The sequence below is a fragment of the Streptomyces sp. NPDC048825 genome (assembly GCF_043198355.1).
GTDB lineage: Bacteria > Actinomycetota > Actinomycetes > Streptomycetales > Streptomycetaceae > Streptomyces > Streptomyces xiangluensis.
This window is the reverse complement of the sequence record NZ_JBICUR010000002.1, coordinates 282804-507230: the sequence shown is the minus strand read 5'-3', so window position 1 is coordinate 507230 and position 224427 is coordinate 282804. Positions and strand designations below refer to the sequence as shown.

Genomic DNA, 224427 nt, shown 5'->3' with positions numbered 1-224427 from the left:
GACGACTCCTCTCGTGTCGCCACCCACTTAGGTGGCTGGACACATAACCAACGTAACACAAACATGTGGCTAGCCAAGTATTTGCTGCCGCTCGGCCTGCGCGAGATCGGCCCCGGTCGCGTCGGTCTACTCGAGGTGGTGGTCGATGCGGGAAGTGCCTGCCGGAGCACGCCTTGCACTCAGGCGCCGAGAGGGCGGCGCATCCAGGCGGTGCGGGCCGTGAGGGCGCGGCGGTGGACAGGACCGCTGTAGGGGCGGTGCCGTCGAACATGTGGAAGCCGCCGGCCCAGACGCGCAGCCCGGCCTGGACGCCGCAGGCCCCCAAGCGGGAGGCGCGGGCGACGTCCTCGTCGCGGAGGACCTCGGCGACGCCGACGTCGATGAAGGCCGCGGGCGGGCCGGACGGATCGGTGGCCCGGGGGCTGCGTCCTTCCCGGTCCTTCGCCTTGCTCCGGTTCAGCCGCCCGGTGCTACCCGTAGTACCTGAGAGCTACGTCCCAGGTGAGCTCCCTGGCGGGACGCCGACCACGAGGCCGCGTCCGTAACTTCCTTTCCAGTGAGGCCCGATGAGCGGGTCGGCGAGCTGGGAGTGGGGGCACGGGCGTCATGGGGGTGCGGGGGAGGCTGAGGCTGCCGGAGCCTGGAGCGAGGCCGGATTCGGCGGCGGGGGCGGAGGAGGAGGCGACTGGGTCGGCTCGTTCGGCTGGTCCGGATGCTGGTTCTGCTCGGGCGCGTCGGTCGGGGCGGCTCGGGCGGCGCGCCCGGCTGTCGCGCGGTCTGCTCGCCGCGCTGGTCACCGCCGCCGTCGTCGTTCCCATATCGGCCGCTGCCGCACACCCGGAGATCCCGGCCCCCGCACCGGCCCGCCTCACGGCGGTGACCCCGGCCAACCTGGATGAGGCGTACGCCGCGAACCGAGCGAACGCCGCCGAGGCCGCCCGCATGGCTGCCGACCACGGCGACCACGGCCGCGCGGCAGCGGTTCGCTCGATGGCGGACCCCGGTCGGCACTTCCTCTCCTTCGACGCCCGCGGCTCCGGCCGCGCGGTCGAGATCTTCGGCGACCTGGCGAGAGCCGAGCGTGTGGCCGTACTCGTGCCCGGCTCCGACACGAACCTGGACACGTACGAGCGCTTCCGCGCAGGTGCCGACGCCTTGCACAAACGGCTCGGCATACGTGGCGCGGTCGTCGCCTGGCTCGGCTATGAGACGCCCGGAACCATAAGCCCCGAGGTCCTCACCATGGGGCGTGCGAAGGATGCGGCGCCTGAACTGCGAGGTTTCATACGGGAGTTGGAGGCCTTGAATCCGCGGGCCCGGGTCTCCCTCCTGTGCCACTCGTACGGAACCGTCGCATGTGCAGAGGCGGCCGAGAGCGCGTTCCGGGCCGCCGGTTCCGTACGGTCCGCCGGATCCGTCGGGTCCGCAGGGTCCGCAGGGTCCGCTGGGCCCACCGGTTTATCCGGTGCCTCGCGTGCCGCAAGCGGCGAGGGCGACCTCGACGTCTCTGACATCGCACTCTTCGGCAGCCCCGGAACCGGTGCCGACTCCGTCGCCGGGCTGCACACGGACGCCCGAGTCTGGGCGGGCCGAGGCGCCGGCGACTGGATCGCGGACGTCCCGCACGCCAAGGCCGACCTCTTCGGCACCACCGTCGGTTTCGGCACCGACCCCGTGTCGCCGGACTTCGGCGCGCGCGTCTTCGCGGCGGGCGACGGCGGCCACAGCGACTACCTCAAGCCGGGCTCGGTGTCCCTGGACAACCTGGCTCGGATCGTGCTCGGCGAGACTTCGGAGGTGACCCGTGCGTGAGCTGAAGTTGAGGGGGAGGGTGGGGGAGGGGGAGGGCCCCCCAAAGGGCTCCACAAGGAATGCTGCCCAGCCAGGCCTTTCGCAGAGCACCACAAGCCCCCGCCCCCGCCCCCTCCTCCAGGAAGCCCTCCACCGCCTCCGCCGAGCCACCCACCAGATCGACGCCGCGACCCCGCCCCACCGCGACCGCTCCCTCGACGCCCTGCGCGCCTTCGCGATACTCGGCATAGTGCTCGGCCACTGGCTGGTCACGGCGCTGGTCGCGGACGGCGGCGCACTGCGTACGTCGAGCCCGCTGGCGTATATGCCATGGCTGGCGCCGGTCTCCTGGGTCTTCCAGACACTCGCGGTGTTCTTCCTGGTGGGCGGGCATGTGGCGAGCAGGAGTTACGAGTCGGCGCGGGCCCGTGGCACGACGTACGGGAAGTGGCTGCGTACGCGGCTGTCGCGCCTCTTCGGGCCGGTTGCCGCCGTGCTGGGCCTGTGGACGGTGGCCGCGGTCTGTCTGCTCCTGACGGGGACGGGCATGTCGACGGTGCATGCGTTGCTGAAGCTCGTCCTGTCGCCCCTGTGGTTCCTGCTGGTCTTCGCGGGGCTGACGGCGCTGACGCCGCTGGTGGCGCGGGTCAACCCGCTGTGGCCGCTGGCCGTCGTCCTCCATGTGGACCTCATACGCTTCGGTTTCGGCGGTCCGGCCTGGCTCGGCTGGATCAATGTGGCGGCGGGCTGGCTCGTCCCGTACACGCTGGGCGCGGCCTGGATGCGGGGTGAGCTGACCCGGCGTTCCGGGTGGGTGCTGCTGATCGGCGGTGCGGCGATGACCGCGCTGCTCATCGCGTGGGCCGGTTACCCGGCGTCGATGGTCGGCGTCCCCGGCTCCGCGGTCTCCAACCTCAACCCGCCGACCCTGGCGGCCGTCACCTTCGGTGTGGCCCAGTGCGGTCTGGCGTTGCTGCTCCGGGAGTCGTTGCGCCGGGCGATGCGGCGGCCCGTGGCGTGGGCGGCGGTGGCGTTCGTAAACCTCTCCGCGATGACGATCTTCCTGTGGCACCAGACGGCGCTGATGTCGGTCACCGCCTCGGGCCTGTTCGCGGGCCGTCTCCCGGGACTGCACACCACCCCCGACAATTTCGCGTGGGTCCTGGCCCGCCTCGCCTGGCTCCCGGTCTTCGCCCTCGCCCTCATGGTGTGCTGGGCCGCCTTTCGCTCCTACGAACAGGGGCACCGCCGTCGCGGTGGGCGCCTGTCGCGCGTGGTCCACGTACACCGTGGCAGGGCGGCGTCGAAGGGAGTTCGTCGTGCATAGAGTTGTGCGGATGAGCGCGGTGGAGAAGCGGCTGGTGCGGGGACTGCGCGTGCTGCGCGAGGATCTGTGGACCGGGAAAGCGGATCCGTTGCCGCCCTCGGTGTGGTTGCGCTGGCTGCCGCATGGGCTGGTGGTTCTGGTCGCGTTCGGCACCACCGTCGCCAACGGGGACCAGTTCGGTGACGGCTACAACCTGGGTACGGAGTACGCCCTGGTGTGCGCGCTGGCCCAGGGGGCCGCGGTGGCGATGGCGCTGCGGTGGCCGGTCCCGGCGTGGCAGCTGTCGATGGTGGTCACGGTCGTGGTGGCCATGGGGGCCCGCACTCAACTGCTCGCCGATCACACCGCGTTCAACAGCCCCTGGCCGTGGGGCCCGCCCGGTCTGGTCGCGCACGCCATGGTGCTGTTCCTGCTCGCGCTGCGGGTACCCACCCGCGTCGCCGCCGAGGCCCTGATCCTGACCGCGCTGGTGACGTGGGTGGTGCAGGGTCTCATCGGTGCCGCGAACTACTCGTCGACGGGCACGCTGGCCGTGGCCGTGTTCGGCGGAGTCGTCCTCCTCGGCAGCGCCCAGCGCGGTCGCCGTGAAGCCCGCACCCAGCTCGTCGAGCAGGCCGGTATCACCGCCGAGGAGCGCGCCCGCCGTACGGTCCTGGAGGAGCGCAATCGCATAGCCCGCGAGCTGCACGACGTGGTCGCCCACCACATGTCGGTCATCTCCATCCAGGCGCAAGTCGCCCCTCACCTGGTCGAGAACCCTTCCGACGAGCTCAGGGAGAACCTCGACGGCATCCGGCAGAACGCACTGGAGGCGCTCACCGAACTGCGCCGCGTCCTGGGCGTACTGCGCTCGGAGAACCCCGAGGACCCGTACGGCCTCGGCGCTCCCGGTACCGGAGCGGCCCCTGACGCCCCGCAGCCCACCCTCGACCGCCTCGACGTGCTCGTCGAGAACACGCGTGCCGCCGGTCTGAAGGTGAACACCGAGATCAGCGGCGAGGCGCTTCCGCTGCCGCCGGGTGTGGAGCTGTCCGCGTACCGGATCATCCAGGAGGCGCTGAGCAACGCGCTGCGGCATGCGCCCGGTTCGGAGGTGCTCGTGGAGCTCACGCACTTCCCGCGCGGTCTGCAGATCCGGGTCGCCAACTCCGCGCCCCGGCGCCCTGCTCCGCCGTCCCCGGGCGCGGGACACGGTCTTCTCGGTATGCGGGAGCGTGCGGCGATGCTGGGTGGCACCCTCATGGCGACGGAGACGTCCTGCGGCGGCTTCACGGTGGCGGCCTTCCTGCCCCGCGCCGGAACCGCCACCCTCGACGCCTCCGCTCACGACGACTTCACGCCCGACCACCTCACCTCCGACAACTCCACAGACTCCCCAGGAGAACGACCATGACGAGCGGCACCATCCGCGTACTCATCGCCGACGACCAGCAGATGGTCCGGCAGGGCTTCTCGGTGCTGCTCAACACCCAGCCCGACATCGATGTGATCGGCCAGGCGGTCGACGGCCTGGACGCGGTCGCCCAGGTCGCCGAACTCGCCCCGGATGTCGTCCTGATGGACATCCGCATGCCCGAACTCGGCGGCATCGAGGCCACCCGCCGCATCGTCGGCAAGACACCGCAGATCAAGGTTCTGGTGCTGACCACGTTCGATCTCGACGAGTACGTGTATGACGCGCTGCGCGCGGGTGCCTCCGGGTTTCTGCTGAAGGACGCGTCCGCGGACAAGCTGGCGGAGGCGGTCAGGGTGGTCGCGGCGGGGGACGCGCTGCTCGCGCCCGGGATCACGAGACGCCTGATCGCCCGGTTCTCCCAGCTCGACGGGGCTCCCCGCGCCCCGCTCAAGGAGCGCGTCGGTGAGCTGACGGAGCGTGAGACGGAGGTCCTTGCCCTGATCGCGCAGGGTCTGTCGAACGCCGAGATCGCCGAGCGGCTGGTGGTCGCCGAGCAGACGGTGAAGACCCATGTGGGCCGGATCCTGGTGAAGTTGGGGCTGCGGGACCGGACGCAGGCGGCGGTGTTCGCGTACGAGTCGGGTCTGGTACGGCCCTCCGGGTACTGATCGTGGAGGTCAGGGGGCTACCCGTAGTACCTGAGGCGGATGTCGAAGAACCCTTCTCACTGGTGACGACCGCGACCCTGGTGCCCACTTACCGTTTTGTACGTGACCGAGACGACCCAGACGCACTCGACGCCCTCGCAGGGCGGAGACAAGCCGCACAGTCCTGAGTACCGGCTGGCCGTGGACGCCCTGCGCGGGCTGCGGCAGGACCTGTTCCAGGACGCGTTCGCCTACCGCCCGCTGCCGCGCATGAGCGTGGACGGCCCGATCGCCCGGCGGCTGCCCGGGCGCCTTCGGGAGTACGCGGGGTGGGCCCCGCACGCCGCGGTGGCGTTCGCCGGCGTCCTGGCGTGGCTCATCGCGGACACCAAGAACGACGCAGGGGATTTCGGGGGACTGCTCACCGGCCTCCTCTCGCTGACCGCGGTCCTGCTGACCCTCGTCAGGCCGGCCGGCGCCTTCTGGGTCTCCTGCGCGGTGACACCGATCTCCGCGGCGCTCGGCAGCACCTGGGGCGAGTGGCCGTGGCTGCCCGGCGCTTTCGCCACTCACCTGGTGGTCCTCACGGTCGTGGCGATCCGCACGCGGCCCCGCACCGCCTTGTGGATGTGGGCTCTGACGGCGGTCTACGGGATCTTCGCCGTGGGTCTCTTCGGGGGTGGCTACGGCGGCAGCAACACTCCGGCGATGCTGGTGACCTCAGGCATGGTCCTCCTGGTCGTGGCCGTCCGCCAGATACGCAACGCGGCCGAGCGGGAGGTCACCGCCCAGCAGACCGTCACAGCGCACGAACGTTCCAAGCGCACTCTCCTCGAAGAGCGCACCACCATCGCCCGCGAGTTGCACGACGTGGTCGCCCATCACATGTCGGTGGTCGCGATCCAGGCGGAGGCCGCGCCGTACCGGGTGGAGAACCCGCCGCCGGAACTGGAGCACGCGTTCGCGGTGATACGGGAGAACGCGGTGATCGCGCTCTCCGAACTGCGCCGGGTTCTCGGCGTCGTACGTGCGGAGGACTACGAGGCTCCCGATGCCCCGCAGCCGACCCTCGCCGACCTGGACGGGCTGCTGGCCAATGTGCGCGACGCGGGCCTGACCGTCGAGAAGGTGGTCACCGGCGCGGTGCGCGAACTCCCGCAGGGCATCGAGCTGTCCGCGTACCGAATAGTCCAGGAGGCGCTCAGCAACAGCCTGCGGCATGCGCCGGGCGCCTCGGCCCGCGTCGAGATCGGCTATGTGCTGGGCGGCCTCGGGCTCAGGATCGTCAACGGACCGGCCACCGGGCTGGTGAAGCCCTCGCCCGGCGCGGGGCACGGGATCACGGGGATGCGGGAGCGGGTGACGATGCTGAATGGCGAAATGACGGCGGCCGCGACGGACGACGGGGGGTACGAGGTGACGGTCTTCCTGCCGGTGCCCGTCTTGGACGCGGAGGACACGGGGGACTCCGTATGACCATTCGGGTGCTGATCGCCGATGACCAGATGATGGTCCGCGAAGGGTTCTCGGTGCTGCTCGGCGCGATGCCGGACATCGAGGTCGTCGGTGAGGCGGTCAACGGGCGGGATGCGGTGGACCGGGTGCGGGAGCTGGCTCCCGACGTGGTCCTGATGGACATCCGTATGCCCGAACTCAACGGTATCGACGCGACCCGGGAGATAGTCGCCGCGGACGGCGGGGCCAAGGTGCTGGTGCTGACCACGTTCGATCTCGACGAGTACGTGTATCAGGCGCTGCGCGCCGGAGCGTCGGGCTTCCTCCTGAAGGACGCCTCGGCCCGCCAACTCGCGGACGGCGTAAGGGTGGTGGCGGCCGGGGAGGCCCTGCTAGCGCCCTCCGTCACCAGGCGGTTGATCACGGAGTTCTCGAAGCTGTCGGAGGCCCCGCGGCTGTCGGCCACTGCGCGGGCGGCGTACGGCGATCTGACCGAGCGGGAGACGGAGGTGCTGGTGCTCATCGCCCAGGGGCTGTCCAACGGTGAGATGGCCGAGCGTCTCGTGGTCGCCGAGTCGACGATCAAGACCCATGTGAGCCGGATCCTGGTGAAGCTGGGCCTGCGGGACCGGACCCAGGCGGCGGTGTTCGCGTACGAGGCGAGACTGGTCACGCCGGGGTGAGGAGGAGGCGGCCCAGGGATGAGGGTGTGTGCCGTTCAGAGGCGGGCGTGCCGTTCCAGGGTGGGGGCGGCTCTGGCGGGCCGAGAGGCGGCAGGTTAGCGTCCCGACATGGCAGACCTTTCCGACTCCGACCGTGCCCTCGACGCGTTCGACCCCTGGGATCCCGGGTTCGTCGCCGATCCCTACCCCGCGTATGCCGAGCTGCGTGCCCGGGGGCGGGTGCACTATTTCGAGCCCACGAACCAGTGGCTCGTGCCGCGTCATGCGGATGTGTCGGCCTTGCTCAGGGACCGGCGGCTGGGGCGGACGTATCAGCACCGGTTCACGCATGAGGACTTCGGGCGGACGGCGCCGCCGGCCGAGCATGAGCCGTTTCATGTGCTCAACGATCACGGCATGCTCGATCTGGAGCCGCCGGACCACACGCGGATCCGGCGCCTGGTGTCGAAGGCGTTCACGCCGCGCACGGTCGAGGGGCTGCGCCCGTATGTCCACAAGCTGGCGAACGAGCTGGTCGCGGGCCTTGTCGCGGACGGCGGGGGCGATCTGCTGACGGCGGTCGCCGAGCCGCTGCCGGTCGCTGTGATCGCCGAAATGCTGGGTATCCCGGAGTCCGACCGGGCACCGCTGCGGCCCTGGTCGGCGGACATCTGCGGGATGTACGAGCTGAACCCCTCGCAGGAGACGGCGGCGAAGGCGGTTCGGGCGTCGGTCGAGTTCACCGAGTATCTGCGGGAGTTGATCGCGGTTCGGCGCAAGGAGCCGGGGGACGATCTGATCTCGGGCCTGATCGTGGCGTACGAAGAGGGCGACCGGCTGACCGAGCAGGAGATGATCTCGACCTGCGTCCTGCTCCTCAACGCGGGGCACGAGGCGACGGTGAACGCCACGGTCAACGGCTGGTGGGCGCTGTTCCGCAACCCCGACCAGCTGGCCTCTCTGCGCTCCGACCGCGGACTGTTGTCCACGGCTGTGGAAGAGCTGATGCGCTACGACACCCCGCTCCAGCTCTTCGAGCGCTGGGTGCTGGACGAGATCGAGATCGACGGCACGGTGATCCCGCGGGGGAGCGAGGTGGCGCTGCTCTTCGGCTCCGCCAACCACGACCCGGCGGTGTTCACCCGGCCCGAGGAACTCGATCTCGCCCGGCAGGAGAACCCGCACATCTCGTTCAGCGCGGGGATCCACTACTGCATCGGCGCACCCCTGGCCCGTATCGAACTGGCCGCGTCCCTGGGCGCGTTGCTCGATCAGGCACCGACGCTCCGCCTGTCCGCCGAGCCCGAGCGCAAGCCGAACTTCGTCATCCGCGGCCTGGAGGAGCTACTCGTGGAACTCTGACTCCGTGGCCGTGGCCGTGGCCCGGCGGCGTCTGCGCACCAGGCGTATCAGCAAAGCACAGGCGAGCGCGGGGAGGGCGGCTCCGGCTGCCACGACGAGCGGCAGCTCGGTGAGCAGCACGCTGTAGTCCGTGCCCTCACCCTCGAACCCGTCGCCCATATGCCGTTGTGTACGTTCCGATGAGGCCCAGACGAGCGCCGCCACCGACGCCCCGGCCGCCGCAAGCACACATCCCCCACAGGACGCCGCGCTTTCCCCTCGCTCCATGCCCACATGGGACGCGCCTCGCGCACCACGGGTTCCCGGTGCAAGGGGACCCCGGTGCCAGGGGATCCCGTACAGGCCCTGGGCTAAGTCACGAGCCCAGGGGATCCGTACGTCCCTGCCGACCACCGTCACGTACTCATGTCCCGTCGCCGCAGCGCCGCCAGCCCTCCCGCGACCAGCGCGACCGCGATCGCCGTCAGGACCAGTACCGGTGTCCAGGCCATCTCGCCTCCCGGCAGCTTCGGAAGGTGCCCGAAGGGGGACACGTCCAGCACAGCCGGAGGAAGATCGAGCGCCGGGCCGATCCAGCCGATGAGGAGGACCGCTCCCGCGACCGCCCAGGCCGCCACGGCCACGCGCGCCGAGACGCCGTGCAGCAGGACCGCGAGGCCGCCGATGGTCCAGATCGCGGGGAGTTGGACGAGGCAGGCGACGAGGATGGGACCGAGCTCGTGGCCGTAGCCGACGGCGAAGCCGAGGCCGCTGAGGAGCATGATCAGGGCGGCTCCGCCGAAGGCGATCAGCAGGTGGCCCGAGGCCCAGCGCAGCCGGCCGACCGCGTTCGCCAGGATCGGTTCGGCCCGCTGCGAGGTCTCCTCGCCGTGCAGCCGCAGCACCGACGCGACGATGTAGAGGGCGGCGATCAGGCCCATGATGCCGATCATCGAGGCGAGGAACGCGTCGGTCAGACCGGACTGCCCGCCCATCCGCTGGAAGATCTCGCGGGCGTTGTCGTTGTCGCCGACCAGGTCCGCCGCTCCTTCCGTCATCGCGCCATAGACGACTCCGGCGAGGAAGAAGCCGATGCTCCAGCCGAGCACACTGCCCCGCTGAAGTCGCCACGCCAGCGCGCCGGCCGTCGCGAGCCTGCCTTCCGCCGGTCCCGGCCGGGTCGGCAGGAAGCTCATCCCGACGTCACGCCGCCCGGCCAGCTCGTACGCGATCGCGCCCTGGATCACGGCGGCCCCCGCGAAAAGCAGCAGCACCCACCACCGCTCCTGCCCGTACGGGCGCAGGTTCTCCAGCCAGCCGCTCGGCGAGAGCCAAGTGAGCACCGAGGAACCGTCGTCCGCCGCCGAGTCGCCCGCCGCGCGCAGCACGAACGCCGCGCCGAGCACTGCCGAGGTCAGCCCCCGTGCCAGCCGTGCGCTCTCCGTGAGCTGGACGACGATCGCGGCCATCGTGGCGAACACCATCCCGACCCCGGCGATCCCGAGCCCGAACGCCAGCGCCCCGACGCCCCCTTGGCCCGCGAGCCCGCCCGCGACGATCAGGGCGAGTACGCCATTGGCGACCGCGGCCGCCAGCAGGGCCGCGGTCAGCGGGGCGCGCCGCCCCACCATCGCCGACGAGATGAGTTCCTGGCGCCCGCTCTCCTCCTCGTCGCGGGTGTGCCGTACGACGACGAGCAGGCTCATGACTGCCGCGAGCAGCCCGGCGAAGACGCCGACGCGCCAGGCGGTGAGCCCGCCGATCGAGTCGTCGAAGATCGGTCCGACCATGGCGCGCAGCGAGGTGTTCGTCTCCATCTGCCGGACCAGATCGGCCCGTTCGGCCGCCGTACCGTACAAGCCCTCGAGGCTGTTCGGCATGGACAGCACCATCAGGGCGTTCACGGCGATCCACACGGGGATCATGACCCGGTCGCGCCGCAGCGCGAACCTCAACAGCGTGCCCGTACCCGCCAGTTGACGTCCCTCGCCGACCCGGGGTGCGAACCTTCCAGCCGTGACGGCAGTCATCGCGCCATCGCCTCGTCTTCGCTGCTGCCGTTGCTTCCCCTGCTATCGCCGCGTACGTCCTCCTGGTAGTGCCTCAGGAACAGTTCCTCCAGCGTCGGCGGCGTCGAGGTCAGCGACCGTACGCCCGAGTCGGTGAGCGAACGCAGCACCGCGTCCAGCTTGTCGCTCTCGACCTGGAGCTTTACGCGCTTTCCCTGAATGTCGAGATCGTGCACGCCCGGAAGGCGGGAGAGCCCGTTGGGTGCGCCCGCGAGTTCGGCGGTGACGCTCGTACGGGTCAGATGGCGCAGCTCGGCGAGTGATCCGCTCTCCACCGTGACGCCCTTGCGGATGATGCTGACGCGGTCGCAGAGTTCCTCGACCTCGCTGAGGATGTGCGAGGACAGCAGGATCGTGCGGCCCCGCTCCCGCTCCTCCTCCACGCACCGCTGGAAGACCTCCTCCATCAGCGGGTCGAGGCCGGAGGTCGGCTCGTCCAGGATCAGCAGGTCGACGTCCGAGGCGAAGGCGGCGACGAGGGCGACCTTCTGGCGGTTGCCCTTGGAGTACGTGCGTCCCTTCTTCGTCGGGTCGAGCTCGAACCGCTCGATCAGGTCGGCCCGCCGCGCCTTGTCGAGTCCTCCACGCAGCCGCCCGTACAGGTCGATGACCTCGCCCCCGGACAGGTTGCGCCAGAGCGTCACGTCGCCGGGGACGTACGCGACCTGGCGGTGCAGTTCCACCGCGTCGGTCCAGGGGTCCCGCCCGAGTACCTGCGCGGCGCCGGCGTCGGCGCGCAGCAGGCCCAGCAGGACGCGGATGGTGGTGGACTTCCCGGCGCCGTTGGGGCCGAGGAAGCCGTGGACTTCGCCGGTCTCGACGTCCAGGTCGAGGCCGTCCAGCGCATGAGTCTTGCCGAACGACTTGTGCAGGCCGGATACCTCAATGGCACAGTTTGCCCTCGTCATGATTTTGAACTTACGCTAGTTTCACAAATTTATGAAGTTAAGGAAGCGTTAAAACCGGCGTCTAGAATCGACAACGGCGCACAGACAGCGCTGAGCCGCGCTGAGCAGGGAAGAGGATCGAGAGATGAGCGAACCGGGTGCGGCGGGGCGGGACCCGGAGGCGGTGTCGAAGTTCGTCGAGAGCTTCGCCGCGCAGTTGGTCGAGGCCGGGATGCAGCGCATGGCGGCCCGGGTGTTCGCGGCGCTGCTCGCCTCCGACTCCGGGGCGATGACCTCCGTCGAACTCGGCGAGCAACTGCAGATCAGCCCGGCCGCCGTCTCCGGAGCGGTGCGCTATCTCGCGCAGCAGCACATGGTCTCGCGCGAGCGTGAACCCGGCTCCCGGCGCGAGCGGTACCGCGTACACAGCAACCAGTGGTACGAGGCGATCACCAACCGGGACGCGGTGCTCAAGCGCTGGGAGTACACCTTGCGGGAGGGCGTCGACGGCCTTGGCCCCGAGACCCCCGCCGGCCGCCGGCTCGCCGAGACCCTGGCCTTCTTCGAGTTCCTCGAGGGCGAGCTCGTCATGTTGATGGACCGCTGGCGGATCCACCGGGAAGAGCGCTTCGGCGCCGGCTGACCGCGGCAAGCGTGCCGCTCACGGCACCGGCAACGTCAGCCCCCACGCCCCCTCCCGCACCGTCCACGTCCGTGTCCGAACCGGCCCCGACACCAGCGCGTCCGCTCGGTACCGGAAGTGAGCGCCCGACACGGTGACCGTGCTGCCCCGGGCCATGAGCGGTGAGGCCTCCGCGCCCACCGACACCGGACGTACCTGGACCTCGGCCACGCCCGCGTCTCCCGGCGCCACCGACACGCCCTCCACCGGCTGGTCCAGATCCACCACCGTCACCCCGTCGACCTCGACCCGCAGCCGGGACGGCCCGGAGCTGCCGTTCGCGGAAGTGGTCCGGGGCGGGCGTACGGGCACCAGCGTGCGGACGAGGGACTGGCACGTACGCAGCCAGGGATGGGGGGACGCCGCCGGCTCCGTTTCGGATTCCGGCGCCGCGTCCTCCTCGTTCCACTCGTCCGTCCCCGCCCCACTCGGCATGGCGAGCGGCGGTATCCGCAGTGAGCCCAGTACCACCCCGTCGCTGTCGTCGACGAGCAGGTCCAGCCGCCGCTCGACCCCGTCCAGCACCGCCCGAGCCCCCGCCACCGCACCCGTGGGCACCCCCAGCGACCGTACGAGCGACAGCGCGCCGCCCACCGGTACGACCGACAGCGCACATCCAGCCAGCTCCCGATGCCGGTGCAAAACGGACACCGCCCGCAGTAGGGCACGGTCGTCCCCCACCACAACGGGCCGCCGGGACCCTCGCCGGCGCAGTGCCCTGGCGAATTCCTCGGGCCCGTCGGGGAGGCATACTTTCGTGCTCGCACCCGCGCTGAGCACGTCTTTCGCGATCCGTACCGCCTCACCGTCATGGCGACGGGCGACTGGGTCGATGACCACCAGGAGCTGGTCGGAAGCCGCCACCTCGGTCATGCCTCGCTTCCTCGGGTAGCATCTTTGTGCAAGAGCCCCTTGCGCTATTGCGCCAGGGGCTTCGTCTATTCCGGGGCATCCGGTCCGACGGGTCGCGGCCAACGAAGGTCGCCGGTGTACGCCGCACAAGCCGTGCAGCGTACGTCCCTGACCTTGGACATGCCCCACCCGGAAGGGGTGTACGCCTGTGCCCGCACTTGTGCTGCTCGGTGCTCAGTGGGGTGACGAAGGCAAGGGAAAGGCCACCGACCTGCTCGGTGGATCCGTGGACTACGTGGTGCGCTACCAGGGCGGCAACAACGCCGGCCACACGGTGGTCGTGGGCGATCAGAAGTACGCCCTGCATCTCCTCCCTTCCGGAATCCTCTCGCCCGGATGCACGCCGGTCATTGGTAACGGTGTCGTCGTCGACCCGTCGGTCCTGCTCTCCGAGCTGAGCGGTCTGAACGAGCGAGGCGTCGACACGTCCAAGCTGCTGATCAGCGGAAACGCTCACATCATCACGCCGTACAACGTCACCGTCGACAAGGTGACGGAACGCTTCCTCGGGAAGCGGAAGATCGGCACGACCGGCCGTGGCATCGGACCGACGTACTCGGACAAGATCAACCGTGTCGGCATCCGCGTCCAGGACCTGTACGACGAGTCGATCCTGACCCAGAAGGTCGAGGCGGCCCTCGACATCAAGAACCAGATCCTGACCAAGCTGTACAACCGCCGCGCGATCGCCGTCAGCCAGGTCGTCGAGGAACTGCTGGGTTACGCCGCGCAGATCGAGCAGTACGTCGCCGACACGGTCCTGGTCCTCAACCAGGCCCTGGAGGCCGACAAGGTGGTCCTCTTCGAGGGCGGCCAGGGCACGCTCCTGGACATCGACCACGGCACGTACCCGTTCGTGACCTCGTCGAACCCGACCGCGGGCGGCGCCTGCACGGGTGCGGGCGTCGGCCCGACGAAGATCAGCCGGGTCATCGGCATCCTGAAGGCCTACACGACCCGCGTCGGCGCGGGCCCGTTCCCCACGGAGCTCTTCGACGAGGACGGCGAGGCGCTGCGCCGCATCGGCCACGAGCGCGGTGTCACCACCGGCCGCGACCGCCGCTGCGGCTGGTTCGACGCGGTCATCGCCCGCTACGCGACCCGCGTCAACGGCCTCACCGACTTCTTCCTCACCAAGCTCGACGTCCTGACCGGCTGGGAGCAGATCCCGGTCTGCGTGGCGTACGAGATCGACGGCAAGCGAGTCGAGGAACTCCCGTACTCCCAGACCGACTTCCACCACGCGAAGCCGGTCTACGAGATGCTCCCCGGCTGGTCGGAGGACATCAGCAAGGCCAAGACGTTCGCGGACCTTCCGAAGAACGCGCAGGACTACGTCAAGGCGCTGGAGGAGATGTCGGGGGCACCGATCTCGGCGATCGGCGTGGGCCCGGGGCGGGACGAGACGATCGAGATCAACTCGTTCATCTAGTACGGCAGTTCATGCACGTGTAGTACGGCATTTCATGCACGTGGTGAGGGGCGCCCGGCTGGGCGCCCCTCACTTGTGTCCGGACAGGCTGCGGCTCTGCGAGTCCGGCTGCGCCGCATGGTCCACATGCCTCATCTTCGTCCACGGAACATACTGGACAAAAGCTGAGAAGTTGACCAGCTCGAATCCCCGAGGAGAGGTGCGTGCGATGCGCGTCATGCTCAAGGCGACCCTGGACACCGAGAAGTCGAGCGAGGCCATCCGGCAGGGCAAGCTGCCGGAGCTGATCAAGGGGACCATGGACAGGATCAAGCCGGAGGCTGCCTACTTCCTGCCCGACGAAGGGCAGCGCTCCTGCGTGTTCGTCTTCGACATGCAGGACAGCTCGGACTTGCCGCCGCTCGCCGAGCCCTTCTTCATGGAACTCGGCGCCAAGGTCGAGGTACTCCCGGTCATGAACCTCGACGACCTGCAGGCGGGGTTGTCGGCTCTCGGGCGGCAGTAAGTCCCCGTCAGCTGAAGACGATCATCGAGCCCTGGGCCAGGCTGCGTGTCGCCGCAGCGTGCAGGCCGAGCCACACATGGCGCTCGCGGGCGAAGGGGCTCGAGTCGAAGGGGGCGGGGGCCGCCGGTTCCTCCAATGACGTGGGGGCCATGGGGGGTTCCGGGGGCAGAGGCGGGTTCGCGGGGTCGATGCCGATCGACGGGGCCACGAACTCCAGCTCGCGCAGCAGGGTCTGGGAGGAGCCCAAAGGGCCGCCGCCCGCGAGGAGTTCGTCGTTCGAGAGCGGGTGCGGGAAGTCGACGGGGACGTACGCGCCCGCGTGGTCGTAGTGCCAGACCAGGTGCGACTGCTGGGCGGTCCCCTCGAACATCTCCAGCAACTGTTCGTAATCGCCGCCCAGTTCGTCCACCGGTGTCACGGCGAGCTGGCAGACCTGAAGCAGGTACGCGCGCCGCAGGAAGTGCAGCGCGTCGTAGTCGAAGCCGGCGACGGGGGCCACGTCGCCGGACAGCCCCGGCATGTACTGGTAAACCGGCACCGGCGGGAGTCCGGCCTCGCCCAGCACCTTGTCGTAGAGCGCGAGTTCCTCGGCGAAGGGATTGTCGGGGGTGTGGCACAACACGTCGACGAGTGGGACCAGCCACAGGTCACAGGCCAACAGATGACTCCTCGGATAGCGCGATGGTCAAAGCAGCGTAATGGGTGGCAAGCGCGGTCAGCCCCTGTCGCGCGAAACCCGCTCATCCCGCCGCCAGCCGTTCGATGAGCGCGAGTGAGTGCGCGTTGTACGCGGTGACGATCTCGTGCGCCGCATCGGCGTCGCGGCGTGCGAGGGCGTCCACGAGCGCGGTGTGCTCGGCCCAGAGCCGGCCGCGCAGATCCACCGTACGCAGGTACTGGACGGCGCACACCCAGGACTGGACGCGCAGCCGGTGCAGGAAGTCGGCGAGGTAGGGGTTGCCGAAGAGATTGCTGAGCTCACGCCAGAAGCGCAGGTCGTAGCCGATCAGGATGTTCAGGTCACCGGCCGCGGCGGCCCGCTCGGCCTCCTCCCCCCGGCGGCGCACTCCGGCGAGGACGGTGGCGGTGCGCGGATCGTCGGCGCGCGCTTCCAGGGCGGCGCGGGCGGCCCGGCTGATGTCGGACTTCTCGTCCAGGTACCGGTGGAACAGGCCGTCCGTGACCAGACCGCGGGCCTCGATCATGCCCCGGTAGTCGGCGAGCGAGTACTCGTGCACATGGAAACCACGGTGCTGGTCCGCCTCCAGCAGACCCTGCGCCGACAGATCGACCAGTGCCTCGCGGACGGGGGTCGCGGAGACGCCGTACTGCTCGGCGATCTCCTTCACCGTGAACTCCTGGCCCGGCTGGAGACGCCCGGCCAGCACCTCGTCACGCAGCGCGTCCGCGATCTGCTGCCGCAGCGTGCTGCGCGTCACGGCGCCGTTGCCGCCGGTGCCGGGCATGGTCCAGGTCCTCCCCGATCGGGTCAGTACTCGCTCATATCTACGAGCACGTCACCATACGCGTTCGGGTTCGCGGTCCCCGGGGGCGCATTGAGGCATACGGCGCCCCCAGGGCCGTACGCCTCCATCGTGCTGCACGGAGTGCTCGACCGCGACCAACAGCGCCTCGTCCAGGGGGGGCGTCCCGCGGGTGCCTCACGTCGGTCGTCGGTGTCAGTCGTCGGTGTCGGTGTCCGTGTCGGGCACGCGCTGGGCCCTCGGCCCGTCGGCCATGCACGTGATCTCGTACGTGAGGTCGTCCGCGTCCTCGGAGGTCGGCTCCGCCTCCAGGCGGGCCACCGGGGCAGGCCCACGCGCGACATCCTCGTCGAACTGGTAACCGTCGGCCGGGCTCCAGGAGACGAGGAACACGCTCCCGTCGGCACGGCACTCGGCAGTGGCGCTGCCGCCGGCGAAGCGCACCGTGTCCGTCCGGGGCGCGTAGGGGGACGTGGTCGCCCGCGGGGTGGCGGTGGCGGTCGGGGCGGCGCTGGGGGAATCAGGGGGCGCGGCGGAACTCGGGGCGGTCTTGGAACCGTCGGCCGTTCCGGAACCGTGAGATGTTCCGGAACCGGACGCACCCGGCCCCGGGCCCCGCGCGCCCTCCGCGAGCGCGCGCCGCACCGCCGCGTCGTCCAGGGCCCGTCCGTGCGCGCCGCCGTCCCCGTCCGCGCTCGCCAGCTGCCAGGCACCGAGCCCGGCCGCGCCCGTGCCGACGGCGACCCACACCGCGGTCACGACCGCGCTCCGCCACCTCATGAGAACCGTCCCATGGAACGAGCTTCGCGCATCCATTCCTAAGACGCGGTTAAGGCGCGGACAAGGAAAAGCCCCGCACCCCGCCCGCGGGCATCCCGGAGCAACTCCCTGGCTACGGTGGCCGCATGGCCCATCTGCTCGTTGTGGAGGACGATCCGGCGCTGCGCGGCGCCCTGGTGCGCGCACTGCGGGACAGGGGCCATGCCGTCGCGACGGCGCCGGACGGCATGGCAGGGCTCGACGCGGCGGTGACCAGCCCGCCCGACCTGGTCGTGCTGGACCTGGGGCTGCCGGACGTGGACGGCGGCCAGGTACTGCGGATGCTGCGGGCCGTCAGTGACGTGCCAGTGATCGTGGCGACGGCACGCGACGAGGAGCCGGAGATGGTCACGCTCCTGGAGAGCGGCGCGGACGACTACATCGTGAAGCCGTTCGGCGCGGCGCAACTGGACGCCCGGATCAAGGCGGTACTGCGCCGCCTGGGACCGCCCGAGGCGGAGGAACCGCTGCGGGTGGGCGGCCTCGTCGTGGACCCGGTGTCCCGCGAGGTCACCCTCGACGGCCGGCCCCTGGACCTCACGCCCCGCGAGTTCGACCTCCTCACCCACCTGGCCCGCCGGCCGGGCCAGGTGGTGTCCCGCCGCGAACTCCTCGCCGAGGTCTGGCAGCAGCCCTTGGGCGGCGCCGACAAGACGGTCGACGTCCATCTGTCATGGCTGAGAAGAAAGTTGGGGGAGACGGCTCAGACGCCGCGCTACCTGCACACGGTGCGAACGGTCGGCGTCAAGCTGACGGCACCGGAGGCCGGCCAGTGAGACGGCGGTTGCTGCTGCTCACCGGAGCCACCACCGCGCTCGTGCTGGCCGCACTGCTGGTGCCGCTCACCCTGCTCACCCGCAGCCACGCCGCGGACCGGGCGACCGCGGAGGCGACCGCGCGGGCACAGTGGGTGGCGGCCGCCGCCGGGCCCGCGCTCGCCGCGGGCGCGGGCGGCCGGGAGAGCGCCGAGCAGGCCGTGCAGAGTGTGAACGGGCCGGGGCTGCCGGGCATTTCGCTCGTGCTGGCGGACGGCACCGTCATCGGCGGGCGGGCCCGGGTGACGGACGCGGTGCGGCTCGCGCGGACCGGGCGGGCGTTCACATACGAGCCGCCGGACGGCGGGCGGGTCGTCCTCGTGCCGGTACAGGGGGCCGCCGACGGTACGGCTGTGGTTCAAGCGACGCTCGCCAGGGGGCAGTTGTACGACGGCGTCCTCACGTCCTGGCTCGTGCTGGCGGGTATCGGCGTCGGGCTCGTCCTGCTGGGGTTGCTGCTCGCCGACCGGCTGGGCGCGCGGCTCGTCGGCGCGACCCGCTCACTGGCCCGCACCGCGGACCGGTTGGCCGCCGGTGATCTGTCGGCGCGCGCCGAACCCGAGGGCCCGCCCGAACTCCGGCTGGTCGCCGGGCAGCTGAACCGGCTCGCCGCCCGCATCGACGACCTCCTCACCGCGGAACGCGAGAACGCCGCCGACCTCGCACACCGCCTCCGTACCCCTGTTGCCGCCCTCCGCCTGGACGCCGAGACCCTGCGCGATCCGGCCGAGGCCGAGCGCATCGCCTCGAGCGTGGCCGCGCTGCAACGCGGCGTCGACGACGTCATTCGTACGGCCCGGCGTCCCCTCCGGGAGGCCGCGCCCCGTGCCGACCTGGCCACCGTCGCACGGGAACGTGCCGCGTTCTGGCTGCCGTTGGCGGAGGACCAGGACCGTACGGTGGAGATCGGCACTCCCTCCGGGCCGCTGCCGGTCGCCGTCTCAGCCGACGAACTCGCCGCCGCCCTCGACGCATTGATCGGCAACGTCCTCGACCACACGCCCCAGGGCACCCCCTTCCGCGTCACGGCGCGCGCCACTCCCGAGGGACCGGAACTCCTCGTCGCGGACGAGGGTCCGGGCTTCCCCGGCGCCCACGCAACCGAGCGCGGCAGCAGCGGCGCGGGCTCCACCGGTCTGGGCCTGGACATCGCCCGCCGCACCGCGGAGGAGTCGGGTGGCCGCTTCCGTACGGAGAACGTCCCTGGAGCACAGGTGACGCTGACGTTCCCGACGGTCGGGGAGACGGAGTCGTCCGGGAGCGTGGACCGGAACGGGCCTGGGGACCGTAACGGGTGTGGGCCGTAAGGGGTCTGGGGACGACGACCGCTGAGCGGTCGTCCGCCTCGTCCGCCTCGTCGTCCGCCTCGGTCACCCCCGCGGAACCGCCTCCCGATCCCGCGGAAACACCGATCGCACCGCCCTCCCCCAGGCGTTCATCCCCAACTCCGGCCGCAGAACCGCCAATCCCGCGCTGTACTTCGTGAACCCGGCCGGCCGCAGGCCGTACCCGTGGAGAAGACGGTCCGCCTCCGTCAGGTGCCCCCGGGTCTTCGTCTCGACGAGGACGACCCCCTCCGAGGCGGCGGCCGTGCGGCCGGTCGCCGGGTCGCGGACCAGCAGCCCGGCGTCGCACGTCACCCGCTCCCCGCCGGCGGTGAACGTCACGCGCCGGTAGTCCGTCACCAGGGAGGGCACGAGACCGGACGGGGCCTCGATGCCGTACGAGCGCCTGAGAACGTCGGCCAGGAACCGGCCCCGCGTGCCATCCAGCGGCAGGTCACCGTCGGCCATCCGCTGCCGGTGCTTCACCGTCTCGCCACGCCCGCTCTTGAGTTTGATCTCGAACTGCCGCTCCCCGCTGTCCTGATAGACCCGCTCCCGCACCCGGAAACGCAGCCGCCGCTCCTGCCGGTGGTCGTGGAACGTACGCAGTCCAGGGGTGTCGTAATACGTGGAGCGGTACAGGAAGCGGCGCAGTCCGTCGATGGCCAGCACCCGGAAAGGGCCTCCCGCACGCCGCGGATCGGTCAGCCGCGCCGCGAAGTCCTCGAAGGCGGCGACGGGTACGACGTAGCTGTTGTCGTGCCGGGCCAGCAGCTCGGCGCGGGCGTTCAGCTCGGCCAGCGACACAGTGTGCGCGGCGAGCGCGGCCCGACCGAGGGCCAACTCGGCGGCGCTCAAAGCGTCAGCGCCAGTCCTACCGAGGCCTGCCGCACGGGCGCCTGCCGCACCGGCGCCTGTCGTACGACCGCCTGTCGCGCCGGCGCTCATCGCGCCGGCCCATTGACCGCCGTCGCGGTGACGGCTACCCGCGCGCAGTTCCCGGCAGCGGCCGGCTCCCACGCGATGTCCGCCGCCCCATCGGACCCCGGCCGCCCCGGCCGCGCCTGCGGCTCCCGGTACCTCACGTCCACGACCATCAGGTCACGCACGTAGTCCACCTCCTGGACCGTCCATCGAAGCGGCTCCCCGAGCCGCCGTGCGAGGTCGGCGCGGAGCGCGCCCGTGTCGCGATGCACCACGTCGAGCGTGACGACGGCGCGGCGCTCCCGCGCGTACAGCCGGGGATGGTCGGCGACGTACATGACGAGCAGCAGGATGCCCGCGAGGCCCGCGGCCACGCCGAGGCCCAGCCCGGGCAGCCCGCACAGCAAGCCGAGGACCAGGGTCGTGAAGTAGTACGCGACCTCCTGGTGCTGCACCGCGTCCGACCGGAGCCGGACGATCGACAACACCCCGAACAGCCCGAAGCCGAGCGCAAGTCCGCCGTCGTTGCCCACGCTGCCGAGCGCGGCGACGACCGCGAACAGCGCCACGTTCAGCGCGACGTACGCCGGCACCAGCTCCCGTCGGCGGTGCCGTGGATGGAAGACGCCGAATGTCAGCAGCGTGACGGCCAGGAGATCGAGGCCGAGGTGGGTGGCGATCAGTCCGAGATTCTCTGTGCTGTCCATGCCGACGACGCTAGGGAGCGAGCGGTTAAGCGGACCGCCGACGAAGGTTAAGGAGCACCTGCACTTGACAGCATGCTGCTTATTTGACAGCATACTGACATCGACGGAACGAGCCCCAACCAAACAACACCGGCAGTTTCGGCTTACGGCGCATGCCAGGAGGCAAGACCATGACCAGCTCGACACCCCGCAAGCCCGTCCACCTCGCCGTCTACGACACCTTCGCCGACTGGGAGACCGGTCATGCGACCGCGTATCTCGCGCGTGCCGGGTACGAGGTCCGTACGGTGGGCCCCGACCGTGAGCTCGTGAAGACCATCGGCGGCGTACGCATCCAGCCGGATCTCGTCCTCTCCGACCTTCGCCCCGAGGACAGCTCCCTGCTGATCCTCACCGGCGCCGGTCTCTGGGAGACGGGCGACGAGCTCGTGCCCTTCGCGCGCATGGCGCGCGCCTTCCTCGACGCTGGCGTCCCCGTCGCCGCGATCTGCGGGGCGACGGCCGGGCTGGCCCGAGAGGGCCTGCTCGACGACCGCAAGCACACCAGCGCCGTGTCCTTCTATCTGGCCGCCACCGGATACAAGGGCGGCGAGCGGTACGTCGACGCCGACGCCGTGACCGACGGGAAGCTGATCACCGCCGGGCCCACCGAACCCGTCGCCTTCGCCCGCGAGGTGTTCCGGCTGCTCGGCGTGTACGAGGGTGACGTGCTGGACGCCTGGTACCGGCTGTTCCACGACTCGGACCCGGAGGCGTACGCCGTCCTCGAGGCGGCCGGTCAGTGAGCCGCGAGCGTCAGGATCTGCTCAGCCGCAGCGCCCTCGGCGTCTTCCGGCTCAACGGTCAATTCCTGTCCGTGGCAGAGGAGTTGGCCCGGCCCGCCGGACTGACCGCCGCCTGGTGGCAGGTCCTCGGAGCCGTACTGACCGAACCTCTCCCCGTCTCCGGGATCGCCCGCGCGATGGGTATCACCCGGCAGAGCGTGCAACGGATCGCCGACCTCCTCGTGGAGCGAGGCCTCGCCGAGTACGCACCCAACCCCGCCCACCGCCGCGCCAAGCTGCTCACTCCGACCGAGGACGGCCGCGCCGCCATAGCGAAGATCCACCCCGGCCACGCGGCCCTCGCCGACCGCCTCGCGGACGTCCTCACGGACGAAGGCTTCGCCGAGACCGTACGTGTGTTGGAACGCCTGTCACAGGCGCTCGACCAGGTCTCGTCGCCTGCGTCGGCTGTTACGGACCTGTAGAGACCGCCCGACGTTCTTACCCGTATGTCCGCACTATCCTCACCTCTGTCGCACACGCAGGGGAGGGGCGCCGGCCATGGAGAAGCTGGGACAGGGGGAGCCGATGGGCATCCCCCAGGCCGGAGGCGGGGGACGGATCGGCGCTTACCGGCTGCTGGCGCGGCTGGGGTCAGGCGGGATGGGGAACGTGTATCTGGCGCGTTCCGACCGCGGCCGGACCGTCGCCGTGAAGCTGGTGCGACAGGAGCTCGCCCAGCAGGAGGAGTTCCGGGCGCGGTTCCGGCAGGAGGTGCGGAACGCGCGGCGGGTCGGGGGGTACTGGACCGCACCCGTCCTCGACGCCGACACGGAGGCCGCGATTCCGTGGGTCGCGACCGGCTATGTCGCCGGGCCCTCCCTCCAGACCGTCGTCGGGCACGACCATGGCGCGCTGCCCGAGCGTTCCGTACGCATCCTCGCGGCCGGACTCGCCCACGCGCTCAAGGACATTCACGCCGCCGGGATCATCCATCGCGACCTCAAGCCCTCGAACGTGCTCGTCACGATCGACGGCCCCCGCGTCATCGACTTCGGCATCGCGCGCGCCCTGGAGACGGTGACCGACGGGGGACTGACGCGTACCGGCGCGCTCGTCGGCTCGCCCGGGTTCATGGCCCCCGAACAGGTGCGCGGCGACCGGATCACACCGGCCTGCGACGTCTTCTGCCTGGGTTCCATCCTCGCGTACGCGGCTACCGGCGACCTTCCCTTCGGCGCGGCCAACAGCGGGGTGCACGCCCTGATGTTCCGCATCGCGCAGGAGGAACCGGACCTGGAGCGGCTGCCGGAGGGCCTCGCCGATCTCGTACGGCTCTGTCTGCGCAAGGACCCGGCCGCCCGCCCGAGCCTCGACGACATCCTGGAACGCACCGGCGCGGAGGACACCGTCGCCGAAGGCCGCAGCCGCGACCCCTGGCTGCCGAGCATGCTGGTGGCCCAACTGGGGCGTCATGCCGTGCAGTTGCTGGACACCGAGAACCCGGAGGGCCCGGAGGACACGGAGAATCCGGAGATTCCGGGGCTTCCGCGGGAGGCGGCCGAGGCCGCCGCGGGTGCCGGGGAGGCGGGGCCGGCCGGTCCGGCGGGTTCCGCGGGAGGTGCCGCGGGTCCGGCCGCCGTGAACGTCGCCAAGCCCCACGCCCGCACCCCCGAGCACGCCCCCATGCCCGAAGCCTCCCGCGAACACGCCCCCGCCTCCGACGACTCCGCCCCGCCCCCGCCGGGCGCGCCGGGCCGCGCCCCGCTGGATCACCTGCCCACGGCGCTGGGCGGCTCGGGCCCGACGACTGCGCCGCCCCATCCGCCGGGCCCGGCCTACGGCTATCCGCACCAGCACCCGCAGCCCGCCGGGTACGGCTACCCGCAGCAGCCCGGCACCTGGGGTGCGACGCCGGCGTACGCGCCCGCGCCGGGCTCGACTCCCCCGTACGGGCCTGCGTACGGGCCGGGAGCCGACGCCCCGCAGCAACCACCCCAGCGAAGCGGTCGTTCCACCGCCTTCCTGATCGTGGTGGCCCTGGTTGTCGCGCTCGCCGCGGGAGGCTCGGTCTACGCGCTGATGAGCGGCGGCGGGGACAACCATCGCGCGGGCGGCGACCCCACAGCATCACCGACGACGAGCGCACCCACGACGGCGGACCCGACCAACCAGGGCCCGGCCCCGGATCCGACCGCCCAGCCGTCGAAGACCGCGGAGGAAACCCCGGCAGGCGGCTCGATCCCCACCGAGTACCTCGGCAGCTGGACGGCGGTATTCGACACCGGCGACGGGAGCAACACCCGTCGGCTCACCATCCAGCAGGGCGGGGTGGGCGACATCGTGCTCTCGCTCACGGCGGACGGCCCGGAAGGGGCGAACGGCGAGGGTACGTACCACTGCGTGTTCCAGGCGGAACTGGCCGAGCCCCCGACCGCCGGCGGCCCGCTCCGTATCGGCCCCTCCACGGTCACCGTCGGCGAACCGCCCACCTCCTGCACCCCGGGCGAGGCCACGGAGCTGACCATCCTCCCGGACGGCAGCCTGCGCCGTGTGAACACGGCGGGCAGCGGCGAGCTGACGTACAACAAGGCGGACTGAGCGGCGAGTTGACGTACACAACTGCGTGAAGTGGCTGAACTGCCGCTGAACTTCCGCTGTCGTGTCCGTAATGTCCCCATCGAGGGTCGTACCTTGATCCCGCAGCAGGCGCCCGCCGCGTAGTGCTCGGGGGAGTGGCTCACGTGCAGGATTGGCTGAGCGCGGAGAACGTCATCGCGCTGACGACGGCAGTGGTCGGTGTCGTGGCGTCCGCCGTGATGGTCTGGTACGAACGCCGGGTACCGCGCCGCAAGCGGATCGGCTACCGCGTGCAGATGGACAACCCCATCGGCCACGATGTGCGTTCGGGCCGCGCGAACGTACGGCTCGGGCTGTTCGACGAGGCCCCGGACATGTCGGATGCGACGCTGGTGCTGCTGCGTGTCGAGAACGACGGCTCGCAGAGCATCGCCGACAGCGACTACACCGGGCGCGAACGGCACGGTCTCACCGCGGTGTTCAGCGACCGGGTGATCCGAGGTGTGTCGGTCACGCAGCCGGCCGGCACCGACCACCTCATGGACCACTTCACCCCGGCCGCGGGTTTCGGCTACCAGGACGGCGTCCTGCGCATCCCTCGCGTCCCGCTCAACCGCGGCGAGCACTTCAAGATGCTCGTGCTGCTGTCGGGCGGGGACGTCGGCTGCGGCATACGGCTCATCGGCGGCATCCGCGACGGCGAGGTGCACCCCAACCGCAGTGCGACACCGGACGAGCAGCCGCCGCTGTTCAGCCGTGCGGCCCGGCTGATCACCGTGCTGCTCACGCTCTGCGTGATCGCCCTGGCCACGATCATCGTCGCCCGGGACGACACCCCGCCGCCGATCGAATGCGAGACGGGCAAGCTGACGCTCACCGGGTCGACGGCGTTCAAGCCCGTGCTGGAGGACCTGGAGGACGAGTACGAGAAGGACTGCGAGGGCGCCGACATCACCGTGGACGCGCGCGGCAGTACGGCCGGGGTCAACGAACTCGCCGCTCTGGGCGCCCAGTCGAAGGGTTCGCCCGCCGTCATCGCCTTCTCCGACGGCCCCAAGACCATCGACGATCCCGAACTGACCGGAAACCGGATCGCGTTGTCCCTCTTCACCCTGGTCGTCAACGACGGCATCAGGCCGAGCGGGGGCCTGACCCTGGACGACGTACGCCGTATCTACCGCGGCGAGGTCACACGCTGGCGGCAGCTCGACGCACGGCTCCCCGACCTTCCCGTCGTCCTCGTCAGCCGCGACGCCGACTCCGGTACCCGGCAGATGTTCCAGCGGGAGGTGCTGGACAGCTGGGAGCGGGTGCCCAGCACCTCGCTGGACTGCCGCAGCAAGGACGACGCGTCCTCCCCCGTCACGCGCTGCGAACTCGACTCCACGCAGCAGGTGCTGGACACGGTCGCCGAGACCCCCGGGGCCATCGGCTACAGCGAGCTCAGCCAGGCCACCGAGCGGCGAGGCCTGCGCCGGCTCGCCATCGACGGCCACCAGTCCTCCGTCGAGAACCTGGAGAAGGGCGAGAACGCCTACCCGTACTACGGCCTCGAGTACGCCTACACCTACGGCCGCCCCTCCGCGAGCTCCCTCACCGACAGCTTCCTCGCCTATGTGCGGCGGGGCACCGCCCAGAGCGTGATCCGCGGCCATGGGCACGTGCCGTGCGAGACGGTGACCGGGGCCAAGCTCTGCGACGAGAAGGCCAGGAGCGACGAGGCCGGCTGAACTCCGGGCACCCTTGCCCCTGCTGGGCGCGTGCAGAACGATGGCAAGTCACGTGTTCCCTCACCCGTGCACCCCCGTACATCCGTGTTCCGGGAGGACCCATGCGCCCCAGCAGAAGAAACGTCCTGGCCGCGGCGTCGGCAGCCGTGGCGGTGTCCGCCGACGCGGTCACCGCGCAGGCCAAGGGCATTGAGCCCACCGGTGCGCGTCCTCCCGCCACCGCCCAGCCACCTTCCCGCGAACTCCGCGCCCTGTTACAGGAGATCGACCCCGACCGCATCGAGGCGACCGTCCGCAAACTCGCCTCCTTCGGCACGCGGCACACGCTCTCCTCCCAGGACGACCCCAAGCGCGGCATAGGCGCGGCCCGCGACTGGATCCTCGCGGAGATGAAGTCGTACGCGAAGGCCTCCGGCGGCCGGATGACGGCCGAACTCCAGTCGTACGTCCAGCAGCCGGCGAACCGTATCCCCGTGGCCACCCGCATCACGAACGTGGTCGCGACCCTGCGCGGTTCGGTCACACCGGACCGTATCTACGTGGTCTCGGGCCATTACGACTCCCGATGCAGCGACCCCATGGACGCCACGTCGGACGCCCCGGGCGCGGACGACGACGCCTCGGGGGTGGCGGTCGCCATGGAACTGGCCCGAGTGATGGCGGGGCTCCCCCAGCCTTCGGCCGGGGGGACCCCCATCTCGCTGCGCTCGCCGGCCGCGACGATCGTGTTCGCGGCGGTGGCGGGGGAGGAGCAGGGACTGTACGGGGCGGCGCACATGGCGCAGCGGTTCCGGTCGGCCGACGCGGACGTCCAGGGCATGTTCACCAACGACATCGTGGGCAGCTCGACGGCAGACGACGGCACGAAGGATCCGTACACGATCCGCCTCTTCGCCGAGGGCGTCCCCACCTCGGAAACGCCCGAACAGGCCGACACCCGCCGCTCCGTGGGCGGCGAGAACGACTCCGCCACCCGTCAGCTGGCCCGCTTCGTGAGGGACACGGCGGACAACTCCGCGACCGGCATGAACGTACGCGTCATCTACCGTCGCGACCGCTACCGCCGCGGCGGCGACCACATCCCGTTCCTCGAACGCGCCTATCCCGCCGCCCGTTTCACCGAGCCGGCGGAGGACTACGCGCACCAGCACCAGGATGTACGGGTCGAGAACGGCAAGCAGTACGGGGACCTGCCGGAGTTCTGCGACTTCGCCTTTATCGCCCGCGTGGCGCGCGTCAACGCGGCCGCCCTGTGGAGCCTGGCCCAGGCTCCCGGCACACCGCGGGGTGTCAAGATCCTCACCGCCGCGCTCACGAACTCCACCGAGCTGACCTGGACGCGCGGCCCCGAGCCCGACCTCGCGGGCTACGAGGTGGTGTGGCGCGAGACCACGGAGTCCGACTGGACGCACGTGATACGGGTCGGCGACGTGACGAAACACAAGGTCGACCTGTCGAAGGACAACGTGTTCTTCGGGGTTCGGGCGGTGAGCAGGGCGGGGTATCGGAGCCCGGTGGCGTTCCCGGATCCGCAGGCGTAGCCGTCACCGAGCCTCCGGCGGCCGCTGCCGAGGCATGTTCGGCCGCGCCCCCGGAGTGAGCGGCGCCCGCCCGCCCGAACCCGAGTCCGGCCGCGAAGCCCCGGACACAGAGGACTGCAAGCCCAGCGGAGCGGACCCGGTACGGAACTCCACCATCCAGTCCGCAGTCTCCGCCCGCACCAGCTCCGTAACATCCTCGGAGAACCGCCGCAACACCCCGAGGCACCGCTCGGCGGCATCCGCAGCCGTCCCCTCCGTAGGCCCGAGAACCTCCCGCACACACTCCGACGTCCAGTCGAACTGCAGCGCCTGAAGCCGCCGCTGCACGGCCTGCGCCGTGGCCACATCCCTTATCCACCCGGACGTGACCCCGAAGAAACGGTCCACTGCCACACACGCGACCCCGCCCAGGAGCGCCAGATAACCCCAGGGAGCCACACCGCCCGCCACCCCCGTGAGGTCGAGCACCGGCAACGCCGCTCCGGCCACCGCGCCCACAGCCGTACCGGCCCGAAGCACCCGGGCGCCCCGTCGCTTCCACCCCCGCCCGGCGAGATACCAGGAGGCCGTGGCGAGTGCCCCCGCCTCCACCCACCGGTACAGCTCATGGAGCCGTTCAGCCGGCTCCGCCCAGTCACCGACCGGAAACGGCCGCCCCATCAGATCACCGGGCGTCGGCGCACCGGGCAGAACACCTCTCCCATATCCGTCAGCAACACCGTCCCCCCGCCCGTCACCCCGACCGTCCTGGGCCGACCCCTCGGGCTGCATCTCCGGCTGGCTCACCGACGCTCCCTCATCATTACGTTGCGTGACGGTACCGTGGCGCAAGGGTGCCGCAAGCTGCTGAAGCGCCCAACCCTTACTACCTCCCAATGGGTGGCGATGGCCCCGGTATCGGGGGTTTTACGCTCGGACGTGGTCCTTGATCAGGTATAGGCAATCGCCTTGCGTCACTCGAAAGAGTGCTGGAGCGATGCCGCTGTAGACCACGTAGGCTCATGCCCAGACGGGGAAACGCCCGCGCGGGCGGAAGACCCCTGCCCGGACAGCCGTACGAAACCAGGAGCTGATCGTGATTCCCGGTGGTGGCCAGCCCAATATGCAGCAGCTGCTCCAGCAGGCCCAGAAGATGCAACAGGACCTCGCGAACGCGCAGGAGGAGCTGGCGCGCACCGAGGTCGACGGTCAGGCGGGCGGCGGCCTGGTGAAGGCCACCGTGACGGGCTCCGGCGAGCTGCGCGCCCTCAAGATCGACCCGAAGGCCGTGGACCCGGAGGACACCGAGACCCTCGCCGACCTGATCGTCGCGGCGGTCCAGGCGGCCAACGAGAACGCGCAGGCGCTCCAGCAGGAGAAGCTCGGCCCGCTGGCCCAGGGACTGGGTGGCGGCAGCGGCATCCCCGGCCTGCCGTTCTAAGTCAATCCGGCCGTCTCTTCTAAGAAGGCCGGACGCCAACTACCGTACGTACCAAGAAAGCAAGCGCGACTACGGTACGTACCGAGAGAGCGTAAACAGGAAGGCAATCCGTTGTACGAAGGCGTGGTTCAGGACCTCATCGACGAACTGGGGCGGCTCCCCGGCGTCGGTCCCAAGAGCGCGCAGCGGATCGCCTTCCACATCCTGCAGGCGGAGCCGACGGACGTGCGGCGTCTCGCGCAGGCCCTCCTCGAAGTGAAGGCCAAGGTCCGCTTCTGCGCCACCTGTGGGAACGTCGCGCAGGAGGAGCTGTGCAACATCTGCCGCGATACGCGCCGCGACCTCACCGTCATCTGCGTGGTGGAGGAGCCGAAGGATGTCGTGGCGATCGAGCGGACGCGAGAGTTCCGGGGCAAGTACCACGTGCTCGGCGGCGCGATCAGCCCGATCGAGGGCATCGGCCCGGACGACCTGCGGATAAGAGAACTCCTGGCCCGCCTGGCGGACGGCACGGTCACGGAGCTGATCCTGGCCACGGACCCGAACCTGGAGGGCGAGGCGACGGCCACATATCTCGCCCGCATGATCAAGCCCATGGGCCTCAAGGTCACCCGCCTGGCCAGCGGTCTGCCGGTCGGCGGTGACCTCGAGTATGCCGATGAGGTCACCCTGGGCCGCGCCTTCGAGGGAAGGCGGCTCCTGGATGTCTGAACGTTTTTTGCTCATGAGGAAGGTCGGCTTCTAGATGTCTGACGCCACGCTGCACGAGACCGCTCAGGACCCGGGTGACTTCGCGGTCCAGATCGCGGACCAGATCGAGAGTTTTCTCGTCGCGGTCACCGAGGTGGCCAAGGGCGACGAGCCGGACTCGGCCGTGCCCTTCCTTCTCCTCGAGGTCTCCCAGCTGATGCTGGCGGGCGGCCGCCTGGGCGCCCACGAGGACATCCTTCCCGAGGAGCGTTACGAGCCCGACCTCGGCCCCGAGCCGGACGTGGACGAACTCCGCGAGCGCCTGGCGGCGCTTCTCGACCCGATCGACGTCTACTCCGAGGTCTTCGACCCGTACGAGCACCGCAAGGGCCGGGTCCCCGCCCGTATCTCCGACGACCTGGCCGACGTCATCACCGACCTCCGCCACGGCATGGCCCACTACCGCGCGGGCCGCACCACGGAAGCCCTGTGGTGGTGGCAGTTCTCCTACTTCTCCAACTGGGGCTCCACAGCCTCCGCCACCCTCCGAGCCCTCCAGTCCCTGGTGGCCCACGTTCGCCTGAACCAGCCCCTGGAAGAACTCGACGGCCTCGACACCGACCAGGACCTCAGCGAGGACGCCCTGGAGGAGGAGGCCGGCAAGGTCATGGCGGAGGAACTGGCGGGGCCGCTGGGGTTGCGGGAGGTCAAGTAGCGCGGTGAGCCAGTGCAGCAGCTGGCTGAGGTCAAGCGCCGGATGCGGGAGTAACAGAGCAGGGCTGACCCTGCCCAGGAGGAACTCGCGGTATGGCCGACGCCTCTGATGACGTCGTTCCGCTGGCCGGAGGCCGTCTCACCAAGGGTGTCGTCCGCGTCGCCGACACTGTCCGCAGACCGGCTTCGGCGGCTTCGCCGTTCGTTGCCGCGTTGCTCGGCTTGTTGGAGAACCGAGGGTTCGCGGGAGCGCCGCGCTATCTGGGCCGGGACGAAGCGGGGCGGGACACGTTCAGCTATCTTCCGGGCTGGGTTCCGCCCAAGCTCCAGCAGTGGACCGACGGGCAGGTCGCCGCAGTCGGCGCCCTGGTGCGTGCCATGCACGACGCAACCCGTCGCAGCGGCCTCGCAGGGCCGCACCAGGTCGTGTGCCACCACGATCTGGGACCCAACAACACCGTCTTCCAGAACGAGACACCGGTCGCCTTCATCGACTTCGACACGGCCGCGCCAGGCAGCCCGCTGGAGGATCTCGGCTATGCGGCCTGGCTGTGGTGCGTTTCGTCCAAAGCTCAGGCGCCACCGGTCGCTGTCCAGGCCGCGCAGGTGCGTGTGCTGGCTGACGCCTATGGCCTGGTCGGCCCGGAGCGGGGTGTACTCGTCGATGCGGTGCTGGAACGCCAGGCCCGCAATGCTCGCTTCTGGGCGGAGGCACAGGTCAATCCGGGGGCCGTTGAGGCCACTTGCCGACAGATCGCCGACCGCATCGCCTGGTCTCGGCGCGAGCACGCGTACACCACAGCCAATCGCGAGGTCTTCGAGGCTGCCCTCACATAGCAATGAGCAGTTGCCGCAGGCGCTCCGCCGTCATGTTCCGCGAGGGCCGAGCACCGCCCGCAGCCGCACCGCCTCCACGTAAGGCGCCGTGACCGTCGGCTCGCTGTACCACTGCAACGGCCAGGTGTTCCCGTCCAGCGCCGGGACCCCGATGTATGTGACCGTACGGCTCCCGGCCCCGCTGCCGAACCGCTGCACGCCCAGCGGCCACTCACACGTCCGCGCGGCCCCCGGTGCCAGCAGGAAGTACATCCACCGGAACCCGACCGCCTCGCAGACAACGGGCCCCGCGTCGCCGTCGGCCGCCTCGATGAGTTCGGCGGCGACCTGTTCTCCTCGTACGCCCTGGATGCGGATCGCGTCGAAGTGGACGCCGGATACGCGGAGTTGGTGGCCGGCGAGGGGGACCCACTCGGGTTGGTAGTGAGGGATTGCGTTCGTCATGGTCACACGATGGCGAGCACCCGGATACGCTCGGTAGTGACTGAGGGGATACACGCCGGGGTGTATCAGTCGGAGGTGCCGCAGTGTCAGTCCAGTACCACTCCGTTACGCCGTCGCCGATCAACTGGCGTTACAGCGGCAACCAGTTGAAGCGGTGGCGTATCAAGGCGAACGTCAGCCGAGAGGAGTTGGGCGCCGCCGCCAACTACTCGCCGGACACGATCAAGTCCATGGAGCAGGGCGTACGGATGCCGACGCCGCGTGTGCTCGACGCGGCGGACGAGCTGTGCCGGGCGGAGGGCTTACTGAGTGCGGCGAAGGACTACTTGCAGAAGGAGAAGTTCCCGGCGCGTTCCCAGGACTACATGGGGCTGGAGCGAGAGGCGGCCATCATCGGGTGGTACGAACTCGTGCTCATCCCAGGCCTGTTGCAGATGAATGCGTACGCACGACGGCTGATCGGCGATCACTACCCGCCGCTTGACGAGGAGACCGTGAACGAGCGGGTGGAGGCGCGGACGGAGCGCCGCGAGTTGCTCAGCCGCAAGCCGCTGGTGGTGTGCAACTTCGTCTTGTACGAGGCGGCCCTGCGCGGCCCGCACGTGGACAAGGAGCAGTTGCTCGACTTGCTTGAGGTAGGGCAGATGTCCACCGTCTCGATTCAGGTGCTGCCCTTCGATCGCGCTGTACCTGCGGCACTGCTGGGGCCCATGGTGTTGCTTGAGACCCGTGACCATGAACGATTCGCCTTCGACGAAGGGCAGTTCGCGAGCAATCTGTCCTTTGATCCAGCTGTGGTCAGCTCGCAGGCCGAGCGGCTTAGCATGATCCGCGCAGTGGCCCTCAGCCCGGCTGAGTCGGTCAGATCCATCGAGCGGATGGCAGAAGAGCTATGAGCGAGCAGCTGAAGTGGTTCAAGTCGAGCTACAGCAACTCCGAAGGCGGGGCCTGCGTCGAGGTGGCCACCAGTCCCACCATCGTCCACATACGCGACTCCAAGCTGAGCGACAGCCCGGAACTCACCGTCCCCGCCCCCGCCTGGAAGGCCTTCGTTTCCGCAGTTCAGCCCGGAGCTTGAGCTCCGAGACCCGAGCCCTTCCCCTGGGTTCTGGGTTTGGTGAAAGTCAACCCAACCAACCAAGTCTGTACGTGAGTTGAGGGCGCGTAACTCGTAAGAGTGACGTTCCGTGATCGGCTTGCACCTGAACGTAAAGTCACTCTAGGTTCGCGGCAAAAGATCGGCCCCGGTCGGTGCGCCAACACCGGCTCCGGGGCCTGGCCCTACGGATCGAAGAGGACTCGATCGTGGCTTACGCCCACCCTAGCCCTGCCCTGCCGCGCCCCACCCACCCCATGGCCAAAACGGGCTACGGAAAGCGCGCCGTGGGTGACGAATCCCCGCACGCGGACGCGGACTTCGCGCATCTGTGCCCCCGAGACGCCGAGTTCGCCATCTTCATCGACCACCTCGACGACGGCCACGCCATGGGCCACAAGGTGATCGCGGCGGAGCACCCCCGCTATGGCCAGCAGGCATCCCGTACGTCCCTCAGGAGCCTCACCGAGTTCGGCCACCTCCGCTGGATCAAGGAACACATCACCGTCGAGGACAATTCGATGCGATGGGTGACGCGGACGTACTGGTCGCGTACGCCCAGGTCACTGGAGTGGTGGGCCGAGTTCGCGCGAGAGCGCCACGGCAGGGACGTAACGCAGAACTACCAGCCGGGCCTGGCCCGAACAGAGTCGCCCGCGCCGGATCCAACCCCCGCTTCGGACGCGCCTCCGACAGCGGATGCCGAGCCGACTCCGGAGGCAGAACCGGCCCCCGAGCCCAGTGCCGCATACCTCGCACTCGCTCAACTCCGCGTCACGGACCCTCGTATGGCCCTCTCCGAAGCCGAGTGCCGGGCGCTCGAACCCCGCGCCGCCGAGTGGCTGGCACGAGGCGCAACCCCGGCCGACATCGCCCGCGCACTGACCGGTGGGCTGCCGCCCACCGTCACGAACCCGGGCGGACTCGCCCGTACCCGATTGGAGAACAAGATGCCTCCGAAGAAGAACGAGACCGCCGAGTCCGGCCCCGGCCGCCCCCTCCGTGCCCGTGTGACCCGCGTGATCATGGCGTGCGCCACCTGCGACGCGGACGAGCGGACGGCGAAGATCATCCGTGGCGTGTGCGAGGACTGTCGCGCGGAGGAGGCGGAGCTGGGGATGACGCCGGAGGACGTCAAGAAGGGCTTCGAGGAGATCGCCCACATGGGCACCGCGACCGCTCGTCTCCTCAAGCTGAAGCTGGAACGGCGTACGGGCGGACCCGTGCCCGACACCTTCCGCCCCGTGCCCATCGAGGACCGCGTCCACTACCACTACCGCGACAACCGCGACCGCATCGCGAACGGCCTCCCGCCGAGGCGGTGGAAGCCGTGACGGTCGAGAACGGGCACTTGGCTCTGCGCTCGACGCCGGCCTGATCGCCCGTCTGCCGGACTACGCACGGGCGGATCGGCGCCCCGTCGACGCCGTGGCGGCGGATGCAGTCGAGGAGTACCTCGGTGCCCATCCGAACCACGAGCAACTACGCGCCGCCGGGCTCGCGGCCATGCGGGAGTACGAGGCGGAGTACCGGCCCTCCACCGAAGAGGAGCTCGCGGCCGCAGATGTCCGGATCGATCGGCCCACGAGGCCCGGAGGCGACGACGAACACGGCGGCGAAGCTCTCGAGGGAGGTCCGCCGGATGGGAGGGACGTATGAGCGTGCAGGACGTGCCGGTCAGGGCACCATGGAGTCGAGGAGGCGACGCCATGACCCCCAGGACCGACCAAGACCGGCCGCAGATGTCTGTCGAGGAGTTCGAGCAGTTGGAACGCCATGCCCCCGAGACTGTGCGGCTGGAGTTCATCAATGGAAAGGTCCAGGTCAAGCCGGTGCCCGACGGCAACCACAGTGAGATCTACATGTGGCTCCTGGAACGGTGCATGCAGCTGCGCCCCGACCTCCGGCTCTACCCTGAGCGTGGCCTCAAGACCGAGGCCTACCGTAAGGGGCGTGCCCGCGCCGACGGGATCTTGGTCCCCAAGGGCAGTCTCAAGGGGCATGGCGAGTGGTCGAGCGCGGAGACGGTGCTGATGGCCGTGGAGGTCACGTCGTACGACTCCGACACCAACCGGCGTGACCGCATCGAGAAGCCCGATGGCTACGCGGCCGCAGGCATCCCCGTCTATCTCCTCATCGACCGCGACGACTGCTCGGTCGTCGTGTTCTCGCAGCCCGAGGACGGCCGCTACCGACGAGAGGAGAAGTTGCCCTTCGGCGCGGCCGTCGACTTCCCGGCGCCTGTGGACATCACCCTGGACACCGAGCCTCTCAAGGAGTTCGTGGACTGAGCGAGCCGGCGTGCAAGACCGTTACAGCCCCCAGAGTCCCTTCCCCAAAGTCGTGAGCCCGCCGCCCAGCGCCAGCAGCAGCACCAACCCCCGGGCCCGTTTCTCCGGAACCCGAGGGGCGAGCGCTCTCCCGATGGCGGCTCCGGTGACCATTCCGGTCGCGGCCAACAGCCAAAGGGGCGGGCTGAGTTGGGGCATCCCGTTGGCGGCGACGGAGAACGCGTTCACCAGCACTCCGTAAAAGAACGCGTTCGGCACGAACTCCCGTACGGGCCAGCCCGCGTTGACCGCGTACAGGGAGACCGGCGGCCCACCGACGCCCGCCGCCGAGTTCATGAACCCGCCCAGTGCCCCCGCGGTCACCGCGCCCCCGCTCCCGCGCAGGGCGGCCACTCGGGCGCCGCGCATGACCAGCAGCACGGCCACTGTCACCAGCGTCCCCATGAAGGCGAGCAGGACAGGCTCGGGCAGTCGCCGGGCCACCCAGGTCCCGGCCGGCACGGTGCACGCCGCCGCGGCGCACAGCGGCACCATCGCCCGCAGCCGCACCTGCCGCCACCCACCCGCGAGACCGGCGAGACAGATGACCCCACCGGCACAGTTGGCCAGCACGACGCCTTCGGTCGGGCCGAGTACGAGCACGAGGGCGGGTACGGCGACCAGCGCGAAGCCCATTCCCGTGAGCCACTGAACGGAGGACCCGAGCAGGATGATGCAGCCCAGCATCAACTCGCCCGCCCAGCCGCCCGCCCACCCACCCGTCACAGGGCCGCATTCTCCCTGTGGTGTAGCCCGCTGCACCACAGGTCCGGGAGGGCACTCCCTCGTGGTGGTCGGCGGAGAACGGGACCGTTGACCTCGCAAGCCAAGCGCAAGTGCAAGGTCAACGGCTTCCCGCCCGGGAAGACCCGGCTCTCCCGATCCGAGAAGGAAACATGAAGTCGCTGCTCTCCTCCAAGCCCGCCCTCTGGTTCCTCTTCCTGTTCAACCTCGCCGTCGCCGCGGTCGCCCCGTTCGTCGTCGAGGGCACGCAGGGCCTCATGACCAGCGTCGGCATGGGTGTCGTATCGCTCGGTGCGGGCGTCAGTCTGGTGCGGGGGCGGGGCGAGACGGCGGACGCCCGGTGACATGAAACGGGCGGTGTCTATGCGTGATCAAAGTGTCACGCGGCGGGAATTGGATGATCCCTGTCCGGCCCCTGCACGTCTGCTGGATCAGCCCTAACCAGCGCCACGCGAGTCTGGAGTCACTCCCGCCGCAGAGGTAGCGGAAAGGGAGCAACTCACCTAGACCGCACTGGAGTTGCGATGACCCGCAAGACCCGCATACGCGCCGCCCTCGTCACCGCCACCGCCCTCGTCTCCGTCGCCACGGTGACCGTGGGGATCAGCGCGGCCACGCCCGAGAAGGCCGCCAAGCCTTCGAAGAAGGAGGTCGCCGCCCTCTTCGACGTATGGAACGCGACCCTGCAGACCGGCGATGCCGAGAAGGTGGCGGACCAGTATGCGAAGGACGCGGTCCTCCTGCCCACGGTCTCGAACAAGGTCAGAACCGACCGCGCCGGAATCGTCGACTACTTCGAGCACTTCCTGCAAAACAAGCCGGCCGGCAAGAAGGTCCAGACGATCGTCAACGTCCTGGACTCGAACTCCGCCATCGACACCGGCGTGTACGAGTTCACGCTCACCGACCACGAGACCGGCGAGAAGCGTGTCGTCGAGGCCCGCTACACGTACGAGTACGAGAAGCGCGACGGCAAGTGGAAGATCGTCAACCACCACTCCTCTGCGATGCCCGAAGGCTGATCGCCACGCACAGCCCACGCCCGGGCGCGTCCTCCAGCTCAACGGTCCCGCCGTCGTCCGTCACCAGTTGTCTGACGACGGCGAGGCCGAGGCCGGAGCCGGACCGCCCGGTGAGGCCCTGACCGCGCCAGAAGCGGTCGAAGGCGCGGGACTTCTCGGCCTCGGACATACCGGGGCCCTGGTCCAGCACCTTCAGCACCACCTGGTCGCCCTTGGACTCCACCTTGACGGTGATCGCCGCGCCGTCCGGTGAGACCTCCAGGGCATTGGAAAGCACGTTGTCCAGGACCTGGTCCAGATGACCGGGACTGGCCAACACAAGAAGCCGGCCGTCGGCACTCCCCCTGAGCGCGATGGACACTCCGCGCTCGTCGGCGGCCGGCCGCCACACCGCCAGCCGCTCCTCCAGCACGTCACCCAGCGGCAGCGGTTCCGCGGCGGTCACCTTGGCCTCGGCCCGCGCCAGCACCAGCAGGTCGTTGACCAGGCGGCTCATCCGGACCACCTCCGCCGTCGCCTGTTCGACGTCCTCCTTGACGAATTCGTCGTCCACACCGTCGGCGATGTTGTCCAGGGACAGACGCAGCGCCGTCAGCGGCGTACGGAGCTGGTGGGAGGCGTCCGCCACGAAGATGCGTTGCGCGGACATCAGCGTGTCGAGTCGTTCGGCGCCCTGGTTGAGCGTACGAGCCAGGGTCTGTGTCTCCTGGGGGCCCGTCACGGGGGAACGGGCCGTCAGGTCGCCGTCGCTGAACTTGCTTGCCATGTCGTTGAGTTCGCGCAGCGGGCGGGTCAGCCGACGGGCCACCACGGCGCCGATCACGGCGGCCACGGCCAGCACGAGTACGGCGAGGATCGCCCGGAAGCCCCAGATGTTCCACAGCCGGTTGGTGAGCGTCTGGGTCGAGTACTCGATCCGTACGGCGCCGACGACCGGGCGCTCGTCATCGGCCCCCTCTACGTCCCGGTCCACAGGATCCGCGTGGGCGGGAACGGTGACCACCAGGTGCGGGCCCCAGATGAAGGAGGAGCCCCAGTCGGACGTGGGTTCGCCTTCGTTCAGGGCCTTTGCCAGGGCCGCGTCCTGGTCCGGCTGGGGCAGCTTCCCCGCGCAGGGCTCCTCCTCGGAGACGACCTGGACATCGTCGGGCGTCTGACGGCTGTACGCCGTGCCCATCTCCTCCAGGGCCTGGCACGAGGCCTGGCTGCCGTTGCCGAGGAGGAGCGCCATGGTCCTGGCCTCGCGCTCGACGGACAGCTTGGTGTCGTCCCGCAACTGGTCGGTGAGCGTGAAGGCCACCGGCACGGTGAACAGGGCGATCGCGACGGCGACGAGCAGGACGTAACTGCGGATGAGCTGGCGGATCATGAGGTGCCGCCGCCGCCCTTGCCGCCGCCGTTACTGCCGTTACCCGTGCTCTCGCCCGGCTCGCCGTCCTCGTGGACGATCAGCCGGAAGCCGACACCCCGAACAGCCTCGATCGTGACCGCGTCCCCGAGCTTCCGCCGCAGCGCCGCCACATGGACGTCCAGCGTCTTGGTCGGCCCGAACCAGTTCGCGTCCCAGACCGCTTCCATGATCTGTTCACGAGACATCAGTGCGCCGGGCTCCAGGGTGAGGAACGCGAGCAGGTCGTACTCCTTGGGCGCGAGGGCCAGTTCCTCGTCGTCCAGCCGTACGCGCGCGGCCTTGCGATCGATGGTCAGGCGCGGCCCGTACCCGTCGGGGCCGGCCTCCGCCGGCGCCTCGGTGGCGCGCGGCTGCATGCGGCGCATCACCGCTCGTATGCGTGCGATGACCTCCCGTACGCCGAAGGGCTTGGAGACGTAGTCGTCGGCGCCGAGCTCCAGGCCCACCACCCGGTCCGTCTCGTCGCTTCGCGCGCTGATCACGATGATCGGCACGTCGCCGCGCTCCCGCAGGGCCTTGCAGACGTCGAGGCCGTCGGTGTCGGGCAGTCCGAGATCGAGGAGGACGACGTCGTATGCCCCTTGGTGGGCCAGGGCGTCCCCGCCCGTGGTGACCCATTCCACTTCGAAGCCGTATCGCGTCAGGCCGCGCCTGAGCGACTGGGCGATGGGCTCGTCGTCTTCCACCAGAAGTACGCGCACAGCCGGAACCCTAGTGCTTGAATTCTCAGGCTCATCGGCGGGTGTGACTCGGCGCACTTTCGGCGCACTTTTCCGAGTGGGCCCTCCATGAGGGGGCATGTGCGGTCCTGGAGCGGCCGGACCACCGGGGCCGTTGGCACCACTCGGCGACAGGGCCGAGTGATCACGTCGTGGGCGGGACATCTCACGATGCGATAACACCCGGGTGGCGTTCGGCCGCTCGTTAGACTGAGCCGACCGCAGTGTGCGGTACGAGACGGAATGAGCGAGGAGCGCACGTGGGCCTTGTCGTGCAGAAGTACGGAGGCTCCTCCGTAGCGGATGCCGAAGGCATCAAGCGAGTCGCCAAGCGGATCGTCGACGCCAAGAAGAACGGCCACCAGGTGGTCGTCGTGGTGTCGGCGATGGGTGACACGACGGATGAGTTGATCGATCTCGCCGAGCAGGTATCCCCGATCCCTGCCGGGCGGGAGTTCGACATGCTGCTGACCGCCGGAGAGCGGATCTCCATGGCCCTGCTGGCGATGGCGATCAAAAACCTGGGCCACGAGGCCCAGAGCTTCACCGGCAGCCAGGCAGGTGTGATCACCGACTCGGTCCACAACAAAGCGCGGATCATCGATGTCACGCCGGGCCGGATCCAGACGTCGGTCGACGAGGGCAACATCGCCATCGTCGCCGGGTTCCAGGGCGTCAGCCAGGACAAGAAGGACATCACGACCCTCGGTCGTGGCGGATCCGACACCACGGCGGTCGCGCTGGCTGCGGCCCTCGACGCCGACGTCTGCGAGATCTACACCGACGTCGACGGCGTGTTCACCGCCGACCCGCGGGTGGTGAAGAAGGCCCGGAAGATCGACTGGATCTCCTTCGAGGACATGCTGGAGCTCGCCAGCTCCGGCTCCAAGGTGCTGCTCCACCGCTGTGTGGAATACGCGCGCCGCTACAACATCCCGATCCATGTGCGCTCGTCCTTCAGCGGACTCAAGGGCACCTGGGTCAGCAACGAGCCGATTCAGCAAGGGGACCAGAAGGTGGAGCAGGCCATCATCTCCGGTGTCGCACACGACACCTCCGAGGCCAAGATCACGGTCGTCGGCGTACCGGACAAGCCGGGTGAGGCCGCCGTCATCTTTCGCGCCATCGCCGATGCCGAGATCAACATCGACATGGTCGTGCAGAACGTGTCCGCCGCCTCCACCGGCCTGACGGACATCTCCTTCACGCTCCCCAAGACCGAGGGCCGCAAGGCCATCGACGCGCTGGAGCGGGCGAAGACGGCGATCGGCTTCGAGTCGCTGCGCTACGACGACCAGATCGGCAAGATCTCCCTGGTCGGGGCCGGTATGAAGACCAACCCGGGCGTCACGGCGGGCTTCTTCGAGGCGCTGTCCGACGCGGGCGTGAACATCGAGCTGATCTCGACCTCCGAGATCCGCATCTCGGTGGTCACCCGCGCCGACGACGTCAACGAAGCCGTCCGCGCCGTGCACACCGCCTTCGGGCTCGACTCCGACAGCGACGAAGCCGTCGTCTACGGAGGCACCGGGCGATGACCGTCCTCGCACACGGAGGCCTCTCGCGCGGAGGCACCGGCCACCGATGACCGCGGATGCGCGGCAGACCCGTAAGCCGACGCTCGCGGTCGTGGGAGCGACCGGAGCCGTCGGCACGGTCATGCTCCAGATCCTGTCCCAGCGCGCGGACATCTGGGGTGAGATCCGTCTGATCGCCTCACCGCGCTCGGCCGGCCGCAAGCTGGCCCTGCGCGGCGAGGAGGTCGAGGTCGTGGCGCTGGCCGAGGCCGCCTTCGACGGCGTGGACGTCGCCATGTTCGACGTACCCGACGAAGTGGCCGAGCGGTGGGCACCCATCGCCGCGTCCAAGGGCGTGGTCGTGGTCGACAACTCCGGCGCCTTCCGGATGGACCCGGATGTGCCGCTGGTGGTCCCGGAGGTCAATCCGCACGCCGCCCGCCTGAGGCCGCGCGGCATCATCTCCAACCCCAACTGCACGACGCTGTCCATGATCGTCGCCCTCGGCGCACTGCACGCCGAGTTCGGGCTGCGTGAGCTGGTGGTTTCCTCGTACCAGGCGGTGAGCGGCGCCGGGCGCCGGGGCATCGACACCCTGCGGCAGCAGCTGTCGCTCGTCGCGGGTACGGAGCTGGGGACGACCCCCGGTGACGTACGCCGCGCCGTGGGGGACAACACGGGGCCGTTCCCGGAGCCGGTGGCGCTCAATGTGGTGCCGTGGGCCGGGACCGCCCGGGAGGACGGGTGGTCCTCGGAGGAGATGAAGGTACGGGACGAGTCCCGCAAGATCCTCGGACTGCCGGATCTGCGCGTCGCCGTCACCTGCGTACGCGTGCCCGTCGTCACCACGCACTCGCTGACCGTCCACGCCTGCTTCGAGCGTGAGGTCACCGTCAACCAGGCCCGCGAGATCATCGCCACAGCGCCCGGGGTCGTGCTCTTCGACGATCCGGCCGCGGGGGAGTTCCCGACACCGGCCGACGTGGTGGGCACGGATCCCACGTGGGTGGGGCGCGTACGGCGGGCCCTTGACGATCCGACGGCGCTCGAACTCTTTGTGTGCGGGGACAACCTGCGGAAGGGGTCGGCCCTGAACACGGCGCAGATCGCGGAGCTGGTGGCGGCGGAACTGAAGAGGGCCGGGGCCTGAGTTCGGGCCTGTGGCGGTATTCGTCCGGTCCTGGGCTGAAACGTTTGTAGAATCTGTGACAGTTTGATGGTTCGCCCGTTGGTCCGGACCTTGAATCGGAGCCTTCGGCGTCCGAAGATTTTCCTCCCCGCTCTCCGCAACCGTGCGGAGGGCGGGGAGCGTCTTTGCGGTCGCCCTTGAGGGGCGTCCGGACGCCCCTCTCACATGGGCATAGAGGAAGAGCTGGTACGCATGAAGGCATACGACGCGTCGTCGGGCGCGCTGCCGGTCGCGCCGGGGGGCGCGCGGCCTGACGCAAATGTGATGCCTGTCGCGTACAACCCCGACAGGGGTAAACGTGTCCAACATGCGTGGCAGAGGTACTCGAATTCCCAGCTGCGCGCGGCACAGCCCTGCGCCCGCCCCGCCGAGCCCGCTTGGCCGGCGCGCCCGGCGGCATGCCGGTGATCGCGCCCATGCCCGCAGCTCGGCCCACCCGCATCCCGGATCAGCGCGAGGGCGCTGACGACGCCACGGCCGCGGGCACCACCGTCGACCATCTCACCGAGACCTACCGCGCCCACTACCGCTCGCTTCTGGGCCTCGCGGCGCTCCTCCTCGACGACACCGCCTCCTGCGAGGACGTCGTCCAGGAGGCCTTCATCCGCGTGCACTCGGCGCGCAAACGCGTGCGCGACCCGGAGAAGACCCTGGCGTATCTGCGCCAGACAGTCGTGAACCTGTCGCGCTCCGCGCTGCGCCGCCGCATCCTCGGCCTGAAGCTGCTGAGCAAGCCGATGCCCGACATGGCGAGCGCGGAAGAGGGCGCGTACGACCAGCTTGAGCGCGACGCCCTGATCAAGGCCATGAAGGGACTCCAGCGCCGCCAGCGCGAGGTCCTCGTCCTGCGCTACTTCGCGGATATGACCGAGGCACAGGTCGCCGAGACGCTGAGCATCTCGCTGGGCTCGGTGAAGGCGTACGGGTCGCGCGGCATCGCGGCCCTGCGCATCGCCATGGAGGCGTCGGCATGAGCGACCACGATCGCGCCGACAACAACGGCGACAACAAGTACGAACATGGGTACGAGCACGATCATGAGCGGCACGCTGGGAACGGAACTGTGAATCACGGCCACTCGGAGAATCCGGGTCCGCGGGAGTCGAGCGGGGCGGGGGAGTCGAGCGGGCCTGGGGCATCGCCGGATGGAGCGAGTGCGCCGGACTCCGGTTCGGGAGGAGCGAAGGGCCCCGGTCCGGAGGGCCTCGCCTCCGACGAGCTGGCACTGCGCAGGATGCTGCACCAGGCCGTACAGGAGCTCGAGCCCGCCGATGACGACGGCACGCTGGAGCGTCTGCGGCGGGCGGTACCGGCCCGGCGGGCCCGCAAGCGCCAGGCCGTCGTCGGTATGGCCGCCGCCGCGCTCTTCGTCGGCACGGCGATCCCGGCTCTCGTGCACGTCTCGAACTCCACCGGTCCCGACGCCGACCCGTCCATGGCCGGCCACCAGACCTCGCAGACCCAAGGCGGAGCCAGCCAGGGCGGCTCGGCCCAGGACAGCCAGGAAAGCGGCCCCGGCAGCTCTCCGGGCAAGGACAAAGAGAAGGACAAGGAAGACAAGAAGGAGACGCCGGGCGAGGACAAGGAAGCGAGCAGCAGCACCGGATCCACCGGCGGAGCAGAGCCGACGCTCTCGGCCGCCGACGCACCCGTCTGTACGTCCACGCAGCTCGGCAACGCCACCTCGAACGTCGGCGCCCCAGACGCGGGGGGCGCTGTCTACGGCACCTTCCAGATCGCCAACGTCTCCGCCGCCAGCTGTACGGTCACCGGCTCCGGCGCCGTCTCCGCTCTCCCGCAGGGCGCGGCGGACGGGACCAAGATCCAGGTTGTCTCCCACGCCTCGGGCGACGAGGCGACCGGCTTGCCCGACCCGTCGACCGAGGTCAGCACGCTGGTACTGCAACCGGGGGCGGCGTACGAGGTGAAGTTCGCCTGGGTGCCCTCGGAGACCTGCCCGACCGTTCCCGACGACAACACCACGCCGCCTGACCAGCCGACGCCCACGGACGGCACCACCACCGGTGGCGACAGCGGCGGTACGACCACGGGCTCGGAGGGCGGCACCGGCGACGGCACGACCACGCAGCTCGTCCCGGAGGAAGGCGTCCAGGACGGCAGCGTCGTGGTGTCGAACACGGCGGAGGACGGCGCCCCGACAACCTCGGCGACCGTGCCCGACGCCTGCGCGGGAACGGTGTATCGGACCGGAATGCTGGCCGCGTCCTGACGTCGGCCCGCGGCGGGGCTGACGCCTTGCGTCAGGCCGTGGGCGAGGCCGACGCCTTCGGCTCGTCGCGCGTCTCGTCGGCGGGCTCGCTCGGCGGCTCCTCGGCGAGGCCCAGTTCCGCGTCCTGTGCGAACTCCACCTCCCTGCGCAGCAGCCGGAACCACATGAAGACCACGAAGCCCGCGAAGACGAACCACTCGCCGGTATAGCCGAGGTTCTGGAACGCCTTCAGGTCCAGGCCCGTGTCCTGCGGCGCCTTAGCGGGCACCGCCGTCATCCCCGCATCGGCCTCGGCGAGCGTGACCCAGGCGTCGTACACGTCATACGGCACGAGGTTCACGAGTGACGCCGCGCTGATCGCGCCCGTCTGGCCGGCGGGCAGACCACCCGCCGCGCTCACGCCGTCCGAGCCAGGGCTCTCGGAGGCCTGGAGCGCGCCGGTCACGGTGACCTCGCCGGACGGTGCGGCCGGGGCCTTCGCGGTGTCGGCGTCACCGGGCAGCCAGCCCCGGACCACGGGCAGGGCCTTGCCGTTGTCCGCGCGCAGCATCGTCAGGACGTAGTAGCCGCGCTTGCCGTCCAGCTCCCGGTCCGGCACGAGCAACTGCTTCCCGTACCGGCCGGTCGCCGTGGCCTGCTCGCCCGACGTCTCCTTGTCCACGGGCAGCAGCTCGGCCAGAGGCCGGGCCGCTTCCCGCTGGTCCTCGGACGCCTTCTCCTCGGCCGTGCGGTGGCTCTCGACGCGGTCCTCGAACCGCCCCAACTGCCATGACCCCATGAAGACGCAGAAGGGGATGGCCAGCAGTACGAAGACGTTGATCGCCCACCAGCGGGGGGTGGTCAGCAGGAACCGGTACACGCCCTCCACGTTACGGGGCCCTTGCCCGCGGCCCGGGCGAGGGGTCGCCTGTCGCCGGGTCCCCCGGACAACGAGCCCGCTGCTCTCACCTCCCCAGGTGCCGCTCCGCGAAGTCCAGTTCCAGGCGGACCTGCTTGATGCGTTCGTCCACGACCAGGGAGCCGTGGCCCGCGTCGTAGCGGTACACCTCGTGGACGGCGTCGCGGGCGGCGAGGCGGGTGACGTAGTTCTCCACCTGGCGGATGGGGCAGCGGGGGTCGTTGACACCGGCGGAGATGTAGACGGGGGCCTTGACCGCGTCGACGTACGTCAGCGGGGACGAGGCCTCGAAGCGCTCGGGGACCTCCTCCGGTGTGCCGCCGAGAAGGGTGCGGTCCATCGCCTTCAGCGCCTCCATCTCGTCGTGGTACGCCGTGACGTAGTCCGCGACCGGTACCGCCGCGATCCCCAGGGCCCATGCGTCCGGCTCTGTGCCGAGGCCCAGGAGCGTGAGATACCCGCCCCAGGAGCCGCCGGTGAGGATCAGCCGTTCGGGGTCGGCGAGTGAGGAGGTCACCGCCCATTCGCGGACGGCCGCGACATCCTCCAGCTCGATCAGGCCGACCCGGTGCTTGAGCGCGTCCGTCCACTCCCGCCCGTATCCGGTCGAGCCGCGGTAGTTGATCCTGACCACCATGTACCCGTGGTCGACCCACGCCGCCGGGCCCGCCGCGAAGGAGTCGCTGTCGTGCCAGGTAGGACCGCCGTGGATGTCGAACACGGTGGGCAGGGGACCCGTCACTCCCGCGGGTCGCTGGACGAGGGCGTGGATGCGGCCGCCCGGACCGTCCACCCATACGTCCTCCACGGGCACTGATCCCGGTGACTTCATCCCGGGCGGGTCGAGAACGACCTCGCCGGACGTCGAGCGGACCACCGGGGGCTCGGCAGCCGACGACCACAGATACTCCACGCTGCCGTCCGGGCGGGCCGTCGCCCCCGACACCGTGCCCTTCGGCGTGGGGATCCGCTCGAGCCGGCGGGACGCCAGGTCGTACCGCCACAGCTCGCTGCGTGCCTCGTAGCTGTGCACGACCAGCAGCGCGGAACCGTCCGGATACCACTCGGCGCTCAGGTCGCCGTCCAGTCGCCCGGTCAGCGCCAGGTCGGTCTCCTCGCCGGACGCCACGTCCCACACCATCGGCTCCCAGCGCCCGCTCCGCTGATGCCCGACGAGCAGCCGGGTGTCCCCGTCGACCGGGGCGAAGCCCAGCACCTCCAGGCCCAGCTCCACCGTGCCGCCCTTGGTGTCGTCCAGCTCCGCGACCGCCGAACCGTCCAGCCGCAGCACCCGCAGCGCCGAGTGCATCGCGTCGCCGTGCTCGGTGTGCTCGATCGCGATCAGCGATCCGTCGTACGAGAGGTCGCCGACGCCCGCCGACTCCCGGTGACGGTAGATCTCCACGGGGTCTTCACCGGCCCGGGTGACGTAGACCGTCGAACCGTCCTCATCGGTCGACCTGCCGACGACCGCGGTACGTCCGTCGCGCGCGAGCGCGAGTCCGGCGGGATACGACGGGTCGAGGCCGGGGGCCGCGGCCTCGTCGGGGCCGGACGGGGCGCCCTTGTCTCTGGCGAACGGCTGGCGCCGCCAGATCCCGAACTCGTCCCCGTCCTTGTCGTCGAACCACCAGATCCACTCGCCGTCGGGCGACAGCACCCCGTCCGTCGTGCCGTTGGGCCGGTCCGTGACCTGGTGCTGGGCGCCCGTCGCGCGATCCCATGCGTACAACTCGTACGTCCCTGTCGCGTTGGACACGAACAGGGACCGGTGCGGTGCGTCCTGCGCCCAGTCGGGCAAGGACACCCGCGGCGCCCGGAAGCGCTTCTCCCAGTCCGGCATGGCCTCGTCGTGCGGCATCGCCGCGTGGTGCGAGATGGTCCCCTCGTCCGGGTTGGCCCCGTTGCTCTCAGTCATGACCCCATACTGCCCGCTCCCACCGACAATCCGCTGCCGAGGTCCTCAGCCTGTGGATAACTCGTGCCTTTAGGACTTTCGCAGGTCAGGGCGATTGTCAGTGGCGCGGTGCACTATCGCGGTATGACCTCATCGACCGATCCAAGCGAACTGACCGATCTGCGCAAGACAGTTGAGACCTTCTGGGCCACGGCCGAGGCCCGCGACTGGGCGGCCTTCGCGGAGACCCTCGCGGAGGACGTCGTCTACACCCTGCCCCAGACGCGCGAGCGCATCCGCGGGCGGGAGAAGTTCGTCCAGTTCAACCGGGAGTATCCCGGCGACTGGCACCTGCGGATCGAGCGCATAATCGCCGAGCCGGGCCAGGTCGTCACCTGGATCCACTTCACGGTGGGCCTGGAGGAGATGTACGGCATCTCGTTCTTCACGGGGGACGACCAGGGCCGCGTCATATCGATGACGGACTTCTGGCCTGAGCCGTACGAACCTCCGGCGGGGCGCGAGCACTTGGTGGAGCGCTACTGAGGCGCGGTCGGCCGCTCAAGGGTTCGTACGTTCCCGGCGTCGGCGGCCCAGTAGTTCCGCGAGGCCGCGGCGGGTGGCGGCCAGGACCACACGGTCGCCGGCGCCCATGACGTAGCCGGGCGGCAGGTCCCACACCAGGCCCGGTGTCCGTGCGGGGGCGTCCGGGGCGGGGTCGGTGGCCAGGTCGGGGCTGCGTTCGTCCCGGGCCGCCGTGTCCAGGGCGACGACCCGCCACGCCCCGGGGCGGAACGCCTCGGCGACCGTCCGGCCCTCCAGTTGCGGGTGCCGGGCGACGTCCAGGGCCGCGAAGAGCAGCACGCGGCGTTCGACGGGGATGGCGCCCAGGATCTGGCGGCCCATCATCGCTCCGGCGAAGGCGGGCGCGGCGAGGTAGGTGACGCTGCGGCTACGGGTGAGCGCGTAGGGGTGGGCCGAGCGCAGGGTGCGGTACACCGCGGTGGCGAAGTCGTCGTCGTACAGCCGCAGGACGACGCGCAGATCGGGGCGCACCGTCCTGGCGTACAGGGCGGCTTCGAGGTTGGTGGTGTCCGCGCTGGTCAGGGCCAGCAGTGTGTGGGCCCGGTGGATCTTGGCGGCTTCCAGGACGCCTTCCTGGGTGACGTCACCGAGGACGACGGGTACTCGCAGACGGCGCGCGGTCGCGATCCCGCGGGCCTCGGGGTCGGACTCCACGCACACGACCGGGGTGCCGAGTTCGCGAAGCCGGGTGAGGACGCGCGTACCGATCTTGCCGAGTCCGAGCAGGACGACATGGCCGGAGAGCCCGCGGGGCGGCCGGCGCAGCGCGGATCCGCTGCGGAAGGTGCCGAGGGCTTCGAGGACCGCTGCGAGCAGTACGGGAAGAAGCAGCAACCCGACGAGACTGGTGAGGAGTTGGAGGATTTGGCGGCCTTGCGACTGGTTGAGCGCGGGCTCGTTGATGGCGAAGAGATCGAGCAACGTCAGATACGTGGCGTGCAGCGGATGGTCGCCCGTCGTCACCATCGACGCGATCACGAGCGCGAACACGCAGCCCACGAGTCCGGCCAGCGACCAGCGCAGTCGCCGGGAGAACAGGGCGGCGAAGGGCAGGGCGGGCACGACGCCACGGCCCGTGGGGGCGGTTGGGCCGGAGTACGACACCGTTTCCAGGACGACGGTGCCGCGGCCGGTCGCGGCGGCTACGGCGCGTTCGTCGGGCAGAAGTTGAGGGCCGTGCTCACCGCTGCTGTCGGAACCATCCGCGCCGGCCGGGTCGTTGGTCGTCGCCGAGAGCAGTGCCAAGGTGCACAGACCGGGGTCGGCGATCTGGCCCGGGCCGGGCGGCGGTCGTTCCATGGCCCGCAGCAACAGCCCCTCCGTCTGCACGACCTTGGTGGTCCCGGCCACCGCGGTCGCCGCCAGGGCGGGAGCGGCCGTGTCGGCATCGGAGAGGACAGTGGTGGAGGCATCGACGAGACCGGGCTCCCGGGAATCGCCGTCACCGGCACCGTTCCCCTCCCCACCTTCGTCCCCGGTCGTTGCTCCCGCCATGGCCAGGGCCGAGGCCTGGTCCAGCAGGGCCTCGAGGTGCTGGCCGAGGCGGCGGTTGTAGAGCCGGATGACCAGGCGCAGCCGGGGGTTGAGACGGCGGGCGGTGAGTGCGGCGCGGATGTTCGTCTCGTCGTCGTCGTACACGAGCGCCAGCGCGTCCGCCCGCTCGACGCCGGCTTCGGCGAGCACGGCCTCGGTCAGCTCGGAGGCTTCCAAGGGCTCGGTGTGCGACGACCCTGCACCGGCGGCCCGGCCCGAGGAAGCTCCGCCACCGCCATTGGCGCCGCTGCCCGCGGCCCGGGTCACGGCCGCTCGGTTCACTGCCGCCGACACCCGGTCGAGCAGCGCGGACGCCCGGCCGACGACCGGCGGCCGTACGGTCCGCACGGCGGACGGTACGACCAGCGTCACCTGCTCCCCGTACACCCCGCGCAACTCGGCTGCCAGCCGGTGCGCCAGCGCGTCGTCCCCGCACACCACCATGTGCGCGGAATCGTCCCTGGACCCGCTCTGATACGGAAGGCTCCCCACAACTGCACAGAGTGCCTCACCAGCACGGGTGGTTCCACCACGGACCTTGACGTATCTGTGCTGTATCTCCGGCTTGCCGCTCGGGAGTTGGGGGCGCCGGGCTGTCCAGCCATCAGCCATCAGCCGTCCGCCGTGAGCCTGCCGCTGGAAAACCCCTGGGGCAGCCACTGCCCACGTGCCTAGGGTGAGAACCATGAGCCGCCACCAGGACCTACAGGGCCCAGGCGTACGGGACATCGACGTACGCCCGATCACCGAGACCGAGATCCCCGACTGGATCCGCGCGTTGAACACCGGGTTTCTGCGACCGCCCGCCGTCTCGGAGGCGGAGATCGCGGACCGCAGTTCGTACATCGTGCCGGAGCGCACGCTGGGGGGCTTCGACGGCGGGCGGTGCGTGGCGACGTTCCGGTCGTTCGCGCAGGAGCTCACGGTGGTGGGCGGGAGCGTCGTATCCGCCGATGCCATCACGAATGTGAGCGTCACCTCGACCCATCGGCGGCGTGGGCTGCTCACACGGATGATGGCGCGCGACCTGGCCGCCGCGAAGGAACGGGGCGACGTGGTGGCGACGTTGATCGCCGCTGAGTATCCGATCTACGGCCGGTACGGGTTCGGGCCGGCCACCACCGCCACCGAGTGGACGATCGAGGTGCCGCGGGCGGGGCTGGATCCCCGGTGGGCGGGCCCGGACGACGGCGGGCGGATCGACCTCGTCGACGGCGAGGACGTACGCAAGATCGGGCCGGAGCTGCACGAGCGGCTCAGGCGGGTGCAGCCGGGGGTGGTCGACCGGGACGAGCGGTGGTGGCAGGTCAACACCGGTGTGCTGACGCTGGACCGGTCCCCATGGACCGAGCCCTTCTATGCCGTGTACCGCAATGGGCACGGCGAGGCCGAGGGCCTGCTCACCTACACCTCGGACGGCGAGTGGGTCGACGCCAAGCAGCCGCTGAACACGGCGAAGGTGAAGGACATGATCGCGGTGTCGCCGGCCGCCGAGCGCGCGTTGTGGCGCCACGTCTGCTCGGTGGACTGGGTCACGGCAGTGAAGACGGGCTATCGCGCTCCGGACGACCTGGTGCCGCACCTGCTGCCGGACCCGCGGGCCGCCCGGCTCACCACGCAGGCCGACTGGCTGTGGGTGCGGATCCTGGATGTCGTACGGGCTCTTGAGGCGCGTACGTACGCGGGTACCGGGACGTTGGTGCTGGAGGTCAGCGACGGGGACGGCCTGTCGGCCGGGCGGTACCGGCTGGACGCGTCACCGGAAGGGGCGAGCTGCGTACGAACGACGGACGCCGCCGAACTCACGTTGGGCGCAGGTGAGTTGGCGGCGCTCTGGCTCGGGGACGAGTCGGCGGTGCGGCTCGCCGCGCTCGGCCGGGTGGCCGAGTCGCGGGCGGGCGCCGCAACCACCGCCGACGCCCTGTTGCGTACGTCCAGGCGACCGTGGTGCCCGGACGTCTTCTGAGGTCCCGTCACCTCCTCTCCTCCGTAGCGTGATGGGAACGGACTGACCGAGCTCCCGGCTCCCCTCCGGAAGGGAGCCCGGCCAGCCGGACTGGCGGACGGTGGCGTCCGGTCAGCCGGCCTGGGTGAGCAGCATCACGAGGATCACTGCTCCGATACCGCCGATGAAGGTGTTCTTGGCCTTGATGCCGATGGAGAGGGCAACGAATGCGATGAGGCCCATCGCCCCGAACTTCAGCTGGACGAACTGCTCGAAGCCGATGATGAGGGCGGCGATGGCGAGGGTGGCGATGAGCGGCATTTCGGTCCCTCCTTCGGGATGGGGACGCGGTAACCGGGGGTGACCAACTGGTCGATCCAGTCACCGGTGGTGACCAACTTCTGCGAAAGTCTGGCCATGTTGCTGAAGTTGGCGACCAACTCCACTGGACTTATCTCCGCTTGGGAACGTCTCATAACCACCTTCCATGGAACTGCCCAAAGATGGCGCAAAGTTGTACTGTTTGGTTGTGGACGCGAAACACGCCGCCGTCAATGGGCGGAATCGGTCTCAACGGCCCCAGCGACCACAGCGATCGCACCGAGAGGTCGCTGACGCGCTGCGCAGCCGGATCAGGTCCGGAGAGCTGCAGCCGGGCCAGCGCATGCCCACGCAGGCCAAGCTGGCCGACGAGTTCGGCGTCGAACGCGGTGCCGTACGCCAGGCGCTGCGCATCCTGCAGTCGGAGCACCTGCTGTCCAACGTGTCCAAAGGGAGCCCGGCGACTGTCGCCCAGGACGTGGACAAGACCCTGCCAGGGCCGGAGACGCCGCAGCCCACCATGGTCGCGCTGGCACCGCGGATAGCGGACGCCTTCGCGGCCCAGCACGTGGAGATCGACGCCCTGTGCCTGACGGCGGTCTCCCTCACGCTCGCCATGGGCGAACCCCTCCGCCTCATTCACGAGGGCCGTCTGAAACCGGCCAAGGTCGACGTCCGGGTCCTGCTGCCGAGCCGCGACATCGACCTCGCCTTCCCCGTCCCGGTGGACGGCGGCAGTGATGACGACCTGGTGCACGAGCGCTGGCTGGCCCAGCGCAACGCCCAGGGCCAGGTGCTCCGCCACAACCTGCTGGCCTTACGGGCCACACACGGTATCGACGTCCATGTGACGTTCCGCGCGCTGCCGTTCACGCCGCCGGTGAAGCTGTACCTGCTCAACGGGGCGGAGGCGCTGTTCGCGTACTACACGCTCACGCGGCGCGGCGAGGAGATCGACCACGAGTACCTGGAGATGTACGACGCCGAAGGTACGCAGTCCATGCTGTTCCCCTTCGAGCAGGGGCCCGCACTGCGGGACACCACCTTCGTAGAGCAGTCGCATCTGTGGTTCAACGCACTGTGGGAGACCATCAGCTTGGAGCTGGAGCTCACGAGCTGAGGTCTCCCACGGGTGGGTCTTCGAGCTGAGGATCTTCGGGCAGTGGCTCTTTCGGGGCGGGGTCTTCCCAGCTCACAGGGCCGGGCCCGACACGAGTATGGCGAGCAGCACCGCTCCGATCGAGCTGCAGGCGGGGCTTTTGGCCTTGATCCCGATGCTGAGCAGAAGCAGGCCCAGGATGCCGACGGGACCGTACTGCCACTCGACGAGCTCCTCGAAACCGACGACGAAGACTGCGGAGATGAAGGCGATGGCGGGCATGGTGGATCCTCCTTCGGGGAGTGGCGGGCTTCCAGGGGCAAGGCGGGCAGAGCGGGCACTTCGGGCGCGTACTGCGTATCTGCCAAGTGGTTGCGAAAGGAGGGGGGCATTCCGCCATCTTGGCTTAGTTGGTTGCCAACATTGAATAACTTACCCGGAGTTGGTTGGAGCTAATCAACAACTCCCGAACAACTCGCCTAAGATGGAGCAAAGTTGTAGCGTTTGGTCGTGACCCAGGAGAACGTCGCAGTGAACGGCAGCAGAAGGCTCTCGCCCCAGGAGATCGCCGACATCCTGAGGGACCGCATCCGCGGCGGCGAACTGAAGGCGGGTGACCGGCTGCCCACGCAGGCCGAACTCGCCGAGGAGTTCGGCGTGGAACGCGGCACGGTCCGCCAGGCCCTCCGCGCCCTCCAGGAAGACGGCCTGCTCAGCAACGTCAGCAAGGGCAGCCCGCCGCGTATCGCCGAGGTGTCACCGCCCACCGACGAGCCCCAGCCGACGATGGTGGGCCTGGCCCCGCAGCTGATGGAGGCCTTCGCGGCCAAGCACGTACGCATCGACGCGGCCTGCCTCACTGCCGAGACCCTGCTAACTGCCCTGGCCGAACCGGTGCGCCACATCCACGAAGGCAGCATCCGCCCGGAATCCATCGACGTACGCATCCTGCTGCCGTCCCGGGAGATCAACCTGGCCTTCCCCGTCGCCGTGGGGGGCCGCAGCGATGACGACCAGGTCCACAAGCGCTGGCTGGCCCAGCGCAATGCCCAAGGCCATGTCCTGCGCCACAACCTCCAGTCCCTGCGCGCCTCCCATGGCATCGACGTCCACGTGACGTTCCGCGCGCTGCCGTTCACACCGCCGGTGAAGCTCTACCTGCTCAACGGGGTCGAGGCCCTGATCGCGTACTACATGCTGACGCGGCGCGAGGAGGAGTGGGACAGCGGAACCCTGGACATGTACGACACACTGGGCTCCAAGTCCCTTCTCTTCTCCTTCGAGAAATCCGCCGGCGAACGGGATGCGGCCTTCGTCGCCGAATCCCAGAAGTGGTTCGACGCCCTCTGGGCAACCATCACCACTGACCTGACACTCTCCTAGTGACTCCTGATACGAGGCAGCAGACTGAGCTGGTGACAGCAGAGACAGGGCAAGTGACAGAGAAACTGAGGGGATTGATCGCCGGAGCGCGCTTCGTGCTCTTCGACTTCGACGGCCCGATATGCAAGTTGTTCGCGGGGCACACGGCGGAGCAGGTGGCCAAGAACCAGGTGCGGTGGCTCGAGGAGAGAGGGCTGCGTGGGCTCCTCACGGAGGAGGAGCAGAGAGAACCCGATCCGCACGTCGTGCTGCGGATGGTCGATCGTCGGCATCCTGACAGTGATCTGGTTTTCGAGCTGGAGAAACGTCTTACCCTGCAGGAGCTGAGAGCCGTGGAGTCGGCATACCCCACCGCCCACGTGGATGTGCTGATCCAGACCTGGTACGCGCTGGGGGCGCGGCTGGCCGTCGCGACCAACAACTCCCCGCTGGCAGCCACCCGTTACCTGGCCACCCGAGGCCTGTCCGAGTGCTTCGCCCCGCACATCTACGGCCGTACGCAGGACCTCTCGCTCCTGAAGCCGCATCCCCACTGCCTGAACCGCGCCCTGAGCGCCCTGGGCGCCGAGCCCTCCGAAACGCTCATGATCGGTGACACGGCAACAGATTTCCAGGCGGCCCAGAGCGCCGGAGTCCGTTTCATGGGCTACGCGCGTAACGAGACCAAGGAGAAGGTGCTGCGGAAGGCCGGTGCCGAAGTGGTCGTGGGGTCGTTCGAGCCCCTCCTGAAGTTGCTCCGCGACCGGAGGCGGTGAGAGGAACGATCGCGCACCCAATTGGGCTGGTTGCTTGATGATTGGCGAAGGTACGGTCGGTGTGTGGCTGAGTGCTGGGTCGGCGATGGAGGTGGCAGGGAGTTCGAGCGTGTGCTAGACGCGCTGCGGACTTGCTTGACCAGCGGATACAGACCACGACGGGGCGGAGCGCGAAGTCGGGTCCTATGCGGCTGGGACCGATGATCAGTGGAACCTTCTTCGTGAACAGCATGCAGGACTGGTCCAACTCGGTGTGGAACCGGCTTGCCACGTGGACCAGTTCTCAGGCCTGAGCCATCAACAGCACGAACAGCACGGCGGCGACGGTCAGGCACGTCGAGTTGCGGGCCCGGATCCCCCAGGTGATCAGCACCAGACAGACGAGGCCCATAGCCCCGTATCGCCACTGGATCAACTGCTCTATCCCGAGGCCCATTACGACGGACAGCAGTTGGAAGAAGACCATGGCCCCACCCCTTTGTCTCTGACACTTCCAGTGAAGCGATCAACTAGTCGGCCAATTGGGCTGGTTGACTAAGATTGGATGTGCCCGGTTTCTCTGATCCCTTAACAGGCAGGCTTGTTGGACTGTTAAGTTGACTGGAACTGGTTTGCTTGTCGACTGGAAGAGGTACGGTCGGTGTGTGACTGAGGGCTGGGTCGGCGATGGGGGCGGCAGGGAGTTCGAGCGTGTGCTGGACGCGCTGCGGACTCGCTTGACCGACGGCACGTATGAGGTCGGCAACCGTCTGCCGCCGCAGCGAGAGCTCGCCGAACACTTCAGCGTTTCCCGGGACACTGTGCAGCGAGTTCTGAAGGCGTTGGCTGGCGAGGGATGGATTGAGTCCCGCCAGGGCAGCGGCACACGGGTGATCAAGACCCAGCGGATACAATCCCCGACGGCGGACGCCGCACGTGTGGGCCGCGCCGTGACGTTGGGCCGTCTCATCAATCAGGCTTTCGAGCAACGCGAAGTCACCCTGGACGTCTACACGCTGACGTCCGAGTCCCTCAACGCCCACGTAAAGCTGCAGGCCGAACGGATCCGCGCAAGGGAGATAGCGCCGCAGCGCATCGCCCTGCGCATGCTGCTCCCGTCCGAGACGCTCGAACTTCCCTACCCACGAGCCAAGGACCCCGCTTACAGCGAGGTCATGCGGCAACGCCTGCTGGACATCACCCGCCTGCACACGGCGTCGCTGCGAGGTGCCCTACGGGAACTGCGGACCGAGGGCCTGGTTCCCACGGTTGACATCGAGGTCCGGCATGCACCGCTGACCCCTACGTTCAAGCTTTACCTGTTCAATGGTGCCGAAGTGCTGCACGGACCGTACGAGGTGCTCGAGCGCCGCATCGAGCTGGAAAACGGCGAGGAGATAGAAGCCCTCGACGTGCTCGGCTTCGGGGCCACCCTCACGCACTACGTCAAGGACGACGACGCGAATTCGCAGGGGTCAGTCTCCGTAGCTAGCATGCAGTCCTGGTTCGACTCCGTCTGGAACCTGCTCGCGGAGTGACCGCAGTGGAGTGAGCGTAAGCGGGCTGAATCTCACCATCATGCCCATCCCTGGGGGCTCGTATACCTCATTGAGACCAACAGTTAACGGACTCCGCTCGTGAGTGATCTCCGCCGACGCTAGGGTGTGCTCACCTTCGAACGTCAGCCAGGAGCGGCCAGTGCGCACATTGCCTGATCCCAGCCGCGTCTCCTGGGAGCTGCCCGCCGATCGGGCCTACGACGAGTTTGTGGACCAGGCGAAAAAGCACGGGGTGATGAGCGGTGGTCATCACAACCGCAACTATGTGCTGCCTCTGACAGAGGACATGGCCCGCCATGTGCGGCGAGATGCCGGCACAACCGTGACGGTGCGGATCCGTAAGCCCGAGGCTGTGCCGGTCGTGATCAGGACCTGGCAGCACGAATCGGAGATTCTGAACGCCATCAAGGGTGTCCTGCGCCACGTACCGGAGTGCCTGGCCGAGCGCGGCGGCTCCGCTGTCCACAGCTATGTGGAGGGTGTCCCCCTCTCCAACGTGTGCCCGAACGGCAAGCCGGTCGACAGGCTGCTGATCAAGGCGCTGGCCGAGCTGCTGGCACAGATGTCCCAGGTGCGCAGAGAGGCGTTGCCGCGATTGCCCGATGCCTGGCCGCGTAACGACAAGGACAGCCAGGGGTTCCTGCGTACGCTGGCGCGTCTCGCGGACCGGCAGATCCGTCAGCCCAATTGGCCTGCTTTCGGCGGGCTGTTCGCGGCCTTGGGCATCCCCGAGGATGCCCTGACGCGTCTGGCCGACCGGGTGCCCGCGATGGCGCGCCGCCCGTACAGCCTGCTCCACGCGGATCTCCACCGGGACAACGTGATCGTGACCTACAGCGGTGCTCCGCCCCTGATCTGCGTCGACTGGGAACTCGCGTCCTACGGTGACCCTCTGCATGACCTCGCCACGCATCTCGTCCGCATGAGGTACCCCGACTTTCAGTGGGATGAGGTCATCGACGCATGGGCCGAGGCCGTACAGGCAACGCGTCCTGTCGCCGTGAACGGCCTCGCCAAGGACCTGCGCCACTACATCGACTTCGAGCGGGCCCAGTCCGTCTACCCCGATGTGATGCGTGCGGCGAAGTCCCTGGAGGAATCGTTCGACCAGAAGAGCCTGGACGAGGCGACGGCATCCGTGCGCCGTGCTCTGGAAGCCGCCGCGAAACCGCTACGACTCGCCAGTGTGGCGAGCGAGACGGAGATCGAGAGGGTTCTCTTCCGATGGCAGGCGTCCCGGCGTGATCGGCTCCCGGGTCCCCGGTCGGTCAACGTCATCAGCTGGGATCCGGACAAGCGGCTGCCGGAGCATCCCGACTTTCCGAAGCCCGCGGTATTCGACGCGTTGATCGCGGAGGGGGCGGCACCCGCGAGCCGGGTGTTCAAGGGCACCGCACACCTCAACTCGGTGGTCCGGGTTCCGGGTGTCGACTTTCCAGTCGTAGTTCGCCGCAAGGTGGCATCGATCAGCCGCCGAGAGCCCAGCTTTCTCAGCGAGCACGCCGTGCTTCGGGCCATCGAACGGTCCCGGGTCGCGGTGACGGCGCCACGGGTGCTCGCCCTGGGCACGAGCTATCAGAACGACCCATTCGCCATTCACACCTATGTCGGTCCGTCCGACGGTGATCAGCCCCCCAGCCATCCGGTGCACGGACTGCTGCCTCATGAGGCGGACGGGCTCGTGGACCAGCTCTGCGCGTTGACCGAGGTCGATTACGCCCCTCTGGACCCGATCGGTGAGGTCTGGGACGGGTGGAAGTTCTACGACTGGCTGAGCAAGCAACTGGTGGCGCTGGTCCAGGAATTGCCCAGGGAATCGAAGCAGGTGGCCCGCCACCTCGGCCTGCCCGATGCGCCCCGGCTCAGTGAGATCCTGTCCGGGCATCGCGTGACACCGCGCTCGCCGGCCCTGCTGCACGGTGATCTGAACCCCTGGAACCTCGTGCGCCGCGACGACGCATTCGCCCTCACCATCATCGACTGGGAGATGGCGATGGTCGGCGACCCGCTGTACGACCTGGTCCGGCACATGCATCTCACCCCGACCCAGCCCGAGATCCGCGAGCGCATGTTCCGCCGCTGGGCGCAGAAGCTTCCTAGCACGCACACGAAGGACTGGCGGCAGGACTGGCGCGTGTACCAGTGGATCGAGAGCGTCCGCTCCGCCTACGTGGATCTCGACCGCCTGGTCACCGGTGTCAGCCTCGACGCCCCGAACGTCCGCAGGGCGGTGGACTCGTACGCAGTGACGCTCGCGGTGGCCAAGGGGTCACTCGGGCTGCCCATTCGCGCTACCGCGAACCCCTATCTTGCCCGCGCGTTGCCGTACGGGGACCAGGGCAGCACCAGTCGGGCCGGGCTCTCTGCGGGCGTATGACATATCTCCGGGCCGTTGAGGTGAGTGGCAGCGCGAGCGTGGTCGAAGGACCTCTCCAGGGCCACCACCACGAGACGTATGTGTTTCCGCTGCCCGGCGAGGCCGGGGAAGCGTCGCAGGTCCGCTGGAAGTGCCGTGAGCCGCGCAGCAATCTGCTCTGGTTCGACCGGCGCTGCTTCGCCTCGGAGGAGGAGTTGCTGACCGTCCTGCAGGGGCGCATCGGGGGCATCCCCGACATCATCCAGGCGGGGACCGTCCTTCTGCAGCGGTTCATCGAGGGAGAGACGCTGGGATGGCACTGCAGGGCGGGCCGGGTGATTTCCCCGTCCGCCCTTGGTCAAATCGTCGAACTCTTCCGGCAATTGGTCCAGATCACGCCCGGCACGCTTCCTGTGCGGCGGACATGTGCGCCCGAGGACCGGGCTATGGACGGCGACACCTCGGGTTTCCTTGAACGGCTCATCCACTTCACCGAGCAGCGCGTGTACGGGGCGAACCTCGAGCACTTCGAAGACCTGTTCAGCGCGCTCGGCGTGGACGGCGACTCCTTCAAACGCCTCCGTAAACACGTGTCCGGTCTGAGCGAGCGGCCCTTCTGCTTCCTGTACGCCGATCTGCACCGTGAGAACTTCATCATCGATCGTGAGGGCCGGCTCTGGACCATCGACTGGGAGCTGGCGATGCTCGGTGATCCGCTCTACGACCTGGCCACGCATCTCTACCTGATGCGCTACCCGAAGCATCAGGAGCGCCGGATGGCCGAGCTGTGGTGCGAGGTCGTCGAGGGAGTCAGGCCCGGCAGTTCGGCCGGCTGGAGAGAGGATCTGCCGAAGCTGCTCGACTACAAGAGGGCCCAGTCGGTCTTCACCGATGTCATCCGGGTGTCCCTGTCGCTGTCCCCTCCTCCTGCTCCCCCTGAGCGACTTGAGCCTGTTGAGACCGGCCAGGAGCCCAACCCGATCCGCCTCTCCCAGGCGGGCAGGAAAGTCCGCAACGTCCTCACCGCCGCCGCCGATCCGCTCGGCCTGGAGAGGGTGCCGACCCTGCGGAGGATCAAAGGTGCGCTCGCACAGTGGTACCGGGAGCGCGAGCCCGGCATGAAGCACGCGCGGTAAGGACGGCGAGCCGTTCCTGCGTACGCTCGTCCGCATGAGCGACCCAGGACTGCGCGACACAGGTCTGCGCGAGCGCAAGAAGCAGCGGATGTATCAGGCGGTCTCCGACGTGGCCATCGCGCTGTTTCTTGAGAAGGGGTTCGAGAAGGTGTCGGTCGCCGAGATCGCCGCCGCCGCCGAGATCTCCAAGCCGACCCTTTTCCGGTACTTCCCGGCCAAGGAGGACCTGGTCCTGCACCGGTTCGCCGATCATGAGCAGGAGGCCGCGCGGGTCGTTGACGACCGGAGTGAGGGGCAGTCGCCGCTCGATGCGCTGCGGGTGCACTTCCTCGAGGGGCTGGAGCGGTGTGATCCCGTCACCGGGCTCAATGACGCGGAGCCCGTGCTTGCCTTTCACCGGCTGCTCTATGGGACGCCCTCGCTCGTTGCCCGGCTGTACGGGTTTCTGGAGCGGTCCGAGGAGGCTCTCGCCCGCGCCCTCGGCGGGGACCTGGAGGCCCGGCTCGCCGCCGGGCAGATTGTCGCCGTGCGGCGGATCCTCGCGATGGAGAACGTACGGCGGATGGCGGCGGGGGAGCGCGCGGAGGAGGTCCGGGCGGATGCCGTCGCCGCGGCGGGGCTGGCCTTTCGGCAGTTGGAGGCGGGGTTGAAGCGGTACGCATGAGGCGCAGTGGGGTCGTGGCTTGCCGGCACCACCACTGAGACTCGATAAGAAATTTAACCGAGTAACGTTTTGTCGTTATCCTTGCTGGAATGACGTCCCCTGAGCCCTCCCTCCAGCATGCCCTCACCCAAGAACGCGCCCATCACGAAACCTGCCGAGCCGCCCTCGCGGCGATGATCGACGGCGCCCAGGAGCACGTCGTCACCGGCGAGGACGTCTCCGCCTCCGGGGCCGACGCCGAAGTGCTCGGGTATCAACTGCGCAGCAAGGCAAAGGAGTTGCGCGAGCTGCCCGAAGGGCCCTTGTTCTTCGGGCGGTTGGACTTCGACGGCGGTGAACACGCCGGGCAGAGCTACCACGTCGGGCGGCTGAGGATCAGCGAACACCCCGCCGCCCCGCCCCTCGTCGTCGACTGGCGCGCCCCCGTCTCGCGCGCCTTCTACCAGGCGACCGCCCGCGACCCGCAGGGCGTCCGCGTGCGCCGGCGGTTCGGCTGGGCGCCGGGCAGCCGGGGCGAGTCCGTCGGCCTCACCGGTCTGGAGGACGAGCAACTCGGGGCGGGGCCCGGTGCGGGGGAGTCGCGGCAGCAGAGCCGTATCCTCGCGGGCGAGATCGAGCGCCCCCGCGTCGGCCCCATGCGCGACATCGCCGCGACCATCCAGCCCGAACAGGACGATCTCGTACGCGGCGACCTGGCGACCTCCGTCTGTGTGCAGGGCGCCCCGGGCACCGGCAAGACTGCGGTCGGACTGCACCGCGCCGCGTACCTCCTCTATACCTATCCGCAGCGCATCCAGCGCTCCGGCCTGCTGATTCTCGGACCCAACCGCACCTTCCTCTCTTACATCTCCCAGGTGCTGCCCGCGCTCGGCGAGACGGGCGTACGGCAGTCGACCCTCGCTGACGAGATCGCCCGCCACCCCGTGACGGCCACGGACACGGAAGCGGCGGCCGTCGTGAAGCACGACGTGCGGATGGCCGAAGTGCTGCGCCGGGCGCTGTATGCCCGTGTGCGGGCCGGAGGTCCGGGCGACCTCGCGGTGCCGGACGGTTCCTACCGATGGCGGGTGCCCGGTGGGGAGTTGGCGCGGATCGTGGCGGGCGTACGGGACGAGGAGCCGCCGTACGCCGTCGGGCGTGAGCGTGTACGGACGCGGGTCGTGCGGCACATTCAGCGGCAGGCCGAGCGGCGGGCGGGGCCGGTGACCAACGCATGGGTGCGGAAGATCGAGCGGGCGCGGGCCGTCAGCGCGTACGTCGACGGCGCCTGGCCCGCGGTGCGGCCGGAGGAGGTCGTCGCGGAGCTGCTCGCCGATCCGGACGCGCTGGCCGCGGCGGCCGACGGGGTGCTGGACGCGGACGAGCAGAAGGCGATTCTGTGGGCCCGGCTGCCTCGGTCGTACAAATCGGCGCGGTGGTCGGCGGCCGATCTCGTGCTGCTCGACGAGGTGGCGGGACTGGTCGAACACCCGGAGGGTTACGGGCACTTGGTGATCGACGAGGCGCAGGATCTGTCGCCGATGGAGTGCCGGGCGATCGGGCGGCGGGCGGCCTTCGGCTCGCTGACGGTACTCGGTGATCTCGCGCAGGGGACCACGCCGTGGGCCGCACGCGACTGGGCCGGACTGCTCGGGCAGTTGGGGAAGCCGGAGGCGGCGGTGGTGCCGTTGACGACCGGGTTCCGGGTGCCGGGGGCGGTGGTCGAGCTGACGAACCGGCTGCTGGCGCGGCTGGATGTGCGGGTGCCAGCGGCTCGATCACTGAGAAGCGACGGCGAGTTGAGGATTCGGCAGGCCGCGGACGTCGCCGGAGAGACCGTCGCGGCCGTGCGGGACGCGCTCGCCCGCGTTGGGTCCATCGGGGTCATCACGGCCGACTCCGACGTCGTACGGGTGCGGGAGGCGCTCGCGGCCGCGGGGATCGAGTCGGCGGGTCCCGACGAACTGGGCGCGCGGATCGCGGTGTTGGGGGCCGGAGTCGCCAAGGGGCTCGAGTACGACCATGTCGTCGCCGTGGAGCCGGCGGCGATCGCGGAGGGGGATGCACAGGCAGAGGGCGAGGCGGAGGGAGCCACCGGGGCGAGTGCGCGAGGGCTGCGTCGGTTGTATGTCGTGCTGACCCGGGCCGTGTCCCGGCTCGATGTGGTGCACGGTCGGGCGCTGCCGTTCGACTGAGGCCGCTCGAAACCTTGTGAACCAGCCCCACAACCCGTCGGCGGTCCTGAGTTGCCGGTCTCCGTGTCCGGTGCCACCGTGAACGGGGGCAACGCCGACGGCCCGGCAATGGACAACCTTGCAGGTCAGCGGCGTACGCGTCGATACACGACTGAACCACGTCCCGCGATCCGTGGCGTCTGACAGCCCGTGCCTCGGCGCGCGTCCACGAAACAGGGGGAGCGCACAGAAAGCGGGAAGACCACATGGCGAACGGACCCATGGACAGGCGCGCCTTCGACGGGCAGCCCAATCGACCCAACGCATCCGCCACCGGCCAGGATGCGGAGTACACCGGTCGGTACGTGGTCCTGCTCGACCCGAGCAACCAGGAAAGCGGACTGAACGCACTGCGTTCATCCGCCGACATCGCGTCCGTCGAACGCGTCCGCGGAGCCGAGGTGGGGAACGTCTCCGAACTGCTGGAGCGCCCCGACGTCTCGGTGCACTTCGAGGAACTCGCCGCCGCCGTCGTCGAGGTGCGGCCTGACCAGCGCCACGCCCTGGTGACCACGGCCGAGGCCGAACCGACGATCCTCGCGGCGGAGCCGGAGCGCATGGTGTACGCCATGCCGATCACCGCCCCGACGCAGGCGCCGACAGAGTTCTACCCGGCCTACCGCAGTGACGAGGAGGTTGTCGACCGCCACACCAGGGCCGAAATCGCCGCCGCCCAGGGCCCGGCCTCGGACGAACAGAGCTTCACCTGGGGCCTGCAGGCAATCCGGGCCAACCTGTCCCATCTGACCGGACGCGGTGTGAAGATCGCCGTCCTCGACACCGGCGTGGACATCACCCACCCGGACCTGGTCGGGTGCATCGAGGACACCATGTCCTTCGTGGTCGGCGAAGCGGTCGAGGACGGCAACGGACACGGCACCCACTGCATCGGCACCGTCGCCGGCCCGGCCAAACCCCAGCAGGGACCCCGGTACGGCGTTGCCTGCGACGCCCGGATCCTCGCCGGAAAGGTCCTCAACAACAGGGGCAGCGGCGCGGACGGCCAGATCCTGGCGGGCATGGCCTGGGCCGTCGCCCGCGGCGCGCGGGTGATCTCCATGTCGCTCGGCGCGCGGGTCCGACCGGGTGAGCTCTTCCCGCAGACGTACGAGATCCTGGCCAGGCGCGCGCTCGAGCGCGGGACGGTGATCGTCGCCGCGGCCGGCAACGACAGCGAGCGGCCCCCGGTCATTCACCCTGTCAGCCGACCCGCCAACTGTCCCTCCATCCTCGCGGTGGCCGCCCTCGACAGGGCACTCACTCCGTCGTTCTTCTCCAACGGCGGCATCAACGGCCAAGGCGGCGAGATCAACATCGCCGCGCCCGGCACAGATGTGCGCTCGGCCGCCCCTGGCGGCAGATACCAGAACCTGAACGGCACGAGCATGGCCACACCGCACGTCGCCGGTGTCCTCGCCCTGCTCGCCGAGGCGAACCCCAACGGGTCCGCGGCCGATCTCGTGGCCCGTCTGAAGGCAGGCGCGTTCCCGCTGGCGCAGCCCGTCAGGGACGTCGGCTCGGGCCTGCTCCAGGCTCCGTGAGCGAGCCGTCCCGGTCCGCGCCGGTCGGGGTCATCCTCGCGGTCGACCCCGACCGGTTCGCGGAGGTGGTCGAGGCTCTGCGGCAGGCCGGGCTGACGGTCACCGGAGAGCAGCCGGTCCTCGGCACGCTCTCCGGCACCGTCGCGGAGGACCGGATCCCGGCCCTGGAGGCGGTCGACGGCGTCGACTCCGTCGACCGGGACCGCACGGTCCAACTGCCGCCGCCCGACTCCACGATCCAGTGAGTTGATTTCGCCCCCGCCGCCCCTACCCGTCCCATCCTCGAGGCGTTGCCCCGAACCCCCACCAGGGGCTCCGCCCCTGTGCCCCGCTGGGGCTGCGCCCCAGACCCCATCGGCCTGAACGGCCTCGTCCTCAAACTCCCCCACTCTCGGCTTCGCTCGAGCGGGGGCCCCACGACGGGCTGAAATCAGCTCGTCCGGCGGAAAATCAGCCCGCCCGGCGTTTGAGGACCGGGGGTTCGGGGGCCGGCCCCCGAAACGGGGTCCGGGGCGGAGCCCCGCGCGGCATGCGGAAAGCGCGGCGGTAGGCGGCCGGAGTGGTGCCGAGTGCGCGATGGAAGTGCTGGCGGAGTCCGTCGCCGCTGCCCAGTCCGCTGCGTTGGGCGACGGTGTCCACCGGAAGGTCGGTGGTCTCCAGCAGTTCCCGAGCGCGCGCCAGCCGCTGCTGGTTGAGCCAGCGCAGCGGAGTGGTGCCGACCTCGCGCGCGAAGTACCGCTCGAAGGTACGGGTGCTCATTCCGGCCCGAGCCGCCAACTCTCCTACAGCCAGTGGCGCTTGGAGTCGGTCCAGAGCCCAGTCCAGGACCGGGGCGAGTCCCTGCTCCGACGTCTGTACGCGGGGCGCGCGGGCCGGCGCGTACTGCGACTGGTCGCCCTCCCGGTGCGGGGCGACGACCATACGGCGGCCCACCTCGGCTGCCGCCGCCGAGCCGTAGTCGTGGCGCACGATATGCAGGCAGAGGTCGATGGCGGCCGCCGTACCGGCACTGGTGAGGATGGAGCCGTCGTCGATGTACAGGGCCCGCTCGTTGACGCGCACGCGGGGGTGGCGGCTGCGCAGTTCGTCCGCGTACATCCAGTGCGTGGCGGCCTCGCGCCCGTTCAGCAGTCCGGCCGCTGCCAGCACGAACGCCCCGGAACAAAGGGATGCCACCCGCGCCCCCCGGGCGTGCGCGGCACGCAGCTCGTCGAGCAGCGCCTCGGGCGGCTCGTACACGCCGTCCATCACGCACGCCGGGACGACGACGAGGTCGGCGTCCCGCAACGCGTCCACGCCTCGCTCGGCGGTCAGGCTCAGCCCGCCGGGCGCTCGTTGGATGCCACCCGGAGTGGTGCTGCAGAGCGTCAGCTCGTACCCCTCGCCGAACACGGCGCAGGGCACCGAGAGTTCGAACAGCGAGGTCTCCTCCAGGAGCGTGACCACAACGTGTATCGGTCCTGCGGGCTTGTCCTTGGCCATGACGTAAACCTAGTGTTTCCTGACGTTTCCGCCACTGGTTTGGTGTCACCCCAGCTCACAGGCTTGAGACATGGAAATGACACGCATCATCGGTCGCCCCGAGTGGCACGTCGGTCTCGCCGGACTCAGCGCCATCGGCGTGACCTTCGGCTTCGCCCGCTACGGCTACGGCCTCTATCTCCCCGAGTTCCGCCGCGAGTTCGGTCTGTCCGTCGCGACGGTTGGTCTGATCGGCAGCGCGAGTTACATCGGCTTCGTGGTGGCCCTGCTCCTGGTCGGCACGCTGGTCGCCCGTTTCGGTCCGCGCTCCATGGTGATCACGGGCGGAGGGTGCGCGACCGCCGGCATGGGCCTGGTGGCCGTCGCCCGCGAACCGGCCACGCTCACCACGGGTCTGGTGCTGGCAGGCATGAGTTCCGGCTGGGTCTGGGCTCCGTACTCCGACGTGGTGGACCGTGTGGTCCCGCAGAACCGTCGCGAGCGCGTCATTGCGGTGATCGCCACCGGCACCGCCTTCGGCGTCGTCGTCGCGGGACCGCTCGCCCTGCTGCTGCGTCACTCCCACTGGCGGCACGCCTGGTCGGTCTTCGCCGTGGCCGCGCTGGTCGTCACGGTCTACAACGCGCTGGTGCTGCCCGGCGGTTCACACCGAGCGGCGCCGCATGGCACACGGAAGGGGAGCGAGGGCGGCCGAGCCCGATCCGGGGCAGGGCGGGGCTGGTTCCTGTGCCGCCGCGCCGTGCCGCTCTATCTCACGGCGGTCTCGTACGGGCTGGTGGGCGCCGTGTACTGGGCGTACGCGATCGAGGCGATCACCGACGAGACCGGCTCCGGCTCGGCCACCGCGCCGCTGTTCTGGACCCTGATGGGGCTGGCCGGTACGGCGGGCGCGCTGACCGGCCATGCCATCACCCGCCACGGCCTGCGCCGTACGCACATCTGGCTGTTCACCGGTCTCGCCGTGGCTGTCGCCCTGCTCGGCATCGCCCCGGGCTCGCTGCCCGCCGTGGCCGCCTCCGCGGTGCTGTACGGGCCGTGCTTCATGGCAGGTTCGGCGCTGCTCGCGGTCTGGAGTTACTACACCTTCCCGGAGAAGCCCTCCACCGGCTTCACCGCGACCATCCTCTTCGTGGGCCTGGGCACCATCACCGGTCCCGCCACACTCGGCGCCCTCGCGGACAGCCACGGACTGCGTGCCGCATTCCTGGTCACGGCCCTGGTGGCAGCCACAACACTCCTCGTACGCCCCGGCTCATGGCTCGGCCCGAGTTCCGGCACGGGCCAGGCCCGGAACGAGTACGCCCGCCGCGGCCAGATAGATCAGAGCAGGTGCGGTGCGAGTCCCGGCCGTCATCCCCACGCAAGCTGAGGGGCCGTCTCAGAGGTCCGCAGTTCGACAGCGGCAGTCTCACCGGTCCTCAGCGTCATGCCGGGCCCGCCCACGCGTCAGCTCCGAATGCGCCCTTCACGTCTGAGGCGAGGGTGATGGCTCCACCTTGGCTTGAAGGGCGTAGACGGTCGTCTTACGTGCGCTGCGGACACTGCCGGCATCGCCAGATGGCGGGACGGCTCGACCCGTCGCGACGCGGTCACGCCGACGGGCCGGCCGTGGGTCGCACCGCCCGTGAACGTGATCAGTTCGAGCCCTTGAAGGACGAGCCCGGCAGCCACCCGGCTGCCGGCAGCACGCCTCCTGCCGTGCCCCTTGCCAAACCACATGTTGACCAGAGACATCAAAACGAGCCTGGAGTACTGGCACCAAACAACCATTTCGCCGATCAGACTCAACGATTGGTTGTCTGCCTAGGATGGTCGGGTGGACCTCACCTCTGTGCGCACCTTCGTCGCCGCCGTGGACGCGGGACAGTTCCAAGAAGCCGCCACCAACTTGTCGATCACCCCACAGGCCGTCTCCAAGCGCATCGCCGCACTGGAGAAGGACCTCGGTGTGCAGCTGTTCAGCCGTACGGCCCGCGGAGCCCGGCTCACCATCGACGGGCAGGCGTTCCTGCCTTACGCCCGGGCCCTCCTCCAGGCCGAGGAACGGGCAGCCGCTTCCGTGCGGCCAGGACGCCGGGCGTTGCGTGTCGACGTGATCGGCCGCAGGGTCTCGGTGGCGGGGCTACTGCGGGACTTCCACCGTGCGTATCCCGAGACCGAACTTGATGTCGTGACCCTGTTCGATTCCGACACGGCCATCGCCGCCGTCCGGTCCGGGACGATCGACGCGACCTTCCGCGCCGTGACCATGCCGGGCCGGCGGCTCCCTGACGGCATCGAGGCGACTCCGGTCTTCGACGAACCGCTACACCTGTTCACCGGACCGGCTCACGAGTTCGCCGCCGCGCCCGCGATCACTCCCGCTCAGCTCGCCGGGCGCCGCATCTGGATGCCCGGCAACCTGCCTGGCACCGAGTGGGCTGCCTACTATGACGAACTCGCCGCCACGTTCGGTCTCACCATCGACTCGGTCGGCCCCAACTTCGGTATCGAGCCGCTCCTTGACACGATCGCGGGCTCCTCGACGCTGGCCACCTTTGTCAGTGAGCAGACTCCGTTGGTCTGGCCTGCCGGCCACGACCTGCGGCGCATCCCCCTGCGTGACCCGACCCCGGTCTACCCGCACTCACTGATCTGGCGCACCGACAACCCGCACCCCGCCCTCACCGCACTCCGTGACCACCTCACCTCTGCGTACGCCGGCCGCCCCGACAGCGGGTTCTGGACACCGAAATGGGCTCAGCGCGCTTAGAACCGCCGAACGCCCAGACACGCAATCAGCCGGCTGGTCAAGGGGAAAACGGACGCTTCATCCCCTACGCCCCGTCGTCCTCGCCCAAGCCATCCACCTCTGGCTCACGGAGGGCCGCAGCGCCGGCGTCGGGGCCCATGATCGTATGGCTCAACGGCACCCACGGCGCAGGCAAGACGACGACCAGTCCACTCGTGCAGCGACTGATCCCGGATTCACGGGTGTTCCCGCCGAGAAGGTGGGCGAGACACTCATGGACATCAAGCCGGGGCTGCCCGGGACGGACAACTTCCAGCACTGGCCGCCGTGGCGGCCGCTCGTCGTCGAGACCGCCCGCCGCGTACTCGACTACACCGGCGGCACTCTGGTGATGCCCAATGACTGTCCTGGCCGAGCAGTACTGGCGCGAGATCAGCACGGGCCTCGCCCAACATGCCATTCCGGTACGGCACTTCGTCCTCCACGCTGACCAAGGCACCCTCGCGGGCGCATCGAGGGGACACCGTTCTCGGCCCCTCCTCGTTCCGCCTCAAATACCTTGGGCCCTACGCCGAGGCGGCTCGCACGTGGCTGCACGACGAGGCCGAGGTCGTCGACACCACGCACCTCACGCCCGCCCGGGCCGCCCTGCAGATCGCGGACGCCGTCGAGAGTTGAGGTCCGCCCCGCCACCCGAACCGCGGGTCTTCCTCAGCGACGGCCCAGGAGCTCGGCGATCCGTATGAACCCGTCAGTGCCGTGGCCCTGTCCGATGGCTCGGCGGGCCATACCTTCTGCCGCGCGCATCACGCCCGCGTCGATGCCGTGTGCCTCGGAGGTGTGGACGATATGGGCCATGGACGACACCGCTGAGGTGAGAGGGTTGCCCTCGCCGGAGAACCTTCCGTTGTCCACGTCCTCCGCGAGCTCTTCGAAGATCGGCGGGAGGATGGCGCCGATACCCTTGGCGAACGGCGCCAACTGCCGCGCGGTGACGCCTTCCGCTCGCGCCACCGCCAAGGCGTGGGCATAGCCCGCCATGGCGGTCCAGAAGATGTCGAGCAGTGCGATGTCGTATGCCGCCGCCCGGCCGATCTCCTCGCCGAGGTGGGTATGGGTGCCGCCCAGTGCCTCCAGGACGGGCTGGTGCTCGCGGTAGAGATCCGCCGGGCCGCTGTGGATGAACACTGCGGCCGGAGTGCCGATGGTCGTGATCGGCGTCATGATCGCACCGTCCAGGTAGCGAACGCCGTGCTCAGCCGCCCACGCTGCGGCATCTCGGGCTCGGTCCGGTGTGTCGGCAGTCAGGTTGACCACCGTGCGGCCCTTGAGCGCGTCGGTGACCGCCTCGCGCCGCAGAATGGCGTCCGCGGCGTCGTAGTTCACCACGCAGACCACGGTCAGCCTGCTTGCGGCAGCGGCTTCCTCGGCCGACCGGGAGCTGACCGCGCCCCGCGTGACCAGCTCCCGGTCCCGGCCCGGTGTCCGGTTCCAGACCGTGGTTCGCAGGCCGGCATCCAGGAATGCGCCCGCCAGGGATCGGCCCATCGGCCCCAAGCCGAGGACGGTGACGGCAGACTGTTCGGTGTGTAAGGACATGATTCAACTCCGTTGAAATATCGGCAATCGTTGACGAATGGGGTGAAGATGACGCGCAGTCGTGCCCAGGACCCGAATGTCTGCGGGGTAACGGCCGCGATCGCTGTGATCGACGGGAAGTGGAAGACGGCTCTGCTCTGGCTGCTGGAATCCGGTCCGCACCGTCCGGGCGAGCTCCGTCGGCTACTGCCGGGCCTCAGTGAGAAGGTGCTGACTCAGGCGCTCCGCGAGATGGAGACCGACGGACTGGTGCACCGGGAGGTGCACGACGAACTTCCACTGAAGACCGTGTACTCCTTGACCGCGTTCGGTCGGGAACTCTCCGAGGCGTTGGCTCCCCTCTCTGATTGGGGCCACCGCCGCTTGGAGAAGCTCGCCGAGACCCAGTCAGCCCCCCGACCCACATCGCCCCCCAAGTCTCACCAGGATCCCGCGGACCTCCGGCCGTCCTCACCAGGGTCGCCCGGCCATCGCCCGCCGCCAAGTACCCACAAAAAAGTGGCTACTGCGGGTTCCGGCGCATCCCCAGCCACCCCCACTCGGCGCTGACCTGGTACGGCGACCGTAGGCAGGCGGGCGGGCGCGGCGGTGGCTCAGGAAGGGCGAGACGGATCAGCGAATGGCCGAGGTGGGCTGAGGCCCGCGACCGGATGGCTCAGACGGACCGAGACGGGCTCACCTTCAGCGGGACGGGTCACGTCGTTTCGGCTTCTTTGACAGTGAACCTAGTCGTGTGGGGTGAGCGATCCAGTAGCCGTCAATGAGACGGGGGTTGCTGGTGACGGGCCGGTGTTCCGAGTCTGCGCTATTGGGGGAGGGTGACCAGGATGCGGCCGTGGACACCGCGGGTGTCGACGTGGTCGTGGGCCTTGGCGATGTCGTCCAGCGGGTAGCGGTCGCGGACGTCGACGGTGAGGGCGCCGACGGCGGCGGCGGAGGTGAGGTCGCGGGCGGCCTGGCGCTTGGCCTCGGCGGGGAAGTCGTCGCTGCCGAGTAGCCGCAGGGTGACGTTGTTGAACAGCAGTGGCCAGAAGGGGATCTCGGTGCGGTCCGTGCGGGTGGCGTAGGCGGCGATGACGGCGTTGTTGGCGGCGACGGCGTTGTCGAGGTCGGCGTTGTCGGACAGCGCGACCTCGATGATCCGGTCGACGCCCCGCGGCGCGTACGAGCGGATGGCTGTGGCGGGGTCGCCGGTGTCCAGAGCGATGGCGTGGGAGACGACGGCCGGGTCGATGTGGTCGAGGTCCGGGGTGCGGCGGACGGTGGCGATCACGGTGGCGCCGGCCCAGTGGGCGAGCTGGGCGGCCAGGGAGCCGACGCCGCCGAGGACGCCGTGGACCAGGACCAGTTGGCCGTCGACCGGGCCGTCGGCGAAGACGGTGCGGTGGGCGGTGATGCCGGGGATTCCGAGGCTCGCGCCCAACTCGTCACTGAGGTGGTCGGGCAGGGGTGCGGCCTGGTGGTCGGGTACGACGGTGTACTGGGCGGCGGTGCCGAAGGGGCGGTAGGACTGGGCGCCGTATACCCAGACCCGTTGTCCGGCGCGGTGGGAGTCGACTCCGGCGCCCACCGCGTCGATGACTCCGGCGGCGTCGCTGTGCGGGATCACTCGCGGGTAGGGCATGGACGAGCCGAGCCAGCCGCGCCGTTTCTTGGTGTCGCCGGGGTTGACGCCCGAGACGGTGACGCGGACGCGGACCTCGCCGGGGCCGGGGACGGGATCAGGGAGTTCGCCGACGTGCAGGACATCGGCGGCGGGGCCCTGGTCGTCGTACCAGGAAGCAAGCATGGGGGTACCTCCGTGGGCCGTCAGCTCGCGGGAGCGGCGGGCGCATGTGGATCGCTGTCGGTGCATGCGGTGTCGAATGCGGGCGGCTTCTCTCCGAGGGTCTCGCGCAGCCAAGTCCGTTCGGCGCGGCTGGTGGCGCGGGCGGTGAGCAGCATGCCCCGCCGGTAGGGGTCGGCGATCTCCTCGGCACGCACGGGCCGCTCGTTGTCGTAGAAGAAGCTCGCCGGTTCTTCCAGGAACTCCAGCCGTCTGCGCAGCACCGCGTGCTGTTCGGCCACGTCGGGCAGGTGGGAGAGGAACGCCAGGATGACGTAGAACCGGGTGAAGTCGGTGATCTCGTGGTCGGCGGGCTTGCGCAGGCGCTGAAGCATGTCGGCCCGTCCGGCCGCGGTCAGGCTGAGCACGTATCGGGCCGCCCCCGCGGCCGGGTCGGCGCGCCGCTCGATCAAGCCCGCCCTGGTCAGGCGATTGATCGCCGGATACAGGCTGCCGTCACTGACCGGCCGCGTATAGCCGGTCAGCTGTGAGACGCGGCGGCGCAGCTCGTGTCCAGGCAGGGGTCCCTCGGCCAGGAAGCCGAGTATCGCGAGTTCCAGCATGAGTCCATCTTCGCACTCTTACATCGAATCGATGTGGACATCGCTTCGATGTAAGCTGCCAGGTATCCACCCACCGTCTTGGGAAGAGGCACAGCAAGATGCCGCCGCTGTCCAGCGAGTCAGTGATGAACCGCTTCGTGGAGTTCATCAACACGGGCGACGAGGGTCTCGCTCGCGAGGTCATTGCTCCGGACGCGGTGTTCCACGCACCGAGTCACCCGGAACCACTGCGGGGGCCCGATGGGTACATGGAAGTCCTTGGGATGATGCGCAGCGCCTTCCCGGATGTCCAGTGGACGCTGGAGGAGACGGTCACCGAAGGCGACACGGTCGCCGCGCGGTTCACCATGCGGGGAACCCACGACGGTGAATTCTTCGGAATCCCGGCGAGCGGCAACAAGATCTCGGTGCAGGCCATGAACTTCTACTACCTGGCCGACGGCCGGATTGTCGGCGAACGCGGCCAGCCCGACCTCCTCGGGGTGATGCAGCAGATCGGTGCCGTACCGGCGCCGTAAACCTCGTCGTGCCGCGTGAGCCTGCTATCGCGCGGAACTACCGCTGCCGGGAGGTACGTCGCTGCGGCAGAGGGGGAAGGCCCGCACCGGGCCACGGGCGGCCGGCGCGGGTTCACTGCAAGAGGTTGGTCTTCCACATGACGTTCCTTGCCATCCAACCCAGTCGGCGCAGGCCAGGGGGTTCGGGCCGAAGGAAGCGTCACGCGACTGCGTTGACAGCGAAGTTAGTCCGCGCAGGTCAGCGACTTCGGCCCGACTAACTTCGCTGTCAAAGGACAAGCACCCGCACCAGGGGACCGGACGGGGATGACGACAGATGTCCTGCAAATACGACACCTATCGTGCTCAGGCTCAGCGGCTCACAGTGGCGTAGCGCACTATTGCAAGCAGGCGCTTGCAATAGTTAGCACGACTGAGGCAAAGTGGGGGCATGGCAACCCTCAACGTCGGCAATCTTGGTGAGTATCTGCGGGAGCAGCGGCGCAATGCGCAGTTGAGCCTGCGGCAGCTTGCCGAGGCCGCCGGGGTGTCCAATCCGTATCTGAGCCAGATCGAGCGCGGGCTGCGCAAGCCGAGCGCGGAGGTGTTGCAGCAGGTCGCCAAGGCCCTGCGGATCTCCGCCGAGACGCTGTACGTGCGGGCCGGGATCCTCGACGCCGAGCGGGACCGGGACGAGGTGGAGACGCGAGCCGTCATCATCGCCGACCCGACGCTCAGCGAGCGGCAGAAGCAGGTGCTGCTCCAGATCTACGAGTCGTTCCGCAAGGAGAACGGCTTCGAGATCAAGGATGTCGAGGAAATCCAGGACGTTCAGGATGATCTGGACCCTCAGGGCGTAACGGATGGTCGGGTCACAGCCGTTGACAGGGCCCGCACGGCCGACGGCAGCGGGGCCGAGCAGAACGACACGTAGACCCTCAGACCCGTAGACCTACCTAAAACCCTCACTCACACAGCTTTCCGGAGGACCATAGCCATGGCCATCACCGACGACCTGCGCAAGACCTTCAGCGACCCGACCCCGCTCTACTTCGCCGCCGGCACCGCCGACCTGGCCTTCCAGCAGGCCAAGAAGGTTCCCAGCATCGTGGAGCAGATCCGCACCGAGGCCCCGTCCCGTATCGAGTCCGTCCGGCACATCGACCCGAACGCCGTCCAGGAGAAGGCCACCACCCGCGCCAAGGAGGCGCAGGAGACCCTTCAGGGCAAGGTCACGGAGTTCATCAGCACGCTCGACACCGACCTGAAGAAGATCGGTGAGACCGCTCAGGACTTCGCCCTGCGCAGCGTCGGCGTGGCCGCCGAGTACGCCGTGAAGGCGCGCGAGACCTACGAGAAGGTCGCCGAGCACGGCGAGCAGACCGTGAAGACCTGGCGCGGCGAGGCCGCCGAGGAGATCGAGGACCTGGCGGTCGCCGTCGAGCCGAAGCCGGAGCCGGCTGCGGTTTCCGAGGTCAAGGACGCGAAGCCCGCCGAGGCCAAGTCCGAGCCCGCCGCGGCGAAGAAGCCGGCCCCGGCCAAGAAGGCCCCGGCCGCCCGCAAGGCCCCGGCCAAGAAGCCCACGCCGCCCACCAAGTAAGCAGGCGTGGAAGGCGTAAACAGAGATTCACCAGAGCAAGAACCGTCGGGGACTCCGGGCACTATCGGAGTCCCCGACCCGTTCTCCGGGTACGGTGACGGCGTAGAGACGACTCGACTCGGGTGGTGGGCACAGTGTTGATGACGGCATTCGGCGGCTTCATGTCGCTGCTCTTCCTCGGCATGCTGGTGCTCGCCGTGGTGGCGCTGGTGATGGCGGCGATGGCCCGCGACGACGCGTACCGCGCCGCGGACAAGCAGAACAAGATGTTCTGGATGATCATGCTCGGCGTCACGGTGGCCGTGAACCTGCTGGTGCCGATCCTGTTCCTGCAGATCGCCGGGCTCATCGCCACGATCGTCTTCTTCGTGGACGTACGTCCCGCGCTCAAGCAGGTCTCGGGCGGCGGCGGCGGCCGTCGCGGTGGCAGCAGCAGCGACGGTCCGTACGGGCCTTATAACGGCGGACGCTGACACACGCGTACGGGGTTTACGGCAGGCGCTCCAGCAGCAGTACCGCCACGTCGTCCGTCAGCTCTCCGCCGTTGAGGTCCCGGACCTCGTTCACGGCCGCTCTCAGGAGTTCCTCGCCGCTCAGGCCCTGTGCCAGCTGGCGGCGGACCATGTCGACCATCCCCTCCTGTCCCAGCCGCTCCTTGCCCGCGCCGATCCGTCCCTCTATCAGGCCGTCCGTGTAGAGCATCAGGCTCCACGCACCGCCCAGCTCCACCTGCCGGCGCGGCCAGCGGGCGTTCGGCAGCAGGCCGAGCGCCGGGCCGCCGCTCTCGTACGGGAGCAGTTCGGCGACGTGGCCGGCGCGGGCGATCAGCGGGGTGGGGTGTCCGGCCAGGCACAGGCCGGCGCGGCGGCCGTCCGGTGCGATGTCCACCGTGCAGAGCGTCGCGAAGATCTCGTCGCTGTCGCGCTCGTGCTCCAGGACCTGCTGGAGCGTGCCGAGCAGTTCGTCGCCGCATAGGCCGGCCAGCGTGAGCGCGCGCCAGGCGATGCGCAGCTCCACGCCGAGCGCCGCCTCGTCGGGGCCGTGCCCGCAGACGTCGCCGATCATGGCGTGCACGGTGCCGTCCGGGGTGCGCACGGTGTCGTAGAAGTCGCCGCCGAGCAGTGCCCGCGAGCGGCCGGGCCGGTAGCGCGCGGCGAACCGCAGCGAGGAGCCCTCCAGGAGGGGCGTGGGCAGCAGGCCGCGGTGCAGGCGGCGGTTCTCCTGGGCGCGAACCCGGCCCTCGGCGAGCTTCCGCTCGGCTGTGTCCGACCGTTTGCGTTCCACCGCGTACCGGATCGCGCGGCTGAGCAGCCGGCCGTCCAGCTCGTCGCGGAAGAGGTAGTCCTGGGCGCCGACGCGCACCGCCTCCGCGCCGCGCTCGGCGTCCCCGGACGCGGTGAGCGCGAGGACGGCGTGCCGGGGCGCGAGCCGCAGTACGTGCTTGAGCGTGGCCAGCTCGTCGTCGCCCTCGGCGGCCCGGCCGGGCGCCGGCAGCGCGAGGTCGAGCAGTATGCAGTGGACGTCGTCGGTGAGCAGCCGCCCGGCCTCGGTGAGATTGCGGGCGGTACGGACCCGGATCGGCTTGCCTGCCGAGTCGAGCAGTTCGGGCACGCTCAGCGAACCGGCCGGGTCGTCCTCGATCACGAGCAGCATCAGCGAGGTGCTGCCGGCCAAGTCGCCGGCACCTCGCATGGTCGAGGGTGGAGCCTGGCCGGCCGGGGCGCCTGGTGCGGACGCGGTGTCAGCCGTGGCGCCGACTTTGGAGGCGGCGCGAGCCTGACCACCTTCCACGGCCGGGATCGCTCTCTGCCGCGGTACGGGTACGGGCATCGTCTTGGTTCCTTCCCTCCCCCCGAGGGCACGGTGGGACAAGGGGTCTCGCCCACCGACGGGGACCATAGCGTCAGCTGCGGCCACAAAGGAATGGCGTAAAGCGATCGGTACGTAAAACAGCCCCTGTCATATGCCGCATCCCCTAACGGAATTGGACATCGGTCGGCTCTCCCGGTAATGACGAACGTCACGTTGCCGGGGTTGATTGGGGCCGCCGAACGTGCTGCACGTCACTTGGGGTGCGTCACGTGTCAGGCGTTACGGGAGTGGGTGCGGCAGGCGCCGTTCGCACCTTCATATCCGTCATATCCCGTATGTCCCTCACGCAGTCGGACGTACGACCCCCAGGATCGGCATCGAACCCGCGCCCGCGATCGTCACTGTCCGCCCCGGCCGGGGGGCGTGGATGATCGCGCCGTCGCCTATGTACATCGCCACATGACTGGCGTCGGGGTTGTAGATGATGAGGTCGCCCGGGCGCATGTCCTTGATGTCGACGCGGTCGAGCTGCTTCCACTGCTCCTGCGATGTGCGCGGGATGGTCTGGCCGGCCGACGCCCACGCTTGCGAGGTCAGCCCGGAGCAGTCGTACGTCATCGGGCCTTCGGCGCCCCATTCGTACGGTTTGCCCAGCTGCTCCGTCGCGTACTCCACGGCCTTCTTGCCCGCGGCCGTCGCCTCGCCCTTGACGTCCTCGAGTACGCCGGAATCCAGCCAGGCCGTCTGCGCCTTGGCTGCAGCCTCCCGCTCCAGCTCGGCCAGCTTCTCCTTCTCTTCCTTCTCCAGTTCTGACTCGAGTTTCTCGGCGGCGGCGATCTGCTGGGTGACCTTCTTCTTGGCCTCGGCCTTGGCCTTGCGGTTGGCCTCCAGCTTCTTCCACTGGGCGGAGGCGTCCTTCGCGTACTGCTTCAAGTCCTTCTGCGTACGGGCCATTTCGGCGAGCATGCCCTTGGTCGCCTGCTCGCCCTGGCGTGCCCGGCCCGCGCCGTTCAGATAGTCCTGCGGGTCGTCACTGAGCATCAGCTGCGCCTCGGGCGGCAGTCCGCCGCTGCGGTACTGGGCGCGGGCCGCCGCGCCCGCCCGGTCCTTCAGCCTGTCCAGCTTCTCCTGCCCCTCGACGATCGCGCGGGCCAGCTCCACGATCTGGGCGGACTGCTTCTCGGTCTTCTCCTCCGCCGCGTTGTACGCGTCCGTGGCGACCGCCGCGTCGTGGTAGAGCTTGTCCAGCTTCTTGCGGATCGCCTCGAGGTCCTTGGTGCTCGCGGGCTTTGAGGACGGCGTCGGTGTTGGCGTCGGGCTCGGTGTCGGATTCGCGTACGCCACCCCGGGCGCGGCCAGGATGGCCGCTGCGCAGGCCAGGGCCATGGTCACCGTGGTCAGGCTCCGCTTGCCCGCTCCCATACTCCGCTCCCCAAACTGATTAACCGTCAGTAACCTATGGATGCCTCGGGGGATGGTGCCACGGCGTCCCGCAATTCGACAGAGGCAGACGCGAACTCCCCCAACTCCCGTCAGGGCGCTGCGCACTCGGCAACTCCCCTCGGGTCACTGCCCACTCGACGATGATCTCCCCGCCCATGTGACGAACGACTCACGGAGATCGTTCCATCGCCGCATCGCCGCATCGCCGCATCGCCGCATCGCCGCATCGCCGCATCGCCGCGTGCCGATCGCCGCATGCCGATCGCGGCGCGGGCGCGGGGCGCGGGATGGCAGCCGGGGCTACCCGCGTGGCGCCAACGCTCCCCACCGCACGGTCACTTCGCCTTGCCGCCAGCGCGTCACACCGTCCGTGACCGGCCAGTCGGCCGTCAGGTCGCGTACGGCGCGTATCCAGCGCTGCCGGGCGCCGTACGAGGCGTAGGGCGCTGCTGCCGCCCAGGCGCGGTCGAAGTCGCGCAGGAAAGCGTGCACCGGTTCGCCGGGGACGTTGCGGTGGATGAGTGCCTTGGGGAGGCGTTCGGCGAGGTCGGAGGGGCGGTCCAGGGAGCCGAGGCGGGTGGCGAACGTGACGGTGCGCGGGCCCTCTGCGCCGAGCGCGACCCAGACGTGCCGTCGGCCGATCTCGTCGCAGGTGCCCTCGACGAGAAGCCCGCCGCGCGAGTTGGTGCACGCCGGCGCGAGGCGGGCGCACAGCCGCGCCCAGACCTCGGCCACCTCCGCCTCCTCGTACTGGCGCAACACGTTCGCCGCGCGGATCAGCGAGGGCCGCTCCGGGAGCGGGATCTCGAAGCCGCCGTGCCGGAAGGTGAGCCCGTCGCGCTCGTACGGCCGTGCCGCCGCGACCCGGGCCGGATCGATCTCGACCCCGACCACGCGCGCGCGTGGAGCAACGGTGCGCAGCCGCTGGAGGAGCTCCACCGGGGTCCATGGTGCGGCTCCGTAACCGAGGTCGACCACCACCGCGTCGCCGGCCCGGCGCAGTTCGGCGCCGTGCACCGCGGCGATCCAGCGGTCCATGCGCCGCAGGCGGTTGGGGTTGGTGGTTCCGCGCGTCACCGTTCCCAGGATGGGGGTCCCCCTGCTCGACCGAAGCCGAGACGGGGGGAGGGCCGCTGCGCGGGATGTCATGCGTACGAGGGTAGGGGGCGGCTCTGACAGCAAGCCCCTGGTGCAGCTGCTATCCCTCTGCCAACCCCTCTACGCACGGCGGTCTCGAACGGTTGAGCGAGATTCGGCAATGATTCGGTAAAGAGGAAATGGAGCAGGGCGCTCCGGTGTTCCGGCATTGGAGGGCACTCCAGGCCCTCCGGTCCGGCATGCCCGCAGCAAGGAGGAACGCCACGTGAGCCAGTACGTGAGCAGGCTCGGGCGCCGCTCCCCGGCGGCACCCTCGAGGCTCAGGCTGCACCGCAGGCCACGCCGCGTCGCGATGCTCTCCGTGCACACCTCGCCACTGCACCAGCCCGGCACGGGCGACGCCGGCGGCATGAACGTCTACATCGTGGAGCTGGCCCAGCGCCTCGCCGCGATCAACATCGAGGTCGAGATCTTCACGCGCGCGACCACCGGAGGCCTGCCGCCCACCGTGGAACTCGCGCCCGGCGTCCTCGTACGCCACGTCGACGCCGGCCCCTACGAAGGCCTCGCCAAAGAGGACCTGCCTGCCCAGCTGTGCGCCTTCACGCATGGCGTGATGCAGGCCTGGGCCGGCCACCGCCCCGGCTACTACGACCTGGTGCACTCGCACTACTGGCTCTCCGGTCACGTCGGCTGGCTGGCCGCCGAACGCTGGGGCGCCCCCCTGGTGCACGCGATGCACACCATGGCGAAGGTCAAGAACGCCGCCCTGGCCGATGGCGACACCCCCGAGCCGACCGCCCGCGTCATCGGCGAGACCCAGATCGTCCGCGCAGCCGACCGCCTCATCGCCAACACCTCCGAAGAGGCCGACGAGCTCGTACGCCACTACGACGCCGACCCTGGCAAGGTCGCGGTCGTCCACCCCGGCGTGAACCTCGACCGCTTCCGCCCCGCCGACGGCCGCGCCGCCGCCCGCGCCCGCCTCGGCCTCCCGCAGGACGCCCTGATCCCCCTGTTCGCGGGCCGCATCCAGCCCCTGAAGGCCCCTGACGTACTGCTGCGCGCGGTAGCCGTACTCCTTGAGGAGCGCCCCGAGCTCCGCTCGAAAATCGTCGTCCCTGTAGTGGGCGGACCGAGCGGCAGCGGCCTCGCCAAGCCCGAGGGCCTGCAGAAACTCGCCGCCCGCCTGGGCATAGCCGACGTCGTCTGGTTCCGCCCGCCCGTCGGCCAGGACAAGCTCGCGGACTGGTTCCGGGCCGCGTCCGTTCTGGTGATGCCCTCCTACAGTGAGTCGTTCGGGCTCGTCGCCATAGAGGCGCAGGCGACCGGCACTCCGGTGCTCGCGGCCGCGGTGGGCGGACTCCCCGTCGCCGTACGCAACAAGGAGACCGGCTTTTTGGTCCCCGGCCACGATCCCGTCGACTACGCGCGCGTGCTGCGCGATTTCGCCGACAACCCCGCGCTCCCGGAGCGGATGGGCGCGGCCGCCGCCCGGCACGCCAAGTCCTTCGGCTGGAACACCGCGGCCTCGGCCACGGCGGACGTCTACACGGCGGCGGTCCACGACCACCGCCGTCGCGTACGCTCCCACCATGGCTGACGTACGGCAGGCCGCACAGGTCGTCGAGGGCGTCCTCAAGGACGCCGAGCTTGAGTGGGAGAGCCCCGAACCCGGCAATTACGTGGTGAAGCTCCCCGGCACCCGGAAGCTGTCCACGACGGTGTCACTGATCGTCGGCAGACACTCCCTCTCCCTCAACGCCTTCGTCATCCGGCACCCCGACGAGAACGAGTCCGGTGTCCACCGCTGGCTCCTGGAGCGCAACCTCAAGCTCTATGGCGTCAGTTACGCCGTCGACCCGCTCGGCGACGTCTACGTGACCGGCAAACTCCCGCTGGCCGCCGCCACACCCGAGGAGATCGACCGGCTGCTCGGCTCGGTCCTGGAGGCCGCCGACGGCAGTTTCAACACACTCCTGGAGCTCGGTTTCGCGTCCGCGATCCGCAAGGAGTACGCCTGGCGGGTGTCGCGCGGCGAATCGACACGCAACCTGGACGCGTTCGCGCATCTCACGAAGCCGCGCGGCGACTGACGCCTGGTCCGCATCAGGCAGTACGCGCGTACCGGCCCGGAGTCGCACCCACCAACCGCTTGAAATGCCGCGTCAGATGGGACTGGTCGTAGAAGCCGGTCGCCGTCGCCACCTCGCTCGGAGGGTGACCGTCGAGAAGCAGCCGGCGGGCGCGGTCGACCCGGCGGGACATCAGGTACTGGTGCGGGGCGATACCGAAGGCCGCGCTGAACGCCCGTATCAGATGGGCCGGATGGGCATGCACGAGCCGCGCGGCCTCGTCCAGGGCTATGCCCGGAACGAGGCGGGCGTCGAGGAGTTCGCGCAAGGTGTGCGCGACGCCGTGGTCCGGCGGCGGCCGTTCCCCGGTCAGCCTGGGCCGCAAGTGCCCGCGCAGCCGCTCGCCGATGAGTGCGAGCCGGCTCGCGGCCTCCAGTTCGTCACCGGGATGCCGCAGGGCCGAGTGCAGTTGGCCGACTCGGGTGCGCAGTACGGGGTCCGCCAGGTCCGGGCCGTCCACCGCCGGGCCGATGAAGCTCTCGTCGAGCTGGGTCGCGTCCAGGTAGATGACGCGCTTGCGGAAGCCGTGCGGGGTCGCGGGGGAGCCGTTGTGCGGCACATGCGGCGGGAGCAGGGTGACGGTGTCGTGCGGGGTGCCGTGCTCGTGCCGGTCGAGGTCGTAGCGTACGGCGCCGTCGTCGACGATCAGCAGGGTCCACGCGTCGTGTACGTGCATGGGGTACGCGTACTCGGTGAAGTGGGCGTGGAAGACCTCCACGACACCCGGGACCTGCGGGCGCCAGGCGGACACTTCCTGTCGGGGCACCATGCAAGAAACGTACAAGACCGTGGCGTACGACAGCCGTCAGTCTCGTCTCATGGACAACCGCTTTGAGACCAAGATCGCCGTACTGCTGCGGGACGACCTGGAGTCCTGGCAGCGACTGAATGTGACCGCCTTCCTGGTCAGCGGCCTGGGGACAAAACTGCCCGAGGTGATCGGGGAGCCGTACGAGGACGCCGACGGAACCCCGTACCTCCCGATGATCCGCCAGCCCGTGATGATCTTCGAGGCTTCCAAGGAGACGCTCACCGCAGCCCACAGTCGCGCCCTCACCCGCGCCCTGCCCCGCTCGGTCTTCACGTCCGACCTGTTCACCACAGGCAATGACCGTGACAACCGCGCGGCCGTACGGGCCGTCGCCGCGGGGGAGTTGGACCTGGTGGGCCTCGCGGTGTACGGGCCGCGCAACGGGGTGGACAAGGTGGTGAAGGGGGCCCGGATGCATCCCTGAGGTCCTGGCGACGATCCCGGCCCTCAGCGGTCGAACCACTTCCCTCCCTCGCCGGTGAACCCGGACGCGATCGCGATGGCGAAGGCGATGCCGGCGGCGAAGGAGGGGGCGCCGCCCGAGGCGGCCAGCCCGATCAGTCCGCTGAGCACCGCGAACGCCTCGATGACGAGCACGGTGTTACGCACCCAGCCGTACCGCTTCCGCGCCAGCACGGCGCAGGTGACCAGAACGAGCGCCAGGATGATCGAGGCGTATGCCAGCGGCCGCATCAGACCGTCGACTTCCTGGTTGTGGTCGAGCCGGTCGTTCACCTCGACCAGGATGAAGAACCCGCCGAGGCCATTGAGGACAGCCTGAATCCACACCGTCACCACGGCGATCTTGACCTTCAACGGCATACGCGCCGGCGCTTCAGTGACCATGAGCCCTGGTCCTTCCCGTCTTCTCGTAAGCGCCGACGACCCGGCGCAACCCGCCATCCAGCAGCCCCTGGACTATGGAGGGTTGGGGCGGGGAGGGGTCCCGGGCGCCGGGCGTCCAGGGCTGCGTCCAGAGCTCAGCAGGGGTCGGGAGAGCAGCCCGAGGGTGGGTGTGCGAGCTGCTGTCATTCGCAAGGCGTGACGCCGTACGTCTTGGCAGGGCCTTCACGTGGCTGCCCCACGTCACCGCACGCCTGACCGTGGTCTGACCCGCGGGGTGCCCCTGCCGGTGTACGGGCGCCCCATGGTCGTAAGCCCTGAGTGCCTCACGCCGCACTGACCCCCGGCTTCGCCGGCGACGCGGCGGGACCCGTCGCCGGCTCCTCCTCCGGCAACCGGCGCATCAGCACCCAGTACCCGAGACCCGCCACCGTCCCCACCACCGCACACGTCCCCCACAGCCACTCCGTCCCGAACCCGTCGATGATTCCGCCCGCCATCAGCGGCGCCACGAGGCTGGCCACCGGCCAGGCCGATGCGTAGACGCCCTGGTAGCGGCCCCGGCCGTGCAGCGGGGAGAGGCGGACGACGAGGCCGATCTGGGTGGGGGCGATGACGATCTCGGCGAGGGACCAGACGCACACGGTGAGTGCGATGACTCCGACGGACCCGGCGAAGGCGGTGAGGCCGAAGCCGTACCCCGCGACGAGGGACGAGATGACGAGCAGCCACCCCGCATCCCGGTGCTCGATGAAGCGGGTGACGGGGACCTGGAGAACGACGATCAGTACACCGTTGATGGCGATCGCCATGCCGTAGTCGGCGGGCGCGAACCCCGCCTGGCCCATCGCCACCGGCAGTCCCACCATGCCCTGCTGGAAGATCAGCGCGACGAGGAAGAACAGCCCGACCATGGCCATGAACCGGCCGTCGCGCAGAACCGTGCCGAGGCTCACCTCCCCAGCCTCCTTCTCCGTGCGTACGGGTCTGGACTCGGGCAACTTGGCGAAGACGACGATCGCGCAGACGAGCGTCATCCCGGCCTCGATCAGGAACCCGGCGAGATAGCTGTACTCGGCGATGAACCCGGCAGCCATAGACGAGATCGCGAACCCGAGGTTGATCGCCCAGTAGTTCAGGGACAGGGCCCGCACCCGGTCCTCGGGCCGGACGATGTCGGCCACCATCGCCTGCACGGCGGGCCGGGAGGCGCTACTGGTCGCGCCGACCAGGAAGGCGACGGCGGCGATCGCGACCGGGTGATGCACAAAGCCGAGCAGCGCGACGCTCGCGGCCGTCGACGACTGGGCGGCGAGAAGGGTGGGCCGCCGCCCGAGCCGGTCGGTCATCACCCCCGCGCCGATGGAGGAGACGACCCCGCCGAGTCCGTGGAGAGCGACGACGAGACCGGCGTACGAGGCGGAGTAGCCGCGGTCGAGGGTGAGATACAGAGCCATGAAGGTGGCGACGAAGGCCCCGAGCCGATTGACGAGCGTGCTGAGCCACAGCCACCAGAACGCGCGGGGTAATCCGGAGACGGATTCGCGGACGGCGCGTTTCATGGCGGCGCGTGACATCGGAATCCCCCGGATGTAAGCGGCTTAGGCTCTTTGTGTACCTTACAAGTGCGCCGCTCCGCCCGGCCACCCAATTGGCGAACGCCGTCAACTGTCCGGCTGCCGGGCAGCCACACGACGGCCTCAGGGCGTCTATTACGCTCGGAGCATGGCCGACGCACCGTACAAACTGATCCTCCTCCGCCACGGCGAGAGCGAATGGAACGCGAAGAACCTGTTCACCGGCTGGGTGGACGTCAACCTCAACGAGAAGGGCGAGAAGGAGGCAGTCCGCGGCGGTGAGCTGCTCAAGGACGTCGGCCTGCTGCCCGACGTCGTACACACCTCCCTCCAGAAGCGCGCCATCCGCACCGCGCAGCTCGCGCTGGAGGCCGCCGACCGCCTGTGGATCCCGGTCCACCGCACCTGGCGCCTGAACGAGCGCCACTACGGCGCGCTCCAGGGCAAGGACAAGGCACAGACGCTCGCCGAGTTCGGCGAGGAGCAGTTCATGCTGTGGCGCCGCTCGTACGACACGCCCCCGCCGCCGCTGGACCGCGACGCCGAGTACTCGCAGTTCGAGGACCCGCGATACGCGACCCTCCCGCCGGAGCTGCGCCCGCAGACGGAGTGCCTCAAGGACGTCGTCGTCCGCATGCTCCCGTACTGGTTCGACGGCATCGTCCCCGACCTCCTCACCGGCCGCACGGTCCTGGTGGCGGCCCACGGCAACTCGCTGCGCGCCCTCGTCAAGCACCTCGACGGAATCTCGGACGCGGACATCGCGGGCCTGAACATCCCGACGGGCATCCCGCTCTCGTACGAACTCGACGCCGACTTCAAGCCGGTGAACCCGGGCGGCACGTATCTCGACCCGGAGGCCGCGGCGGCGGCGATCGAGGCGGTCAAGAATCAGGGCAAGAAGAAGTAGGAATGGCGATCATGCCTCCCACCTGCGCGAACGGCGTAGATGGGAGGCATTTTCGTGCCCTGGAACCTCTCTGGAACCTCAGCCCATGGGATCTTGTGGCCTGAGTGCCCTGCCGAGAGCTTTCCGAGCCCGGTCCCGGCTGCTCGGCATGAGGTGCGCGTACACCTTCAGCGTCAGCGCCGGATCGGAGTGCCCGAGGTACTCCGCGAGGGCCTTGATGCTTTCTCCGGCGTCCAGAAGCACGGACGCGTAGAAGTGCCGGAGCGCGTGCATGCCGTGCTCCCGGGCGGCGGCGTGCTCGCGGCTCTTGGCCTTGGGGATGACACCGGCCTTGGCGAGCGCGGGCTTCCAGTGGTCTTCGTTCAGCGACGTACGCCAGACGTGCCCACCGTTCGGGCCCGTGAAGATGAGCCGCCGGGTCACCGGCTGGCCGTTCGCTCGCATCCACGGGAGCTTGATCTCCACAGGCGGGAACCGCTTCATGTGCTCCTGTAGCGCCTCTGCCACGGGATCGGGCAGAGGTACGTCACGGAGCTTGCCGCCCTTCGGGGGCGCGAACACGGCCTTGCTCAGGCTCAGCTTGAGTTGCTGCACCACGTGCAGAGTGCCGCTGTCGAAGTCGATGTCATCGACGGACAGCCCGAGGATCTCCCCTTGCCGTATCTCAGCGTCCGCAGCGCCCTAGCGTCCGCACGGTCGTATCTGTGCAGGCCAGTTGGGGTGAGGTGTGCGGACGCTGGTGTGGACGCTGCGGGAGTTGGAGGGCTGTAGCGTCCGCAGCTTCGACGTGTCCGGGCCGCTGGTGTGCGGCCCGGCCCGGCGGGTGTTCCGGCTACGTCAGTGCTGGTCAGGATCGGTTCTGGCCATGCCCCGTGGGGGCCACCTCCGGCCAAAGAGAGGCTTGGTCGGGTGCGGACGCTGACTCGTCTTCGTCGGGTGCGCGGGACAGCGCGAGGAGTCGGTGTCGGTGCCGGTCACGGCTACGCTGCGTGTCGTCCACGGTGATCCCGATGGACCGCAGCAACGGGGCGAGCCGCTTGACGCGTCCGCTCGCGCGGGTGGCGTCCTTGGGCCAGTTCGGCGGCCGGACCAGCGGCGCGGGCAGCGCTTCGAGCAACTGGGCCGCGGTGCCCTGCCAGGTGCCCGCCTGTTCGACCAGGTGGGCAATGGCCATGGCGAACGGGTCGCCCTCCATCGCGTCCGTGGCCACGTTCGCCGAGGTGGCCAGGTAGTCATCCAGGGTGTGCCAGCCCTGCGTCTGGTCGACGGCCGCCAGCACGCGGGCGAAGTCCGCCATGCGCGGCATGGAGTCGAGCCGCACCGTGGGCAGCACCGCGAGCACGCACGCCAGCACGTCGAACAGGGCGCCGAGCACGGCGGGCCGTACCGCCTCGAAGGTGGCGTCCAACTCCTCTTCCGAGCGGCGCCGTTCGGAGTCGATGAGCTGCAAGTCCAGCATCAACACGCGTTCGGCCAGGTCCCCGGCGAGAGCTCCCGCGTCGATCGTGGTCAGCGCCAGCACCCGCTTGAAGGTGAGCACGACCACGTCGTCATCGGTGTACAGGGCGCGGTCGACCACGCCGTCACCGGTCACCGCCTTGCACAGGGTGTCCGACAGCCACGGCGGGATGGTGGAGACGTTGTCCAGGCACAGCGCCCACGAGCTGAACGCCTGCCGCGACCACGCCTTTTCGTCGCGCGGCTGGCTGCGCTTGGCGGCCGGGGACGGGTCGATGAGGTTGATGAACATCTGCGCGGCCTTGGACTTGCCGGTGCCCTGCTCGCCCTTGCACACCACGGCGGGGTGCGGGATGTCTGGAATCCAGGCCGCAACCAGCCACGCTACGAGCTGGTGAAACGACGGCTGGGGATCTCGCGCGGGACGTCTCCGCTGACCCTGACTGGCCCTCACGCAAGGGGAGGCAGGGCCAGCTTGATTACCTCGAAGAGTGCGGCGCCATTGATGCGGCTATCGAGACGCTCGAACGCGCCTGGACTCAGTACGAGGCATATCGGGCAACCCAGAGTGGCTATGACGCCCACGAACGGCCCCACCAAGGCGGCTCGGCCTGGCCCCACTTTGTGAAGATCGGTGACGGCCTGCAGTGGCCCCTTCGGACGCGCTTGGCCAGCATCGACACACGACCAGATTCGGGCTGCGGGCCGGCCAAGTCGGACGGTCCTTCGGATGGTCTTGCGGAAGGGGGCACGGCGGTGCCAGATGCCCCGAGCAGCAGGGTTGGCGGACGACCAACGGGAGCCGTTGTGTCACGCCCAGATGGACGCGTGCGGGTCCTGGTTGCGCTTCGAGCGCCGCCAGGCGATCAATGTGATGAGCGCCGCGCCGGCCAGCGCCACCGTGTATTCGGCCAGCGCGTGGCGGAGCAGAGTCTCGCGATCGGTGACCGCCCAGTCGCGACCACCGAACAGCGGGATGTTGTCTATGGCCTCCTCGTCGTGGTACCAGTTCAGGCCGTCGATGCTGCCCTGGCCCCAGCTTCCGTCTGCTAGCGTCCACTCGCCTCGGCATGACCAGTCCGACTCGCAGTAGACGTACCCTTCCGTCACGGCTGTCTGCCCATTGAGATACCGGTCCGTGTTCCCCGCGGCGAACCATAGTGAAAGCGCGAGGGTGCACAGGGACACGACGAGCACCCCACGCTGCCATGGCCTCAGCCCGCCGACCAGCTCGGTGATCCACGAACGCACAGCCACCCCCAACAGCGCTCGAAGCCCGAAAGCGGCAGAGTAGCCGATACCTACGGCAGAACCGAGCAGGTTCCCCGCGCGCACCGACACACAGCTCTGGCTGCAACGGCGTTCAGTAGCCCCGCCGGGACGGCCCGATACGGCCTGGGCCCGTGAAGCGGTGGCCCCCGTTATCGATCTTCACAGAGTGGGGCCAGGTCGAGTCGCCTTCGTGGGGCCGTTCGTGGGCGTCATAGCCACCCAGAGTGACGCCTGAGCGGTCGAGAGACGCGTCGGGCCAGGCCGATAGGGCTCGCAGCACGGGCGCCCATAAGCCACGCGAAACCGAGCAGCCGCAACAATCCCATACATGGATCAGGGAATCGCAGGACTTCTTGCGGGGATAGCCGGACTGGTCGGGGCGGGAGTCGGCGGGCTTGCTACCGCCTACGGCGCCCGCGTAGGAGCTGCGAAGACGCTGGAGGCAGCGCAAACACAGGTGCGGCAGCAGTCGGTAGCCGAGCATAGGCACTGGGTGCGTGATCGGCGGAGCACAGTCTGTACGGGCGTCAGTGACTCGTCATGAGTGACTTGGAGATCGCACTTATCGCAGCGGGGTCGGCACTTGCAGGCAGCATCGTCACCGGTTGGTTCACGCGGTGATGGGGATTCTTGAAAACGGCCAGGGATGCTCCTCGCATCACTCGCTCTGGTGTTCAACGAAGTGGGGAGTTTCAAGGAGCGTGGCCCGGGTCGTCGGCTTGGGTTTCCCGCTCGTGGAGTGTGCCGGCCGTGTCGAGACGTCGAGACGCTGGCTTCGTGTCGGTGGCCAATCCGAGATCCTCACGCACGGTCACACCAGCGATCAGCTGCCTGCGGAGAGGTCCCCGTAAAGGAGCCGTGCCGTGAGTTCCATGCACCGTGTATGTGCCGCGGAGAAGCCGTAGGGCATCTTGGTTATCGCTTCGAAGGCACTCATCTGGGTGTCCTCCTCGTCGCTCGCCTCGGCGTCGTAGATCTCGAAGAGCTTCTCGTCGGCCTCGTCCATTCCGGCCGCTTCCATGGCCTGTTCCAGGGCCTTGTGGTGGGCGCAGTGCTGCGCGGCGAGTTCCTCGACCTGCGGGTCGTGGGGGTCGACGGTGTCATCGAGGGCGGCGTCGGCCGCGTCGAGGCGGTCTGCCTCGGCCCGTAGGTCGGGATGGGTCGCCAGGGTGATGAACACGCTGGCCTGAATTGCGGCGCCCAGCGGCCCGAAGATCCGTTCCGTGACCAGCAGGGCGTCCAGGTCGGAGGGGCGCAGTGCGCCAGAGGGCAGGTGGCTGAGCCGGTCCGTGACCAACGGGGAGAGCAGGCCCAGTGGGCTGCCCACGCCCCGCAGGCGCTGGACTGCCGCGCGCTGACGCTTGATGTCGGCCTCCTGGGCGGCCAGGGTCTCCTCCAGCCGGCCCAGGACGTCCTCAACGTCCCGGGCTTCGTCGAAGGCGGCCCGCATGTCGTCCAGGCTGATGCCGGCCTCGGACATCTTGCGGATCCACAGCAGGCGGATCATGTCGTCGTAGCCGTAGCGGCGGCGTCCGTCTCCGCCTCGCTCGGGCTCCGGCAGCAGACCGATCTGGTGGTAGTGACGAATGGCGCGCGGGGTGGTTCCGGCGAAGGCGGCGGCATCGCCGATCTTGACCTCGCGGGGAGGCGTGACGAAGGGGTACATCGCAGACAGGGCCTTTCGTGCTGTGGTGCCCTCGACGACACCACATGCCGCTACGGCATGTGCAACTACACACCACCCGGACCCTGAAGGGCTATCGGGCGGTCCCTCGCCATTGGTGTCCCGTCCCAGGACAGGCCCGGAATGGGTGGGGAGATCCGTCGAGCAGGTCTGATGGCACCCCGAGCAGGGGTTGGGGATTTTCAAGGAGCCCCATCAGCGGAGCGCTGGCCACAGACAGGCTGCTGCTGCAAGGCACGCTGGCAACCGTCAGGCCGAGGCGTTGCTTCACACCGTCCAGGCCACGCTTGATGAGCAAAGGCGTTCCCAAGCCGAGGACAGGAGGCGTCAGGCATACGTTGAGCTACTCCAAGCTGCGGAGAAGGTAGGCCTCTCGCGGCAACGCGGGCCCGAGGAACGTGCGGCCCGACCGCAGGTCAGTTGGGGTTTGCACCCCGCTGACCAGGGCGGAAAAACGGGCCCGCCAGACCCAGGGCAAGAAGAAGTAGGTATGACGATCAGGCCCCTGACCTGCGCTTACGGTGCAGATCGGGGCCTTCGTCTACCATCCTGCCGTTCTGCCTGGTCAGGAAGGCCACGCGGCGAGAAGATCCGTCGGCCCGTATGCGGCATCGAGCCCCTTGCAGTCGGTTCCGCTGCGCGATACCGCGACCACGGGCACCGGGTCGGGCGTGAGTGCCGCGCGGTGGTGGTGCAGCGCGGCGAGATCGTGGCGGTCGAAGGGGGAATTCTCCAGCCACTTCACCGAGCCGACGAACAGCAACTCCTTGGCAACGGGCCCGCGGTCGGCTCCCACGATGTCGATCTCCACGTCGTTGGTGCGGGTCCAGTAGGCGCCGATTGCGGGTGCTGCGGGCAGCTTCGCATCCGGCAGCAGGCGCGCCAGGGCCTCACGTACGAGGGGTTCGACGGCCCGGCCGCGCCAACTGGTCCAGTTCTCGCGGATGCGGCCCAGCGTCAGGTCTCCCCGGCCTCGTTCGACCTCCTCCATTGCCGGGCCGAGGAACCGCAGCCAGAAGCGGAGGTAGGGATCCGCGACCCGGTAGCGGCGGTCCTTCGAGGGGCGTGTGGACACCGGGAGTTCGGCCGCGATCACCCTCTTGTCCGTGAGTACCCCCAGCGAGCGTTGGAGGGGGGTCGCTCCGAGGCCGCCGGCTGCTCGGGCGATGTTGGTGAAGGTCCGCTCCCCGCTGCCGATCGCCGACAGCACCGCGCGCGCCTGCACCTGCTGCGGGAACTCCGCGGCAAGTGACCGCTCCGCCGAGACCAGCAGGGCTGATACCGGATCGCTGAGGGCCGCGGACAGGAAATCCCCCATCCCGGCGCCGTGCGGCCACTCCGCGCAGATCAAGGGCAGCCCGCCGGTGATCAGTGCCGCGTCGAATGCCGAGGCTGCATCGAGGCCCAGCATTCCGCCCACCTCGGCCGGATTGAGAGGACCGAGCACCATCTCCCGTCCGCGCTGGTGGAACGGACGGCCATAGCTGTTCAGCGCCTCCATCATCGACAGGTCCGAGCCGATGAGGATCAGCAGAACCGGCTTGGTCTCCAGCGCCCTGTCCCAGGCCCGCTGCAACGTGCCCTCGAACGCACCCTCCGCATCCATCAAGTAGGGCACTTCGTCCATGACCACCACGCTTGCCCGGTCATGCGGCAGAGCCGCCGCCAGCACGTCGAAGGCTGCATCCCAGCTTTCCGGGCGGGCCGAGGCCAACAGGCCGGCCAGCGGAAGGTTCGATGACTGCGCGTCCTGACTGAGACGCTCGAGATCAGCCCTCGGTGACGCTCCGGTGGCGGCGTAGAAGAGAAAAGGCGCGCCTGACCGCTCGGCAAACCGCTCGACCAGCCGTGACTTCCCCACGCGGCGGCGCCCCCGGAGCATCACGCACCGTCCGGGCCGTTCCCCGTCGAGACCCGCTGCCACCTTGCCCAACTCACGGTCCAGTGTCTCGAGTTCGCGCGTCCTGCCCATGAAGTCGCCCACGGCGGTGTTCCTCCACACGTCGCCACACTCAAGGAGATACGGAGATACTAACAACGAAGTTACCAACATCAATGTTAGTAACTTGCTGGAGCGTCCAGGGGAGGTGGTGGCATGGAACCTCAGCAGCTGAGAGGCCCCGGATCGCTCCGGGGCCTCTTGCGTTCGAGCCACAGCAACACTTGATGTCGGTCTGGGCGGTGCCCCGCCGGACGTACGGGCTCAAGCTGCGGTGGTGGCCAGGCGGTGGAACGCCTGGGTGGTGTGGGGGTGGGCCATCTCGTCCAGGAGGTGCCGCCACTCGGGGTCTGCGGCGGCGGGGTGCGCCAGTTCCCAGGCGGCGAGCAGCGGGCCGAGGTCGCTCTCGCAGGGGGTCGTGATCAGGTCGTCCTGAGTGGTGCCCGGCTTTGTGGTCAGCAGCGAGTTCATGGGAGTTCCTTCCGGCCGAGAGCTGTGAACCTCTGGTATTCGCTGGGTTCAACCATGCCGTCGCCCGCTTGCCGGAACCATGGAGTGCTCTGCCGGATCGAGGGTGCAGGTAGCTGCACCCCGAGAGGGCCGTTCTCCCCCCTCACACCTCCAGCGGCACCGGATGGACCTCGTCGGCCTTGTGGCCGGTGCGTTCGTGGATGCGTTGGACGGCTTCGGCAGTGGGAGCCTCGGAGAGGCAGTAGACCGTGCCGGACTCGGGGTCTGCCCACGCCTTCTCGAAGTGCACGTTCTCTTCCTGCTCTATGGCGAGGTCCGCCTGGTGAGCCTGCCTCAGTTGTTCGGCCGTGATGCCCTTCATTCCGCGGTGGACGTCCATGAAGTGAGCCATGGCCTCGCACCTCCTTGCGCTTACGAGTTCGCCGACCCCCTTTCCTCCATGCTGCGCCCGTATGGCCGCGCGGGCGACCGCTCACAGCGAGCCGTATGGCGCGGCTGTACGACGACTCGGGCCCCGAGCCGTCGTACAAGTCCAACAATCCCTAAAGCCCTACGAACTCAACCGCACTGGCAAGGACTGCCCGACTGGCAGCCGCACTTGCAGCCCGCCCCGCAGCCACAGGCGGCGACGATCGGGAGGCTGATGATCTCGGCGGGCTGCTCGGTCTCGCGATCCCGGGTGGGGTCGGGGGTGGTGGGGGATTCGGCCATGGTCCCTCCTCGAAGGCTTGGTGCCTGCGCCCATTGCAGGCCCCCACCGTCCGGCGCGGCAACGGCGCACGGAGGCTCCCAGGCACCGACCACGAAGCCCGCACGCCCTCGCAACAGACCCGCACGCCCTCGCAACGGATCTGCACGCCCTCGCAACCCGACCCGTACGCCCCGCAGCGGAGCGCTTACGCCCCCTCGACCCCCGTCGCAGACTGAATCTCGTCCGCGTGCTCCCCCGTCACCAGGTACACCACCCGGTTCGCCACCGACACCGCATGGTCCGCGAAGCGCTCGTAGTAGCGGCCCAGCAGCGTGACGTCGACGGCCGTCTCGATGCCGTGCTTCCAGCGGTCGTCCATGAGGTGCTGGAAAAGGGCGCGGTGCAACGTGTCCATCGCGTCGTCGTCCTGCTCCAACTGGAGCGCGAGGTCGACGTCCTTCGTGACGATGACCTCCGCCGCCTTCGCCATCAGGCGCTGCGCGAGCTGGCCCATCTCCAGGATCGTGGCGTGCAGGTCGTGCGGGACCGTGCGCTCCGGGAAGCGGAGGCGGGCGAGCTTCGCGACATGCTGGGCGAGGTCACCGGAGCGTTCGAGGTCCGCGCTCATCCTCAGCGACGTGACCACGATCCGCAGGTCCGTCGCCACCGGCTGCTGCCGTGCCAGCAGGGCTATCGCCCGCGCCTCGAGCTCGTGCTGGAGATCGTCGACCTTCTGGTCGCCCGCGATCACGGTCTCCGCCAGCTTCAGATCGGAGTCGAGCATCGCCGTCGTGGCGCGCCCGATCGCCGACCCGACGAGCCGGGCCATCTCGACCAGGCCCTCGCCGATCGAGTCAAGTTCCTCGTGGTACGCGTCGCGCATCAGGATGTCCCTCTCTTACGTCTGCTTCCGGCTCCCGTACACGGATCCCCGTACACGGTTCCCCATGCACGATTCCCCGTCGGGATTCCGAGGGGCTCGCGTACCCCACGCTCCCACGGTCCGGCCTGAACGCGTCCGTTTCCGCCACCTCAAATGAACCATCCCTATCACCCAGGTGAACTGTGGGCGACATGGCCCCTCCCTGCCGGTATGCCTTCCTCCGAAGTCGCTCGGAACAAATGAACCAGCACGGTCCCCACGGTGAACTCTGGGCGACGAGTGTTCGAGCTGACACTCTGGGCGCTGTAAGGGGGGCGTACGTCATGCCTAACCTGGAGCCATGGACGTGAACGCGGCGGTCGCCGCAGCGGCAGCGATCGCCGGTGTGCTCACCGGCGTCATCGCCATGCTGGCGTTCCGCTGGAGCGAGCGGGAGCAGAAGCGGCCGACGCGCACCTCGTTGCACACGGACCCGGTGCTTCCGCCGGGAGTCGACACGGTCCTGTCCGTGCTCCGCTCCTCCGCCGTCGTGCTCGACGAGGCCGACGCCGTGGTCAAGGCAAGCTCCGCCGCATACGCCCTCGGTCTCGTACGCGGCGGCAAACTCGCCGTCGAGCCCATGCTGCAGATGGCCCGCGACACCCGGCGCGACGGCGAGATACGGCAGGTCGAGCTGGACCTGCCACGCCGCGGCACCGGCCGCGGAGAAGCCCTCGCCGTGTCCGCCCGCGTCGCCCCGCTCGGCTCCCGCCTCGTACTCCTCCTCGTCGAGGACCTCACCGAGGCCCGCCGCATCGAGGCCGTACGACGCGACTTCGTCGCCAACGTCAGCCACGAACTCAAGACCCCAGTCGGCGCGCTCAGCCTCCTCTCCGAGGCGGTCATGGGCGCCTCCGACGACCCGGAGGCCGTGGAACGCTTCGCCGGACGCATGCAGATCGAGGCCACCCGCCTCACCAACCTCGTCCAGGAACTCATCGACCTCTCCCGGGTCCAGAACGACGACCCCCTCGAGGACGCCGAGCCCGTACGCGTGGACGAACTCGTCGCCGAGGCCATCGACCGCTGCCGCCACCAGGCCGGCACCAAGCAGATCACCATGGCCGCCAATGTGGGGGGCGGGCCCGTGGGGACCTCGGACGAGGATGGTGGTGGGCGACGGGCGGACGGAACCGCCGACCTGCAGATCTGGGGCAACCGCGGCCAGCTGGCCGCCGCCCTCGGCAACCTCGTCGAGAACGCCGTGAACTACTCGCCCGCCCGTACGCGCGTGGGAATCGCCGCGCGCCGGGTCCCCGCGCCCGGCGGAGACCTCATCGAGGTCGCCGTCACCGACCAGGGCATCGGCATCTCCGAGAAGGACCGCGAGCGCGTCTTCGAGCGCTTCTACCGCGTCGACCCGGCCCGCTCCCGCCACACCGGGGGTACGGGGCTGGGCCTGGCGATCGTCAAGCACGTGGCCGCCTCGCACGGCGGGGAGGTCACGGTGTGGAGCTCCGAGGGTCAGGGCTCCACCTTCACCCTCCGGCTGCCGGAGGCGGGCGTGGCCCGCGACCGCGCGACCGACCACACGTCCGGACTCGCCGACGACGTCGACGCCGGGCCGCCCGACGGAAAGACCACCGTCACATCCCCCACAACATCCCCGTACGAATCGCTTTCTGCCCCGGAGGTCCTTCCGTGACCCGAGTGCTCGTCGTCGAGGACGAGGAGTCCTTCAGCGACGCCCTGTCCTACATGCTCCGCAAGGAGGGCTTCGAGGTCGCCATCGCGGCCACCGGGCCCGATGGCCTCGACGAGTTCGAGCGCAACGGCGCCGATCTCGTCCTGCTCGATCTGATGCTGCCCGGACTGCCCGGCACCGAGGTGTGCCGCCAGCTGCGCAGCCGCTCGAACGTCCCGGTGATCATGGTCACCGCCAAGGACAGCGAGATCGACAAGGTCGTCGGCCTGGAAATAGGAGCCGACGACTATGTGACCAAGCCCTTCTCCTCGCGCGAGCTGGTCGCCCGCATCCGCGCCGTACTGCGCCGCCGCGGGGAGCCCGAGGAGGTCACCCCCGCCGCACTGGAGGCCGGCCCGGTCCGCATGGACGTCGACCGCCACGTGGTCACCGTCTCCGGCTCCAAGGTCGACCTCCCCCTCAAGGAGTTCGACCTCCTGGAGATGCTGCTGCGCAACGCGGGCCGAGTCCTGACCCGTATGCAGCTCATCGACCGAGTCTGGGGCGCCGACTACGTGGGCGACACCAAGACCCTCGACGTCCACGTCAAGCGACTCCGCGCCAAGATCGAACCGGACCCTGGCGCGCCCCGGTACCTCGTGACGGTCAGAGGCCTCGGATACAAGTTCGAGCCGTAAACCGAACCTCTCGCGCACTCATGACGAAGGGCGGGGCCCCAGGAGGGGTCCCGCCCTTCGTCCGTACGAGAATTCCGCGGCCGTACGCCGCTCAGTCCTCCGCGACCGCGCCCTCGCCGGCCTCGGGAGCCGTGGGCGGCGCGCTCTGCGAGGCCGCGTCCGTGGGGCTCTGCCCGGCCCCGTCGGCCCCGGCCTCACCGGAACCCGGCTCGGTCGTGCTCGAGGACGACTGCGACGGAGAGGCCGGAGCCCGGGTGGGACTCGGGCTCCCGGAGCCCTCGGAACCAGGCGCCTGGGGAGTCTCGGACGGGCCCCACTCGGCGTAGTAGCCCTCGGCCGGGACGACGAACGCCCGCAGCTTCACCTGGCCCGTCTCGCTGAAGGTGAAGGTGACCTGCTGCGCGTCACCGTCCTCCAGGGCCTCGCGGCTGCCGTTCAGTACGGCAGAGGCGTTGTTCTTGCCACCGAGGATCACCGACCCGTCGGCCGGGACCGTGATCGGGCCGGAACCCTCGGCGGGCCTGAGCGTGACGGGGTCCTCGATGCCCGCCACGCGGATCGACTCCAGCGTCTCGTCGCTGTTGCCGTTGTTGAACAGGGTCGCGGAGATCGCGGACGGACCCGTCGACTCGGGGTCGGGCTGGGTGATCACCACGGCGTTCTGGATCTGGATGTCGCCGACGCTGGTCGCCGCGTTGTCCGGCTTGATCTCCAGCGACTGGGCGTTGCTTCCGGCGCCGCACGCGGCGAGCGAGGCGATCGAGAACGCGATGGCGGCGGCGGCGAGGGCGCCGCGTCGAAGGCTGCTGCTCACGGCTGCGGCAACTCCTTGAACGTGGGCGGAGCAGGGCGGCGTACGTGTAAAGCCGTCCTAAGGTCTGTCAGCGGCTCAGGTTACCGATCCGCCACCGAGCCCCCGCACCCGACCCTCCCCCAGTTCTCGACTTCGCTCGAACCGGGGGGACCCCACCCACCGTTCTCCTGGCGTCGCTGCGACCACCGCGCCGAGGGGCGCGCCCCTCAAGTCACGCGACATCACGCTGCCCCACAAAGAGCACGTGAGTACGCCCTGGTAACCCAAGCCACATTGACAACATTTCCTATAAGGAATGCGATCCGGGGGTGCGCAAGAGAATTGATCTTCGACCTGGCGTGATCAATTCCGGATTCGTCTCGTACCCGCCCCCGGTCACCGAACGGAGTAGCGCAAGCCCCGTCACCGGAACCCGACAAATCTGGACGTTCGGCCACGCGAGTAGGCCTTCGAAGGCTTGTAACGGGCGGGTTTCACCTCCCCCGAGGAACCGCTCCGACCTGCGAATACCCCCTGGTCTCGCCCCCTCGCAGCACGTTCCTGTCGTTGTTGTCAAGCCCCGAGATGTGCCCTGACCTGCGAAAACGCCATTCAGAAGATGCGGTTCTCGTGTTACTCTGGATAGCCACGGAAGGGGTACCTGTCACATGACGTTCAAGGTTGGCGACACCGTGGTCTATCCCCATCACGGGGCCGCGCTGATCGAGGCCATCGAAACTCGCCAGATCAAAGGCGTGGACAAGACCTACTTGGTGCTGAAGGTCGCCCAGGGCGACCTGACGGTGCGTGTGCCAGCGGACAATGCGGAGTTCGTCGGCGTACGTGATGTGGTCGGTCAGGATGGGCTGGACCGGGTCTTCGAAGTGCTGCGCGCGCCGTATGCCGAGGAGCCCACGAACTGGTCGCGTCGATACAAGGCAAATCTCGAGAAGCTCGCCTCCGGTGATGTCATCAAGGTTGCGGAAGTCGTCCGTGACCTGTGGCGTCGTGAGCGCGAGCGTGGACTCTCCGCCGGCGAGAAGCGCATGCTCGCCAAGGCTCGGCAGATTCTGGTGAGCGAGCTCGCCCTCGCGGAGAACACGAACGAGGACAAGGCCGAGGCCCTGCTCGACGAGGTCCTCGCGTCCTGACGCACGTCACTCTCTGATCGCTTCCAGACCAGAGGCGAAACGAGCGGTCCGGCGTACGCAATTGAAATGCCGCGGTGCCCGATGACGTAAGTTCTGTCGCCGGGCGCTGCGGCATGCTCGTACCCAGAACACCGTACGACCATGCGTCAGCGGCTGGGTAATGAATTTCCGGCCACCGATACTTGGCGTGCCGGGCCCGGGCAGCTGGCTCGACCAGATGTCACGGAAGGGTCCCCGGTCAAGGCGTCGCGCCCGGCACGCTGAGGCCATACCCACACGGGCCCGGTCGTCAAACCGGCGTCAACCGGCGGGTCAAACCGGACGCGCCGAACGGCGTCCGGTGCGCAATGGATTGACGTCCGGTGGACGCCGGATCGACGACAGGGCCTGGTCGTACACAACCCGTACACACCCGCACGCACACACACCCGACAGGAACCGATGTCTGACGATTCACGCCGTTCCGGGGCCGGTACCGCGGCCGTGATTCCGGCCGCGGGCCGAGGCGTGCGCCTCGGGCCGGGCGCCCCCAAAGCGCTGCGCGCGCTGAACGGCACTCCCATGCTCATTCACGCAGTACGCGCGATGGCCGCGTCGCGCGCCGTCTCGCTGGTCGTCGTCGTGGCGCCGCCCGACGGTGCCGCCGAGGTCAAGTCGCTCCTGGACACGCATTCTCTGCCCGAGCGCACCGACTTCCTCGTCGTGCCCGGTGGTGACACCCGGCAGGAGTCCGTGAAGCTCGGCCTCGATGTGCTGCCGCCCGGCATCGACATCGTGCTCGTGCACGACGCCGCCCGGCCGCTGGTGCCCGTCGACACCGTCGACGCGGTCATCGAGGCGGTACGGGACGGGGCCCCCGCCGTCGTACCGGCGCTGCCTCTTGCGGACACCGTCAAGGAAGTCGAGCCGCGTACCGGCGGCTTGCCCGAGCCGGTCGTCGCCACTCCCGAGCGAGGGCGGCTACGGGCCGTACAGACTCCGCAGGGCTTCGACCGGGACATCCTCCTGCATGCCCACGAGACCGTCACGGACGGGGTCACCGACGACGCGAGCATGGTCGAGCAGCTGGGCGAGCCCGTCGTCGTCGTGCCGGGGCACGAGGAGGCGTTCAAGGTCACCCGGCCGCTCGATCTGGTGCTGGCCGAGGCGGTCCTGGCGCGGCGGAGGGCGACCGATGGCTTCTGAGGCGCCCCCGCCCTTCTTGTTGCCGCAGGTCGGGATCGGCACCGACGTTCACGCCTTCGAGGAGGGGCGGGAGCTGTGGTGTGCCGGGCTGAAGTGGGAGGGCGAAGGTCCGGGCCTTGCCGGGCACTCCGACGCGGATGTCGTCGCGCATGCCGCCTGCAATGCGCTCTTCTCTGCCGCAGGACTCGGTGATCTCGGGGCTCACTTCGGGACCGGGCGGCCCGAGTGGTCCGGGGCGTCCGGGATCACGCTGCTCACCGAGGCGGCGCGTATCGTCCGCGACGCCGGCTTCCACATCGGCAACGTTGCCGTTCAGGTCGTCGGGCCTCGGCCCAAGATCGGCAAACGCCGCGATGAGGCGCAGAAGTTGCTCTCTGATGCGGTGGGGGCGCCCGTTTCGGTCTCGGGCGCCACGACGGACGGGCTCGGGTTTCCGGGGCGCGACGAGGGGTTGCTGGCGGTCGCTACGGCGCTGATCGTTCGCACCGGCTGAGCTGGGCGTTGTTCTTCCCCACCCCGCCCCTTCCCGAAAGCGGGGGGCTGCGCCCCCAGGCACCAAGGGGGTGGGTGGTGACGAGTCGCGTCTTGGCTGCGGGGCCGTGGTGGCTGGTCGCGCCCACGCGGCGGAGCCGCATATGTCACAGCCCCGCGCCCCTAAAGCCAACCCACCCGCCCAACCGCCGGAGACAACCCGCTAAACCCCCGCAGGGACACCCACTACCCTTGGACCCGTGACTATTCGCCTGTACGACACCAGCGCCCGGCAGATCCGTGACTTCGTCCCGCTCTCAGCGGGCTGTGTCTCGATCTACCTGTGTGGTGCCACCGTGCAGGCCGCCCCGCACATCGGGCACGTCAGGTCGAACCTGAACTTCGACATCATGCGCCGCTGGTTCGCGTACCGCGGCTACGACGTGACGTTCATCCGCAACGTCACGGACATCGACGACAAGATCATCTGGAAGGCGGCCGATCAGAACCGCCCCTGGTGGTCCATCGGCTACGAGAACGAGCGGGCGTTCGGCGACGCCTACACCGCCCTCGGTTGCCTGCCGCCGACGTATGAGCCGCGTGCCACCGGCCACGTGACCGAGATGGTCGAGATGATGCGCACGCTCATCGAGCGCGGGCACGCCTACGAGGCCGACGGCAGCGTCTACTTCGACGTCCGCTCCTGGCCCTCGTACCTGGAGCTGTCCAAGCAGGACCTGGACGAGATGCGACAGCCGGCCGAAGAGGGCATCACCGGCAAGCGGGATCCGCGCGACTTCGCCATGTGGAAGGCCACCAAGCCCGGCGAGCCGGACTGGGAGACGCCGTGGGGCCGCGGCCGCCCCGGCTGGCACCTGGAGTGCTCGGCGATGGCTCACAGGTACCTGGGCTCGGCCTTCGACATCCACGGCGGTGGCCTGGACCTGATCTTCCCGCACCACGAGAACGAGATCGCCCAGGCCAAGGCCTACGGCGACGAGTTCGCCAAGTACTGGGTGCACAACGCCTGGGTCACCATGAGCGGCGAGAAGATGTCCAAGTCGCTCGGCAACTCCGTGCTGGTCGGCGAGATGGTCAAGCACTGGCGGCCCATCGTGCTGCGCTACTACCTGGGCACCCCGCACTACCGCTCCACCATCGAGTACAGCGAAGAGGCCCTGCGCGAGGCCGAGTCGGCGTTCGCGCGCATCGAGGGCTTCATCCAGCGGGTCATGGAGCTGGCGGGGAAGCCGGTCGAGCCCGCGGCCGACGTGCCGCCCGCCTTCGCCGAGGCCATGGACGACGACCTGGGAGTGCCACAGGCCCTCGCCGTCGTGCACACCACCGTCCGGCAGGGCAACAGCGCACTCGCCGCTGACGACAAGGACGCGGCCGTCGCCCGGCTCGCCGAGGTGCGCGCCATGCTCGGCGTCCTCGGCCTCGACCCGCTCGACGCGCAGTGGGCCGGCGAGAGCGACCAGGGCGAGGATCTGCACGGGGTCGTCGACAGCCTCGTACGCATGGTCCTCGACCAGCGCGAGGCGGCCCGCGCCCGCAAGGACTGGACCACCGCCGATGCCATCCGTGACCAGCTGAACCAGTCCGGCCTCGTCATCGAGGACGGTCCCCAGGGGCCCCGCTGGACACTCGGCCCGCGCTGATCCCTTCGGCGGCTTCCTTGATCGATTGTGCCGCCCGGCCTTCCGGGCGGCACACTTCATAGACGCACAACGCATTCAGAGACGTACACACGCACGCTTTCACACAGACAGGTAGGTCATGGCCGCAAACAACCGCCGCATGTCCGGCAAGAAGGGCGCGCAGGTCGGCAGTGGCGGCCAGCGACGCCGGGGCCTGGAAGGCAAGGGCCCCACCCCGCCCGCCGAGATGCGCAAGGGGCACAAGAAGAACCGCGTCGCCACCTCCAAGGCGAAGCAGACCGCCCGTCGCCCCGCCCCCAAGGGCCGCGGCGGCAAGTCCACCTCCGAACTCGTCGTCGGCCGCAACCCCGTCGTCGAGGCGCTGCGCGAGGGCGTGCCCGCGAACACGCTGTACGTCCAGCAGTTCATCGACAACGACGAGCGAGTGCGCGAGGCGCTCCAGCTCGTCGGCGAGCGCGGCGGCATCCACCTCATGGAGGCCCCCCGCCCCGAACTCGACCGCATGACCAACGGCCTCAACCACCAGGGCCTCGTCCTGCAGATCCCGCCGTACGAGTACGCGCACCCCGAGGACCTCGCCGCCGCCGCGTACGACGCGGGCGAGGACCCGCTGATCGTCGCGCTCGACGGCGTGACCGACCCGCGCAACCTCGGCGCCGTCGTCCGCTCCGTCTCCGCCTTCGGCGGCCACGGCGTCGTCGTCCCCGAGCGCCGCGCCGCCGGCATGACCGCCGGCGCCTGGAAGACCTCCGCCGGCACCGCCGCCCGTACGCCCGTCGCCCGCGCCACCAACCTGACGCGCACCCTGGAGGCGTACAAGAAGGCAGGCATCGTCGTCGTCGGCCTGGCCGCCGACGGCGACGGCGAGATCGGGGAGCTGGCGGCGCTCGAAGGACCCGTCGTCATCGTCGTCGGCAGCGAGGGCAAGGGCCTGTCACGGCTGGTCGGCGAGACCTGCGACTTCCGCGTACGGATCCCGATGCCGGGCGGCGCCGAGTCGCTGAACGCGGGTGTGGCGGCGGGCGTCGTGCTGTACGAGGCGGCTCGGCGCCGGGCCTGACGGTGGGCGGGGTGATCTTGACGGAGTCCGGACAGATCGGGACGGTCAAGGCAGTGTCCTAACGACACGTCACTCGGTTAGATGAGTGTGGACACCAGAACACCCCGCACACCCACGGGGGACCGCACGTCGGGCTTCGACGACGCTCCCGCGCTGAGCATGGTGAAGGTGCCGAGCGATCCGGCGCAGGTCATCGTCAATCATGCGAGCTTCCGCGTGCAGCTGGGCACCGGCTCCCGTACGCAATCCCCGCGCGTCGCACGCCACTTGAGCTCCGCCGACCCCTCGCGCAGGCCCGTCGCCGGCACCCGTCGCCGCGCCCCTGTCGTCTGGAGCGGGAGGTCCGCACCCGACGACACCGGCGCCACCCGCCTGTTGCAGGCCGCGCGGAGCACCACCGTGCACCACGGCGCCGAGGACCCGACGGGCGAGGCCGGGGCGACCCAGGTCATCCCGCGCCTCGACGACAGCGGCTACAGCGGCTACGACGGCAACGGCTACAGCGGCTCCGGATACGGCGGCTATGGCGGATACGACACCGACCCCGACGCCACCGTCGCGACCCCCACCATCGGCGGCCCCCGTATCCCCCAGACCCGCCAGACCCCCATCCTTCCCCAGATGCGCACCTCGGGCAGCGCGGACGAGGAGTACGGCCAACACCCGTACGAGGAGGGCGAGTTCGAGGCCGACGAGTACGACTACGAGATCGACGAGGACGGTCGGCGCGGGCGTCACGCCGACCCGGTACGGCACGCGTACTACCCCGGCCGCCGGATGAACCTCGGCGTCGTCCTGCTCCCGCTGCGCCTCATCCTCGGCTTCATCTCCATCTACGCCGGCATGGGCAAGCTCTGCGACCCGCACTACTTCGACGGCGGCAAGCGCGGCTCCATGGTCAAGTGGCTGGGCACCCTCCAACCCTGGGAAGCCGCCGAGCCGCTACGGCAGTTCGCCCTCGAACACCCCGTCGGCTCCGGACTCCTCATCGCCTTCTTCCAGGTCATCGTCGGCGTCCTCACCGTCCTCGGCCTGTGGCAGCGGGCCGCCGCCGCCGTCGGCGCGCTGATGTCGGCCGCGCTTCTGATCACCGTCAGCTGGAAGAGCGTCCCCGCCTACGACGCGACCGACATCATCTACCTCGCCGCCTGGACCCCGCTGATCGTCGCGGGCGCCCCCGTCTACTCCGTCGACGGCCGCCTCGCGGGCGGCGCCTGGCGCAGGCTCGGGCCACGCGCCGACATCTGGGACCTGCGCCGCTACGTCCTGCGCCGCGGCGCCCTCATCAGCACCCTCGTCGTCGGGCTCACCCTGCTCGTCGGCTCCATGCTCGGCGGCGCCGTCCGCGACGCCGACCGCGTGGTCGTCCCCGGCCCCGGCGAGGCCCCGCGGAACGAACTTCCCGGCTCCCCGCTCCCCGAGGAGTCCGGCAACGACCGCCGCTCGGAGAGCCCCTCGGCCGCCAACTCGCCCACCCAGGGCGCGACTTCGGCCAGCCCCTCCGAGAAGGACGCCACAAACACCCCGGGCGCCTCCCGCGAGTCGGCCACCGCGGGCGCCGGCCAGCCCAGCGAAACCCAGGGCACGGGCCAGGTCCCGCCCGCCCAGCAGACGGCACCCCCCGCCGAGGCGCCCAGCACCAGCGCGGGCCCGTCCTCCTCGGGCGGCGCCGCGACGGGCGGGACGGGCTCCCCCGGAGGCACCGGCGGCGGCAGCGACTCGGGCGGCGGCTCGGGTGGCGGCTCCGGCGGTTCCGGAGGTTCCCGAGGTGGAGGCGGCGGCTCGGACGAGGGCAGCCTCGTGGGCGGTCTGCTCGGGTAGCAGTTCGTGTAACGGCCTTTCGCCGGTACGCAGTCGGGGCCCCGCACTTTCACAGTGCGGGGCCCCGATGACGTACGTACAGCCGCGAGGCTCAACGCCCCAGTGCCGCCAGCTCCTTCGCCGCCTCTGTGAGGTCCTTCGCGGTGTCGATGGCGCGCCAGTACGCGCCCTGCGGGATCGGGCAGCCGAACAGGCGGCGCTCGCGGGCCAGTCGCGGGAACGTGGTGCGCTCGTGGTCGCCGAGGTCGGGCAGCATGTCGGTGAACTCGGGAGAGAAGACGTAGACGCCCGCGTTGATCTCGTACGACGTCGGCGGGGACTCGATGAAGTCCGTGATGCGACCGAAGTTGTCGGTCTCGACGGCGCCCCACGGGATGCGGGGGCGGGCCAGCGCGAGGGTTGCCACCGCGTCGCGCTCGGTGTGGAAGTCCGCCATGTCGCGCAGCGAGAAGCGGGTCCAGATGTCACCGTTCGTCGCGTACCAGGGCTGATCGGCGTGGGGCAGGTGCTGGGCGGCGAACTTGAGGCCGCCGCCGCGGCCCAAGGGCTCCTTCTCGACCACGGTGGTGACACGGACGGGGAGTTCGGCCGACTCCAGCCACTGCTGGAGGACCTCGGCGAGATGGCCGCACGAGACGACCACGTCCGTCACGCCCTCCTCGGCGAGCCAGGCCAGCTGATGGCCGATGATCGGAGTCCCGGTGCCGGGGATCTCGACCATCGGCTTGGGCCGGTCGTCGGTGTAGGGACGAAGTCGGGAGCCCTGGCCACCGGCCAGGACAACGGCTTGAACGGGGCGCGACGCGGCGTTCGGATGCTTCATGAACCGCACTGTACGTCGCGCCCCGCCCGGGGCTTGTGTCGGCGTCGGGCCGCGTCACCCGGCCTGTCACCCGGCCCGTCAGCCGGCCCGTCAGCCGGCCCGTCAGCCGGCCCGTCAGCCGGCCGCCCGTCAGCCGTGCCCGCCGGCGACGCCCGTGGCGAAGGACGTGTCGCAGACGGGGCGGGAGAACGACTGGGCGCGGGACGCGCCGTACTTGACGACGGCGGCACGGCCCAGCGCGCGGGCGATGGAAGCGCAGTGCCTGGCGAGCGACGGGCGGCCGTTCACCGCCTCCTGGAGATGGGTGAGCGCCACCCCCGCGTCCTTCTCCTGGAGCTCGAGCAGGAGCTTGTCGCGCAGCACGTCCTGCGGGGCGCGGGAGGCGGGGCGCGAGGACGTGTTCTCGGCGGAGGCGGCGAGCACCGAGGCCGAGGAGTCGCTCCCCGACCAGGGGACCCGGGCGACCGCGAGAGTCCCGGAGAGCACCAGGACGACGGGCAGAACGAGGGCGAGCGTACGGCCGATCCGGCGGGCCGGACCGCGGCCGTGCCGCGTCGGGCGGTCGGCGGGGCGACGGCCGTGTCGCGTCGAGGGGTTAGTGGAGTGCTTCACGCGAGTGAGGGTAGCGCGGGGTAATGATTTGGCGACATTTGGTAATCAGTTCGAGCGACGGCCGGTGCTCAAATTGGGGTGCGAGGTTGACGTACGCGGGTCGAAATGACCGGTCTGCCGGGGTATTTGTCGACAAGAAAAAGGGCCCCGCAGCAAGCTGCGGGGCCCTTTCCGTCAACGTGGGCGAATTCACCCGGTACGGGTGAATTCCGTGCGCGTGCCTCAGTCGGAGAGACGCTCACCCGTGGACGTCGAGAACACGTGGGTCTCGCCCGGCCGCGGCACGACGTGCAGCGTGGCGCCCTTCTCCGGGACCGCGCGGCCGCTGACGCGGACGACCAGGTCCTTGAGCTCGTCGCCGACCTTGGCGCTGCCGTAGACGTAACCGTCGGCGCCCAGCTCCTCGACCACGTTCACCGAGACGGCGAGGCCCGCCGGAGCGTCCTCGGTCTCCTTGGTCAGGGCCTTCGCGGCGCCGCCGTCCTGCTCGACGATGTCGAAGTGCTCCGGGCGGACGCCGACCGTGACGGTGCGGTCGCCGCGGTCCGAGGCGGCCGACAGGGCCTCCCGGCTGACCGGCACCACGCTGTTGCCGAACTTCACTCCGCCGTCCGTGATCGGGACCTCGACGAGGTTCATGGCCGGCGAGCCGATGAACCCGGCGACGAACAGGTTCGCCGGCCGGTCGTACATGTTGCGCGGCGAGTCGACCTGCTGGAGCAGACCGTCCTTCAGCACGGCCACCCGGTCACCCATCGTCATGGCCTCGACCTGGTCGTGGGTGACGTACACGGTGGTGATGCCGAGGCGGCGCTGCAGCGACGCGATCTGCGTACGCGTGGACACGCGCAGCTTGGCGTCGAGGTTGGACAGCGGCTCGTCCATGAGGAACACCTGCGGCTCACGCACGATGGCACGGCCCATCGCGACACGCTGCCGCTGACCACCGGAGAGCGCCTTCGGCTTACGGGCCAGGTAGTCGGTGAGGTCCAGGATCTTCGCCGCATCCTCCACCTTCTGGCGGATCTCGGCCTTGTTGACGCCCGCGATCTTGAGCGCGAAGCCCATGTTGTCGGCGACCGTCATGTGCGGGTACAGCGCGTAGTTCTGGAACACCATGGCGATGTCCCGGTCCTTGGGCGGCAGGTGCGTGACGTCGCGGTCACCGATGTGGATGGAGCCGGCGTTCACGTCCTCGAGTCCCGCGAGCATCCGGAGCGAGGTGGACTTGCCGCAGCCGGACGGACCGACGAGGACGAGGAACTCGCCGTCCGCGACATCGAGCTCGAGCTGGTCGACGGCGGGCTTGTCGCCACCCGGATAGATGCGGGTCGCCTTGTTGAACGAGACAGTGGCCATGGTGATGGGCCCCCTTCTACCGGCAGGAACGTGCCGGACGATCCGTTGTGGAAGGTGGTGCCACTACGGGTGATTCCGTTGTGGTGTAGTCCACGCAAGGCGGACTGGGTCAGGACGGTACCCGGCGTATGCCTGATCTGTCAGTAGTCGGGGAGCTGTGAACTTCGCGGGAGGTTTCGAGGTGCAGAGCATTCCCCTTTTGACCATGTCTCGATCAAGGCCAGAGCCACCACCTTTTGGCGCCGGTGCGCGGGCGGCGGGCGGTGAGGTCCATCGGGGAGAATGCGCCGTCGTGGATGCGCAGGGCGAGACGGTCGCGATGCAGGACGTCGAGCATGTCGAGGATGTGCTGGGTGCCGCGCACGAGGCGGAACATCTCGGAGATGTGCACGGTGTCGCCCGGCCGCGCGTACGTGAGTGGTTCGCCGAACTTCGGGCGCCGGAGCGGGTGGAGACGGCTCACGCTGCGGCGTAGTCGGCGAGCGAAGGCTCCAACAGGCCGAAGGCGCTGTCCGCCTCCGCGATGACAGTGGCGGAGATCCGGGCGTTGTCCTGGCCGGTGAGGGTGAGTTCCTGGATGCGCTGGAACAAGGTGCGGTGCACGGCGCCGAGCAGGGCGGCGGCGGTGCGGGGGGTGATGTCGCCGCGGGGTGAGCCGGTGGCGTCGGCCAAGGCGTCTGCCAAGGCGGCCTCTCGCAGGTCGTGCAGGTCGCGCAGTCGGGCGGAGAGGGTGGGGCTGTCGGCGATCATGCGGGCGAAGTCGGGGCCGGAGAACCCGGCGACGGGGTCGGCGTCCGCGGCCGCGTCGGCGAAGGCGCGGCGCAGGGCCGACAGGGCCGACTCGCCGGCCTGACGGCCGGTCACCGTGCCGGCCAGGGAGGCGGTGAAGGCGTCCTGCTGGTCCAGGGCCAGGTCCTCCTTGCGCGGGAAGTAGTTGGTCACCGTCTTCTTCGCCACCCGTGCGGCGGCGGCGATCTCGGCGATGGTGGTCTGCTCGAAACCCTGGGCGAGGAACAAGCCGGTGGCGACGTCGGAGATGAGCTGCCGGGTCTCCTGCTTCTTGGATTCCCGCAGGCCGGTAGGGGGTCCGGACGAGGTGGCGTCAGTAGTCATGGAGCAATCTTACTCTCGTGGCATTTTTATGTTGACACCTTCCAGTGGGTCGATATAAGTTTACGTCCATCGTAAATTTCCCCTGGAGCGAAGAATGGATGTGCCCATGCTCGAACCCCGCCCTGTCGCCCTTCGGATCGCGCCCGTCAAGATCGGCTCGATGCTGACCGAGCGTGACAACCGCGCCCCGGCTCCACCCCGCGGCAAGCGGCCTCCCGCCCGCGCTCACCCCGCACCCGCCCGGCGGGTCCCCCCGAAGGCCCGCAATCTGCCGCGCCGCTCCGGCTACTGACCAGCACTCACCCGCCACCCGCCCGTACGTACGCCTCCCGGAAACCAATGAGGAGAAGCACCTTGCAGATCACCGCGTCCACCGTCTCGCTCACCGTCGACGACGTCGCGGCGTCCCAGCGGTTCTTCACCACCCACCTCGGCTACGTCGAGAAGGCCGCCGCCGATGGATTCGCCTCCCTGTCGCGCGACGACGCCGCGATGGACATCGTCCTGCTCGCACGTGGCACCGAAGTGTTGCCGGCAGACCAGCGTGACCAGCACGCCTCCGGCCTGATCCTCGCCTTCACCACCACCGGCATCGAGCACGAGGAGAAGCGGCTGCGCGCCGAGGGCGTCGAGATCACCATGCCGCTGCGCGAGGAGCCCTGGGGCGAACGCCTCTTCCAGGTCACCGACCCCAACGGCGTGATCGTCCAGTTCGTCGAGTGGGTCACCCCGTCCGGCCCCGAGAACGCCTGACAGCCCACCGCGTCAGGCTGATTCGGGCCATGCCCCGGCAATGCCCGGCCCGGACCGTGTGCGACATCCCGCAACCCGGCAAAGGACCTCGACCTTGTCACCTGATCCGACCACCGTTCACCCGCTGCCCGCCCACGACCGCGTGGTGTTCCTCAAAACCGCTGGTCACCTCACCGGGCATCGCCGTGGGTGAGTACACCTACTACGACGATCCGAACGGCGCCACGGACTTCGAGCACCGCAACGTCCTCTACGCCTACGGGCCAGAGCGTCTCATCATCGGCAAGTACTGCGCGATCGCCTCGGGAACCACATTCCTGATGGCCGGTGCGAGCAGCGGCGATGGGGGTGTCCACATACCCGTTCACCATGTTCGGCGGCCGGTGGGCCGAGCAGACCCTGGACATCGTCACCGCCATGCCCAGCCGCGGCGACACGGTCGTCGGCAACGACGTCTGGTTCGGCTACCAGGTGACCGTCATGCCCGGCGTGCGGATCGGCGACGGCGCGATCATCGCGGCCGGCGCCGTGGTCACCGCCGACGTTCCGCCCTACACGATCGTCGGCGGCAACCCGGCCAGGCCGATCCGGCAGCGCTTCGACGACGCCGACATCGAGCGACTGCTGCGCGCCGCGTGGTGGGACTGGCCCGCCGACCTGGTCACCGAACACGCCCGCACCATCATGGCCGGAACGCCGGCCGACATCGAACGCATCGCCGCCAGCAACCGCTGACCCGAAACCCGAGGACCGCGGTCTCCCGCGCGGAGACCGGACCGGAGAGGAATACCCGTGAAGTACGCCCTGGTGATCTTTGAGACCGAGGAGTCGCGCCGCAGCATCCAGGCCGACCGGGACGCCTACCGCAAGGCGTACGAGACCTGGATCGGCCAGGTCGCGGCGGCCGGCAAGCTGGCCGGCGGCGAAGCCCTCGAGACCGAGCACATCGCCCCGGTGACCGTGCGCAAGGCGTCCGACGGTTCGCCACAGGTGACCGAAGGGCCCGCGCAGGCGGGCGAGGAGACCCTCGGCGGCTGGTTCGTGCTCGAGGTCGCCGACCGCGAGGAAGCCGTCGAACTGGCCAAAGGGCTGCCCACCCCGGAGACGATCGAGATCCGCCCGATCCTCGAATCCGCCTGACCGGGGTCGGGGACTGACCCCGGGGCGCGGCACCGGCCCACGGGGTCGCTGCGGTCGTGCCCGTACTGGTTGGTGCCGCCGACTTTGCGCGTGGAGCGCGGAACTTCGTGGCTTGGGGAAACGGGCTCTGTGTACAGTGGAGCCGCCTTCGCGTACGGCGTTGTAGTGCGTGGTGCCCCCTTAGCTCAGATGGCTAGAGCGCGTGACTTGTAATCTCGAGGTCGTCGGTTCGACTCCGACAGGGGGCTCCGAAAGGGCCAGGTCAGACACTCATCGACCTGGCCTTTCGCATTCTCGGGGCATGACGCGTCACACAGCCGGGGCCTCGGCTGCCCCAGTCCTCACCGGTGGCGCCGACATCTACTGAACAGCAGCATCGACAGTGCCGGTGGCACCAAGTGCTCCATGTACCCGGCTGGCATGGCCGAGCCAGTTGTTGCGGGTCACATGTGAACGACGGGCGCCGCGTCGGGGTCGGTGGCGGGTACACCGCGTCGGTAGAGGATCACGCTGATGACCAGGCCGACGGCGAAGAAGACGGCCGACCACCAGTAGGCGGTGGAGTAGGCCTCCAGGCCGGCCTGGGCCTGGACGGCAGGGTCCCTGGGGTCCTTGCCGGCGAGGTAGTCGGTGGCGGCGCTGGTGGCGAGGGTGTTGAGCAGGGCCGTGCCGATCGAGCCGCCGACCTGCTGCATGGCATTGACGGTGGCGGAGGCGACACCAGAGTGCTCGGCGTCCACGCCGGCGACGGCCAGGCTCATGGCCGGGGCTATCACGAGGCCGAGGCCGATGCCCGCCACCAGCAGCGGCGGCAGGACGCCGGTGGTGTAGCTGCTGCTGAGGTCGAGGCCGGTCAGCCAGACCATGCCGGCGGCGGCCAGGCCCATGCCGAGCGGTACCACCGGCTTGGGGCCGAGGCGGGGGATCAGTGCGCTGGTGGCGAGGGTGGCGCCAATCATGAGCGTGGCGGTCATGGGCAGGAAGGCGAGCCCGGTCTCGACGGGGGTGTAGCCCAGGCTCTGCTGCAGGTAGTACGTGAGGAAGAGGAAGACGCCGAACATACCGGCGCCGCTGATCAGTACGGAGATGAAGGAGGCGCCGCGGTTGCGGTCGAGCAGGACCCGCAGGGGGAGCAGGGGGTGGGTGGAGCGGGTCTGCCACCAGGTGAAGGCGGCGAGCAGCACGGCTCCGGCGACCAGCCAGCCCCAGGTTTGCGGGGAGCTCCAGTCGTGGCTCTCGGCGTTGGAGAAGCCGTAGACCAGACTGAACAGGCCGCCGCCGACGAGGACGGCGCCGGGGATGTCGAGGGTGGCGGTCTTGTCGCGGATGGTGCGCTTGAGCAGGAGGGCACCGCCGATGAAGGCGACGACGGCGAAGACGAGGTTGACGTAGAGGGTCCAGCGCCAGTCGGCGTATTCGGTGAGCAGGCCGCCGAGGAGCAGGCCGATGGCGCCGCCGGCGCCGGCGATGGCACCGTAGACGCCGAAGGCCTTGGCCCGTTCCTTGGCGTCCGTGAACGTCGTGGTCAGCAGGGCCAGGGCAGCCGGGGCGAGCAGCGCGCCGAACACGCCCTGCCCCGCCCGCGCGACGATGAGCATCTCGAAGCTGGTCGCGGCGCCACCGATGGCGGAAGCGCCGGCGAAGCCGACCAGGCCGACCAGGAAGGTCATCTTGCGGCCGAACAGGTCGCCTATACGGCCGCCGAGCAGGAGCAGGCTGCCGAAGGCGAGGGCGTAGGCGGTGACGACCCACTGCCGGTCGCCGTCCGAGAAGCCCAAGTCCTTCTGCGCGGAGGGCAGGGCAATGTTCACGATCGTGGCGTCCAGGACGACCATGAGCTGGGCCATGCCGATGACGGCGAGGATCCACCAGCGGTGACGTGGTGGTGTGTCGGCGGACGGGAGGGCGGACACGGTGGCCGTGCCGACTGTGTCTGCGGGGGTTTTGGACATGACGAAAACTCCAGATGAAGTGGGACACAGGGGTGAAACGTTCGCTGGTGTGGGGTTGGACGGCTGCGTCGTTGGAGCTCGTCACGTGATGCGGTCGGTGACCGGGGCGCCGACAGTCACTGCTCGGCGATGTGAGGCGGCGCGGAGGAGGCGGGCATGCCTTGCCGGAGCCGGTCACCGTCGGTCGCGCGTCGCGGAAGGAAGCCGCGGAAGGAAGCCGCGGAAGGAAGTCGCGGAAGGAAGGAGATTCAGGCCGCCCAGGCGCCCGGACGAACGGCTCGCGCGTCACGACGGCAAGAGGTGTCACAGGGAAGGACGGCCGCCTTGAGTTCGGGCGCGGGTCCCTCCAGCGCCCGGCGGCGAGCTTCGTGGGCCGAGGCGGGGGAGTAGGTCTGCCAGTAGTGGGCCTGGCGATTGAGTTGGCTGATCAGCGGCATGAGATCGGTGGCGGCGGGGATGCCGGGGATGCCCAGGCGGTCTCCCCACTCCTCCCCGAAGGCCCGCCGTAGCACGTTGTCGATGAGGTGGCCCAGCTGCTCCTCGGACAGGACGGCGCCGGGCGCGCCGGCCATCGCGCGGGCCTGTGCCTCGACCATGGCGGCGGTCAGTGCCGTCGAGTTCTCGTCGGGGGTGTCCGTCGTGGCGTCCAGCAGGTCCTGCAGTCGGCGGGCGCCGGCGTGGTCGACCACGTCCTTGTGAAGGCTTTCGTCGAGTCCCAGGAGATGGGCGACGTACGACCAGTACTGGTACAGGCGGCGCTCCTCCTCGGGAGCGATGTCGATGCCGACGGCCGTCAGGGCCTGGGAAGCGATGAGGGTGAAGCCGAGCCAGGTGCGGGCCATGTCGAGCTGGCCGATCGGCAGGCCCCGGGCGCCCATGTCCCAGTCCGTGAGGGTCGTGGCCCGCATACGGGCATGGGCCAGCCGGACCTCCACCGTGGCCACGTACCCCGGTCGTCCGGGCAGCAGCCCTCCCGGCCGTATGGTCTGGCGCGCCCACACCCCGGTCTCCGCGAGCCGGCGTGCGGCCATGTCCGCCGGCCTGCCTGTTCCGGCCAGCAGCCGTGCGGTGGCCGGGGAGGCGTAGATGTGCGCGAGCGCGCCGGTGATCGAGCAGAGCCCGAACCACATGGGGGGCACGGACAGGCTCACGACGTCGCCCCTGTGGAGCATCAGCGGGTCCACCCGGTCAGGGGTGGCCTCCAGTTGCTCCAGCAGCGCGGCGATGGCCGCGGGGGGCTGTTGGCCAAGACTCGTCAGGCCGTGCTTGAGGCCCGCGTCGAGGGCACGCCGGGCCTGCGGGCCGTAGAGGTCCAGTTCGGCTATGACGGCATCGGCGAGCGGATCCCCGGCGGTGAGCAGGGCCACCACATGGTCGGCCTTGGCGCCGTGCTGACGGCGTGCCGCATCCAGGTCGACCACGCGCTCGGGGGTCTTACGGGGTGTGTGCTTCGCGTCCATGGGGTTCTCACTTTCGAGCAGGTGCGGCGGTCCGGCCGCCAGGCGAGGGGGGAGACGTGCTCGGGTGTCGATCCGCGCGGATCCGTTCTGGGAAAGCGGCTGCTCAAGTCGCTTCCATGCATCACAAGGTTCTTTCTGACACCTGTCAGACTATCTTCATTCTGACAGGTGTCAAGTGAGTTCTTCGTGGGTTCATGGCCCCTCGCCGGAGCAGCACACGGCCACACGGCCACGGCGGAATCACTGGCGGCGATCGTGGTCAACGGGCTGCTCGCCACTGTGGCGGCAGGGCGCCGCTGAAGGGGCAGTGGTACTGGGCGACCTGGAAGTGCTGACGCCCTCCGGGCTCCTGCTGGGGCCCCACCGGAACCCGGCTCAGACGCCCTCTGAGCCGGGTTTCTGTTTCTTACGGGACTTCTTACGAGACCCTTGCGCACCGCTTACGAGACCCTGACGCGGGTCCCGTTCCGGGCCGTCTCATCGCCCCCACTGGCCACTCTGGTGCTGTTCGCAGGGCGCGGACGTGGGGGACGAGAGACCGAGGAGCCGGGCGTGAGCACGTACGACAGGAATGGCCGTCGCAGTGGGCACAAGAGCGGGCACAGGGCGAAGTCCAGGTCGCGGCGGGTCATGATCGGGGCCGGGGTGCTCGCCTCGGTGGGGGCGGTGACGGCGGCGGTGTCCGTCGCCAATGCGGGGCAGTACGCCCGCACCACGTCCACCGGAGCCGATCAGGCCGTGTTCGTGCAGGGCAACGAGCTGGACGGGAACACGATTCATGTGTTCGCCCGGGGTGATGACGGCAAGTTGTCGCCGGCGGGGGAGTTCGCGACCGGCGGCAAAGGCGGTGACCAGGTCGACGCGCCCACCGATTCGCTCGCCTCGCAGGGATCGCTCGTCTACGACGACGCGTCGGGGATGCTCCTTGCCGTCAACGCGGGCAGCGGCACGGTGACCTCGTTCCGGGTCGAGGGGACGGAGTTGAAGGATCCGAAGCAAGTAAATTCGGGCGGGGAGTTCCCGGCGAGCATCGCGGTGCGCGGGAAGGTCGCGTACGTGATGAATGCGGGCGGTCAGGGCAGCGTTCAGGGCTTCACGATCACCGGGAAGGGGCTCAAGCCGCTGAAGGGGTCGCATCGTTCGCTGGGGCTGGAGAACGAGGATGTGCCGCGCTTCGACACCTCGCCCGGTGAGGTCGAGTTCACCCCGGACGGCCGCAACCTGGTGGTCACCACCAAGGCCGCCAACACGGTCGAGGTGTTCCCGTTGAAGCGGAACGGGGTGCCCGCCGCCGACGAGCCGGTCGTCAACAAGTCCGCGGGCGGTGTGCCGTTCGCGATCAGCTTCGACAAGTCGGGGAAGCGGATGCTGGTCGCGGAGGCGGAGAAGTCGACGGTGACCGCGTACCAGGTGCAGCGCAGCGGCAGGCTGAAGGTGCTGCAGGAGCCGCTGGCCAACGGTCAGGAGACGCTGTGCTGGCTGGTGCGTGCCGGTAACTACTTCTACGGCGGCAACACCGGGAACTCCACGGTCAGCGGCTACCGCATGGCCAAGAGCGGCGAACTCGCCCTGACCAACGACGTGGGCATCGCCACTCCGCCCTCCGCCAATGCGCAGGGCGTGATCGACCTCGCCGTGACCGAGGACGAGAAGTTCGTCTACGTCCAGAACGCGGTCTCCGGCACCGTCGACGGCTTCCGTGTCGAGAAGAACGGCGCGCTCACGAAGGTAACGACCGCCGAGGACCTGCCGGTCTTCGAGGAAGCCGGCATGGAGGGCATCGCCGCGAAGTGACGCCGTCAGACGACGCCGTCAGACGATGGGCCGTTGGCCCAGGTCACCGTCAGCCGTTGAACTGGGCCTTTCTGCCGGGGCTGTCGAGCTCGGGCACCTTCAGCCCCGCTGCCGACGCGATGACGCGGGCGGTGCGGAGGCCTTCCTCGTACGGAGTGCCGCCGTGGACGGGGCGGCAGCGGCCCAGTTCCGGGGCGTACTCCGCCATGACCGCGCCCGCATGGTCGGTGGTGAGTTCGGTGAGCGGAGCCGGACGGCCGCAGTCGGCGAGCACCGACTGGAACTCGAGAGCGTTGTTGAAGTCGCAGACCCTGTCCGCCCTGCCATGGACCAGGTGGATCGGCAGGGGCGGCGCGGTGGCGCAGACGGCCATGGGGGAGGGGAGGCCGAGGAGGGGTTCGGGCTGGTTGTAGCGGGCGGCGATGCCGACGACCGCTGCCGGGCGCCAGTCCTCCGGGGGGTGGGGCTGGAGGGCGGTGGCCATGGCGGCCCGGCCGCCGAGGGACCAGCCGACGAGCACGACACGGGCCGGGTCCGGTACGTAATCCCAGGTGTAGCGAAGAGAGGCCGCCAGTTGAGGCCGTCCGCCGTCGGGGGCGTCGGGCCGCCAGTCGGGGACGATCACGGTGGGGCCGAGGCGGGCGACGGTGGCGGCGAGGGCCCCGAGGACATCGCGTTCGGCGGGTCCGCGGCCGTGCCAGAGAAGGACGGTGGGCGCGTCGGGATCGGCGCCGTGGTGGATGTCGAGGAGCTGGCCGTCGGCGGTGTAGCGGACGGTGTCGATGACGGTGGTGTCCATGTGTGCCCCCTGCCTCAGCGGCCCGCGACTCGGTCGGCGATACGTGCCAGCCGGGACGACTGCGCGGCCTGCGTGCCCTGTTCACGGCGATCGGCGGCTCGATACGTCGCGTACATGCCGTGTACCCCGATCCAGCGCAGTGGCTCGGGTTCCCACTTGCGGACCTTGTGACCGACCCAGGGCAGGGCGGTCAGCTCGGTCGCGCCGGACTGCCCGGAGTCCTGCTGGATCAGGTCGCACAGGGTACGGGCCGCGAGGTTGGTGGTGGCGACCCCGGAGCCGACATAGCCGCCGGCCCAGCCGAGGCCGGTGGAACGGTCGAGGGTGACGGTGGCGCACCAGTCGCGGGGCACGCCGAGGACGCCGGACCAGGCGTGGGCCACCTCGACGCCGGTGAGCTGCGGGAAGAGGCGAAGGAGGAGCGCCCGTAGCGCCTCGATGGTCGCCGGCTGCGTACGGCCGTCGGCGGTGCGCTGGGCGTACATGTACGCATGCGCCATGTCGCCGAGGGTTTCGCGGCCCTCCCAGCCCACCGACTCCCACTGCTCGGCGGTGAGCGGTTCGGTGGCGACCATCGACGAGTTCATGGGGAGCCAGGTGCGTCTGTGGCCCTTCAACGAGGCGGTGAAGCCCTCGGTGCAGCGCAGGACGTAGGGCGCGCGGACGGTGCCGTACGGAGTGACCGCGTGCTTCGGCCGGATCTCGGTGACCGGGGTCGACTCGTGAATGGTGACCCCGAGCGCTTCGACCGCCTTCGCGAGTCCCTGGACGAGCTTGACGGGGTTCAGCCGGGCGCCGTGCGGCGTCCAGGTGGAGCCGACGGCGTCGGCGACGCGAATGCGCTCGGCGGTCTCGCGGGCGCCGTACAGCTCACGGTCCTTCTCGCCGAACGAGAGCTCTGCCTCGTGGAAGGCCTTGAGGCGGGCCAACTGGGCCGGGGTGCAGGCGACTTCGAGTACGCCTCCCTGGTGGATGTCCGCGTCGATGCCCTCCACCTCGGCGACCCGGAAAACCTCCGCCACCGTCTCGTTCATCGCCTTCTGGAGGCGTACGGCGGCCTCGTGGCCGTGCACGCGCGCGTGGCGGTCGCGTCCTGCGATGCCGTTGTAGAGCCAGCCGCCGTTGCGGCCGGAGGCGCCGTAGCCGCAGAACTTCTGTTCAAGGACGGTGATACGGAGGAAGGGGGCGGCCTTCTTCAGGTAGTACGCGGTCCACAGGCCGGTGAAGCCGCCGCCGACGATGACGACGTCCGCGGCGGCGTCCGAGGGGAGGGGTTCGCGGGGCGCGGGGAGGCCCTGTTGTGCGTACCAGAACGATATGCCGCCGTTGATGACGGTGCGGGCGCTGTGTCCGGCCGTGCTGCCCGTGTGCTCCGTGCCGCCCACGCTCTCCATGCCGCCCACGCTCTCCGTGCTGCTCATGCGCGGGACGTTAGCTTCTGAGGGCCGTGGGTGTCTCCTCCGGAGTCCGAAGTGGGATCGGTTGCTTCACGGCTCCAGGACCACCTTGCCGATCGTCCCCCGGTTCTCCAGCGCGCGGTGGGCGGCTGCCGCCTCGGCGAGAGGAAAGCGCTGGACGGCCGGGGTGAGGCGGCCGGCGGCGGCCGCGGTGAGGGCGCGGAGTTCAAGGGTGCGTATGGGGTTGGGGCCGCCCGCCTTCTGCATCATCACCGGGCCGAGGACCTGCTCGGACACGCCCCCGACGACGAGCGGGCTGCCGTCGTGCAGGCCCTCGCCGGACCAGCCGAAGACGATGTGCTTGCCATCGGGGCCGAGGAAGCCGACGGCCGTACGGGCCACCTCGCCTCCTACGCCGTCGAGGACGACCGTGGCTTTGCGGCCCCAGAGGAAGTACTTGACCTCGTCTGGCCACTCCGGGTCCTTGTAGTCGACCGCGAGATCGGCGCCGTTCTTCTCGACGCGGGCCACCTTCTCCGGGCCGCCGGCGAGGCCGATCACGGTGGCGCCGGCGTGCTTGGCGTACTGCACGAGGAGGGTGCCGATACCGCCCGCGGCGGCCGGGATCACGGCCACGGAGGCGGGACCGAGCTCGGCGAACTGGAGGATCCCCATCGTGGTACGCCCCGTGCCGATCATGGCGACGGCCTGTGCGAAGTCCAGGTTCTCCGGGACCTCGTGGAGGCGGTCTGCGTCGGCGACCGCCAGTTCGGCGTACCCGCCGGGGGCGAAGCCCAGATGCGCCACGACCCGCTTGCCGAGCCAGAGCCCCGCCACGCCCTCGCCGAGGGATTCGACGGTGCCGGCGACTTCGCGACCGGGGATGGCGGGCAGCGCGGGCAGCTCAGGCAGCGGCCCCTGGATTCCCTCGCGGATCGCGGTGTCGAGCAGGTGGACGCCTGCCGCGGCGACGGCGATACGAACCTGGCCGGGGCCCGGTACAGGGTCCTCGACCGGCTCGTACGTGAGGTTCTCGGCCGGGCCGAAGGCGTGCAGGCGGATGGCGTGCATGAAGGGCTCCTCGGGTTCGTGAGCTGTCGTGCTCGTGCCCTCCACCCTCGGACCTCAAGCTTGCTTGAGGTCAAGCCCTGCCCTGCGCGGGATGTCGAAGGCGAGGGACACGGCCGTCAGGGCGCTGTTGAAGGACACCTCGGAGAGCACGCCGGGCGCCGCGACCTGGTCGCCCGCGAGGTAGACGCCGTCGCCGCGGTCGACGGCGGGACGGTCGCGCCAGCTGGTGCCGGGGAAGTCCACGGCGCCGGTACGTCCGTTGGCGATGGTCTCGCTGCGCCAGGTCACGCGCTCGCGCCAGCCCGGGAAGGCGAGGTCGAGAAGTTCCTCGGCGCGGGCGATGCCGACGGCCCGCGGCTCGTGGGGCGCGATCGGGAGCTGCCCCTGGATGAGCTGTTCGCCGGCCGGGGCGAGCGTACGGTCCTGGGCGGTGAACCGCTCGATCCAGCCCGCCGCGTCCAGGTCGGACACGGCGAACGCGTCGCCCCGGCGGGTCCGTACGGCCAGATCGATCAGCGCCGTACGACCGCTTGTCCAGGTCAGCGACTCGTCGCGGAGGAGGCGGCGGGCGGCGTCGAGGGAGGTGGCGACGATGACGGGCCCGTGCCTGCCGTGCTCGTCGAGGCTGTCGACGCGGGAGAGGGTCTCCATGCGCACGCCCAGGTTCCAGGCGCGGGCAGCCATGCGGTCGATGACGCCGGCCCAGCCGCCGCGCGGGTAGTGCGCCTCCGGGGGCAGCTTCGTGGCGCGCCGCAGCCGTTCCTGCACGAAGGCGGCGGAGAGGGCGCCCGGGTCGTGGTGGAAGAGGGCGACGGCGGAGTAGTACGCGGCTGCGTTCGCGCCCTCTTCTCCGGCGATGTCGGTGGCCCACGTCCTGAAGTCGACGTCTACGGGCGCCTGTTGGGCCGTACGGCGGAGAAGCTTGAGCATCGCGAAGGGTGGGGTGCGGCGGAGGGTGCCCTTGTGGCGGAGACGCAGTCGGGCAGCTTCCAGAGGTGGGAGCGGGGCGAGTTCGCCGATCAGGCCGCGCTGTTTGAGCCAGGTCCAGTGGGGGCCGCCCTTGTAGAGGGCGTGCGGGCCTTCGTTCGTCTTGTACGGCCCCTCCGCGGTGCGGGCGCGGCCGCCGAGGGTGTGGTGGGCCTCGTGAACGGTGACCTTGGCGCCCGCCTCGGCGGCGGTGATGGCCGCGGTCAGGCCGGCGAAGCCGCCGCCGATGACGGTGATGCGGTGCATGGCTGGGGGTCTCCCTACTGGTCCGGTGCGTGCGTGCGTATGTGGGTGGGTGGGTGCGCGCGGGTGCGTGACTCGTAGGTATGACTCGTTGAGGGGCCCGATGTGTGACATCGCGGGCGTTTGTGCAGGTCAAGGGGCTTGTCAGTGGTGGGGTGCAGGATGGGGCGCATGGTGAGGCGGGCGACGGATGAGAAGACGGCGGTCAAGAGGGCACGGCGTCCCGAGGTGCGGCTGCCGCCGCTTGTGCCGTACGGAGGCGGCGAGCTGGAGCCCGACGGGGACTATGACGGCCTGGAGTTCCGGGAGGCGGACCTCGCCGGGCAGGACGGAGCGGGCGCCCGCTTCATGGACTGCGCGCTGACAGGGTGCGCACTGGACGAGACCCGGCTGCGCCACGCGCGCGTGATGGACTCCGTCCTCACAGGGATACGGGGCGTCGGCACCGATCTGGCCGAGGTCACCCTCCGCGATGTGGAGCTGGTGGACGCGCGACTGGGCGGCGTCCAACTGCACGGTGCCGTACTGGAACGGGTACTGATCCGCGGCGGCAAGATCGACTATCTGAACCTGCGCAAGGGCCGGCTCCGGGACGTCGTCTTCGAGGGCTGCGTGCTGGTGGAGCCGGACTTCGGAGGCGCGCGACTGGAGCGGGTGGAGTTCGTCGACTGCGCGCTGAAAAGGGTGGACTTCAGCGCGGCCACGCTGACGGACGTGGACCTTCGGGGGGCGGCCGAGGTGGACATCGCGCGGGGGGTCGACCGCTTGGCGGGGGCGGTGATCAGTCCGGCGCAACTGCTCGATCTGGCGGCGGTGTTGGCGGCGGAGATGGGGGTCCGGGTGGTCGCCGAGGGGTGAGCGGTCGGGTTCGTGGGTGGGCGTGCGAAGCCTTGTCGTCAGTGGCATGCGCGGGCCCGGCCCGGATCGAACGATCCCGGGACGGGCCGCGTTTCGCCTGCCGGTCAGCTCGACGTACTCGACGTACTCGACGTACTGGCGAACATGCCGGGCTCGTACGAGCCCCCCGGGTTGCGCACGATCACGTTCATCCGGGTGGCCGCGTTGATCAGGGAGACCAGGCAGACCAGCGCACCGACCTGGTCGTCGTCGAAGTGCTTGCGCACCTCGGCCCAGGCCTCGTCGGACACGCCGTGGTCGCTGAGCCGGGTGCCTTCCTCGGCGAGCGCCAGCGCGGCCCGCTCGGCCTCGGTGAACACCGTGCTGTGCCGCCAGGCGGCGACCAGGTTGAGCCGGAGCGCGGTCTCACCGGCGGCCACGGCCTCCTTCGTGTGGACGTCGACGCAGAAACCGCAGCCGTTGATCTGGCCGACCCGCAGCTCCACCAGCTCCCGCAGGGCCTTCGGCAGCGTCGACCCCTCCAGGGCCAACGAGGTGTTGTAGAACCGCTTGGCGACCTTCGCGGCGGTCGGGCTGTCGAACAGGTTGAAACGGGGTTCCATGACGTCGTCCTCACTCGTGGAGTTGCGTGCTCCTGCACTGGACGAACACAAGATGCCGACGGCCCGATCCTTGTGACGGCACGGTGATGTGGCGTGCGTCACCGATCGTGGCCGTCACAAAGCGGTGAGGGCCGGCGTCTGGTGTACGGCGCAGTCGAGAGCGAACGGTGAGGAGCCGGCGATGGACGACCGAACCATGAGCGACCGGACAAGGGACACATCCGAGCCGGTCGCTCGTGGCGACCGCATGGACAGCGTCACCCAGGCGTTCGTCACCCACCGCAACCTCCTGTTCACCGTCGCCTACGAGATGCTCGGCTCGGCCGCCGACGCAGAGGACGTCTTGCAGGAGACCTGGTTGCGGTGGGTGGGCGTCGATCTCGACACCGTGCGGGATCAGCGTGCGTACCTGGTCCGGATCACCACCCGGCAGGCGCTCAGCCATCTGCGCACGCTCGGCCGGCGCAAGGAGTCCTACGTCGGCCCCTGGTTGCCCGAGCCGCTGCTGACCGCGCCCGACGTGGCCGAGGACGTCGAGTTGGCCGACAGCGTCTCGATGGCGATGCTGCTGGTCCTGGAGACCCTCACCCCGACCGAGCGGGCGGTGTTCGTACTGCGCGACGTGTTCGACCTCGGGTACGACGAGATCGCTGAGGCCATCGACAAGAGCCCGGCCGCGGTCCGCCAGATCGCCCACCGGGCACGGGCCCACGTCGCCGCGCGCCGACCGCGAGGGGTCGCTTCCGCTGCCGAGACTCGCCGCACCGTCGAGGCGTTCCAGCGGGCGGTCGAAACGGGCGACCTGCAACGCCTGCTCGACATCCTCGCTCCGGACGTCGTCCTGCTGACCGACGGCGGCGGAGTCGTACGGGCCGCACTGGCGCCCGTCGTGGGGGCCGACCAGGTGGCCCACGTGCTGGGCAGGATCGCCGCCGCGATGTCGCTGCAGCCGACACAGGTCAACGGCGACCCGGCGCTGATCGTCCGGCTGGGCGGTGAGATCGACACCGTCATGGCGATGCGCATCGACGACGGCCTCATCACCGGGCTCTACGCCGTGCGCAATCCCGAGAAGCTGTCGCATCTGGAGCGGGAGACCACCCTGCGCCGCTAGGTGCCCTGCCGACTTGCACCGGAGGGTGGCTGCGGAACCCGCAACGGTTCGTCCGCCGGCATCACGACTGCTTTCCTCTGCCCCGGAGATGAGAGCGCACGTGGCCCCAACTGCACACATGCCACGATCACATGTGCGTCTGGATCACGCCACGGTGAAGTCGGCCGCCTTGGTGTCCAGCGTCGTGCCGCCGTCCTCGGCGGTGGCCAGGACGGCGACGTGCCACAGACCGCGCGGGGACGCGTCCGCTTCGCCGCGGCTGACGGTGACGGTATAGGTGCAGCGCGCGGTGTCCTCACCGGACGGCTTGCAGACGGCCGACTCCACGGCGGCCATATCCTTGGCGGTCAGCCCCTGCTTGGCGAAGGACGAGTTCGCCGGCCAGGCCAGGACCTTCACGTCCTTGACGCCGGAGGACGCCGTAACGTCAGTGGTGAAGGTGAACGAGCCGCCGCGGTCGCCGTCGGGGGCAGCGTAGCGAGCAGCGCTGTGTGCCACAGAAGGGGACTGGTCCCCGGCGTGGGCAACGGCGAACGCTCCGGTACCTGCGAGGACGACGACACCGGCGGCCACGGACAAAACGATACGTCGCGACATGAGAAATTCCCCCAACAGCCTCAGCTGGATCGGACCGGCGCTCTCGGCTGCGCGCCGTTGCACCAATACTGGCCGCGCAGCGGGCACCGGGTATGAGCACACGTACTCAACCCAGGCCTGAGTAGGGCCAGTTCGGCAGCCAGGACGAAGGCGCGAGGCTGGCAGCTGCCGTCCGACGAGGACCGGCACGCAACACTGAACGGCACTAACGGGCCCCTGCCGGTGAGACTGCGGAATGCACGCGTGCACCGCCCAGCGGCCGCCCTCAAGCGACAGGTGCACCTTGCTGGTCACCCCGCCGCGTGAGTGCCCCAGTCCGGCCGCGCGGAGCCGGGCTCCGCGGCGTCGGGCTCTGCGGCGTCGGGCCCTGCGGCGTCGGCGCAGGCGCCGTCGCTCCTTGCGGGCGGCATGTCCCGCCATGGACGGCCCGTCCGCCCACGCACCCGCACCCCGTTCAGCGCACCCTCGGGAAACGGGCTTGGAGGGTCCAGATCGCCGGGTTCTCCGCGAGAGCGTCATGCATGTCGCACAGATCGGCGATCAGATCGTGCAAGAAGTCCCGCGCCTCGCGCCGGAGTTCGGCATGCGAAAAGGTCAGCGCAGGCTCCTCCACCGGCATCCAGTCGGCTTCGATGTCCACCCACCCGAAGCGCCGCTCGAAGAGCATCCGGTCGGTCGACTCGGTGAAGTCCAGCTCGGCCCGCTGCGGGCGCGAGGCCCGCGAGCCCGCCGGATCCCGGTCGATCCGCTCCACGATGTCGCACAGCGCCCACGCGAAGTCGAGCACCGGCACCCATCCCCAGGCTGTGGACAGTTCCCGGTCCGCCTTGGTGTCGGCGAGATAGACGTCGCCGCAGAACAGATCGTGCCGCAGGGCGCGGACGTCCGCGCGGCGGTAGTCGGTCTGCGGAGGATCCGGGAAGCGGGAGGAGAGGGCGTAGCCGATGTCGAGCACGTACGTGATGGTGTCACGCTCGCGTGGGGCCCTGACGTGCCCCGATCCCAGCCCCGATCCCAGCCCCCGTCTCAGTCCTGCCCCTCAGCCCCGATCCCTCTAGGATCGCGAACGTGCCCCGCCCCGCCCGATTCGTACCGGCCGTCGCGTCCACCCTGGCCCTCGCGCTCACCCTGCCGGCGTGCGACGCCGGCAGCGCGCGGGACACGACCGGCGCCCCCGGCGTGAACGACCCGTACTTCCCGAAGGCGGGCAACGGCGGCTACGACGTAACCCACTACGCCCTGACCCTGACCTACGACCCCGCCTCGCGCCGCCTGACGGGAACCGCGGAGATCGACGCGCGGGCGAAGCAGAACCTCAGCGAGTTCAACCTCGACGTCAAGGGCATGAAGGTCACCGCGGCCGAAGTGGACGACGCACCCGCCCGCTTCCACCAAAGTGGCGACCACGAGCTGACCATCCACCCGCCCGACGACCTCGACAGGAAGAAAACCTTCCGCACCACCGTCCACTACTCCGGCACCCCCGACACGATCACCGACCCGGACGGTTCACGGGAGGGCTGGCTGAGGACGGCGGACGGCGCCCTCGCCCTCGGCGAGCCCACCGGCTCGATGGCCTGGTTCCCCGGCAACCACCACCCGAGCGACAAGGCCACGTACGACATCGCGATCACCGTCCCCGAGGGCCTGAAGGCGGTGTCCAACGGCGAGTTGAGGCGCGAGGAGATGAAGCGGGGCCGTTCGGTGTTCGCCTGGCACGTCGGGGAGCCGATGGCGTCGTACGTGACGACGCTGGCGATCGGCGAGTACGACGTGCGCCGCTCGAAGACCGCGAACGGCCTGCCGGTGTACGTGGCCGTCGACCCCGGCCAGTCGAAGGCGAGCGCCAAGGTCCTCGCCCGTATCCCCGAGATCATGCGGTGGGCGGAGGGGAGCTTCGGCCCCTACCCCTTCTCCTCCACCGGCGCGATCGTCGACAGCGCGAACGACGTGGGCTACGCCCTGGAGACCCAGAACCGCCCCGTCTTCCCCGGCGCCCCCGACACCGCCCTCCTCGTCCACGAACTGGCTCACCAGTGGTACGGCAACTCCGTCACCCCCGCGACCTGGCGCGACATGTGGCTCAACGAGGGCTTCGCGACGTACGCGGAGTGGCTCTGGCAGGAGGACCACGGCGGCGACACGGCACAGGAAACCTTCGACGCGCTGTACGACCACGGCGAGGACACCTATGAGGACCTGTGGTCCTTCCCGCCCGCAAGCCCGACGAGCGCCGCGCACATTTCCGACGACCCCGTCTACCAGCGCGGCGCCATGGTCCTCCACAAGATCCGCGAAACGGTCGGCGACGCCACCTTCCACGACATCCTCCGGGGCTGGCCGGCCACCCACCGCCACGGCAACGCGAGCACGTCCGACTTCACGGCGTACGTGGAACAGCAGGCACCGGACAAGGACTTCAGCGCGATCTGGGAGGACTGGCTGTACGGGAACGGAAAGCCGGACCAGACCTGAGCGCATCCGCGTCACGACTCGCACTCTGCGTTCCGCGCGTCACGCCTCGCGCCCGTCCAATTCCGCGAGCAGTTGAGGCAGCTCCGGCGGCCACACGGACTCCGCTGCGTCGGCCAACTCCTTCCGGGTCCACCACTTCCAGCCCAGCATGCCTTCCTCGCTGCGCAAGGCGCGGATCTGGTCGCCGCCGTCCGGCTCGCGGCGCGGCCCGTACGCCACGTAGATGTGCTCGTGCTGGCGGACGGGGACATTCATGCGTGTGAAGTCGTGCTCCCAGATGCACAGCAGGGGCCCGGGGGTGACGTCGGTCCAGCCGGTCTCCTCGCGGAGTTCGCGCAGGGCGCCCTCGCGCGGGCTCTCGCCGGGTTCGAGACCGCCGCCGGGCATGGCCCAGTGGATGCCGACCTCATCGTTGTCGTACCGGAAGAGGAAGACCGCTCCCTCCGGGTCGAGTACGGCGATACGGGCGGCCGGACGTGGGGTGCGCGGTTCGAGGGACATGTCCGCAGGTTAGAACCTGCGCCGGGTCGATCGCGGCCGGGTAATTACGTTGTCCGGCCATGGCATCTGGGATAGCAAGGGCGAGTGATACGTGGCGGCAAGGTCGGGTTACGCACTCGGCGAGACAGTGATGTCCCGGTCTTCCAGGCCGAGTTGTACGAGGACGTGGTGACGCGATCGCGCACCGACCCCCGTCCGTGGCGGCCCCTCCCGCCGGACGCGGCGGAGTCGCCCGCCGCGGGCGCCGAGCCGTCGGACGAGAGGGCGTACTTCTCTGTGGAGGAGCTGGAGTCGCAGGAGTTGGCCGGTCAGGCCCTGCTGTGGGGCATCGACCTGCACAACAGGACGGCCCACCTGGGGATCACCCTGCTCCCCGCCTTCCGAGGACGTGGCCTGGCGGCCGACGTCCTCGGTGTCCTGTGCGAGTACGGCTTCGCGGTACGCGGCCTGCAACGGCTGCAAGTCGAGACCCTCGCCGACAACACCCCCATGATCGCGGCCGCGACCAGAACCGGCTTCACGCTCGAGGGCACCCTGCGCCGCTCCGCCTGGGTGTACGGCTCTTTCGTCGACGAAGTCGTCCTCGGTCTCCTCGCCGAGGAGTGGGCACCTGCGAGCCTGGCCGGAGGCGACCGATGAACGCGTCCCAGCATGACCTGCTGCGCTGGCAGTTCGAGCTGACCTGGTCGCTCTTCGAGTACCACCTGGAGCGGCTGGAGCCCGAGGACTTCCTGTGGGAGCCCGGGCCTCGCTGCTGGACGGTGCGCCCGAACCAAGACGGGACATGGGTGCCGGACTGGGCGGACACCGAGCCCGAGCCCGTGCCGGTCCCCACGATCGGCTGGCTGAGCTGGCATATCGGCTGGTGGTGGAGCGTGAGCATCGATCACGCGCAGGGGCGTACGCCTCGGGAGCGGACCGAGATCACATGGCCGGGTGACGGGACGGCGGCAGTCGAGTGGCTGCGCGGCCTCCGCGGTGACTGGCTGGCGGTACTGGACCGCCTCACCGACACCGACCTGGACGCCACGGCCCCGTTCCCCTGGCAGAACGACCCCGAGCACACCATCGCCCACATGGTCACCTGGGTGAACGCAGAGCTGATGAAGAACGTCACCGAGATCGGCCAACTCCGCTTGCTGCGCGCCGCGTCCGCGGCGTGAGTCCGCCAGCCGTCATCCCTCCAGCGGCACGCAAGGGCCGCACGCCCCGACTCTCCGCGATGCGGTGTACGTCAGTCAGGGACTCGCTCATCCGCGAGAGCAGGAACCCGAGCTGGTCGTGCACCTTGATCGTTTCATTGAGCGGCGCCTAGGCTCCCATGCCCATGGAGACAGGGGGGCCGGACCGCGGTCGCAGGCTGTGGCGCGACCGGCTGGTCAGGCGTCGTGCGATCGCGGCCCTGCTGGCCGGGACGGCGGGGCTGGCCGTTCTGGGCGCGGTGCTCGTAGTCCTGCCGGGTGTGGTGGTCGACCATGATCTCGCCGGGGCGAGCGTCGCCGCGCAGGATCGGCTGAAAGCGGTGAACGACGTCCGTACGACACTTCTGCAGGCCGTGGGCGGCATGGTCGTGCTGTTCGGCGCGTATGCCACATGGCGGCAACTGCGCGTCAGCCAGGACGGCTTGCGCGCCACCCAGGAGGGCTATGTCACCGATAGGTTCAGCACGGCCGTCGATCAACTTGGCAGTGACAAGCTGGAAACGCGCATCGGCGGGCTCCACGCGCTGTGGCGGATAGCGGAGCACTCCGCCCGCGACCGCGAGGCCGTCATCTCCATCCAGGCCGCTTACCTGCGTACACACCTGCCCTGGCCGCCCGCCGGACCGGAAGCTCCAGCGACGGACGTGCCCATCAATGACGTCGCGCCGCTGGAGGTTCGTGCCGCCGACGCCCAGGTGGCGCTGACCGGGCTCGGCGTGTTGTTGCTGCAACCCCGGGAGCAGTCCTGGGTCAACCTCAGCGTCACGGACCTGCGTCGGGCCGACTGCGACGGGCTGTGGCTGCATGAGGTCAACCTCGACCGGTCCTGTATGGAGGCGGCGGGCCTGTACCACGCCAACCTGACGCAGGCGTCTCTCGTCTCGGTCAACCTGCGGCACGCCGACCTCAAGACGGCGATCCTGCGCCGGGCCCGCTGCGTTCTGGCTGACCTGCGGGGCGCTCGACTGGTCGAAACCGACTTGCGCGACGCGGACTTCACCGAAGCCGACCTCCGCGAGGCGAACCTGCGCAAGGCCGATGCAGGCGGCGCTGTCTTCCGCCATGCCGACCTGCGCCTGGCCGACTTGCGTGGCTCCGACCTGAGCACGGCCGACCTTCTCCAGGCACGTCTGACCGGCGCACTGGCCAGCGAGCACACTCGCTGGCCAGCCGGCTTCGACCACGCGGCCGCTGGCGTCGTTGTTACCGAGGATCCCGGCCCCGAACCTCCGCCACTGCTCCAGCCCTCAGGGATAACAACGCAGCACCCGCCCCTGCGGTCCATGCCATGAGATCAGGGCGACCTTCAGGGTGGCGCCTGGGGGATTCCGGCTGCGGCCCTGGGGGCCAGGGAGTTGCCGGGGGCACGACCATGGATGGGGTGTTGCAGAGACGGACGCGGCAGTCGGCCGACCGGCCTTATGGGTGCTGGTCCCAGGGCGTGAGCGCTTCTCGCCGTGGTGTTCAAGCGTCGCTCGTTTGAGCACCTGAAGGGCATCCTCCCCCTGTGTGTTCACGTTTTGCGCGATAGGGGTGGTGAGCCCGCGAGACGTCATCCCTCCTGCGGCACGCTGGGATTTTGAAGCTCGAACCAGACGTGTTTGCCGTTCCGGCCGGGGCTGTACGCCGGGCCGACGCCCCATGTGTGCGCGAGGGCTTGTACGAGGAGTAAGCCGCGCCCGCCTTCGCTGTCCTCTGCGGCTTCGGAAGGGAGCAGCAGCCCAGCAGGCCCGTCGTCGTAGACGGCCACGCGTACGCCGTCAGCCAGAACTGCCGTCTCCAGCCTGATGGTTGGCGTACCGGTGTGCCGTACGGCATTGGTGACGACTTCGGACACGAGGGTACGGGCGGTGTCGGCGAGGTGCGGGGCGTGGCCGTTCGCGGCGAGGAGCATGGCGACGGTGTCACGGCAGATCTTCGGGCTGAGGGGCGAGTTGGGGGTGGTGAGCTGGTACGTCGGCGGATCGGCGTTGTTGTTCATGGTTTTCAACTCTCTGTCTGTATCGAGGAGTTACGCGGCGAAGGCCACCGTGGCTCGGGCACCGTGAGGCGGGCGCCTGCACTGCGGATTCACTGGCATGCCGCGCGCTGACCGTTCCGAAGGTAGGGGCAACCTTGCAGTGGGGCAAGGTTGCCCCGGAAGGTTCACTCGAGTGAGTGGACCCTGCTCGTCCTGACACGGCAGACTCGGACGCCGAGAGGAACGGAACCCATGCCACTGAGAGACAACCCCTCCGCTCGCCAGGTCCGACTGGGTGCGGAACTACGGAAGTTGAGGGAGGCCGCAGGCAGGACGGCCCGCGAAACCGCAGGCCTGCTGTCGACCGATCAGGCCAAGATCAGCCACATCGAGGCGGGTCGGCTGGGCATCAGCGAGGGGCGGATCCGACGGCTGGCGGTGTTCTATGCGTGCGATGACGCCGAACTCGTCAACGCGTTGTGCGCAATTGCCCGGGAATCTCGTGGCCAGGGTTGGTGGGAGGCGTATCGCGGGATCCTCGCCCCCGGCTTCCTGGACATGGCTGAACTGGAGCACCACGCAACGTACTTGCGTGCGCTCCAGCCGATGACGCTCCCCGGCGTCTTCCAGACGGAGGACTACGCGCGGGCGATCTACGGCGGCAACATCCCTCCCCTGCCTACCGAGGAGGTGGACGTCCGCGTGGAGTTCAGGCTGAAGCGCCGCCAGGTCTTCGAGCGCGACGCTCCGCCGCCCTTCACCGTCGTGATCCACGAGGCGGCCCTGAGGATGCGGATCGGCGGGCGCAAGGTCGCGCAGGCGCAGCTCGGCCACCTGCTGGAGATCTCCGAGTGGCCCACCGTCACGCTGAAGGTCATCCCCTTCACGAGCGAAGACTTCATCGAGGCCACACAGCCGGTCTTCTACGCCGGGGGAGTTGTCCCTCAACTGGACACGGTCCAGGTGGACAGCGCCGTGGGCGGCGTCTTCCTCAGTATCGCCACTCAGCTCAAGAAGTACGGCACCCTGTTGGACCTCGCGGAGCGAGCAGCACTCGACGCCGAGCGCTCCCGACGGTTCATCCACGACATCGCGCGAGAATTGTGAGAGCCCACACCATGCCTGTGAACTGGCAGAAATCCTCCTTCTCGGGGGCCGGCGGCGAGAACTGCATAGAGATCGCCCACATCGACCCTCATCTCCTCCTCCGCGAAAGCGACGCCCCCACCGATGTACTCGCCATGCCCCCTCTTGGTCTGGCATGTCTCATACGCCACATCAAAGCCGAGCAGCAGCGGTGACGGCGGAGCCCCCAGTCACCAAGTGACCGGGGGCTCCGACAAAAGCAGGCGTGCCGAACCTCAGACGCTCACGCCGAAGTCCTGGGCGATCCCCACGAGGCCCGAGGCGTAGCCCTGGCCCACCGCGCGGAACTTCCACTCTGCGCCGTTGCGGTAGAGCTCGCCGAAGACCATGGCGGTCTCCGTGGCGGCGTCTTCCGAGAGGTCGTAGCGGGCGATCTCCGTGCCGCCGGCCTGGTTGATGATGCGGATGTAGGCGTTGCGGACCTGGCCGAAGTTCTGGGAGCGGGTCTCGGCGTCGTAGATGGAGACCGGGAAGACGATCTTGTCGACATCGGCGGGGAGGCCCGCGAGGTTGACGTTGATCGCCTCGTCGTCGCCCGCGCCCTCACCGGTGCGGTTGTCGCCGGTGTGGACGATGGTCTGGTCCGGGGTCTGCTTGTTGTTGAAGAAGACGAAGTGACCGTCGGAGTAGACCTTGCCCTCGGGGTTGACCGCGATGGCCGAGGCGTCCAGGTCGAAGTCGGTACCCGTGGTGGTGCGGACGTCCCAGCCGAGGCCCACGGTGACAGCGGTCAGGCCCGGAGCCTCCTTGGTGAGCGAGACGTTGCCACCCTTGGACAGGCTTACAGCCATTGTTGGGAGTCCTTCCCTCGTTGACGTACGTACGACAAGTGCGGTGCGTTGAACTCGGTGCTTCGTACGGGGACGAAGCTACCGTCACTTCTATGAACGTCGCGGGGGGTCCCCCGGGTTCCGCCCACTTTACTTTCTTTACCCGAGAGGCCCAGGGACCTGGAAAAAGCGCGTGACGTGGACCGGACACACGCGCGACCATGGAGCCATGTCTGGTCCCTACGTCATCCGCGGCTCCGTCTCGCTCCCCGAGGCCGAGCTGGCGTGGCGTTTCTCGCGCTCCTCGGGGCCCGGTGGCCAGCATGTCAACACGAGCGACTCGCAGGTGGAGCTGCGGTTCGACCTCGCGAAGACGGAGGCCCTGCCCGAGGTGTGGAAGGCCCGCGCCCTCGAACGGCTCGCCCCGAAGCTCGTCGGCGGAGTCGTCAGCGTACGAGCCTCCGAGCACCGTTCCCAGTGGCGCAACCGCGAGACCGCCGCCGTCCGCCTCGCCGCCCTGCTCGCGGAAGCCACCGCCCCGCCGCCCAAGCCCCGCCGGCCCACCCGCATCCCCCGCGGCATCAACGAACGCCGGTTGCGGCAGAAGAAGCAGCGGTCCGACACCAAGCGCGGGCGCTCCGGGCGCGATTGGGGACCGTAACCCACCCGCTCACCTGGACAGGGCGGCCTACCCCAACTGCCGGTACCGCCCCTTGAAGTACGCCAACGGCCCCCCGTCCGCACTCGGCACCGACGCCGTCAGCACCCGCCCGATCACCAGCGTGTGATCGCCCGCAGGCACCCGCTGCTCGGTCCTGCACTCCAGGGTCGCCAGGGCGCCGCCCACGAGCAGCGCCCCGGAGGCCTCTCCGCGTACGTACGGAATGTCCTCGAAGAGGAGGCGGTCGGAGATACGGCCCTTCATGGCGAAGCGGCCCGCGATATGGCGCTGACTCTCGGAGAGGACCGAGACCGCCCACAGGGGCTGTTCGGCGAGCAGGTCGTCCATGCGGGAGCCGTCGCGCAGGCTGACCAGGACCAGGGGCGGGTCCAGGGACACGGACATGAAGGCGGTCGCCGTCATCCCGACGTCCTCACCGCCCGGCCCGTCGGGATCCAGCGCGGGCTCGTGCGCGGTCACCAGCACCACGCCCGCGGCCAGCCGGGACATGGCGGCGCGGAACTCGTCGTCACTCACCCCATCAGCATGCCCGTCGGTGGTGGGGGTCAGGGGCATACGTGGGGCAGGAGGAGTCGTCAGCACGCGCAAGACGCTAGTCTCCGCGCTCCGGTCCGCGCATCGGACCAGCGCCCGAGCCGGGACCTAGGACCGATGCCCGACGCCGTCCGGACACCGACATCCGCCCGCCGTCCGGCGACGTTCGTGCCGGGTCCGGGGTAACCTCACAGGCTCGACATATTCGCGTTCAGTAAAACGCACGGTGAAAACACAGAAACTCTACTCAACTGCTCATCTTTAGCTGTGACTTGAGTCACAAGGGCCATATTTTGTTGACCCTGTGTACCGAGTGGGCAGCGCGCTGTGATTCAGTGGCGGGGACGCTGCAATCGATAGGCGATCCGGGGATCGGCCAGGCGATCAGTAAGCGACCAGTCCATAGTCGGTAGTCGATCAGTACAGACGAGAGAGAAGACAGGCGAGAAGCCCGGACAACTCTGGAGTTGCTGTCGAGGTCTCGGGGAGAGCGAGCATGGAGACCGAGTCGGAGCCGTACGTCCGTCTTGCGACCCTGCGGCAGCTGCATCAGGTCATGGCCGACATGAACACGGCACGCAGCCTGGCCGACACGCTGCAGACCGTCGCCGACGGAGTCGTGACGGGTCTGGGTTACGAAATCGCCGCCGTCAATCTCGTACGCCCCGACGGGGACCTCGTCGTCGCCGCCTTCGCGGGCAACTCCGCCGCCGAGGCGCTCATCACCGGCCGCGTCGGCTCCCGCGCCTCCTGGGAGCGCCGGCTGAGCATGGGCGAGGCCTGGGGCGACCTGCGTTTCATACCCCACACCGAGGGCTGGGTCCTCGACGACGACGACGTTCCGCAGTGGTACACCGACGGCCCCGCGCCTCGCTTCGAGGACGAGTGGCACCCCTCCGACCGCCTCTTCGCGCCCATGTACACGCCCGGCGTGCCCGGTGGCGCCTGCGGTGAGCTGATCGGCGTGCTCTCCGTCGACCGCCCGCGCAACGGACGGCTTCCCGGCGCCTGGGGGCGCGAGGCCCTGCAGATGTACGCGTTCCAGGCCGCCATCGCGATCAGCAACGCCCGGCTCAGGGCCAATATGCAGCGGGCCCTCGTCCGTCTGGAGCGGGAGCAGCAGGCCCTGCGCGCCAGCGAGGAGAGCTTCCGCCAGGCCTTCGAGTACGCCCCCTCCGGCATGGCCATCGCCGAGATGGGCGGCGACCAGCACGGGCGCATCCTGCGGACCAACGACGCGTTGTGCCGCCTCCTCGGCCGCCCCGCCTCCGCGATGCGCCGCTACTCCTTCTCCGACCTCGTGCACCCGGAGGACATCGGCACCCTGCTGCGTACGTCCGCGGAGGGCGGGCGCGCCGAACTGCGGCTCGGGCGCCGCGACGGGACGTACGTCTGGGTCTCCCTGCGCAACAGCGTGGTCGCGGACGCCACCGACGGGCCGCGCTTCCTGCTCACCCACGTCGAGGACATAGAGGAGCGCAAGCGCCGCGAGCTCCAGCTCGCCCACCGCGCCTCGCACGACTCGCTCACCGGACTGCCGAACTCCGCCGAACTGCGCGCCCGGCTCTCCGCCCGGCTGTGCAGCCGCCCCACGTCCGTGGCCCCCGGCCCGGTGGACACGCTGGACGCGGCCTACGCGCAGCACGGTGAGTACGGGGAACACGGCTTGGCGCCCGCGTACGACGGGGACGGGCACGGTTTCGACTTCCGGCCGGGTCCCGAGGCCTTCGACGCGTACGACCATCACGTGCACACCGTCGCACCGCAGGGCGAAACGGACGACGGCACGAAGGGCCTCGCGGTGCTCTTCTGCGACCTCGACGGCTTCAAGTCGATCAACGACCGCTTCGGGCACAACGCCGGCGACGCCGTGCTGATCGAGGTGGCGCGGCGGCTGGGCAGCGGCGTCCGGGACGGGGACACGGTCGCGCGGCTCGGCGGCGACGAGTTCGTGGTCCTCGCCGACGGGCTCGGCCGGGCCGACGCGCAGGACCTCGCGGTCCGGCTGCGCAACGAGATCATCCAGCCGATCCGGGTCGACGGCCGCGCGATGCGGGTCGGTGCGAGCTTCGGCATCGGATGGGCACATTGCGGGATGACTGCGGACGAAGTGTTGAAGTCCGCTGACGAGCGGATGTACGTAGAGAAACGGTCTCGTCCCAAAGCTCATCGGCGTGCGGGCTGAGGCGCAGGTCAGCGGTGTTGTGCGAGCTGAGTCACCCGTTTGGGGCCTGTGGAGCGGGTAGGCTCGCCCTTCTACTCACCCATCGCATCTGCACCACACTCGTTTAGGAGACCTAGGGATGACGCCCGGCAACAGCGGCGCGAGCACGCCCGAGGACGACGACCCGTTCGGCTATCTGTACGCCGACGGTCAGGCCGCCGGAGCCACGCCGCCCGATGGAAGCGGCGGCTATGGCTACCCCGGTTCGGTCAACCGGGTGCGGGCGGTCGGCGAGCGCAAGTACGGCCAGCAGGCCCAGCAGGCTTCCCAGACAGCCCCGACCGCGCAGTACGCGCAGGCTCCGGCGCAGCAGGGTCAGGGCACGTACGGTCAGTCCCACTACCAGGCCCCGGAGACGTTCCCCGGCGGCACGCCCACGACCCGTACGCCCCTGCCGGGCAGCGGCGGTAGCGGGGGCGGTGGCGGCCGTGGCCGTGGTCCCAACACCAAGGGCCTCCTGATCGGCGCGATCGCTGTGGTCGCGGCCGTCGTGATCGGCATCGGGGTCGCGATGCTCAGTGACGGCGACGGTGAGAACGCGGGCGACGACGCGGCGGGTCCGACCCCGACGGCGGGGCAGAACACCGAGCCGAGCGCGTCGGCTTCGAAGCCGGCGAAAGACGAGGACGTGAAGCTGCCGGAGATCGACGCGAAGACGCTGAAGCTCGGGGGCAGCGCGCAGGTGGCTTCGGACGTCGACGGTTCCCGTGCCGAGGGCGGTACGTACGTGGCGGGGCTGAATGCGGTCGGTTCCACGGTCACCTGGACGGTTGACGATATCCCCGAGAAGGGTCTCTACACCTTCTTCGCGGGATACAGCGTCGCCAACAAGGACCGCCAGGAGATGACGCTCATCGTCAACGGCAAGCCGTTCGGCAGCAAGCTGAACATGAGCAACTTCGCGGGTGCCAAGGACGGCTTCGAGAACGGCTGGCAGAAGACCTACGCGTGGCCCACGCTCAACAAGGGCACCAATACGATTTCGCTGGCCTGCCAGGCCGGGGACAAGTGCGATGTGCTTCTGGACCAGATGTGGCTGAAGAAGGGCCAGGTCAAGGACTAGCGCCCGGAGGGGGATCCGCGCCGATGGCCGCCCAGGCGCTTGCGCGCTCCGACGGCCATCGTGTCAGGTCCTTCAGATACGTCCGCCCTCGACGCACATGATGGCTACCCAGCCTGTCCTGCCGCCCCAGGTCACCTTGACCCAGTCATTGTCCGAAGGGCCGCCGGACCAGCAGGTGTACGAGCCGCCGCTGTTATTTCTCGTGCACGGGGTCGTGGTGCAAGGCACCCTAGTGTCAGCATCCCTGATGGTCGCGATCTTGGCGGACGAGGTGCTCGCACTGGCACGGATGGTGAAATCGTGGCCGTTTTTCTGCCAGACGCCGGCTCGATCGGCTGCCGAGGCTGTGGAACTCATGGAGGCGACGAGGCCCACCGAGGCGGCGCCGACGGCTGCGAGTTGCGCCAACTTCCTTACGCGGTACATAACTTCCCCCAACGAGAAGTGGATCTTTGGTCGCTGGCGATCATATGTTCCAAGCGGTTGGGGGGTGGGGTGTTTATCGGCCGAAGGCGGTCTCACGCCGCTGTGACGTCCTCGCTCACAGCGACTCGGCCCACCAACTCCTCGTACGCCCGGGCATCGAACTCGCCCGCCGCAGGCGCCAGCACCGTCGCCGTCGACAACGCGACCGCGCGGGCCAGCCTCTCCGGCCAAGGCAAGTTCTCCACCAGCCCCGACAGCAGGCCCGCGACCACCGAGTCGCCCGCACCCGTCGGGTTGCCCTCGACCGGGCCAGGCGGAGTCGCTCGCCAGCGGCCCTCCGCGTTCAGGGCCAGGAGGCCCTCCGGGCCCAGGGAGGCGACCACTGTGTGGGCGCCTCGGCGGCGGGCGTCCCGCGTGGCCTGGAGGGGCTCGTGGGAGCCGGTGAGTTCGGCCAGTTCGTCGGTGTTCGGTTTGACGAGGTCGGGGCGGGCGGCGACGCCTCGGCGCAGGGGTTCGCCGCTGGTGTCGAGGAGGACCGGGACCGACAAGGACCGAGCCGCGCGAACCAGTTGGGCGTACGCGCCTACCGGGACGCCGGGCGGGAGGCTGCCGCACAGGGCTACCGCGGAGACGGCGGGCAGCAGGTCCTCGTACACGTCCTGGAACGCGCGCCACTCCGCGGGGGAGACGAGCGGGCCCGGCTCGTTGAGTTGAGTCGTGTCACCGGTCGTCGTGTCGACCACCGCGATCGTGCGACGGGTCGGGCCCGTCACCGGGACCAGCGCGTCCACGACGCCCGGTGTGGACGTGAGCTGATCCTTCAGGGCCCGCCCGGTCTCCCCGCCCACGAAACCCGTCGCCGTCACCTCGTGGCCGAGTGCCGCCAGCACGCGGGCCACGTTCAGGCCCTTGCCGCCGGGGCGTTCGGTCACCTCGGTGACGCGGTGCGAGGTGTGCGGGCGCAGGGACGGTACGTGGTAGGTGATGTCGAGAGCGGTGTTCAGCGTGACCGTGAGGATCACCTGGGCCGACCTCCCCCCGCGTGCGCGCTTCCCTTGTCCGGATGACCGATCATGCCAGGGTGACGGCGGTCGGCCCAGTTCCGCAGGCCAGCCGCCCGGCTCAACAAACGGCAGAATCAGCCCAGTTGGGGCTCAACCACCCATTCTCCCCGGCGCATCACACCCTTGATGGCGAAGTCCGCGTCCAGGATCACCAGGTCCGCGTCCTTGCCCGGTTCCAGCGAGCCCACCCGGTCGTACAGGCCGAGCAGCCTGGCCGGGGTGGCGGAGATGGCGGCGACCACGTCCTCGACGGGCAACTGGTCCACGGTGACGGCCCGCTTGAAGGCACGGTCGAGGGTCAGGGTCGAGCCCGCGATGGAGCCGCCCTCCACCAGCCGCGCCACGCCCTCGCTGACCTCGACCTCCAGCGGGCCGAGCAGATAACGGCCGTCGCCGAAACCGGCCGCATCCATCGCGTCCGTGATGAACGCCACCCGGTCCGCGCCCGCGTGATGGAACGCCAGCTGGAGGGACGCCGGATGCAGATGCGTACCGTCATTGATCAGCTCGACCGTGATCCGCTCGTCCTCCAGGAGCGCGGCGATCGGACCCGGAGTGCGGTGACCGAGGACGGGCATCGCGTTGTAGAGGTGCGTCGCCACGGTGGCGCCCGCCTCGATGGCCTCCACCGTCTGCTCGTACGTCGCGTCCGTGTGCCCGATCGCCGCGATCACCCCGTGCTCCGCGAGGAGGCGTACGGAGTCGACGCCGCCCGGCAGTTCCGTGGCGAGCGTCACCATCTTGGCCTGGCCGCGCGCCGCGTCGATCAGCTTGCGCACCTCCGCCGGGTCCGGGTCGCGCAGCAGTTCCTCGGAGTGCGCGCCCTTGCGGCACGGCGAGATGAACGGTCCCTCGAAGTGGATGCCCGCGATGTCGCCCTGCTCGGCCAGCTCGGAGAGCAGCCCGGCGCGTTGGGCCAGCGCGTCCATGTCGACGGTGACGGTCGTCGCGACGGTGGTCGTGGTGCCGTGCAGGCGGTGCGTGTGGACGCCCTTGAGGATGTCGTCGACCGTGCCGGAGGTGAAGGAGGCGCCTCCACCGCCGTGGTTGTGGATGTCGACGAATCCGGGGACCAGCCAGTGGCCGGTCAGGTCCAGTACGTCGGCGTCGCCGGGAGCGCTCCCGGCGATACGCGTGCCGTCGACGATCACGCGTCCGCCGTCCACGATCCCGGTGGGCAGCACCACCTGGGCACCGGCGAGCACTTTGCTAGTGGCCATCAGGTGGTTACCTCCGAGGGGGCAGTTGGTGTGGTGGCCAGCAGGTCCCAGGCCAGCAGCCCGGCGCCCAGGCAGCCGGCCGTGTCCCCGAGCGCCGCCGGGACGATCGTGGGCAGCTTCTGGAAGGTCACCCGGCGCTCGACCGCCGCCCGTAGCGGTGTGAACAAGGTTTCCCTCGCCTCGGCCAGGCCGCCACCGATGATCAGTGTGCGCGGGTCCAGCAGGGTGAGCGCGGTGACGAGGCCGTCCGCGAGCGCGTCCACCGCCTCCTGCCAGACCGCGAGCGCCCGGGGGTCCCCGGACTCCACGGCCTTCGCGCAGTCGGCCGCGTCCGCCTGAGCATCACCGGACGTCTCGGCCCAGGCCGCGCTCACCGCCGACGCGGACGCGAACCGCTCCAGGCATCCGCGCTGCCCGCACGGACACAGGGTGCCTCCGGGGCGTACGACGATGTGGCCGATCTCGCCCGCGAAGCCGTGGGCGCCCGCCTCCACCCGGCCGTCGATACCGATCGCGCCCGCGATCCCGGTACCGAGCGGCACGAACAGGAACCGGTCGGCTCCCCGCCCCGCCCCGAGCCGACCCTCGGCGAGGCCGCCGGTGCGCACATCGTGCCCGAGGGCGACCGGGACGCCGTACAGCCGCTCGCCGAGCAGATCCCGCAGCGGTACGTCACGCCAGCCGAGGTTGGCCGCGTACACCGCGAGGCCCCGCTCGGCGTCCACGATGCCGGGGACGGCTATGCCGGCGGCGGACGCGGGTTCGCCGAAGTGGTGCTCGCCGTGCGCGCGCAGCTCGGCTGCGAAGCCGAGGATCGACTCCACCACGGCGTCGGGGCCGCGCTCCCGGCCCGTGGCGCGGCGGGCCTGGTACAGCAGTGCGCCGTCCGCCCCCACGAGGGCGGCCTTCATCCCGGTGCCGCCCACATCGAGGGCGATGACGTGTCTCACGGGGTACAGTCTCGCCTCTGACCCCCCAAGAGGTCTAGTCCACTCGAGTATTGTAGACCTTGGCATTCCGGTTGTTCGGGCTTCAACTTTCGTGATGAGTGCGACAGATAGGGAAAACAGCGGTGCGGCGACGTGTGTCAGGTTTCATCTCGATGGTGTCCGCAATGGGCGTGACGGCGGCACTCGGCGGCTGCTCCGGCGACACCGGGGCCACCCCGAACACCACGCTCAAGCTGGTGGCCGCCGACTACGGCGACTCCGAGGCGAACAGCTCCCAGAAGTACTGGGACAAGCTGGTCAAGGAGTACGAGAAAGAGAACCCCGGCATAGAAGTCGACGTCAGCGTCTATTCCTGGAACGAGGTCGACGCCAAGGTCAAACAGATGGTCGCCGACGGGGAGGCGCCCGATATGGCGCAGATCGGCGCGTACGCCGACTACGCCGCGAAGGGGCAGCTGTACGAGGTCGACGAACTGCTCTCGATACCCGTCCAGGCCGACTTCGTCTCGAGACTCGCCGAGGCGGGCGAGGTGGGCCGGGTGCAGTACGGCATGCCGTTCGCCTCCTCGACGCGGCTGCTGTTCTACAACAAGGAGCTCTTCGACGAGGCCGGCCTCACCCCGCCGCAGAGCTGGAGTGAACTGGCCGCCGCCGCCAGGGCTCTGAAGTCCCGCGGCGTCGAGACGCCGTACGCGCTGCCCCTCGGACCCGAGGAGGCCCAGGCCGAGACCATGATGTGGCTGCTGAGCGGCGGCGACGGCTACACCGGCACCGTGGGCTCGTACGGCCTCGACTCCGACGAGAACATCTCCACCTTCAACTGGCTCAAGAACGACCTGGTGGGCAAGGGCCTCACCGGGCCGACGCCGCCCGGCGAACTCAACCGCGCCGACGCCTTCGAGGCGTTCACGCGCGGCGAGGTCGGCATGCTGAACGGTCACCCCTCGCTGATGCAGGCCGCCGAGAAGAAGGGCGTGGACTACGGCATGGTGCCGATGCCCGGCATCAACGGCAGGGCCAAGGCCACGATGGGTGTCGCCGACTGGATGATGGCGTTCAAGGAGAACGGCAACGGCGAGGAGATCGGTGAGTTCCTCGACTTCGTCTACAGCGAGAAGAACGTGCTCGAGTTCTCCCACGAGTACGACTTGCTGCCCGTGACCACCTCCGCCTCAGAGGCGATGGCCGAGGACAAGAACGACAAGGATCTCGACCCGTTCCTGTCCGAGCTTGAGAACGCCGAGCTGTATCCCGTAGCCAAGACGTCCTGGGCGCAGGTCAGCGCCGATATCAAGCAGCAGATCGGCAAGGCGGTGGGGCCGAATGCGCGGCCTGCTGCGGTTCTCGGGTCGCTGCAGCGGTCGGCTTCGGCGGCCGAGGGCGCGGAGTAGTTCCGCTGGTTGCGCAGGGTGCCTAATAGCTCGGGGTTCGATGTCGTGTGGTGGCTGCGGGTGCGTTGCGGCTGGTCGCTCCCCCACTCTCGACTTCGCTCGAGCGGGGGGACCCCCATCGCGGCGGAGCCGCAAATCGATACAGCCCGCGCCCCTAGGAGGCCTCCGGCCTCCATCGGGGCCTGCGGCCCCCTCCGGGCACGGGTACCGTGCGGGCATGGCAGAAGAGCTCACCCCGCTGGAGCGTGACGTACTCGCATTGGAGCGGCGTGGCTGGGCTTCGCCCGGGGCCAAGGAGCGGGCCATACGGGAGGAGTTGGGGATGGGGCCGGTTCGGTACTACCAGCTGCTGAATGCCCTGCTTGATGCGCCGCGTGCTCTGGCCCATGACCCGGTGACCGTGAACCGGCTGCGTCGAATACGGGACGCTCGCCGGGCCGAGCGCTGACAGATCGCTGACGGATAGGGTCGCCGTATGGGCAGCCAAGCGGACCCCTCAAAGACCCCGACGCCATTGCCGACTCCTGCGACGCCGGCCGGACGTGACGGCCTCGACGCCATCCTCGCGCGACCCGAACGGGCCGTACTCGCCTTCGACTTCGACGGCACCCTCGCCCCGATCGTCCCCGACCCCGAGCAGGCCCGCGCCCACCCCGACGCGGTCCCGGCGCTCGCCGCCCTCGCCCCGAAGGTCGCCTCCGTCGCCGTCGTCACCGGCCGCCCGGCCGATGTCGCGGTCCGCCACGGCGGCTTCGCGGACGTACCCGGCCTTGAACACCTGGTCGTCCTCGGCCACTACGGCGCCGAACGCTGGGACGCGGTCACCGGCACCGTCACGGCGCCCCCGCCCCACCCCGGCGTCGCCGCCGTCCGCGCCGAACTGCCCGGCGTCCTCGACCGTTCCGGCGCCTGGCAGGGCACCTGGATCGAGGAGAAGGGCCGCGCCGTCGCCGTCCACACCCGCCGCGCCTCGGACCCACAGGCCGCCTTCGACGCCCTGCGCGAACCCCTCACCGACCTCGCCACCCGCCACGGCCTGGTCGTCGAACCGGGCCGCCTGGTCCTGGAGCTGCGCCCGCCGGGCATGGACAAGGGCGTAGCGCTCAGCGAGTACGTACGAGAGATCGGCGCTGGGGCGGTGGCATACGCGGGCGATGACCTGGGGGATCTCCCGGCGTTCGCCGCGGTCGAGAAGCTGCGCTCCGAGGGCGTACCCGGCTTGCTGGTCTGCAGCGGCAGCACCGAGGTGACGGAACTGCAGAAGCGCGCGGACCTGGTGGTGGACGGCCCGACAGGTGTCGTACACCTCCTGGCATCACTGGCAACGCAGCTGAAGCAGCCCCGCCCCTGAAAACAGGCCGCAGGCCCGCTTTTCCAGGGGCGCGGGGCTGTATCGATGTGCGGCTCCGCCGCGATGGGGGTCCCCCCGCTCGAGCGAAGTCGAGAGTGGGGGAGCGACCAGCCACAACAAACCCGCACCCGCCACACGGCATCGAGCCCCGAGCTACTGGGCACCCCGCAAAACCAGCGGAGCTAACTCGCAGCGCGCAGCGCGTCCAGCTGGTCCAGGAACCACTGGGCCGGTGGAAGCGCAGTAGCCGCGGCGGCCAGCCGCTTGGTGCGCTGCGCCCGCTCGTCCAGCGGCATCGACAACGCTTCGTGCAGGGCGCGGGCGGTGCCCGAAACGTCGTACGGGTTCACCACGATCGCGTCCTCGCCCAGCTCCTCGTACGCCCCCGCCTCCCGCGAGAGCACCAGCGCGCACCCCGCGTCGGAGACGACCGGCACCTCCTTGGCGACGAGGTTCATCCCGTCGCGGATCGGGTTGACGAGGGCCACGTCGGCCAGCCGGTACGCGGCGAGCGAGCGGGCGAAGTCGTCCTTCAGGTGGAGCACGACCGGGGTCCAGCCAGGCGTCCCGTACTGGGAGTTGATCTCGTCCGCGAGCCGTTGCACCTCGGTCATGTAGTCGCGGTACACGGCCAGGTCCTGCCGCGAGGGATACGCGAGGGCCACGTGCACGACGCGCTCGCGCCACGACGGCTGGTCCTCCAGCAACTGCCGGTACGCCAGCAGCCCCCGAACGATGTTCTTCGACAGCTCCGTCCGGTCCACCCGCACGATCGCCTTGCGGCCCTCGCCGATCTGCTCGCGCAGCGAAACCATGCGCTCGTCCACGTCGGCCTCATGCGACCGCTTCCGCAGGAAGTCCGCGTCCGCACCGAGCCCGTGCACACCGATCCGCGTACCCGACGGAATGCCGGGCCCCAGCACGGCATGACAGCAGTCGGTGAACGCGTCCGCCCACCGCTGGGTCAGGAACGCGGCCCGGTCGGCGCCCAGGATCCCGCCGAGCAACTGCGCGGCGATGTCGTCGGGCAGCAGCCGGAAGTACTCCGGCGGAGCCCACGGTGTGTGAGAGAAGTGCCCGATCCGCAGGTCGGGGCGCAGTTCGCGCAGCATGCGGGGGGCCAGCGTCAGGTGGTAGTCCTGCACGAGCACGGCCGCGCCCTGTGCCGCCTCCTCGGCCAGGGCCTCCGCGAAGGCCCGGTTGTACGTCTCGAAGGACGCCCACTGCCTGCGGAACTCCGCGTCGAAGGCCGGCTCCAGTGGCGTCTGGTACAGCATGTGGCTCACGAACCACAGCACCGAGTTCGCGATGCCGTTGTACGCGTCCTCGTGCACGTCGGCCGGGATGTCCAGCATCCGTACGCCCTCTTCGCCGACGCCGCGGCGTACGGCCTCGCGGTCGCCGTCGCCCAGGGCCGAGCACACCCACAACGCGCCGGCCTCCGGGCCGATCGCGGAGAGACCGGAGACCAGGCCGCCGCCGCCGCGCTTGGCTTTGAGCGTCCCGGTCTCGTCCAGGGCGTACGAGACCGGGCCTCTGTTGGAGGCGACGAGGATCTGGGCTTGCGTTGATGCCATAGGGCTCAACTTAGCCCAGTGGGGCTTCGCTCAAACGTACGCCTCAGCGGGAGCGCGCCGCTGGGTTCCGCAGGGTGCCTAAGAGCTCGGGACGGGGTGTCGTGTGGCGGCTGCGGGTGAGTTGTGGCTGGTCGCGCAGTTCCCCGCGCCCCTGAAAGAAGGGCCTGCGGCCCTCTTTCAGGGGCGCGTTCGCCTACGCCGCCTTTCGTTCCGCGTACTCCTCGATCTCCGCCATCGGAGGGCGTTCCTCTGTGTCCACGGAGTACGTATGTGGCGCGAAGCCGGTCTCCACGCGTTCGAACTGTGTGATCCGCGGCCGGACCAGATGCCCGCGGGCCAGGCGGAGCTGGGCCGTGCGGTAGATCGCGGCGGCCATGCGGCCCAGGGCCTGGCCGTCCTGGTGGCGGTGCTTGCGGACGCCTACGTCCACCTGGGCGAGGGCGTCCAGGCCCACCAGGTGCAGGGCGTCGACCAGCATGCCCAGCTCGACGCCGTATCCGACGGGGAAGGGCAGCTGTTCGAGGAGGGAGCGGCGGGCCGCGTACTCCCCGCCGAGCGGCTGCACGAAGCCGGCCAGTTGCGGCCAGTGCATGTTCAGGATCGGGCGGGCCATCAGTTCCGTGACGCGGCCGCCCTGACCTGCGGCGGTCCTGCCGGAGGTGGGCTCGCCCGGCAGGTTCAGCGGGCGGTCGTACATCGCCTTGACGAGGTCCACGCCCGGATCGGTGAGCAGCGGACCGACGATCCCCGAGACGAAGTCCGCGGAGAACTCCTTCAGGTCCGCGTCGACGAAGGCGACGATGTCCCCGCTCGTGACCAGCAGCGAGCGCCACAGGACCTCGCCCTTGCCGGGGACGGCCGGTATGCGAGGGAGTATCTCGTCCCGGTGCACGACCCGGGCCCCCGCGTCGGCGGCGACCTCGGAGGTACGGTCCGTCGAGCCCGAGTCGATCACGACGATCTCGTCGACGAGGGGGACCTTCTTGGTCATCAGCTCACGGCGGATCACGGCGACGATCTCGCCGACGGTCTCCTCCTCGTTGAGCGCGGGCAGTACGACGCTCACCGTGGAGTTGGCCGCGCGCTTCGCGGCGATGAGCTTCTTCAGCGGGCGGTCGCCAACGGACCAGGAGCGCGTGTTCAGCCAGCGCTCGACGTCTTCCAGCACGTGCGGCTCTCCCTTGACATTGGACCGGGTTCGCGAGTGCCCGCTGGGGCAGCAGCTCGTGTGACTGTCATCTCGCGGTTCGGACTGGTCTCACCACGATCCAGGCCTTCGGTTACAGTCTTGAACAACGCTGATGACCATCGCATGTCGCGGGTCGTTGAGCCGACAACCACATACACACAACCGAATAGCGCTCATCCAGAGGGGCAGAGGGATACGGCCCGTTGAAGCCCCGGCAACCCTCCAGCCGGTTCTCGTACCGATCGAAGATGATCGATTCCGCGAGGCTCCCGGCTAGTGAAGGTGCCAAATCCGTCTCACGGCGAGATGCGTCGTGAGGAAGATGAGGAAAGGGCCTCGCCTCACATGGTTGCGCAGACAGTTGCAAGCACCACGAACACTGAAACCTCCGCCGACTCGGCGGCCCCCACGAACTCCGTGGACACCCCCTCCGTAGACCTCGGCCCCGCCGCCGCGCTCTCCTGCCGCGAATGCAGGCACCGCGTCCCGCTCGGCCCCGTCTTCGCCTGCGAGGAGTGTTTCGGCCCGCTGGAGATCGCGTACGACTTCTCGGCGTACGACACCGAGGAACTCCGTAAGCGCATCGAGGCGGGCCCCGCGAACATCTGGCGGTACGCGCCTCTCCTGCCCGTCCCCGCGGACGTGGCCACCAAGCCGAACATCAATCCCGGCTGGACCGAGCTGGTCAAGGCCGACAACCTCGCGCGCGAGCTGGGCGTCGAGCCCGGCAAGCTCTTCGTGAAGGACGACTCCGGCAACCCGACGCACTCCTTCAAGGACCGCGTCGTCGCCCAGGCCCTGGAGGCCGCCCGCGCCTTCGGCTTCACGACCCTCTCCTGCTCCTCGACGGGCAACCTCGCCGGTGCCGTCGGCGCCGCCGCCGCCCGCGCCGGCTTCCGTTCCTGCGTGTTCATCCCGCACGACCTGGAGCAGGGCAAGGTCGTCATGGCCGCGGTGTACGGCGGCGAGCTCGTCGGCATCGAGGGCAACTACGACGACGTGAACCGCTTCTGCTCCGAGCTGATCGGCGACCCGGCCGGCGAGGGCTGGGGCTTCGTCAACGTCAACCTGCGCCCGTACTACGCCGAGGGCTCCAAGACCCTCGCGTACGAGATCTGCGAGCAGCTCGGCTGGCAGCTCCCCGACCAGCTGGTGGTGCCCATCGCCTCCGGCTCGCAGCTCACGAAGATCGACAAGGGTCTGCAGGAGCTCATCAAGCTCGGGCTCGTGGAGGACAAGCCGTACAAGATCTTCGGCGCCCAGGCCGAGGGGTGCTCGCCGGTGTCCGTCGCCTACAAGGCGGGCCATGACGTCGTACGGCCGCAGAAGCCGAACACGATCGCGAAGTCCCTCGCGATCGGTAACCCCGCCGATGGTCCGTACGTGCTGGACATCGCGCGGCGTACGGGTGGCGCGGTCGAGGACGTCAACGATGAGCAGATCGTGGACGCGATCAAGTTGCTGGCGCGGACCGAGGGGATCTTCGCGGAGACCGCCGGTGGTGTGACGGTGGGGGTTGCGCGCAAGCTGATCGAGAACGGTGTGCTGGATCCGAGCCTCACGACTGTCGTCCTGAACACGGGTGACGGTCTCAAGACGTTGGATGCGGTGGCCGGGACCGGGCTCACCGCCACGATCCGACCCAGCCTCGACTCGTTCCGAGAGGCCGGCCTCGCGTAGCGCTTCGCGGGAAGGGCTGTATTCAAGCTGCAGGCCGGTGGGGGCTGGTCGCTCCCCCACTCTCGACTTCGCTCGAGCGGGGGACCCCCATCGCGGCGGAGCCGCAAACGTCACTGCCCCGCGCCCCTGGCGGGGCGCTCCATACCTGACCGGAGGTCATAACCCCATGAGCGTCAACGTTCGCATCCCCACCATCCTTCGCACCTACACCGGCGGTCAGGCCGAGGTCGCCGCTGAAGGGGCGACCCTCGCCGAGGTCATCGCCGACCTGGAGAAGAACCACACAGGTATCGCTGCGCGTGTCCTGGACGATCAGGGCAAGCTGCGCCGGTTCGTCAACGTGTACGTGAACGACGACGATGTGCGGTTCGAGCAGGGGCTGGAGACGGCGACGCCCGACGGGGCCGGCGTCTCGATCATTCCGGCCGTCGCCGGAGGCTGACCATCCGGTACAGTGCCGGAGGCTGATCGTTACCGTCGGTAATGCAGGTCACTCAGAGTTCATCGAATTGCCCCCTCCGTGAGTTAAACGGAGGGGGCAATTCTGTATGGTTGAGCGCGGTACAGTTGGGGAACTTGGTGCTCCTCCGGGCCGAATGCATGTGCATTCCTGTCGGATACCCGATGAGAAGTAGCCAAAGTGTGCGGGTCTTTTGCGTCTTTTGCTCCTTTTGTGGAGCCCGACTTGCCCCCCTCTAGGGTGAATTCTCCGTACATTCCGGATCGGCCATGCCCAGATTTCTCGTCCGATTGACCTGTTGCAGACGGCAGTTGGGCAGATACATTCAGCCGCGGTCGACGCGTTCCGGCGCACACCCCCAACCGTTGGGGGGTGAGGTCTGACCCGGATCCGCGAAGTGTGGATCTGTGCAAGGGCCAGTAATAGGGGAGTTAGGCATGGCTCAGGGCACCGTCAAGTGGTTCAACGCGGAGAAGGGGTACGGCTTCATCGCGGTCGACGGTGGTGCGGATGTATTCGTCCACTACAGCGCGATTCAGATGGACGGCTACCGCACCCTGGAGGAAGGTCAGCGGGTCGATTTTGAGATCTCGCAGGGCCAGAAGGGGCCGCAGGCGGACATGGTCCGACTGGCGACCGGCTGAAGCACGCGCCGACTGATCTGCAGCGACACGTTCTTCTTCCGAAGGGCTCGTACCTCAAGGGGTACGGGCCCTTCGGCATGCCTGTCGGCACCCCGCCCGCACTGTGGTAGCCGCTTGCACTCGACCACCCCGAGTGCTAATCATTGGCGTTAGCACTCTGAAGGTGAGAGTGACAACGAGGACCGGGTCGGTGAGGCCCGCAGGCCAAGTGGGGCAAGGAACCACGAGGCAGGCAGGCCGTCCGTCGCGGGCGCCAGCGCGGTCCGGAGCAATCCACCCCAGTCCGGGAGGACCACTTCACATGGCCAAGATCATCGCGTTCGACGAGGAGGCGCGGCGCGGCCTCGAGCGCGGGATGAACCAGCTCGCCGACGCCGTCAAGGTCACCCTCGGCCCCAAGGGCCGCAACGTCGTCCTCGAGAAGAAGTGGGGCGCCCCCACGATCACCAACGATGGTGTTTCCATCGCCAAGGAGATCGAACTCGAGGACCCGTACGAGAAGATCGGCGCCGAGCTGGTCAAGGAAGTCGCGAAGAAGACGGACGACGTTGCCGGTGACGGCACGACGACCGCGACCGTCCTGGCCCAGGCGCTGGTCAAGGAAGGCCTCCGCAACGTCGCCGCCGGTGCCAACCCCATGGCTCTGAAGCGCGGTATCGAGAAGGCCGTCGAGGCGGTCTCCGGTGCCCTGCTCGACCAGGCCAAGGACGTGGAGACCAAGGAGCAGATCGCTTCGACCGCCTCCATCTCCGCCGCCGACACCCAGATCGGCGAGCTCATCGCCGAGGCCATGGACAAGGTCGGCAAGGAAGGCGTCATCACCGTCGAGGAGTCCCAGACCTTCGGTCTGGAGCTGGAGCTCACCGAGGGTATGCGCTTCGACAAGGGCTACATCTCGGCGTACTTCGCCACCGACATGGAGCGTATGGAGGCCGTCCTCGACGACCCGTACATCCTGATCGCCAACTCGAAGATCAGCGCCGTCAAGGACCTGCTGCCGCTCCTCGAGAAGGTCATGCAGTCCGGCAAGCCGCTGCTGATCATCGCCGAGGACGTCGAGGGCGAGGCCCTGTCGACCCTGGTCGTCAACAAGATCCGCGGCACGTTCAAGTCCGTCGCCGTCAAGGCTCCGGGCTTCGGTGACCGCCGTAAGGCCATGCTCGGCGACATCGCCATCCTCACGGGCGGCGAGGTCATCTCCGAGGAGGTCGGCCTCAAGCTGGAGAACGCGACCCTGGACCTCCTGGGCCGCGCCCGCAAGGTCGTCATCACCAAGGACGAGACCACGATCGTCGACGGTGCCGGCGACACCGAGCAGGTCGGCGGCCGGGTCAACCAGATCCGCGCCGAGATCGAGAACTCCGACTCGGACTACGACCGCGAGAAGCTCCAGGAGCGCCTGGCGAAGCTGGCCGGCGGCGTGGCCGTCATCAAGGCCGGTGCCGCCACCGAGGTCGAGCTCAAGGAGCGCAAGCACCGCATCGAGGACGCCGTTCGCAACGCGAAGGCTGCCGTCGAGGAGGGCATCGTCGCCGGTGGTGGCGTGGCCCTGCTCCAGGCCTCCACGGTCTTCGAGAAGCTGGAGCTCGAGGGTGACGAGGCGACCGGCGCCAACGCCGTGCGGCTCGCCCTGGAGGCCCCGCTCAAGCAGATCGCCGTCAACGGTGGTCTCGAGGGTGGCGTCATCGTCGAGAAGGTGCGCAACCTGCCCATCGGCCACGGTCTGAACGCCGCGACCGGTGAGTACGTCGACATGATCGCCGAGGGCATCATCGACCCGGCGAAGGTCACGCGCTCTGCGCTGCAGAACGCCGCGTCCATCGCCGCGCTGTTCCTCACCACCGAGGCCGTCATCGCCGACAAGCCGGAGAAGGCCGGTGCCGGCGCCGGTGCCGGTGGCGGCATGCCGGGCGGTGACATGGACTTCTGATCCGGTTCTTTCGCCGGGTCGGACCCTCCCCCAAGCTCTCGGCTTCGCTCGAGCAGGGGGGACCTCCAGTCCAGTACCGAGGGCGGCATCCCTGTTCGCAGGGGTGCCGCCCTCGGCGTGTCCGACAGCGGCAGGGTCGTACGGCCGGAGTGCTACAGGTTCCCCATCGGCTCGATGTCGACCTTCACCGGTGTGCCCCAGATGCGCAGGACCTCGTAGTCGGTGAACTCGTGGACCAGGCGGTAGGCCATGCCGGGGTGGGGGCTGCGGCGCTGGGCGGCGAGGTACAGCTCGGCTTCCTGTTTGTCGCGGCGGGGTGTGCCGCAGAGCTGCCAGACCTGGCCGGTCCACATCTCCGGGAGCCAGCGCTGCTGGGGCTGGGGGCGGTCGCCCCGTACGCCGTAGCGGGATTTCGTGCGCTCGAGCGTCTCGTCCGGGGTGGTCGGACGGCCCTGGGAGAACGAGTCGTTGACCTTCGAGCGGCGGGCGACTCGGCGACGCGTCTCGCAGAGCAGGCACAGGTCGGGGGCGTCCTCGTCGACCGGTCCTGTGGGGTGCTCGGCGCAGCGCGTGGTGGGGGCCGCCGTGGTGACCGTTTCCTCCAGGAGGTCCAGCGCGCGCTTCAGGTCCGCCTTGACCTCGTGCAGCTTCGCGTCGGGCGTGTCCGAGCCCAGTGCCTCGCCGTGCTCGCCGAGAAGCCGCAGGGCGCGGCCCAGAGCGTTCAGCTGTGCGTGGTTCATGGTGGTCGTCCCCTCCCGGGAGCCGTGCTGCCGACGCCCCCAAGAATCACATGCGCCACTGACAAACACCCCAGGAGCCCGGGGCAGGCGGACCAGGCGGAGCTCAGTCGCTTGCGAGGGCCGCCTGAAGAGCCGCCCGGAGGTGGCCGTTCGCCTCGGTGAGCAGGCGGGCGGCGGTCGCGGCGTCGACGTCGGCGAGGAGGACGAGGATCGCGTTCTTCGTCTCGCCGTCGACCGCGCTCAGGGCCGCCTCGATCTGGTCGTCCGGCGCACCCGTGGCCAGCGCCACGATACGGCGCGAACGAGCCCGGAGCTTGTCGTTCGAGGCCCGTACGTCGACCATCAGGTTCCCGTACGTCTTGCCCAGGCGGATCATCGTGATCGTCGACAGCATGTTGAGGACCAGCTTCTGGGCCGTGCCCGCCTTCAGACGCGTCGAGCCGGTCAGCAGCTCGGGGCCCACGACCACCTCGATGCCGTGCTCGGCCGCCGCCGCGAGCGCGCTGTTCGCGTTGCAGGACAGGCCGATGGTCAGGGCGCCGAGTGCACGCGCGTGTTCCACCGCGCCGATCGCGTACGGGGTCCGGCCGGAGGCCGAGACACCGACCACCGTGTCGTCGGCGGTGATGCCCAACGCGGCCAGGTCCTCGGCCGCCAGCTCCTTGGAGTCCTCGGCGCCCTCGATGGAGTTGACCGTGGCGCTCGGGCCGCCCGCGATCAGGCCGACGACCTCGGAGGGGTCCGTGTTGAAGGTGGGCGGGCACTCGGACGCGTCGAGGATGCCCAGGCGGCCCGCGGTGCCCGCGCCCGCGTAGACCAGGCGTCCGCCGCGTGCCATACGGTCCGCGATGGCGTCGGTCGCGGCGGCGATACGCGGGAGCTGCGCGGCGACGGCGGTCGGTACGGTCGCGTCCTCGCCGTTCATGATCTTCGCGATCTCAAGGGTGGGCAACTGATCGATCCGGGCAAGCTCGGGACGGAACGCCTCGGTGGTCAGGGTCTCCAACTCGTCCCGTACGTCACGGAAGTTGGAGGTGGAGTGGGACTGGCGGTCGGAGGAGGCGTCGGCGGGGGAGGTCATGTGGGGCGGCTCTTTCCGGTGTTTCGTTCCGGTGCTGGCTTTCGTTACTCGTACTCGAGCACTTGTACGCGAGCCATGGGCCTAGCGCTGGGAGCCGCGCGGGCTGTGGCGGTGCGCGAGAGCCTCATAGGAAGCGGCCAGCGCGGGCGCCGCCGTCTCGTACGTCCGCTGGGCCACCCCTATGAACAGGCAGTCCACGACCAGCAGTTGGCTCGTACGGGACGACATGGCGGCCGGCCGCAACTCGCTCTCGCGGGCCGTCGACGTGGTGAGGACCTGGTCGGCGTACTGCGAGACCGGGCCGTCCGGGCGGCCGGTGATCGCGACCGTCGTGGCGCCCCGCTCGAAGGCGACCCGTAGCGGCTCGATGACGTCGCCGGTCGAACCGGAGTGGGTGATCGCGATGGCCACGTCCTTGGCGCGCAGCTGCACGGCGTTGGTGACCGCGAGGTGCGGGTCGCTGAACGCGTGGGCTATGAGGCCTATCCGCAGGAGCTTTTGGTGGAGGTCCTGGGCGACCAGGCCCGAGGCGCCGACTCCGTAGATGTCGATCCGGCCGGCCGCCGCGAGCGCGGAGACGGCCGCGCCGAGCTGGACCGTGTCCAGGCCTGCCGCGGTGTCGGCGAGGGTCTGCTGCTCGTCGTACGCCAGTTTCGCCACGACGTCGGCGATCGGGTCGTCGACTGCGATGTCGGCCGTGACGGCGGGGGCGCGGCCCGACTGCTGGTGGGCGGCGAGGCCGGCGAGGGCCAGGCGCAGGTCGCGGTAGCCGGGGTAGCCGAGGAGGCGGGCGGTGCGGACGACTGTGGCCTCGCTGGTGCCGGTTCGCTCCGCCAGGCCGGTGACTGTGAGGGCCGCGCAGCCTGCGGGGTCGCCGGCCACGGTTTCGGCGACCCGCTGCATGGAGCGGGTCATCGACGGGGCGAGCGTGCGCACTTTGGCCGCGAGGGCCGCCGGTGCCGGTGGCGCCTCGCCGGCGAAAATTTCCTTCACGTCTGGGGTCACCTTTGAAAGGTATTTTCGGTGGACTGGAGGGTCAAGGGGTGGCTCGGAGGCGCTTTCGTCTGCGGGTCCGATGTGGCCGCTTCTGCCGTAGGCGCACAATGGGCGTATGGAACAGCCGGCCTCCCCACACCCCGTCAGCCCGATGGAACAGGCACTGCATGCCGCTCGTGCGCTCGTGATCGCCGATCTCGTCGCGGGCGATGTCGCCGACGCCGAAGTCGTCTCGCTTGTCGAGGCGTCTGTGGTGCAGCGGCGATGGTGGGTGGAGCAGTGGCCGGAGGGCGTGGAGTATGTGGCGGGGCTGGTTGCCCAGGACGTGCAGGACTCGTTGCTCGAACGGTACGGGCGGTGGCCGCTGTGCCCAGTCTGCGGCGTCGGCGACCCGCACGCCCTCGACGTCGAACCTGAACTCGGGCCCGATCCGCACTGGGTGTGCCACAAGGCGGGCGTGAAGGTCTCGGCGGTGGGCTCGCTCGGCTCGGCCACCGGTGGTCCGGGTGGTCCCGGCGAGGCGCCCTCCTCGTGACCGTCTACATCGATCCGCCCGCCTGGCCGGGCCACGGCCATATGTGGTCGCATCTGATCAGCGATGTCTCGTACGACGAACTGCACCTGTTCGCCGCGGAGTTGGGCGTCCCGCGCCGGGCCTTCGAGCGGGACCACTACGACATCCCGTCGCATCGGTACGCGGACGTCGTGCGCGCCGGAGCGGTCGAGGTCAGCAGCCGCGAGGTGGTGCGGCTGCTGTACGGGGCGGGGCTGCGCAAGCGCAAGCAGCGTACGTAATCCTTTTGAGAGGCCGGCCGGCTCAGCTTCTGCGGAGCTCGTACACGTACTGCTCCGCGTCCTCACCCACCCGGATGAAACCCGCGCGGGAAACGACCCCTTGGGAAGGGGCGTTGGCGTGGTCGACCTTCGCGCACAGCAGCTTCACGTCGTCGCGTGCCAGCGCCCACGCGGACAGTGCGCGCAGCGCCTCCGTGGCGTAGCCGTTGCCGCGGGCCGCTTCCTCCAGGTCGTAGCCGACCTCGGCGCGGCCCTCGTCGTCGGGGACGCCGTGGAAGCCCATGCCACCGATGGCCCGGCCGTCCTCCCTGCGCACGAGGACGAACACACCCCACTCCGGGCGGTGCGCTCCGGCCTCGTACGCCTTCGTGACTATTCCGGCGGAGAAGCGCGTGTTCCCGCAAGGGCCGCCCTCGATCCACTCGAAGCCGCCCGTGCCGCCGATCTGCAGATCGGCGGCGGCAGCGGGCGTGATCCCTTGAAGGGTGAGCCGTTCGGCGGGGATGACGAGGTTGTTGTTCCAGCGCCACTCGGTGACCGGCGCGCGGCCGGGCAGTTCGCCGCGGCCGGTCGCCCACAGGAGGGTGCGCCAGTGGTCGGGCCCTGGCTGGACATGCGGGAAGATCCGGGTGAGTACGTCCTCGCAGAGGTCGGCCGGGGGCTCGTACGCGATCCCCAGTCCCTCGGCGATGTCATGCGTGTGCAGGAGCACCTCGGCGATACCCATCGCGGCGAAGCCCTCGCGGTTCGCGCTGCGGAAGGGGTACGGGTGGAACGCCCGCGCCTCGCGCGGTGCGGTGCGGACGGCTGCGGCGAGCAGGGCGCCGGTCGCCTCGATGACGTCCAGGACGTCGTCGGGGCTCTCGCACTCGGCGCAGTCGATGCGGAAAGGTACGTACCGGTCGGTGGGGCGGCCCGCCAACTGCCCCGCGTACGCGATGAGATCCGACGCGATGTGCTCCGCCGTCCTGCGGCAACTCCACTCCAGACGGCCCGCCTTGACGCCCCAGTCCCGCTCCCCGGCCGCCGCCCGCAGCACCGCCACGCAACCTGTGACGGCTTCCTCTATCTGCTCCCCGCCCATGTCTCGCATGGGGGCGACGATAGGTGCTCGGCTCGCGGAACGGCACCGAATAACCGAGCGGCAGCCCACCGGCCGGCGGCTATCCGGCCAGCAGCTCCAGTTCGGCGCCGATGTTGTAGCGCGCCGTCGCTTCCCATTCCGCCGCCCCGTACGGCGTGCGGAAGAGGCGTGGGAGGGCGAGGAGCTGACGCAGCACCTCGGCACGGCCCTCGCGGAAGGCTTCGGAGGGGACGAAGGCGTACTCCTCGCGGACGGCGGCCGTGTACACGGCGTACGTCTTCGGGGGCGCGGCCAGGATCGCCAGGTCGGAGTCGCAGAGGACCTGGCCGTTGGCGTCGTCGTCCGACGGGTCGTGGGTGATCGTGAGGCGGACCAGGCGGGCGACCTCGGCCGTCTTCTCCGGCGGGAGACCGGCTTCGGTCAGGGCGCGTTCGGCCAGGCGCGCGGAGCGTTCCTCGTTCTCGGAGCGGTCGGGGAGGTAGACCGCGTCGTGGAACCACGCGGCGAGGCGCACCAGGTCCGGGTCGTCCGCGTACTGCTTCAGCACGTCGATGTGGTCCAGCACCGCCGTGAGGTGATCGAGCGTGTGGTAGCGGCGTTGCGGTTCGGACCAGCGGGTCAGGAGGTCGTCGGCGTACGGGGCGGGGTCGGGGGTGCTGGTCGTGCGGGCCCTTTGCAGGGTGTGGAGCCAGCGGGTGCGCAGGGCTTCGGGGTCGGCCATGGGGCCATTGTTCCTCTTCACCGCGTACCCTTGAATTGGACTAGACCTGTAGCTGTCCTAGTCGTCCAAGCCTCCCAAGGAAAGAGGTCCTGATGAGCAAGCGTGCAGTCCTGGAGGTGATCGCCCTCGACGCCGAGGACGCGGTCGCCGCCCGGGCCGGGGGCGCGGACCGCCTCGAACTGGTCACCGACATGGCGGCCGACGGGCTCACCCCGTCGGTCGGGACCTTCGCGGAGATCCGGGCCGCCGTCGACATCTCGCTGCGCGTGATGCTGCGGCTGGGGGACGGGTTCGCCGCCGGTGACATCGAGGAACTGGTGCGCGCCGCGCGGGAGTTGCGGGGTGCGGGGGCCGACGAGTTCGTGCTCGGGTTCCTGGACGAGGGCGGCGGCGTGGACGTGTCCGCGGTGGAGCGGATCGTCGCCGAACTGGACGGCTGCCGCTGGACGTTCCACCGCGCGATCGACCGGGCGGCGGACCGCGACGCCCTGCGCAAGCAGCTCGCGGATCTGCCCGGGCTCGACACATACCTCTCGGCGGGCTCGGCGGCCGGTGTGGACGACGGCCTCCCCACGCTGCTCGCCGAGGCGGCGCGGCGCGGCGAGCCGGGCTATGAGCAGCGGCTCATGGTGGGCGGAGGGCTCCGGCTGGACCACGTACCCCGGCTGCGGGCCGCCGGAGTGGACGCCTTCCACATCGGCGGGGCGGCGCGGCCCGGCGGGTGGGCTCATCCCGTCTCCTCCGCCGCTGTACGCGAGTGGCGGGCGGCGATGGACGAGTAGCTGTTGCGGGCGGACGACTCAAGGCGCTTACCGGAAGCCGCATACCAAAGTGGCAGTGCCGTAGACCATCGGCTGATGACGGATGTTTCGTCGCTCACCACACTGAGGGCTGCGCAGCAGAAAACGGGTGGAGGGCGCATGAGCGTGGATATGCAGAAGGAGCCGGACGCACGGGCAGGCCGGGGGGACCGGGCCGACCAGCCGGGCCGGGGCGACGGGGCCGCCCAGGCCGACCAGTCCACCGTGCTCGGCGAGTCGACCTGGGGCGTCCTGGCCCTCTGCGTCGTGGCCGGAGCCGTGGTCGGCGAGCTGGTCCGGCTGCTCGCCGGGTGGCTCGTGACCCTGCGCTGGGCGCCGTTCAAGGGCCCGGCGAAGCTGTTGGACTCGGTCCCCGAGCCGTGGGTGACCATCGGCGCGGTGGCCGTCGGCGCGCTGCTGGGCCTCTTCGCGGCCTTCGTCCTGCTGCACGAGTCACTGTCCGTCCGCGTCTCCGACCGCCGTGTGGTGCTCACCATCCGGGACGAGTCCGAGGAGTTCGCGCGGGACAAGATCCGCCTGGTCTTCCCGGACGGCAAACAGATCGTGCTGCTCGGGCACCACAGCGAGGAACTCGCCCGGGAGGACTGCGGCCTGGACAAGCGGCGCCTCGCCGACGCCTTCACCGAGCACGGCTACACCTGGGCGGACGCCGACCCGCACCTGGCCGAGTTCCGGCGCTGGGTCCCCGGCACCCCGGGCCTGCCCGAGGGGGTGAACGCCCTGTTCAAGGCCCGCGAGAAGGCGCTCAAGAAGCAGGGCGACGCCGAGGACGCGCGGGAGCTGCGCAAGGAGCTGGCCAAACTCGGCGTCGTCGTGCGCGACAAGGACAAACGGCAGTACTGGCGGCTGCCCTCGGTGGACTGACCCGTGAACCGGCCTGTGGATCAGGCCAGTTGGGGAGGCAGCGGTGCCGAATGCGTCACGATCAGGCCCGAGACGGCTCGGGTCAGGGTGACGTACAGGCGGCGCAGGCCGGTGCGTTCGTCCGGCTCGGCGTCGACGATGGCACGGGGCTCGTCCAGGACCACGTAGTCGTACTCCAGGCCCTTGGCGAGCGAGGCCGGGACCAGGGTGAGACGGGTCTCGTACGTCGTCTCCTCGCCCGGGCCGAGATACGTGATCCCCACCGCCGTCAGCGCCTCGGCCAGCGCCGGAATGCGGGCATCGGCCGCGATCAGGCCGACCGAGCCCTCCTGATGCAGCAACTCCTCGCAGGCGTCCACCACTTCGGTGTCGGCGGCAGTCGTACGTACCTCGAAGAAACCCGGATTCTCGCGGACCGAGGTCACCGGAGTGAGCCCGGGCGCGATGTGCGGGAGGAGCCTGGACGCGTACGTGATGACGTCCGTCGGGACGCGGAAGCCGGCCGTCAGTTCCTCGACGACCGCCTGCTGCTTGCCCAGGTGGGCCAGGGCCTCGTCCCAACTGCGCGTCGCCCAGGGCGTGGTGCCCTGCGCCAGATCGCCGAGCACGGTCGCCGAACCCGTCGTGCAGCGCCGGCCCACCGCCCGGTACTGCATGGGGGAGAGGTCCTGCGCCTCGTCGAGCACCACATGCCCGAGCGAATGCGTGCGCCGGACGAGATCGGTGGCCTCGTCGATCAGCACGGCGTCCGCGGCGGACCACTTGGCGGACTTCGGCGACCGTACGGGCCTGGCCCACAGGATGGTCTTCTGCTCGTCCTCGGTGAGGACACCGTCCGCGTGTACGGCGAGGAAGCCGGCGTCGGAGAGCAGGCGCAGCACCAGCCGGGCCGGGTCGACCGGCGGCCAGATCGCCTTCACCGCCGCCTTCACGGCGGAGTTGCGTGCCACGGCGTCCTGCACGCGGTCGTCCGGGGCCTCGCCGGACCGCTCCATCTGGACGAGCACGGCGTGTGCGATGCGCTGTGGCAGGGCCTCGCGGGCGGCGCCGTAGCGGATGTCGCGGTCGAGCAACTCCTGGACGATCTCTTCGAGTTCGTACGCCGGGACGCGCCAGCGTCGTGAGCCGCGTACGACGACGACCGGCTCGGTCGGCATCGTGACGTGCGAGCGCACGGCGCGGCGCAGGACCTCGGCCATGCGGGCGTCGCCCTTGACGAGGGCGGTCGGTGCGTCGTCCGTGCCGCGTACCTCGACGTGCGCGACGAGGTCGTCGACCGTCGACTGCTTGACCTCCAACTCGCCCAGCGCGGGGAGCACTTGCTCGATGTAGTGGAGGAAGGAGCGGTTCGGGCCGATGACGAGGGTGCCGGTGCGGGCGAGCCGCTCGCGGTGGGCGTAGAGGAGATACGCGACCCGGTGCAGACCCACCGCCGTCTTTCCGGTGCCCGGACCGCCCTGCACGCACACGGTGCCGCCCAGTCCGCTGCGTACGATCTCGTCCTGCTCGGGCTGGATCGTCGCCACGATGTCGCGCATCGGGCCGACGCGCGGGCGCTCGATCTCCTGCTGGAGCAGCTTGCTGGTGACGGCGCCCCCGGCGGAGCCGGAAAATGTCACTGCTGTGGGGTCGGTGAGGTGTTCGTCCTCGTACGCGGTGAGGTCGCCGCCCGTGTACCCGAAGCGGCGGCGCAGCGCGATGTCCATCGGGTCCTTCTTGGAGGCCCGGTAGAACGGCTGTGAGACCGGGGCGCGCCAGTCGATGACCATGGGGTCGCCGTCGGCGTCGTGGACGTGGCGGCGCCCGATGTAGAAGCGCCCGCCCGTCTCCCACCGCCGCCCTTGCAAGGAAGGCGCTTCGCGCCCCTTTGATTCTTCGGCTCCTTCTGCCTGTTCAGCGCCCGGCTCGTGCAGGTAGTCGAGGCGGCCGAAGAACAGCGGGGTGTGAGCGAGGTCCGCGAGGGACCTGATGCGCTCGTCGATCTGGTGGGTGAGGGCTTCCGCGTTGACCCAGTTCGCGGTGACGTCCCGGATGTCGAGCGACTCGACGTCCTCGCGCATGGAACGGAGGGCGGCACGGGAACCGGCGAGGTGGGCGCGCTCCCGGGAGAGCGGGTCGTGGGGGTCGAGAGGGTCGTCGGCGGGCGGGGTGGACACGGCGGGTGCCTCCGGGCGTGGTCAGGGCCATGCAGGGGTTCGGCTGCGTGGCGATCTGCTGCGTGGGTGTGCCTCGTCGCCGTACGAGTTCGTACGTGCCTGTACGTGCCTGTACGTGACTTACGGCGGGGCGGGACCGGCCGGTTTCCGTCCGGGCGGCAGCCATCCACGGGGGAGGCGGGCAAGAGCGGAGATTTTAGGCCAGGGGCGGACGACGGGGCCAATGATTTATTGCACGGCCCCTCCTCCCGGGGTACTCCCTGGCGGGTACTCCCCCTAGTGGGTACCTAGGGGGACGGGTAGGCCCAGAGGCGTATGCGGAGGTCCCGGAGGTTGGGCCCTTAGGCCGATGTCACCTGAATGGCCGAATCGCATCATGGAAACATGAGCGCAGCGACCTTCACCCCAGCTTCCGGGCCCGCCCGGCACGGTCCGCCGCCCGGTGCGACCGCCATCGACGACCGTCACCACCGCCATCTCCTCGGCGACGCCCTGCACGCCGTCAAGGTCTTCGCGACCGCCGCCTTCGGTGTGATCGTGCTCGGGGAGTACGGCGAGGAAGCGGGCGTACGCCGCAGGCGGTGAGCCTGGTTCCGCCGGAGCCCTCTTCCTCCCGGCTCAGTTCTCCGTCAGCAACTCGTCCGCGTCCACGATCCGGTACGCATACCCCTGCTCCGCCAGAAACCGCTGCCGATGAGCGGCGAAGTCCTGGTCAAGCGTGTCGCGAGCGACCACCGAGTAGAAGTGCGCCTGGTGTCCGTCCGCCTTCGGACGCAGTACGCGACCGAGACGCTGCGCCTCCTCCTGTCGGGAGCCGAACGTTCCCGAGACCTGGATCGCGACCGTCGCCTCAGGCAGGTCGATCGAGAAGTTCGCGACCTTCGACACGACCAGCACGCCGATCTCACCCTGCCGGAACGCCTCGAAGAGCTTCTCCCGCTGAGCGTTGCTGGTCTCGCCCTTGATGACCGGCGCGTCCAGATGCTCGCCCAACTCGTCGAGCTGGTCGATGTACTGGCCGATGACGAGCGTCTGCTGCCCCGCGAAGCGACGTACGAGCGCCTCCGTGACCTTCCGCTTGGTCTCGGTGGTCGCGCAGAAGCGGTACTTCTCCTCGGTCTCGGCCGTCGCGTACGCCAGCCGCTCGGCGTCCGTCAGATTCACCCGGACCTCGACGCAGTCCGCGGGCGCGATATAGCCCTGCGCCTCGATCTCCTTCCAGGGCGCGTCGAAACGCTTCGGGCCGATGAGCGAGAACACGTCCGACTCGCGTCCGTCCTCCCGTACGAGCGTCGCCGTCAGGCCGAGCCGACGGCGCGCCTGCAGATCCGCCGTGAACTTGAAGACGGGAGCCGGCAGCAGGTGCACCTCGTCGTAGATGATCAGCCCCCAGTCACGGGAGTCGAACAGCTCCAGATGCGGATAGATGCCCTTCCGCTTCGTCGTCAGCACCTGGTACGTGGCGATGGTGACCGGCCGGATCTCCTTCCTCGTACCGCTGTACTCCCCGATCTCCTCCTCCGTCAGCGACGTACGCCGCACCAGCTCGTGCTTCCATTGCCGCGCGGAGACGGTATTGGTGACGAGGATGAGGGTGGTGGCCTTCGCCTGAGCCATCGAACCGGCGCCGACCAGCGTCTTTCCGGCGCCACAGGGGAGTACGACAACCCCCGAACCGCCGTGCCAGAAGTTCTCCACGGCCTGCTTCTGGTACGGCCGCAGCGCCCAGCCGTCCTCGGCCAGCTCGATCGGATGGGCTTCGCCGTCGACGTACCCGGCGAGGTCCTCGGCCGGCCAGCCCAGCTTCAGCAGCGTCTGCTTGATCTGCCCGCGCTCGGAGGGGTGCACGGCCACGGTGTCCGGGTCGATCCGGGCGCCCACGAGCGGCATGACCCGCTTCGAGCGCAGGATCTCCTCGAGTACGGGCCGGTCGGTCGTCGTCAGCACCAGCCCGTGGGCCGGGTGCTTGGACAGGGTCAGCCGCCCGTACCGGTCCATCGTCTCCGCGATGTCGACCAGCAGGGCATGCGGCACCGGGTACCGGCTGAACTGCACCAAAGCGTCCACGACCTGCTCGGCGTCATGCCCGGCGGCCCGCGCGTTCCACAGCCCCAGCGGTGTCACCCGATACGTGTGGATGTGCTCGGGCGCCCGCTCCAGCTCTGCGAACGGCGCGATGGCCCGACGACAGTCGTCCGCCTGCTCGTGATCGACCTCGAGCAGCAGAGTCTTGTCGCTCTGGACAATAAGTGGACCATTCACACGAGGCACCCTTTCCGGTCGGCCAAACGTCCAGTGTGCCTGATCATCGGCGTCTGCGGTCGTGGACGGGGTGGACGCCCGCGTCCGGTGCTCCCTGGTCGCGTCCGGTCCGAGACGTAACAGACCGCCGCCCTGCATCCCCCACGTCCTGTCCTATCGGATGTCTTTTCATTCCAATGAGTGGTGGGAATTCTGATTTGCGGCTTCGGTTCCGAAGAATGACGGACCGTGCAGGTAACTCGCAGGCAGCCTCTGAGGCCCACCGCATCCCCTCCCACCACGACGCTCGGCTACGCCCTGTTCGCCACCAGATGGCTTCAAGCGCCGTTGTACTTCGGCCTGGTGGCCGCCCAGGCCGTGTACGTCTACAAGTTCTTCAGCGAGCTGTGGAATTTAATCCTCCGGATCGTGGGCGGGCAGGCGACCGAGACGTACGTCATGCTCGCCGTGCTCAAGCTCGTCGATGTCGTGATGATCGCCAACCTGCTGATCATGGTGATCGTCGGCGGCTACGAGACCTTCGTCTCGCGTATCGGACTCCAGGGCCACCGCGACCAGCCCGAGTGGCTCTCGCACGTCAACGCCAACGTGCTGAAGGTGAAGCTCGCCACCGCCATCGTGGGCATCTCCTCCGTCCACCTGCTCCAGATGTTCGTGGACGTGCACCACACACCCCGCCACTCGCTGATGTGGGGGACGGTGATCCACATGGCGTTCATCGTCTCGGCGGCGATCCTCTGGTACATGTCCGGGGCGGGAGCGGCCGGGGCGGTGGCGGCCCACGCGGGTCACGATGCGCCCGAGGTCCACGCTTCCTCGGAGCTTGAGCCGAAGCCCAAGCCGGAGCCGGATCCGATGCCCACGCCCTTCCCGGCTCCCGCCATCTCGACTCCGCCCATCTCGACTCCGCCCGTCTCGATTCCGGCCCAGTCGGCTGACCGCTCGGCCGCCCGGCCGGCCGTCCACTCGGCGTTTCCCTCCTCCGCCGAGCCCTCCGCGCCGTACGACCGCCCTGTGACCGTCCCCGGGACCGAGACCCGTATCCGGGACGCCGGGTTCCCTTCCCGGAAGCTGCTGGAGGAGTTCGACGAGAGTCACCCGAGGTCCTTCGACCGCGAGACCGTCCCCCGCCTCGGCAAGCTGGACTTCGTCAATGCCCGCGGGAACGTGGTGTTCGTCGGGCCTCCCGGCACCGGCAAGACGCATCTCGCCGTCGGGCTCGGCGTGCGGGCCTGCCAGGCGGGGCACGGGGTGCTGTTCGCGACCGCCGCGGAGTGGGCGTACCGGCTGACCGAGGCACGGGACGGCGGGCGGCTCGCAGAGGAACTGGCCGTCCTCGACGCGTACCCTCTGCTGATCATCGACGAGGTCGGCTACGCCCCCTTCGACGCGGCCACCGCCCATCTGCTCTTCCAAGTCGTCGCCCACCGCTACGAGCGGGCTTCGCTGATCGTGACCAGTGACCGCCCCCTCGGCCGCTGGGAGGAGATCTTCGGCGGCGCCGCCCCCGCCCTGGTCGACCGTCTCGCGCACCACGCGGAGATCGTCGGGATCGACGGGGACAGCTACCGCATGCGGCGGGCTACTTCGTCGTGGGCAGACTGATGTTGTTGACCAGAGGCCCCTCTACGGTGAGGCCCTCCGTGATGAGGGACTCGGCCGCGGGGGCCGCCGCAGGGGCCGGCAGGGGCAGCGGCAGCGCGGGCGCGGCCTGGGCCTGAGAGGCGAGTACGCCGACGAGGGCGACCGCGGCGAACAGGGTGGTGGTGGCGACAGCACGAGAACGCATGACTACTTTCAGGCCTTTCGGAAACACGGTCGGAAGCCCAGGCGGGCAACTCAGGCGGGGACGGGCCGGACTCGGTGCGCCGAGTCCGGCCCGAGGGGTGTGCGGGGGCGGGTCAGACCGGCGGAGTTTCGATGACCAACCCGGCGATATCGATGCCGACGGCGGCAGCTTGTGTGGCGAAAGCGCCGATCATCACGGCGGAGGCGGTCAGAACGGTGGCGATGCGACGGGCAACGCGCATGGACGGACTTCCTTTCTGCTGCAGTCGCCCGAACTTCAGCCGGGCGGTGCGGTCTTGATCAGGACATCCCGTGGCTGCCCGCCGCCTCACGCCGCGATGCGAGACGTGTCCGGATCTCCCTCAAGGGAGCGAAGCTCCCGGCGTGGCGTGCATGATCCAGCGCGTACGCCCGTACGAGTGACGGGAGATGACTGGGCAAGTCACCTCGGTGAAGTCCGGCGGAACGCTTACGCCGGGCCGTCGGCCAGCTCCGCCACACCTGTGATGCGGTGCAGCGGATACGTGCGGACCTCGTCCGCCGTGTGGTCGTACGCCGTCACGAAGCCGCCCTCGACGCGGATCGGGGCGATGACGCGCTGGCTGGCGGAGCCCTCGGCGTTGACGTAGCCGATCCACAGGGGCTCGCCGGTGAGGACGGCGGCCTGCATGGTGGCGAGGGTCTCGGCGGAGGTGGTGCGGGGGAGGGAACCGTTCGCGGCCGGGGCGGCGGCGGCTTTGCGGGGAGCCGTGGAAGCCAGGTCGCCGGCGCGGATGGCGCGGATCGCGGCGGTCAGCAGGGTGGCGTCGGGGACGGGCGGACCTTCGGGTACGGGCTCGGGGGCGGTGCGCGGCGGGGTGCGGTGCGCGTGGGCGCGCGCGATCAGTACGTCGCCCTCCGCCGACTCGGCGGCGGGCGCGAAGCCCATCGCACGCAGGCCCTCGAGAAGGGTGGCCGGGTCGGATTGTGCGGCCAGCACCGTGGGGGCGAGTCGGCGCAGCCGCAGGTCGGCGGAGCGCTTGTCGGCGAGGATCTCGTTCAGCAGGGCGTCGTCGTCGCAGCGGACGTACGCCGACGCGGCGCCGATCCGCAGATGGCCGTGCCTGCGGGCGACGTCGTCGATCAGGTACGTGAGGGGCTGCGGCACCGGCGTACTCGAGTGCGCGGCGAGGAAAGCGTGCAGGTCGGAGGCGGAACGGCCCGCGTCAAGGGCCCGCCGTACGGAACCCGGCGTGAACCGGTACACCGTCGCCCCGCCCTTCGACTCCACGTCCGCGAGCACCCCGAGCATGTCCGCGAGTGGGCGCTCCAGCGGGCCCGGCGCGACCGCGGTGAGGTCGGCCTGGAGCAGGACGTGGCCGAGGGGTGCGGGAAGCAGGGGGGCGAGGACGCGGCCGGCGCGGGAGGCGGCCGCGGCGAGTTCGGCTCCCGTGAGGGGTGCCTCGGGCGGTGTCGCGAGCAGGGCCCGGCCGTGCGTGGACAGCGCTCCCCGGCCCGTGATCCCGAGCAACTCCGCCTCGGACAGGGCCCATCGGGCGAGGCGGGCGCGCAGATCGTCCGTACGGGTCTGGGACTCGGGGTTACGCAGCGGGCGTTCCCAGTGGAGGCGGGTGATCAGGGAGTCGGCGGCGGCCGAGCCGCCCTCGGGGAGGGCGGCGAGCAGGGCCAGGACGCGGTGGCGGACCTCGGGCGCGGCGGAGCGGTCGAGGCCCGGGCCCAGCGCCGAGAGCGTACGGTCCTTGGCGTCCCGGCCGCCGACCAGGCCCGGGGTGCGGGTCGCGGTCAGCCAGGCGGTGGCCAGCCGTGTCCAGCGCTCGGCCGCGGGCAGCTCCAGCCACGCGTCGTACGCGGGGGTCGCGGCGTACTGCTCGTCGGCCTCGTCATCCGAGGCCAACAGGCCCGCCGCGTAGGCGAGTTCGACCCAGAAGGCTGCGATCGGCTCCGGTACGTCCAGGGCCACCGCGGTGCGTTTGAGGTCCCGTACGCTCAGGCCGCCCGCGCGCAGGACGGCCGGGCCGCCCTCGTCCCAGTCCTTCAGCAGTTCCTCGACGGTCGCGAGCGCGGTGTACGCCTGGCCTGCCGCCGTCGCGTCCACAACCTGTGGACGGTGCGTGACGGCGGGCTCCACGTCCGGAGGGAGCGGCTCCGTTTTCTGGTGTGCGCGGCCGGCCCTCAGATGCAGGGCGACCTCGCGGGGGAGTACGACCGTGCCGGGTGCCGTCGGCAGGAGCAGTCCGCGGTCGAGGAGCCAGCGCAGGCGGGGTGCCGGGTCGGCTGTGACCTGCCCGTACGGCGGGCCCCAGACCAGCCGCGACAGCACCTCCAGGGAGTCGGCCGGGGCTCCGTCGAGCAGGGCCCGCATCCGGCGGCGGTCGGTGAACAGCTCGGTCAGCGACACCACCGCCGACACCGCGTCGTGCGTCGTGGGCAGCCCGGCCGTCGCGAGGATCTCCTGGATACGGCCCGGTGACATGCCCGCCGTCGCCTCCGCGACCGTGGGGCCGAGCCCCGTCGGCGACGGGTGCTGCGGCGACGGCGCGAGCAGTTCGCGAGCCGTACGCACCAGACGCAGCCGGTCGTCCGCGCCCCACACCAGCGCCTGCTCGCGAAGTGTCGCCAGGGCGCGCGGGAGGGCACCGGTGACCTCCGGGTCGCCCTCGTCGCCGGCCAGGAGCGCCAGGAGCGTGTCGTACGCGGCCGGGTCCGGTGCCACGGCCAACGCCTCCGCCGTCTGCAGCGCGAACCGGTCCAGGTGCTCCAGGGCGCGGACCACGGACGCGCGGGTCCCGGCGCGGGTGGCGAGCTGGGTGAGGTCGGTGGGGACGGGGGTGATGAGGTCGGGCCGGGCCTGGAGGAGAGCGGCGAGGGAGGCGTCGTCGCGGGCCCGCAGTTGCTCTGCGAGCGAGCGAGGCTGTGCCGCTGCCGCGGGGGGCGCGGGTTCCTCGGGGGGCCGGTGGTTGACGCTCATCCTGCCCACGGTAGCGGGTTGCCTCCGGCGGTTGGGCGGGTTGGGTTCGTGGAGGTCGCGTCACTCCTGACCGCCGGGGTCTGTTGGCGGGGGGTTCCTTTCCCCAGCCCCGCCCCTTCCCGAAACTGGGGCTGCGCCCCAGGCCCCCGCCAGGGGGTTGGGGGGGTGACATGTCGTGTCGCGGCTGCCAGTCCGTCGTGGCTGGTCGCGCCCCGCGGCGGAGCCGCTAATGTCACAGCCCCGCGCCCCTGAAAAGCAAAAGCCTGCGACTCCCGGCGTCCCGAGCAACCCCGCGCCCTGAAAGCCCGTACCCCCAACTACCCGCACCCTCCCACCGGCGGGAGGGGACGTGGGCCGGTGCGTCGTATGCCCGTCGCGTAGGTTCTGTCTCAGGTCACCTTCGCTGTGTACCGACACCGGGCCGTATGCCCACCCTGCGACGGGCTGACGCACCGGCCCGCGGCCCCGCACCCACCAACCACCCAGGGGCGCGGGGAACTGCGCGACCAGCCACACTCAACCCGCACCCGACAGACGCACCCCAACGCCCCACCCCCCGTAGGCACCCCGCACGATACGGTCGGAAGAGGGGCTGAGGACCACGCCAACACTGCCGCCCCCGGAGGGACTTCGTGGGGATCGAGAGCGACAAGCTCGTATTCGACTACCTGAGCCGGGTCGGCGACCTGGCCCAGAGCCGACAGCTGCCTTCGGGCACGCGCATGCGGCTCGTGACCGAGTTGCGCGGCGAGATCGACCGGCGCCGGTCCAAGGCGACCGACAGCCCGGCTTCCGTGCGCCGCATCCTCGCGCGCCTCGGCACCCCGGAGGAGGTCGTCGCCGCGGCGGGCACCGGCAGCGAGGAAGGCGAGGGCGGGGGACCGGAGCCCAAGGCCGCCGTCCCCGTCCAGCGTGCCGAGGAAGCCGAGGAGCGCTCCAAGGGGCTGCGGCGCCTTGTCCCACGGCCCCGTTCCGCGGAGTCGGCCGCGGCCGGTGACGTACCGACGATTTCCGGTGACGTCCCTTCTCCGCCGCACCTCGCGAGTACGGAGGAGCTCGGGTCCGGGCAGCCCGACTGGTGGCGGGTGGACCGGAGTCCGTTCGGGCTGACGGACAGCGTGCCGGGGTTCACGGGTGGCGTGGAGATCCCCGAGCTGCTCAAGCCACCGCCCTCGGACACCGACGAAGCCGCGCCGAAGAATGCCGCCGAGCCCAAGAAGCTGGTCAAGGAGCCGGTCCCGGTCGAGACGGCCGAGCCCGCAGAGACGGCCGGTACGGCGAAGAAGCGGCGCCGTCTCCTCCCCTCGGCTCGCCCCCGCCCCCAGACCGGAGCCGGCCTCCCCAGCCCCCTTCTCCTGCTCGCCGCCGCGCTCCTCGTCGCCGGTGCCGCCATCGGCAACCTCGTCGTCCTCGCCCTCGGCTGGCTCGTCGCCTACCTGTCGCGGCGTCTGACTCCGGCCGAGTCGAAGTTCGCGGTGCTGGGGGTGCCCGGCCTGGTCGCCGCCGCGGGCGTCACCTGGCTGTGGGGGCGGACGGCCGGGCGCTGGGGCGACCCCATCGACAAGGGCCAGATGAGCGACGCGATCGCCGAGACCTGGCCCTGGGTCCTCAAGGGCGCGGCCGTCGCCTCGGCGATCTACCTGGTGTGGAGGGCACAGCGGCAACGGTCGTAGGCGTACGTCAAAACGGCCGACTCACGCCCCGACGTCAGACCGAACCGCACGGCTCCGGACGAGCAGCCAGATCAGATACGGCGCCCCCACCGCCGCCGTCAGCACCCCCACCGGCACCTCCGTCGGCGAGAACAGCCGCCGCGCCAGCAGATCCGCGAGTACGACGATGACGGCGCCGAGCAGTGCCGAGCCGACGAGGGGAATCTGCGCGGTACGCGTCATCCGGCGGGCGATCTGCGGGGCCAGCAGCGCCACGAAGTCGACCGGCCCCGCCGCGCCCGTCGCCACCGAGGCGAGCACGACGCTGATCACGACGAGTCCGAGGCGCACCCGGTTCAGACGTACGCCGAGCGCGGTCGCCGTGTCGTCGCCCAGCCCGACCATCCGCTGCGCCCAGGCCGCCCACGCCACCGCCGGCAGGAGGATCAGCAGCGTCCAGCCGAGGGGCGCCGCCTCCGCCCAGCCGCGGCCGTTCAGCGAACCCGTCATCCAGATCTGCGCCTGCTGGGCGACCAGATAGTCGCCCTTCGTCATGAAGAGCGTCGTGAGCGAGCGCAGGGCGATCGCGAACCCGATGCCGATCAGGACGAACCGGGTGGCGTGCAGACCGCCGCGCCAGGCGAAGGCGTACACGAGTGCCGCCGCGAGGATGCCGCCGACGACCGACAGATACGGCAGGACCGCGTACGACGTCACGCCGAACGTCATCGCGCCCACCGTCAGCGCGCTCGCGCCCTGGCTGATGCCGATGATGTCCGGGCTGGCGAGGGGATTGCGGGCAACGGTCTGGATCAGTCCGCCCGCCACCCCGAAGGCGGCGCCGACGAGCAGCCCGACGACGAGCCGGGGTGCGCGCAGCGTTCCGACGACGAGTTCGTTCGCAGACGGTCGGCCCGTCAGAACCTTCAGGACCTCGCCGGGCGCCACAAAGGCTTCGCCTACGCAGAGGTACGCGAGACAGGCCGCGGCCAGCAGCACGGCCAGACCCGCGGCCACCGCGACCGCCCGCCGGTGCAGCAGGACCGTGACCCGCCGGGCGCGGACCACCGTGTATCCGGCTGCCGCAACTGCCGTCTTCGTCATCGCCGTTGGCGCCGCCGTCACACCGACACCGCCTTCCTGCGTACGAGCCCCACCAGGAACGGCACCCCGATCAGCGCCGTCATCACGCCGGCCGGAACCTCGCTCGGCGGGAACACGATCCGGCCGACCGTGTCCGAGACGAGCAGCATCGTCGGCCCGAGGAGAGCGGATAGAGGCAGCACCCAGCGGTGCGCGGGCCCCACGATCGCGCGGGCGACGTGCGGCACCGCGAGCCCGATGAAGGCGAGCGGCCCCGCGGCGGCGACCCCGACGCCGGTGAGGATCGTCGCGCCGAGCCCGCCGACGACCCGTACGGTCGCGACCCGCTGCCCGAGCCCCTTCGCCACGTCCTCGCCGAGCGCGAGCGCGTCCAGGCCGCGGGCCACGGAAAGCACCAGTACGAACCCGACGAGCAGGAACGGCCACACCTGCCCGACGATCTCCGCGTCCCGCCCGGCCAGCGCGCCCACCTGCCAGAAGCGGAACTCGTCCAGCGCGGAGGCCTTGGTGGTGAGCACGCCGGTCGTGACGGACACGAGAAGCGCGTTGACGGCCGCGCCGCCGAGCGCCAGCTTGACCGGCGTCGCCCCGCCCCGCCCGCTCGACGCGATCGCGTACACCACCACCGACGCGATCCCCGCCCCCGCGAAGGCGAACCACACATACCCGGTGAGCGTGTGGATGCCCGCGAACGCGATCGCCAGCACCACGCCCACCGACGCGCCCTGGCTGATGCCGAGGATGCCGGGGTCGGCGATCGGATTGCGGGTGATGCCCTGGAGCACGGCTCCGGCCAGCGCGAGGCCCGCGCCGACCATCAGGCCGATGAGCGTACGGGGCACCCTCAGGCCCCGTACGACCTCGGCGGCGTCACTGTGACCGCCGTTCAGCAGCGCGTCGAGGACCGCGGTCGGCGCGATCGCACGGGCGCCCACGGCCAGGCTGAACAGCACCGCGAGCAGTAGAGCCACGAGGGCGGCGGCCATCGCGAGTGCGCGTCTGACTGCCATGTGCCGGTGACTCCGCGAGGGGAACGGTGGTTGAAGAGTTTGGTAAGGCCTGGCTGAGTGTATGGGGCGGCTGTGAGGGCCCGGCGGTCGGGCGCATGGCTCGTACTGCGGCCCTGGGCACAACTGCCCCCTGGGCACAATGGCCCATATGACTTCTCCGGTGCTGACCGTCGGCTTCGACCTCGACATGACCCTCATCGACTCCCGCCCCGGCATCCACGCCTGCTACCTGGCGCTCTCCGAGAGGACGGGGACGTACATCGATGCCGATCTGGCCATCACGCGGCTCGGTCCGCCGCTGGAGGAGGAGCTGGTCAACTGGTTCCCGGGCGACCAGGTGGCCGCCATGGCCGACGTCTACCGTGAGATGTACCCCACACACGCCATAGCCGCGACGCCGGCGATGGCCGGCGCCCACGAGGCGATCGCGGCCGTGCAGGACGCGGGCGGGCGCGCGGTCGTCGTCACCGCCAAGTACGAACCCAACGCCAAGCTGCACCTGAAGCACCTCGGCATCGCCGCCGACGCCGTCATCGGCGGCCTGTGGGCCGAGCGCAAGGCGGAGGCGCTGCGCGAGCACGGGGCGGGTGTCTACGTCGGCGACCACACCGGTGACGTACGTGGTGCGCGGATCGCCGACGCGCTGTCCGTCGCGGTGGCCACCGGGCCGTGTGACGCGGAGGAACTGCGCACGGCCGGGGCGGATGTCGTACTCGCGGACCTGACGGCGTTCCCCGACTGGCTGGACCGGTACCGCTCCTAGACCCCTTACTGCACGGAGCGACCCCTTACTGCACGGAGCGCGCCCGGCGGCGCTGCGCAGCCATCGTTCGGAGCACACCCGCTCCCGCGATCAGGAAGCCCACGCCCATCAGCATGCTCAGGCCGAACATGTACGCCGGGAAGGGCGACTTGCCGAGCAGCAGCGGGGCCACGGTGACCAGAGTGGCCACGGCCCCTACAAAGAAGACGATGCCACCGGTACGGACCAGTCGGTCACCGGGTTCGGCGGAATTCGCTTGGGTTTTGTCACGCACTCGACCAGGGTAGTTCCCTGCGCGAAGGAACAATCCGGGGACGTCTTGTCAGCCGCCGCCGGACCATTAGCCTTGGTACCGGCGGGTCGGGCACGACCCGCTGTAATGCTATCCAGAGCAGTTTTCCCGAGCCGTTCATCATTCAGCCAGAGCACCATCCGACGAGTACGAGGACGAGGACAGACGTGCCTACCGGCAAGGTCAAGTGGTTCAACAGCGAGAAGGGCTTCGGCTTTCTCTCCCGCGACGACGGCGGCGACGTCTTCGTCCATTCCTCGGTCCTGCCCGCCGGAGTCGATGCTCTCAAGCCGGGCCAGCGCGTGGAGTTCGGTGTCGTGGCAGGCCAGCGCGGCGACCAGGCACTCTCGGTGACCCTCCTGGACCCGACCCCCTCGGTGGCGGCAGCCCAGCGCCGCAAGCCGGACGAACTCGCGTCGATCGTCCAGGACCTGACCACGCTGCTCGAAAACATCACGCCCATGCTCGAAAAGGGCCGCTACCCGGACAAGGCCTCCGGCAAGAAGATCGCGGGCCTGCTGCGGGCGGTGGCGGACCAACTGGACGTGTAGAGACCTCTACGAGGCCCTTTTACGGAAAGCTCAGCGCGTCGGCGGCGAGCGGCGGCACCAGCCCCTCCGCCGCCGCGCGCGGCACGTCAGGGAAACGCCAGTGCGTCCCGCCCGAGCGGCGGGACCAGTCCTTCGGCCGCCGCCCGCGTGAGCAGCCCGCGGACCGCCGCGTAGCCGTCCTCGCCGAGGTCTGCCGTGAACTCGTTGACGTACAGCCCGATGTGCTGGTCCGCGACCGCCGGGTCCATCTCCTGGGCGTGCTCCATGACGTACGGGCGGGAGGCCTCGGGGTCGTCCCAGGCGGCGCGGACGGACGTACGGGCCGAGTCGACGAGCAGCCGCAGCGCGTCCGCGCCCAGCGACCGCTTGGCGATGATCGCGCCCAGTGGGATCGGCAGCCCGGTGGTGTCCTCCCAGTGCTCGCCCATGTCCGCGAGCTTGTGCAGCCCGTACTTCTGGTACGTGAACCGCGCCTCGTGGATGACGAGCCCCGCGTCGACCCGCCCGTCCCGTACGGCGGGCATGATCTCGTGGAAGGGCATGACCACGATCTCGCCGACGCCCTCCGGGAGCGTGTCGGCGGCCCAGAGGCGGAACAACAGATAGGCCGTCGACCTCTCGCTGGGCACCGCGACCGTACGGCCCGTCAGGTCGACTCCCGCCTCCCGCGTCAGCACCAAGGGCCCGCACCCCCGGCCCAGTGCGCCCCCGCAGGGCAGCAGGGCGTACTCGTCGAGGACGTAAGGCAGCACGGCGTACGACACCTTCAGCACATCCAGCTCGCCGCGCTCGGCCATGCCGTTGGTGATGTCGATGTCCGCGAAGGTCACCTCGAGCGCGGGCGCTCCGGGGATCCGTCCGTGGGCCCAGGCGTCGAAGACGAAGGTGTCGTTGGGGCAGGGGGAGTAGGCGATCTGCACAGGCTGCTCAACGGTCATGTGGGTACCAACTCTCCAGTACGGGCGGGAGCTTCCCGAACGCCTCCGTGAGCGCCGCGAGCGCGTCGCCGATGCGCCAGGCGGCGCGGTCGCGGGGGCCGACGGGGTTGGACACGGCGCGCAGCTCCAGCACGGGCACACCGTGCGCGGCAGCCGCCTCGGCGACCCCGAACCCCTCCATCGCCTCGGCCAGCGCTCCCGGATGACGGCGCCGCAGCTCGGCGGCCCGCTCGGCGCTCCCGGTCACTGTGTTGACGGTGAGGACGGTGCCGGTACGGGCTCCCGTGACGGCCGCGACTTCTCGTACGAGTGATTCCGGCGGTCGGTGGCTGACGGACCCGAAGCCGAGCTCGGTGACCGGGACGAACCCGTCCGCGGTCTCGGCGCCGAGGTCCGCGACAGTGATCTCGTCGGCGAGGACCAGGGATCCCAGAGGCGCCTCGGGCTGGAAGCCGCCACCGATGCCTGCGGAGACGACGAGGTCGTACGGGGTCCCGGCCAGCGCGGCGGTGGTGAGGGCGGTCGCGGTCGACGCGGCGGCTGTCGCCGAGCCCACGCCTGCGACGAGCAGGTCGTAAGGAGCGGGCTGTGCAAACGCCGAAGCCACCGCGTCCCGTTCAACCGGGACCGCGGTGGCTACGAGGATGCGCATGGGCAGTGGACCGAGCGCCTCAGGCGTCCGCGTTCTCGAGCTTGAAGTTCCACACGCCCTGGATGTCGTCACCGGACTGCTGGACGACGCTGATGTTCAGCTCGTCGGGCGCCTGCGTGCCCTGCTGGTCGGCGAAGAGGTCGACGCCCTGGAAGGCGTAGTACGTCTTCTTGAGGGGCGAGATGACCTGCTGGCCGTTGATCCACAGGGACCAGCCCTCGTCCGCGATCTCCGGGTCCACGCCGATGCGCAGCGTCTCGCCCTGCGGCACCCGGAGCGTGTCCCCGGCCTTCTCCCGGGTGCACTCGGTGGCCTCGGCACGGGCGATGGTCTTGCCGTCCTTGTAGCACTCGGCCTCGGCGCTCTTCGAGGTCTTGCCGACCGTGACGGTCGCCATCGGCGTCGGCTTCTCACAGGCGGCCAGGACGAGAAGTCCGGCGCAGACAGCGCCGACGGCGGTGACGGCGCGACGACGGCGAACATGGCCGTGTCCAGTAGCGGCACTGCCGCGGGGCAGGGAGGTCATGGGGGCAGGCTATCTGGCGTGGGGGGTGCCCCCGCCAACTGGGTCAGGCCACCCGGGCGCGCGGGCGGTCCCCGCGGTGCCGGGCCGCGCTCAGCAGTCCGCGGACCGTGGTGAGCCAGCCGACGGCGACGATGGTGGTGGCCATCGCCATGCCCAGGGTGCCGTTGAGGGGCAGCGCGATGCCGATCGCGCCGCCGACCACCCAGGACATCTGCAGCAGCGTTTCCGAGCGTGCGAAGGCCGATGTACGGACCAGCTCGGGCACGTCACGTTGGATCAGGGCGTCCAGCGACAGCTTGGACAGGGCCTGCGCGAAGCCGGCGAACGCCCCGAGCACCGCCACCACGACCGCCCCGAAGAACGCCGCCGCCGTGATGGCCACCCCGAGCACGACCGCGATCACCGTCACGATGATCACCTCCGGCGCCCGCGATCTCAGGGCCGCCCCGACGGCCGTGCCGAGCGCGTTGCCCACGCCCGCAGCGACGCCCACTATGCCCAGCGAGACGGCCGCGCTCTGGCCCCCGAGCGGATGCTCGCGCAGGAGGAACGCCAGGAAGAAGATCAGGAATCCGGAGAGTCCGCGCAAGGCCGCGTTCGCGGCGAGCGCGTGGGTGACCGCGGGTCCGACCGTACGCAGCCCGGGGCGCTGTGGCGGCTTCAGGTGCGGCCCGTGCAGATGCTGTTCGTCCGCCGCCAGCAGCGCCTTGTCCTCGCCCTTCGCCGAGTCGACCTTGGACGGCAGCGAGAACGACAGGAACGTACCCGCCACGAAGATCACGAACGCCCCGTACAGCGGATAGCGCGGCCCCAGCGCCTGAAGCCCCGCCCCGATCGGCGCCGCCACCCCCGTGGCGAGCAGCCCGCCCAGCGTGACCCGGGAGTTCGCCTTCACCAGCGAGAAGTTGGGCGGCAGCAGGCGTGGCACGACCGCGCTTCTGACGACGCCGTACGCCTTCGACGCCACCAGGACGCCGAGGGCGGCCGGGTACAGCTCGATGCTGCCTGTGACGACCGCGCCCGAGAGCAGCAGGGCCATGAACGCGCGCGCCATGAACGCGCCCGCCATCGCGGCGCGCCGGCCATGCGGGAGGCGGTCCAGGAGAGGGCCGATGACCGGGGCGAGCAGCGTGAACGGAGCCATCGTGATCGCGAGGTACAGGGCCACTCGGCCACGGGCCTCGTCCGTCGGGACCGAGAAGAAGACCGTCGAGGCGAGCGCCACGGTGATCATCATGTCCCCGGCGCCGTTCACCCCGTGCAGCTCGATCAGCTTGCCGAGCCCGGATTCGCCCGCTCCGTGCGCGTGCGTCGCTTTCCGGATGCCCCGAGCCGTCCCCGTGAACGGCAGGTGGAGGGCACGCCCGACGGAACGGAGAGCCCCGCGCACCGGGCCCGCTCCGCTCATCCCGCCACTTCCCTCGGTACCGCCTCCACCAAGTCCGGCGGCACCTTGGGACGACTTCGCGCTTGCCACTCCGTCATAGTGCCCCTTGTTGGGCGGTGATAGTGCGTTACCGCGCGTATGAGGGCCGAGTGGACCGGCCGAGTGGCCCGGTGGGGCCGGCGCGGGAAGCCGACGCGGAGTGCGGAACAACGGCACGCTCCGGCAACGGCTGCCGACTCGGTGTGTGCCCGGCGGCGGCGAGAGGGTAGCGTGCGTAGCGCGCCCCGCGACGGTGGTTCTCGGCCGCGCGCCTGACGGCCATCCCGCAGAATGGATGGTGTAGGTGCGCCCGAGTGCGATCGGGCGCGGACGTCGACGCGGCCCTCCCCCGGTGTCTGAAGGGCCTGGGAGGTGCCCCCAGCCGCTCCGTCCGCACCCCCGGCGAGGGATGGCGCACTCGTGAGACGGCGTAGGAGAGAAGCGATACCTGTGAGCGCGACAACGCGAAGCCGCACCCCCGACCGTCTGTGCGCCGAGGCCGTCGACCTCGCCAGGGCCGCCGCCGAGGAGACCGCCGCGCCCGGTGTCGTCGGGGAGCACTCCGGGCTCGTCTCCGAAGGGGATCGCGTCGTCACGCACTTCTTCGAGTGCAAGGAGCCTGGCTATCGCGGGTGGCGCTGGGCAGTGACCGTCGCGCGGGCCTCGCGGGCCAAGCTCGTCACGCTCGACGAGACGGTGCTGCTGCCTGGGCCTGACGCGCTGCTCGCTCCCGAGTGGGTGCCGTGGAGTGAGCGGCTGCGGCCCGGGGACATGGGGCCGGGGGATCTGCTCCCCACGGACGCGGAGGATCTCCGTCTTGAGCCCGGTTTCACCGGCGAGGACGAGCCCGCGCCGAACTCGCCCGTCTCCGAGGAGATGGCCGAGCTCGTCGAGGCGGAGGACCTCGAGGTGACGGCCGGGGCACCGGCGACGCTGCCCGTCGTGCCCTCCCGTGGTTCGATCGCCGCCGTCGCGGAGGAGCTGGGGCTTCGGCGGGCGCGTGTGCTGTCCCGGTACGGCCTGCACACCGCGGCCGATCGCTGGGAGGACACGCACGGTCCCAAGACCGCGATGGCTCAGGCGGCGCCGGCCTCGTGCGTGAGCTGCGGTTTCCTGTATCCCATCGGTGGGTCGCTTGGGCAGGCGTTCGGTGTCTGCGGCAATGAGTTCTCGCCGGCGGACGGGCGTGTGGTGTCTCTGGCGTACGGGTGTGGGGGGCACTCGGAGGCGGCGGTCATGCCTGCGCCTCCGCGGCCGGCTCCGCCGGTGATCGACGAGACCCGGGTCGACCCGTTCCCCCTTCGTCCATCACCGGACTCGGGGTCCGTGCCGGTCGCCTCGGACGAGTCGTCGGCGGAACTGGGTCACTCCTGACCGCCGGGGTCTGTTGGCGGGGGGTTCCTTTCCCCAGCCCCGCCCCTTCCCGAAACTGGGGCTGCGCCCCAGGCCCCCGCCAGGGGGTGGGGGCTGACAGTTGTGTCGCGGCTGCGGGTGCGTCGTGGCTGGTCGCGCAGTTCCCCGCGCCCCTGACGGGGGCGCTCCCGGAGCCGTCAGTCGTCATGCTCATCAGCCACTACGTGCCCGCAGCCTCCCACCGGCGGGAGGGGCCGTGGGCCGGTGCGTCGTATGCCCGTCGCGTAGGTTCTGTCTCAGGTCACCCGCGCCCTGTATCGGCAAAGGGCCGTATGCCCACCCTGCGACGGGCTGACGCACCGGCCCACGGCCCCGACCCACCACCCACCCAGGGGCGCGGGGCTGTGACATCAGCGGCTCCGCCGCGGGGCGCGACCAGCCACAACGAACCCGCACCCGACAACGAACCCAAACCGCTCAACCGCCGGAGGCAACCGGTACCTTCGGTGCCGCGACCGAAAGGCACCACCCCCGGCCGCACCCCCCGAAGAAGGAGACTGAACCGTGACCAAGTTCGTGCGGCCGGCGGCCGAGGGCGCGGACCCGTTCGGGACGGGGCGGCTGCGGCGTGGGGTGCTGGACGCCTGGGCGGCCAGCCCGGCGCGGTTCCGGGAGGACGCGAACGCCGAGGAGGACCTGGCCCTCGGCGGCTACCGCGACCGACTCGTCGTCGAGCTGGCGCAGAACGCCGCCGACGCCGCGGCCCGCGCCGGCGTTCCGGGCCGCCTCCGCCTCACCCTCCGCGGCGGCGTCCTCGTCGCCGCCAACACCGGCGCCCCTCTCGACGCGGCCGGCGTCGAGTCACTGTCCACCCTCCGTGCCTCCGCCAAGCGCGAGGACCACGAAGGCACGGTCGGCCGTTACGGTGTCGGCTTCGCCTCCGTGCTCGCGGTGACCGACGAGCCCGCCATCGTCGGCCGGCACGGCGGCGCCCGCTGGTCCCTCGCCGAGGCCCGCGAACTCGCCATGGACACCGCCCGCCACACCCCGGGGCTGGGCGACGAGATCCGCCGCCGCGACGGCCATGTGCCCCTGCTGAGGCTGCCGTTCGCCGCCGAGGGCACCGCCCCGGACCCGTACGACACCGTCGTGATCCTCCCGCTGCGCGACCCGGCGGCCCAGGACCTCACCGAACGCCTCCTCGACTCGGTCGACGACGCCCTGCTCCTCGCCCTGCCCGGCCTGGAGGAGGTCGTCGTGGAGACCGGTGAGGGGGACGAGGGCGTACGGACGCTGCGGCGGCACAGCGAAGGCGGCATCGTCACCGTCGAGGACTCGCGGGACGGTACGACGCGCTGGCGCACCGTCTCGGCGTACGGCCCTCTCGAAGCGGCCCTGCTCGCCGACCGACCCGTCGAGGAGCGGCTGCGCCCGCAGTGGTCGGTCACCTGGGCCGTACCCGTCGACGCGGACGGCGCCCCGGCCCGCCCCCGCACCAGCCCCGTCGTCCACGCGCCCACACCCAGCGACGAAGCCCTCGGTGTGCCCGCCCTGCTCATCGCCTCGTTCCCCCTCGACACGACCCGCCGTCATGCCGCCCCCGGCCCGCTGACCGACTTCCTCGTGCAGCGGGCGGCGGACGCGTACGCCGAACTGCTCGCCGACTGGCGGCCGGTCGGCACCGGGATCATCGACCTGGTGCCGGGCCCGCTCGGCAAGGGCGAGCTGGACGGTGCGCTGCGTCAGGCGATCCTGGACCGGTTGCCCCGTACCGCCTTCCTGCCCCCGGCGGTCACCCCGGCCGCGGAGGACACCGACCTGCCGGAAGCGCTCCGGCCCCGCGACGCCGAGGTCGTCGAGTCGGCGGGCGCCGAGACGGTACGCGTACTCGCCGAGGTGCTGCCCAGCCTTCTCCCCGCCGGGCTCGAACGGCGGGTGGAGCTGCGGACGCTGGGCGTCGCGCGCGTACCGCTGACCGAGGCGATCGACCGGCTCGCAGGCCTGGAGAAGGAACCGGGCTGGTGGCGGCGGCTGTACGACAGCCTCGCCGGGGTCGACCCGGACCGGCTCTCGGGACTGCCCGTGCCGCTCGCCGACGGACGTACGACGATCGGTCCTCGCCACATCCTCGTGCCCCTCCCCGACGGCCCCACCCCCCACGACACCTGGGCAGCCACCTCCGAGATCCTCGCCCGCCTGGGCCTCAAGGTCGCCCACCAGGACGCCGCCCACCCCCTCCTGGAGAAGCTCGGCGCCCTGCCCGCCACCCCGCGCGCCATCCTCACCACCCCGCAGGTACGCGCCGCCGTCGCCGCCTCCCTCGACGACGACGCCGGCTGGGACGAGGACGCCCCGGACGCCGAGGAACTCGCGGACACCGTCCTCGCCCTCGTACGCGACGCGGGCCTCGAACCCGGCGACGAACCCTGGCTGGGCGCCCTCGCCCTCCCCGACGACGAGGGCGAACTGGCCCCGGCCGGCGAACTCGTCCTTCCCGGCAGCCCCTTCGCCCAGGTGATGCGCGAAGACGAACTGGCCTCCGTGGACGGTGACTTGGCCGACCGCTGGGGCGAGCAGCCGCTGGCCGCCTGCGGCGTGCTGGCCAACTTCACCCTCGTACGCGCCACCGATGTCGTCCTCGACCCCGACGAACTGGAACCCCGCGAGAGCGACTACGCCGAACCCGACGACGTCGGCCTGCTGGACGCCGTGGACGTCTGGTGCGAGGACGTGCTCGACCGGCTGCCCGACACACCCGTGCCCCCGGTCGCCACGGAGATCACCGCCGTACGGGACCTCGACCTGGTGGACGACGACCGCTGGCCGCAGGCTCTCGCCCTGCTCTCCCGCCCACCCCTGCGCGACGCCCTCACCCAGCCGGTACGCGTCCTGCTCCCGGACGGCACACACGAGATCGTCCGCCCGTACACGGCATGGTGGCTGCGCGGCCACCCGGTCCTCGACGGCCGCCGCCCGGCAGGCCTGCGAGCGGCGGGCGGCGACCCGCTTCTCCATGGCCTGTACGACGCCGCCGACGCAACCGGCTTCGAGGACGAGCAGGTACTACGGGCGCTGGGCGTCCGCACATCGGTGGCCGCTCTGCTCGGCGAACCGGGCGGCGCAGCCGAACTCCTGGACCGCCTGGCGGACCCGGACCGCGAGGTTTCGTCGCCCCAACTGCACGCGCTTTACGGCGCGTTGGCGGACCTGGACCCCGAGCAGGTAACGCTCCCGGACGACCTCCGGGCGGTGCGGGACGGCGAGATCGTGGTCGTGGACGCGGCCGACGCGGTGGTAGTGGACTCCCCGGACCTGCTGCCGTTCACGGCTGGGGTCCCGCTGCTGCCCGTACGGCCCTCACGCGCCGCCGACCTCGCCGAACTGTTCCAGGTACGGCGCCTGAGTGAGTCGGTGACCGGCGAGGTCACCAGCGAGGGCGTCGAGCACGAGGTCCCCGACTCCGTACGCGTCCTGCTCGGACCGTCCACCCCCGAGACGTACGTCGAACACGAGGAACTCTTCATCGACGGCATCGAGATCGACTGGCGCCGCACCCGCGACGGCGTCCTGCACGCCGCCACCCTGGAGGGCATCGCCGCGGGCCTCGCCTGGGCGGCGGGACAGTGGCCACGCCGCTTCGAGGTCGCCGCACTGCTCGAAGACCCGTCAAGGACCGAGGAGCTGGCGCGGGACCGCTGGTTCGACTGAGGAAAGTGGGGCGGCGGCGAGTGATGCGATCTTGATCGCAATTTCATGGAATTTCATCGTCCGTACAACCAATGACCCCTGTAAGGGATCTGATCACTGAGTCAACAGACTCCACGATCACTTGGGCCCCACGTGAAGACGACACCGTGGGGCCCCTTTCTCCGTCAGGGGAACGCATGCGCATTCGAGCCACCGTGGTCGCCGCCTCCGGCGCACTGGCCCTCTCCGCCCTCGCCCTTCCGTCCGCGCAGGCGGACGACGCCGCCGCCTCCCGCGCGGACGTCGTCGACATCCGGGAAGCCGCCCACGCCGCTTCCTCCGGCGACACCGCGTTCAGCACCGCCGCCGCGGCGGCGGACGAGCCTTACGCGATGGACGTCACCTTCTCGAACTTCAAGATCGCTTCGGCGATCAAGGTCGGCACCACCAACCAGGTCACCGTGCCGGTCACCTACACCATGACCCACGGCGCCGACGTCGACATCACCGCCGGGGACTTCTTCACCGACCCCTACATCTACAAGGGTTCGTTCGACACCCCGGACAACGTCCTCATGGGCGACGAGTCGGCCACCTGCACCGCCACCTCCTCGACCACCGCCACCTGCAAGGGCACCATCGACGTCTACCCGGCCTACGGCGACCTGATCAACTCCGACGCCGGCAGCTGGAAGGGCGGCGCGATGGCCATGGCCTTCAACGGCCAGGATCCGTCCAGCGACTCCTTCGACATCAGCCAGGTCGGTTACGCGGATCAGGGCGACCTCGCCTCCACAAAGGTCCAGCGCTACTCAAGGCTGACCGTCAACGCGAGCCCCGAGCCGGTCTACAAGGGCAGGACCCTGACCGCCACCGGCAAGCTGACCCGCGCCAACTGGGAGACCAACACCTACAAGGGCTATACCAACCAGCCGGTCAAGCTGCAGTTCCGCAAGGCGGGCACCAGCACGTACACCACCGTCAAGACGGTGTACTCGGACGCGTACGGCAACGTGAAGGCGACCACCACCGCCAACTACGACGGCTACTGGCGCTTCCGTTTCGAGGGCACCTCGACCACCCCGGCTGTCTCCGCCACGGGTGACTACGTCGACGTGCGATAGTCCGGCGGGAGCTCTACGCGGGAAAGCGGCGGTCCACCCACTTCCAGAGAAGCTCCAAGGTGGCCGCCGCGACCACCGCGATCCCGACGGCAGTCCACGGCATGGGCGCCCCCACCAGCTTCAAAGCGAAGAAGTCCTGGAGCCACGGCACAACTAGCACCAGCAGAAAGCCGGCCCCCATAGTCGCAACCAGCCCCACCCGCCACCACGTATACGGCCGGGCGATGATCGCCAGCACCCACATGGAGATCAGAAACAGCGTCAACGTCGCCGCACTGGTCTCCGCAGCCAAGGACCCCGGCCCGCTGTAGTACCCCCGAGCAACCAGATACGTGGCGAAGGTGGCAAACGCGGCAACCGCACCACCGGGAATCGCATACCGCATCACCCGCCGCACAAAATGCGGCCGAGCCCGCTCCTTGTTGGGCGCGAGCGCAAGAAAGAACGCCGGCACCCCGATCGTCAGGGTCGACAGCAGCGTCAGATGCCGGGGCAGGAACGGATACTCGACCTGCGAGATCACCACCATGATCGCCAGCAGTACCGAGTACACCGTCTTGACGAGGAACAGCGTCGCGACCCGGGTGATGTTGCCGATCACCCGCCGCCCCTCCGCGACCACGGAGGGAAGCGTCGCGAAACTGTTGTTGAGCAGCACGATCTGCGCCACGGCCCGCGTGGCCTCCGACCCGGACCCCATGGAGACGCCGATGTCGGCGTCCTTGAGGGCGAGCACGTCGTTCACACCGTCGCCGGTCATGGCGACGGTGTGCCCGCGTGACTGGAGCGCGCCCACCATGTCCCGCTTCTGCTGCGGGGTGACCCGCCCGAAGACGGTGCCCGAGTCCAGCGCCTCGGCCATCTCGTCCTGCTGGGCGGGCAGCAGGCGCGCGTCCACGACGTTCCCCGTGAGCCCCAGCTTTCCGGCCACCGCGCCAACGGACACCGCGTTGTCGCCGGAGATGACCTTGGCCCGTACGTTCTGCTCGTCGAAGTACCGCAGTGTGTCCGCGGCGTCAGGCCGCAGCCGCTGCTCCAGGACGACCAGGGCGGTGGGCTCGGCGCCCTCGGCGACCGAGGGATCGTCCAGCTCGCGCCCGGCCCGGGCCAGCAGCAGCACCCGCAGCCCCTCTTCGTTGAGCCGCTCGGTCTCGGTGAGCGCCGGGTCCCCGTCGGGCAGCAGTACGTCGGGCGCCCCGAGCAGCCACGTACTCGACTCGCCGTCGCCCTCGCTGAAGGACGCCCCGCTGTATTTGCGTGCCGAGGAAAACGGCAGTGCCTGAAGGCATCGCCAGTTCGCGCCGTTCGGGTAGGTGTCGATGATCGCCTGCAAGGACGCGTTCGGCCGCGGGTCGGAGTCCCCGAGCGCGCCGAGGACGGTGCGTACGTACGTCTCGTCGTTGCCGTCCAGCGCACGCAGCTCGCGGACGTCCATGCCGCCCTCGGTCAGCGTGCCCGTCTTGTCGAGGCAGACGGTGTCGACGCGGGCGAGACCTTCGATGGCGGGGAGTTCCTGAACGAGGCACTGCTTGCGGCCGAGCCGGATGACGCCGATCGCGAAGGCCACCGACGTCAGCAGCACAAGACCCTCGGGGACCATCGGGACGATGCCGCCGACGGTCCGCGCGACCGAGTCCTTGAAGTCGTTGTCCTTGACGACGAGCTGGCTGATGATGAGGCCGATCGCCGTCGGGACCATCATCCACGTCACGTACTTGAGGATCGTGGAGATACCGGAACGCAGCTCGGAGTGGACCAGCGTGAACCGGCTCGCCTCCTCGGCGAGCTGCGCCGCGTACGCCTCGCGCCCCACCTTCGTGGCGGTGAACGCGCCGCCGCCCGCCACCACGAAGCTGCCCGACATGACCTGGTCGCCGGGCTGCTTGACGACCGGGTCCGCCTCACCGGTGAGCAGTGACTCGTCGATCTCCAGGCTGTCCGTCTCGACGCACTCGCCGTCCACGACGATCTTGTCGCCGGGCCCGATCTCGATCAGGTCCCCGAGCACGATCTCGGAGGTGCTGACCTCCGCCGCGGCCCCGTCCCTGCGTACGGTCGGCCGTGCCTCGCCGATCACCGCGAGCGAGTCCAGGGTCTTCTTCGCGCGCCACTCCTGGATGATGCCGATGCCCGTGTTCGCGAGGATCACAAAGCCGAACAGGCTGTCCTGGATCGGTGCGACGGACAGCATGATCACCCAGAGGACGCCGATGATCGCGTTGAAGCGGGTGAAGACGTTCGCGCGGACGATGTCGACCGTGGAGCGGCTGCTGCGCACGGGGACGTCGTTGACCTCGCCCCGGGCCACCCGCTCGGCGACCTCGGCGGCGGTCAGGCCTCTTGCCCGGGGGAGGGGAGCCGGCACAGGGTGCACGGGATCGAGTTCGGCGCCCGCGTCGATGTGCGTCATGCAGACGACGGTACGGGGGGATTTGGGGCACCACACGCCCAGAGAGGCAAAGATCCGACCAGGGGAGGACGGGAACGCGGGGAAATGGTGCCGTAGTTGTACGGGGCGCCCAGGGCCCGGGGGTCGCCCCGTAACCCCCGTAAGCTGTCCCCATGGCGAAGTGGACACCCAGGCACGAGGCACCGGAACCCCTTGAGGGGCCCGTTGTCGCCACCATCACGGGTGGCACGGTCCTCTGGTTCGTCCTCTTCCTGGCGCAGCTTCCCTTCTACGGCTGGTTCGACGACCGCGGGTATCTGTGGTGGCTGTGGACGTGCCTGGCCGGCGGAGGACTCGGGTTCATCGGCATCTGGTACGTACGCAGGCGGGACGCGGCGATCAAGCGCGCAGCGGCCGAGGCCGAGGCCGAGCCTGACACCGATGCCCGGACGGATGCCGCTGCCGATGCGGGAGCCCAGGCGGATGCCGCTGCCGATGCGGGCGCCGATTCCACCGCCACCGCGGCGGAGGACCGTCACGTAACCCCGTAGGGCCGTCACGTAACCCCGTAGGGCCGTCACGTAACCCCGTAGGGCCGTCACGTAACCCCGTAGAACCTCTCCGTCTTCTCGACCGCGGTCTGGAACCGCGCGTCGAAGTCATCCCGGACGAGCATCTGGACGACATAGTCCTGGACGCTCATTCCCCGTTTCGCCGCACGGTCCCGGAGCCGTTCGAGCAGCTCCTTGTCCATCCGCAGACTGAGCACGCTGGTCCCCATGTGTACGAGGGTTGCGCCCGTCGGCCATGGCGGGGGTCATTTTTCGGCGCGAGCTCACTCATATGGGTGACGGCAGGGTTCAGTGTCCGGGGTCACGGGCATAGGGCGGGCGTCCGGGTGGTATTTAGCGAGAGTAATGAGTTACCCTAAACAACATGCCTGACCTCACCCATGGCGACGATGTTGCCGCCGTGAACTCTCTGCGATCCGCCGTGATGCGCCTGTCGCGCCGACTCAAGCACCAGCGGGTCGACGAGTCGCTGAGCCCGACCGAGATGTCGGTACTCGGCACCCTGGCCCGCTGCGGCACCGCCACGCCGGGCGAGCTCGCCCGCAAGGAACATGTGCAGCCGCCCTCGATGACCCGCATCGTCGCCTTGCTCGAAGCCAAGGGACTGGTCAGGCTGGAGCCGCATCCCGACGACCGGCGCCAGAAGGTCGTCACGCAGACCGAGCGCGCCGAGGCGATGCTCGAGGAGAGCCGCCGCAAGCGGAACGTGTGGCTGGCCGGACTGGTCGACGGTCTCGACGAGGACGACTGGGCCAAGCTCCGCGAGGCCGCGCCCGTCCTGGAGAAGCTGGCGCACCTGTAGCCGTACGGGCCGTACTGCACAGCCGTACCCAGCCCCTGTAGTCGTAAGCCCGCCCGTCTCCCACCGCCACCCTCGACCGAGACCCCGCGGGCCGCACCCCTAGTCAAAGGAGGCGAACCCTGTTGAGTACGGGACCCGGAGCAACCTCCGCCCCCGGACCGAACACCCCCGATTCCCCCGCCGCCGTCACCGCAACAGCCCAGTCGGCCAAGTCGTCGACCTTCAGCTCACTGCGCATCCGGAACTACCGGCTCTTCGCCAGTGGAGCCATCGTCTCCAACACCGGCACCTGGATGTCCCGCATCACCCAGGACTGGCTGGTGCTGAGCCTGACCGGCTCCTCGGCCGCGGTCGGCATCACGACCGCGCTGCAGTTCCTGCCGATGCTGCTCTTCGGTCTGTACGGCGGAGTCATCGCCGACCGCTACCCCAAGCGCCGCATGCTGTTCTTCACCCAGGGCGCGCTCGGCCTGTGCGGTCTCGCGCTCGCCGTGCTCACGCTCAGCGGCCAGGTGCAGGTCTGGCACGTGTATCTGATCGCGTTCCTGCTCGGCATGGTCACCGTCGTCGACAACCCGACCCGGCAGACCTTCGTCTCCGAGATGGTCGGCCCCGGCCAGGTACGCAACGCCGTCAGCCTCAACTCGGCCAACTTCCACTCCGCCCGCCTCATCGGCCCCGCCGTCGCGGGCGTCCTGATCTCGACGGTCGGCAGCGGCTGGGCCTTCCTGATCAACGGCCTCGCCTTCCTCGCCCCCATCACCGGCCTGCTCCTGATGCGCACGGGCGAGCTGCACAAGGTGGAGCGGGTGCCGCGCGGCAAGGGCCAGCTGCGCGAGGGCCTGCACTACGTGGCCTCCCGGCCCGAACTGATCTGGCCGATCGTGCTCATCGGGTTCGTCGGCACCTTCGGTTTCAACTTCCCCATCTGGCTCACCGCGTTCGCCGACGAGGTCTACCACGCGGGCGCCGGTACGTACGGCTTCCTCAACACCCTCATGGCGGTCGGCTCGGTCGCCGGAGCTCTGCTCACCGCCCGCCGCGGCTCGGTGCGGCTGCGGATCCTGGTGGGCGCGGCCCTGCTGTTCGGCGCGCTGGAGATCGCTGCGGCGCTGTCACCGTCGTACTGGCTCTTCGCCCTGCTCATGATCCCCACCGGCATGGCGGCCCTGACCGTGAACACCACCGCCAACGCCAGCGTCCAGATGGCCACCGACCCGGCCATGCGCGGCCGCGTCATGAGCCTGTTCATGATGGTCTTCGTCGGCGGTACGCCGCTGGGGGCGCCCATCGTCGGCTGGATCACCGACACGTTCGGCGCCCGCGTCGGCTTCGCGTTCGGCGGTCTGATCTCGCTGCTCGCGGCGGCGACGGTGGGCCTGATCCTCGCCCGCGTCGGCGGCCTGCGGCTGTCGGTGGGCTGGCACCACGGTCATCCGCGGGTCCGCTTCGTGCCGCGGGAGGAGAAGCCGGAGCGGGAGCTGGCGAGGGTGGCGTAGGGCGGGCCCGTACTCAGTCGCGGGGGAACTCGTCGGTCTTGAGGACGAGGCCGACCACGGTGTCGGTGAGGTCGACGTCGTCACCGAAGTCGACCTTCGTCTCGGTGGTGTACTCGCCGTTCTTGGGGCGGGTGTAGAGGTGGCAGCGGCCTTGGTAGGGATCGGCGATGAGGTAGACGGGGACTTCGGCCAGGGCATATGCGGCCATCTTCGGCTCGTAGTCGTTGCGGGCGGTGTCCTTGGAGATGACCTCGGCGATGAACTCGACGTCCTGATAGCGCAGGCGGCCCTTCTCGTCCGGCTCGAAACCCTCCGCGAGGGCCGCCACGTCGGCCGCGAACCCGTTGAGATGCCCGGGGAAGTCGATACGGACGTCGGACATCAGGCGCTGCCTCGGATACCGGGCGCACAGCTGGGCGAGGATGTCGAAGATGACCTGCCAGTGCGTGCGGCGCTGCGGCGACATGAAGATGTTCCCCCCGACGATCTCAACCTTGTATCCCTCGGGGACGGGCATCTTCTCCAGCCACTCGAACATCGCGTCGAGCGTGAGTTCGCCGCTGTCTTCAGCCATCGCGATCCTGTCTTCAAGGACGGTCATCGTGGCGCTCCTCCCCGGCTGCGACTCGTTCGAGTCCAGCCGGGCAGTACAACGATACGCACGGTGACCGGGTCACGCTCCGGCGCGAAGGCGCACACCGGGGAGACTGGCCCCATGAGACTCTTCGCCGCCGTGCTGCCACCGGAGGATGTGACCGCCGAAGTCGCCGTGGTCGTCGACGAGCTGGGGAAGCTGCCGGGTGCCGAAGGCCTGCGCTGGACGGGCCGCCCCGGCTGGCACTTCACGCTCGCGTTCTACGGCGAGGTCGACGACGCGCTCGTACCGGATCTGTCGGCGAGGCTTGAGCGGGCGGCGCACCGGACGGATCCGTTCGCGCTGGAACTGCGGGGAGGGGGCCACTTCGGGCGCCGGGCGCTGTGGATCGGCGCGACCGGCGACGTCCGTACGATGCGGCTGCTCGCCGAGCGCTCGGAGGCGGCGGCGCGCAAGGCGGGCGTCCCGATGGAGGAGCACCGCGCTTACCGTCCGCACCTCACCGTCGCCCGGAGCCGGGGCCCGGCGGACTTCGCGCCGTACACCGCCCTGCTGAACGACTTTTCCGGGCGCCCGTGGACCGTGGGCGAGCTGCGCCTGGTCCGCAGCAACCTTCCCAGGTCGGGCGTACCGGGCGAACGCCCCCGCTACGAGACGCTCGCCCGCTGGGCCCTCGGCTCGGGCGACTGAGGCCGTCCGGTTACGCTCGACCACGTGGACCCGAAGACACGTAACCGGATCATGGCCGGCGTACTGGTGCTGATGCTCGTGGTGGTGGCGCTGGCGGCGGCGCTCGGCGGTCAGTAGCCGACTCGGCAAGCGGCAGCGAGCGGTGCCGCGCGGCCGCCGCATCAGCGGCATCCGCGCGGTCGAGCCGTCGAGGCTGCCGCGCGCCTGCACAGGTCCGCCGGGTGACCGTCACGCGTGCACAACCGGCCAGGTAGGCCGAGGAGTTGTGCACAGTCGGCGGCGGCGGGGGCGCACCGATGCACAGTCGGGTTCGGTGACGTGGCCGGGGGACGGGACGCCCTTGCTTCGAGTGGACTCCAGGGCGTTGGCTGTTGCCTCATGGAGTACACGCAGCTCGGACGTACCGGACTCAAGGTCAGCCGACTCGTCCTCGGCACCATGAACTTCGGCCCGCAGACCGACGAACCCGACAGTCACGCCATCATGGACGCCGCACTGGACGCGGGTCTGAACTTCTTCGACACGGCCAATGTCTACGGGTGGGGCGAGAACAAGGGCCGTACGGAAACGATCATCGGGAACTGGTTCGCGAAGGGCGGTGACCGCCGCGACAAGGTGGTCCTGGCCACCAAGGTCTACGGCAACATGGCCGCGGACGGTGCCGGCCCCTGGCCCAACCACGACAAGCTCTCCGCGCTCAACATCCGGCGCGCGGTGGACGCTTCGCTCAAGCGGCTGCAGACCGACTACATCGACCTCTACCAGTTCCATCACATCGACCGCCGCACTCCCTTCGAGGAGATCTGGCAGGCGATCGACACTCTCGTCCAGCAGGGGAAGATCCTTTACGTGGGGTCCTCCAACTTCCCCGGCTACAAGATCGCCCAGGCCAACGAGATCGCCGCCCGCCGCCACGGCACGATCGGCCTCGTCAGCGAGCAGTGCCTCTACAACCTCGCCGAGCGCCGCGCCGAGATGGAGGTCATCCCCGCCGCGCAGGACTACGGCCTGGGCGTCATCCCCTGGTCCCCGCTGCACGGCGGTCTGCTCGGCGGCGTCATCAAGAAGGAGGTCGAGGGAGGCCGACGCGCAAGCGGCCGGGCCGCCGACGCCCTCGCCAACAGCGCCATGCGCGCGCAGATCCAGGCGTACGAGGACCTGCTCGACAAGCACGGCATCGAACCGGGAGAGGCAGGCCTCGCCTGGCTCCTGACCCGCCCGGGCGTGACGGGCCCGATCGTCGGCCCGCGCACGGCCGAACAGCTCGACTCCGCCCTGCGGGCCGTCGAGCTGGAGTTGAGCGATGAGCTGCTGACCGGCCTGGACGAGATCTTCCCGGGGCCCGGGCCGTCGCCGGAGGCGTTCGCGTGGTGACGGCGTAGGCCGACTGCCGGGGCGTGGCCTGCGCGGTGGGTAGGGGCTGGCGCGAGGCGGCAGCCCCTACCCACCGATCCTCAGTCGCGGGGGAACTTGTCGGTCTTCAGGGTGAGGCCGAGGGGGGTGGCGGTCATGTCCACGGCTACGCCGAAGGCGACAGAGAGTTCGCTGAAATACTCGCCGTCTTTCGGCTGGGTGAAAAGGTGGCACCTGCCCTGGTACGGATCGGCGATGAGGTAGACGGGGACCTCGGCGAGCGCGTACGCGGCCTTCTTGGGGCCATAGTCGTTGGAACCCGTGCCCTGGGAGATGACCTCCGCGACGAACTCGACGTCCTCGTAACGCCAGCGGCCTTCGTCGTCCTGCTCCGCGGAGTCGCTGAGCTTGGCCACGTCCGGGCAGAAGCCGTTCTCGTGGCCAGGGAAGTCGATCCGGACGTCCGAGAAGACTCTGACGTCCCGTCCGAACTTGTCTTCGACGGCCTGCACGATGCGGCGGATGATCTCCCAATGGGTGCTGCGCTGCGGCGTCATATGGACGGTGCCCCCGACGATCTCGACCCTGAATCCTTCGGGGACGGGCATCCGATCAAGGCGCTCGAACCACTCGTCCAGGCGCTTGGTGTTGGCGTCGGCCATCGCGATCCTGTCGTCAAGGACGGTCATCGTGGCGCTCCTCCCCGGCTGTCACCCGGTCGAGTGCAGCCGCGCAGTACAACGATACGCACGGTGACCAGGTCACGCGTACGGCTCGCCCAAGTCCCAGGCCTGGTACATCGCTTCGGCGAAAGCGGCCGCGATCTTGTGCTCGCCCGAGGCGTTCGGGTGGGTGCCGTCGTGTGTGTCCAGATTGAGGTCGTACGACTCCGGGGCCGAGGCCAGCAGCAGCGGGGACGACGGCTCGTCCAGGTCCGCGACCGCCTTCGCCAGCAGCTCGTTGAAGCGGGCGACCTCGGCGGCGAAGGCGGCGTCCGAGTCCGCCCTCACGTTCGGGATCACCGGGAGGAAGACCATCGCCACGCGGGGGTTGGCCGAGCGGGCCTCCGCGATGAAGGAGCGGGCGTGCGCCGCTGTCCGGTCCGAGTCCGTGTAGAAGCCCAGGTCGATCAGGCCCAGCGAGACCAGCAGGACGTCCGCCCGTTGTGTGCGTACCGCCTCGGCGATCAGCGGGGTCATGTGGTGCCAGCCCTCGCCCCAGCCCGCCAGGTGGGAACGGGGGAACTCCGGGTCGGCGTACTCGTACGAGTCGGCGGTGTCCGTCGCCTTGTCGTAGAGCGTCTCGCGTGGGCCGACGATGCGGAACGGGCCGCCGTACGTCGCGCGCAAGTGCTGCCACATCCGGTAACGCCATGTGTGTTCGCCCGCGCTGCCGATGGTCTGGGAGTCGCCTACGGGCATGAACCTGAGCATCCGCTCATCATCCTTGACCACGGCGAGAGATCCCTGCCAGATCCCTGATCAAAGCGCGATCAGGGGTGTGAAGCTGAACACCCTGCGTGAACGCCCGGCGGGGATGGCACGCTTGGGGGCATGCGCCGTTCGCCGTCGTTACTCGCCTCAGCCCTGCTCGTCCTCGCGCTCGGCGCGCCCGCCGCCGTCGCCGCCGACGGCGACGACGGTTCGGAGGGGTTCACGATCAAGGACCCGGGGATCACCGAGTCCAGCGGCCTCGCCGCCTCCCGCCAGCACAAGGGCATCTACTGGACCCACAACGACCAGGACGAGGGCGCCTACCTCTACGCCATCGACAGCAAGACCGGCGACACCGTCGCGACGATCACCATGACCGGCGTGGGCACCCCGCGCGACATCGAGGCCGTCTCCATCGGCCCGGACAACGAGATCTACGTCGGCGACATCGGCGACAACGACGGTGTGCAGTGGTCCTATGTGTGGGTCTATCACCTGCCCGAGCCCAAGCAGCTCAAGGACCAGACGATCCGGGCCACGCAGTACGTGGTGAAGTACTCCGACGGCCCCCGCGACGCCGAGTCGCTCGTCGTGCACCCCAGGACCGGGCGCGTCTACATCATCGACAAGCAGGAGGACGGCGGGCACCTGTACGACGGGCCGGCGCAGCTCTCCGCCTCCGGCACGAACGTCTTCAAGCCCATCGCCCCCATCGACCTGTGGACCACCGACGCCGCTTTCTCCCCGGACGGCCAACAGCTCGCCGTACGCGGCTACTTCGGCGGGATCGCGTACGAGTGGAACGACGGGAAGCCGAAGCGACAGGGCCGGCTGAGCGTGCCGCTCCAGGGGCAGGGCGAGTCGGTGACGTACACCCCGGACGGGTCCACGCTGCTGTACGGGACCGAGGGGGAGGAGAGTCCCGTCGAGCCCGGCAGCGTCCCCGGCGCGGAGGACGGCAAGTCCCCCTCGGAGGACGGGAGTTCGGCCGCCGACGGGGACGGTGCCGGTGACGGGCCCGACGACAACCTCAAGATGGCCGCCATCGCTCTCGGCGCAGGGCTCGTCGTCATCTACGGGCTCAAGCGGCTGCTGAGGCGCGGGTCCTGACCGGCTCACCGGTGCCGGACGCAGCCGGGCGCGCGCCTCACTTCCCCATCGGCCGCACCTGGTAGTGCAACGTCGGCGTTCGCATCACCTTGTGGGCGACCGGCACGAGGACGCCCTGCAGGAACGGGTGCTTGCGGCGCAGCAGCTTCGCCGCGTGTCTGTCCTCCCAGCTGCCGTGCTCCAGCAGCCGGGTCCGGGCGTGGATCTGTGGCCCGACGGGGGCGCCGCGCGGGGTGGCGGGGGCGAGCTCCACCTCCGGGTTGTTGCGCAGCCGCTTGACCTTCGACGCCTTGCCGGGCGTACGGAAGTACGCGTGGTCGCCGTCCACGACGAGATTCACGGGAGTGCCTACGCCTGTGCCGTCCCTCTTGTGGGTGGTCAGCAGGGCGGCCCACTGCCTGGCGAAGGGGATGAGCTCGGGGCGCGTGACGGGAATGCTCATGCCTCCATAGACGCACCGACCGGCCTGTTTGTCACCCGTTGCTGTGCCGGGCTTCGCTGCGCCGGGCGACGAGCGATTCGAGCCCGTCCAGGAGCCGCTGCAGCCCGAACTCGAAGTGGTCGAATTCGGTGCCGAAGGCGTCTTCGCTGAGCGAGGCGAGGACGGGGTATCGGCCACTGGTCATGGCTTTCTCCAGGACCGGGGCCTGGGCCTCCCAGAACTCCGTGTCCGTCAGACCCGACTTCCGCTCCGCCTCCTTCTGGTACAGCTGCGTGCGGGCGGCCCCGATGACGTACCCGTCGATCATGATGATCGCCGAGACCAGCTCGGGGTCGGTCAGGCCCATGGGCTTGATGCGGGCGAGCACCATCTCCATGCCGTCGAGGGCGCCGGGGCCGAGCACCGGACGGGTCTGGTTCACCTGGAGCAGCCAGGGGTGGCGGCGGTAGAGGGCGAGGGTCTCGCGGCCCAGGGCCTCCAGGGTCGCGCGCCAGTCCTCGCCGAGCGCGGCCTCGTCCCCGGACGGGCGCTGAACGCGGTCCAGCATCAGGTCGAGCAGCTCGCCCTTGCCGGGGACGTAGCGGTACAGGGACATCGTGCCGGTGCCGAGCTCCGTGGAGAGCCGGCGCATCGACACCGCCTCCAGGCCCTCCGCGTCCGCGATCTGGATGGCCGCTTCCACGATCCGGTCGAGCGTCAGTCCCGGTTTCGGGCCGCGACTGGGGCGTTTGCCCGTGTCCCACAGCAGGTGGAGGGTGCGGACGATGTCTCCGCTGCCACTGGTTTCCGGACCCGACGTGCTCGCCATGTGCATCAGGATAATCCCTTGGACCAGAAACTGGGTACGGTGTACTCTCAAAAGGGTACGGCGTACTCAGTTTGGGTTGCCGCAGGGCTTTCAGGGTTCAGGCTTTCTGGATTCACGGGAGGGGTGCACATGAGCGGTTACGCGGTCCGGGCCGAGGGGCTCGAGAAGAGGTACGGGGAGAAGCGGGCTCTCGACGGCTTCGACCTGGCGGTGCGGGAGGGAACCGTCCACGGCCTGCTCGGGCCGAACGGCGCGGGCAAGACCACCGCCGTCCGCATCCTGTCGACGCTCATCAGGCTCGACGGCGGGCAGGCGCAGGTGGCCGGGCTGGACGTGGCACGGCAGCCGCGGGACGTACGGGCACGGATCGGCCTCACCGGTCAGTACGCGGCTGTGGACGAGGTGCTGACGGGGCGGCAGAACCTGGAGATGTTCGGTCGGCTGTTCCACCTGGGCGGACGCGGGGCGCGCCTGCGGGCCGGTGAGCTTCTGGAACAGTTCGACCTGGTCGACGCGGCCGACAAGGGAGTCGGCAAGTACAGCGGAGGCATGCGGCGCCGCCTGGACCTCGCCGCCTCGATGATCCTCACCCCGACCGTGCTGTTCCTGGACGAGCCGACGACCGGGCTCGATCCCCGTGGCCGGGGTGAAGTCTGGGATTCCGTACGGGCGTTGGTGGCGGGCGGCACGACCGTCCTGCTGACCACCCAGTATCTGGACGAGGCCGACAAGCTCGCTTCGCACATCACCGTGATCGACCAGGGGCGGGCCATCGCCGACGACACCCCGGAGGGACTGAAGAACACGGTGGGCGGCGACCGTATCGAGGTCGTCCTCGCCGACCGCGCCGACATCCCGCGGACCGTGAAGGTCATCGCCAAGGTCTCCGACGCCGAACCGGAGACGGACGAGACCGAGCTGAAGGTGCACGCGCCGGTGACCGACCGGGTGCTCGCCCTCACCGAGGTGGCGCGCACGCTTCAGGACGAGGGCGTCCCGGTGGAGGACATCGGGCTGCGCAGGCCGAGCCTCGACGACGTGTTCCTGCGCCTGACGGGACACCGCACGGACGTTTCCCAGGACCCCCAGGACCCCAAGGACTCCAAGGACCCCAAGGAAGGGGCGGTGGCATGAGCGCACTCGACCTGACGACCGGACAGAGCAGCCACGGTCGTGCCTACTGGGCCCTCGCCGACTGCTGGAACATCGTCCGCCGCGGCCTCACCCACTACCAGCGCCAACCCATCAACATCGCCTGGATGCTGGGCTTCCCGATCCTCTCCGTCCTCCTCTACGGGTACGTCTTCGGCAGCGCGATGAAGGTGCCCGGCGGTGGGGACTACAAGGACTTCCTGATGCCCGGCATGTTCGTGATGACGATGGCCTTCGGCTTCATCAACACCGCGACGCTCGTCGTGTACGACTCCACCAACGGCGTCATCGACCGCTTCCGCTCCATGCCCATGGCGCCGTCCGCGGTCGTCGCCGGACGCGGTGCCACCGATCTGATCATGGCCTGCGCGGAGCTGACCATCCTGATGCTCACCGCGATCGCCATGGGCTGGCGACCGGACGGCGGCCTCGACTTCCTGCTCGCCTTCGGCCTGCTGCTGTGGCTACGGCTCTCCCTGATCTGGCTCGGCGTATGGCTGGGCCTCCTGGTCCCCAACCCGGAGGCGGCGGGCGGCCTGTTCGCGGTCGCCTTCCCGCTGACCATGATCTCCAGCATCTTCGTCGCCCCCCAGCTGATGCCGGACTGGCTGGGCTTCGTAGCGGCGTGGAACCCGATCTCGTCGACGGCCGCGGCCACGCGCGAGCTGTTCGGCACCCCGGTCGGCAGCGGCGACTCGTGGGTCGAGCAGCACGCGCTGCTGATGTCGGGGGTATGGCCGGTGATCCTGACGGCGATCTTCGTGCCGCTGGCGGTACGCAGGTTCCAGAAGCTGAGCAGGTGATTTCTGCGGTACGCAAAGGGGGGCGCCCGGCACTGGGAAAGTGCCGGGCGCCCCCCTTTGCGTACGAGATCGATATCCGCGTACCCGAGTACGAACCAGATGCGAACCTGAGTGGTCAGAGCCGCTCGATGACGTAGTCGATGCACTTCGTCAGGGCCTCGATGTCCGCCGGGTCGATCGCCGGGAACATCGCGACGCGAAGCTGGTTGCGGCCGAGCTTGCGGTACGGCTCGGTGTCGACGATGCCGTTGGCGCGCAGGACCTTGGCGACGGCGGCGGCGTCGACCTCGTCCGAGAAGTCGATCGTGCCGATGACCTGGGAGCGCTTGGCGGGGTCGGTGACGAACGGGTTGGCGTACTTGAGGTCTTCGGCCCAGCCGTAGAGGGTGCGGGCGGAGGTGGCGGTGCGGCGGACCGACCAGTCCAGGCCGCCCTGGCCGTTGAGCCACTCCAACTGGTCGTTGAGGAGGAAGAGGGTGGCGAGGGCCGGGGTGTTGTACGTCTGGTTCTTGCGGGAGTTGTCGATCGCGGTGGGGAGCGAGAAGAACTCCGGTACGTGGCGGCCGCTGGCGTGGATTCGCTCGGCGCGCTCGATGGCGGCCGGGGAGAAGACGCCGATCCAGAGGCCGCCGTCGGCGGCGAAGGACTTCTGCGGGGCGAAGTAGTAGACGTCCGTCTCGGCGATGTCGACGGGGAGGCCGCCGGCGCCGCTCGTCGCGTCCACGAGTACCAGCGCGCCCTCGTCGGCACCCTGGACCCGCTTGAGGGGGGCCGCGACGCCGGTCGAGGTCTCGTTGTGGGTGAACGCGTACACGTCCACGCCCGCCTCCGCCTGCGGGTCCGGGTGCGTGCCCGGGTCGCTCGCGATGACGGTCGGCTCGGCCAGCCAGGGGGCGAGCTTCGCGGCCTTCGCGAACTTGGACGAGAACTCGCCGAAGCTCAGGTGCTGCGACTTGTTCTCGATCAGCCCGTGGGTCGCGACGTCCCAGAACGCGGTGGAGCCGCCGTTGCCGAGGATGACCTCGTACCCCTCGGGGAGGGAGAAGAGGTCGCGCACGCCTTCGCGGACCTTGCCGACCAGGTTCTTGACCGGGGCCTGGCGGTGGGACGTACCCATGAGAGACGTACCGGTGGCGGCCAGCGCGTCCAGCGCCTCCGTCCGCACCTTGGAGGGGCCCGAGCCGAATCGTCCGTCGGCGGGCTTCATGTCAGCGGGAATCTGGATCTCAGCCACGTGGGGAGCCTATCCGCTCCCGGAAACCTGGGCGAAACGTCGTCCGTCGGGTGAGACGGGTGAACCCCGACGCGAGACGAACGCGCCGGGTTTCGACGAAAGGCCCGGACAGGGGCTCTCGTCGACTCAAAGTCGCTGCCGTCCGGTCGCGCCTGGTGGACGACGAAGTCGGGAGCGAGGATCTCGTCGGCCTGGCTGAAGTCGCCGCGCCACAGCTCGGCCGAGCGGCCCTACAACTCGCGAAGCCGGGCCACCGCACAACCTCAGCACGAGGCCGGAAAGGGCTGACCGTCTGGCGGACCCGTGCCCGAGTTGTGAAGGCGACTCCCGAACCTTCCCAGTACGATCACGAACTCCCATATAGTGACCGCCAGTTGAGCACCAGGTGTCGCATCCCGCCCAGGACACGACCGAGGACACGATTCATGACCGCGCCCATCCCTCCAGCGCGCCCCAGCCGAGATCGGCCGTCCCTCGCGCACCCCAGAGGCGAACGTCCCAGCCTGCGTGCCGTCGCGCCCGCGCCGCTGATCACCGCCGTACCGGCCGCGCTCGCCGTCGTCGGAGCGGTCGTCGCAGCCCCAGAATCGTTCCGCGTGCCTCTGGCGTGCGGTGCGGCCGCCGCCGCCCTGCTGTTATGCGTGGTCGTCGCCTTCGCGAGCCACGCCACGCAGAAGGCGCGCCTGTTACGCAGCCGCCTCGAAGCCGTCACCGACGACGCCGGGCGGCTGCTTCAGGAACGGGCGCGTATCGCCGAGGAGTCCACCCGCGAACAGGCACGGCTCACCGAGGAGTTCGAGCGTGAACGTGTACACGAGGCCGATCAGTTCACCCAGGAGAAGACGCGCCTGAGTGGCGAACTCGCCCAGGAGCGCGCTCGCCTCGGCGCGGAGAACGCCCGTCTGGCCCAGGAGTTGCGCCGGACCAGGACCGAGGGCGGCGCCGCCGTCTCGGCCGCCGCCAACGCCGCCGGGCGGATGCAGGCCCTGGCCACGAGCATGCTCGCCGATCTGCGGGCCATGGAGGAGAAGCACTCCGACGAGGACGTACTCACCGACCTCCTCCACCTCGACCACCGCACCGCCCAGGCGGGCCGTCTCGCCGACTCCGTCGCCGTCCTCGCGGGCGCGCGTTCGGGGCGCCGCTGGGCGCGGCCCATCGTCATGGAGTCGATCCTGCGCGGCGCGATGGGCCGGATCGGTGGCTACCAGCGCGTCCGCCTCCACTCGGCCAGCGAGGCCGCGGTCGCCGGGCACGCCGCCGAAGGCGTGATGCACGCGCTCGCCGAACTCCTCGACAACGCCGCGAACTTCTCGCCGCCCACCGCCGAAGTGCACGTCTACGTAGAGGAAGTGCCGGCCGGCGTCATCGTCTCCGTCGAGGACGCGGGCTTGGTCATGGGCGACGTACAGCTGCGCCGCGCCGAACGCGCCGTCGCCGGTGAGCACGCCGGGCTCGGCGGCCTCACCGGCACCCGTCTCGGCCTCTCCGTCGTCGGCCGCCTCGCCCGCAAGTACGGGCTGAAGATCTCCTTCCGCCCCTCCGCGCGCGGCGGCACGGGCGTCCTCGTCCTCATCCCCCAGGACATCCTCGCGGGCCCGGCCGCCACCGAGCCCGCCCCCGCCCTGCCGCGGACCAAGCCCGGGGGCCAGATCCAGGCCCAGGCCCGGACCCCGAAGGCATACGGCCTCACCGGACCCGCCGCCCCGGAATCCGCGCCCGCCTCGCCGCGGACCACGCCAGGGCTCCCGGTCCCGGTCCCGGCCCACACCCCGGAGTCGTACGCCACTGCCCGCGCCCTCCCCGACCTGGACCCGGAGCCCGTCCCCACCCACGAGTCCCCGGACCGCACCGGCGAGAGCGAGACCAGGAACAACAGCGACACCACCAGCGGCCTCCCCAAGCGCCGCCGAGGCCGCACCCTTGCCGAAGCCCAAGCCGCCGCCGAGGCTGACGCCGAACGCGCCCGCCCCGCAGCCGCCACCCCCTCACCTCGCCTCACCCACGCCGAGAACGCCCGCATCCGCGCCGCCCGCTTCGGCACCTTCCGCCAGGCCGTACGGGGCGCGGCGGCGAACGAGGCCGTACGAGCCGATGCCGCCGATCACGGCGTACGAGACACCACGCCCGTCACCGAGCCGACCGCGACCCCCCAAGCCCCCGCCCACGCGACCCCCCACCCGGAAGGCGACCCCACCCCATGAACGGCACCACCGCGACCGTGACCGCCGACGAGAAGCTCAGCTGGCTCATCGAGGGCCTGCTGGAACGCACTTCGGGCGCCCGGCACGCGCTCGTGCTCTCCCGCGACGGGCTGAAGCTGTGCCGTACGGGAGGGCTCACCGCGGACCAGGCCGACCAACTCGCCGCGATCGCCGCCGGGATCCAGTCGCTGACCCACGGGGCGTCCATGGAGTTCGGGGACGGCAGCGGGGGCATCCGGTCGGCGATGGCCGAGTTCTACGGCGGGGTGCTGTTCATCGTCGAGGCGGGCTCGGGCGTACACCTCGCCGTGGTCACCGACGAAGAGGCGGACGCCGGAGTCGTCGGGCACAACATGAGCGAGTTCGTGGAACAGCTCGGCGGACACCTGAACGCGCTGCCGCGTACGTCATGAGCCGCCCGGGCAGGGACGACGCGCCCGACCGGCTCTACACCCTCACCGGAGGGCGCAGCCGGTCCGCGCCCGACACCCCGTTCGACCTGGTCACGCTGATCGTCGCCGAGTGCGATCCGGCGCCGGGCATGCAGTCCGAGCACGCGGCGATCCTGCGGCTGTGCGAGCGGCCGACGGCGGTCGTGGAGCTCGCCGCCGAGCTGCGGCTACCGCTGAGCATCACCCGGATCCTCCTCTCCGACCTCCTTGCCGGGGGCCGCGTCCGCGCCCGCCATCCGCGCCGGGGCGATGCGGGCGGCGCCCCCGATCCCGACGTACTGGAGCAGGTGCTCGTTGGACTCCGAAACCTCTGAAACCTCACGAATCGCCCCCGGGCCCTCCGGAACGTCTGGAGCCTCTGGAACCTCTGGAGCCTCTGGAACCTCTGCGACGGAACCCGTTGCCCTCGGCGGGCACCGGTTCCAGGCCGAACCCGCCGCGCTGTACCGGGAGTTGCGGCGCGAGCACGGTGCCGTGGCGCCGGTGCTGCTCGACGGTGACGTACCGGCGTGGCTCGTCCTCGGCTATCGCGAGCTGCACCAGGTCACCGGTGATCCCGTGCTGTTCAGCCGGGACTCCGACCTGTGGAGCCAGTGGCCGCGCATCCCCGACGACTGGCCGCTGCTGCCGATGATCGGCCGTAAGCAGCCGTCGATCCTCTACACCGTCGGCGAGCGGCACCGCGACCGCGCCGCGATGATCAGCGACGCGCTCGAAGCCGTCGACGCCTTCGAACTGCGGGGCCACGCCGAGAAGTTCGCCGACGAGCTGATCGACGCGATCTGCGCCAAGGGCGAGACGGACATCGTCGCGGACTACGCGACGCTGCTGCCCGTGCGCGTACTGGCGACCCTGTACGGGTTCGCCGAAGAGCAGGGGCCCGGCCTGGTCACCGCCCTCAACGACATGATCAACGGGCGCGAGAACGCCCTCGCGGGGCAGCGGCATCTCGCCACGTCCATGGCGCGACTGGTCGCGGACCGGGCGGCGCGGCCCGCGGACGACGTGGTGAGCCGCATGCTGGCCGACGGCTCGGGCTTCACGTACGAGGAGATCACGCAGGACCTGATGGTGATGATGGCCGCGGGCCATCAGCCGACGGCGGACTGGATCGGCAACTCGTTGCGGCTGATGCTGACGGACGAGCGCTTCGCGGCCTCGCTGTTCGGCGGCAGGCACAGTGTCGCCGAGGCCATGAACGAGGTGCTGTGGGAGGACACTCCCACGCAGAACGTGGCGGGCCGCTGGGCCTCCCGCGACACCCAGCTCGGCGGTCGCCGCATCAGCGCGGGCGATCTGCTGCTGCTCGGCCTCCAGGCCGCCAACAGCGACCCGCAGGTGCGCGTCGACGGCTCCGCCCTCACCGGCGGCAACAGCGCGCACTTCTCCTTCGGCCACGGCGAGCACCGCTGCCCGTTCCCGGCCCGGGAGGTCGCGGAGGTCATCGCGCGTACGGGCATCGAGGTGATCCTCGACCGGCTGCCCGACCTCGACCTGGCCGTACCGGCCGACTCGCTCACGCGCCGTCCGTCGCCGTGGCTGCGGGGCCTGACGGAACTGCCGGTGAGATTCACGCCGAGGCACGCACTGGGCGGCAGCACACTCTGACCGCCACAGCCACTGCAAGCGCCGTACGAACCGACCGCCGTACGACCGACCTTGGAGGCCTCTGCCCATGACCACCGAGACGAGCCCGGCCCGTATCGCCCTCGATCCCTTCGTCAGCGACCTGGACGGCGAGAGTGCCCGGCTACGTGCCGCGGGGCCGCTCGCCGCGGTGGAGTTGCCGGGTGGGGTTCCGGTGTGGGCGGTCACGCATCACGCCGAGGCCAGGCAACTCCTCACCGATCCACGGCTGGTGAAGGACATCAATGTCTGGGGTGCATGGCAGCGCGGCGAGATCCCGCCGGACTGGCCGCTGATCGGCCTGGCGAACCCGGGCCGTTCGATGCTCACCGTGGACGGTGCGGAGCATCGCCGGATGCGTTCGCTCGTGGCGCAGGGGCTCACGCCGCGGCGCGTGGAGCGGATGCGGGAGCGGATCACCAAGCTGACGACCGATCTCCTCGACGCGCTTCCCCAAGGCGCCGGCGCCCCCGAAGTCGTCGACCTGAAGGCGGCGTTCGCCTACCCGCTTCCCATGTACGTCATCGCGGACCTCATGGGCATGGACGACTCCCAACTGCCCCGTCTCAAGGAGCTGTTCGAGAAGTTCTTCTCGACCCAGACGCCGCCGGAGGAGGTCATCGCCACGCTGACCGAGCTGGCGGGGATCATGGCGGAGACGGTCGCGACGAAGCGCTCCGTTCCCGGCGACGATCTGACCAGTGCGCTGATCCTCGCCTCCGAGGACGGTGACCGTCTGACCGACGAGGAGATCGTCTCGACGCTGCAGTTGATGGTGGCGGCCGGCCACGAGACGACGATCTCGCTCATCGTCAACGCGGTCGTGAACCTGTCCACGCATCCCGAGCAGCGCGACCTGGTGCTGGCCGGGTCGGCCGACTGGTCGTCGGTGATCGAGGAAACTTTGCGCTGGTCGACCCCCACGTCTCACGTCCTGATTCGTTTCGCGACTCAGGACGTCCCGGTCGGCGACAAGGTCCTCCCGGCGGGCGACGCCCTGATCGTCTCGTACGCCGCGATCGGCCGCGACGAGAAGGCCCACGGCCCTTCAGCCGGTGACTTCGACATCACGCGCGTCCCGGAGAACCGCCACATCTCCTTCGGCCACGGCCCGCATGTCTGCCCCGGCGCGGCGCTGTCCCGCCTGGAGGCGGCGGTCGCGCTGCCCGCGCTGTACGAACGCTTCCCGGAGCTCGACCTGGCGGTCCCGGCGACGGAGCTCCGCAACAAGCCGGTGGTGACGCAGAACGATTTGTTCGAGCTGCCGGTGCGGTTGGGGGGTTGAGGGGGCTCGCCGACCAGTCCGCATCAGGCAGCGTTCGCCCTGTTGGCGGCTGGTGATGTCAGCCCGTGCTGAGTGGCGCGGTTTTCTCGGCGTGGAGCTGGTGGTCGGCCCAGACGTAGCTCTCGGGCAGCAAGTCGGTGATGTGGACGGTTCGGATGCGGTCGCCCTCTCCGACGATGACCTTGAGGTCGGGGAAGTAATCGAGAAGGACCTGACGGCACCGGCCGCACGGAGGAACAACCCCTCGGTCGCGGTCGCCCACGGCGACGATTGCGTCCAGCTCGTAGGCGCCCTGCGCGGCTGCCGTGCCGATGAGAACCAGCTCGGCGCAGGGCCCTCCGGTGAAATGGTAGGCGTTCACCGCGGTGACGATCCGGCCGTCCCGGGCACGGGCCGCGGCTGCCATGGTGTGGTTGTCGCCCCGGCAGCGAGTGCGAGCGACGTGCGCTGCGGCTTCTACGAGTTCGTGGTCGAAGGGGCGGGTCTGTGTGGTCATCTTCTCTGCCTTCGTCGGGTGTCAGGCGACGTTGGCCCGCGTGACGAGGGCGTGCAAGCGAATATCGGCGGTGTGCTTGTTCCGCCCGACGTAGCGGCGGCCCGTAGCGCCTCGACGCCGAGCTGACAAAAAGCGTTTGTCCACGCGGGGAGCGGCGCCGGAACATGGCAGCTCGTGACGACCCCCGACGACGCCCCTTCCCCCCGGCCGGCCGCCGGACGCATACGCGCGCTTCTGCCGGACCTGGCCCCATGGCGGACCTCCCCCGACTTCCGACGGCTCTGGGTCGCCGGAATCGTCACCAACTTCGGCAGCTTCCTCACCTTCGTGGCGCTTCCGGTGCAGATGAAGGAGCTCACGGGATCCGCGGTGGCCGTGGGCGCGATCGGGGCCGCGGAACTCGTACCGCTGATCGTTTTCGGTCTGTACGGCGGTGCTCTGGCCGACGCCCTGGACAAACGGAAGCTGATCCTCTGGACGGAGGCGGGCCAGGGACTGCTCAGCGCCGGTCTGCTGCTCAACGCACTGCTGCCGCATCCGGTGGTGTGGCCGCTGTACGCGGTGGCCGCGCTGTCCGCCGCGCTCGTCGCGGTCCAGCGGCCCGCGCTGGACGCGCTCGTGCCGCGCATCGTCGCGCACGAGCACCTGCCGGCGGCCGCCGCGCTCAACTCCCTGCGCTGGACGGTCGGCGGCGTCGCGGGACCGGCCGTCGCGGGTCTCGTCGTGGCGTACGCGGGGCTCGGCTGGGCCTACGCCGCGGACCTCGTCACTTTCGCGATCTCAGTCGTCCTGGCCCTCGGCCTGGCCGCGTCACCGGCCGCTCACGAGGCGGCCAAACCGTCCCTGCGGTCCATCGCGGAAGGGGCGCGCTACGCGTGGAGCCGCAAGGAACTGCTGGGCACTTACACGATCGACCTGGCCGCCATGTTCCTCGCTTTTCCCCTCGCCGTTCTCCCGTTCCTCGCGGACGACCTGGACGCCGAGTGGTCCCTCGGCCTGATGTACGCGTCGGTCCCGGCCGGCTCGCTCCTGGTCAGCCTCACCAGCGGCTGGACCTCACGGATCCACCGCCACGGCCGGATGGTGGTCCTGGCGGCGGCATGCTGGGGCCTGGCGATGGTGGCAGCGGGCGCGGCCCACAACGTCTGGCTGGTGCTCGGCTTCCTCACCCTGGCCGGCGGCTTCGACATGATCAGCGGAATCTTCCGCGCGGCCATGTGGAACCAGACGATCCCGGACGAGCTGCGCGGCCGCCTCGCCGGCATCGAACTCCTCTCCTACTCGGTCGGCCCCCAGCTGGGGCAGGTCCGGGCCGGCAGCATGGCCGCCTGGACGACCGTACGAACCTCGATCTGGTCCGGCGGCGTGCTGTGCGTGGCAGCGGTAGGGGCTCTGGCCCTCTGTCTCCCGAAGCTCATGACCTACGACGTACGAACGAACGAACACGCGGTAAGGCTGAGGCAGACTCGTGAGGCAGCCGCACCCGCGGGGCGCGCACCGTAAGGCTCAGAGGGGCCGGGCGGTCTTGACCGCGTCGGCCGGCGGGGCACTCACCGGCTGCACCAGCCCGGGCGGCGTCGTCCAGTTCAACAACCTCAAGATCTGGGTGAAGTCGGTGTCCGGCAGCAAGCCAAGCTGCAACTGTTCCCCCCGCGCTACTGAACTTGGCCGAGCCGGTCCGACCCGGTCTGAGCCTGCAGTCGAACCCCGGCGTGTTCATCTCGCGGCCGGGGTTCCGTCGCGCTCAGTTCAGGTGGTTCAACCGTCGGCCGCGGCTTTCGGCGACCCGGAGTGCGTCGCGGAGGGCCTCGGTCAGTCGCTCGGCGAGGAAGCGGAGGTCGCCCGGCGGGGTGTCCGGGAGCATGTCGTGGGCGTGGGCAAGGAGTTGTGTGCCCATGCCGAGCTGGATGGACTCCGTGACGTCGGCCAGGCGGGACACGGGTCCGCCGCACTCGTCGGTGAGCAGGTAGCAGGGCTTGCCCCCGGCACCGGACCAGGGCAGCAGGCGCCCCTCACGCGCCAGCTGTGGCTGCGGTGACTCCTGTCCCATCAGGCGATCTCCACCCCGTGGATCCAGTACGGGCCGGGCGCATCCAACCCCAGCGTGGCCAGGGCCAGTTCGCGACGTCGCCATCGCTGTTCGTGGGCGATCACGTACGGGCGTACGGGCCTGGTCTCGGTGGCGTCGAGCGGGCTGTCCAGCCCGTACGGGCTTCGGTGGGCAGGTAGCCGCACGGCTTGTGGCTGCGGCGGGACAGTGGTGGGTGCGGGGTGGGGCGGGCGTACGCGGTGCGCTCCGCGTGGGAGGCATAGGAGGCTCACCCAGGCGGTGATGCGGCGGACAAGGTCGGTCATGTCGTCAGCTCCGATTCAGCTGGTGGCCGCGCCCCGGACGGCTTGCTCCCGTCGCGGGGGTTTCTTCATGGCCTCACCGTACTCAAGGCAAGCTAGGCATGCTAGGTGTTCTACGTATTCCCTGTATCGCGTAGAAGCCTAGGCATGCGCATGCTGGAGCGGTGATCGAATTCGTTCCCGACATCCCCCGCTGGCGTCAGGTGGCCGAGGTGGTGCGCGGTCGGATCGCCGACGGCACCTATCCGCCGCGCACGCGTGTCCCGTCCGTTGTCCAGCTCACCGCGGAGTTCGGGATCGCCAACGCGACCGCGCACAAGGTTCTCAGCGCGCTGCGAGAGGAAGGGCTGACGTATACGGAGCCGGGCCTCGGCTCCTTCGTCGCCGAGCAGCCCTCGAAGCCCTCCGAAGGGGCCGGGAAGTAGGGCGCTGGGTCGGCGTACAAGACCGCCTCTCAAGGGATTGGAAGGTTTGGGACACCGAGGGCCTCTGGCGGCTGTCCCAAACCTTCCAATTACCGCTGCATCGCCCCTGTGAGCGTCCCGTCCGGCTCCGGTTGACGTCGTTCGTAAGCTGCTAAGTGGGTTTACGCTCCTTGCGTAGTCCATTACTGTGTACGTTGAAGTGCAGCATGCTGAACAGCTCGTCGTCTTGGAAGGCCCCCGTGAATCTCCCCCGCGCAGACCGGTCCCCGTCGGCAGACGCGGCCGCGGCCGCAGGTGTGGTCACGCAGCCGGAGGCTGTCGCGGCGCCCGGGGGCGCACCGGGCCCAAGGCGCCGATGGGGCTCCCTCGGCCCCGTCGGGCTGGTGCTGGCCGGAGGCGTGTCCGTTCAGTTCGGTGGGGCGCTTGCCGTGAGTCTGATGTCGCGGGCCGGGGCGCTCGGGGTGGTGAGCCTGAGGCTTGTGGTCGCCGCCGTCGTGTTGCTCGTGGTCTGCCGGCCCCGGCTGCGCGGGCATTCGCGGGCGGACTGGGGGACCGTCGTCCTCTTCGGGATCACCATGGCCGCCATGAACGGGCTCTTCTACCAGGCAGCCGCCCGCATTCCGCTCGGCGCCGCCGTCACCCTCGAAGTGCTCGGGCCCCTCGCACTCTCCGTCCTGGCCTCACGTCGCGCGATCAACCTGGTCTGGGCCGGTCTCGCCCTCGCCGGCGTCTTCCTTCTCGGTGGCGGGGGCTTCAGCACGCTCGATCCGGTCGGCGTCGCGTTCGCCCTGTCCGCGGGGGCCATGTGGGCGGCGTACATCATCTTCAGCGCGCGTACGGGCCGCCGGTTCCCCCAGGCCGACGGGCTCGCGCTGGCCATGGCGATCGGGGCAGTGCTGTTCCTCCCGCTGGGCATCGTCGAGTCGGGAGCGAAACTCCTGAACCCGACCACGATCGCCCTGGGCGCCGCCGTCGCGGTGCTCTCCTCCGTCCTCCCGTACACGCTCGAACTCCTCGCCCTGCGCCGCCTGCCCGCCTCCACTTTCGCGATCATGATGAGCCTCGAACCGGCCGTCGCCGCCCTCGCCGGTTTCCTCATCCTCAGTCAGACCCTCACCGTGACGGAGTCCCTCGCCATCGGCCTGGTCATCGGGGCGAGCATGGGCGCCGTGCGGACCCAGGTCGGACGAGGGAAGGCCCGGAACGTCACCTGAGCCGTCGTACGACAACACCCGTTCACACCCATCCACACCCATGGCTGTGACGCGCGCCACAGGTGTGGGTGTCATACGAGGGAGCGGCCCCCGTCGTGTCGGAAGTGCATGTGACCGCATGCGCGAAAGAAGCAAGCCGAAGCAAACGCCGACCACATCACGGGGTGATCATCATGCGAAAAAGCCTTTCCCTCCTCGCCGTTGCCGCCGGAGCCGTCGCCACGCTCGGTCTCGCCGGGCCCGCCGCGCAGGCCCAGGACGCGGGGGCCATGCAGGCCCAGGACGTGAACTGCAGCACCGGCATCAGCGAGAGCGACGACCTGGAGGGCTACGCCCTCTGCGACAACAACACCGCCGGCCCGATCGAGTTCCGCGTGAACCTCGTCTGCGGCTGGGCGGCCGACGTCTCCAGCGAGTGGGTCCGCCTGGAGCCCGGCGCGGGCGCACAGGCGGTCGCGGCATGCCCGTCGCTGAGCACCGGCATCGGTGAGATCAGCGCGGAGCACCGCCCGGTCTGACGGACGGGAACGGCGCAGAGCACGAGGGCCCGCACGCCCCACGCGTGCGGGCCCTCGTGTGTCTCCGAACCTGGGAGCGGCACCACACCGAGAAAATTTCCAAGCACGCTTGCTTGTTTTTGCGACCGCTGCCATGCTCCAGGACACACCGCGCCCACCGCACACCGCCGTCCCCGGAGGGGAGCGCCCCGTGTCCGACCCCACGCCCGTACTCGACGACCTGCGCGAGGAGAGCGACGAACTCGACCGGATCGTAAGGGAGTTGAGCGAGGAGCAGTGGGCCCGTGCGACACCCGCGCCCGGCTGGAGCGTCGCCCACCAGGTCGCGCACCTCGCCTGGACCGACCGGGCCGCGCTGCTCGCGGTGACCGACCCGGAGGGCTTCGCGAGGGAGGTGCAGAAAGCCTTCGTCTCCTCGGACACCTTCGTGGACGAGGGGGCCGAGGAGGGTGCCGGGCTCCCGCCCGCCGAGCTGCTCGCGCAGTGGCGCAGGAACCGGGCGCTTCTGCAGGTCGCGCTGAGGGCGGCACCGTCCGGCGCGCGCTTCGCCTGGTTCGGGCCGCCGATGTCCACCGCCTCCATGGCCACCGGGCGGATCATGGAAACCTGGGCCCACGGGCAGGACATCGCCGACGCGCTCGGCCTCGTACGCAACCCCACCAACCGCCTCCGCCACGTCGTACGCATCGGCGTCCGGGCCCGCGACTTCGCCTTCTCCGTACGGGGGTTGAGCGCGCCGCAGGAGGAGTTCCGCGTCGAGCTCGTGGCGCCCTCGGGGGACGACGTATGGGCGTACGGCCCCGAAGACGCACCCCAGCGCGTCACCGGGCCCGTGCTCGACTTCTGCCTGCTGGTCACCCGGCGGGCCCACCGCGCCGACCTCGCCGTGCGCGCCGAAGGGCCGGACGCCGACCGGTGGCTGGACATCGCCCAGGCCTTCGCGGGACCGCCGGGCGCGGGGCGCGAGCCCAAGGGAGCCACAGGGTGAGCCCGGAAACGAGCCTGGAAACGAGCCCGAAAACGAGCCCGGCAAAGGCCCCTCCCCTCCGCATCGGCAACGCGTCGGGCTTCTACGGCGACCGTTTCGACGCGATGCGCGAGATGCTCACCGGCGGTCCCCTGGACGTCCTCACCGGCGACTACCTCGCCGAACTCACCATGCTCATCCTGGGCCGCGACCGGCTCAAGAACCCAAGACAGGGCTACGCCAAGACCTTCCTGCGCCAGCTGGAGGAGTGCCTCGGGCTCGCACACGAGCGAGGCGTACGTATCGTCGTCAACGCCGGTGGTCTCAACCCGGCCGGACTCGCCGACGCCGTAAGGGAGTTGGCCGGCCGTCTCGGCATTCCGTCACGCGTCGCCCACGTCGAAGGCGACGACCTCACCCCAGGCTATCCGGGGCGCCTCGCCGCCCACGCCTACCTCGGCGGCTTCGGCATCGCCGCCTGTCTGCGCGCGGGCGCCGACATCGTCGTCACCGGCCGTGTCACCGACGCCGCGCTGGTCAGCGGGCCCGCCGCCGCCCACTTCGGCTGGCGGCCGGACGACCACGACCGGCTCGCGGGGGCCGTAGTCGCCGGGCACGTCCTGGAGTGCGGGACGCAGGCCACCGGCGGCAACTACGCCCACTTCACGGACCACCACCGGAGCGCCTTCCTCCACCCCGGCTTCCCGCTCGCCGAACTCCACGAGGACGGCTCCAGCGTCATCACCAAGCACGACGGCACCGGCGGCGTCGTGGACGTCGGCACGGTCACGGCTCAGCTGCTGTACGAGACGGGCGCCGCCCGGTACCCGGGACCCGACGTCACCGCCCGGCTCGACTCCGTACGGCTCACCGAGGTGGGCCCTGACCGGGTGCGCATCGACGGCGTACGCGGCGAGCCCCCGCCACCCACCCTCAAGGTCGGCCTCAACCGTCTCGGCGGCTTCCGCAACGAAGTCGTCTTCGTCCTCACGGGACTTGAGATCGAGCAGAAGGCGGCCCTCGTGCGGGACCAGATGGAAGCCGTGCTCTCGGAAGCCAAGTCCCGCCCCACCGCGATGAGTTGGGAGCTGGCCCGCACCGACCGGGCCGACGCGCCGACCGAGGAGACCGCGAGCGCCCTGCTCCGGCTCGTGGTGCGGGACGCCGATCCGGAGGTGGTGGGGCGGGCGCTGAGCGGGGCCGCGGTCGAGCTGGCGCTGGCCAGTTACCCGGGATTCCATGTCACGGCGCCGCCCGGGAAGGGCAGCCCGTATGGGGTGTTCGAGGCCGCTTACGTCCAGCAGGGCGCCGCACCGCACACGGCCGTGCTGTCCGATGGCAGTCGCGTACGCGTCGATCCGCCGGCCCGTACGCGCGCGCTCGCCGATCCCGGCGAACAGCCGGTGCTGCCCGAGCCGTTGCCCGACGGCCGGGTGCGGCGGGTGCCGCTCGGGCGCGTCGTCGGCGCCCGCAGCGGTGACAAGGGCGGCGACGCGAACGTCGGAGTGTGGGCCCCCACGCATGACGCCTGGCGCTGGCTCGCGCACACCCTCACCGTCGACCGGTTCCGAGAACTCCTCCCGGAAACCGCCGACTTGACCGTCGTACGGCACGTACTGCCCAACCTCCGCGCCCTGAACTTCGTCGTCGAGGGACTCCTCGGCGAGGGCGTCGCCTCGCAGCACCGTTTCGACCCGCAGGCCAAGGCCCTCGGCGAATGGCTCCGCTCCCGTCACCTGGACATCCCGGAGGCGCTCCTATGACCGTCCTGGCGACCGCGCTCGACACTGCGGGCCCCGACTACACAGCCAATCGCGAAGCCATGCTCGCCAAGCTCGCCGAACTCGACGCCGAGCACGCGAAGGCCCTTGCGGGCGGCGGCGAGAAGTACGTCACCCGGCACCGCGAGCGCGGCAAGCTGCTGGCCCGCGAACGCATCGAGCTGCTCCTCGACCCGGACACGCCCTTCCTGGAACTCAGCCCGCTGGCCTCGTGGGGGAGCGAGTACACCGTCGGCGCCTCGCTCGTCACCGGGATCGGCGTCGTCGAGGGCGTGGAGTGCCTGATCACCGCGAACGACCCGACCGTACGCGGCGGAGCCAGCAATCCCTGGAGCCTGAAGAAGGCGCTGCGGGCGAATGACATCGCCCTCGCCAACCGGCTGCCGTGCATCAGCCTAGTGGAGTCGGGTGGCGCCGATCTGCCCTCCCAGAAGGAGATCTTCATCCCCGGGGGAGTGATGTTCCGCGACCTCACCCGGCTGTCCGCCGCCGGGATCCCGACCGTGGCGGTCGTCTTCGGGAACTCGACCGCCGGAGGCGCGTACATCCCCGGTATGTCCGACCACGTGATCATGGTCAAGGAGGGGGCGAAGGTGTTCCTCGGCGGGCCACCCCTGGTGAAGATGGCCACCGGCGAGGAGAGCGACGACGAGTCCCTGGGCGGTGCCGAGATGCACGCGCGCGTGTCGGGTCTCGCGGACCACTTCGCGGTCGACGAGCCGGACGCCCTCCGCCAGGCGCGCCGCGTGATCGCCCGCCTCAACCACCGCAAGGCGTACGACGATCCCGGGCCCGCCGCGGCCCCCAAATACGACGAGGACGAACTCCTGGGGATCGTCCCCGGCGACCTGAAGGTGCCCTTCGACCCGCGCGAGGTCATCGCCCGCATCGTCGACGGCTCCGACTTCGACGAGTTCAAGCCGCTCTACGGGACGAGCCTCACCACCGGGTGGGCCACTCTCCACGGCTATCCGGTGGGCGTGCTGGCCAACGCCCAAGGGGTGCTGTTCAGCGAGGAGTCCCAGAAGGCGGCCCAGTTCATCCAGCTCGCCAACCAGCGCGACATCCCGCTGCTGTTCCTGCACAACACCACCGGCTACATGGTCGGCAAGGAGTACGAGCAGGGCGGCATCATCAAGCACGGCGCGATGATGATCAACGCGGTGTCCAACTCGACGGTCCCGCACCTCTCCGTGCTCATGGGGGCCTCCTACGGAGCCGGTCACTACGGGATGTGCGGGCGGGCGTACGACCCGCGTTTCCTGTTCGCCTGGCCCAGCGCAAAGTCGGCCGTCATGGGGCCTCAGCAGCTGGCAGGGGTCCTGTCGATCGTGGCCCGGCAGTCGGCCGCCGCCAAGGGGCAGCCGTATGACGAGGAGGGCGACGCGGCGCTGCGCGCCATGGTGGAGCAGCAGATCGAAGCCGAGTCCCTGCCGAAGTTCCTGTCCGGGCGGCTGTACGACGACGGGGTCATCGACCCGCGCGACACCCGCACCGTCCTCGGCCTGTGCCTGTCCGCGATCCACACGGCGCCCTATGAGGGCGTACGCGGTGGCTTCGGCGTCTTCCGGATGTGAGAGGGAAGCCCGTGATTTCCAGTGTGCTGGTCGCCAACCGGGGCGAGATCGCCGGCCGAGTCTTCCGCACCTGCCGTGAGTTGGGGATCCGAACGGTCGCCGTGTACTCGGACGCCGATGAAAGCGCCCTCCACGCGCGCGTGGCCGACGCGGCGGTACGCCTCCCCGGTGCGGCGCCTTCGGAGACGTATCTGCGCGGCGAGCTGATCGTGAAGGCGGCGCTGAGCGCGGGCGCGGACGCCGTACATCCCGGCTACGGCTTCCTCTCCGAGAACGCCGGCTTCGCGCGAGCCGTCCTCGACGCGGGCCTTGTCTGGATCGGTCCGCCGCCCGAGGCGATCGAGGCGATGGCCTCCAAGACACGCGCCAAGGAGCTGATGGGGCTCGCGTCGATGGCCGACGTCAAGGAGGGCGATCTGCCCGTCCTGGTGAAGGCCGCCGCGGGCGGAGGCGGGCGCGGCATGCGTGTCGTACGCCGACTCGCCGATCTGGAAGGCGAGTTGGCGGCAGCGCGTGCCGAGGCCCTGAGCGCCTTCGGAGACGGCGAGGTCTTCATCGAGCCCTACGTGGAGGGCGGCCGGCATGTCGAGGTGCAGATCCTGGCCGACACGCACGGCACGGTGTGGCCGCTCGGCACCCGCGACTGCTCCCTCCAGCGCCGCCACCAGAAGGTGATCGAGGAGGCCCCGGCACCGGGTTTGACCTCCGAACTGACCGACTCCTTGTACGCGATGGCCGTACGAGCGGCCCGTGCGGTCGACTATGTGGGCGCGGGCACGGTCGAGTTCCTCGTCGCCGACGGCAAGGCGCACTTCTTGGAGATGAACACCCGCCTCCAGGTCGAACACCCCGTCACGGAGTCGGTGTTCGGGATCGACCTGGTGGCCCTCCAGATCCGGGTCGCCGAGGGCGCCCCCCTCGAAAAGGAGCCTCCAGGTGCGCGTGGCCACGCGATCGAGGGCCGCCTCTACGCAGAGGACCCGGCGAACGGCTGGACCCCGCAGACGGGCACCCTGCACCGCTTCACCGTCCCCGACGTCCGCCTGGACACCGGCTACTGGGACGGCGACGAGATCGGCGTCCACTACGACCCGATGCTCGCCAAAGCCGTCGCATACGCCCCCACGCGCGCGGAGGCCCTGCGCAAACTGGCGGGCGCCCTGGAGAGGGCGACGATCCACGGTCCGATCACGAACAGGGACCTCCTCGTACGCTCGCTCAGGCACCCGGAGTTCGCCACGGCCCGCATGGACACGGGCTTCTACGACCGGCACCTGACCGAGCTGACGGCGCCCGTCCCCGACCCGTACGCCCACCCTTCTCCCACCACCGCCCTCAACGGAGTCGCTGCGCGACCACCTCTGGTTGCCCTCGCCGCCGCGCTCGCCGACGCCCACGGCCGCTCCCGCTTCGGCGGCTGGCGCAACCTGCCTTCACAGCCGCAGACCAAGCGATACCTGATGGACGGCACCGAGCACGAGGTCCACTACCGGCACGGGCGGGAGGGCCTGACCGCGGACGGGGTGCGCGTCCTGCACACGGCCGCCGACCTGGTCGTACTCGAAGTGGACGGCGTACGACGGACCTTCGAGGTGGCCCGCTACGGCGACGCGGTGTACGTGAACACCACCGCACTCACGGCCCTGCCCCGCTTCCCCGACCCCTCGGCCCAGCAAGAGCCCGGCTCCCTGCTCGCACCGATGCCGGGCACGGTCGTACGGGTCGCCGAAGGCCTGGCCGAGGGGTCCCCTGTGCGGGCAGGAGAGCCCCTCATCTGGCTGGAGGCAATGAAGATGGAACACAAAATCTCCGCCCCCGCCTCAGGGACGCTGAGTGTGCTGCACGCGTCTCCAGGCCAGCAGGTGGAGGTCGGCACCCTGCTGGCGGTGGTCCAGGACAACGAGCCCCCTTCTCCCTGAGGAGCCCCATGCCCCCCGTCGTGGAAACCGAAGAACACACAGCCCTCCGAGCAGCGGTTGCAGCCCTGGGTAAACGCCACGGCCGCAACCACGTCCCCGACGAACTCTGGTCGGAAACGGCCAAACTCGGCTACCTGGGAGTCAACCTCCCCGAGGAATACGGAGGTGGAGGCGGCGGCATATCCGAACTCTCCATCGTCCTGGAGGAGTTGGGAGCCGCGGGCAGCCCCCTGCTCATGATGATCGTGTCGCCCGCAATCTGCGGCACGGTAATCGCCCGCTTCGGCACAGACACCCAAAAACAGGAGTGGCTACCAGGCCTGGCAGACGGAACCCGCCTCATGGCATTCGGCATCACCGAACCAGACGCGGGTTCCAACAGCCACCGCCTCACCACCACAGCCCGCCGCGACGGCACCGACTGGCTCCTCACCGGCCGCAAAGTCTTCATCTCCGGAGTCGACAAGGCCGACGCCACCCTCATCGTCGGCCGCACCGAGGACGCACGAACAGGCAGGCTCAAGCCCTGCCTGTTCATCGTCCCGCGCGAAGCGGCCGGCTTCGAACACCGCCGCATCGACATGGAACTCCACACCACGGAAAAGCAGTTCGAGCTCACCCTCGACGACGTACGACTGCCCGCGGACGCCCTCGTCGGAGACGAGGACGCCGGCCTGCTCCAGCTCTTCGCGGGGCTCAACCCGGAGCGCATCATGACCGCCGCGTTCGCGATCGGCATGGGCCGCTACGCGCTCTCCAGGGCGATCGAATACGCCCGCGAGCGTACCGTGTGGAAGGAACCCATCGGAGCCCACCAGGCCATCGCACACCCCCTCGCCCAGGCGCACATCGACCTAGAACTCGCCCGCCTGATGATGCAGAAGGCCGCCGCCCTGTACGACGCGGGCGACGACACCGCCGCCGGAGAGGCCGCCAACATGGCGAAGTACGCGGCAGGCGAGGCCTGTGTGAAAGCCGTCGACCAGGCCGTGCACACCCTCGGCGGCAACGGACTCACGCGCGAGTACGGGCTCGCCTCATTGATAACAGCCGCGCGCGTGGCTCGTATTGCGCCGGTGAGCCGGGAGATGATTCTCAACTACGTCTCCCACCAGACCCTCGGCCTGCCCAAGTCGTACTGACCAGCACCCCGCTGTGCCAGCCGCGCGAGGAGGAACCATGCTCCGCAGCGAGTACGCAGACGCCCCGGCCGTAGAAGAACCCATCCACGAGGCGGTACTGGGCAGCACCGCCGAACGGGGCGAGGCACCAGCCCTCATCGACGGCGTGGGGGAGCGCGGCGAGATCGCCATCCGCGGACCGCAGATCATGAAGGGCTACCTGGGACGCCCCGAAGCCACCACCGCGATGATCGACGAAGACGGCTGGCTGCACACCGGAGACGTCGGTTACGTCGACGCCGAGGGCTTGCTGTTCGTCGTCGACCGCGTCAAGGAGCTGATCAAGTACAAGGGCTTCCAGGTGGCCCCCGCGGAACTCGAGGCCCTCCTGCTGACGCATCCCGGCATCGCCGACGCCGCCGTCATCGGCGTGTACGACACCGACAACAACGAAGTACCGCACGCCTACGTGGTGCGCCAGCCGACGGCAGTCGACCTCACCGACGGCGAGGTCATGCAGTACGTCGCCGAACGCGTCGCCCCGTACAAGAAGATCCGGCACGTCGACTTCATCGAAGGCGTGCCCAGGGCCGTCTCCGGGAAGATCCTGCGCCGGGAACTGCGGAAACTGCGGGAACTGAGGGAGCGCGCATGACCCTGGTGCGTCAGTCGCACGAGCGCGGCATCATCACCCTCACCCTCGACTCACCGGCCAACCGCAACGCCCTGTCCATCGCCCTCGTGGCCGAACTGTCGGACGCGCTGAAGCAGTGCGGCAAGGACAGCGACGTACGCGCCGTCGTCCTCACCCACACCGGGAAGACGTTCTGCGCGGGCGCCGACCTGCGCCATCCACCGCAGCCGACGGCGCTCGTCCGGCTGCTGAGGCAGATCATCGAGCTGCGCAAACCCGTCGTGGCCCGCGTCACCGGGCACGTACGGGCGGGCGGCCTCGGCCTGCTCGGCGCCTGCGACATCGCGGCCGCCTCCGCCGAAGCCACCTTCGCCTTCACCGAGGTACGCATCGGCGTGGCGCCCGCCGTCATCTCCCTGCCGCTCCTGCCCCGCACCGACCCGCGCGCACTGAGCCGCTACTACCTCACCGGCGAGGACTTCGGACCGGCCGAAGCGGCGCGCATCGGCCTGCTGACGGCGGCCGGCAGCGACGTCGACGAGGTGCTCGAACCCGTCCTCGACGGCCTGCGCCGTGCCTCCCCACAAGGACTGCGGGAGACGAAGCGGCTGCTCACGGCTAAGGTGCTGGAGTCCTTCCACCGGGACGCCGGCGAACTGGCCGGGCTCTCGGCCCGGCTGTTCGCCTCCGCCGACGCTCGCGAGGGCATGACGGCATTCCTCGAACGACGGGATCCCCAATGGGTGCTGTGAACGCCGGGCTCGTGGACCGCGTCCCCAAGCAGGACCGCAGCCGCGCCACCCGGCAACGCCTGCTGGAAGCCGCCGTGGCCTGCCTCGCCGAACACGGCTGGGCGGGCTCCACGGTCTCCGCCGTCGCCGAACGCGCCGGGGTCTCACGCGGCGCCGCCCAGCACCACTTCCCGACCCGCGAGGACCTCTTCACAGCAGCGGTCGAGTATGTCGCCGAACAGCGCTCCACCGCCCTGCGCGCCCTCTTCCCCGACGGCCCCGCAGACCGCCGCGCCGTCGTCCGCGCCCTCGTCGACCTCTACACGGGCCCCCTGTTCCGCGCAGCCCTCCATCTCTGGGTCGCCGCCTCCAACGAGGACCAACTCCGCCCCCGCGTCACGGAGCTCGAGGCCCGCGTAGGCCGCGAGACGCACCACATCGCCGTGGAACTTCTCCACGCGGACGAATCCCGCCCCGGCGTCCGCGAAACCGTCCAGGGCCTGCTCGACATGGCCCGAGGTCTGGGCCTGGCCAACCTGCTCACGGACGACGGGGCGAGGCGGGAACGGGTCGTCGCGCAGTGGGGAAAAATCCTGGACGAGGTGCTCGACTGACCGCGCACGGACCCCGACCGCACACGGACCCCCGACCACTCAGGGACTGAGCCGCTCTACCCGCCACCCGCCGTCGGGGGTCGCGACATACCGCAGACGGTCATGCAGCCGGTTCTCCCGCCCCTGCCAGAACTCCACCGTCTGCGGCTCGACACGGAAACCACCCCAGTTCGGCGGCACCGGAACCTGCTCGCCCTCCGGGTAACGCGCCGCCAACTCCGCATACGCCGCGTCGAGCTCGGCCCGCGAAGAGACCACGGTGGACTGCGCGCTGGCCCAGGCGCCGAGCTGGGAGCCGTGCGGGCGGGTCCGGAAGTACGCGGCCGTCTCGTCGCGACCCGTACGCCGCGCGACACCGCTGACGACGACCTGGCGGGCCAGCGCATGCCAGGGGAACAGCAGCGAGACGTACGCGTTCTCCGCCAGGTCGCGCGCCTTGCGGGACTCGTAGTTCGTGTAGAAGACGAAGCCCCGCTCGTCGTACTGCTTCAGCAGCACCGTGCGCGAACTCGGCCGGCCCTCCACGCCCACCGTGGACACGACCATGGCGTTCGGCTCGTACACCGCGCCCTGAGCCGCGGCCTTCGCCGCCTGCCTGAACCAGTGCGCGAACTGCCCCATCGGGTGGTCGGCCAGCTCGGTCTCGTCGAGTCCCTCGGCCCGGTACTGCTTGCGCATCAGGGCCGGGTCGACGACAGGGTCATGGTCGGTCACGCGGTCATCTTGCCGTATCCCGATCGCCGCACACCGCGTGGTCCCCGGCGGGCGTGTGCTTCGTCACACGTGGCACTGAGTGCCGCGAACTCTCCCCAAAGGTGGCACCAAGGGATATCGTCCTGTGGCCGAAACGGGTGACCGCCCACCGCAGCGGGCATCACCGGGATACGCACGTACGTACGGACCGCGAGTCCAGCAGCGACCGCGGAACCGCACGTCGGCCACCCACCCGGCACGGACGTACGCAACCCCTGTACCGCAACCCCACGACGAACCCGTCGCCCACATCATGAGGAGCCGCCTGATGTCCGACTTCGTACCCGGACTCGAGGGAGTCGTCGCTTTCGAGACGGAGATCGCCGAACCGGACAAGGAGGGCGGCGCCCTTCGCTACCGGGGCGTCGACATCGAGGATCTGGTCGGCCACGTCTCCTTCGGCAACGTCTGGGGGCTCCTCGTCGACGGCGCATTCAATCCCGGCCTGCCGCCCGCCGAGCCCTTCCCGATCCCCGTCCACTCCGGCGACATCCGCGTGGACGTCCAGTCGGCCCTCGCCATGCTGGCACCCGTCTGGGGCCTGAAGCCCCTGCTGGACATCGACGAACAGCAGGCCCGCGAGGACCTCGCCCGCGCCGCCGTCATGGCCCTCTCCTACGTCGCCCAGTCCGCCCGCGGCCAGGGCCTGCCCATGGTGCCCCAGCGCGAGATCGACAAGGCCCAGTCCGTCGTCGAACGCTTCATGATCCGCTGGCGCGGCGAACCCGACCCCAAGCACGTCGCGGCCGTCGACGCGTACTGGACGAGCGCCGCGGAACACGGCATGAACGCCTCGACCTTCACCGCCCGCGTCATCGCGTCCACCGGCGCAGACGTGGCGGCAGCACTCTCCGGCGCGGTCGGCGCCATGTCCGGCCCCCTCCACGGCGGCGCCCCCTCCCGCGTACTCGGCATGATCGAGGAGATCGAACGCACCGGGAACGCCGAGGCCTACGTACGCCAGGCCCTCGACAAAGGCGAACGCCTCATGGGCTTCGGCCACCGCGTCTACCGCGCCGAAGACCCCCGCGCCCGAGTCCTCCGCCGCACCGCACGCGAACTCGGCGCCCCCCGCTTCGAAATCGCCGAAGCCCTGGAAAAAGCGGCCCTCGCGGAACTCCACGCCCGCCGCCCCGACCGCGTCCTCGCCACCAACGTCGAGTTCTGGGCCGCCATCATCCTCGACTTCGCCGAAGTCCCGGCCCACATGTTCACCTCCATGTTCACCTGCGCCCGCACGGCAGGCTGGTCCGCCCACATCCTGGAACAGAAGGGCACAGGCCGCCTCGTACGGCCGTCAGCGCGCTATGTGGGCCCCGGCACGCGCGACCCGCGCGAAGTCGAGGGCTACGAGGACATCGCCCACTGAGCCCGTTGGCGGGCAGCACACAGAACGCAGACGACCCGCGAGCTCTGGTCCCCTCCGAGGAGGGAGCCGGCCGGACTTACCGGCGAGCTCGCGGGTCGGGTGACTGCTTGAGATTGGGCCGGCTGCGCGTCTCTAACCCGCGCTGGTCCGGCACCGCACTGGATGTGGTGACGGGCCGCTAGCCCGCAGCCACCTCTCCTGTCCGGTTCAGATACATCTGCCGAACCACCTCCCTTCTGGATTAGTCACACCCTAGGAACCGCTCGGACTTCGTTCAACCGTTTTTTGGGTACGGCACGAATCTGCGGACTCTGGGAGGGCGGGGCAGCGCATGCGCGTGGTGACGTGGAACCTGTGGTGGCGGTTCGGGCCGTGGGAGCGGCGGCGGCAGGCGATTCTGGCTGTTCTGCGGGACTTGCGGCCGGATGTGGTCGGGCTGCAGGAGGTGTGGGCCTGCGGCGGGGAGAACCTGGCGGAGTGGCTGGCGGACGAGTTGGGGCTGTACTGGACGTGGGCCGCTTCGGAGGCGCCCGAGTGGTGGCAGCGGCGGCTCGGGGACTCGACCGTCGACTTGGGCAATGCCGTGCTCAGCCGGTGGCCCATCGTGGACCGGGCGGTGGTGCGGTTGCCGAAGCCTGACGGGGAGGACGACGGGCGGCTGGCGTTGTATACGCGGCTGGACGCGCCGGACCATCTGGTGCCGTTCTTCACGACGCACCTGACCTCCCTCGCGCACGCTTCGGCAGTGCGGTGCGAACAGGTCCGCGTTCTCGCCAGGTTCGTCGCGGATCATCGCGGCGGGACGGCGTTTCCGCCGGTCGTCACCGGGGATTTCAACGCCTGGCCCGACTCGGACGAAATCCGCCTGTTCGGCGGCTACAAAACGGCACCGGCCGTCCCCGGGCAGGTGTTCCTCGACGCCTGGGAGTACGCGGATCCGGGGACCCCGGCGGCCACCTGGGCCGCGGCCAATCCCTACATCAAGCCCGGCAATCCCGACGTCCGGATCGACTACATCCACGTCGGTCCACCGGGCCCGGACGGCCTCGGCCACGTCCGCTCGGTTCACCGCGCGGGCGACGGACCCGTCGACGGCGTATGGCCGTCCGACCACGCGGCGGTCGTCGCGGACTTGGCGCCGGGCCCGTACGGCTAGTCGGCACGGGGCCGACCGGACCTGTGAGGTGCGTTTCTGGCGTGCAACGATTTTCTTCAATCTTGTGGGAACCAGGTGTGGGCTGCGTCACGTTCGAGTTGAATGATTACTAGTGAGTGATTCGCAGTGAGGGAACGGGCGCGCGGGCGTACCGCGCAGGACACGCCGACACGGCCTGCAGGGGGTGCCAGGTGAGTGCTTCCCGGCGTAGTGGGACCACGGACGAGCTGGGGCCGCAGGAGCCCGAGCGGGACGGGTCCGATCTGCTTGCCGCTTTGCTGGATGGGATGGACGCGGCGTTGTGCGCTTTTGACGCCGACGGTGTCGTGACCCATTGGAATCGTGAGGCGGAGCGGATTCTCGGGTGGAGCGCGGACGAGGCGGTCGGGCGGCACGGGTTCGCCGGGTGGGCCGTGCGGACCGCGGACGCCGAGGAGGTCGAGAGCCGGCTGATGTCGGCGATGCACGCCCCGGGCCGGCAGGTGCACGAGTTCGCGCTGCTCACCAAGGAGGGCGGACGGGTCCTCGTACGAACCCAGTCCGCGGCCGTGCGTGGGCCCAACGGGAAGCCCGCAGGGGTCTACTGCGCCTTCAGTGAGGTGCACGCGCAGATAGATCTGGAACGGTCGATCGCCCTGAGCGAGGCGTTGCTCGAGGACGCGTCATGGGGCGTCGTACTCGTCGACGCCGATCTGCGGCCCGCCGTCGTCAACGCCCACGCGGCTCGCGCGCTCGGCATAGGGCGTACGGCCGTACTGGGGCGCCCCCTGGGCGAGCTGCTCGCGCAGGGTGTCGAGGAGCTGGAGAGCGCGCTCGCGCATGTGCTCGCCGAGGGGGCGCCGCCCGCGCTCGCCGAGATGTGGGTGACCGTGCGGACGCCGGAGGGCGAGAAGCGGCGGTGCTGGCGGAGCGGCTTCCTGCGGCTGTCCTCGCCGCTCGCGGAAGAACCCGTTCCGCTCGGTGTCGGCTGGCTCTTCCAGGACGTGACGGTGAGCAAGCAGGGCGAGCAGGAGGCCTCGCAGCTGCGGTTCCGGGCCAACCAGCTGCACCGTGCCGCGCGCGCGGCGGCCGAGTGCGAGGACCCGGCCGAGGCCGCAGTCGTCCACCTGGACTTCTCGCTGGCCGGCTTCGCCGACCATGCGCTGATCGACCGGGTCGCGGGCGGCTCCGTACGGGACGGCGAGGAGGCGGTGCGTCTCGTACGGGCCGCCGCCACACCCTCGGGCGCTCCGGGCCCGAGCCTGCCGGCCGACGGACGTGCCGGACTGCCCGTGCGGTATGCCGAGGGGCATCCCGCCCTCCAGTGTGTGGAGCGGATCGGTTCCGTACGGGCCAGCGCCGGCGCGTCCGATCCCGAGCAGATCCGCGAGTGGGCCGTCGCCCGCCAGTGGTCGGCCGACGCGGTGCACGCCCTGTGTGCGGTGCTGCGCAGCCGGGGGCGGACCCTGGGCGTCGTGACGTTCCTGCGGGGCGCCAGCCGTACGCAGTTCGAGCGGGCCGACGCGATGTACGCGGAGGATGTCGGGGTGCGGATCGCCGCGCTGCTGGACCTGGCGGACGAGCGCTTTGCGGAGGGGCGGGAGCGGGGCTGAGCCGCGTACCTCACTGCCGGTAGAAGATCCGGTCCGCGTACTCCTCGAAGACGCGGGCGTTCCATTCGTGGCCCCCGTCCACGTTCCCCGAGCGCAGGAGCGGGGGCTCGATGCCGCGGTCCGCGAGAGCGCCGGCCGCCGTGGCCATGACCGCCTGGAGGAGCGCCGACGTGACGATGCCGGAGGCGGGGGCGAAGGGGGCGGGGACAGTGTCGAGGGTGAGTTCCGCGTCGCCGACCGCGATCTTCGAGTCGAGGACGATGTCGCAGTGGTCCTTCAGGTACGTACCCGAGACATGCCGGGACTTCGTCTCGGAGGCGTACGCGACCGACGTGACCCCGATGACCTTGAGACCTTTGGCGCGGGCGTTCATGGCCATCTCGACGGGGAGGGCGTTGCGTCCGGAGAGGGAGATGATCACGAGGAGGTCTCCCGCGCGCGCGGGGCTGGAGTCGAGGACGGCGCCCGCTAGGCCGTCGACGCGTTCCAGGGCGGAGCCGAGTGTGGCCGGCATGACGTCCACGCCGACGGCGCCCGGTACGCCGAGCAGGTTCATGAGCGCGAGGCCGCCCGCCCGGTAGACGATCTCCTGCGCGGCCAGCGAGGAGTGTCCGGCGCCGAAGGCGAACAGCCGCCCCTCGGCGGCGACCGTGTCGGCGACCAGCGTCCCGGCGGCCGCGATGCCCTCGGCCTCCTCGTCCCGCACCCGCTCCAGCAGGCCGATCGCGGCATCGAAGAATCGCCCGCCCAGCTCGCTCCCACTGATAGTCACCGGCGAAGCCCCTTCGAAGTCGCGTCTCTGAGCCCGTCGGGGAGTCACTGAACTGCCGCCCCGCCACAGCCGCACTCCCGATCGTGCCGCGGATCACGTTGCGGTCTGGACCAGTGCGCTGTCAATACGGCCCGATCAGGCCGGGCACGGAGGCAGTCCCGTACCCGCCACGGAGAATCCGTAACCCCCTGCTTTCGCCCGCGCGGCACGGTTGTCAGTCCGATGCGTCAGAATTGACGTCAGGGCCAGCGCACACGCCGGTGAGCCACTCAGCCTCCGGCAGATCTCATCAAGGGGCACGTATGTCCGGACTGATCGACACCACGGAGATGTATCTCCGCACCATCCTCGAGCTGGAGGAGGAAGGTGTGGTCCCCATGCGCGCCCGGATCGCCGAGCGGCTCGACCAGAGCGGGCCGACGGTCAGCCAGACGGTGGCGCGGATGGAGCGCGACGGTCTGGTGGCGGTCGCCACCGACCGGCATCTGGAGCTCACGGACGAGGGCCGTCGGCTGGCCACGCGCGTGATGCGCAAGCACCGTCTCGCGGAGTGCCTGCTCGTCGACGTGATCGGTCTGGAGTGGGAGCAGGTGCACGCCGAGGCCTGCCGCTGGGAGCACGTGATGAGCGAGGCGGTCGAGCGCCGCGTACTGGAGTTGCTGCGCCACCCGACCGAGTCGCCGTACGGGAATCCGATCCCGGGCCTGGAGGAGCTGGGCGAGAAGGACGGCGCCGACCCGTTCCTGGACGAGGGCATGGTCTCGCTGGCCGACCTGGACCCAGGGACCGACGGCAAGACGGTCGTCGTACGCCGCATCGGTGAGCCCATCCAGACGGACGCCCAGCTGATGTACACGCTGCGGCGGGCCGGTGTGCAGCCCGGCTCGGTGGTCAGCGTGACGGAGTCGGCGGGCGGCGTCCTGGTGGGCAGCGGCGGCGAGGCGGCCGAGCTGGAGGCGGACACGGCTTCACATGTTTTCGTAGCGAAGCGCTGACGCCGAGTGATCGGGCGGGTTAGGGTTCCAACCTCCTCGTAGGGTCGGCCGAAGGGGCGGCTCCGGCGTGGGGAGGTTGCCCCGGGCGCCGATCGGCGGGGGTGGGGCCCGGTCGGTTCGCCTGTGCCACCGGGGTGGCCGGACGCACCACATACATCGAAGCCATCGATGACCCGACCTGACACGACTATCAACTCGCCTTTCTTTGCGGGCAGTTGACTGTTCCGAAGCGCAGCGCATTCACGGGTTGCGTGTAAGTCTGTCTCTGGGAGGAGGGGGAGGCATATGCGCCACGGAATGTTCGAGGGCCCCGGCGCCCTGCGGCGCCGGGGCCTGTCCTCCCCTGTGCTGACCCGGAGCCCCGAGCTCTCAAGGTCATCCCCTGCGGACCGATTTCCCCGAGCGGCCCGCCTCCCGCTGAAGATCTCCCCGCGGCGGCGGCGATCAATCACTGAACGAGGTCACTCGAACGAGGGGTGTTACCGTGCAGAGAGCGCATTTTCGAACGCCTATTCGATAGCGTGGTGACAGAACCACCGTACGGCACGCTGGAACAAGCAACGGGCACATCCAACGGCACAACCAACAAGCACAACCAACAGGAGCAGCAGCACGACGAGTCAGTACGAGCCCAGCGGCCACTCGTGCGGGACGAGCGGGCCGAGTGGATCAAGGGGGGTGCCAACGTATGGTGCGGCGCATCGACGTGACCGGAGCGGACGGCGTACGCCTCGCCGCGTGGGAGTTCGCCGATCCTCCCAAGACCGGGGAGATCGAGCGATCGCCGGGCGTGCTGTTACTGCACGGCCTGATGGGCCGTGCCTCGCACTGGGCGTCCACCGCCCGCTGGCTCTCCGAGCGGCATCGCGCCGTCGCACTCGACCAGCGCGGCCACGGCCAGAGCGACAAGCCCTCCGAGGGCCCGTACACACGTGACGCCTACGTCGGGGACGCCGAGGCCGCGCTCGAACAGCTCGGTCTCGCCCCGGCCGTCCTGATCGGCCACTCCATGGGCGCGCTGACCGCCTGGCAGCTCGCCGCGAAGCGCCCCGACCTGGTCCGCGGCCTGATCATCTGCGATATGCGGGCCTCCGCGCTCGGCGCGGCCTCACAGCGCGAATGGGAGGCATGGTTCAAGTCCTGGCCCGTCCCCTTCGCCACACTCGCCGACGTCCGCAAGTGGTTCGGCGAGGACGATCCCTGGGTGGAGCGCCCGAACCCGTCCCGTGGCGAGTTCTACGCCGAGGCCATGGCCGAGTCCGACGACGGCTGGCGCCCCGTCTTCGAGCCCGAACAGATGCTGAAGTCACGCGAGACATGGGTGTACGACGCGCACTGGGAGGAGCTGGCCCAGGTCCGCTGCCCCGCCCTCGTCGTACGCGGCCTCGACGGCGAACTGGGCCGGGCCGAGTCCCAGGAGATGGTCCGCGTCCTCCCCCACGGCCAGTACGCGGAGGTCGCCGACGCCGGCCACCTCGTGCACTACGACCAGCCGGAGGCTTGGCGGGGGGCGATCGAGCCTTTCCTGGACGGCGTACTCACCGGGTGAGGCGACGAGTGCTCAGGGGTGAGACCTCGGCTTCACCCCTGACGCATCCCTGACCGCACTCCTGCTTCACCCCTTGCTGACCGCCGCCAAAATCTCCGGCAGCCGCGCCGCCGTCCGCGGTGCGGCCAGTCGCAGCCCAAGCAGGGTGATCCCCGCCCCGTACGCGGTCCCCAGCGGCAGCAGCAGCCACGTCCAGTTCTCGCCGCTCGCCGACACATGCAGCCAGATCGTGAGCGCGATGACCGGTGCGCACAGCAGGGCCGCCGCGACCATGCCGCCGAAGATGGAGATCCAGGCGAGGCCCGCCTGGCCGGGGGCCACGTTCTTGTAGCCCTCCTGCGGGATCGAGTACGGGAAGCGCGCGGAGGACCAGGCCCCGGTGGCCAGCATCGCGCCGAGCAACGCGAACGACAGGCCCAGTGCCTCGGGCAGGGCGGGCCAGTCGCCGAGCATCGCCGTGGTCAGGACAGTCACGAGGGTCGCGTACGGCAGCGTGATCAGCAGCAGGGCCAGCGCCCGGCCCCGCAGCTCGACATACGCGTCCCGGGTGGAGGAAATCGTCAGCGCGACCATCCAGAACGCGGACGTGTCCTGCCCGAACTGGTTGTACATCAGGATTCCGAGCATTCCGGCGGCGAAGCAGGCGAGGTAGACCGAGCCGGTGCCCTGCAGCGCGTTGAACACCGGCACGATCAGGCCGACCGCGAGATAGGTCACCCACGCGGCCTTCGTCTTCGGATCGCGCCACACATACCGCAGGCTGCGCTCCATGACCGTGCCCGTGCGTCCGGCGGGCAGCAGCCGGGACAGGCCGGACGAACGGCCCGCTGTGTCCCGTGCGGGCTCGGCGGCCTGGAGGGTGGAGCCGTCCGGCGAAGTCATCAGCCGGGTCAGACTCCGCTGCCAGAGGGCCAGCAGTGCCACCAACGCTCCAGCACTCAGGGCGAGTTGGGCGGCTCCAGTGGCGTACGAGCCCTCGCTCACCGAGTCCACCGCGCCGATCGCCGAGGCGGGCGGCACCCAGCGCAGCACCTCGGCCGCCGGATCCAGTGTGGACAGACCCGAGGAACCGAGCTTCTGCGCACCGAAGTTGACGAGCTGTGCGCCCACGGCGATCACCAGGCCGC

General features: G+C 69.8%; 217 protein-coding genes, 1 tRNA gene, 7 pseudogenes and 1 riboswitch (1 of these 226 cut by a window edge). Of the genes and pseudogenes, 131 read left to right on the top strand and 94 right to left on the bottom strand.

Annotation, left to right across the window (positions count from 1 at the left end; translation table 11 throughout):
• Nucleotides 1-876: 876 nt before the first annotated feature.
• From ACGFNK_RS07750 to ACGFNK_RS07720, 7 genes are all read left to right on the top strand, one after another.
• Complete coding sequence (locus ACGFNK_RS07750; protein ID WP_393412950.1) at nt 877-1812, top strand: alpha/beta hydrolase; 936 nt, start codon at nt 877-879, stop codon at nt 1810-1812.
• 157 nt (nt 1813-1969) lie between these two features.
• The gene (locus tag ACGFNK_RS07745) at nt 1970-3118 is read left to right on the top strand and encodes an acyltransferase (RefSeq protein WP_393413289.1); all 1149 of its coding nucleotides are present in this window, start codon (nt 1970-1972) and stop codon (nt 3116-3118) included.
• 10 nt (nt 3119-3128) lie between these two features.
• The gene (locus tag ACGFNK_RS07740) at nt 3129-4511 is read left to right on the top strand and encodes a sensor histidine kinase (RefSeq protein WP_393412948.1); all 1383 of its coding nucleotides are present in this window, start codon (nt 3129-3131) and stop codon (nt 4509-4511) included.
• Entirely contained in the window at nt 4508-5182 is a 675-nt protein-coding gene (locus ACGFNK_RS07735; protein WP_386342585.1) for a response regulator, read from the top strand. Before ACGFNK_RS07740 ends, ACGFNK_RS07735 begins: the two co-directional genes overlap by 4 nt.
• A 102-nt stretch (nt 5183-5284) precedes the next feature.
• The gene (locus tag ACGFNK_RS07730) at nt 5285-6637 is read left to right on the top strand and encodes a sensor histidine kinase (protein ID WP_393412946.1); all 1353 of its coding nucleotides are present in this window, start codon (nt 5285-5287) and stop codon (nt 6635-6637) included.
• Nucleotides 6634-7299 carry a response regulator gene (locus ACGFNK_RS07725; RefSeq protein WP_393412944.1) on the top strand — a complete coding sequence of 222 codons (666 nt, stop codon included), beginning with the start codon at nt 6634-6636 and terminating at the stop codon, nt 7297-7299. The genes ACGFNK_RS07730 and ACGFNK_RS07725 overlap by 4 nt, the downstream gene beginning before the upstream one ends.
• Before the next feature lie 108 nt (nt 7300-7407).
• Nucleotides 7408-8640, top strand: coding sequence for a cytochrome P450 (locus ACGFNK_RS07720; RefSeq protein ID WP_393412942.1), 1233 nt, complete (start codon nt 7408-7410; stop codon nt 8638-8640).
• Here the strand turns inward: ACGFNK_RS07720 and ACGFNK_RS07715 are convergent.
• The 3 genes from ACGFNK_RS07715 to ACGFNK_RS07705 form a co-directional block, all read right to left on the bottom strand.
• Nucleotides 8623-8799, bottom strand: coding sequence for a hypothetical protein (locus tag ACGFNK_RS07715; RefSeq protein WP_393412940.1), 177 nt, complete (start codon nt 8797-8799; stop codon nt 8623-8625). The two genes, ACGFNK_RS07720 and ACGFNK_RS07715, sit on opposite strands and share 18 nt — an antisense overlap.
• A gap of 236 nt (nt 8800-9035) precedes the next feature.
• Nucleotides 9036-10649, bottom strand: a complete 1614-nt coding sequence (locus ACGFNK_RS07710; RefSeq protein ID WP_393412938.1) for an ABC transporter permease — start codon at nt 10647-10649, stop codon at nt 9036-9038.
• Complete coding sequence (locus tag ACGFNK_RS07705; protein ID WP_393412936.1) at nt 10646-11596, bottom strand: ATP-binding cassette domain-containing protein; 951 nt, start codon at nt 11594-11596, stop codon at nt 10646-10648. Before ACGFNK_RS07705 ends, ACGFNK_RS07710 begins: the two co-directional genes overlap by 4 nt.
• Before the next feature lie 124 nt (nt 11597-11720).
• Here ACGFNK_RS07705 and ACGFNK_RS07700 point away from each other — a divergent pair, with 124 nt between their 5' ends.
• Nucleotides 11721-12218 carry a GbsR/MarR family transcriptional regulator gene (locus ACGFNK_RS07700; RefSeq protein WP_393412934.1) on the top strand — a complete coding sequence of 166 codons (498 nt, stop codon included), beginning with the start codon at nt 11721-11723 and terminating at the stop codon, nt 12216-12218.
• An 18-nt stretch (nt 12219-12236) separates the two neighbouring features.
• Here the strand turns inward: ACGFNK_RS07700 and ACGFNK_RS07695 are convergent, their stop codons facing one another.
• On the bottom strand, nt 12237-13130 hold the full coding sequence (locus tag ACGFNK_RS07695; RefSeq protein WP_393412932.1) for a diacylglycerol kinase: 894 nt from the start codon (nt 13128-13130) through the stop codon (nt 12237-12239).
• Between the two features lie 187 nt (nt 13131-13317).
• On the opposite strand from ACGFNK_RS07695, the gene ACGFNK_RS07690 reads away from it, so the two are divergent.
• Together ACGFNK_RS07690 and ACGFNK_RS07685 are read left to right on the top strand one after the other, a co-directional pair.
• On the top strand, nt 13318-14601 hold the full coding sequence (locus ACGFNK_RS07690; protein WP_393412930.1) for an adenylosuccinate synthase: 1284 nt from the start codon (nt 13318-13320) through the stop codon (nt 14599-14601).
• A gap of 208 nt (nt 14602-14809) precedes the next feature.
• Nucleotides 14810-15106: a DUF3303 family protein gene (locus tag ACGFNK_RS07685; RefSeq protein ID WP_393412928.1), complete on the top strand. Its 297-nt coding sequence runs from the start codon at nt 14810-14812 to the stop codon at nt 15104-15106.
• Nucleotides 15107-15113: 7 nt separating this feature from the next.
• Here ACGFNK_RS07685 and ACGFNK_RS07680 read toward each other — a convergent pair whose 3' ends face one another.
• The 3 genes from ACGFNK_RS07680 to ACGFNK_RS07670 form a co-directional block, all read right to left on the bottom strand.
• On the bottom strand, nt 15114-15764 hold the full coding sequence (locus tag ACGFNK_RS07680; protein WP_386342596.1) for a hypothetical protein: 651 nt from the start codon (nt 15762-15764) through the stop codon (nt 15114-15116).
• An 82-nt stretch (nt 15765-15846) separates the two neighbouring features.
• A complete protein-coding gene (locus ACGFNK_RS07675) occupies nt 15847-16572 on the bottom strand; it encodes a GntR family transcriptional regulator (protein ID WP_393412926.1) in 726 nt (241 codons plus the stop codon).
• 213 nt (nt 16573-16785) lie between these two features.
• The gene (locus ACGFNK_RS07670) at nt 16786-17370 is read right to left on the bottom strand and encodes a hypothetical protein (RefSeq protein WP_393412924.1); all 585 of its coding nucleotides are present in this window, start codon (nt 17368-17370) and stop codon (nt 16786-16788) included.
• Nucleotides 17371-17495: 125 nt separating this feature from the next.
• On the opposite strand from ACGFNK_RS07670, the gene ACGFNK_RS07665 reads away from it, so the two are divergent.
• Entirely contained in the window at nt 17496-18185 is a 690-nt protein-coding gene (locus ACGFNK_RS07665; RefSeq protein WP_393412922.1) for a response regulator transcription factor, read from the top strand.
• Nucleotides 18182-19531 carry a sensor histidine kinase gene (locus tag ACGFNK_RS07660; protein WP_393412920.1) on the top strand — a complete coding sequence of 450 codons (1350 nt, stop codon included), beginning with the start codon at nt 18182-18184 and terminating at the stop codon, nt 19529-19531. Before ACGFNK_RS07665 ends, ACGFNK_RS07660 begins: the two co-directional genes overlap by 4 nt.
• A 63-nt stretch (nt 19532-19594) precedes the next feature.
• On the opposite strand, the gene ACGFNK_RS07655 is transcribed toward ACGFNK_RS07660, so the two are convergent.
• Nucleotides 19595-20407: a VTC domain-containing protein gene (locus tag ACGFNK_RS07655; protein WP_393412918.1), complete on the bottom strand. Its 813-nt coding sequence runs from the start codon at nt 20405-20407 to the stop codon at nt 19595-19597.
• 86 nt (nt 20408-20493) lie between these two features.
• The gene (locus ACGFNK_RS07650; RefSeq protein ID WP_393412916.1) at nt 20494-21180 is read right to left on the bottom strand and encodes a DUF4956 domain-containing protein; all 687 of its coding nucleotides are present in this window, start codon (nt 21178-21180) and stop codon (nt 20494-20496) included.
• Nucleotides 21181-21350: 170 nt separating this feature from the next.
• Here ACGFNK_RS07650 and ACGFNK_RS07645 point away from each other — a divergent pair, with 170 nt between their 5' ends.
• The 5 genes from ACGFNK_RS07645 to ACGFNK_RS07625 all read left to right on the top strand — a co-directional run bounded on the left by ACGFNK_RS07645 (nt 21351) and on the right by ACGFNK_RS07625 (nt 27795).
• A complete protein-coding gene (locus ACGFNK_RS07645; protein ID WP_393412914.1) occupies nt 21351-21965 on the top strand; it encodes a type 1 glutamine amidotransferase family protein in 615 nt (204 codons plus the stop codon).
• Nucleotides 21962-22429, top strand: a complete 468-nt coding sequence (locus ACGFNK_RS07640) for a MarR family winged helix-turn-helix transcriptional regulator (protein WP_393412912.1) — start codon at nt 21962-21964, stop codon at nt 22427-22429. Before ACGFNK_RS07645 ends, ACGFNK_RS07640 begins: the two co-directional genes overlap by 4 nt.
• A 76-nt stretch (nt 22430-22505) precedes the next feature.
• Nucleotides 22506-24545, top strand: a complete 2040-nt coding sequence (locus ACGFNK_RS07635) for a protein kinase (protein WP_393412910.1) — start codon at nt 22506-22508, stop codon at nt 24543-24545.
• A gap of 143 nt (nt 24546-24688) precedes the next feature.
• On the top strand, nt 24689-26254 hold the full coding sequence (locus ACGFNK_RS07630; RefSeq protein WP_393412908.1) for a PstS family phosphate ABC transporter substrate-binding protein: 1566 nt from the start codon (nt 24689-24691) through the stop codon (nt 26252-26254).
• Between the two features lie 101 nt (nt 26255-26355).
• On the top strand, nt 26356-27795 hold the full coding sequence (locus ACGFNK_RS07625) for a M28 family peptidase (RefSeq protein WP_393412906.1): 1440 nt from the start codon (nt 26356-26358) through the stop codon (nt 27793-27795).
• Between the two features lie 3 nt (nt 27796-27798).
• On the opposite strand, the gene ACGFNK_RS07620 is transcribed toward ACGFNK_RS07625, so the two are convergent.
• Nucleotides 27799-28581 (bottom strand): SLATT domain-containing protein, encoded by a 783-nt coding sequence (locus ACGFNK_RS07620; protein WP_393412904.1) that lies wholly within the window; start codon nt 28579-28581, stop codon nt 27799-27801.
• 289 nt (nt 28582-28870) lie between these two features.
• Here ACGFNK_RS07620 and ACGFNK_RS07615 point away from each other — a divergent pair, with 289 nt between their 5' ends.
• The 4 genes from ACGFNK_RS07615 to ACGFNK_RS07600 all read left to right on the top strand — a co-directional run bounded on the left by ACGFNK_RS07615 (nt 28871) and on the right by ACGFNK_RS07600 (nt 31456).
• Nucleotides 28871-29215 (top strand): YbaB/EbfC family nucleoid-associated protein, encoded by a 345-nt coding sequence (locus ACGFNK_RS07615; RefSeq protein ID WP_165339968.1) that lies wholly within the window; start codon nt 28871-28873, stop codon nt 29213-29215.
• Nucleotides 29216-29326: 111 nt separating this feature from the next.
• A complete protein-coding gene (recR, locus tag ACGFNK_RS07610) occupies nt 29327-29926 on the top strand; it encodes a recombination mediator RecR (protein ID WP_386342609.1) in 600 nt (199 codons plus the stop codon).
• Nucleotides 29927-29960: 34 nt separating this feature from the next.
• A complete protein-coding gene (locus tag ACGFNK_RS07605; RefSeq protein WP_386342610.1) occupies nt 29961-30620 on the top strand; it encodes a DUF5063 domain-containing protein in 660 nt (219 codons plus the stop codon).
• Between the two features lie 92 nt (nt 30621-30712).
• A complete protein-coding gene (locus ACGFNK_RS07600; protein WP_393412901.1) occupies nt 30713-31456 on the top strand; it encodes a phosphotransferase family protein in 744 nt (247 codons plus the stop codon).
• A gap of 30 nt (nt 31457-31486) precedes the next feature.
• On the opposite strand, the gene ACGFNK_RS07595 is transcribed toward ACGFNK_RS07600, so the two are convergent.
• Nucleotides 31487-31906: a hypothetical protein gene (locus ACGFNK_RS07595; RefSeq protein WP_393412899.1), complete on the bottom strand. Its 420-nt coding sequence runs from the start codon at nt 31904-31906 to the stop codon at nt 31487-31489.
• 77 nt (nt 31907-31983) lie between these two features.
• On the opposite strand from ACGFNK_RS07595, the gene ACGFNK_RS07590 reads away from it, so the two are divergent.
• The 5 genes from ACGFNK_RS07590 (at nt 31984) to ACGFNK_RS07570 (ending at nt 35287) form a co-directional block, all read left to right on the top strand.
• A complete protein-coding gene (locus ACGFNK_RS07590) occupies nt 31984-32796 on the top strand; it encodes a helix-turn-helix domain-containing protein (RefSeq protein ID WP_393412897.1) in 813 nt (270 codons plus the stop codon).
• The gene (locus ACGFNK_RS07585) at nt 32793-32978 is read left to right on the top strand and encodes a DUF397 domain-containing protein (protein WP_393412895.1); all 186 of its coding nucleotides are present in this window, start codon (nt 32793-32795) and stop codon (nt 32976-32978) included. Before ACGFNK_RS07590 ends, ACGFNK_RS07585 begins: the two co-directional genes overlap by 4 nt.
• A gap of 305 nt (nt 32979-33283) precedes the next feature.
• A complete protein-coding gene (locus ACGFNK_RS07580) occupies nt 33284-34330 on the top strand; it encodes a hypothetical protein (protein WP_393412893.1) in 1047 nt (348 codons plus the stop codon).
• 94 nt (nt 34331-34424) lie between these two features.
• Entirely contained in the window at nt 34425-34655 is a 231-nt protein-coding gene (locus ACGFNK_RS07575) for a hypothetical protein (RefSeq protein ID WP_393412891.1), read from the top strand.
• A gap of 50 nt (nt 34656-34705) precedes the next feature.
• The gene (locus tag ACGFNK_RS07570; protein WP_393412889.1) at nt 34706-35287 is read left to right on the top strand and encodes a Uma2 family endonuclease; all 582 of its coding nucleotides are present in this window, start codon (nt 34706-34708) and stop codon (nt 35285-35287) included.
• Between the two features lie 21 nt (nt 35288-35308).
• On the opposite strand, the gene ACGFNK_RS07565 is transcribed toward ACGFNK_RS07570, so the two are convergent.
• Nucleotides 35309-36013 carry a sulfite exporter TauE/SafE family protein gene (locus tag ACGFNK_RS07565; protein WP_393413287.1) on the bottom strand — a complete coding sequence of 235 codons (705 nt, stop codon included), beginning with the start codon at nt 36011-36013 and terminating at the stop codon, nt 35309-35311.
• A gap of 209 nt (nt 36014-36222) precedes the next feature.
• On the opposite strand from ACGFNK_RS07565, the gene ACGFNK_RS07560 reads away from it, so the two are divergent.
• A complete protein-coding gene (locus tag ACGFNK_RS07560; RefSeq protein WP_393412887.1) occupies nt 36223-36414 on the top strand; it encodes a hypothetical protein in 192 nt (63 codons plus the stop codon).
• A gap of 180 nt (nt 36415-36594) precedes the next feature.
• Nucleotides 36595-37092 carry an SgcJ/EcaC family oxidoreductase gene (locus ACGFNK_RS07555; RefSeq protein ID WP_393412885.1) on the top strand — a complete coding sequence of 166 codons (498 nt, stop codon included), beginning with the start codon at nt 36595-36597 and terminating at the stop codon, nt 37090-37092.
• On the opposite strand, the gene ACGFNK_RS07550 is transcribed toward ACGFNK_RS07555, so the two are convergent.
• Both ACGFNK_RS07550 and ACGFNK_RS07545 read right to left on the bottom strand, forming a co-directional pair.
• Nucleotides 37058-38461 (bottom strand): sensor histidine kinase, encoded by a 1404-nt coding sequence (locus ACGFNK_RS07550; RefSeq protein WP_393412883.1) that lies wholly within the window; start codon nt 38459-38461, stop codon nt 37058-37060. The genes ACGFNK_RS07555 and ACGFNK_RS07550 overlap by 35 nt on opposite strands.
• Nucleotides 38458-39204 (bottom strand): response regulator transcription factor, encoded by a 747-nt coding sequence (locus ACGFNK_RS07545; RefSeq protein WP_393412881.1) that lies wholly within the window; start codon nt 39202-39204, stop codon nt 38458-38460. The genes ACGFNK_RS07550 and ACGFNK_RS07545 overlap by 4 nt, the downstream gene beginning before the upstream one ends.
• Nucleotides 39205-39482: 278 nt before the next feature.
• Between ACGFNK_RS07545 and ACGFNK_RS07540 the strand changes: the two genes are divergently transcribed.
• The 4 genes from ACGFNK_RS07540 to ACGFNK_RS07525 all read left to right on the top strand — a co-directional run bounded on the left by ACGFNK_RS07540 (nt 39483) and on the right by ACGFNK_RS07525 (nt 44158).
• Nucleotides 39483-40760: an aspartate kinase gene (locus ACGFNK_RS07540; protein ID WP_386342622.1), complete on the top strand. Its 1278-nt coding sequence runs from the start codon at nt 39483-39485 to the stop codon at nt 40758-40760.
• Nucleotides 40761-40806: 46 nt separating this feature from the next.
• Nucleotides 40807-41889 (top strand): aspartate-semialdehyde dehydrogenase, encoded by a 1083-nt coding sequence (locus ACGFNK_RS07535; protein ID WP_393412879.1) that lies wholly within the window; start codon nt 40807-40809, stop codon nt 41887-41889.
• Between the two features lie 350 nt (nt 41890-42239).
• The gene (locus ACGFNK_RS07530; protein WP_393412877.1) at nt 42240-42902 is read left to right on the top strand and encodes a SigE family RNA polymerase sigma factor; all 663 of its coding nucleotides are present in this window, start codon (nt 42240-42242) and stop codon (nt 42900-42902) included.
• Nucleotides 42899-44158 carry a hypothetical protein gene (locus tag ACGFNK_RS07525; protein ID WP_393412875.1) on the top strand — a complete coding sequence of 420 codons (1260 nt, stop codon included), beginning with the start codon at nt 42899-42901 and terminating at the stop codon, nt 44156-44158. Before ACGFNK_RS07530 ends, ACGFNK_RS07525 begins: the two co-directional genes overlap by 4 nt.
• Nucleotides 44159-44189: 31 nt before the next feature.
• On the opposite strand, the gene ACGFNK_RS07520 is transcribed toward ACGFNK_RS07525, so the two are convergent.
• On the bottom strand, nt 44190-45017 hold the full coding sequence (locus ACGFNK_RS07520) for an SURF1 family protein (RefSeq protein WP_393412873.1): 828 nt from the start codon (nt 45015-45017) through the stop codon (nt 44190-44192).
• Nucleotides 45018-45102: 85 nt separating this feature from the next.
• The gene (locus ACGFNK_RS07515) at nt 45103-46974 is read right to left on the bottom strand and encodes a S9 family peptidase (RefSeq protein WP_393412872.1); all 1872 of its coding nucleotides are present in this window, start codon (nt 46972-46974) and stop codon (nt 45103-45105) included.
• Between the two features lie 123 nt (nt 46975-47097).
• Here ACGFNK_RS07515 and ACGFNK_RS07510 point away from each other — a divergent pair, with 123 nt between their 5' ends.
• A complete protein-coding gene (locus ACGFNK_RS07510) occupies nt 47098-47499 on the top strand; it encodes a nuclear transport factor 2 family protein (protein WP_393412870.1) in 402 nt (133 codons plus the stop codon).
• A gap of 15 nt (nt 47500-47514) precedes the next feature.
• Here ACGFNK_RS07510 and ACGFNK_RS07505 read toward each other — a convergent pair whose 3' ends face one another.
• Entirely contained in the window at nt 47515-49515 is a 2001-nt protein-coding gene (locus ACGFNK_RS07505) for an NAD-binding protein (protein WP_393412868.1), read from the bottom strand.
• A 241-nt stretch (nt 49516-49756) separates the two neighbouring features.
• Here ACGFNK_RS07505 and ACGFNK_RS07500 point away from each other — a divergent pair, with 241 nt between their 5' ends.
• Nucleotides 49757-51037, top strand: coding sequence for a GNAT family N-acetyltransferase (locus ACGFNK_RS07500; protein WP_393412866.1), 1281 nt, complete (start codon nt 49757-49759; stop codon nt 51035-51037).
• A gap of 111 nt (nt 51038-51148) precedes the next feature.
• Here ACGFNK_RS07500 and ACGFNK_RS07495 read toward each other — a convergent pair whose 3' ends face one another.
• Nucleotides 51149-51337 carry a hypothetical protein gene (locus ACGFNK_RS07495; RefSeq protein ID WP_344391058.1) on the bottom strand — a complete coding sequence of 63 codons (189 nt, stop codon included), beginning with the start codon at nt 51335-51337 and terminating at the stop codon, nt 51149-51151.
• Between the two features lie 166 nt (nt 51338-51503).
• On the opposite strand from ACGFNK_RS07495, the gene ACGFNK_RS07490 reads away from it, so the two are divergent.
• The gene (locus ACGFNK_RS07490; protein WP_393412864.1) at nt 51504-52457 is read left to right on the top strand and encodes a winged helix-turn-helix domain-containing protein; all 954 of its coding nucleotides are present in this window, start codon (nt 51504-51506) and stop codon (nt 52455-52457) included.
• A gap of 72 nt (nt 52458-52529) precedes the next feature.
• Here the strand turns inward: ACGFNK_RS07490 and ACGFNK_RS07485 are convergent, their stop codons facing one another.
• Nucleotides 52530-52718 (bottom strand): hypothetical protein, encoded by a 189-nt coding sequence (locus ACGFNK_RS07485; RefSeq protein WP_165339950.1) that lies wholly within the window; start codon nt 52716-52718, stop codon nt 52530-52532.
• A gap of 222 nt (nt 52719-52940) precedes the next feature.
• Here ACGFNK_RS07485 and ACGFNK_RS07480 point away from each other — a divergent pair, with 222 nt between their 5' ends.
• Nucleotides 52941-53819, top strand: coding sequence for a winged helix-turn-helix domain-containing protein (locus ACGFNK_RS07480; protein ID WP_386342631.1), 879 nt, complete (start codon nt 52941-52943; stop codon nt 53817-53819).
• A gap of 32 nt (nt 53820-53851) precedes the next feature.
• A complete protein-coding gene (locus ACGFNK_RS07475; RefSeq protein WP_393412861.1) occupies nt 53852-54574 on the top strand; it encodes an HAD family hydrolase in 723 nt (240 codons plus the stop codon).
• Nucleotides 54575-54857: 283 nt separating this feature from the next.
• Here the strand turns inward: ACGFNK_RS07475 and ACGFNK_RS07470 are convergent, their stop codons facing one another.
• The gene (locus ACGFNK_RS07470; RefSeq protein ID WP_393412859.1) at nt 54858-55040 is read right to left on the bottom strand and encodes a hypothetical protein; all 183 of its coding nucleotides are present in this window, start codon (nt 55038-55040) and stop codon (nt 54858-54860) included.
• A gap of 178 nt (nt 55041-55218) precedes the next feature.
• Between ACGFNK_RS07470 and ACGFNK_RS07465 the strand changes: the two genes are divergently transcribed.
• From ACGFNK_RS07465 to ACGFNK_RS07435, 7 genes are all read left to right on the top strand, one after another.
• A complete protein-coding gene (locus ACGFNK_RS07465) occupies nt 55219-56091 on the top strand; it encodes a winged helix-turn-helix domain-containing protein (RefSeq protein WP_393412857.1) in 873 nt (290 codons plus the stop codon).
• A gap of 256 nt (nt 56092-56347) precedes the next feature.
• Complete coding sequence (locus ACGFNK_RS07460) at nt 56348-58489, top strand: phosphotransferase family protein (RefSeq protein WP_393413285.1); 2142 nt, start codon at nt 56348-56350, stop codon at nt 58487-58489.
• A complete protein-coding gene (locus ACGFNK_RS07455) occupies nt 58486-59604 on the top strand; it encodes a phosphotransferase (protein WP_393412855.1) in 1119 nt (372 codons plus the stop codon). The genes ACGFNK_RS07460 and ACGFNK_RS07455 overlap by 4 nt, the downstream gene beginning before the upstream one ends.
• Before the next feature lie 49 nt (nt 59605-59653).
• Complete coding sequence (locus tag ACGFNK_RS07450) at nt 59654-60268, top strand: TetR/AcrR family transcriptional regulator (protein WP_393413283.1); 615 nt, start codon at nt 59654-59656, stop codon at nt 60266-60268.
• An 89-nt stretch (nt 60269-60357) separates the two neighbouring features.
• Nucleotides 60358-62442, top strand: a complete 2085-nt coding sequence (locus tag ACGFNK_RS07445; protein WP_393412853.1) for a HelD family protein — start codon at nt 60358-60360, stop codon at nt 62440-62442.
• A 245-nt stretch (nt 62443-62687) separates the two neighbouring features.
• On the top strand, nt 62688-64022 hold the full coding sequence (locus ACGFNK_RS07440; RefSeq protein ID WP_393412851.1) for a S8 family serine peptidase: 1335 nt from the start codon (nt 62688-62690) through the stop codon (nt 64020-64022).
• Complete coding sequence (locus ACGFNK_RS07435; RefSeq protein ID WP_393412849.1) at nt 64019-64267, top strand: hypothetical protein; 249 nt, start codon at nt 64019-64021, stop codon at nt 64265-64267. The genes ACGFNK_RS07440 and ACGFNK_RS07435 overlap by 4 nt, the downstream gene beginning before the upstream one ends.
• A gap of 205 nt (nt 64268-64472) precedes the next feature.
• On the opposite strand, the gene ACGFNK_RS07430 is transcribed toward ACGFNK_RS07435, so the two are convergent.
• Nucleotides 64473-65504 (bottom strand): GlxA family transcriptional regulator, encoded by a 1032-nt coding sequence (locus ACGFNK_RS07430; RefSeq protein ID WP_393412847.1) that lies wholly within the window; start codon nt 65502-65504, stop codon nt 64473-64475.
• Between the two features lie 70 nt (nt 65505-65574).
• Here ACGFNK_RS07430 and ACGFNK_RS07425 point away from each other — a divergent pair, with 70 nt between their 5' ends.
• From ACGFNK_RS07425 to ACGFNK_RS07415, 3 genes and pseudogenes are all read left to right on the top strand, one after another.
• Nucleotides 65575-66873: an MFS transporter gene (locus ACGFNK_RS07425; protein ID WP_393412845.1), complete on the top strand. Its 1299-nt coding sequence runs from the start codon at nt 65575-65577 to the stop codon at nt 66871-66873.
• Nucleotides 66874-67320: 447 nt separating this feature from the next.
• On the top strand, nt 67321-68256 hold the full coding sequence (locus tag ACGFNK_RS07420; protein ID WP_393412843.1) for a LysR family transcriptional regulator: 936 nt from the start codon (nt 67321-67323) through the stop codon (nt 68254-68256).
• Between the two features lie 137 nt (nt 68257-68393).
• Nucleotides 68394-68913, top strand: a pseudogene (locus ACGFNK_RS07415) (ATP-binding protein).
• Nucleotides 68914-68946: 33 nt separating this feature from the next.
• Here ACGFNK_RS07415 and ACGFNK_RS07410 read toward each other — a convergent pair.
• Nucleotides 68947-69834 (bottom strand): NAD(P)-dependent oxidoreductase, encoded by an 888-nt coding sequence (locus tag ACGFNK_RS07410; protein ID WP_393412841.1) that lies wholly within the window; start codon nt 69832-69834, stop codon nt 68947-68949.
• 48 nt (nt 69835-69882) lie between these two features.
• Between ACGFNK_RS07410 and ACGFNK_RS07405 the strand changes: the two are divergent.
• Nucleotides 69883-70224: pseudogene (locus ACGFNK_RS07405) on the top strand (winged helix-turn-helix transcriptional regulator); the annotation flags it as partial.
• 415 nt (nt 70225-70639) lie between these two features.
• On the opposite strand, the gene ACGFNK_RS07400 reads toward ACGFNK_RS07405, so the two are convergent.
• Together ACGFNK_RS07400 and ACGFNK_RS07395 are read right to left on the bottom strand one after the other, a co-directional pair.
• Nucleotides 70640-71623, bottom strand: a complete 984-nt coding sequence (locus ACGFNK_RS07400; protein WP_393412839.1) for an NADPH:quinone reductase — start codon at nt 71621-71623, stop codon at nt 70640-70642.
• 20 nt (nt 71624-71643) lie between these two features.
• The gene (locus tag ACGFNK_RS07395; RefSeq protein ID WP_393412837.1) at nt 71644-72222 is read right to left on the bottom strand and encodes a PadR family transcriptional regulator; all 579 of its coding nucleotides are present in this window, start codon (nt 72220-72222) and stop codon (nt 71644-71646) included.
• A 98-nt stretch (nt 72223-72320) separates the two neighbouring features.
• Between ACGFNK_RS07395 and ACGFNK_RS07390 the strand changes: the two genes are divergently transcribed.
• From ACGFNK_RS07390 to ACGFNK_RS07375, 4 genes are all read left to right on the top strand, one after another.
• Nucleotides 72321-72740, top strand: coding sequence for an ester cyclase (locus ACGFNK_RS07390; RefSeq protein ID WP_393412835.1), 420 nt, complete (start codon nt 72321-72323; stop codon nt 72738-72740).
• 430 nt (nt 72741-73170) lie between these two features.
• On the top strand, nt 73171-73653 hold the full coding sequence (locus tag ACGFNK_RS07385; protein ID WP_393412833.1) for a helix-turn-helix domain-containing protein: 483 nt from the start codon (nt 73171-73173) through the stop codon (nt 73651-73653).
• A gap of 63 nt (nt 73654-73716) precedes the next feature.
• Nucleotides 73717-74319, top strand: a complete 603-nt coding sequence (locus ACGFNK_RS07380; protein WP_393412831.1) for a hypothetical protein — start codon at nt 73717-73719, stop codon at nt 74317-74319.
• Between the two features lie 140 nt (nt 74320-74459).
• A complete protein-coding gene (locus tag ACGFNK_RS07375) occupies nt 74460-74792 on the top strand; it encodes a DUF2516 family protein (protein ID WP_393412829.1) in 333 nt (110 codons plus the stop codon).
• A 16-nt stretch (nt 74793-74808) separates the two neighbouring features.
• Here ACGFNK_RS07375 and ACGFNK_RS07370 read toward each other — a convergent pair whose 3' ends face one another.
• From ACGFNK_RS07370 to ACGFNK_RS07360, 3 genes are all read right to left on the bottom strand, one after another.
• Entirely contained in the window at nt 74809-76149 is a 1341-nt protein-coding gene (locus ACGFNK_RS07370; RefSeq protein WP_393412827.1) for a PP2C family protein-serine/threonine phosphatase, read from the bottom strand.
• A gap of 324 nt (nt 76150-76473) precedes the next feature.
• Nucleotides 76474-77553: a C40 family peptidase gene (locus ACGFNK_RS07365; RefSeq protein ID WP_393412825.1), complete on the bottom strand. Its 1080-nt coding sequence runs from the start codon at nt 77551-77553 to the stop codon at nt 76474-76476.
• A gap of 321 nt (nt 77554-77874) precedes the next feature.
• Nucleotides 77875-78660 (bottom strand): class I SAM-dependent methyltransferase, encoded by a 786-nt coding sequence (locus ACGFNK_RS07360; protein ID WP_393413281.1) that lies wholly within the window; start codon nt 78658-78660, stop codon nt 77875-77877.
• A 277-nt stretch (nt 78661-78937) separates the two neighbouring features.
• On the opposite strand from ACGFNK_RS07360, the gene mshA reads away from it, so the two are divergent.
• Together mshA and ACGFNK_RS07350 are read left to right on the top strand one after the other, a co-directional pair.
• Nucleotides 78938-80275 carry a D-inositol-3-phosphate glycosyltransferase gene (mshA, locus tag ACGFNK_RS07355; RefSeq protein ID WP_393412823.1) on the top strand — a complete coding sequence of 446 codons (1338 nt, stop codon included), beginning with the start codon at nt 78938-78940 and terminating at the stop codon, nt 80273-80275.
• Nucleotides 80268-80768: a YbjN domain-containing protein gene (locus tag ACGFNK_RS07350; protein WP_393412821.1), complete on the top strand. Its 501-nt coding sequence runs from the start codon at nt 80268-80270 to the stop codon at nt 80766-80768. The genes mshA and ACGFNK_RS07350 overlap by 8 nt, the downstream gene beginning before the upstream one ends.
• A gap of 13 nt (nt 80769-80781) precedes the next feature.
• Here the strand turns inward: ACGFNK_RS07350 and ACGFNK_RS07345 are convergent, their stop codons facing one another.
• Complete coding sequence (locus ACGFNK_RS07345; protein ID WP_393412819.1) at nt 80782-81576, bottom strand: AraC family transcriptional regulator; 795 nt, start codon at nt 81574-81576, stop codon at nt 80782-80784.
• Between ACGFNK_RS07345 and ACGFNK_RS07340 the strand changes: the two genes are divergently transcribed.
• Nucleotides 81575-82042: a DUF2000 family protein gene (locus ACGFNK_RS07340; protein WP_386342661.1), complete on the top strand. Its 468-nt coding sequence runs from the start codon at nt 81575-81577 to the stop codon at nt 82040-82042. The genes ACGFNK_RS07345 and ACGFNK_RS07340 overlap by 2 nt on opposite strands.
• Before the next feature lie 23 nt (nt 82043-82065).
• Here ACGFNK_RS07340 and ACGFNK_RS07335 read toward each other — a convergent pair whose 3' ends face one another.
• Nucleotides 82066-82464: a hypothetical protein gene (locus tag ACGFNK_RS07335; RefSeq protein WP_393412817.1), complete on the bottom strand. Its 399-nt coding sequence runs from the start codon at nt 82462-82464 to the stop codon at nt 82066-82068.
• Nucleotides 82465-82787: 323 nt separating this feature from the next.
• Nucleotides 82788-84038, bottom strand: a complete 1251-nt coding sequence (locus ACGFNK_RS07330; protein ID WP_393412815.1) for an MDR family MFS transporter — start codon at nt 84036-84038, stop codon at nt 82788-82790.
• A 148-nt stretch (nt 84039-84186) separates the two neighbouring features.
• On the opposite strand from ACGFNK_RS07330, the gene ACGFNK_RS07325 reads away from it, so the two are divergent.
• The gene (locus ACGFNK_RS07325) at nt 84187-84948 is read left to right on the top strand and encodes a phosphoglyceromutase (protein WP_393412813.1); all 762 of its coding nucleotides are present in this window, start codon (nt 84187-84189) and stop codon (nt 84946-84948) included.
• 78 nt (nt 84949-85026) lie between these two features.
• Here the strand turns inward: ACGFNK_RS07325 and ACGFNK_RS07320 are convergent.
• Nucleotides 85027-85623: pseudogene (locus ACGFNK_RS07320) on the bottom strand (tyrosine-type recombinase/integrase); the annotation flags it as partial.
• A 172-nt stretch (nt 85624-85795) separates the two neighbouring features.
• On the bottom strand, nt 85796-86743 hold the full coding sequence (locus ACGFNK_RS07315) for a hypothetical protein (RefSeq protein ID WP_393412811.1): 948 nt from the start codon (nt 86741-86743) through the stop codon (nt 85796-85798).
• Between the two features lie 20 nt (nt 86744-86763).
• Between ACGFNK_RS07315 and ACGFNK_RS07310 the strand changes: the two are divergent.
• Nucleotides 86764-86895, top strand: a pseudogene (locus ACGFNK_RS07310) (hypothetical protein); the annotation flags it as partial.
• A 321-nt stretch (nt 86896-87216) separates the two neighbouring features.
• Here ACGFNK_RS07310 and ACGFNK_RS07305 read toward each other — a convergent pair.
• The 7 genes from ACGFNK_RS07305 to phoU all read right to left on the bottom strand — a co-directional run bounded on the left by ACGFNK_RS07305 (nt 87217) and on the right by phoU (nt 93346).
• Complete coding sequence (locus tag ACGFNK_RS07305; protein ID WP_393412809.1) at nt 87217-87663, bottom strand: hypothetical protein; 447 nt, start codon at nt 87661-87663, stop codon at nt 87217-87219.
• An 838-nt stretch (nt 87664-88501) separates the two neighbouring features.
• Nucleotides 88502-89344, bottom strand: coding sequence for a MerR family transcriptional regulator (locus ACGFNK_RS07300; protein WP_393412807.1), 843 nt, complete (start codon nt 89342-89344; stop codon nt 88502-88504).
• A gap of 583 nt (nt 89345-89927) precedes the next feature.
• Nucleotides 89928-91346, bottom strand: coding sequence for an ATP-binding protein (locus ACGFNK_RS07295; RefSeq protein WP_393413279.1), 1419 nt, complete (start codon nt 91344-91346; stop codon nt 89928-89930).
• 219 nt (nt 91347-91565) lie between these two features.
• Nucleotides 91566-91772, bottom strand: a complete 207-nt coding sequence (locus ACGFNK_RS07290; protein ID WP_393412805.1) for a hypothetical protein — start codon at nt 91770-91772, stop codon at nt 91566-91568.
• 142 nt (nt 91773-91914) lie between these two features.
• Entirely contained in the window at nt 91915-92163 is a 249-nt protein-coding gene (locus ACGFNK_RS07285; protein ID WP_393412803.1) for an SCO4226 family nickel-binding protein, read from the bottom strand.
• A 167-nt stretch (nt 92164-92330) separates the two neighbouring features.
• A complete protein-coding gene (locus ACGFNK_RS07280; protein WP_393412801.1) occupies nt 92331-92483 on the bottom strand; it encodes a hypothetical protein in 153 nt (50 codons plus the stop codon).
• 185 nt (nt 92484-92668) lie between these two features.
• Entirely contained in the window at nt 92669-93346 is a 678-nt protein-coding gene (gene phoU, locus ACGFNK_RS07275) for a phosphate signaling complex protein PhoU (protein WP_386354496.1), read from the bottom strand.
• 340 nt (nt 93347-93686) lie between these two features.
• On the opposite strand from phoU, the gene ACGFNK_RS07270 reads away from it, so the two are divergent.
• Together ACGFNK_RS07270 and ACGFNK_RS07265 are read left to right on the top strand one after the other, a co-directional pair.
• On the top strand, nt 93687-95030 hold the full coding sequence (locus ACGFNK_RS07270) for a sensor histidine kinase (protein ID WP_393412799.1): 1344 nt from the start codon (nt 93687-93689) through the stop codon (nt 95028-95030).
• Complete coding sequence (locus ACGFNK_RS07265; RefSeq protein WP_149509342.1) at nt 95027-95707, top strand: response regulator transcription factor; 681 nt, start codon at nt 95027-95029, stop codon at nt 95705-95707. The genes ACGFNK_RS07270 and ACGFNK_RS07265 overlap by 4 nt, the downstream gene beginning before the upstream one ends.
• A 91-nt stretch (nt 95708-95798) precedes the next feature.
• On the opposite strand, the gene ACGFNK_RS07260 is transcribed toward ACGFNK_RS07265, so the two are convergent.
• Nucleotides 95799-96521: a DUF461 domain-containing protein gene (locus ACGFNK_RS07260; RefSeq protein WP_393412797.1), complete on the bottom strand. Its 723-nt coding sequence runs from the start codon at nt 96519-96521 to the stop codon at nt 95799-95801.
• A 647-nt stretch (nt 96522-97168) separates the two neighbouring features.
• On the opposite strand from ACGFNK_RS07260, the gene ACGFNK_RS07255 reads away from it, so the two are divergent.
• The 6 genes from ACGFNK_RS07255 to ACGFNK_RS07230 all read left to right on the top strand — a co-directional run bounded on the left by ACGFNK_RS07255 (nt 97169) and on the right by ACGFNK_RS07230 (nt 103849).
• Nucleotides 97169-97651: a CarD family transcriptional regulator gene (locus ACGFNK_RS07255; protein WP_003953493.1), complete on the top strand. Its 483-nt coding sequence runs from the start codon at nt 97169-97171 to the stop codon at nt 97649-97651.
• 441 nt (nt 97652-98092) lie between these two features.
• Nucleotides 98093-98836 (top strand): 2-C-methyl-D-erythritol 4-phosphate cytidylyltransferase, encoded by a 744-nt coding sequence (ispD, locus tag ACGFNK_RS07250; RefSeq protein WP_393412795.1) that lies wholly within the window; start codon nt 98093-98095, stop codon nt 98834-98836.
• Nucleotides 98826-99329, top strand: a complete 504-nt coding sequence (gene ispF, locus ACGFNK_RS07245) for a 2-C-methyl-D-erythritol 2,4-cyclodiphosphate synthase (protein WP_393412793.1) — start codon at nt 98826-98828, stop codon at nt 99327-99329. The genes ispD and ispF overlap by 11 nt, the downstream gene beginning before the upstream one ends.
• 238 nt (nt 99330-99567) lie before the next feature.
• Nucleotides 99568-100968, top strand: coding sequence for a cysteine--tRNA ligase (gene cysS, locus ACGFNK_RS07240; protein ID WP_393412791.1), 1401 nt, complete (start codon nt 99568-99570; stop codon nt 100966-100968).
• A 118-nt stretch (nt 100969-101086) separates the two neighbouring features.
• Nucleotides 101087-102028 (top strand): 23S rRNA (guanosine(2251)-2'-O)-methyltransferase RlmB, encoded by a 942-nt coding sequence (gene rlmB / locus ACGFNK_RS07235; RefSeq protein ID WP_393412789.1) that lies wholly within the window; start codon nt 101087-101089, stop codon nt 102026-102028.
• A gap of 81 nt (nt 102029-102109) precedes the next feature.
• The gene (locus tag ACGFNK_RS07230; protein WP_393412787.1) at nt 102110-103849 is read left to right on the top strand and encodes a DoxX family membrane protein; all 1740 of its coding nucleotides are present in this window, start codon (nt 102110-102112) and stop codon (nt 103847-103849) included.
• A gap of 91 nt (nt 103850-103940) precedes the next feature.
• Here ACGFNK_RS07230 and ACGFNK_RS07225 read toward each other — a convergent pair whose 3' ends face one another.
• From ACGFNK_RS07225 to ACGFNK_RS07205, 5 genes are all read right to left on the bottom strand, one after another.
• The gene (locus ACGFNK_RS07225) at nt 103941-104672 is read right to left on the bottom strand and encodes an NDP-sugar synthase (protein WP_386354520.1); all 732 of its coding nucleotides are present in this window, start codon (nt 104670-104672) and stop codon (nt 103941-103943) included.
• Nucleotides 104673-104801: 129 nt separating this feature from the next.
• Nucleotides 104802-105284 carry a hypothetical protein gene (locus ACGFNK_RS07220; protein ID WP_388680134.1) on the bottom strand — a complete coding sequence of 161 codons (483 nt, stop codon included), beginning with the start codon at nt 105282-105284 and terminating at the stop codon, nt 104802-104804.
• Between the two features lie 222 nt (nt 105285-105506).
• Nucleotides 105507-106643 (bottom strand): ABC transporter ATP-binding protein, encoded by a 1137-nt coding sequence (locus ACGFNK_RS07215; protein ID WP_393412784.1) that lies wholly within the window; start codon nt 106641-106643, stop codon nt 105507-105509.
• Nucleotides 106644-106857: 214 nt separating this feature from the next.
• Nucleotides 106858-107106, bottom strand: a complete 249-nt coding sequence (locus tag ACGFNK_RS07210) for a recombinase family protein (RefSeq protein WP_393412782.1) — start codon at nt 107104-107106, stop codon at nt 106858-106860.
• Nucleotides 107103-107756 carry a TetR/AcrR family transcriptional regulator gene (locus ACGFNK_RS07205; protein WP_393412780.1) on the bottom strand — a complete coding sequence of 218 codons (654 nt, stop codon included), beginning with the start codon at nt 107754-107756 and terminating at the stop codon, nt 107103-107105. Before ACGFNK_RS07205 ends, ACGFNK_RS07210 begins: the two co-directional genes overlap by 4 nt.
• 106 nt (nt 107757-107862) lie before the next feature.
• Between ACGFNK_RS07205 and ACGFNK_RS07200 the strand changes: the two genes are divergently transcribed.
• From ACGFNK_RS07200 to ACGFNK_RS07180, 5 genes and pseudogenes are all read left to right on the top strand, one after another.
• On the top strand, nt 107863-108048 hold the full coding sequence (locus ACGFNK_RS07200; protein ID WP_393412778.1) for a hypothetical protein: 186 nt from the start codon (nt 107863-107865) through the stop codon (nt 108046-108048).
• A 62-nt stretch (nt 108049-108110) separates the two neighbouring features.
• Nucleotides 108111-108509, top strand: a complete 399-nt coding sequence (locus tag ACGFNK_RS07195) for a VOC family protein (protein WP_393412776.1) — start codon at nt 108111-108113, stop codon at nt 108507-108509.
• 40 nt (nt 108510-108549) lie between these two features.
• Nucleotides 108550-109244 (top strand): annotated as a pseudogene (locus ACGFNK_RS07190) (CatB-related O-acetyltransferase).
• Between the two features lie 57 nt (nt 109245-109301).
• Entirely contained in the window at nt 109302-109649 is a 348-nt protein-coding gene (locus ACGFNK_RS07185) for a YciI family protein (protein ID WP_393412774.1), read from the top strand.
• A gap of 174 nt (nt 109650-109823) precedes the next feature.
• Nucleotides 109824-109897: transfer RNA gene (locus tag ACGFNK_RS07180), tRNA-Thr, on the top strand.
• 195 nt (nt 109898-110092) lie between these two features.
• Here ACGFNK_RS07180 and ACGFNK_RS07175 read toward each other — a convergent pair.
• On the bottom strand, nt 110093-111601 hold the full coding sequence (locus tag ACGFNK_RS07175) for an MFS transporter (protein ID WP_393412772.1): 1509 nt from the start codon (nt 111599-111601) through the stop codon (nt 110093-110095).
• 248 nt (nt 111602-111849) lie between these two features.
• Complete coding sequence (locus tag ACGFNK_RS07170) at nt 111850-113061, bottom strand: oxygenase MpaB family protein (RefSeq protein ID WP_393412770.1); 1212 nt, start codon at nt 113059-113061, stop codon at nt 111850-111852.
• Nucleotides 113062-113613: 552 nt separating this feature from the next.
• Between ACGFNK_RS07170 and ACGFNK_RS07165 the strand changes: the two genes are divergently transcribed.
• Nucleotides 113614-114855: a lactonase family protein gene (locus ACGFNK_RS07165; RefSeq protein WP_393412768.1), complete on the top strand. Its 1242-nt coding sequence runs from the start codon at nt 113614-113616 to the stop codon at nt 114853-114855.
• 49 nt (nt 114856-114904) lie between these two features.
• On the opposite strand, the gene ACGFNK_RS07160 is transcribed toward ACGFNK_RS07165, so the two are convergent.
• The 4 genes from ACGFNK_RS07160 to ACGFNK_RS07145 form a co-directional block, all read right to left on the bottom strand.
• Entirely contained in the window at nt 114905-115654 is a 750-nt protein-coding gene (locus ACGFNK_RS07160) for an alpha/beta hydrolase (protein WP_393412766.1), read from the bottom strand.
• A gap of 14 nt (nt 115655-115668) precedes the next feature.
• On the bottom strand, nt 115669-117048 hold the full coding sequence (locus ACGFNK_RS07155) for an NAD(P)/FAD-dependent oxidoreductase (protein ID WP_393413277.1): 1380 nt from the start codon (nt 117046-117048) through the stop codon (nt 115669-115671).
• A 93-nt stretch (nt 117049-117141) separates the two neighbouring features.
• Entirely contained in the window at nt 117142-118122 is a 981-nt protein-coding gene (locus ACGFNK_RS07150) for a zinc-binding dehydrogenase (protein WP_393412764.1), read from the bottom strand.
• A gap of 54 nt (nt 118123-118176) precedes the next feature.
• Nucleotides 118177-119355, bottom strand: coding sequence for an NAD(P)-binding protein (locus ACGFNK_RS07145; RefSeq protein ID WP_393412762.1), 1179 nt, complete (start codon nt 119353-119355; stop codon nt 118177-118179).
• Between the two features lie 168 nt (nt 119356-119523).
• Here ACGFNK_RS07145 and ACGFNK_RS07140 point away from each other — a divergent pair, with 168 nt between their 5' ends.
• Entirely contained in the window at nt 119524-120210 is a 687-nt protein-coding gene (locus ACGFNK_RS07140; protein ID WP_393412760.1) for a pentapeptide repeat-containing protein, read from the top strand.
• A 104-nt stretch (nt 120211-120314) separates the two neighbouring features.
• On the opposite strand, the gene ACGFNK_RS07135 is transcribed toward ACGFNK_RS07140, so the two are convergent.
• Nucleotides 120315-120812: a carboxymuconolactone decarboxylase family protein gene (locus ACGFNK_RS07135; protein ID WP_393412758.1), complete on the bottom strand. Its 498-nt coding sequence runs from the start codon at nt 120810-120812 to the stop codon at nt 120315-120317.
• A 196-nt stretch (nt 120813-121008) separates the two neighbouring features.
• Between ACGFNK_RS07135 and ACGFNK_RS07130 the strand changes: the two genes are divergently transcribed.
• Nucleotides 121009-121926, top strand: coding sequence for an RNA polymerase sigma-70 factor (locus ACGFNK_RS07130; RefSeq protein WP_393413275.1), 918 nt, complete (start codon nt 121009-121011; stop codon nt 121924-121926).
• Between the two features lie 144 nt (nt 121927-122070).
• Here the strand turns inward: ACGFNK_RS07130 and ACGFNK_RS07125 are convergent, their stop codons facing one another.
• The gene (locus tag ACGFNK_RS07125; protein WP_393412756.1) at nt 122071-122523 is read right to left on the bottom strand and encodes a DUF5707 domain-containing protein; all 453 of its coding nucleotides are present in this window, start codon (nt 122521-122523) and stop codon (nt 122071-122073) included.
• A 454-nt stretch (nt 122524-122977) separates the two neighbouring features.
• Complete coding sequence (locus ACGFNK_RS07120) at nt 122978-123478, bottom strand: hypothetical protein (protein ID WP_386354572.1); 501 nt, start codon at nt 123476-123478, stop codon at nt 122978-122980.
• 113 nt (nt 123479-123591) lie between these two features.
• Here ACGFNK_RS07120 and ACGFNK_RS07115 point away from each other — a divergent pair, with 113 nt between their 5' ends.
• Complete coding sequence (locus tag ACGFNK_RS07115) at nt 123592-124998, top strand: M1 family metallopeptidase (RefSeq protein WP_393412754.1); 1407 nt, start codon at nt 123592-123594, stop codon at nt 124996-124998.
• Between the two features lie 39 nt (nt 124999-125037).
• On the opposite strand, the pseudogene ACGFNK_RS07110 reads toward ACGFNK_RS07115, so the two are convergent.
• A pseudogene (locus ACGFNK_RS07110) lies at nt 125038-125487 on the bottom strand (NUDIX hydrolase); the annotation flags it as partial.
• Nucleotides 125488-125583: 96 nt separating this feature from the next.
• On the opposite strand from ACGFNK_RS07110, the gene ACGFNK_RS07105 reads away from it, so the two are divergent.
• From ACGFNK_RS07105 to ACGFNK_RS07095, 3 genes are all read left to right on the top strand, one after another.
• Complete coding sequence (locus ACGFNK_RS07105) at nt 125584-126138, top strand: GNAT family N-acetyltransferase (RefSeq protein WP_393412752.1); 555 nt, start codon at nt 125584-125586, stop codon at nt 126136-126138.
• Nucleotides 126135-126662, top strand: a complete 528-nt coding sequence (locus ACGFNK_RS07100) for a DinB family protein (RefSeq protein ID WP_393412750.1) — start codon at nt 126135-126137, stop codon at nt 126660-126662. The genes ACGFNK_RS07105 and ACGFNK_RS07100 overlap by 4 nt, the downstream gene beginning before the upstream one ends.
• 260 nt (nt 126663-126922) lie before the next feature.
• Nucleotides 126923-127993 carry a pentapeptide repeat-containing protein gene (locus ACGFNK_RS07095; protein ID WP_393413273.1) on the top strand — a complete coding sequence of 357 codons (1071 nt, stop codon included), beginning with the start codon at nt 126923-126925 and terminating at the stop codon, nt 127991-127993.
• A gap of 260 nt (nt 127994-128253) precedes the next feature.
• On the opposite strand, the gene ACGFNK_RS07090 is transcribed toward ACGFNK_RS07095, so the two are convergent.
• Nucleotides 128254-128682, bottom strand: coding sequence for an ATP-binding protein (locus ACGFNK_RS07090; RefSeq protein WP_386354586.1), 429 nt, complete (start codon nt 128680-128682; stop codon nt 128254-128256).
• Nucleotides 128683-128913: 231 nt separating this feature from the next.
• Between ACGFNK_RS07090 and ACGFNK_RS07085 the strand changes: the two genes are divergently transcribed.
• Nucleotides 128914-129768 carry a helix-turn-helix domain-containing protein gene (locus ACGFNK_RS07085; protein WP_393412748.1) on the top strand — a complete coding sequence of 285 codons (855 nt, stop codon included), beginning with the start codon at nt 128914-128916 and terminating at the stop codon, nt 129766-129768.
• Between the two features lie 17 nt (nt 129769-129785).
• Nucleotides 129786-129962, top strand: a complete 177-nt coding sequence (locus tag ACGFNK_RS07080; protein ID WP_386354592.1) for a DUF397 domain-containing protein — start codon at nt 129786-129788, stop codon at nt 129960-129962.
• 60 nt (nt 129963-130022) lie between these two features.
• Here the strand turns inward: ACGFNK_RS07080 and ACGFNK_RS07075 are convergent, their stop codons facing one another.
• Nucleotides 130023-130598 carry a TerD family protein gene (locus ACGFNK_RS07075; protein ID WP_386354595.1) on the bottom strand — a complete coding sequence of 192 codons (576 nt, stop codon included), beginning with the start codon at nt 130596-130598 and terminating at the stop codon, nt 130023-130025.
• Nucleotides 130599-130806: 208 nt separating this feature from the next.
• Here ACGFNK_RS07075 and arfB point away from each other — a divergent pair, with 208 nt between their 5' ends.
• Entirely contained in the window at nt 130807-131238 is a 432-nt protein-coding gene (gene arfB / locus ACGFNK_RS07070; RefSeq protein ID WP_393412745.1) for an alternative ribosome rescue aminoacyl-tRNA hydrolase ArfB, read from the top strand.
• Nucleotides 131239-131265: 27 nt separating this feature from the next.
• On the opposite strand, the gene ACGFNK_RS07065 is transcribed toward arfB, so the two are convergent.
• On the bottom strand, nt 131266-131814 hold the full coding sequence (locus ACGFNK_RS07065) for a flavin reductase family protein (protein ID WP_393413271.1): 549 nt from the start codon (nt 131812-131814) through the stop codon (nt 131266-131268).
• A 475-nt stretch (nt 131815-132289) separates the two neighbouring features.
• On the opposite strand from ACGFNK_RS07065, the gene cdgB reads away from it, so the two are divergent.
• Nucleotides 132290-133978 carry a diguanylate cyclase CdgB gene (gene cdgB / locus ACGFNK_RS07060; protein WP_393412743.1) on the top strand — a complete coding sequence of 563 codons (1689 nt, stop codon included), beginning with the start codon at nt 132290-132292 and terminating at the stop codon, nt 133976-133978.
• Nucleotides 133979-134096: 118 nt separating this feature from the next.
• The gene (locus ACGFNK_RS07055) at nt 134097-135080 is read left to right on the top strand and encodes a carbohydrate-binding protein (protein WP_393412741.1); all 984 of its coding nucleotides are present in this window, start codon (nt 134097-134099) and stop codon (nt 135078-135080) included.
• 518 nt (nt 135081-135598) lie between these two features.
• Here ACGFNK_RS07055 and ACGFNK_RS07050 read toward each other — a convergent pair.
• From ACGFNK_RS07050 to ACGFNK_RS07040, 3 genes are all read right to left on the bottom strand, one after another.
• A complete protein-coding gene (locus tag ACGFNK_RS07050) occupies nt 135599-136528 on the bottom strand; it encodes a 1-phosphofructokinase family hexose kinase (protein WP_393412739.1) in 930 nt (309 codons plus the stop codon).
• 116 nt (nt 136529-136644) lie between these two features.
• Complete coding sequence (gene nagA, locus ACGFNK_RS07045) at nt 136645-137790, bottom strand: N-acetylglucosamine-6-phosphate deacetylase (protein WP_393412737.1); 1146 nt, start codon at nt 137788-137790, stop codon at nt 136645-136647.
• Entirely contained in the window at nt 137790-138740 is a 951-nt protein-coding gene (locus ACGFNK_RS07040; protein WP_393412735.1) for an ROK family protein, read from the bottom strand. The genes nagA and ACGFNK_RS07040 overlap by 1 nt, the downstream gene beginning before the upstream one ends.
• Nucleotides 138741-138892: 152 nt before the next feature.
• On the opposite strand from ACGFNK_RS07040, the gene ACGFNK_RS07035 reads away from it, so the two are divergent.
• From ACGFNK_RS07035 to otsB, 3 genes are all read left to right on the top strand, one after another.
• Complete coding sequence (locus tag ACGFNK_RS07035) at nt 138893-140131, top strand: ABC transporter substrate-binding protein (RefSeq protein WP_393412733.1); 1239 nt, start codon at nt 138893-138895, stop codon at nt 140129-140131.
• A gap of 217 nt (nt 140132-140348) precedes the next feature.
• Complete coding sequence (locus tag ACGFNK_RS07030) at nt 140349-140579, top strand: DUF3263 domain-containing protein (RefSeq protein WP_386354617.1); 231 nt, start codon at nt 140349-140351, stop codon at nt 140577-140579.
• A gap of 27 nt (nt 140580-140606) precedes the next feature.
• On the top strand, nt 140607-141482 hold the full coding sequence (gene otsB / locus ACGFNK_RS07025; RefSeq protein ID WP_386354620.1) for a trehalose-phosphatase: 876 nt from the start codon (nt 140607-140609) through the stop codon (nt 141480-141482).
• Nucleotides 141483-141664: 182 nt separating this feature from the next.
• On the opposite strand, the gene ACGFNK_RS07020 is transcribed toward otsB, so the two are convergent.
• Both ACGFNK_RS07020 and ACGFNK_RS07015 read right to left on the bottom strand, forming a co-directional pair.
• Nucleotides 141665-143059, bottom strand: coding sequence for a trehalose-6-phosphate synthase (locus tag ACGFNK_RS07020; RefSeq protein WP_393412730.1), 1395 nt, complete (start codon nt 143057-143059; stop codon nt 141665-141667).
• A gap of 193 nt (nt 143060-143252) precedes the next feature.
• Nucleotides 143253-144227, bottom strand: coding sequence for a glucosyl-3-phosphoglycerate synthase (locus tag ACGFNK_RS07015; protein WP_393412728.1), 975 nt, complete (start codon nt 144225-144227; stop codon nt 143253-143255).
• A gap of 191 nt (nt 144228-144418) precedes the next feature.
• A riboswitch (SAM riboswitch) is annotated at nt 144419-144577 on the top strand.
• A gap of 16 nt (nt 144578-144593) precedes the next feature.
• Here ACGFNK_RS07015 and thrC point away from each other — a divergent pair.
• From thrC to groL, 4 genes are all read left to right on the top strand, one after another.
• Nucleotides 144594-145928: a threonine synthase gene (thrC, locus tag ACGFNK_RS07010; RefSeq protein ID WP_393412726.1), complete on the top strand. Its 1335-nt coding sequence runs from the start codon at nt 144594-144596 to the stop codon at nt 145926-145928.
• Nucleotides 145929-146094: 166 nt separating this feature from the next.
• Nucleotides 146095-146370: a MoaD/ThiS family protein gene (locus ACGFNK_RS07005; RefSeq protein ID WP_119103018.1), complete on the top strand. Its 276-nt coding sequence runs from the start codon at nt 146095-146097 to the stop codon at nt 146368-146370.
• A gap of 455 nt (nt 146371-146825) precedes the next feature.
• Nucleotides 146826-147032, top strand: a complete 207-nt coding sequence (locus ACGFNK_RS07000) for a cold-shock protein (protein ID WP_007493268.1) — start codon at nt 146826-146828, stop codon at nt 147030-147032.
• A 301-nt stretch (nt 147033-147333) separates the two neighbouring features.
• A complete protein-coding gene (gene groL / locus ACGFNK_RS06995; RefSeq protein ID WP_393412724.1) occupies nt 147334-148962 on the top strand; it encodes a chaperonin GroEL in 1629 nt (542 codons plus the stop codon).
• A gap of 152 nt (nt 148963-149114) precedes the next feature.
• Here groL and ACGFNK_RS06990 read toward each other — a convergent pair whose 3' ends face one another.
• The 3 genes from ACGFNK_RS06990 to ACGFNK_RS06980 all read right to left on the bottom strand — a co-directional run bounded on the left by ACGFNK_RS06990 (nt 149115) and on the right by ACGFNK_RS06980 (nt 151788).
• Nucleotides 149115-149702, bottom strand: a complete 588-nt coding sequence (locus ACGFNK_RS06990) for a hypothetical protein (protein ID WP_393412722.1) — start codon at nt 149700-149702, stop codon at nt 149115-149117.
• Between the two features lie 103 nt (nt 149703-149805).
• Entirely contained in the window at nt 149806-150783 is a 978-nt protein-coding gene (murQ, locus tag ACGFNK_RS06985) for an N-acetylmuramic acid 6-phosphate etherase (RefSeq protein ID WP_393412720.1), read from the bottom strand.
• Between the two features lie 81 nt (nt 150784-150864).
• Nucleotides 150865-151788 carry a MurR/RpiR family transcriptional regulator gene (locus tag ACGFNK_RS06980; RefSeq protein WP_386354643.1) on the bottom strand — a complete coding sequence of 308 codons (924 nt, stop codon included), beginning with the start codon at nt 151786-151788 and terminating at the stop codon, nt 150865-150867.
• A 106-nt stretch (nt 151789-151894) separates the two neighbouring features.
• Between ACGFNK_RS06980 and ACGFNK_RS06975 the strand changes: the two genes are divergently transcribed.
• Nucleotides 151895-152314: a hypothetical protein gene (locus tag ACGFNK_RS06975; protein ID WP_393412718.1), complete on the top strand. Its 420-nt coding sequence runs from the start codon at nt 151895-151897 to the stop codon at nt 152312-152314.
• Nucleotides 152311-152574, top strand: coding sequence for a DUF4031 domain-containing protein (locus tag ACGFNK_RS06970; protein ID WP_386354649.1), 264 nt, complete (start codon nt 152311-152313; stop codon nt 152572-152574). The genes ACGFNK_RS06975 and ACGFNK_RS06970 overlap by 4 nt, the downstream gene beginning before the upstream one ends.
• Before the next feature lie 22 nt (nt 152575-152596).
• Here ACGFNK_RS06970 and ACGFNK_RS06965 read toward each other — a convergent pair whose 3' ends face one another.
• Together ACGFNK_RS06965 and ACGFNK_RS06960 are read right to left on the bottom strand one after the other, a co-directional pair.
• Nucleotides 152597-153667 carry a GNAT family N-acetyltransferase gene (locus ACGFNK_RS06965; protein WP_393412716.1) on the bottom strand — a complete coding sequence of 357 codons (1071 nt, stop codon included), beginning with the start codon at nt 153665-153667 and terminating at the stop codon, nt 152597-152599.
• A 70-nt stretch (nt 153668-153737) separates the two neighbouring features.
• On the bottom strand, nt 153738-154379 hold the full coding sequence (locus tag ACGFNK_RS06960) for a hypothetical protein (RefSeq protein WP_393412714.1): 642 nt from the start codon (nt 154377-154379) through the stop codon (nt 153738-153740).
• Between the two features lie 92 nt (nt 154380-154471).
• Here ACGFNK_RS06960 and ACGFNK_RS06955 point away from each other — a divergent pair, with 92 nt between their 5' ends.
• Entirely contained in the window at nt 154472-155161 is a 690-nt protein-coding gene (locus ACGFNK_RS06955; protein ID WP_393412712.1) for a copper homeostasis protein CutC, read from the top strand.
• A gap of 138 nt (nt 155162-155299) precedes the next feature.
• Nucleotides 155300-156064, top strand: a complete 765-nt coding sequence (locus tag ACGFNK_RS06950; RefSeq protein ID WP_393412710.1) for a hypothetical protein — start codon at nt 155300-155302, stop codon at nt 156062-156064.
• Between the two features lie 20 nt (nt 156065-156084).
• On the opposite strand, the gene ACGFNK_RS06945 is transcribed toward ACGFNK_RS06950, so the two are convergent.
• A complete protein-coding gene (locus ACGFNK_RS06945) occupies nt 156085-158220 on the bottom strand; it encodes a HelD family protein (protein WP_393412708.1) in 2136 nt (711 codons plus the stop codon).
• Nucleotides 158221-158604: 384 nt separating this feature from the next.
• Here ACGFNK_RS06945 and ACGFNK_RS06940 point away from each other — a divergent pair, with 384 nt between their 5' ends.
• Entirely contained in the window at nt 158605-158805 is a 201-nt protein-coding gene (locus tag ACGFNK_RS06940; RefSeq protein ID WP_393412706.1) for a hypothetical protein, read from the top strand.
• A 33-nt stretch (nt 158806-158838) separates the two neighbouring features.
• Here ACGFNK_RS06940 and ACGFNK_RS06935 read toward each other — a convergent pair whose 3' ends face one another.
• Complete coding sequence (locus tag ACGFNK_RS06935) at nt 158839-160482, bottom strand: DNA repair helicase XPB (RefSeq protein WP_393412704.1); 1644 nt, start codon at nt 160480-160482, stop codon at nt 158839-158841.
• Nucleotides 160483-160710: 228 nt separating this feature from the next.
• On the opposite strand from ACGFNK_RS06935, the gene istB reads away from it, so the two are divergent.
• A complete protein-coding gene (gene istB / locus ACGFNK_RS06930) occupies nt 160711-162087 on the top strand; it encodes an IS21-like element helper ATPase IstB (RefSeq protein ID WP_393412702.1) in 1377 nt (458 codons plus the stop codon).
• On the opposite strand, the gene ACGFNK_RS06925 is transcribed toward istB, so the two are convergent.
• The 3 genes from ACGFNK_RS06925 to ACGFNK_RS06915 all read right to left on the bottom strand — a co-directional run bounded on the left by ACGFNK_RS06925 (nt 162065) and on the right by ACGFNK_RS06915 (nt 165238).
• Nucleotides 162065-162271: a hypothetical protein gene (locus ACGFNK_RS06925; protein WP_393412700.1), complete on the bottom strand. Its 207-nt coding sequence runs from the start codon at nt 162269-162271 to the stop codon at nt 162065-162067. The genes istB and ACGFNK_RS06925 overlap by 23 nt on opposite strands.
• A gap of 112 nt (nt 162272-162383) precedes the next feature.
• A complete protein-coding gene (locus ACGFNK_RS06920; RefSeq protein ID WP_386354677.1) occupies nt 162384-162512 on the bottom strand; it encodes a hypothetical protein in 129 nt (42 codons plus the stop codon).
• A gap of 227 nt (nt 162513-162739) precedes the next feature.
• Nucleotides 162740-165238 carry a helicase-associated domain-containing protein gene (locus ACGFNK_RS06915; RefSeq protein ID WP_393412698.1) on the bottom strand — a complete coding sequence of 833 codons (2499 nt, stop codon included), beginning with the start codon at nt 165236-165238 and terminating at the stop codon, nt 162740-162742.
• A 632-nt stretch (nt 165239-165870) separates the two neighbouring features.
• Between ACGFNK_RS06915 and ACGFNK_RS06910 the strand changes: the two genes are divergently transcribed.
• Entirely contained in the window at nt 165871-166911 is a 1041-nt protein-coding gene (locus ACGFNK_RS06910) for an HAAS signaling domain-containing protein (protein ID WP_393412696.1), read from the top strand.
• Between the two features lie 21 nt (nt 166912-166932).
• Here the strand turns inward: ACGFNK_RS06910 and ACGFNK_RS06905 are convergent, their stop codons facing one another.
• Nucleotides 166933-167994 (bottom strand): FecCD family ABC transporter permease, encoded by a 1062-nt coding sequence (locus tag ACGFNK_RS06905; RefSeq protein WP_393413269.1) that lies wholly within the window; start codon nt 167992-167994, stop codon nt 166933-166935.
• Between the two features lie 17 nt (nt 167995-168011).
• Nucleotides 168012-169004, bottom strand: coding sequence for a FecCD family ABC transporter permease (locus ACGFNK_RS06900; RefSeq protein ID WP_393412694.1), 993 nt, complete (start codon nt 169002-169004; stop codon nt 168012-168014).
• A 139-nt stretch (nt 169005-169143) separates the two neighbouring features.
• On the opposite strand from ACGFNK_RS06900, the gene ACGFNK_RS06895 reads away from it, so the two are divergent.
• Nucleotides 169144-169767: an HAD family hydrolase gene (locus ACGFNK_RS06895; RefSeq protein ID WP_393412692.1), complete on the top strand. Its 624-nt coding sequence runs from the start codon at nt 169144-169146 to the stop codon at nt 169765-169767.
• 25 nt (nt 169768-169792) lie between these two features.
• On the opposite strand, the gene ACGFNK_RS06890 is transcribed toward ACGFNK_RS06895, so the two are convergent.
• Nucleotides 169793-170041, bottom strand: coding sequence for a hypothetical protein (locus ACGFNK_RS06890; RefSeq protein ID WP_386354690.1), 249 nt, complete (start codon nt 170039-170041; stop codon nt 169793-169795).
• A 185-nt stretch (nt 170042-170226) separates the two neighbouring features.
• Between ACGFNK_RS06890 and ACGFNK_RS06885 the strand changes: the two genes are divergently transcribed.
• Nucleotides 170227-170610: a cold-shock protein gene (locus ACGFNK_RS06885; RefSeq protein ID WP_099503518.1), complete on the top strand. Its 384-nt coding sequence runs from the start codon at nt 170227-170229 to the stop codon at nt 170608-170610.
• 86 nt (nt 170611-170696) lie between these two features.
• On the opposite strand, the gene ACGFNK_RS06880 is transcribed toward ACGFNK_RS06885, so the two are convergent.
• The 4 genes from ACGFNK_RS06880 to ACGFNK_RS06865 are packed head-to-tail and all read right to left on the bottom strand — an operon-like array spanning nt 170697 to nt 174203.
• Nucleotides 170697-171548: a 1,4-dihydroxy-6-naphthoate synthase gene (locus ACGFNK_RS06880; RefSeq protein WP_393412689.1), complete on the bottom strand. Its 852-nt coding sequence runs from the start codon at nt 171546-171548 to the stop codon at nt 170697-170699.
• Entirely contained in the window at nt 171538-172200 is a 663-nt protein-coding gene (locus ACGFNK_RS06875; protein WP_393412687.1) for a futalosine hydrolase, read from the bottom strand. Before ACGFNK_RS06875 ends, ACGFNK_RS06880 begins: the two co-directional genes overlap by 11 nt.
• 19 nt (nt 172201-172219) lie before the next feature.
• Nucleotides 172220-172726 (bottom strand): hypothetical protein, encoded by a 507-nt coding sequence (locus ACGFNK_RS06870; protein ID WP_393412685.1) that lies wholly within the window; start codon nt 172724-172726, stop codon nt 172220-172222.
• 43 nt (nt 172727-172769) lie between these two features.
• Nucleotides 172770-174203 carry an MFS transporter gene (locus ACGFNK_RS06865; protein WP_393412683.1) on the bottom strand — a complete coding sequence of 478 codons (1434 nt, stop codon included), beginning with the start codon at nt 174201-174203 and terminating at the stop codon, nt 172770-172772.
• A 399-nt stretch (nt 174204-174602) separates the two neighbouring features.
• Between ACGFNK_RS06865 and ACGFNK_RS06860 the strand changes: the two genes are divergently transcribed.
• The 3 genes from ACGFNK_RS06860 to ACGFNK_RS06850 all read left to right on the top strand — a co-directional run bounded on the left by ACGFNK_RS06860 (nt 174603) and on the right by ACGFNK_RS06850 (nt 180316).
• A complete protein-coding gene (locus ACGFNK_RS06860; protein ID WP_393412681.1) occupies nt 174603-175526 on the top strand; it encodes a DUF3027 domain-containing protein in 924 nt (307 codons plus the stop codon).
• Between the two features lie 543 nt (nt 175527-176069).
• Nucleotides 176070-179213, top strand: coding sequence for a sacsin N-terminal ATP-binding-like domain-containing protein (locus tag ACGFNK_RS06855; protein ID WP_393412679.1), 3144 nt, complete (start codon nt 176070-176072; stop codon nt 179211-179213).
• Nucleotides 179214-179389: 176 nt separating this feature from the next.
• Nucleotides 179390-180316: a hypothetical protein gene (locus ACGFNK_RS06850; RefSeq protein ID WP_393412677.1), complete on the top strand. Its 927-nt coding sequence runs from the start codon at nt 179390-179392 to the stop codon at nt 180314-180316.
• Nucleotides 180317-180329: 13 nt separating this feature from the next.
• On the opposite strand, the gene ACGFNK_RS06845 is transcribed toward ACGFNK_RS06850, so the two are convergent.
• The gene (locus tag ACGFNK_RS06845) at nt 180330-182726 is read right to left on the bottom strand and encodes an HAD-IC family P-type ATPase (protein WP_393412675.1); all 2397 of its coding nucleotides are present in this window, start codon (nt 182724-182726) and stop codon (nt 180330-180332) included.
• 152 nt (nt 182727-182878) lie between these two features.
• On the opposite strand from ACGFNK_RS06845, the gene ACGFNK_RS06840 reads away from it, so the two are divergent.
• Nucleotides 182879-183256 (top strand): DUF2530 domain-containing protein, encoded by a 378-nt coding sequence (locus ACGFNK_RS06840; RefSeq protein ID WP_393412673.1) that lies wholly within the window; start codon nt 182879-182881, stop codon nt 183254-183256.
• Between the two features lie 47 nt (nt 183257-183303).
• Here the strand turns inward: ACGFNK_RS06840 and ACGFNK_RS06835 are convergent, their stop codons facing one another.
• Entirely contained in the window at nt 183304-183486 is a 183-nt protein-coding gene (locus ACGFNK_RS06835; RefSeq protein ID WP_393412672.1) for a ribbon-helix-helix protein, CopG family, read from the bottom strand.
• 155 nt (nt 183487-183641) lie between these two features.
• On the opposite strand from ACGFNK_RS06835, the gene ACGFNK_RS06830 reads away from it, so the two are divergent.
• The gene (locus ACGFNK_RS06830; protein WP_393412670.1) at nt 183642-184079 is read left to right on the top strand and encodes a MarR family winged helix-turn-helix transcriptional regulator; all 438 of its coding nucleotides are present in this window, start codon (nt 183642-183644) and stop codon (nt 184077-184079) included.
• Nucleotides 184080-184201: 122 nt separating this feature from the next.
• On the top strand, nt 184202-185578 hold the full coding sequence (locus tag ACGFNK_RS06825; RefSeq protein ID WP_393412668.1) for an MFS transporter: 1377 nt from the start codon (nt 184202-184204) through the stop codon (nt 185576-185578).
• A 13-nt stretch (nt 185579-185591) separates the two neighbouring features.
• On the opposite strand, the gene ACGFNK_RS06820 is transcribed toward ACGFNK_RS06825, so the two are convergent.
• On the bottom strand, nt 185592-186179 hold the full coding sequence (locus tag ACGFNK_RS06820; RefSeq protein ID WP_393412666.1) for a Uma2 family endonuclease: 588 nt from the start codon (nt 186177-186179) through the stop codon (nt 185592-185594).
• Between the two features lie 114 nt (nt 186180-186293).
• Here ACGFNK_RS06820 and thpR point away from each other — a divergent pair, with 114 nt between their 5' ends.
• Together thpR and ACGFNK_RS06810 are read left to right on the top strand one after the other, a co-directional pair.
• Nucleotides 186294-186863, top strand: coding sequence for an RNA 2',3'-cyclic phosphodiesterase (gene thpR / locus ACGFNK_RS06815; protein WP_393412664.1), 570 nt, complete (start codon nt 186294-186296; stop codon nt 186861-186863).
• Nucleotides 186864-187241: 378 nt separating this feature from the next.
• Nucleotides 187242-188237 (top strand): aldo/keto reductase, encoded by a 996-nt coding sequence (locus ACGFNK_RS06810; RefSeq protein WP_393412662.1) that lies wholly within the window; start codon nt 187242-187244, stop codon nt 188235-188237.
• Between the two features lie 80 nt (nt 188238-188317).
• On the opposite strand, the gene ACGFNK_RS06805 is transcribed toward ACGFNK_RS06810, so the two are convergent.
• Entirely contained in the window at nt 188318-188905 is a 588-nt protein-coding gene (locus ACGFNK_RS06805; RefSeq protein ID WP_393412660.1) for a Uma2 family endonuclease, read from the bottom strand.
• A gap of 72 nt (nt 188906-188977) precedes the next feature.
• A complete protein-coding gene (locus ACGFNK_RS06800; protein ID WP_393413267.1) occupies nt 188978-189649 on the bottom strand; it encodes an SGNH/GDSL hydrolase family protein in 672 nt (223 codons plus the stop codon).
• Nucleotides 189650-189769: 120 nt separating this feature from the next.
• Between ACGFNK_RS06800 and ACGFNK_RS06795 the strand changes: the two genes are divergently transcribed.
• Complete coding sequence (locus ACGFNK_RS06795; RefSeq protein WP_393412658.1) at nt 189770-190759, top strand: WD40 repeat domain-containing protein; 990 nt, start codon at nt 189770-189772, stop codon at nt 190757-190759.
• Between the two features lie 37 nt (nt 190760-190796).
• On the opposite strand, the gene ACGFNK_RS06790 is transcribed toward ACGFNK_RS06795, so the two are convergent.
• Together ACGFNK_RS06790 and ACGFNK_RS06785 are read right to left on the bottom strand one after the other, a co-directional pair.
• On the bottom strand, nt 190797-191201 hold the full coding sequence (locus ACGFNK_RS06790; protein ID WP_393412656.1) for a PPOX class F420-dependent oxidoreductase: 405 nt from the start codon (nt 191199-191201) through the stop codon (nt 190797-190799).
• A gap of 31 nt (nt 191202-191232) precedes the next feature.
• Complete coding sequence (locus ACGFNK_RS06785) at nt 191233-192009, bottom strand: TetR/AcrR family transcriptional regulator (RefSeq protein ID WP_393412654.1); 777 nt, start codon at nt 192007-192009, stop codon at nt 191233-191235.
• A 129-nt stretch (nt 192010-192138) separates the two neighbouring features.
• On the opposite strand from ACGFNK_RS06785, the gene ACGFNK_RS06780 reads away from it, so the two are divergent.
• The gene (locus tag ACGFNK_RS06780; RefSeq protein WP_393412652.1) at nt 192139-193143 is read left to right on the top strand and encodes an ATP-binding cassette domain-containing protein; all 1005 of its coding nucleotides are present in this window, start codon (nt 192139-192141) and stop codon (nt 193141-193143) included.
• The gene (locus tag ACGFNK_RS06775; protein ID WP_393412650.1) at nt 193140-193964 is read left to right on the top strand and encodes an ABC transporter permease; all 825 of its coding nucleotides are present in this window, start codon (nt 193140-193142) and stop codon (nt 193962-193964) included. The genes ACGFNK_RS06780 and ACGFNK_RS06775 overlap by 4 nt, the downstream gene beginning before the upstream one ends.
• Nucleotides 193965-194079: 115 nt before the next feature.
• On the opposite strand, the gene serC is transcribed toward ACGFNK_RS06775, so the two are convergent.
• A complete protein-coding gene (serC, locus tag ACGFNK_RS06770) occupies nt 194080-195198 on the bottom strand; it encodes a phosphoserine transaminase (RefSeq protein ID WP_393412648.1) in 1119 nt (372 codons plus the stop codon).
• A 425-nt stretch (nt 195199-195623) separates the two neighbouring features.
• Here serC and ACGFNK_RS06765 point away from each other — a divergent pair, with 425 nt between their 5' ends.
• The 5 genes from ACGFNK_RS06765 to ACGFNK_RS06745 all read left to right on the top strand — a co-directional run bounded on the left by ACGFNK_RS06765 (nt 195624) and on the right by ACGFNK_RS06745 (nt 200765).
• On the top strand, nt 195624-197402 hold the full coding sequence (locus tag ACGFNK_RS06765; protein ID WP_393412646.1) for an ATP-binding protein: 1779 nt from the start codon (nt 195624-195626) through the stop codon (nt 197400-197402).
• The gene (locus ACGFNK_RS06760) at nt 197399-197815 is read left to right on the top strand and encodes a roadblock/LC7 domain-containing protein (RefSeq protein WP_393412644.1); all 417 of its coding nucleotides are present in this window, start codon (nt 197399-197401) and stop codon (nt 197813-197815) included. Before ACGFNK_RS06765 ends, ACGFNK_RS06760 begins: the two co-directional genes overlap by 4 nt.
• Nucleotides 197812-198168: a DUF742 domain-containing protein gene (locus tag ACGFNK_RS06755; RefSeq protein WP_393412642.1), complete on the top strand. Its 357-nt coding sequence runs from the start codon at nt 197812-197814 to the stop codon at nt 198166-198168. The genes ACGFNK_RS06760 and ACGFNK_RS06755 overlap by 4 nt, the downstream gene beginning before the upstream one ends.
• Nucleotides 198104-199462, top strand: coding sequence for a cytochrome P450 (locus tag ACGFNK_RS06750; RefSeq protein ID WP_393412641.1), 1359 nt, complete (start codon nt 198104-198106; stop codon nt 199460-199462). Before ACGFNK_RS06755 ends, ACGFNK_RS06750 begins: the two co-directional genes overlap by 65 nt.
• Nucleotides 199463-199529: 67 nt before the next feature.
• Nucleotides 199530-200765, top strand: coding sequence for a cytochrome P450 (locus ACGFNK_RS06745; RefSeq protein ID WP_393412639.1), 1236 nt, complete (start codon nt 199530-199532; stop codon nt 200763-200765).
• Nucleotides 200766-200823: 58 nt separating this feature from the next.
• Here ACGFNK_RS06745 and ACGFNK_RS06740 read toward each other — a convergent pair whose 3' ends face one another.
• Nucleotides 200824-201261 (bottom strand): cytidine deaminase family protein, encoded by a 438-nt coding sequence (locus tag ACGFNK_RS06740; RefSeq protein WP_393412637.1) that lies wholly within the window; start codon nt 201259-201261, stop codon nt 200824-200826.
• Nucleotides 201262-201435: 174 nt separating this feature from the next.
• On the opposite strand from ACGFNK_RS06740, the gene ACGFNK_RS06735 reads away from it, so the two are divergent.
• On the top strand, nt 201436-202764 hold the full coding sequence (locus ACGFNK_RS06735) for an MFS transporter (protein ID WP_393412635.1): 1329 nt from the start codon (nt 201436-201438) through the stop codon (nt 202762-202764).
• Between the two features lie 241 nt (nt 202765-203005).
• On the opposite strand, the gene ACGFNK_RS06730 is transcribed toward ACGFNK_RS06735, so the two are convergent.
• Together ACGFNK_RS06730 and ACGFNK_RS06725 are read right to left on the bottom strand one after the other, a co-directional pair.
• On the bottom strand, nt 203006-203311 hold the full coding sequence (locus ACGFNK_RS06730; protein WP_386354817.1) for a hypothetical protein: 306 nt from the start codon (nt 203309-203311) through the stop codon (nt 203006-203008).
• Nucleotides 203311-203616 (bottom strand): hypothetical protein, encoded by a 306-nt coding sequence (locus ACGFNK_RS06725; RefSeq protein ID WP_393412633.1) that lies wholly within the window; start codon nt 203614-203616, stop codon nt 203311-203313. The genes ACGFNK_RS06730 and ACGFNK_RS06725 overlap by 1 nt, the downstream gene beginning before the upstream one ends.
• A 161-nt stretch (nt 203617-203777) precedes the next feature.
• On the opposite strand from ACGFNK_RS06725, the gene ACGFNK_RS06720 reads away from it, so the two are divergent.
• The 11 genes and pseudogenes from ACGFNK_RS06720 to ACGFNK_RS06670 all read left to right on the top strand — a co-directional run bounded on the left by ACGFNK_RS06720 (nt 203778) and on the right by ACGFNK_RS06670 (nt 215114).
• On the top strand, nt 203778-204038 hold the full coding sequence (locus ACGFNK_RS06720; protein WP_393412631.1) for a GntR family transcriptional regulator: 261 nt from the start codon (nt 203778-203780) through the stop codon (nt 204036-204038).
• Nucleotides 204039-204277: 239 nt separating this feature from the next.
• The gene (locus ACGFNK_RS06715) at nt 204278-205252 is read left to right on the top strand and encodes a DMT family transporter (protein ID WP_393412629.1); all 975 of its coding nucleotides are present in this window, start codon (nt 204278-204280) and stop codon (nt 205250-205252) included.
• A 173-nt stretch (nt 205253-205425) separates the two neighbouring features.
• Nucleotides 205426-205770, top strand: a complete 345-nt coding sequence (locus ACGFNK_RS06710; RefSeq protein ID WP_393412628.1) for a hypothetical protein — start codon at nt 205426-205428, stop codon at nt 205768-205770.
• 190 nt (nt 205771-205960) lie between these two features.
• Complete coding sequence (locus ACGFNK_RS06705) at nt 205961-206758, top strand: TIGR03084 family metal-binding protein (protein ID WP_393412626.1); 798 nt, start codon at nt 205961-205963, stop codon at nt 206756-206758.
• A complete protein-coding gene (locus tag ACGFNK_RS06700; protein ID WP_393412624.1) occupies nt 206755-208500 on the top strand; it encodes an acyclic terpene utilization AtuA family protein in 1746 nt (581 codons plus the stop codon). The genes ACGFNK_RS06705 and ACGFNK_RS06700 overlap by 4 nt, the downstream gene beginning before the upstream one ends.
• Nucleotides 208497-210095, top strand: coding sequence for an acyl-CoA carboxylase subunit beta (locus ACGFNK_RS06695; protein WP_393412622.1), 1599 nt, complete (start codon nt 208497-208499; stop codon nt 210093-210095). Before ACGFNK_RS06700 ends, ACGFNK_RS06695 begins: the two co-directional genes overlap by 4 nt.
• Before the next feature lie 11 nt (nt 210096-210106).
• Nucleotides 210107-212014, top strand: coding sequence for a biotin carboxylase N-terminal domain-containing protein (locus tag ACGFNK_RS06690; protein WP_393412620.1), 1908 nt, complete (start codon nt 210107-210109; stop codon nt 212012-212014).
• A gap of 8 nt (nt 212015-212022) precedes the next feature.
• Nucleotides 212023-213156 (top strand): acyl-CoA dehydrogenase family protein, encoded by a 1134-nt coding sequence (locus tag ACGFNK_RS06685; protein ID WP_393412618.1) that lies wholly within the window; start codon nt 212023-212025, stop codon nt 213154-213156.
• 142 nt (nt 213157-213298) lie between these two features.
• Nucleotides 213299-213790: pseudogene (locus ACGFNK_RS06680) on the top strand (4-coumarate--CoA ligase family protein); the annotation flags it as partial.
• A complete protein-coding gene (locus ACGFNK_RS06675; RefSeq protein WP_393412616.1) occupies nt 213787-214521 on the top strand; it encodes an enoyl-CoA hydratase family protein in 735 nt (244 codons plus the stop codon). The pseudogene ACGFNK_RS06680 and the gene ACGFNK_RS06675, both read left to right, overlap by 4 nt.
• The gene (locus tag ACGFNK_RS06670) at nt 214509-215114 is read left to right on the top strand and encodes a TetR/AcrR family transcriptional regulator (RefSeq protein ID WP_393412614.1); all 606 of its coding nucleotides are present in this window, start codon (nt 214509-214511) and stop codon (nt 215112-215114) included. Before ACGFNK_RS06675 ends, ACGFNK_RS06670 begins: the two co-directional genes overlap by 13 nt.
• 39 nt (nt 215115-215153) lie before the next feature.
• Here ACGFNK_RS06670 and pdxH read toward each other — a convergent pair whose 3' ends face one another.
• On the bottom strand, nt 215154-215828 hold the full coding sequence (pdxH, locus tag ACGFNK_RS06665; protein ID WP_393412612.1) for a pyridoxamine 5'-phosphate oxidase: 675 nt from the start codon (nt 215826-215828) through the stop codon (nt 215154-215156).
• A 307-nt stretch (nt 215829-216135) separates the two neighbouring features.
• On the opposite strand from pdxH, the gene ACGFNK_RS06660 reads away from it, so the two are divergent.
• The 3 genes from ACGFNK_RS06660 (at nt 216136) to ACGFNK_RS06650 (ending at nt 219984) form a co-directional block, all read left to right on the top strand.
• On the top strand, nt 216136-217236 hold the full coding sequence (locus ACGFNK_RS06660) for a citrate synthase 2 (RefSeq protein WP_393412610.1): 1101 nt from the start codon (nt 216136-216138) through the stop codon (nt 217234-217236).
• 331 nt (nt 217237-217567) lie between these two features.
• Nucleotides 217568-218392 carry an endonuclease/exonuclease/phosphatase family protein gene (locus ACGFNK_RS06655; RefSeq protein WP_393412608.1) on the top strand — a complete coding sequence of 275 codons (825 nt, stop codon included), beginning with the start codon at nt 217568-217570 and terminating at the stop codon, nt 218390-218392.
• Nucleotides 218393-218583: 191 nt separating this feature from the next.
• Entirely contained in the window at nt 218584-219984 is a 1401-nt protein-coding gene (locus tag ACGFNK_RS06650) for a PAS domain-containing protein (RefSeq protein ID WP_393412606.1), read from the top strand.
• Nucleotides 219985-219994: 10 nt separating this feature from the next.
• Here the strand turns inward: ACGFNK_RS06650 and ACGFNK_RS06645 are convergent, their stop codons facing one another.
• On the bottom strand, nt 219995-220750 hold the full coding sequence (locus tag ACGFNK_RS06645) for an SIS domain-containing protein (RefSeq protein ID WP_393413265.1): 756 nt from the start codon (nt 220748-220750) through the stop codon (nt 219995-219997).
• A gap of 308 nt (nt 220751-221058) precedes the next feature.
• Here ACGFNK_RS06645 and ACGFNK_RS06640 point away from each other — a divergent pair, with 308 nt between their 5' ends.
• Entirely contained in the window at nt 221059-221751 is a 693-nt protein-coding gene (locus tag ACGFNK_RS06640; protein WP_388679876.1) for a metal-dependent transcriptional regulator, read from the top strand.
• Nucleotides 221752-222439: 688 nt separating this feature from the next.
• Entirely contained in the window at nt 222440-223300 is an 861-nt protein-coding gene (locus ACGFNK_RS06635; protein WP_393412604.1) for an alpha/beta fold hydrolase, read from the top strand.
• 66 nt (nt 223301-223366) lie between these two features.
• Here the strand turns inward: ACGFNK_RS06635 and ACGFNK_RS06630 are convergent, their stop codons facing one another.
• Nucleotides 223367-224427, bottom strand: the 3' portion of a protein-coding gene (locus ACGFNK_RS06630) for a transporter (protein WP_393412602.1). It continues 547 nt past the right edge of the window; the window shows 1061 of its 1608 coding nt (coding positions 548-1608); its start codon lies off the right edge, out of view; it ends in the stop codon at nt 223367-223369.

Excerpts from the sequence above, each read along its gene's own strand:
- ACGFNK_RS07740 (WP_393412948.1), top strand. The coding sequence starts at position 3,129 with ATGAGCGCGGTGGAGAAGCGGCTGGTGCGGGGACTGCGCGTGCTGCGC.
- ACGFNK_RS07735 (WP_386342585.1), top strand. The coding sequence starts at position 4,508 with ATGACGAGCGGCACCATCCGCGTACTCATCGCCGACGACCAGCAGATG.
- ACGFNK_RS07725 (WP_393412944.1), top strand. The coding sequence starts at position 6,634 with ATGACCATTCGGGTGCTGATCGCCGATGACCAGATGATGGTCCGCGAA.
- ACGFNK_RS07720 (WP_393412942.1), top strand. The coding sequence starts at position 7,408 with ATGGCAGACCTTTCCGACTCCGACCGTGCCCTCGACGCGTTCGACCCC.
- ACGFNK_RS07715 (WP_393412940.1), bottom strand. The coding sequence starts at position 8,799 with ATGGGCGACGGGTTCGAGGGTGAGGGCACGGACTACAGCGTGCTGCTC.
- ACGFNK_RS07710 (WP_393412938.1), bottom strand. The coding sequence starts at position 10,649 with ATGACTGCCGTCACGGCTGGAAGGTTCGCACCCCGGGTCGGCGAGGGA.
- ACGFNK_RS07705 (WP_393412936.1), bottom strand. The coding sequence starts at position 11,596 with ATGACGAGGGCAAACTGTGCCATTGAGGTATCCGGCCTGCACAAGTCG.
- ACGFNK_RS07700 (WP_393412934.1), top strand. The coding sequence starts at position 11,721 with ATGAGCGAACCGGGTGCGGCGGGGCGGGACCCGGAGGCGGTGTCGAAG.
- ACGFNK_RS07695 (WP_393412932.1), bottom strand. The coding sequence starts at position 13,130 with ATGACCGAGGTGGCGGCTTCCGACCAGCTCCTGGTGGTCATCGACCCA.
- ACGFNK_RS07685 (WP_393412928.1), top strand. The coding sequence starts at position 14,810 with ATGCGCGTCATGCTCAAGGCGACCCTGGACACCGAGAAGTCGAGCGAG.
- ACGFNK_RS07675 (WP_393412926.1), bottom strand. The coding sequence starts at position 16,572 with ATGCCCGGCACCGGCGGCAACGGCGCCGTGACGCGCAGCACGCTGCGG.
- ACGFNK_RS07670 (WP_393412924.1), bottom strand. The coding sequence starts at position 17,370 with ATGAGGTGGCGGAGCGCGGTCGTGACCGCGGTGTGGGTCGCCGTCGGC.
- ACGFNK_RS07665 (WP_393412922.1), top strand. The coding sequence starts at position 17,496 with ATGGCCCATCTGCTCGTTGTGGAGGACGATCCGGCGCTGCGCGGCGCC.
- ACGFNK_RS07650 (WP_393412916.1), bottom strand. The coding sequence starts at position 21,180 with ATGGACAGCACAGAGAATCTCGGACTGATCGCCACCCACCTCGGCCTC.
- ACGFNK_RS07645 (WP_393412914.1), top strand. The coding sequence starts at position 21,351 with ATGACCAGCTCGACACCCCGCAAGCCCGTCCACCTCGCCGTCTACGAC.
- ACGFNK_RS07635 (WP_393412910.1), top strand. The coding sequence starts at position 22,506 with ATGGAGAAGCTGGGACAGGGGGAGCCGATGGGCATCCCCCAGGCCGGA.
- ACGFNK_RS07625 (WP_393412906.1), top strand. The coding sequence starts at position 26,356 with ATGCGCCCCAGCAGAAGAAACGTCCTGGCCGCGGCGTCGGCAGCCGTG.
- ACGFNK_RS07605 (WP_386342610.1), top strand. The coding sequence starts at position 29,961 with ATGTCTGACGCCACGCTGCACGAGACCGCTCAGGACCCGGGTGACTTC.
- ACGFNK_RS07600 (WP_393412901.1), top strand. The coding sequence starts at position 30,713 with ATGGCCGACGCCTCTGATGACGTCGTTCCGCTGGCCGGAGGCCGTCTC.
- ACGFNK_RS07585 (WP_393412895.1), top strand. The coding sequence starts at position 32,793 with ATGAGCGAGCAGCTGAAGTGGTTCAAGTCGAGCTACAGCAACTCCGAA.
- ACGFNK_RS07570 (WP_393412889.1), top strand. The coding sequence starts at position 34,706 with ATGACCCCCAGGACCGACCAAGACCGGCCGCAGATGTCTGTCGAGGAG.
- ACGFNK_RS07565 (WP_393413287.1), bottom strand. The coding sequence starts at position 36,013 with ATGCTGGGCTGCATCATCCTGCTCGGGTCCTCCGTTCAGTGGCTCACG.
- ACGFNK_RS07560 (WP_393412887.1), top strand. The coding sequence starts at position 36,223 with ATGAAGTCGCTGCTCTCCTCCAAGCCCGCCCTCTGGTTCCTCTTCCTG.
- ACGFNK_RS07555 (WP_393412885.1), top strand. The coding sequence starts at position 36,595 with ATGACCCGCAAGACCCGCATACGCGCCGCCCTCGTCACCGCCACCGCC.
- ACGFNK_RS07550 (WP_393412883.1), bottom strand. The coding sequence starts at position 38,461 with ATGATCCGCCAGCTCATCCGCAGTTACGTCCTGCTCGTCGCCGTCGCG.
- ACGFNK_RS07535 (WP_393412879.1), top strand. The coding sequence starts at position 40,807 with ATGACCGCGGATGCGCGGCAGACCCGTAAGCCGACGCTCGCGGTCGTG.
- ACGFNK_RS07525 (WP_393412875.1), top strand. The coding sequence starts at position 42,899 with ATGAGCGACCACGATCGCGCCGACAACAACGGCGACAACAAGTACGAA.
- ACGFNK_RS07515 (WP_393412872.1), bottom strand. The coding sequence starts at position 46,974 with ATGACTGAGAGCAACGGGGCCAACCCGGACGAGGGGACCATCTCGCAC.
- ACGFNK_RS07510 (WP_393412870.1), top strand. The coding sequence starts at position 47,098 with ATGACCTCATCGACCGATCCAAGCGAACTGACCGATCTGCGCAAGACA.
- ACGFNK_RS07505 (WP_393412868.1), bottom strand. The coding sequence starts at position 49,515 with ATGGTGGTGTGCGGGGACGACGCGCTGGCGCACCGGCTGGCAGCCGAG.
- ACGFNK_RS07500 (WP_393412866.1), top strand. The coding sequence starts at position 49,757 with ATGAGCCGCCACCAGGACCTACAGGGCCCAGGCGTACGGGACATCGAC.
- ACGFNK_RS07495 (WP_344391058.1), bottom strand. The coding sequence starts at position 51,337 with ATGCCGCTCATCGCCACCCTCGCCATCGCCGCCCTCATCATCGGCTTC.
- ACGFNK_RS07490 (WP_393412864.1), top strand. The coding sequence starts at position 51,504 with ATGGAACTGCCCAAAGATGGCGCAAAGTTGTACTGTTTGGTTGTGGAC.
- ACGFNK_RS07485 (WP_165339950.1), bottom strand. The coding sequence starts at position 52,718 with ATGCCCGCCATCGCCTTCATCTCCGCAGTCTTCGTCGTCGGTTTCGAG.
- ACGFNK_RS07470 (WP_393412859.1), bottom strand. The coding sequence starts at position 55,040 with ATGGTCTTCTTCCAACTGCTGTCCGTCGTAATGGGCCTCGGGATAGAG.
- ACGFNK_RS07460 (WP_393413285.1), top strand. The coding sequence starts at position 56,348 with ATGAGCGGTGGTCATCACAACCGCAACTATGTGCTGCCTCTGACAGAG.
- ACGFNK_RS07455 (WP_393412855.1), top strand. The coding sequence starts at position 58,486 with ATGACATATCTCCGGGCCGTTGAGGTGAGTGGCAGCGCGAGCGTGGTC.
- ACGFNK_RS07445 (WP_393412853.1), top strand. The coding sequence starts at position 60,358 with ATGACGTCCCCTGAGCCCTCCCTCCAGCATGCCCTCACCCAAGAACGC.
- ACGFNK_RS07440 (WP_393412851.1), top strand. The coding sequence starts at position 62,688 with ATGGCGAACGGACCCATGGACAGGCGCGCCTTCGACGGGCAGCCCAAT.
- ACGFNK_RS07430 (WP_393412847.1), bottom strand. The coding sequence starts at position 65,504 with ATGGCCAAGGACAAGCCCGCAGGACCGATACACGTTGTGGTCACGCTC.
- ACGFNK_RS07425 (WP_393412845.1), top strand. The coding sequence starts at position 65,575 with ATGGAAATGACACGCATCATCGGTCGCCCCGAGTGGCACGTCGGTCTC.
- ACGFNK_RS07410 (WP_393412841.1), bottom strand. The coding sequence starts at position 69,834 with ATGTCCTTACACACCGAACAGTCTGCCGTCACCGTCCTCGGCTTGGGG.
- ACGFNK_RS07400 (WP_393412839.1), bottom strand. The coding sequence starts at position 71,623 with ATGCTTGCTTCCTGGTACGACGACCAGGGCCCCGCCGCCGATGTCCTG.
- ACGFNK_RS07395 (WP_393412837.1), bottom strand. The coding sequence starts at position 72,222 with ATGCTGGAACTCGCGATACTCGGCTTCCTGGCCGAGGGACCCCTGCCT.
- ACGFNK_RS07390 (WP_393412835.1), top strand. The coding sequence starts at position 72,321 with ATGCCGCCGCTGTCCAGCGAGTCAGTGATGAACCGCTTCGTGGAGTTC.
- ACGFNK_RS07385 (WP_393412833.1), top strand. The coding sequence starts at position 73,171 with ATGGCAACCCTCAACGTCGGCAATCTTGGTGAGTATCTGCGGGAGCAG.
- ACGFNK_RS07380 (WP_393412831.1), top strand. The coding sequence starts at position 73,717 with ATGGCCATCACCGACGACCTGCGCAAGACCTTCAGCGACCCGACCCCG.
- ACGFNK_RS07375 (WP_393412829.1), top strand. The coding sequence starts at position 74,460 with ATGACGGCATTCGGCGGCTTCATGTCGCTGCTCTTCCTCGGCATGCTG.
- ACGFNK_RS07370 (WP_393412827.1), bottom strand. The coding sequence starts at position 76,149 with ATGCCCGTACCCGTACCGCGGCAGAGAGCGATCCCGGCCGTGGAAGGT.
- ACGFNK_RS07365 (WP_393412825.1), bottom strand. The coding sequence starts at position 77,553 with ATGGGAGCGGGCAAGCGGAGCCTGACCACGGTGACCATGGCCCTGGCC.
- ACGFNK_RS07350 (WP_393412821.1), top strand. The coding sequence starts at position 80,268 with ATGGCTGACGTACGGCAGGCCGCACAGGTCGTCGAGGGCGTCCTCAAG.
- ACGFNK_RS07340 (WP_386342661.1), top strand. The coding sequence starts at position 81,575 with ATGCAAGAAACGTACAAGACCGTGGCGTACGACAGCCGTCAGTCTCGT.
- ACGFNK_RS07345 (WP_393412819.1), bottom strand. The coding sequence starts at position 81,576 with ATGGTGCCCCGACAGGAAGTGTCCGCCTGGCGCCCGCAGGTCCCGGGT.
- ACGFNK_RS07335 (WP_393412817.1), bottom strand. The coding sequence starts at position 82,464 with ATGGTCACTGAAGCGCCGGCGCGTATGCCGTTGAAGGTCAAGATCGCC.
- ACGFNK_RS07330 (WP_393412815.1), bottom strand. The coding sequence starts at position 84,038 with ATGTCACGCGCCGCCATGAAACGCGCCGTCCGCGAATCCGTCTCCGGA.
- ACGFNK_RS07325 (WP_393412813.1), top strand. The coding sequence starts at position 84,187 with ATGGCCGACGCACCGTACAAACTGATCCTCCTCCGCCACGGCGAGAGC.
- ACGFNK_RS07300 (WP_393412807.1), bottom strand. The coding sequence starts at position 89,344 with ATGTACCCCTTCGTCACGCCTCCCCGCGAGGTCAAGATCGGCGATGCC.
- ACGFNK_RS07290 (WP_393412805.1), bottom strand. The coding sequence starts at position 91,772 with ATGAACTCGCTGCTGACCACAAAGCCGGGCACCACTCAGGACGACCTG.
- ACGFNK_RS07285 (WP_393412803.1), bottom strand. The coding sequence starts at position 92,163 with ATGGCTCACTTCATGGACGTCCACCGCGGAATGAAGGGCATCACGGCC.
- ACGFNK_RS07280 (WP_393412801.1), bottom strand. The coding sequence starts at position 92,483 with ATGGCCGAATCCCCCACCACCCCCGACCCCACCCGGGATCGCGAGACC.
- phoU (WP_386354496.1), bottom strand. The coding sequence starts at position 93,346 with ATGCGCGACGCGTACCACGAGGAACTTGACTCGATCGGCGAGGGCCTG.
- ACGFNK_RS07270 (WP_393412799.1), top strand. The coding sequence starts at position 93,687 with ATGGACGTGAACGCGGCGGTCGCCGCAGCGGCAGCGATCGCCGGTGTG.
- ACGFNK_RS07255 (WP_003953493.1), top strand. The coding sequence starts at position 97,169 with ATGACGTTCAAGGTTGGCGACACCGTGGTCTATCCCCATCACGGGGCC.
- ispD (WP_393412795.1), top strand. The coding sequence starts at position 98,093 with ATGTCTGACGATTCACGCCGTTCCGGGGCCGGTACCGCGGCCGTGATT.
- ispF (WP_393412793.1), top strand. The coding sequence starts at position 98,826 with ATGGCTTCTGAGGCGCCCCCGCCCTTCTTGTTGCCGCAGGTCGGGATC.
- rlmB (WP_393412789.1), top strand. The coding sequence starts at position 101,087 with ATGGCCGCAAACAACCGCCGCATGTCCGGCAAGAAGGGCGCGCAGGTC.
- ACGFNK_RS07230 (WP_393412787.1), top strand. The coding sequence starts at position 102,110 with ATGAGTGTGGACACCAGAACACCCCGCACACCCACGGGGGACCGCACG.
- ACGFNK_RS07225 (WP_386354520.1), bottom strand. The coding sequence starts at position 104,672 with ATGAAGCATCCGAACGCCGCGTCGCGCCCCGTTCAAGCCGTTGTCCTG.
- ACGFNK_RS07215 (WP_393412784.1), bottom strand. The coding sequence starts at position 106,643 with ATGGCCACTGTCTCGTTCAACAAGGCGACCCGCATCTATCCGGGTGGC.
- ACGFNK_RS07205 (WP_393412780.1), bottom strand. The coding sequence starts at position 107,756 with ATGACTACTGACGCCACCTCGTCCGGACCCCCTACCGGCCTGCGGGAA.
- ACGFNK_RS07200 (WP_393412778.1), top strand. The coding sequence starts at position 107,863 with ATGCTCGAACCCCGCCCTGTCGCCCTTCGGATCGCGCCCGTCAAGATC.
- ACGFNK_RS07175 (WP_393412772.1), bottom strand. The coding sequence starts at position 111,601 with ATGTCCAAAACCCCCGCAGACACAGTCGGCACGGCCACCGTGTCCGCC.
- ACGFNK_RS07170 (WP_393412770.1), bottom strand. The coding sequence starts at position 113,061 with ATGGACGCGAAGCACACACCCCGTAAGACCCCCGAGCGCGTGGTCGAC.
- ACGFNK_RS07160 (WP_393412766.1), bottom strand. The coding sequence starts at position 115,654 with ATGGACACCACCGTCATCGACACCGTCCGCTACACCGCCGACGGCCAG.
- ACGFNK_RS07155 (WP_393413277.1), bottom strand. The coding sequence starts at position 117,048 with ATGGAGAGCGTGGGCGGCACGGAGCACACGGGCAGCACGGCCGGACAC.
- ACGFNK_RS07150 (WP_393412764.1), bottom strand. The coding sequence starts at position 118,122 with ATGCACGCCATCCGCCTGCACGCCTTCGGCCCGGCCGAGAACCTCACG.
- ACGFNK_RS07145 (WP_393412762.1), bottom strand. The coding sequence starts at position 119,355 with ATGCACCGCATCACCGTCATCGGCGGCGGCTTCGCCGGCCTGACCGCG.
- ACGFNK_RS07140 (WP_393412760.1), top strand. The coding sequence starts at position 119,524 with ATGGTGAGGCGGGCGACGGATGAGAAGACGGCGGTCAAGAGGGCACGG.
- ACGFNK_RS07135 (WP_393412758.1), bottom strand. The coding sequence starts at position 120,812 with ATGGAACCCCGTTTCAACCTGTTCGACAGCCCGACCGCCGCGAAGGTC.
- ACGFNK_RS07130 (WP_393413275.1), top strand. The coding sequence starts at position 121,009 with ATGAGCGACCGGACAAGGGACACATCCGAGCCGGTCGCTCGTGGCGAC.
- ACGFNK_RS07125 (WP_393412756.1), bottom strand. The coding sequence starts at position 122,523 with ATGTCGCGACGTATCGTTTTGTCCGTGGCCGCCGGTGTCGTCGTCCTC.
- ACGFNK_RS07100 (WP_393412750.1), top strand. The coding sequence starts at position 126,135 with ATGAACGCGTCCCAGCATGACCTGCTGCGCTGGCAGTTCGAGCTGACC.
- ACGFNK_RS07090 (WP_386354586.1), bottom strand. The coding sequence starts at position 128,682 with ATGAACAACAACGCCGATCCGCCGACGTACCAGCTCACCACCCCCAAC.
- ACGFNK_RS07085 (WP_393412748.1), top strand. The coding sequence starts at position 128,914 with ATGCCACTGAGAGACAACCCCTCCGCTCGCCAGGTCCGACTGGGTGCG.
- ACGFNK_RS07075 (WP_386354595.1), bottom strand. The coding sequence starts at position 130,598 with ATGGCTGTAAGCCTGTCCAAGGGTGGCAACGTCTCGCTCACCAAGGAG.
- arfB (WP_393412745.1), top strand. The coding sequence starts at position 130,807 with ATGTCTGGTCCCTACGTCATCCGCGGCTCCGTCTCGCTCCCCGAGGCC.
- ACGFNK_RS07065 (WP_393413271.1), bottom strand. The coding sequence starts at position 131,814 with ATGCCCCTGACCCCCACCACCGACGGGCATGCTGATGGGGTGAGTGAC.
- cdgB (WP_393412743.1), top strand. The coding sequence starts at position 132,290 with ATGGAGACCGAGTCGGAGCCGTACGTCCGTCTTGCGACCCTGCGGCAG.
- ACGFNK_RS07055 (WP_393412741.1), top strand. The coding sequence starts at position 134,097 with ATGACGCCCGGCAACAGCGGCGCGAGCACGCCCGAGGACGACGACCCG.
- nagA (WP_393412737.1), bottom strand. The coding sequence starts at position 137,790 with ATGGCCACTAGCAAAGTGCTCGCCGGTGCCCAGGTGGTGCTGCCCACC.
- ACGFNK_RS07035 (WP_393412733.1), top strand. The coding sequence starts at position 138,893 with ATGGTGTCCGCAATGGGCGTGACGGCGGCACTCGGCGGCTGCTCCGGC.
- ACGFNK_RS07030 (WP_386354617.1), top strand. The coding sequence starts at position 140,349 with ATGGCAGAAGAGCTCACCCCGCTGGAGCGTGACGTACTCGCATTGGAG.
- otsB (WP_386354620.1), top strand. The coding sequence starts at position 140,607 with ATGGGCAGCCAAGCGGACCCCTCAAAGACCCCGACGCCATTGCCGACT.
- ACGFNK_RS07020 (WP_393412730.1), bottom strand. The coding sequence starts at position 143,059 with ATGGCATCAACGCAAGCCCAGATCCTCGTCGCCTCCAACAGAGGCCCG.
- thrC (WP_393412726.1), top strand. The coding sequence starts at position 144,594 with ATGGTTGCGCAGACAGTTGCAAGCACCACGAACACTGAAACCTCCGCC.
- ACGFNK_RS07005 (WP_119103018.1), top strand. The coding sequence starts at position 146,095 with ATGAGCGTCAACGTTCGCATCCCCACCATCCTTCGCACCTACACCGGC.
- ACGFNK_RS07000 (WP_007493268.1), top strand. The coding sequence starts at position 146,826 with ATGGCTCAGGGCACCGTCAAGTGGTTCAACGCGGAGAAGGGGTACGGC.
- groL (WP_393412724.1), top strand. The coding sequence starts at position 147,334 with ATGGCCAAGATCATCGCGTTCGACGAGGAGGCGCGGCGCGGCCTCGAG.
- ACGFNK_RS06990 (WP_393412722.1), bottom strand. The coding sequence starts at position 149,702 with ATGAACCACGCACAGCTGAACGCTCTGGGCCGCGCCCTGCGGCTTCTC.
- murQ (WP_393412720.1), bottom strand. The coding sequence starts at position 150,783 with ATGACCTCCCCCGCCGACGCCTCCTCCGACCGCCAGTCCCACTCCACC.
- ACGFNK_RS06975 (WP_393412718.1), top strand. The coding sequence starts at position 151,895 with ATGGAACAGCCGGCCTCCCCACACCCCGTCAGCCCGATGGAACAGGCA.
- ACGFNK_RS06965 (WP_393412716.1), bottom strand. The coding sequence starts at position 153,667 with ATGCGAGACATGGGCGGGGAGCAGATAGAGGAAGCCGTCACAGGTTGC.
- ACGFNK_RS06960 (WP_393412714.1), bottom strand. The coding sequence starts at position 154,379 with ATGGCCGACCCCGAAGCCCTGCGCACCCGCTGGCTCCACACCCTGCAA.
- ACGFNK_RS06955 (WP_393412712.1), top strand. The coding sequence starts at position 154,472 with ATGAGCAAGCGTGCAGTCCTGGAGGTGATCGCCCTCGACGCCGAGGAC.
- ACGFNK_RS06950 (WP_393412710.1), top strand. The coding sequence starts at position 155,300 with ATGAGCGTGGATATGCAGAAGGAGCCGGACGCACGGGCAGGCCGGGGG.
- ACGFNK_RS06940 (WP_393412706.1), top strand. The coding sequence starts at position 158,605 with ATGAGCGCAGCGACCTTCACCCCAGCTTCCGGGCCCGCCCGGCACGGT.
- ACGFNK_RS06925 (WP_393412700.1), bottom strand. The coding sequence starts at position 162,271 with ATGCGTTCTCGTGCTGTCGCCACCACCACCCTGTTCGCCGCGGTCGCC.
- ACGFNK_RS06920 (WP_386354677.1), bottom strand. The coding sequence starts at position 162,512 with ATGCGCGTTGCCCGTCGCATCGCCACCGTTCTGACCGCCTCCGCCGTG.
- ACGFNK_RS06915 (WP_393412698.1), bottom strand. The coding sequence starts at position 165,238 with ATGAGCGTCAACCACCGGCCCCCCGAGGAACCCGCGCCCCCCGCGGCA.
- ACGFNK_RS06905 (WP_393413269.1), bottom strand. The coding sequence starts at position 167,994 with ATGACGAAGACGGCAGTTGCGGCAGCCGGATACACGGTGGTCCGCGCC.
- ACGFNK_RS06900 (WP_393412694.1), bottom strand. The coding sequence starts at position 169,004 with ATGGCAGTCAGACGCGCACTCGCGATGGCCGCCGCCCTCGTGGCTCTA.
- ACGFNK_RS06895 (WP_393412692.1), top strand. The coding sequence starts at position 169,144 with ATGGCCCATATGACTTCTCCGGTGCTGACCGTCGGCTTCGACCTCGAC.
- ACGFNK_RS06880 (WP_393412689.1), bottom strand. The coding sequence starts at position 171,548 with ATGACCGTTGAGCAGCCTGTGCAGATCGCCTACTCCCCCTGCCCCAAC.
- ACGFNK_RS06875 (WP_393412687.1), bottom strand. The coding sequence starts at position 172,200 with ATGCGCATCCTCGTAGCCACCGCGGTCCCGGTTGAACGGGACGCGGTG.
- ACGFNK_RS06870 (WP_393412685.1), bottom strand. The coding sequence starts at position 172,726 with ATGACCTCCCTGCCCCGCGGCAGTGCCGCTACTGGACACGGCCATGTT.
- ACGFNK_RS06850 (WP_393412677.1), top strand. The coding sequence starts at position 179,390 with ATGCGCATTCGAGCCACCGTGGTCGCCGCCTCCGGCGCACTGGCCCTC.
- ACGFNK_RS06845 (WP_393412675.1), bottom strand. The coding sequence starts at position 182,726 with ATGACGCACATCGACGCGGGCGCCGAACTCGATCCCGTGCACCCTGTG.
- ACGFNK_RS06840 (WP_393412673.1), top strand. The coding sequence starts at position 182,879 with ATGGCGAAGTGGACACCCAGGCACGAGGCACCGGAACCCCTTGAGGGG.
- ACGFNK_RS06835 (WP_393412672.1), bottom strand. The coding sequence starts at position 183,486 with ATGGGGACCAGCGTGCTCAGTCTGCGGATGGACAAGGAGCTGCTCGAA.
- ACGFNK_RS06830 (WP_393412670.1), top strand. The coding sequence starts at position 183,642 with ATGCCTGACCTCACCCATGGCGACGATGTTGCCGCCGTGAACTCTCTG.
- ACGFNK_RS06820 (WP_393412666.1), bottom strand. The coding sequence starts at position 186,179 with ATGACCGTCCTTGAAGACAGGATCGCGATGGCTGAAGACAGCGGCGAA.
- thpR (WP_393412664.1), top strand. The coding sequence starts at position 186,294 with ATGAGACTCTTCGCCGCCGTGCTGCCACCGGAGGATGTGACCGCCGAA.
- ACGFNK_RS06810 (WP_393412662.1), top strand. The coding sequence starts at position 187,242 with ATGGAGTACACGCAGCTCGGACGTACCGGACTCAAGGTCAGCCGACTC.
- ACGFNK_RS06805 (WP_393412660.1), bottom strand. The coding sequence starts at position 188,905 with ATGACCGTCCTTGACGACAGGATCGCGATGGCCGACGCCAACACCAAG.
- ACGFNK_RS06800 (WP_393413267.1), bottom strand. The coding sequence starts at position 189,649 with ATGCTCAGGTTCATGCCCGTAGGCGACTCCCAGACCATCGGCAGCGCG.
- ACGFNK_RS06795 (WP_393412658.1), top strand. The coding sequence starts at position 189,770 with ATGCGCCGTTCGCCGTCGTTACTCGCCTCAGCCCTGCTCGTCCTCGCG.
- ACGFNK_RS06790 (WP_393412656.1), bottom strand. The coding sequence starts at position 191,201 with ATGAGCATTCCCGTCACGCGCCCCGAGCTCATCCCCTTCGCCAGGCAG.
- ACGFNK_RS06785 (WP_393412654.1), bottom strand. The coding sequence starts at position 192,009 with ATGGCGAGCACGTCGGGTCCGGAAACCAGTGGCAGCGGAGACATCGTC.
- ACGFNK_RS06780 (WP_393412652.1), top strand. The coding sequence starts at position 192,139 with ATGAGCGGTTACGCGGTCCGGGCCGAGGGGCTCGAGAAGAGGTACGGG.
- ACGFNK_RS06775 (WP_393412650.1), top strand. The coding sequence starts at position 193,140 with ATGAGCGCACTCGACCTGACGACCGGACAGAGCAGCCACGGTCGTGCC.
- ACGFNK_RS06765 (WP_393412646.1), top strand. The coding sequence starts at position 195,624 with ATGACCGCGCCCATCCCTCCAGCGCGCCCCAGCCGAGATCGGCCGTCC.
- ACGFNK_RS06760 (WP_393412644.1), top strand. The coding sequence starts at position 197,399 with ATGAACGGCACCACCGCGACCGTGACCGCCGACGAGAAGCTCAGCTGG.
- ACGFNK_RS06755 (WP_393412642.1), top strand. The coding sequence starts at position 197,812 with ATGAGCCGCCCGGGCAGGGACGACGCGCCCGACCGGCTCTACACCCTC.
- ACGFNK_RS06750 (WP_393412641.1), top strand. The coding sequence starts at position 198,104 with ATGCGGGCGGCGCCCCCGATCCCGACGTACTGGAGCAGGTGCTCGTTG.
- ACGFNK_RS06745 (WP_393412639.1), top strand. The coding sequence starts at position 199,530 with ATGACCACCGAGACGAGCCCGGCCCGTATCGCCCTCGATCCCTTCGTC.
- ACGFNK_RS06740 (WP_393412637.1), bottom strand. The coding sequence starts at position 201,261 with ATGACCACACAGACCCGCCCCTTCGACCACGAACTCGTAGAAGCCGCA.
- ACGFNK_RS06730 (WP_386354817.1), bottom strand. The coding sequence starts at position 203,311 with ATGGGACAGGAGTCACCGCAGCCACAGCTGGCGCGTGAGGGGCGCCTG.
- ACGFNK_RS06725 (WP_393412633.1), bottom strand. The coding sequence starts at position 203,616 with ATGACCGACCTTGTCCGCCGCATCACCGCCTGGGTGAGCCTCCTATGC.
- ACGFNK_RS06710 (WP_393412628.1), top strand. The coding sequence starts at position 205,426 with ATGCGAAAAAGCCTTTCCCTCCTCGCCGTTGCCGCCGGAGCCGTCGCC.
- ACGFNK_RS06695 (WP_393412622.1), top strand. The coding sequence starts at position 208,497 with ATGACCGTCCTGGCGACCGCGCTCGACACTGCGGGCCCCGACTACACA.
- ACGFNK_RS06685 (WP_393412618.1), top strand. The coding sequence starts at position 212,023 with ATGCCCCCCGTCGTGGAAACCGAAGAACACACAGCCCTCCGAGCAGCG.
- ACGFNK_RS06675 (WP_393412616.1), top strand. The coding sequence starts at position 213,787 with ATGACCCTGGTGCGTCAGTCGCACGAGCGCGGCATCATCACCCTCACC.
- ACGFNK_RS06670 (WP_393412614.1), top strand. The coding sequence starts at position 214,509 with ATGGGTGCTGTGAACGCCGGGCTCGTGGACCGCGTCCCCAAGCAGGAC.
- ACGFNK_RS06660 (WP_393412610.1), top strand. The coding sequence starts at position 216,136 with ATGTCCGACTTCGTACCCGGACTCGAGGGAGTCGTCGCTTTCGAGACG.
- ACGFNK_RS06655 (WP_393412608.1), top strand. The coding sequence starts at position 217,568 with ATGCGCGTGGTGACGTGGAACCTGTGGTGGCGGTTCGGGCCGTGGGAG.
- ACGFNK_RS06640 (WP_388679876.1), top strand. The coding sequence starts at position 221,059 with ATGTCCGGACTGATCGACACCACGGAGATGTATCTCCGCACCATCCTC.
- ACGFNK_RS06635 (WP_393412604.1), top strand. The coding sequence starts at position 222,440 with ATGGTGCGGCGCATCGACGTGACCGGAGCGGACGGCGTACGCCTCGCC.